General features: G+C 59.3%; 222 protein-coding genes, 4 tRNA genes and 1 pseudogene (2 of these 227 cut by a window edge). 120 read left to right on the forward strand and 107 right to left on the reverse strand.

What is annotated here, in order from left to right:
- Positions 1-645 carry the 3' portion of an MSMEG_0569 family flavin-dependent oxidoreductase gene (locus tag ATO10_RS01135; RefSeq protein ID WP_035246936.1) on the forward strand. It extends 612 nt beyond the left edge of the window, so the window shows 645 of its 1,257 coding nt (coding positions 613-1,257); its start codon lies off the left edge, out of view; its stop codon occupies positions 643-645.
- Positions 642-1,448: a Pnap_2097 family protein gene (locus tag ATO10_RS01140; RefSeq protein ID WP_035246940.1), complete on the forward strand. Its 807-nt coding sequence runs from the start codon at positions 642-644 to the stop codon at positions 1,446-1,448. The genes ATO10_RS01135 and ATO10_RS01140 overlap by 4 nt, the downstream gene beginning before the upstream one ends.
- A gap of 76 nt (positions 1,449-1,524) precedes the next feature.
- Here ATO10_RS01140 and ATO10_RS01145 read toward each other — a convergent pair whose 3' ends face one another.
- From ATO10_RS01145 to ATO10_RS01165, 5 genes are read right to left on the reverse strand one after another with little or no spacing between them, the layout of a single operon-like run.
- A complete protein-coding gene (locus tag ATO10_RS01145; protein ID WP_035248228.1) occupies positions 1,525-2,163 on the reverse strand; it encodes an aspartate/glutamate racemase family protein in 639 nt (212 codons plus the stop codon).
- Between the two features lie 4 nt (positions 2,164-2,167).
- Complete coding sequence (locus ATO10_RS01150) at positions 2,168-3,004, reverse strand: ABC transporter permease (protein ID WP_035246942.1); 837 nt, start codon at positions 3,002-3,004, stop codon at positions 2,168-2,170.
- Positions 3,005-3,007: 3 nt separating this feature from the next.
- Complete coding sequence (locus ATO10_RS01155; RefSeq protein WP_035246945.1) at positions 3,008-3,856, reverse strand: ABC transporter permease; 849 nt, start codon at positions 3,854-3,856, stop codon at positions 3,008-3,010.
- Positions 3,857-3,913: 57 nt separating this feature from the next.
- The gene (locus ATO10_RS01160) at positions 3,914-5,179 is read right to left on the reverse strand and encodes an ABC transporter substrate-binding protein (protein WP_155886678.1); all 1,266 of its coding nucleotides are present in this window, start codon (positions 5,177-5,179) and stop codon (positions 3,914-3,916) included.
- Between the two features lie 47 nt (positions 5,180-5,226).
- Positions 5,227-6,210: an ABC transporter ATP-binding protein gene (locus tag ATO10_RS01165; protein ID WP_035246951.1), complete on the reverse strand. Its 984-nt coding sequence runs from the start codon at positions 6,208-6,210 to the stop codon at positions 5,227-5,229.
- A 236-nt stretch (positions 6,211-6,446) separates the two neighbouring features.
- Here ATO10_RS01165 and ATO10_RS01175 point away from each other — a divergent pair, with 236 nt between their 5' ends.
- Positions 6,447-7,157, forward strand: coding sequence for a GntR family transcriptional regulator (locus ATO10_RS01175; protein WP_081806387.1), 711 nt, complete (start codon positions 6,447-6,449; stop codon positions 7,155-7,157).
- 15 nt (positions 7,158-7,172) lie between these two features.
- Here the strand turns inward: ATO10_RS01175 and ATO10_RS15825 are convergent, their stop codons facing one another.
- Positions 7,173-7,991, reverse strand: a complete 819-nt coding sequence (locus tag ATO10_RS15825) for a LytTR family DNA-binding domain-containing protein (protein ID WP_051597877.1) — start codon at positions 7,989-7,991, stop codon at positions 7,173-7,175.
- Positions 7,992-8,248: 257 nt separating this feature from the next.
- Here ATO10_RS15825 and ATO10_RS01190 point away from each other — a divergent pair, with 257 nt between their 5' ends.
- The 8 genes from ATO10_RS01190 to ATO10_RS01225 all read left to right on the forward strand — a co-directional run bounded on the left by ATO10_RS01190 (position 8,249) and on the right by ATO10_RS01225 (position 15,377).
- Positions 8,249-9,037 (forward strand): MipA/OmpV family protein, encoded by a 789-nt coding sequence (locus ATO10_RS01190; protein WP_035246958.1) that lies wholly within the window; start codon positions 8,249-8,251, stop codon positions 9,035-9,037.
- A gap of 28 nt (positions 9,038-9,065) precedes the next feature.
- A complete protein-coding gene (locus tag ATO10_RS01195) occupies positions 9,066-10,274 on the forward strand; it encodes a fumarylacetoacetate hydrolase family protein (RefSeq protein ID WP_035246960.1) in 1,209 nt (402 codons plus the stop codon).
- Between the two features lie 230 nt (positions 10,275-10,504).
- Positions 10,505-10,768, forward strand: a complete 264-nt coding sequence (locus ATO10_RS01200) for a hypothetical protein (protein WP_035246963.1) — start codon at positions 10,505-10,507, stop codon at positions 10,766-10,768.
- Between the two features lie 151 nt (positions 10,769-10,919).
- Complete coding sequence (locus ATO10_RS01205; protein WP_035246965.1) at positions 10,920-11,894, forward strand: ABC transporter substrate-binding protein; 975 nt, start codon at positions 10,920-10,922, stop codon at positions 11,892-11,894.
- Positions 11,875-12,651, forward strand: a complete 777-nt coding sequence (locus tag ATO10_RS01210) for an ABC transporter permease (RefSeq protein ID WP_051597878.1) — start codon at positions 11,875-11,877, stop codon at positions 12,649-12,651. The genes ATO10_RS01205 and ATO10_RS01210 overlap by 20 nt, the downstream gene beginning before the upstream one ends.
- Positions 12,648-13,244, forward strand: a complete 597-nt coding sequence (locus ATO10_RS01215) for an ABC transporter ATP-binding protein (protein ID WP_035246968.1) — start codon at positions 12,648-12,650, stop codon at positions 13,242-13,244. Before ATO10_RS01210 ends, ATO10_RS01215 begins: the two co-directional genes overlap by 4 nt.
- A 163-nt stretch (positions 13,245-13,407) precedes the next feature.
- Complete coding sequence (gene adh / locus ATO10_RS01220) at positions 13,408-14,952, forward strand: aldehyde dehydrogenase (RefSeq protein WP_051597879.1); 1,545 nt, start codon at positions 13,408-13,410, stop codon at positions 14,950-14,952.
- Positions 14,953-15,023: 71 nt separating this feature from the next.
- Positions 15,024-15,377, forward strand: a complete 354-nt coding sequence (locus ATO10_RS01225) for a DUF779 domain-containing protein (RefSeq protein ID WP_202898637.1) — start codon at positions 15,024-15,026, stop codon at positions 15,375-15,377.
- Here ATO10_RS01225 and ATO10_RS01230 read toward each other — a convergent pair.
- The 4 genes from ATO10_RS01230 to ATO10_RS01245 form a co-directional block, all read right to left on the reverse strand.
- Complete coding sequence (locus ATO10_RS01230; protein ID WP_035248240.1) at positions 15,374-17,581, reverse strand: hybrid sensor histidine kinase/response regulator; 2,208 nt, start codon at positions 17,579-17,581, stop codon at positions 15,374-15,376. The genes ATO10_RS01225 and ATO10_RS01230 overlap by 4 nt on opposite strands.
- 2 nt (positions 17,582-17,583) lie before the next feature.
- Positions 17,584-18,750, reverse strand: a complete 1,167-nt coding sequence (locus ATO10_RS01235; protein WP_035246971.1) for an FIST N-terminal domain-containing protein — start codon at positions 18,748-18,750, stop codon at positions 17,584-17,586.
- A 30-nt stretch (positions 18,751-18,780) separates the two neighbouring features.
- Positions 18,781-19,479, reverse strand: coding sequence for a response regulator (locus ATO10_RS01240; protein ID WP_051597880.1), 699 nt, complete (start codon positions 19,477-19,479; stop codon positions 18,781-18,783).
- A 139-nt stretch (positions 19,480-19,618) separates the two neighbouring features.
- On the reverse strand, positions 19,619-21,388 hold the full coding sequence (locus ATO10_RS01245) for a PQQ-dependent methanol/ethanol family dehydrogenase (protein WP_035246973.1): 1,770 nt from the start codon (positions 21,386-21,388) through the stop codon (positions 19,619-19,621).
- A gap of 211 nt (positions 21,389-21,599) precedes the next feature.
- Here ATO10_RS01245 and ATO10_RS15830 point away from each other — a divergent pair, with 211 nt between their 5' ends.
- Complete coding sequence (locus ATO10_RS15830; protein WP_155886669.1) at positions 21,600-22,166, forward strand: hypothetical protein; 567 nt, start codon at positions 21,600-21,602, stop codon at positions 22,164-22,166.
- A 3-nt stretch (positions 22,167-22,169) separates the two neighbouring features.
- Here the strand turns inward: ATO10_RS15830 and ATO10_RS01255 are convergent, their stop codons facing one another.
- The 7 genes from ATO10_RS01255 to ATO10_RS01285 all read right to left on the reverse strand — a co-directional run bounded on the left by ATO10_RS01255 (position 22,170) and on the right by ATO10_RS01285 (position 27,515).
- A complete protein-coding gene (locus ATO10_RS01255; protein ID WP_035246975.1) occupies positions 22,170-22,592 on the reverse strand; it encodes a c-type cytochrome in 423 nt (140 codons plus the stop codon).
- A 144-nt stretch (positions 22,593-22,736) separates the two neighbouring features.
- A complete protein-coding gene (locus ATO10_RS01260) occupies positions 22,737-23,276 on the reverse strand; it encodes a tetratricopeptide repeat protein (protein WP_035246977.1) in 540 nt (179 codons plus the stop codon).
- An 81-nt stretch (positions 23,277-23,357) separates the two neighbouring features.
- Positions 23,358-24,149, reverse strand: a complete 792-nt coding sequence (locus ATO10_RS01265) for an ABC transporter permease (RefSeq protein ID WP_035246981.1) — start codon at positions 24,147-24,149, stop codon at positions 23,358-23,360.
- Positions 24,146-24,868, reverse strand: a complete 723-nt coding sequence (locus ATO10_RS01270; RefSeq protein ID WP_035246982.1) for an ABC transporter ATP-binding protein — start codon at positions 24,866-24,868, stop codon at positions 24,146-24,148. Before ATO10_RS01270 ends, ATO10_RS01265 begins: the two co-directional genes overlap by 4 nt.
- Positions 24,865-25,320: a cupredoxin domain-containing protein gene (locus tag ATO10_RS01275; protein ID WP_035246985.1), complete on the reverse strand. Its 456-nt coding sequence runs from the start codon at positions 25,318-25,320 to the stop codon at positions 24,865-24,867. Before ATO10_RS01275 ends, ATO10_RS01270 begins: the two co-directional genes overlap by 4 nt.
- Positions 25,321-25,395: 75 nt before the next feature.
- On the reverse strand, positions 25,396-26,355 hold the full coding sequence (locus ATO10_RS01280; protein WP_035246987.1) for a YVTN family beta-propeller repeat protein: 960 nt from the start codon (positions 26,353-26,355) through the stop codon (positions 25,396-25,398).
- Positions 26,352-27,515: an ABC transporter substrate-binding protein gene (locus tag ATO10_RS01285; RefSeq protein WP_035246990.1), complete on the reverse strand. Its 1,164-nt coding sequence runs from the start codon at positions 27,513-27,515 to the stop codon at positions 26,352-26,354. Before ATO10_RS01285 ends, ATO10_RS01280 begins: the two co-directional genes overlap by 4 nt.
- 179 nt (positions 27,516-27,694) lie before the next feature.
- On the opposite strand from ATO10_RS01285, the gene pedF reads away from it, so the two are divergent.
- On the forward strand, positions 27,695-28,372 hold the full coding sequence (pedF, locus tag ATO10_RS01290; protein WP_035246992.1) for a cytochrome c-550 PedF: 678 nt from the start codon (positions 27,695-27,697) through the stop codon (positions 28,370-28,372).
- A 16-nt stretch (positions 28,373-28,388) separates the two neighbouring features.
- Positions 28,389-29,300 carry a substrate-binding periplasmic protein gene (locus ATO10_RS01295; protein ID WP_051597882.1) on the forward strand — a complete coding sequence of 304 codons (912 nt, stop codon included), beginning with the start codon at positions 28,389-28,391 and terminating at the stop codon, positions 29,298-29,300.
- A 4-nt stretch (positions 29,301-29,304) separates the two neighbouring features.
- On the opposite strand, the gene ATO10_RS01300 is transcribed toward ATO10_RS01295, so the two are convergent.
- A complete protein-coding gene (locus ATO10_RS01300; RefSeq protein ID WP_035246995.1) occupies positions 29,305-31,440 on the reverse strand; it encodes a 4Fe-4S binding protein in 2,136 nt (711 codons plus the stop codon).
- Between the two features lie 142 nt (positions 31,441-31,582).
- Here ATO10_RS01300 and ade point away from each other — a divergent pair, with 142 nt between their 5' ends.
- Both ade and ATO10_RS01310 read left to right on the forward strand, forming a co-directional pair.
- Positions 31,583-33,277 (forward strand): adenine deaminase, encoded by a 1,695-nt coding sequence (gene ade / locus ATO10_RS01305; RefSeq protein WP_035246998.1) that lies wholly within the window; start codon positions 31,583-31,585, stop codon positions 33,275-33,277.
- A gap of 88 nt (positions 33,278-33,365) precedes the next feature.
- Positions 33,366-34,295: a pirin family protein gene (locus tag ATO10_RS01310; protein ID WP_035247000.1), complete on the forward strand. Its 930-nt coding sequence runs from the start codon at positions 33,366-33,368 to the stop codon at positions 34,293-34,295.
- 31 nt (positions 34,296-34,326) lie between these two features.
- On the opposite strand, the gene ATO10_RS01315 is transcribed toward ATO10_RS01310, so the two are convergent.
- A complete protein-coding gene (locus ATO10_RS01315) occupies positions 34,327-35,628 on the reverse strand; it encodes a PepSY-associated TM helix domain-containing protein (protein WP_035247003.1) in 1,302 nt (433 codons plus the stop codon).
- A 37-nt stretch (positions 35,629-35,665) separates the two neighbouring features.
- Positions 35,666-36,043: a hypothetical protein gene (locus ATO10_RS01320; RefSeq protein ID WP_035247007.1), complete on the reverse strand. Its 378-nt coding sequence runs from the start codon at positions 36,041-36,043 to the stop codon at positions 35,666-35,668.
- Positions 36,044-36,239: 196 nt separating this feature from the next.
- Between ATO10_RS01320 and ATO10_RS01325 the strand changes: the two genes are divergently transcribed.
- The 4 genes from ATO10_RS01325 to ATO10_RS01340 all read left to right on the forward strand — a co-directional run bounded on the left by ATO10_RS01325 (position 36,240) and on the right by ATO10_RS01340 (position 37,209).
- Positions 36,240-36,316: transfer RNA gene (locus tag ATO10_RS01325), tRNA-Asp, on the forward strand.
- A 27-nt stretch (positions 36,317-36,343) separates the two neighbouring features.
- Positions 36,344-36,420: transfer RNA gene (locus tag ATO10_RS01330), tRNA-Asp, on the forward strand.
- Between the two features lie 124 nt (positions 36,421-36,544).
- Complete coding sequence (locus ATO10_RS01335) at positions 36,545-36,763, forward strand: RND transporter (protein ID WP_238323328.1); 219 nt, start codon at positions 36,545-36,547, stop codon at positions 36,761-36,763.
- Positions 36,764-36,819: 56 nt separating this feature from the next.
- Positions 36,820-37,209, forward strand: a complete 390-nt coding sequence (locus tag ATO10_RS01340) for an acyl-CoA thioesterase (RefSeq protein WP_035247010.1) — start codon at positions 36,820-36,822, stop codon at positions 37,207-37,209.
- Positions 37,210-37,291: 82 nt separating this feature from the next.
- Here ATO10_RS01340 and ATO10_RS01345 read toward each other — a convergent pair whose 3' ends face one another.
- Both ATO10_RS01345 and ATO10_RS01350 read right to left on the reverse strand, forming a co-directional pair.
- On the reverse strand, positions 37,292-38,158 hold the full coding sequence (locus ATO10_RS01345; RefSeq protein WP_051597883.1) for an alpha/beta fold hydrolase: 867 nt from the start codon (positions 38,156-38,158) through the stop codon (positions 37,292-37,294).
- Positions 38,155-39,525, reverse strand: coding sequence for a M20/M25/M40 family metallo-hydrolase (locus ATO10_RS01350; RefSeq protein WP_035247012.1), 1,371 nt, complete (start codon positions 39,523-39,525; stop codon positions 38,155-38,157). The genes ATO10_RS01345 and ATO10_RS01350 overlap by 4 nt, the downstream gene beginning before the upstream one ends.
- Before the next feature lie 130 nt (positions 39,526-39,655).
- Here ATO10_RS01350 and ATO10_RS01355 point away from each other — a divergent pair, with 130 nt between their 5' ends.
- The 3 genes from ATO10_RS01355 (at position 39,656) to ATO10_RS01365 (ending at position 43,233) form a co-directional block, all read left to right on the forward strand.
- On the forward strand, positions 39,656-40,231 hold the full coding sequence (locus tag ATO10_RS01355) for a hypothetical protein (RefSeq protein WP_035247015.1): 576 nt from the start codon (positions 39,656-39,658) through the stop codon (positions 40,229-40,231).
- 484 nt (positions 40,232-40,715) lie between these two features.
- Complete coding sequence (hemA, locus tag ATO10_RS01360) at positions 40,716-41,939, forward strand: 5-aminolevulinate synthase (protein WP_035247018.1); 1,224 nt, start codon at positions 40,716-40,718, stop codon at positions 41,937-41,939.
- Between the two features lie 118 nt (positions 41,940-42,057).
- Positions 42,058-43,233, forward strand: coding sequence for a helix-turn-helix domain-containing protein (locus ATO10_RS01365; protein WP_035247020.1), 1,176 nt, complete (start codon positions 42,058-42,060; stop codon positions 43,231-43,233).
- 69 nt (positions 43,234-43,302) lie between these two features.
- On the opposite strand, the gene ATO10_RS01370 is transcribed toward ATO10_RS01365, so the two are convergent.
- Entirely contained in the window at positions 43,303-44,055 is a 753-nt protein-coding gene (locus tag ATO10_RS01370; RefSeq protein WP_035247023.1) for a DsbA family protein, read from the reverse strand.
- 110 nt (positions 44,056-44,165) lie between these two features.
- Entirely contained in the window at positions 44,166-45,515 is a 1,350-nt protein-coding gene (locus ATO10_RS01375) for a M48 family metalloprotease (RefSeq protein ID WP_238323331.1), read from the reverse strand.
- Positions 45,516-45,570: 55 nt separating this feature from the next.
- Here ATO10_RS01375 and ATO10_RS01380 point away from each other — a divergent pair, with 55 nt between their 5' ends.
- On the forward strand, positions 45,571-46,716 hold the full coding sequence (locus ATO10_RS01380) for a pyridoxal phosphate-dependent aminotransferase (RefSeq protein WP_035247027.1): 1,146 nt from the start codon (positions 45,571-45,573) through the stop codon (positions 46,714-46,716).
- A 128-nt stretch (positions 46,717-46,844) separates the two neighbouring features.
- Positions 46,845-48,047 (forward strand): N-acetylmuramoyl-L-alanine amidase, encoded by a 1,203-nt coding sequence (locus ATO10_RS01385; RefSeq protein ID WP_035247031.1) that lies wholly within the window; start codon positions 46,845-46,847, stop codon positions 48,045-48,047.
- Here the strand turns inward: ATO10_RS01385 and ATO10_RS01390 are convergent.
- Positions 48,037-48,639 (reverse strand): class I SAM-dependent methyltransferase, encoded by a 603-nt coding sequence (locus ATO10_RS01390; protein ID WP_035247034.1) that lies wholly within the window; start codon positions 48,637-48,639, stop codon positions 48,037-48,039. The genes ATO10_RS01385 and ATO10_RS01390 overlap by 11 nt on opposite strands.
- Positions 48,640-48,781: 142 nt before the next feature.
- Between ATO10_RS01390 and ATO10_RS01395 the strand changes: the two genes are divergently transcribed.
- The 3 genes from ATO10_RS01395 to ATO10_RS01405 all read left to right on the forward strand — a co-directional run bounded on the left by ATO10_RS01395 (position 48,782) and on the right by ATO10_RS01405 (position 53,578).
- Complete coding sequence (locus tag ATO10_RS01395) at positions 48,782-51,340, forward strand: penicillin-binding protein 1A (RefSeq protein WP_035248251.1); 2,559 nt, start codon at positions 48,782-48,784, stop codon at positions 51,338-51,340.
- A gap of 81 nt (positions 51,341-51,421) precedes the next feature.
- Complete coding sequence (gene prfB / locus ATO10_RS01400) at positions 51,422-52,549, forward strand: peptide chain release factor 2 (protein ID WP_035247036.1); 1,128 nt, start codon at positions 51,422-51,424, stop codon at positions 52,547-52,549.
- 252 nt (positions 52,550-52,801) lie between these two features.
- Positions 52,802-53,578 (forward strand): DUF2189 domain-containing protein, encoded by a 777-nt coding sequence (locus tag ATO10_RS01405; protein ID WP_035247038.1) that lies wholly within the window; start codon positions 52,802-52,804, stop codon positions 53,576-53,578.
- Between the two features lie 55 nt (positions 53,579-53,633).
- On the opposite strand, the gene ATO10_RS01410 is transcribed toward ATO10_RS01405, so the two are convergent.
- The 4 genes from ATO10_RS01410 to bcp form a co-directional block, all read right to left on the reverse strand.
- A complete protein-coding gene (locus ATO10_RS01410) occupies positions 53,634-54,179 on the reverse strand; it encodes a bactofilin family protein (RefSeq protein WP_035247043.1) in 546 nt (181 codons plus the stop codon).
- The gene (locus ATO10_RS01415) at positions 54,169-55,545 is read right to left on the reverse strand and encodes a M23 family metallopeptidase (RefSeq protein ID WP_081806388.1); all 1,377 of its coding nucleotides are present in this window, start codon (positions 55,543-55,545) and stop codon (positions 54,169-54,171) included. Before ATO10_RS01415 ends, ATO10_RS01410 begins: the two co-directional genes overlap by 11 nt.
- A gap of 148 nt (positions 55,546-55,693) precedes the next feature.
- Positions 55,694-56,518: a ferritin-like domain-containing protein gene (locus ATO10_RS01420; protein ID WP_035247046.1), complete on the reverse strand. Its 825-nt coding sequence runs from the start codon at positions 56,516-56,518 to the stop codon at positions 55,694-55,696.
- Complete coding sequence (gene bcp, locus ATO10_RS01425) at positions 56,515-56,976, reverse strand: thioredoxin-dependent thiol peroxidase (RefSeq protein ID WP_035247049.1); 462 nt, start codon at positions 56,974-56,976, stop codon at positions 56,515-56,517. The genes ATO10_RS01420 and bcp overlap by 4 nt, the downstream gene beginning before the upstream one ends.
- Positions 56,977-57,084: 108 nt before the next feature.
- Here bcp and ATO10_RS01430 point away from each other — a divergent pair, with 108 nt between their 5' ends.
- The 4 genes from ATO10_RS01430 to lpdA all read left to right on the forward strand — a co-directional run bounded on the left by ATO10_RS01430 (position 57,085) and on the right by lpdA (position 63,624).
- Entirely contained in the window at positions 57,085-60,366 is a 3,282-nt protein-coding gene (locus ATO10_RS01430; protein WP_035247051.1) for a YhdP family protein, read from the forward strand.
- On the forward strand, positions 60,363-61,412 hold the full coding sequence (gene queA, locus ATO10_RS01435; RefSeq protein WP_035247054.1) for a tRNA preQ1(34) S-adenosylmethionine ribosyltransferase-isomerase QueA: 1,050 nt from the start codon (positions 60,363-60,365) through the stop codon (positions 61,410-61,412). Before ATO10_RS01430 ends, queA begins: the two co-directional genes overlap by 4 nt.
- Before the next feature lie 110 nt (positions 61,413-61,522).
- Positions 61,523-62,104, forward strand: coding sequence for a DUF924 family protein (locus tag ATO10_RS01440; protein ID WP_035247056.1), 582 nt, complete (start codon positions 61,523-61,525; stop codon positions 62,102-62,104).
- A 125-nt stretch (positions 62,105-62,229) separates the two neighbouring features.
- A complete protein-coding gene (gene lpdA, locus ATO10_RS01445) occupies positions 62,230-63,624 on the forward strand; it encodes a dihydrolipoyl dehydrogenase (protein ID WP_035248256.1) in 1,395 nt (464 codons plus the stop codon).
- An 83-nt stretch (positions 63,625-63,707) separates the two neighbouring features.
- Here lpdA and ATO10_RS01450 read toward each other — a convergent pair whose 3' ends face one another.
- Positions 63,708-66,647, reverse strand: coding sequence for a calcium-binding protein (locus ATO10_RS01450; protein WP_035247059.1), 2,940 nt, complete (start codon positions 66,645-66,647; stop codon positions 63,708-63,710).
- Between the two features lie 209 nt (positions 66,648-66,856).
- On the opposite strand from ATO10_RS01450, the gene uvrA reads away from it, so the two are divergent.
- On the forward strand, positions 66,857-69,715 hold the full coding sequence (gene uvrA / locus ATO10_RS01455) for an excinuclease ABC subunit UvrA (RefSeq protein ID WP_035247063.1): 2,859 nt from the start codon (positions 66,857-66,859) through the stop codon (positions 69,713-69,715).
- A 23-nt stretch (positions 69,716-69,738) separates the two neighbouring features.
- Here the strand turns inward: uvrA and ATO10_RS01460 are convergent, their stop codons facing one another.
- From ATO10_RS01460 to ATO10_RS01495, 8 genes are all read right to left on the reverse strand, one after another.
- Positions 69,739-69,942, reverse strand: coding sequence for a YgaP family membrane protein (locus ATO10_RS01460; RefSeq protein ID WP_035247066.1), 204 nt, complete (start codon positions 69,940-69,942; stop codon positions 69,739-69,741).
- A gap of 99 nt (positions 69,943-70,041) precedes the next feature.
- The gene (locus ATO10_RS01465; protein WP_035247069.1) at positions 70,042-70,695 is read right to left on the reverse strand and encodes a Crp/Fnr family transcriptional regulator; all 654 of its coding nucleotides are present in this window, start codon (positions 70,693-70,695) and stop codon (positions 70,042-70,044) included.
- Positions 70,692-71,564: a 3-hydroxyisobutyrate dehydrogenase gene (gene mmsB, locus ATO10_RS01470; protein WP_035247072.1), complete on the reverse strand. Its 873-nt coding sequence runs from the start codon at positions 71,562-71,564 to the stop codon at positions 70,692-70,694. Before mmsB ends, ATO10_RS01465 begins: the two co-directional genes overlap by 4 nt.
- A complete protein-coding gene (locus ATO10_RS01475) occupies positions 71,561-72,610 on the reverse strand; it encodes an enoyl-CoA hydratase/isomerase family protein (protein ID WP_035247075.1) in 1,050 nt (349 codons plus the stop codon). Before ATO10_RS01475 ends, mmsB begins: the two co-directional genes overlap by 4 nt.
- Positions 72,610-73,755 carry an acyl-CoA dehydrogenase family protein gene (locus ATO10_RS01480; RefSeq protein WP_035247077.1) on the reverse strand — a complete coding sequence of 382 codons (1,146 nt, stop codon included), beginning with the start codon at positions 73,753-73,755 and terminating at the stop codon, positions 72,610-72,612. The genes ATO10_RS01475 and ATO10_RS01480 overlap by 1 nt, the downstream gene beginning before the upstream one ends.
- 104 nt (positions 73,756-73,859) lie before the next feature.
- The gene (locus ATO10_RS01485) at positions 73,860-74,990 is read right to left on the reverse strand and encodes a carboxylate-amine ligase (RefSeq protein WP_035247080.1); all 1,131 of its coding nucleotides are present in this window, start codon (positions 74,988-74,990) and stop codon (positions 73,860-73,862) included.
- 70 nt (positions 74,991-75,060) lie between these two features.
- Complete coding sequence (locus ATO10_RS01490) at positions 75,061-75,480, reverse strand: hypothetical protein (protein WP_035247083.1); 420 nt, start codon at positions 75,478-75,480, stop codon at positions 75,061-75,063.
- Positions 75,481-75,547: 67 nt separating this feature from the next.
- On the reverse strand, positions 75,548-77,047 hold the full coding sequence (locus ATO10_RS01495) for a CoA-acylating methylmalonate-semialdehyde dehydrogenase (protein ID WP_035247086.1): 1,500 nt from the start codon (positions 77,045-77,047) through the stop codon (positions 75,548-75,550).
- A 101-nt stretch (positions 77,048-77,148) separates the two neighbouring features.
- On the opposite strand from ATO10_RS01495, the gene ATO10_RS01500 reads away from it, so the two are divergent.
- The 3 genes from ATO10_RS01500 to coaD all read left to right on the forward strand — a co-directional run bounded on the left by ATO10_RS01500 (position 77,149) and on the right by coaD (position 79,094).
- Positions 77,149-78,051 carry a LysR family transcriptional regulator gene (locus ATO10_RS01500; protein ID WP_035247089.1) on the forward strand — a complete coding sequence of 301 codons (903 nt, stop codon included), beginning with the start codon at positions 77,149-77,151 and terminating at the stop codon, positions 78,049-78,051.
- Between the two features lie 52 nt (positions 78,052-78,103).
- Positions 78,104-78,538, forward strand: a complete 435-nt coding sequence (locus ATO10_RS01505; RefSeq protein WP_035247092.1) for a CBS domain-containing protein — start codon at positions 78,104-78,106, stop codon at positions 78,536-78,538.
- A gap of 64 nt (positions 78,539-78,602) precedes the next feature.
- Positions 78,603-79,094, forward strand: a complete 492-nt coding sequence (gene coaD / locus ATO10_RS01510) for a pantetheine-phosphate adenylyltransferase (RefSeq protein ID WP_035247095.1) — start codon at positions 78,603-78,605, stop codon at positions 79,092-79,094.
- Between the two features lie 15 nt (positions 79,095-79,109).
- Here coaD and ATO10_RS16495 read toward each other — a convergent pair whose 3' ends face one another.
- From ATO10_RS16495 to tkt, 3 genes are all read right to left on the reverse strand, one after another.
- Entirely contained in the window at positions 79,110-79,253 is a 144-nt protein-coding gene (locus ATO10_RS16495; protein WP_035247098.1) for a hypothetical protein, read from the reverse strand.
- A gap of 39 nt (positions 79,254-79,292) precedes the next feature.
- Positions 79,293-80,294: a type I glyceraldehyde-3-phosphate dehydrogenase gene (gap, locus tag ATO10_RS01520; RefSeq protein WP_035247101.1), complete on the reverse strand. Its 1,002-nt coding sequence runs from the start codon at positions 80,292-80,294 to the stop codon at positions 79,293-79,295.
- 235 nt (positions 80,295-80,529) lie between these two features.
- Positions 80,530-82,545 (reverse strand): transketolase, encoded by a 2,016-nt coding sequence (gene tkt / locus ATO10_RS01525; RefSeq protein ID WP_035247105.1) that lies wholly within the window; start codon positions 82,543-82,545, stop codon positions 80,530-80,532.
- A 213-nt stretch (positions 82,546-82,758) separates the two neighbouring features.
- On the opposite strand from tkt, the gene ATO10_RS01530 reads away from it, so the two are divergent.
- Positions 82,759-83,268, forward strand: a complete 510-nt coding sequence (locus tag ATO10_RS01530) for a hypothetical protein (protein WP_035247108.1) — start codon at positions 82,759-82,761, stop codon at positions 83,266-83,268.
- Entirely contained in the window at positions 83,261-83,656 is a 396-nt protein-coding gene (locus ATO10_RS01535; RefSeq protein ID WP_035247111.1) for a cell division protein ZapA, read from the forward strand. The genes ATO10_RS01530 and ATO10_RS01535 overlap by 8 nt, the downstream gene beginning before the upstream one ends.
- 72 nt (positions 83,657-83,728) lie before the next feature.
- On the opposite strand, the gene grxD is transcribed toward ATO10_RS01535, so the two are convergent.
- The 4 genes from grxD to ATO10_RS01555 form a co-directional block, all read right to left on the reverse strand.
- Positions 83,729-84,091, reverse strand: coding sequence for a Grx4 family monothiol glutaredoxin (grxD, locus tag ATO10_RS01540; RefSeq protein WP_035247113.1), 363 nt, complete (start codon positions 84,089-84,091; stop codon positions 83,729-83,731).
- 132 nt (positions 84,092-84,223) lie between these two features.
- Entirely contained in the window at positions 84,224-84,460 is a 237-nt protein-coding gene (locus ATO10_RS01545) for a BolA/IbaG family iron-sulfur metabolism protein (protein WP_035247116.1), read from the reverse strand.
- A gap of 63 nt (positions 84,461-84,523) precedes the next feature.
- Positions 84,524-86,683, reverse strand: a complete 2,160-nt coding sequence (purL, locus tag ATO10_RS01550; protein WP_035247118.1) for a phosphoribosylformylglycinamidine synthase subunit PurL — start codon at positions 86,681-86,683, stop codon at positions 84,524-84,526.
- 327 nt (positions 86,684-87,010) lie between these two features.
- Entirely contained in the window at positions 87,011-87,916 is a 906-nt protein-coding gene (locus ATO10_RS01555; RefSeq protein ID WP_035247122.1) for a LysR family transcriptional regulator, read from the reverse strand.
- Between the two features lie 432 nt (positions 87,917-88,348).
- Here ATO10_RS01555 and ATO10_RS01560 point away from each other — a divergent pair, with 432 nt between their 5' ends.
- From ATO10_RS01560 to ATO10_RS01600, 10 genes are all read left to right on the forward strand, one after another.
- Positions 88,349-89,155, forward strand: a complete 807-nt coding sequence (locus tag ATO10_RS01560; protein ID WP_081806417.1) for a lysophospholipid acyltransferase family protein — start codon at positions 88,349-88,351, stop codon at positions 89,153-89,155.
- Positions 89,155-89,967 carry a glutamate racemase gene (gene murI / locus ATO10_RS01565; protein WP_035247128.1) on the forward strand — a complete coding sequence of 271 codons (813 nt, stop codon included), beginning with the start codon at positions 89,155-89,157 and terminating at the stop codon, positions 89,965-89,967. Before ATO10_RS01560 ends, murI begins: the two co-directional genes overlap by 1 nt.
- Positions 89,968-90,044: 77 nt before the next feature.
- Positions 90,045-90,491, forward strand: coding sequence for a cytochrome c maturation protein CcmE (gene ccmE, locus ATO10_RS01570; protein WP_035247131.1), 447 nt, complete (start codon positions 90,045-90,047; stop codon positions 90,489-90,491).
- Positions 90,492-90,552: 61 nt separating this feature from the next.
- Positions 90,553-91,164 carry a holin-associated N-acetylmuramidase gene (locus ATO10_RS01575; RefSeq protein ID WP_035247133.1) on the forward strand — a complete coding sequence of 204 codons (612 nt, stop codon included), beginning with the start codon at positions 90,553-90,555 and terminating at the stop codon, positions 91,162-91,164.
- A complete protein-coding gene (locus tag ATO10_RS01580; protein ID WP_035247137.1) occupies positions 91,155-91,691 on the forward strand; it encodes a holin family protein in 537 nt (178 codons plus the stop codon). Before ATO10_RS01575 ends, ATO10_RS01580 begins: the two co-directional genes overlap by 10 nt.
- Entirely contained in the window at positions 91,688-91,864 is a 177-nt protein-coding gene (locus ATO10_RS16345) for a hypothetical protein (protein ID WP_155886670.1), read from the forward strand. The genes ATO10_RS01580 and ATO10_RS16345 overlap by 4 nt, the downstream gene beginning before the upstream one ends.
- Before the next feature lie 50 nt (positions 91,865-91,914).
- Positions 91,915-93,888: a heme lyase CcmF/NrfE family subunit gene (locus ATO10_RS01585; protein ID WP_035248258.1), complete on the forward strand. Its 1,974-nt coding sequence runs from the start codon at positions 91,915-91,917 to the stop codon at positions 93,886-93,888.
- 4 nt (positions 93,889-93,892) lie between these two features.
- On the forward strand, positions 93,893-94,348 hold the full coding sequence (locus ATO10_RS01590) for a cytochrome c-type biogenesis protein (protein ID WP_035247141.1): 456 nt from the start codon (positions 93,893-93,895) through the stop codon (positions 94,346-94,348).
- A 69-nt stretch (positions 94,349-94,417) separates the two neighbouring features.
- Positions 94,418-95,194 (forward strand): enoyl-CoA hydratase-related protein, encoded by a 777-nt coding sequence (locus ATO10_RS01595; RefSeq protein WP_035247143.1) that lies wholly within the window; start codon positions 94,418-94,420, stop codon positions 95,192-95,194.
- A gap of 148 nt (positions 95,195-95,342) precedes the next feature.
- Entirely contained in the window at positions 95,343-96,161 is an 819-nt protein-coding gene (locus ATO10_RS01600; protein WP_035247146.1) for a DUF2189 domain-containing protein, read from the forward strand.
- A gap of 72 nt (positions 96,162-96,233) precedes the next feature.
- Here ATO10_RS01600 and gltA read toward each other — a convergent pair whose 3' ends face one another.
- On the reverse strand, positions 96,234-97,529 hold the full coding sequence (gltA, locus tag ATO10_RS01605) for a citrate synthase (RefSeq protein ID WP_035247150.1): 1,296 nt from the start codon (positions 97,527-97,529) through the stop codon (positions 96,234-96,236).
- 77 nt (positions 97,530-97,606) lie between these two features.
- Positions 97,607-99,010, reverse strand: a complete 1,404-nt coding sequence (gltX, locus tag ATO10_RS01610) for a glutamate--tRNA ligase (protein WP_035247153.1) — start codon at positions 99,008-99,010, stop codon at positions 97,607-97,609.
- Positions 99,011-99,089: 79 nt separating this feature from the next.
- Here gltX and ATO10_RS01615 point away from each other — a divergent pair, with 79 nt between their 5' ends.
- Positions 99,090-101,114, forward strand: coding sequence for a ComEC/Rec2 family competence protein (locus ATO10_RS01615; protein ID WP_035247156.1), 2,025 nt, complete (start codon positions 99,090-99,092; stop codon positions 101,112-101,114).
- Between the two features lies 1 nt (position 101,115).
- Here the strand turns inward: ATO10_RS01615 and lexA are convergent, their stop codons facing one another.
- From lexA to ATO10_RS01645, 6 genes are all read right to left on the reverse strand, one after another.
- Complete coding sequence (gene lexA / locus ATO10_RS01620) at positions 101,116-101,805, reverse strand: transcriptional repressor LexA (RefSeq protein ID WP_035247158.1); 690 nt, start codon at positions 101,803-101,805, stop codon at positions 101,116-101,118.
- Between the two features lie 92 nt (positions 101,806-101,897).
- Positions 101,898-103,070, reverse strand: coding sequence for a molybdopterin molybdotransferase MoeA (locus ATO10_RS01625; RefSeq protein ID WP_035247161.1), 1,173 nt, complete (start codon positions 103,068-103,070; stop codon positions 101,898-101,900).
- Positions 103,070-103,546 (reverse strand): cyclic pyranopterin monophosphate synthase MoaC, encoded by a 477-nt coding sequence (moaC, locus tag ATO10_RS01630; RefSeq protein WP_035247163.1) that lies wholly within the window; start codon positions 103,544-103,546, stop codon positions 103,070-103,072. The genes ATO10_RS01625 and moaC overlap by 1 nt, the downstream gene beginning before the upstream one ends.
- The gene (gene trpC / locus ATO10_RS01635) at positions 103,546-104,349 is read right to left on the reverse strand and encodes an indole-3-glycerol phosphate synthase TrpC (protein WP_035247166.1); all 804 of its coding nucleotides are present in this window, start codon (positions 104,347-104,349) and stop codon (positions 103,546-103,548) included. Before trpC ends, moaC begins: the two co-directional genes overlap by 1 nt.
- Positions 104,346-105,368, reverse strand: coding sequence for an anthranilate phosphoribosyltransferase (gene trpD / locus ATO10_RS01640; RefSeq protein ID WP_035247169.1), 1,023 nt, complete (start codon positions 105,366-105,368; stop codon positions 104,346-104,348). The genes trpC and trpD overlap by 4 nt, the downstream gene beginning before the upstream one ends.
- The gene (locus ATO10_RS01645) at positions 105,365-105,946 is read right to left on the reverse strand and encodes an anthranilate synthase component II (protein ID WP_035247172.1); all 582 of its coding nucleotides are present in this window, start codon (positions 105,944-105,946) and stop codon (positions 105,365-105,367) included. Before ATO10_RS01645 ends, trpD begins: the two co-directional genes overlap by 4 nt.
- 112 nt (positions 105,947-106,058) lie before the next feature.
- Between ATO10_RS01645 and ATO10_RS15835 the strand changes: the two genes are divergently transcribed.
- Positions 106,059-107,462 (forward strand): divergent polysaccharide deacetylase family protein, encoded by a 1,404-nt coding sequence (locus ATO10_RS15835; RefSeq protein WP_051597884.1) that lies wholly within the window; start codon positions 106,059-106,061, stop codon positions 107,460-107,462.
- A 3-nt stretch (positions 107,463-107,465) separates the two neighbouring features.
- On the opposite strand, the gene trpE is transcribed toward ATO10_RS15835, so the two are convergent.
- From trpE to fabI, 6 genes are all read right to left on the reverse strand, one after another.
- Positions 107,466-108,977, reverse strand: coding sequence for an anthranilate synthase component I (gene trpE / locus ATO10_RS01655; RefSeq protein WP_035248261.1), 1,512 nt, complete (start codon positions 108,975-108,977; stop codon positions 107,466-107,468).
- A 10-nt stretch (positions 108,978-108,987) separates the two neighbouring features.
- Positions 108,988-110,826, reverse strand: coding sequence for a peptidyl-prolyl cis-trans isomerase (locus ATO10_RS01660; protein WP_035247176.1), 1,839 nt, complete (start codon positions 110,824-110,826; stop codon positions 108,988-108,990).
- 69 nt (positions 110,827-110,895) lie between these two features.
- On the reverse strand, positions 110,896-112,062 hold the full coding sequence (locus tag ATO10_RS01665) for an aminotransferase (protein ID WP_035247178.1): 1,167 nt from the start codon (positions 112,060-112,062) through the stop codon (positions 110,896-110,898).
- Positions 112,063-112,065: 3 nt separating this feature from the next.
- Positions 112,066-112,569, reverse strand: a complete 504-nt coding sequence (gene gpt, locus ATO10_RS01670; protein ID WP_035247181.1) for a xanthine phosphoribosyltransferase — start codon at positions 112,567-112,569, stop codon at positions 112,066-112,068.
- A 10-nt stretch (positions 112,570-112,579) separates the two neighbouring features.
- A complete protein-coding gene (locus ATO10_RS01675; protein ID WP_035247183.1) occupies positions 112,580-113,197 on the reverse strand; it encodes a LysE family translocator in 618 nt (205 codons plus the stop codon).
- A 3-nt stretch (positions 113,198-113,200) separates the two neighbouring features.
- Entirely contained in the window at positions 113,201-114,019 is an 819-nt protein-coding gene (gene fabI / locus ATO10_RS01680; protein ID WP_035247185.1) for an enoyl-ACP reductase FabI, read from the reverse strand.
- Positions 114,020-114,159: 140 nt separating this feature from the next.
- Between fabI and pdxH the strand changes: the two genes are divergently transcribed.
- From pdxH to ATO10_RS01715, 7 genes are all read left to right on the forward strand, one after another.
- Positions 114,160-114,765 carry a pyridoxamine 5'-phosphate oxidase gene (pdxH, locus tag ATO10_RS01685; RefSeq protein WP_035247188.1) on the forward strand — a complete coding sequence of 202 codons (606 nt, stop codon included), beginning with the start codon at positions 114,160-114,162 and terminating at the stop codon, positions 114,763-114,765.
- Between the two features lie 120 nt (positions 114,766-114,885).
- Entirely contained in the window at positions 114,886-115,437 is a 552-nt protein-coding gene (locus ATO10_RS01690) for a cold-shock protein (RefSeq protein WP_035247191.1), read from the forward strand.
- Between the two features lie 74 nt (positions 115,438-115,511).
- Positions 115,512-115,901, forward strand: coding sequence for a DUF192 domain-containing protein (locus ATO10_RS01695; RefSeq protein WP_238323332.1), 390 nt, complete (start codon positions 115,512-115,514; stop codon positions 115,899-115,901).
- Positions 115,902-115,942: 41 nt separating this feature from the next.
- Positions 115,943-116,019: transfer RNA gene (locus tag ATO10_RS01700), tRNA-Pro, on the forward strand.
- A 496-nt stretch (positions 116,020-116,515) separates the two neighbouring features.
- Complete coding sequence (locus ATO10_RS01705) at positions 116,516-120,187, forward strand: vitamin B12-dependent ribonucleotide reductase (RefSeq protein ID WP_035247194.1); 3,672 nt, start codon at positions 116,516-116,518, stop codon at positions 120,185-120,187.
- Between the two features lie 213 nt (positions 120,188-120,400).
- A complete protein-coding gene (locus ATO10_RS01710; RefSeq protein WP_035247197.1) occupies positions 120,401-120,751 on the forward strand; it encodes a GrlR family regulatory protein in 351 nt (116 codons plus the stop codon).
- 394 nt (positions 120,752-121,145) lie between these two features.
- On the forward strand, positions 121,146-121,388 hold the full coding sequence (locus ATO10_RS01715) for an EF-hand domain-containing protein (protein WP_035247200.1): 243 nt from the start codon (positions 121,146-121,148) through the stop codon (positions 121,386-121,388).
- Between the two features lie 59 nt (positions 121,389-121,447).
- Here the strand turns inward: ATO10_RS01715 and ATO10_RS01720 are convergent, their stop codons facing one another.
- From ATO10_RS01720 to ATO10_RS01745, 6 genes are all read right to left on the reverse strand, one after another.
- Positions 121,448-122,062 (reverse strand): glutathione S-transferase family protein, encoded by a 615-nt coding sequence (locus tag ATO10_RS01720; protein ID WP_035247203.1) that lies wholly within the window; start codon positions 122,060-122,062, stop codon positions 121,448-121,450.
- 82 nt (positions 122,063-122,144) lie between these two features.
- Positions 122,145-123,056 (reverse strand): pirin family protein, encoded by a 912-nt coding sequence (locus tag ATO10_RS01725; protein WP_035247206.1) that lies wholly within the window; start codon positions 123,054-123,056, stop codon positions 122,145-122,147.
- Positions 123,057-123,137: 81 nt separating this feature from the next.
- Positions 123,138-123,698, reverse strand: coding sequence for an acetolactate synthase small subunit (gene ilvN / locus ATO10_RS01730; RefSeq protein WP_035247208.1), 561 nt, complete (start codon positions 123,696-123,698; stop codon positions 123,138-123,140).
- Positions 123,699-123,711: 13 nt separating this feature from the next.
- Positions 123,712-125,466: an acetolactate synthase 3 large subunit gene (locus ATO10_RS01735; RefSeq protein ID WP_035248266.1), complete on the reverse strand. Its 1,755-nt coding sequence runs from the start codon at positions 125,464-125,466 to the stop codon at positions 123,712-123,714.
- Positions 125,467-125,790: 324 nt separating this feature from the next.
- On the reverse strand, positions 125,791-126,432 hold the full coding sequence (locus ATO10_RS01740; RefSeq protein ID WP_035247211.1) for a response regulator transcription factor: 642 nt from the start codon (positions 126,430-126,432) through the stop codon (positions 125,791-125,793).
- A complete protein-coding gene (locus ATO10_RS01745; RefSeq protein WP_238323334.1) occupies positions 126,429-127,856 on the reverse strand; it encodes a cache domain-containing protein in 1,428 nt (475 codons plus the stop codon). Before ATO10_RS01745 ends, ATO10_RS01740 begins: the two co-directional genes overlap by 4 nt.
- Positions 127,857-128,091: 235 nt before the next feature.
- Between ATO10_RS01745 and ATO10_RS01750 the strand changes: the two genes are divergently transcribed.
- The 3 genes and pseudogenes from ATO10_RS01750 (at position 128,092) to ATO10_RS01760 (ending at position 132,434) form a co-directional block, all read left to right on the forward strand.
- Positions 128,092-129,174 carry a TRAP transporter substrate-binding protein gene (locus ATO10_RS01750; protein WP_035247215.1) on the forward strand — a complete coding sequence of 361 codons (1,083 nt, stop codon included), beginning with the start codon at positions 128,092-128,094 and terminating at the stop codon, positions 129,172-129,174.
- 72 nt (positions 129,175-129,246) lie between these two features.
- Positions 129,247-130,065: pseudogene (locus ATO10_RS01755) on the forward strand (TRAP transporter small permease subunit); the annotation flags it as partial.
- A gap of 17 nt (positions 130,066-130,082) precedes the next feature.
- On the forward strand, positions 130,083-132,434 hold the full coding sequence (locus tag ATO10_RS01760; protein WP_035247221.1) for a TRAP transporter large permease: 2,352 nt from the start codon (positions 130,083-130,085) through the stop codon (positions 132,432-132,434).
- Positions 132,435-132,527: 93 nt separating this feature from the next.
- Here ATO10_RS01760 and ATO10_RS01765 read toward each other — a convergent pair whose 3' ends face one another.
- The 4 genes from ATO10_RS01765 to ATO10_RS01780 form a co-directional block, all read right to left on the reverse strand.
- Positions 132,528-133,379 (reverse strand): arginyltransferase, encoded by an 852-nt coding sequence (locus tag ATO10_RS01765; protein WP_035247224.1) that lies wholly within the window; start codon positions 133,377-133,379, stop codon positions 132,528-132,530.
- A 63-nt stretch (positions 133,380-133,442) separates the two neighbouring features.
- Positions 133,443-133,898, reverse strand: coding sequence for an RDD family protein (locus ATO10_RS01770; protein WP_035247226.1), 456 nt, complete (start codon positions 133,896-133,898; stop codon positions 133,443-133,445).
- Between the two features lie 71 nt (positions 133,899-133,969).
- Entirely contained in the window at positions 133,970-134,371 is a 402-nt protein-coding gene (locus tag ATO10_RS01775; RefSeq protein ID WP_035247228.1) for a DUF2852 domain-containing protein, read from the reverse strand.
- Positions 134,372-134,467: 96 nt separating this feature from the next.
- The gene (locus tag ATO10_RS01780) at positions 134,468-134,950 is read right to left on the reverse strand and encodes a YbaK/EbsC family protein (protein WP_035248269.1); all 483 of its coding nucleotides are present in this window, start codon (positions 134,948-134,950) and stop codon (positions 134,468-134,470) included.
- Between the two features lie 75 nt (positions 134,951-135,025).
- Here ATO10_RS01780 and ATO10_RS01785 point away from each other — a divergent pair, with 75 nt between their 5' ends.
- Together ATO10_RS01785 and ATO10_RS01790 are read left to right on the forward strand one after the other, a co-directional pair.
- Positions 135,026-137,809 carry a [protein-PII] uridylyltransferase family protein gene (locus tag ATO10_RS01785; RefSeq protein ID WP_035247230.1) on the forward strand — a complete coding sequence of 928 codons (2,784 nt, stop codon included), beginning with the start codon at positions 135,026-135,028 and terminating at the stop codon, positions 137,807-137,809.
- The gene (locus ATO10_RS01790; RefSeq protein WP_035247232.1) at positions 137,802-138,071 is read left to right on the forward strand and encodes a hypothetical protein; all 270 of its coding nucleotides are present in this window, start codon (positions 137,802-137,804) and stop codon (positions 138,069-138,071) included. Before ATO10_RS01785 ends, ATO10_RS01790 begins: the two co-directional genes overlap by 8 nt.
- A gap of 32 nt (positions 138,072-138,103) precedes the next feature.
- Here the strand turns inward: ATO10_RS01790 and eda are convergent, their stop codons facing one another.
- The 5 genes from eda to ATO10_RS01815 form a co-directional block, all read right to left on the reverse strand.
- Positions 138,104-138,745, reverse strand: coding sequence for a bifunctional 4-hydroxy-2-oxoglutarate aldolase/2-dehydro-3-deoxy-phosphogluconate aldolase (gene eda, locus ATO10_RS01795; RefSeq protein WP_035247233.1), 642 nt, complete (start codon positions 138,743-138,745; stop codon positions 138,104-138,106).
- A gap of 63 nt (positions 138,746-138,808) precedes the next feature.
- A complete protein-coding gene (locus ATO10_RS01800; protein WP_051597886.1) occupies positions 138,809-139,507 on the reverse strand; it encodes a hypothetical protein in 699 nt (232 codons plus the stop codon).
- On the reverse strand, positions 139,507-140,799 hold the full coding sequence (gene serS / locus ATO10_RS01805; RefSeq protein ID WP_035247235.1) for a serine--tRNA ligase: 1,293 nt from the start codon (positions 140,797-140,799) through the stop codon (positions 139,507-139,509). Before serS ends, ATO10_RS01800 begins: the two co-directional genes overlap by 1 nt.
- 114 nt (positions 140,800-140,913) lie before the next feature.
- Positions 140,914-141,324 (reverse strand): pentapeptide repeat-containing protein, encoded by a 411-nt coding sequence (locus tag ATO10_RS01810; protein WP_051597887.1) that lies wholly within the window; start codon positions 141,322-141,324, stop codon positions 140,914-140,916.
- Between the two features lie 12 nt (positions 141,325-141,336).
- Positions 141,337-141,933, reverse strand: coding sequence for a hypothetical protein (locus ATO10_RS01815; RefSeq protein WP_035247237.1), 597 nt, complete (start codon positions 141,931-141,933; stop codon positions 141,337-141,339).
- Between the two features lie 290 nt (positions 141,934-142,223).
- Between ATO10_RS01815 and yajC the strand changes: the two genes are divergently transcribed.
- The 9 genes from yajC (at position 142,224) to ATO10_RS01855 (ending at position 148,364) form a co-directional block, all read left to right on the forward strand.
- Positions 142,224-142,547: a preprotein translocase subunit YajC gene (yajC, locus tag ATO10_RS01820; RefSeq protein ID WP_051597888.1), complete on the forward strand. Its 324-nt coding sequence runs from the start codon at positions 142,224-142,226 to the stop codon at positions 142,545-142,547.
- Positions 142,548-142,559: 12 nt separating this feature from the next.
- Positions 142,560-144,221 (forward strand): protein translocase subunit SecD, encoded by a 1,662-nt coding sequence (gene secD / locus ATO10_RS01825; protein WP_035247239.1) that lies wholly within the window; start codon positions 142,560-142,562, stop codon positions 144,219-144,221.
- Positions 144,222-144,231: 10 nt separating this feature from the next.
- Positions 144,232-145,203, forward strand: a complete 972-nt coding sequence (gene secF, locus ATO10_RS01830) for a protein translocase subunit SecF (protein ID WP_035247241.1) — start codon at positions 144,232-144,234, stop codon at positions 145,201-145,203.
- Positions 145,203-145,559 carry an Mth938-like domain-containing protein gene (locus tag ATO10_RS01835; RefSeq protein ID WP_035247243.1) on the forward strand — a complete coding sequence of 119 codons (357 nt, stop codon included), beginning with the start codon at positions 145,203-145,205 and terminating at the stop codon, positions 145,557-145,559. Before secF ends, ATO10_RS01835 begins: the two co-directional genes overlap by 1 nt.
- Before the next feature lie 39 nt (positions 145,560-145,598).
- Positions 145,599-146,213 (forward strand): heme ABC exporter ATP-binding protein CcmA, encoded by a 615-nt coding sequence (ccmA, locus tag ATO10_RS01840; protein ID WP_035247245.1) that lies wholly within the window; start codon positions 145,599-145,601, stop codon positions 146,211-146,213.
- Positions 146,210-146,866, forward strand: coding sequence for a heme exporter protein CcmB (ccmB, locus tag ATO10_RS01845; RefSeq protein WP_035247247.1), 657 nt, complete (start codon positions 146,210-146,212; stop codon positions 146,864-146,866). Before ccmA ends, ccmB begins: the two co-directional genes overlap by 4 nt.
- A gap of 70 nt (positions 146,867-146,936) precedes the next feature.
- Positions 146,937-147,668, forward strand: coding sequence for a heme ABC transporter permease (locus tag ATO10_RS01850; protein ID WP_035247248.1), 732 nt, complete (start codon positions 146,937-146,939; stop codon positions 147,666-147,668).
- Positions 147,665-147,817: a heme exporter protein CcmD gene (gene ccmD, locus ATO10_RS16125; RefSeq protein WP_202898638.1), complete on the forward strand. Its 153-nt coding sequence runs from the start codon at positions 147,665-147,667 to the stop codon at positions 147,815-147,817. The genes ATO10_RS01850 and ccmD overlap by 4 nt, the downstream gene beginning before the upstream one ends.
- Entirely contained in the window at positions 147,810-148,364 is a 555-nt protein-coding gene (locus tag ATO10_RS01855; RefSeq protein ID WP_238323337.1) for a DsbE family thiol:disulfide interchange protein, read from the forward strand. Before ccmD ends, ATO10_RS01855 begins: the two co-directional genes overlap by 8 nt.
- A 196-nt stretch (positions 148,365-148,560) precedes the next feature.
- On the opposite strand, the gene acnA is transcribed toward ATO10_RS01855, so the two are convergent.
- Together acnA and ATO10_RS01865 are read right to left on the reverse strand one after the other, a co-directional pair.
- Positions 148,561-151,245, reverse strand: coding sequence for an aconitate hydratase AcnA (acnA, locus tag ATO10_RS01860; protein ID WP_035247250.1), 2,685 nt, complete (start codon positions 151,243-151,245; stop codon positions 148,561-148,563).
- A 143-nt stretch (positions 151,246-151,388) separates the two neighbouring features.
- On the reverse strand, positions 151,389-154,181 hold the full coding sequence (locus ATO10_RS01865; protein WP_035247252.1) for a bifunctional aconitate hydratase 2/2-methylisocitrate dehydratase: 2,793 nt from the start codon (positions 154,179-154,181) through the stop codon (positions 151,389-151,391).
- Positions 154,182-154,539: 358 nt separating this feature from the next.
- Here ATO10_RS01865 and ATO10_RS01870 point away from each other — a divergent pair, with 358 nt between their 5' ends.
- On the forward strand, positions 154,540-155,211 hold the full coding sequence (locus tag ATO10_RS01870; RefSeq protein ID WP_035247254.1) for a DUF1223 domain-containing protein: 672 nt from the start codon (positions 154,540-154,542) through the stop codon (positions 155,209-155,211).
- Here the strand turns inward: ATO10_RS01870 and ATO10_RS01875 are convergent, their stop codons facing one another.
- The 4 genes from ATO10_RS01875 to purB all read right to left on the reverse strand — a co-directional run bounded on the left by ATO10_RS01875 (position 155,212) and on the right by purB (position 158,391).
- The gene (locus tag ATO10_RS01875) at positions 155,212-156,120 is read right to left on the reverse strand and encodes a lysophospholipid acyltransferase family protein (RefSeq protein WP_035247255.1); all 909 of its coding nucleotides are present in this window, start codon (positions 156,118-156,120) and stop codon (positions 155,212-155,214) included.
- A gap of 94 nt (positions 156,121-156,214) precedes the next feature.
- Positions 156,215-156,379 (reverse strand): chitin-binding domain-containing protein, encoded by a 165-nt coding sequence (locus ATO10_RS16350; RefSeq protein WP_155886671.1) that lies wholly within the window; start codon positions 156,377-156,379, stop codon positions 156,215-156,217.
- A gap of 85 nt (positions 156,380-156,464) precedes the next feature.
- Positions 156,465-156,998 (reverse strand): hypothetical protein, encoded by a 534-nt coding sequence (locus ATO10_RS01880; protein ID WP_035247257.1) that lies wholly within the window; start codon positions 156,996-156,998, stop codon positions 156,465-156,467.
- A gap of 88 nt (positions 156,999-157,086) precedes the next feature.
- Positions 157,087-158,391 (reverse strand): adenylosuccinate lyase, encoded by a 1,305-nt coding sequence (purB, locus tag ATO10_RS01885; protein WP_035247261.1) that lies wholly within the window; start codon positions 158,389-158,391, stop codon positions 157,087-157,089.
- Between the two features lie 83 nt (positions 158,392-158,474).
- Between purB and ATO10_RS01890 the strand changes: the two genes are divergently transcribed.
- Together ATO10_RS01890 and ATO10_RS01895 are read left to right on the forward strand one after the other, a co-directional pair.
- Positions 158,475-159,005, forward strand: coding sequence for a DUF6314 family protein (locus ATO10_RS01890; protein ID WP_202898639.1), 531 nt, complete (start codon positions 158,475-158,477; stop codon positions 159,003-159,005).
- Positions 158,986-159,591 carry a biotin transporter BioY gene (locus tag ATO10_RS01895; protein ID WP_035247263.1) on the forward strand — a complete coding sequence of 202 codons (606 nt, stop codon included), beginning with the start codon at positions 158,986-158,988 and terminating at the stop codon, positions 159,589-159,591. The genes ATO10_RS01890 and ATO10_RS01895 overlap by 20 nt, the downstream gene beginning before the upstream one ends.
- Before the next feature lie 75 nt (positions 159,592-159,666).
- Here ATO10_RS01895 and ATO10_RS01900 read toward each other — a convergent pair whose 3' ends face one another.
- Positions 159,667-160,878: a bifunctional alpha/beta hydrolase/OsmC family protein gene (locus ATO10_RS01900; protein ID WP_035247266.1), complete on the reverse strand. Its 1,212-nt coding sequence runs from the start codon at positions 160,876-160,878 to the stop codon at positions 159,667-159,669.
- Between the two features lie 160 nt (positions 160,879-161,038).
- Between ATO10_RS01900 and ATO10_RS01905 the strand changes: the two genes are divergently transcribed.
- Entirely contained in the window at positions 161,039-162,244 is a 1,206-nt protein-coding gene (locus tag ATO10_RS01905; RefSeq protein WP_035247270.1) for a class I SAM-dependent methyltransferase, read from the forward strand.
- A 49-nt stretch (positions 162,245-162,293) separates the two neighbouring features.
- On the opposite strand, the gene ATO10_RS01910 is transcribed toward ATO10_RS01905, so the two are convergent.
- Complete coding sequence (locus ATO10_RS01910) at positions 162,294-163,274, reverse strand: hypothetical protein (protein ID WP_035247273.1); 981 nt, start codon at positions 163,272-163,274, stop codon at positions 162,294-162,296.
- 304 nt (positions 163,275-163,578) lie between these two features.
- Here ATO10_RS01910 and ATO10_RS01915 point away from each other — a divergent pair, with 304 nt between their 5' ends.
- Positions 163,579-164,643 carry a hypothetical protein gene (locus ATO10_RS01915; protein WP_035247275.1) on the forward strand — a complete coding sequence of 355 codons (1,065 nt, stop codon included), beginning with the start codon at positions 163,579-163,581 and terminating at the stop codon, positions 164,641-164,643.
- 64 nt (positions 164,644-164,707) lie between these two features.
- Here the strand turns inward: ATO10_RS01915 and glnA are convergent, their stop codons facing one another.
- Positions 164,708-166,114 (reverse strand): type I glutamate--ammonia ligase, encoded by a 1,407-nt coding sequence (glnA, locus tag ATO10_RS01920; RefSeq protein ID WP_035247278.1) that lies wholly within the window; start codon positions 166,112-166,114, stop codon positions 164,708-164,710.
- Between the two features lie 70 nt (positions 166,115-166,184).
- Positions 166,185-166,523 (reverse strand): P-II family nitrogen regulator, encoded by a 339-nt coding sequence (locus tag ATO10_RS01925; protein ID WP_035247281.1) that lies wholly within the window; start codon positions 166,521-166,523, stop codon positions 166,185-166,187.
- Between the two features lie 176 nt (positions 166,524-166,699).
- Here ATO10_RS01925 and ATO10_RS01930 point away from each other — a divergent pair, with 176 nt between their 5' ends.
- Complete coding sequence (locus tag ATO10_RS01930) at positions 166,700-168,337, forward strand: bifunctional ADP-dependent NAD(P)H-hydrate dehydratase/NAD(P)H-hydrate epimerase (protein ID WP_035248280.1); 1,638 nt, start codon at positions 166,700-166,702, stop codon at positions 168,335-168,337.
- Here the strand turns inward: ATO10_RS01930 and ATO10_RS01935 are convergent.
- Positions 168,334-168,618, reverse strand: coding sequence for a Hint domain-containing protein (locus ATO10_RS01935; RefSeq protein WP_035247284.1), 285 nt, complete (start codon positions 168,616-168,618; stop codon positions 168,334-168,336). The genes ATO10_RS01930 and ATO10_RS01935 overlap by 4 nt on opposite strands.
- Before the next feature lie 166 nt (positions 168,619-168,784).
- Between ATO10_RS01935 and ATO10_RS01940 the strand changes: the two genes are divergently transcribed.
- The 6 genes from ATO10_RS01940 to ATO10_RS01965 all read left to right on the forward strand — a co-directional run bounded on the left by ATO10_RS01940 (position 168,785) and on the right by ATO10_RS01965 (position 172,647).
- A tRNA-Leu gene (locus ATO10_RS01940) sits at positions 168,785-168,869 on the forward strand.
- 22 nt (positions 168,870-168,891) lie between these two features.
- Complete coding sequence (gene tig / locus ATO10_RS01945; RefSeq protein WP_035247286.1) at positions 168,892-170,226, forward strand: trigger factor; 1,335 nt, start codon at positions 168,892-168,894, stop codon at positions 170,224-170,226.
- Between the two features lie 93 nt (positions 170,227-170,319).
- Positions 170,320-170,895: a hypothetical protein gene (locus ATO10_RS01950; protein ID WP_035247289.1), complete on the forward strand. Its 576-nt coding sequence runs from the start codon at positions 170,320-170,322 to the stop codon at positions 170,893-170,895.
- Between the two features lie 69 nt (positions 170,896-170,964).
- Positions 170,965-171,564, forward strand: coding sequence for a GNAT family N-acetyltransferase (locus ATO10_RS01955; protein ID WP_035247291.1), 600 nt, complete (start codon positions 170,965-170,967; stop codon positions 171,562-171,564).
- Positions 171,565-171,663: 99 nt separating this feature from the next.
- Positions 171,664-171,975 (forward strand): EthD family reductase, encoded by a 312-nt coding sequence (locus ATO10_RS01960; RefSeq protein ID WP_035247294.1) that lies wholly within the window; start codon positions 171,664-171,666, stop codon positions 171,973-171,975.
- 102 nt (positions 171,976-172,077) lie between these two features.
- On the forward strand, positions 172,078-172,647 hold the full coding sequence (locus ATO10_RS01965; protein WP_035247297.1) for a hypothetical protein: 570 nt from the start codon (positions 172,078-172,080) through the stop codon (positions 172,645-172,647).
- A gap of 126 nt (positions 172,648-172,773) precedes the next feature.
- On the opposite strand, the gene rplI is transcribed toward ATO10_RS01965, so the two are convergent.
- Genes rplI through rpsF form a run of 3 tightly spaced genes read right to left on the reverse strand, consistent with a single transcriptional unit; the run spans position 172,774 to position 174,011 of the window.
- Complete coding sequence (gene rplI, locus ATO10_RS01970; RefSeq protein ID WP_035247300.1) at positions 172,774-173,397, reverse strand: 50S ribosomal protein L9; 624 nt, start codon at positions 173,395-173,397, stop codon at positions 172,774-172,776.
- A 12-nt stretch (positions 173,398-173,409) separates the two neighbouring features.
- A complete protein-coding gene (rpsR, locus tag ATO10_RS01975; RefSeq protein ID WP_011569173.1) occupies positions 173,410-173,637 on the reverse strand; it encodes a 30S ribosomal protein S18 in 228 nt (75 codons plus the stop codon).
- A gap of 20 nt (positions 173,638-173,657) precedes the next feature.
- Positions 173,658-174,011, reverse strand: a complete 354-nt coding sequence (gene rpsF, locus ATO10_RS01980) for a 30S ribosomal protein S6 (RefSeq protein ID WP_035247306.1) — start codon at positions 174,009-174,011, stop codon at positions 173,658-173,660.
- Between the two features lie 279 nt (positions 174,012-174,290).
- On the opposite strand from rpsF, the gene ATO10_RS01985 reads away from it, so the two are divergent.
- Positions 174,291-174,866, forward strand: a complete 576-nt coding sequence (locus ATO10_RS01985; RefSeq protein ID WP_035248281.1) for a YceI family protein — start codon at positions 174,291-174,293, stop codon at positions 174,864-174,866.
- A gap of 87 nt (positions 174,867-174,953) precedes the next feature.
- On the opposite strand, the gene ATO10_RS01990 is transcribed toward ATO10_RS01985, so the two are convergent.
- Positions 174,954-176,156: a cytochrome b/b6 domain-containing protein gene (locus ATO10_RS01990; RefSeq protein ID WP_035247309.1), complete on the reverse strand. Its 1,203-nt coding sequence runs from the start codon at positions 176,154-176,156 to the stop codon at positions 174,954-174,956.
- Between the two features lie 213 nt (positions 176,157-176,369).
- Here ATO10_RS01990 and ATO10_RS01995 point away from each other — a divergent pair, with 213 nt between their 5' ends.
- The 27 genes from ATO10_RS01995 (at position 176,370) to cysE (ending at position 198,884) form a co-directional block, all read left to right on the forward strand.
- Complete coding sequence (locus tag ATO10_RS01995; RefSeq protein ID WP_155886672.1) at positions 176,370-177,011, forward strand: hypothetical protein; 642 nt, start codon at positions 176,370-176,372, stop codon at positions 177,009-177,011.
- 123 nt (positions 177,012-177,134) lie between these two features.
- Positions 177,135-178,034 carry a glycosyltransferase family 92 protein gene (locus tag ATO10_RS02000; protein WP_051597889.1) on the forward strand — a complete coding sequence of 300 codons (900 nt, stop codon included), beginning with the start codon at positions 177,135-177,137 and terminating at the stop codon, positions 178,032-178,034.
- A 73-nt stretch (positions 178,035-178,107) separates the two neighbouring features.
- On the forward strand, positions 178,108-179,061 hold the full coding sequence (gene fabD, locus ATO10_RS02005; RefSeq protein WP_035247313.1) for an ACP S-malonyltransferase: 954 nt from the start codon (positions 178,108-178,110) through the stop codon (positions 179,059-179,061).
- 23 nt (positions 179,062-179,084) lie between these two features.
- Positions 179,085-179,822 (forward strand): 3-oxoacyl-[acyl-carrier-protein] reductase, encoded by a 738-nt coding sequence (fabG, locus tag ATO10_RS02010; RefSeq protein ID WP_035247317.1) that lies wholly within the window; start codon positions 179,085-179,087, stop codon positions 179,820-179,822.
- Positions 179,823-179,984: 162 nt separating this feature from the next.
- Positions 179,985-180,218 carry an acyl carrier protein gene (locus ATO10_RS02015; protein ID WP_035247318.1) on the forward strand — a complete coding sequence of 78 codons (234 nt, stop codon included), beginning with the start codon at positions 179,985-179,987 and terminating at the stop codon, positions 180,216-180,218.
- 165 nt (positions 180,219-180,383) lie between these two features.
- Entirely contained in the window at positions 180,384-181,640 is a 1,257-nt protein-coding gene (gene fabF, locus ATO10_RS02020) for a beta-ketoacyl-ACP synthase II (RefSeq protein WP_035247321.1), read from the forward strand.
- A 6-nt stretch (positions 181,641-181,646) separates the two neighbouring features.
- Complete coding sequence (mltG, locus tag ATO10_RS02025) at positions 181,647-182,801, forward strand: endolytic transglycosylase MltG (protein WP_035247323.1); 1,155 nt, start codon at positions 181,647-181,649, stop codon at positions 182,799-182,801.
- A 193-nt stretch (positions 182,802-182,994) separates the two neighbouring features.
- Complete coding sequence (locus tag ATO10_RS16565) at positions 182,995-183,345, forward strand: hypothetical protein (protein WP_035247325.1); 351 nt, start codon at positions 182,995-182,997, stop codon at positions 183,343-183,345.
- The gene (locus tag ATO10_RS02035) at positions 183,272-184,615 is read left to right on the forward strand and encodes a DNA-packaging protein (RefSeq protein WP_051597928.1); all 1,344 of its coding nucleotides are present in this window, start codon (positions 183,272-183,274) and stop codon (positions 184,613-184,615) included. The genes ATO10_RS16565 and ATO10_RS02035 overlap by 74 nt, the downstream gene beginning before the upstream one ends.
- A gap of 100 nt (positions 184,616-184,715) precedes the next feature.
- The gene (locus tag ATO10_RS02040) at positions 184,716-185,891 is read left to right on the forward strand and encodes a phage portal protein (protein ID WP_035247330.1); all 1,176 of its coding nucleotides are present in this window, start codon (positions 184,716-184,718) and stop codon (positions 185,889-185,891) included.
- On the forward strand, positions 185,888-186,130 hold the full coding sequence (locus ATO10_RS02045; RefSeq protein WP_035247333.1) for a GTA head formation protein, RCAP_rcc01685 family: 243 nt from the start codon (positions 185,888-185,890) through the stop codon (positions 186,128-186,130). The genes ATO10_RS02040 and ATO10_RS02045 overlap by 4 nt, the downstream gene beginning before the upstream one ends.
- 29 nt (positions 186,131-186,159) lie before the next feature.
- Entirely contained in the window at positions 186,160-186,714 is a 555-nt protein-coding gene (locus ATO10_RS02050) for an HK97 family phage prohead protease (RefSeq protein WP_035248283.1), read from the forward strand.
- An 18-nt stretch (positions 186,715-186,732) separates the two neighbouring features.
- Complete coding sequence (locus ATO10_RS02055) at positions 186,733-187,917, forward strand: phage major capsid protein (RefSeq protein ID WP_035247335.1); 1,185 nt, start codon at positions 186,733-186,735, stop codon at positions 187,915-187,917.
- Between the two features lie 146 nt (positions 187,918-188,063).
- On the forward strand, positions 188,064-188,663 hold the full coding sequence (locus ATO10_RS02060; protein ID WP_035247338.1) for a head-tail connector protein: 600 nt from the start codon (positions 188,064-188,066) through the stop codon (positions 188,661-188,663).
- Entirely contained in the window at positions 188,660-189,001 is a 342-nt protein-coding gene (locus tag ATO10_RS02065) for a head-tail adaptor protein (protein ID WP_035247341.1), read from the forward strand. The genes ATO10_RS02060 and ATO10_RS02065 overlap by 4 nt, the downstream gene beginning before the upstream one ends.
- Positions 188,998-189,408 carry a DUF3168 domain-containing protein gene (locus tag ATO10_RS02070; RefSeq protein ID WP_035247344.1) on the forward strand — a complete coding sequence of 137 codons (411 nt, stop codon included), beginning with the start codon at positions 188,998-189,000 and terminating at the stop codon, positions 189,406-189,408. Before ATO10_RS02065 ends, ATO10_RS02070 begins: the two co-directional genes overlap by 4 nt.
- Positions 189,409-189,431: 23 nt before the next feature.
- Positions 189,432-189,845 carry a phage major tail protein, TP901-1 family gene (locus ATO10_RS02075; protein WP_035247347.1) on the forward strand — a complete coding sequence of 138 codons (414 nt, stop codon included), beginning with the start codon at positions 189,432-189,434 and terminating at the stop codon, positions 189,843-189,845.
- A complete protein-coding gene (locus ATO10_RS02080) occupies positions 189,845-190,171 on the forward strand; it encodes a gene transfer agent family protein (RefSeq protein WP_035247350.1) in 327 nt (108 codons plus the stop codon). Before ATO10_RS02075 ends, ATO10_RS02080 begins: the two co-directional genes overlap by 1 nt.
- Entirely contained in the window at positions 190,168-190,365 is a 198-nt protein-coding gene (locus ATO10_RS02085; protein WP_035247353.1) for a rcc01693 family protein, read from the forward strand. The genes ATO10_RS02080 and ATO10_RS02085 overlap by 4 nt, the downstream gene beginning before the upstream one ends.
- 3 nt (positions 190,366-190,368) lie before the next feature.
- Positions 190,369-191,022: a phage tail tape measure protein gene (locus ATO10_RS02090; protein ID WP_035247356.1), complete on the forward strand. Its 654-nt coding sequence runs from the start codon at positions 190,369-190,371 to the stop codon at positions 191,020-191,022.
- A 12-nt stretch (positions 191,023-191,034) separates the two neighbouring features.
- Positions 191,035-191,667, forward strand: coding sequence for a DUF2460 domain-containing protein (locus tag ATO10_RS02095; RefSeq protein ID WP_035247360.1), 633 nt, complete (start codon positions 191,035-191,037; stop codon positions 191,665-191,667).
- Complete coding sequence (locus ATO10_RS02100; protein ID WP_035247362.1) at positions 191,667-192,554, forward strand: DUF2163 domain-containing protein; 888 nt, start codon at positions 191,667-191,669, stop codon at positions 192,552-192,554. Before ATO10_RS02095 ends, ATO10_RS02100 begins: the two co-directional genes overlap by 1 nt.
- The gene (locus tag ATO10_RS02105) at positions 192,547-192,981 is read left to right on the forward strand and encodes a C40 family peptidase (RefSeq protein ID WP_035247365.1); all 435 of its coding nucleotides are present in this window, start codon (positions 192,547-192,549) and stop codon (positions 192,979-192,981) included. The genes ATO10_RS02100 and ATO10_RS02105 overlap by 8 nt, the downstream gene beginning before the upstream one ends.
- Before the next feature lie 12 nt (positions 192,982-192,993).
- The gene (locus ATO10_RS02110; RefSeq protein WP_035247368.1) at positions 192,994-196,971 is read left to right on the forward strand and encodes a baseplate multidomain protein megatron; all 3,978 of its coding nucleotides are present in this window, start codon (positions 192,994-192,996) and stop codon (positions 196,969-196,971) included.
- Positions 196,964-197,674, forward strand: coding sequence for a DUF2793 domain-containing protein (locus tag ATO10_RS02115; protein WP_035247371.1), 711 nt, complete (start codon positions 196,964-196,966; stop codon positions 197,672-197,674). Before ATO10_RS02110 ends, ATO10_RS02115 begins: the two co-directional genes overlap by 8 nt.
- Positions 197,674-197,979: a DUF7742 family protein gene (locus tag ATO10_RS02120; RefSeq protein WP_035247374.1), complete on the forward strand. Its 306-nt coding sequence runs from the start codon at positions 197,674-197,676 to the stop codon at positions 197,977-197,979. Before ATO10_RS02115 ends, ATO10_RS02120 begins: the two co-directional genes overlap by 1 nt.
- A 92-nt stretch (positions 197,980-198,071) precedes the next feature.
- A complete protein-coding gene (gene cysE, locus ATO10_RS02125; RefSeq protein WP_035247376.1) occupies positions 198,072-198,884 on the forward strand; it encodes a serine O-acetyltransferase in 813 nt (270 codons plus the stop codon).
- Between the two features lie 71 nt (positions 198,885-198,955).
- On the opposite strand, the gene ATO10_RS02130 is transcribed toward cysE, so the two are convergent.
- From ATO10_RS02130 to mazG, 11 genes are all read right to left on the reverse strand, one after another.
- Entirely contained in the window at positions 198,956-200,260 is a 1,305-nt protein-coding gene (locus ATO10_RS02130; RefSeq protein ID WP_035247381.1) for a pyruvate dehydrogenase complex dihydrolipoamide acetyltransferase, read from the reverse strand.
- Positions 200,261-200,272: 12 nt separating this feature from the next.
- Positions 200,273-201,646: a pyruvate dehydrogenase complex E1 component subunit beta gene (locus tag ATO10_RS02135; protein ID WP_035247384.1), complete on the reverse strand. Its 1,374-nt coding sequence runs from the start codon at positions 201,644-201,646 to the stop codon at positions 200,273-200,275.
- A gap of 16 nt (positions 201,647-201,662) precedes the next feature.
- The gene (pdhA, locus tag ATO10_RS02140; protein WP_035247387.1) at positions 201,663-202,652 is read right to left on the reverse strand and encodes a pyruvate dehydrogenase (acetyl-transferring) E1 component subunit alpha; all 990 of its coding nucleotides are present in this window, start codon (positions 202,650-202,652) and stop codon (positions 201,663-201,665) included.
- Between the two features lie 128 nt (positions 202,653-202,780).
- On the reverse strand, positions 202,781-203,083 hold the full coding sequence (locus tag ATO10_RS02145; RefSeq protein ID WP_035247389.1) for an FtsB family cell division protein: 303 nt from the start codon (positions 203,081-203,083) through the stop codon (positions 202,781-202,783).
- A gap of 95 nt (positions 203,084-203,178) precedes the next feature.
- Entirely contained in the window at positions 203,179-203,595 is a 417-nt protein-coding gene (locus ATO10_RS02150) for a Fur family transcriptional regulator (RefSeq protein ID WP_035247392.1), read from the reverse strand.
- An 88-nt stretch (positions 203,596-203,683) separates the two neighbouring features.
- Positions 203,684-205,102 (reverse strand): protein adenylyltransferase SelO, encoded by a 1,419-nt coding sequence (locus tag ATO10_RS02155; RefSeq protein ID WP_035247394.1) that lies wholly within the window; start codon positions 205,100-205,102, stop codon positions 203,684-203,686.
- A gap of 46 nt (positions 205,103-205,148) precedes the next feature.
- On the reverse strand, positions 205,149-205,595 hold the full coding sequence (locus ATO10_RS02160) for a GNAT family N-acetyltransferase (RefSeq protein WP_035247396.1): 447 nt from the start codon (positions 205,593-205,595) through the stop codon (positions 205,149-205,151).
- The gene (locus tag ATO10_RS02165; RefSeq protein WP_035247399.1) at positions 205,592-206,530 is read right to left on the reverse strand and encodes a nucleoside hydrolase; all 939 of its coding nucleotides are present in this window, start codon (positions 206,528-206,530) and stop codon (positions 205,592-205,594) included. The genes ATO10_RS02160 and ATO10_RS02165 overlap by 4 nt, the downstream gene beginning before the upstream one ends.
- Positions 206,531-206,686: 156 nt before the next feature.
- Complete coding sequence (locus ATO10_RS02170) at positions 206,687-208,120, reverse strand: hypothetical protein (RefSeq protein WP_035247402.1); 1,434 nt, start codon at positions 208,118-208,120, stop codon at positions 206,687-206,689.
- Between the two features lie 150 nt (positions 208,121-208,270).
- The gene (locus ATO10_RS02175) at positions 208,271-209,272 is read right to left on the reverse strand and encodes a Fe(3+) ABC transporter substrate-binding protein (RefSeq protein WP_035247405.1); all 1,002 of its coding nucleotides are present in this window, start codon (positions 209,270-209,272) and stop codon (positions 208,271-208,273) included.
- Between the two features lie 72 nt (positions 209,273-209,344).
- Complete coding sequence (mazG, locus tag ATO10_RS02180; RefSeq protein ID WP_420313629.1) at positions 209,345-210,172, reverse strand: nucleoside triphosphate pyrophosphohydrolase; 828 nt, start codon at positions 210,170-210,172, stop codon at positions 209,345-209,347.
- Positions 210,173-210,230: 58 nt separating this feature from the next.
- Here mazG and ATO10_RS02185 point away from each other — a divergent pair, with 58 nt between their 5' ends.
- The gene (locus tag ATO10_RS02185; RefSeq protein WP_035247409.1) at positions 210,231-211,382 is read left to right on the forward strand and encodes a M20 aminoacylase family protein; all 1,152 of its coding nucleotides are present in this window, start codon (positions 210,231-210,233) and stop codon (positions 211,380-211,382) included.
- A gap of 7 nt (positions 211,383-211,389) precedes the next feature.
- Complete coding sequence (locus tag ATO10_RS02190) at positions 211,390-211,776, forward strand: nuclear transport factor 2 family protein (RefSeq protein WP_035247411.1); 387 nt, start codon at positions 211,390-211,392, stop codon at positions 211,774-211,776.
- 10 nt (positions 211,777-211,786) lie between these two features.
- Here the strand turns inward: ATO10_RS02190 and xth are convergent, their stop codons facing one another.
- From xth to mepK, 5 genes are all read right to left on the reverse strand, one after another.
- Positions 211,787-212,566: an exodeoxyribonuclease III gene (xth, locus tag ATO10_RS02195; RefSeq protein WP_035247414.1), complete on the reverse strand. Its 780-nt coding sequence runs from the start codon at positions 212,564-212,566 to the stop codon at positions 211,787-211,789.
- A 46-nt stretch (positions 212,567-212,612) separates the two neighbouring features.
- Complete coding sequence (locus tag ATO10_RS02200) at positions 212,613-213,467, reverse strand: NAD-dependent epimerase/dehydratase family protein (protein ID WP_035247417.1); 855 nt, start codon at positions 213,465-213,467, stop codon at positions 212,613-212,615.
- Complete coding sequence (locus ATO10_RS02205) at positions 213,464-214,267, reverse strand: glycosyltransferase (protein WP_035247419.1); 804 nt, start codon at positions 214,265-214,267, stop codon at positions 213,464-213,466. Before ATO10_RS02205 ends, ATO10_RS02200 begins: the two co-directional genes overlap by 4 nt.
- On the reverse strand, positions 214,264-215,484 hold the full coding sequence (locus tag ATO10_RS02210) for an NAD-dependent epimerase/dehydratase family protein (RefSeq protein WP_035247422.1): 1,221 nt from the start codon (positions 215,482-215,484) through the stop codon (positions 214,264-214,266). Before ATO10_RS02210 ends, ATO10_RS02205 begins: the two co-directional genes overlap by 4 nt.
- A 203-nt stretch (positions 215,485-215,687) precedes the next feature.
- Positions 215,688-216,251 carry a peptidoglycan L,D-endopeptidase MepK gene (mepK, locus tag ATO10_RS02215; protein ID WP_035247426.1) on the reverse strand — a complete coding sequence of 188 codons (564 nt, stop codon included), beginning with the start codon at positions 216,249-216,251 and terminating at the stop codon, positions 215,688-215,690.
- A 319-nt stretch (positions 216,252-216,570) separates the two neighbouring features.
- Between mepK and ATO10_RS02220 the strand changes: the two genes are divergently transcribed.
- The 4 genes from ATO10_RS02220 to ATO10_RS02235 are packed head-to-tail and all read left to right on the forward strand — an operon-like array spanning position 216,571 to position 220,833.
- Positions 216,571-218,181, forward strand: coding sequence for a L,D-transpeptidase family protein (locus tag ATO10_RS02220; protein WP_035247428.1), 1,611 nt, complete (start codon positions 216,571-216,573; stop codon positions 218,179-218,181).
- Positions 218,182-218,241: 60 nt separating this feature from the next.
- Positions 218,242-219,330, forward strand: coding sequence for a UDP-3-O-(3-hydroxymyristoyl)glucosamine N-acyltransferase (gene lpxD, locus ATO10_RS02225; protein ID WP_035247431.1), 1,089 nt, complete (start codon positions 218,242-218,244; stop codon positions 219,328-219,330).
- 31 nt (positions 219,331-219,361) lie between these two features.
- Positions 219,362-219,628, forward strand: a complete 267-nt coding sequence (locus tag ATO10_RS02230; protein ID WP_035247434.1) for an acyl carrier protein — start codon at positions 219,362-219,364, stop codon at positions 219,626-219,628.
- Positions 219,625-220,833, forward strand: coding sequence for a beta-ketoacyl-[acyl-carrier-protein] synthase family protein (locus ATO10_RS02235; protein WP_035247437.1), 1,209 nt, complete (start codon positions 219,625-219,627; stop codon positions 220,831-220,833). The genes ATO10_RS02230 and ATO10_RS02235 overlap by 4 nt, the downstream gene beginning before the upstream one ends.
- 71 nt (positions 220,834-220,904) lie before the next feature.
- Here the strand turns inward: ATO10_RS02235 and ATO10_RS02240 are convergent, their stop codons facing one another.
- Positions 220,905-221,543 carry an invasion associated locus B family protein gene (locus tag ATO10_RS02240; protein WP_035247440.1) on the reverse strand — a complete coding sequence of 213 codons (639 nt, stop codon included), beginning with the start codon at positions 221,541-221,543 and terminating at the stop codon, positions 220,905-220,907.
- Positions 221,544-221,975: 432 nt separating this feature from the next.
- On the opposite strand from ATO10_RS02240, the gene ATO10_RS02245 reads away from it, so the two are divergent.
- From ATO10_RS02245 to ATO10_RS02255, 3 genes are all read left to right on the forward strand, one after another.
- The gene (locus ATO10_RS02245; RefSeq protein ID WP_420313630.1) at positions 221,976-223,535 is read left to right on the forward strand and encodes a helicase HerA-like domain-containing protein; all 1,560 of its coding nucleotides are present in this window, start codon (positions 221,976-221,978) and stop codon (positions 223,533-223,535) included.
- Between the two features lie 168 nt (positions 223,536-223,703).
- On the forward strand, positions 223,704-224,219 hold the full coding sequence (locus ATO10_RS02250; protein WP_081806420.1) for a sigma-70 family RNA polymerase sigma factor: 516 nt from the start codon (positions 223,704-223,706) through the stop codon (positions 224,217-224,219).
- Positions 224,220-224,221: 2 nt separating this feature from the next.
- A complete protein-coding gene (locus tag ATO10_RS02255; RefSeq protein WP_035247447.1) occupies positions 224,222-224,854 on the forward strand; it encodes a ChrR family anti-sigma-E factor in 633 nt (210 codons plus the stop codon).
- 19 nt (positions 224,855-224,873) lie between these two features.
- Here the strand turns inward: ATO10_RS02255 and ATO10_RS02260 are convergent, their stop codons facing one another.
- Positions 224,874-225,880: the 3' portion of an HlyC/CorC family transporter gene (locus ATO10_RS02260; RefSeq protein WP_035247449.1), read on the reverse strand. Its footprint extends 301 nt past the window's final position; only the last 1,007 of its 1,308 coding nucleotides appear in the window; its start codon lies off the right edge, out of view — the gene reads right to left on this strand; it ends in the stop codon at positions 224,874-224,876.

The raw sequence follows: 225,880 nt of genomic DNA on the forward strand, positions 1-225,880 counted from the left end.
CGGATGTATCGCGGTCGGGATTCAACAGATTGGCTTTATGAAATGGGGCATTATGCGATCACCATTGATCAGCACCCCAACCCGGAACATGCGGTCACCAAGACCAACCATTACATGACAGGGCGAGACGGCGGTCACGAAATCGACCTGCGCAAGTTCGCCCGCGAAGGGGTGTCGCTTTATGGCTCGGTCAGTGGGATGGACGGGAAAACGATCCAGTTCCTGCCCGACCTAGAGGCCAATCTGGATGACGCGGACGAAAGCTATGTCGGTATTCGCGACGCCATCGACGCCCATATCAAAGACAACAACATTGATGCGCCACACGAGCCCGCGTTTGAAAAAGTCTGGCGGCCAGAGCAGGAAATCACCGCGATCGATTGCGAAAAAGAGGGAATCACATCTGTTCTCTGGGCCATTGGTTTTCGGCCGGATTACAGCTGGATTGAGGTCGACGTTTTTGATGCACGTGGGCGGCCGGTCTATGAGCGAGGCGTTTGCCAGGAGGATGGGTTCTACTTTGTCGGACTTGGCTGGCTGAACACTTGGGGGTCAGGGCGTTTTCTGGGCATCAACGAAGACTCTCGCCATCTGGCGGATCAGATCTCAGCCAAGGCGAAATCCGCGCTTCAGGTTGCCTCATGACCAACGCAGCAATCGCCCGGACACCGTCGCATCAGCGCCAAAACGTTGTTACGCTCGGCATGGCGCAGCTGGCGCCCAAAGGCATCTCTGAAGATTGGTGGCTAAAGTATTTGGGCGATGTGCACTGGCAATTGATCGCAGACGCTGTCGGGCAAAACACGACGGTGTTTCGTGATGCGCAGGGGCGCCAGCTTTATGCCGCCTTCTGCGCGACAGAGTTCAAGCAACTTCTGCCCGATCTGGTCGGGCTGGGGCAGGAGGTCAAGGTGCAGTCAGCCCTTTGGGCTGTGGGTCGAAGCCGCATTCAATCCAATCACCGTCTTCTTGTAAACAATCAGGAGGTGGCGCAGTTCAGGCTTGTATCAACGTTCGTGGCCCACTTGAAAGCGGGCGTGAATGCAAGTGTTCGGCGCACAACGCCCTATTTGATTCCGGTGCTCGCGCCCGCCCCGGATGACTTCGCACAGATCGCCTCGGCGCAGGCAAAGGCAACAAAGAAGGGGGCCATGAACGCCATTAACCAAGTTACGCTGCCGACCTATTTCGGGACCGATTTCAACGCGGTGGGCTTGCTGTACTTTCCAAGCTTCACACGCCTGTTCGAACAAGCCGAAGTCGCCCTTGCAGATAGGGTCACATGGAGCCCGGTACGACATCGCCGGGTGCTGTACTTCGGCAATATCGAAGCGGGTGAAACTGTGGTGGGGGCAGGGGGCGCGGGCAATTGTTTCGAGTTGTGGAAAAACTGCGATGGGCCTGCCGCTTCGGGCATGCTGGCGCATTGTTCGCTGACCCGGTTTTGAACCCGTGCGACTTTCAGGCGACGGAATTGGCATTCCTTAGACCCTAAGAAACATGGCCCGGCGGCTCCTGACTGCGTTATGCGGTCAGCGCATGCGCCAGACGTGCAGCCGCGGTGACGCCATCTAAAACCCTCAGGTCCAACATACGGCGCAAATCGTCGGCGATGGTGACGGCGCCGGCACATCCCAAAATCACGGCGCCGGTTTGTGCGGGCAAGTTCTGAGCGGCGCTGGCAAAGGCCTGTGCCGCGGCGCGCGGTGCGCTTTCAAGCTTGAGCACCGGCACATCTGCGGCAATGACGGTGGGCACGGCCGCGCCAAAGCCAAGCTGTTGGATATTGGCCCGGATCACCGGAACGGCGGCGTGCACCGTCGTTATGACGGCTGTTGGCCCGGGCAGCAGGCTGGCCACCACGAAACTGGCCTGTCCGATCCCGATGACCGGACAATCGGCCAAAAGCTGTGCCTGACGAAGGCCGGTGTCATCGAAACAGGCGATGATAATGGCGCACGCGCCCTGATCCGAAGCTTTTTGAACCAGCTCCAGCAGCGGGGGCACCGCTTTGGCACCGTCTTCGGGGCCTTCTATCGCCCGTGGTCCCAAGGTCGAGGTCCAGCCCTCGAAGGTTACCTCGGGCGCGGCAGCGCGGGCCGCGGTCAGGGCGCTTTGGGTCATGGATTGCGTGCTGTTGGGGTTGATCAGGATAACAGTCACGGGGTCAGACCATCCCCTTGCCAGCATCCGAGCTTTTATCCTTGCGCCGCGACGACACCCAGACCGCTAGGAAGAACAGGCCGATGACGCAAAGAGAGAAGAAGGTGGTCAGCGTGCCCAAAGCAAAGATCACCGGCGTAGTCACATTGGTTGTCATGCCAAAGATTTCCAGCGGCAGCGTGTTGTAGCTGCCCGAGGTCAGCAAGGTGCGGGCAAATTCATCATAGCTGAGCGTGAAGCCAAACAGCGCGACCCCCAGCAACGAGGGCGCGATGATCGGCAGCACCACATGGGCAATGGTCTGCCACGAGGTCGCGCCCAGATCGCGCGCGGCTTCCTCATAGCTTTTGTCAAAGCGATTGAAGACGGCGAACATGATCAACAGGCCAAAGGGCAGGGTCCAGGTCAGTTGGCTGCCATAGCCCGAGCTGGCCCAATGCACCGGCAGGCCCAGTTGGTTGAAGATCAGCCCAACCCCCAGCGACACAAGGATCGACGGGATCACCAAAGATGCAATCGCCATATAGAACAGCAGGCCAGACCCTTTGAAACGTTTGCGAAACGCCAGCCCGCCCAGCACCGAGACAACGACGGTGGTGACCATCACCATCATCCCCAAGGCGAAAGAGCGCCGGAAACTGCCCCAGATATCCCCCACGGCCTGTTCCTGAAACAGATCACGGAACCAATGGAGCGACACACCGTTCATCGGAAAGGTCAGCCCGCCCTGTGGCCCCTGAAAGCTGAGGACCCCGATGGTCAGCACAGGCCCGTATAAAAACAGCACAAACAGCGCGAAGAAGACGGCAAGGATGTAAAAACTGCGGCTTCGTTTTTCCATGGCTCACAGCTCCTTTCGGATGTCGACGAGGCGCAACAAAAGCGCGATGACGATCAGCACGGTGCACAACAACACCACCGCCGTCGCCGAGGCCGAAGGGTATTGCAGCAGGCTGATGTCGTTCGAGATCAGCCGCCCGACATTGGCGCGTTGCGAGCCCGACATGAAGCGCACGGTGATGAAATCGCCCATCACCAGCGTGGTGACAAAAATCGTACCGATCATGACGCCGGGTTTGCACAGCGGCATGATTACATGGCGCAGGGTCTGCCAGCCGCTGGCACCATTGTCGCGGGCGGCCTCGATCAACGAGCGGTCAATTCGCATCATCGAATTGAAAATCGGCACCACCATGAACAGGGTGTACAGATGAACAAAGGCCAATATTACGCTGAAATCGCTAAATAAAAGCCATTCTAGGGGTTCGTCGATAACACCCATGCTGATCAAAGCCGAATTGGCCAGACCATTGCGGCCCAGAAAGGGAATCCAGCTGATCATACGGATGATATTTGACGTCCAGAAAGGGATTGTGCACAGCAGGAACAGCCCGATTTGCCACTTCAGGCTGCGGACCTCGAAGGCCAGAAAATAGGCAACGCTAAAGCCGATCAGCAGGGTGATGATCCAGGTGATGGCCGTATATTTAAATGTGTTTAAGAACACCGTGTAAGTCACTGGTGAACTGAACAAAAACTCGTAGTTGTCCAGCTGAAAGGTCGGGTAGATCGAATACTCGGTCGCGCCCCAGAAGCTGACGATCGCGATCATGATAATGGGGGCAACAAGGAAGCCAAGCAGCACGAACGCCATTGGGGCGGCTTGCAGCCAAGCGGTGATCTGTTTGCTCATTCTTGGATCGGCCTTGCTGGGGTTGTGCAGGGGCCAACGCCCCTGCACGAAGTTGTATTAAGCGGCGATGAATTCGTTCCACTTGCGGACCATGTACTGGTTTTCGGCCATGACCGAGTTCCAGCAGGCGACTGCCCCCATGCGGTCGTAGAACGAGCCGCCGTCGCGCGTTTCGCCCGCGCCAGCCAGCTTGTCGCCGAAGGGCGAGGTGATGTCGGCGGTCGATTCCTTGCCTTCGAACCAATAGCCCCACTCGTTTTCCGACATGTAGTCCTTGGAGGTTTCCGGCACAGCCGAGTAATAGCCCTGACGCATCAGGAAGCCGCCAACCCAGCCCGACAGGTACCAGTTGATGTACTCGTAAGCTGCGTCCAGCTCCATGCCCGACAGCGAAGCCGACAGACCGATGCCGCCCCCCCAGCTGCGATAGCCTTCTTTCAGCGGCTGATACACGCACGGGATCCCGCGCGAGCGCACGGCGGTGATGGCGGGTGACCACATGGATTGGATCACGACCTCGCCTGATGCCATCAGGTTGACGCTTTCGTCGAAAGATTTCCAGAAGGCGCGGAACTGACCGGCTTTCTTGGCTTCGGTGAAGATCGCGATGGTCTTGTCGATCTCTTCCTTGGTCATGTTGCCTTTGTCGCCATAGGTGACTTCGCCCATCGCTTCGCAGACCATGGCCATGTCCATGATGCCGATCGACGAGATATCCAGGATCGAGGCCTTGCCCTTGAATTCGGGGTTCAGCAGTTCTGTCCAGCTGGTGATCGGGCGACCGATCAGATCAGGGCGGATGCCCAGCGTGTCGGCGTTGTAGATGGTCGGGATCAGGGTCATCCAACCGCTTTCATTGTCGACAAATTCGGTGCCGCCGGGGCCGTCAACAAAGCCCACCGTGTGGGGCGCGGTGCCTTGGGCGATGGTGCTTTCGGGGGTCAGTTTGCCGTTGCGGAAAATGCCGACGATCTTGTCGTAATTGGCGATCTTGCTGGCGTCCATGGCCTGAAGGTTGCCGGTGGGCCAGACCTTTTTGGCGACGAAATATTCGATGTCGGCAATGTCAAAGCTGTCGGGCTGGGTAGCCGCGCGTTGGGTAACACTGTCGGTGTCCAGCGCGGTCATTTCCAGATTGATGCCCAGATCTTCTTTTACCTTGGTGGCCACCTCATTCAGGTTCGACACACCGGTACCGAACTGGCGCAGGGTGATGTTCTTGGTTTCCTGACCCCAGACCATCGGGGCGGGTAAGGTCGAGGCGGCCAGCGCGGCGCCCCCTGATTTCAGCAATGAGCGTCGGCTATAGCGCACTTTCGAAATTGTGGTCATCTCTTCTTCCTCTCTGTTCTGCGTTTAGTGGTTCTGAGTTAGGCAAGCACCGGATGCGCGACCCGGTCTTCCCAGTCGATCCCGATCGTCTGGCCGGGTTCGCTTGGGTTGTCGAAAAACTGTGCGTCAGGCAGCAGCGCGGTGATTTCCTGCCCGCCCGCGACCTGTGCGGTCAGCGCAACATGAGCGCCTTGGTATTCAATTGCTGTGACCTGACCTTCCATGCGGCCGGTTTGTGCATCAGTGATACGCATCTGATCGGACCGCAGGGCGATGTGGCCTTGTGGCATCTGCAGCACGTTGTGCCCGCCCATGAACCGCGCAACAAAGGCGGTTTTGGGGCTGTTAAATACCTCGCGCGCGGGGCCGGCCTGTTCGATTTTGGCGTTGTTCATAACGATGATTTCATCGGCCAGCGCCAAGGCTTCGTCTTGCCCGTGGGTGACGTGGATAAAGCTGATCCCCAGTTCGCGTTGCAGGCGTTTCAGCTCGGCCCGCATGCGGATGCGCAGGAACGGGTCAAGCGCGGACAGCGGTTCATCCAGCAACAAGACCTGAGGCCGCGTGATCAGCGCACGCGCCAGTGCGACACGTTGCTGCTGCCCGCCCGAAAGCTGATCGGGGATGCGGTCTGCCAGCGCGGTCATTTCGACCAGCTCTAGCATTTCCATGGCCCGTTTATCGCGTGTGGGTTTGTCTTCGCCAGCCATGCGCAGGCTAAAGGCCACGTTATCGCGCACGCTTAGGTGCGGAAACAGTGCATAATTCTGAAACATCATCGCCGTGCCGCGCTTTGCCGGAGCCAGATGCGAGATATCGCGCCCCCCTAGCACCACCGACCCATCCGAGACGCTTTCATGCCCGGCGATCATCCGCAGCGTTGACGACTTACCACATCCTGAAGGACCGAGCAGGCAGGCATAGACTCCGGTTTTGAAGTGATGTGCGATTGCGTCCACGGCGACGGTGCCTCCGTAGCGTTTGGTCAGTGCAATCAGTTCAAGGTCTGTGTTGATCGTCATGGGATGCCCTTGCTGAGGATGTTTTCAGCAGGCGGTGGAACATCGGCTCAATGAAAGATTTTTCGCGGCAACCAAGGGGGTGGTTTCAGAAATGCGCAAAAAATTGTCGCTCGTTTTGCTGCGGCGCAGGAATTTTGTGCGCAAAATTGTATACAATTTGATTTTGCGGTGAATACGAAGGCCAATCGCCTTGCATAAGATTCGGGGGCGCTTCATGCTTGGGGCAGGAGCTTTTCATGACCAACGCCGTGCCCAATCCAGAATTCGTCAAACCCACGATCAGCGGCCCCGGCGCCAAGCTGGTAAGCGCGTTGAGTCTGGCGATCCACGAACACAAGCTGCTTCCCGGTACCAAGCTGGGCGAAGATGAGTTGAGCGAGATTTTCAATGTCTCGCGGACGGTGGTGCGTGCGGCCCTGCAGGCGTTGTCGCATTCCGAGCTGGTCGAACTGAAACGCAACCGGGGCGCGTTTGTTTCCCAACCCACCGTGCGTGAGGCGCGCGAAGTCTTTGAAGCGCGGGCTTTGCTGGAGCCGCGCACGGCGCGTTCAGCAGCCGAACGTATGAATGAGGATGCGCTGGCGCGGCTGAAGGCACATATCAAGGCCGAACACGATGCCATCGCCGCAGGCGAGTCCGGCAAAGCCCTGCGCCTTTCTGGGCACTTCCATATCGAGATTTCCCATATCGCGGATCAGACCACGATCGCCGGTTTTATCGAGCGGCTGGTGGCGCGGTCCTCGTTGATCATCGCTTTGTATTGGAAACGCCAAAGCGCCTTGTGCGAAAAGCATGCGCATCATGCGCTGGTTGATGCCTTGGGGCGCGGCGACGGGGACGAGGCAGAAGAGCTTATGAAAAGCCATCTGCTGGACATTGTCACGGCGCTGGATTTGCGCGATGCCCCGGCACCCGCCGTCAACCTGAGCGACATCCTGACACCGTAACGCGTTTTCGCGCGTTCAAGTTTGCAGAAGGCGTTTCAATTCGGCGTGTCGGCGGCGGCTTACCGGAATTTGGGTGCCATCGCTTAGGACACAGATATAGCTGCTGCCTTTGGGGGCCAGACGCAGTACGTGTTTTTGGCGCACCCAGTGGGACCGGTGCACCTGCAACCCGGCAAAGGGTTTCAGCCTTTCCACGCAATCCGCGAACCGCCCCCCCAGCATTGTTGTGCCCAATGTGGTGCGCACATGTACATAGTGGTCGTTGGCGCTGACACTGATCAGATCTTCGCCCAACTCGTGCGGCAATGAAGGAAAGACGCTGCGCAGGGCAGGCTCTTTGGCGAAATGCGCCTGTAGACGGCGCCGATGACGGATCACAAACCCGGCGGATTTGATCGCAATAAATGCCGCCAGAGACACCAACCCAATTGAGGGCAACGCCACACGGCCCAGCTCTTCGAGCAGCCCATCGGGGGCGCCAGCGGGCACGCCCATGATTTTGGCCAGACCCGCTTCGACAGCCAATGATAAGGGGGCCAGCCCCAAAGGCAGCCCCAGAACCGCGACAGCTGTGGCCCACAGCAAGGGCAGCCCCAGCCGCAGCGCCACCGCTGCGATGGCGATAAAGATCGCGGCGGCTCCGACGATGTGCAAAACCCAATGCATCAGCGCCAGCCCAAAAGGTAACCCCTGAGTCGCCGCCGGGTTGAGCGCGGCAATGATCCCTGCCAGCAAAAAAGCGAAACCTGCGATGGCAGCACCGACGCGCAGGCGGTTGGCCGGTTCGACTTTCAGAATGGCGCGGATTTCGTTCAGTTGTATATCGGTCAGCATGATGTCCGTGATCCCTGACGGGCGTGTTCAATCCCCCAAAGAATAGGTGTCGCGTTTGGGTGCGCCTAGGGCAAATTCGCGAACGGTCGATATTGACCGTTCGCGAGGGCAGCATCCCCATTCGCGATTTTTTCCTGTGGTTTCAAGCGTCTTTCCTTTCCGTGCGGCCTTGGCGCGCTCAATTTTCGGGTATCGCAGCGGCGGTCCGTGATTGGCCCGTTGCGCCCCATGAAAATACCTATTGAAAGGTCACGAACATGAAACTGAAACAGCTTATGTCCACATTGGGCGCGCCAGTCGCAGGGCTAACCTTGCTTATGACAGCAGTGCCCGCTGCGGCGCAGGACGGATTTGTCTCGGGGGTTGCTGGACTGGGCTTGTCCTATGGTCCCAGCTTTTTGGGGTCTGACGAAAGTGAGACCGGTGTCATTCCCATTTTTGACCTGAAGATTGGCAGCTATGGTTTCTTTAATCAGCGCGGTCTTGGCCTGCAGAATGCGGTCGAACTGGGCGCTGGCACGCTGCGCTATGGGGCCGGGGTTGGCTATGACTTTGAGGAACGTATCGCGGCGGATGACGCGCGCCTGACTGGCCTGCCGGATGTCGAAGCGGGCACCAGTGCCAATGCGTTTGTGGAATATGAAACGGGCCCGCTGGCGTTTGGGCTGGATCTGCAAAAGGGGTTATCCAGCGATGGTCCTGAAGGGCTGCGCGCCAAGCTCTATGGCAGCTATGGCACCCAGCTGAATGAACGGACCCGGCTGTCGGTCAGCCCCTATGTGATTTGGGCAGATGATGACTGGATGGATGCCTATTTCACCGTCACGCCCGGGCAGGCAGCCACATCGGGTTTGGCGGCGTTTGATGCGTCCTCGGGTCTGGCGCAGGGCGGGGTGACCTTCACTGGCAGCTACGCGGTAAGCGCGCGCGCGGTGTTCTTTGCCAGCCTCGATTTCTCGACCCTTGCGGGGGATGCCAAGGACAGCAGTCTCAGCTTTGACGACACGCAGACCAGCCTGTCCACTGGCATCATGTTCCGATTCTAAGACCTGTCCAAACCAAAGGACGTATAAAATGAAATATCCTATTTCTTTAACGGTGGCCGCAATCGGAGTGGCCACCGGTTTGTGGATGATACAGCCCGAAGACCCAGAGCGCCGGAACCCGTTTGATCGTGAAGACAGCGCCCTGGCCCCGCAGATACTGCCACCTGAGCAAGGGTTGACGCTTGCGCTTGAACGTAAAGGGGCAGGGGATGCGCCACATGTTCTTTTGGTGACGGGGCTGAAGGCGGGACAGATTAACGCCATTGATCTGACTGCGCAGGGCCTGACATCGAAGACGGATTTCTTTGATGTCATGGCCGAAATCGGGGGGGACCGTCTGGCCGATCTTGCAAGTGCTGCGGTGCCCACTGTGACACGCGGCTTTCAGGACCTTTTGCCGGCAGCCGGCCCAGCCAGCCGCCATGTCGCCAGCGGCACCAATTTCCGTGAACATCAGGAAGAGACCAATGCGCAATCGGTTTTCAACTTTCCCAAGTTCGGGACCGCCACGCCCCCGGTAACGACTGTGTCATTCGAGGCCGGGGAACTGCTGGATTACGAGGTTGAAATCTGCACCCGGTTTGATCGCGATATCACCCGGATCGAGGATTTCGATGCGGCGCGAAAAGGGTTCTTCCTGTGCGGAGATTTCAGTGATCGTGCGGTTCTGTCGCGCATGATCGACCCGGATGACTTTGATTCCGGTTCGGGCTTCAGCGATGCCAAAAGCGGGCCGGGGCATTTTCCGTCGGGCGGGCTGTTTGTTGTCCCGCATGATTGGAAAGCATTTGTCGATCAGGAGCGTCTGATGACCCTGGTAAATGGCGACCTGCGGCAGGATACGCGGGCCTCGGGCATGATCCTGTCGTTTCGTGCGCTGGTAGAGCAGGTTCTGAGCGATACTGAATCGACCCGATTTCTGTATCAGGGCCGGAATTGGCATCTGGTTGAGGACGGCATCATCGCCCGGGATCAGGTGTTGATGTCGGGCACCTCGGAAGGGGTGATTTTTATTCCGCCAACCACGCGGCAGATTTTGCGCGGCGCTGTGCGCTATGTAACTTACGGCAGCTTTCTGCGAGGAGGCTCCGCTTATGATGCGGTGATTCAAAGCTTTCTGAGCGAAGAGCACAAAGCAGGGCGATATTTACAACCGGGGGATCAGGTGGTGCACGCCTCGTCCAGTATGGGGCAAATAAACGTCGAGGTCCGTGCTGCGGATAGCGATCAGCGGTAATGGTCGGAACCAAGTAACCTGATGCGGATCGTTGTTCCGCCAAGTGCCGGAGCTGTTCATAAGTAGGTTACATTATGAGCTTTTACCCCGATCGCGTGCTGTTTGGGAGGGCGAAGCCCCGGTGATTGGCGAATTTTTGCACCACTTTCCGGCGCGTGCAAAAAACTTCTGTTGCTCTAAAAGTGAATCAGGTATGACCGGAAGTAATTGTTATTTAGAGGATACGGAACATGATCCGGATGTTTACTGCTGCTGCGGCACTGGCTCTGGCCTCGACCGCATCGTTTGCTCAAAATGCCCCTTCGGAAGGCGTGCCCGCACCGCAGGCAACGCAGTCGCTTGAGGGTCTGGCACTCTTGAATGCAGGTCCCAGCGGGATCGTTCTTACAGAAGCAGGCCTGGCCCTGTTTGCTGGCATCGGTTTTATCGGTGTCGTTACAGTTATTGATGGTGACGATACGGTTTCAACAACCTCGACTCCGAGCACGAACTAAGCATTCTGCCATATCGAAATTGAAAGAGCCGGCCTTTTTTGGGCGGGCTCTTTTGCTTTGGGGATCTGTTATTCAGACTAAAGTGTCGTTTTGGTTTAGGCGCGAGCTGGCATAGACTTTTTCAAACCCCAATCGGGGTGAGGAGGAGACTATGCAGATTATGAAATGGGCCGCCGCATCGGTCCTGACTTCCGTGTTTTCGATCACCACAGCGCAGGCGGAAACGCCGGTTCTTGATATCGCTGTGCTTGAGATCGGCACCGTGAACTGGGAGCTGGACACGATCCAGCACTATGGTTTTGACAAGGCCAACGGGTTTGAGCTGAACGTCACGGGCATGGCGGGTACCGCTGCCACCCGGATCGCGCTGCAGGCCGGAGAGGCCGATATTGCCGTTGCCGACTGGATTTGGGTCGCGCGTCAGCGCGCCGCGGGCAAAGATCTGGTCTTTGTGCCCTATTCCAAATCTGTTGGCACGCTGATGGTCAAAGAGGATGCGCCGGCGCAAAGTTTGGCGGATCTGGCCGGGGCGAAAATTGGCATCGCCGGTGGCCCGGTCGACAAAAGCTGGCTGATCCTGCAGGCCTATGCCAAGCAGCAATATGATATGGATCTGGCCGCCAGCACCGAGCAGGTGTTTGGCGCACCGCCACTGATTTTCAAATCGGCCCTGAAGGGCGAGGTCGATGGCGCCATTAACTTCTGGCATTTTGCGGCCAAGATGGAGGCGCGCGGTCTGCGCCCGTTGGCCAGCGTGTCCGAAGCCGCGATCGCATTGGGGCTGGACCCCGAAGTGCCGATGCTGGGCTATGTGTTCCATGGCGACATGGTACGTGAACATCCTGAAGTCGTTGCGGGTTTTGCCGCCGCATCGCGCGCGGCCAAGGAAAAGCTGGCGTCGGACCCTGCCGCTTGGGACCGTCTGCGCCCGCGCATGCGCGCCGACAAAGATGCCGATTTTGAAGCGCTGAAAGCCGGTTTCATTGCGGGTATTCCGCAGCCCGGCCCGATTGACGCCGAGGCCGCCGCCAAGGTGCTGGCGCTTATGGCCGAGCTGGGTGGCGAAAAGCTGGTCGGCGAGGCCGAGAGCCTGCCGGAGGGTGTGTTTGTCCAACCGCTCAACTGACCCGAGCGACGGTGCGGTCATCGCGGTCCGCATCGCCTCGTTCCTTGCCATTCTGGTTTTGTGGTGGCTGGCAGCCCTTCGTGTATCCGATCCGCAAACTCTTCCGGCGCCTGCCCATGTGGCTGGCGCCATTTGGCGTGAACTTATCCAAGGAGAGCTGCTGCCGCATCTGATGGCGACTCTGGGGCGGGTCATCGCCGCCTTTGCCGTGGCCATGTCGATCGGTTTGATGCTGGGCCTGTGGATGGGGCGTAGTCGCGGGGCGAACCTTTGGCTTGATAACCTTTTGATTATCATGCTCAATCTGCCCGCTCTGGTGACCATCGTACTGTGTTATCTGTGGCTGGGCCTGACCGAGGTGGCAGCGGTTACCGCCGTGGCGTTGAACAAGATTCCAATGGTGACGGTGATGATGCGGGAAGGCGCGCGCGCGCTTGATCCGCGTTTGGATGACATGACCCGCATCTTTACCCCCCCGCGCAGGGTTGCGTTGCGCCACGTCGTTCTGCCGCAGCTGGCACCACATCTGGCCAGCGCGGGCCGGGCCGGTCTGGCGGTGATCTGGAAGATCGTGCTGGTGGTTGAATTTCTGGGCCGTCCCAATGGGGTAGGCTTTCAGATTCATCTGGGATTTCAGCTGTTTGATGTGACCATGGTGCTGGTCTATGCGCTGTCGTTTGTGGTGATTATGCTGGCGGTCGAGGCCCTGATCCTGCGCCCATGGGAGCGCCACGCCAATCGGTGGAGGCAGCCATGATTCATCTTTCGCTGCAACAAAAAGCGTTTGAAGACGAGGTCGTTCTGGGGCCGTTGGAGTTCAAGCTGCAACCGGGTGAACGTGTGGCGATCCTGGGCCCTTCGGGGATAGGCAAATCGACCTTGTTGCGGATCATCGCAGGGCTTGACCCTCGGTTTGAGGGCACCCGTCACTTGCAGGGGCGTCTGGCGATGGTATTTCAGGAACCCACCTTGTTACCCTGGCGCGACGCCGTGCAAAACATCACGCTGATCACCGGGGTCGGCGTGCAAAAAGCGCAGGACGTTCTGGCCGAGGTCGGGCTGGCAGGCAAAGAAACGCAGTTTCCCGGCCAGCTCTCGCTGGGCCAGCAGCGCCGTTTGTCGCTGGCGCGGGCTTTGGCCGCAGACCCTGAAATCCTGATTCTGGACGAACCTTTCGCCTCGCTGGATGAACAGGTTGCCGAGGAAATGATGGCCCTGACCGCCGGCCTGATTAAAGACCGCAGCATGAGCTGCCTTCTGGTGACTCATTCACAGCGCGAAGCTCGGGCGATTGCAGACCATATCTTGCGTCTGGATGGTGCTCCGGCCCAGTTAAATAAGGCCTCTTAAGGGTGTTACGACCAAAGTCGTAGATACCAATGTCCAATTTCTGCCACAGCGGGTGATTTCTAAGCTGAACGCGCACCGAACATGGTTGCTGCTCATCAACTGCAAAGGATCGCCCATGGGTTTCGCTGCACTCATAAACAACTTGTTTCGTGGGAGGAACGATATGAATATTCAAGCCGGTCAGCACAGCGCTGCCCTCGACGTCTCGCATCTCGACGTTGAGTTCCCGTTTAAAGCCCGTTACGGCAACTTCATCAACGGTGAGTTCGTCGAGCCGAAGTCGGGTCAGTACTTTGAAAACACCACTCCGATCACTGGCGAAGTCCTGTGTGAAGTTGCTCGTTCGAATTCCGAAGATGTCGACATGGCTCTGGACGCTGCTCACGCTGCTTTCCCGGCCTGGGGTAAGACTTCGACCACCGAGCGTTCCAACATGCTGCTGAAAATCGCAGACATCATGGAAGCCAACCACCAGCTGCTGGCAACTGCCGAGACTCTGGACAACGGTAAGCCGATCCGTGAATCCATCGCGGCTGACGTTGCACTGTGTATCGACCACTGGCGTTACTTCGCCGGCTGCATCCGCGCCGAAGAAGGTGGCATCTCGGAAATCGACTCCACCACCTATGCGTACCACATCCCCGAGCCTCTGGGTGTTGTTGGTCAGATCATTCCTTGGAACTTCCCGCTGCTGATGGCTGTGTGGAAACTGGCACCTGCACTGGCCGCTGGTAACTGCGTTGTTATGAAGCCTGCCGAGCAGACTCCTGCGTCGATCCTGGTTCTGATTGAACTGATCGCCGACGTTCTGCCCGCTGGTGTTCTGAACATCGTAAACGGCTTTGGTCTGGAAGCTGGTAAGCCGCTGGCTTCGTCGAACCGCATTGCTAAAATCGCGTTCACTGGTGAAACCACCACTGGCCGTCTGATCATGCAGTACGCTTCGCAGAACCTTATCCCGGTTACTCTGGAACTGGGCGGCAAGTCGCCGAACATCTTCTTCGAAGACGTGATGGATGCTGACGACGAGTACTTCGACAAGTGTCTTGAAGGCTTCACCATGTTCGCGCTGAACCAGGGCGAGGTTTGCACCTGCCCGTCGCGCGCGCTGATCCAGGAATCGATCTATGAAGCTTTCATCGAGCGCGCAATCGAGCGTGTGAAAGCCGTCAAGCAGGGCAACCCGCTGTCGATGGATACCATGATCGGTGCTCAGGCTTCGACCGAGCAAAAAGAGAAGATTTCGTCCTACCTGCAACTGGGTAAAGACGAAGGCGCAGAGTGCCTGACCGGTGGCAACGTATCGTCGCTGGGTGGTGATCTGGACAACGGCAACTTCATCGAGCCGACTGTCTTCAAAGGTCACAACAAAATGCGCATCTTCCAGGAAGAGATCTTCGGCCCTGTGCTGTCGGTCACGACCTTCAAGGACGAAGCTGAAGCTCTGGAAATCGCGAATGACACGCTTTACGGCCTGGGCGCTGGCGTCTGGACCCGTAACGGCAACCGTGCATTCGAATTCGGCCGCGGCATTCAGGCCGGTCGTGTTTGGACCAACTGCTACCACGCTTACCCGGCACACGCTGCCTTCGGTGGCTACAAGCAGTCGGGCATCGGTCGCGAGAACCACAAGATGATGCTGGATCATTACCGTCAGACCAAGAACCTGCTGGTAAGCTACAGCCCCAACGCTCTGGGCTTCTTCTAAAGAACCCGCCATCCGGCCCTCTGGAAACAGGGGGCCGGATTCCTTATATCTGCTGGTCTAGAGGAGGCGACATGGCAGAGACTCAATCAAGCGAAATGACCGTAACCGCGACCCCGGCCGCGCTGGCTCTTATCAAAGAGCTGCAGCTGAGCCACGGCGCGGAATTGTTGTTTCACCAGTCCGGTGGCTGTTGTGACGGTTCGGCCCCGATGCTGTTTGCAAAGGGCGATTACCTGACAGGCGGCAATGATGTTCTGGTGGGCGAAATTGGCGGTGTACCGTTCTATATGAACGACGATCAGTACTCGCGCTGGAAGCACACAGACCTGATCATTGATGCCATTGACGGGATCGGCGGGATGTTCTCGCTGGAGAACGGAACTGGCAAACGGTTCCTGACCCGTTCGGATGTCTGCATGCGTTAATCGCGCTGCGCCTTTGACAAAAAGGCGCGCAGAAGATCTGCATCCAAGGGTTTATGCATCATCGAAACTCCGGCCTGGTCGCATTCATCGGCCAGGCTCGAGGTCCGATTGGCAGTGATAATACAGGCGGGCAGGGGCCCGTGCTGTTTGCGCAATGCAATCACCGCGTCCAATCCCAACAAATCATCATCCAACTGATAGTCCGCCACGATCACATCGGGTGAGATGTCGACTTCCTTCAGCAACGCTTCGGCCTCGGCAAGGCTGGCGCAGGGCAAAACGTCGGCGGACCACCCCTCCAGCGTCAGGGTCAGCGCATCGCGCAGCTCGGCGTCATTTTCGATCAGAAGAATGATCAGATGTTCCAAACCGTCGCGCGGTTGCGTGTCATTGGTAGAAACAGTCGTTTGGGCCCCAAGCTGTTCGGGGGCCAGGGGCAGTTCGATCGAAAAACATGTCCCTTGTCCCAGTTTTGAACTGAGATGCAGCGGGTGTTGCAGGGTGCGACAGGCGCGCTCTACGATTGCCAGACCTAGACCCATACCATTGGCGGGGCTGGCCGACGCATTAAGCCGATGGAACTCATCAAAGACGCGCTCTTGCTGATTTTCGGGGATGCCGGGGCCGGTGTCCCAAACCTCAACCCGCACCCCGCCACGGACACGGCGCGCGCCCACCAGAACCCGCCCGCTTTCAGTATAGCGGACCGCGTTGGACATGAGATTTTGCAGAATCCGCCGCAAATAAGTTGCATCCGACAGGACGACAGCGTCGGTGCAGACCACCCGCATTTCCAGACCCTTTTGATGGGCAATCGGGCGCATTTCATCGCTGAGCTGCTCCAACAACACGCGCAGCGGCACCGCCGAGACATGGACGGCGGCCTGCCCGGAATCCAGCTTGGAGATGTCCAGCAGGGCGCCCAGAATCTGTTCTACGCTCAGCAGGGCGTTGCTGGCTTTTTCCAACCTCTCGCCCTGAGGGCTGTGCGCATGTTCAACCTCGACCGAGGTGACATAGAGCTTGGCCGCTGACAGGGGCTGTAGCAGGTCATGGCTGGCGGCGGCGACGAAACGGGACTTAGAGGCGTTCGCGCGTTCAGCTTCAGACAGGGCGTCCTCTAGCTCGAGCGTGCGTTCCATCACTCGCAATTCCAATGTTTCCTTGGCGTTCGAGATCGCGCGCACGGCGGCGCGTTCAGCGGAGACATCGGTAAAGCTGATCACGAAGCCATCATCAGGCATCGCCTGCGCAAACACGGCCAGAATGCGATCGTTCGACAGGCTCAGTTCAAATGACAAGGGCGCACGGCGGGTGGTGGCGCGGACCCAACGGTCGATGACCTCGGGCGAATGATCGTCTTCAAATTCGACAGACTCGCGGATGCGTTCCAGAACCATGTCGAAATGCGTGCCCACCAGAAACCGACCATAGGGGATCGACAGAAGCTCTCCGACGCGGCGGTTCCAGCCCGCCAGCCGGCTTTGCGCGTCGAAAATGCACACGCCCTGATCCAGATGGTCCAGCGTGGCGCGGATAAGCCGGGCCTGATCATCCAAAAGGCGTTCGCGTTCCTGGCGTTCGATCAGGACCATGTCCGTTACATCGGTTTGCAGCACCACGGTGCCGCCATCCGGCGTTCGGTGTTCAGAAACCTGCAACCAGCGTGACCCTGCCATCCGGGCGTTAAAGACCACGTGGTTGTCCTTGTGGCGCGCCATGCGTTTTTCACGCCACTCGACGGCACTTTCCCCGTCAGGCAGCGCCAGAAACGGGCTGTTGGCAACAAGGGTGACGTAATCTTCAAACGGCAGGCCGGGTTTCAGCAGCGGGTGGATATCGCGCATGTGTTTGCCAAAACGCGAGTTGCACATAACCAGCTTTTCGTCGGCGTCAAACAGCGCGAAACCTTCCTGCACTGTTTCGATCGCATTGGCGAGGTTGGCGCGCGCCGCTTCGGTTTCGGCGTTCGCCAAAGCCAGTTTCGCGTTGGAATCATTCAGCAGGTCCAGCGCACGTTCCAGTTCCTGCGTGCGGGCGCGCACGGTCTCTTCCAACATCGCGGCACGCTGGAACTGGGCATAGGCTGCCCCGGACTCATCTGTGTCCTGCTCAACACGCCGCATCAACGACTCTGCAATCTTACGCAGCTTGTCGTTTTGGCGTTCCAGCGAGTCTTGTTCGTTTATCAGAGAATCGAGAATGTTCACGAGGGCGGCGGATAGATGGCGACACCTGTCAGTGTCTGGTTAACATGCATGGAATTAATTTGCTCTCCATAGGTGCAAAAGCCAAGCACGTTATAGTCTGACAATAATTTAGAAATATGACCAGCGTTCTGATTTTGCTCGGCTTCCATGCGTCTGAACAAGCATTCGCAGGCCAGAATCGCATCCGGGCGGCCGCGTTCGGACAGATGTTCCAGTTCTCCGGCAAGGTGGCTTACCATATCAGTGGCTTCCGCCAGCGTCAGAACCAGCCCTTCGTCGATTGCTGAAAAGAACACCAGATCGCCGTTTTCAGCCACCTGCTGGATCGAACGCACATGATGCTGCCCGCCAATGCGCACCACCAAAGGGTGGGCGGCAAAGGTGAAGGTCGTCAATTGGTTGGGGTCTTTGCCCACCAGTCGCGCGTATTCCCGCGCGGCGGGTTCGGCGTTGATTTCGTGGACGATTCGCTGATCGGGTGAGGCGCTTGTCACCACCATCCGCCGCTCTGTCGGTTCGAAATGGTCGGTTTTGAAGACCTCGACACGGCAATTGGTGCGGACCTGCGCGATCACCGCCGCGTTCGACATGACCTGACCGTCATGCATGACGAAGGTTTCGCCAAAACGCTGGGCGTCTCCGGCCGAGCCCCCAAACAGCGGCACTGGCCCCAGACCCGCCGCGATTTCCGAGGTCAGCGCGTCTTCCAGCGTCGACATGCCGTCGATCAGCATGAAGTTGAATTCGTACCCCCAGTCGGGCTCTTCGCGCATCAAGGCGTTGCGGGTTTGAATCATGCCATCGATCAATGTCTGACCGTCGAAATTGGTCAGATCTTCAACCAACAAGGTGCGCGCGCGGAAACTGGTGCGCGGCAGACCCATGGCGACGATCTTCCCCTCAGCATAGCCACTATGGCCGATTTCACCGGCTGTTGTGCAGCCAATTACCATCGTGTCCCCAAAGGCGGCTTTGGCTTGTTTGGCGATTTGGTGGATGTCTGCCTTTGGGCTGACGAAAAGCGCGACCATCTCAAGCGGTTCAGGCCCCATGGCGGCGGCGAGCCGGTCCACAGGGTTAGCGTCGTCATGTGCGACTACGGCTGTACGCACGATCTCCGGCGCACGTTCAAGCGCCCCGGATGGACCGGTGATTTGGTCCATCTCTCTCCTCCCGAAAATCTTACACTGATCTTAGAGCGGTGTGCCCGAATCGTGCAAGACGTTTGCAAAGCTGGTTTCCTTGGCCAGCAGCACGGCCTGTGTGCGGCTTTGGACCCCCAGTTTGCGCATGATCGCAGTGACATGCGCCTTCACCGTTGTTTCGGCGATAGACAGGTCATAGGCGATCTGTTTGTTCAGCTTGCCCTCGCAGATCAGCTGCAAGATGCGCGCCTGTTGATTTGTGAGCGACTCAAGACGGCTTACGGCGTCATCCGCAGCGGCGGCCGTGTCATTCTCCAGCAGGACATAGCCCTTGGGAATAAAGGTTTCGCTGCGGGTCAGTGTTTCGATCGCCGACTGGAATACATCGCGTTGGCTGTGCTTGGGCACAAAGCCGGACGCGCCGGCGTGGATGACAGAACTGATGATGCGGTTGTCCGCCATCGAGGACACAACCACAACCGGCGCTTTGGCCGCGCGGCGCAGGCGGATCAAACCATCCAGCCCGTTCACGTCAGGCAGGTTCAGATCCAGCACCACCAGGTCAGGGCTGCCATGTTGCGCGATATGTTCAAGCGCATCATTCAAGCAGCTTGCGGTGTGAATTTTTTCAATCGGGGCAACGGCCTGCAGAGTCATCGACAACGCATCGCAGAAAAGCGGGTGGTCATCCACGATCAACGCCGTGTGAAAAACCGTATCGCCTTGAGATGTGCGCGCGTGCTGCATTTTGATCCTGTTACCTTTTGTGTTTCCCTGAGCGTAGCAAGGGAGTCCTTAAGTGCATACTAAGCCAATAGTCGTATAATCGCAAAAAGGCGCGCCCGGGTGGGGCGCGCCAATTTATTTTAAGCCTTCAGGGCTTGGATCAGTTGGCGGAGGCCAGCTGCTTGGGCAGCTTGAACGTCCAGACCAGACCACCTTGGTTCAGGTAGTTGACCTTCTTGGCAACTTCGCCACCCCAGAGCGGAACAGCGCCGCCCCAGCCCGATACGATCGAGACATACTGCTCGCCGTCCTGTTCCCAGGTCACAGGCTGGCCAACGATGCCCGAACCGGTCTGGAAGCTCCACAGCTTTTCGCCGGTTTCGTCGTCAAAGGCGATGAACTCACCCTCGGGGGTACCGGTGAACACCAGGCCGCCAGCAGTGGTCATAACACCACCCCACAGCGGAGCGTCGTTCTTGTACTCCCACTTAACTTCGCCGGTGTCCGGGTCGATCGCTTTCAGCGAACCGATGTGGTCATCGTAGTTGGGTTTGATGGTGAAACCAGCACCCAGATAAGCAGCACCTTTCTTATAGGTGATCGGCTCGTTCCAGATGTCCATGCCCCATTCGTTCGAAGGTACATAGAAGTTGCCGGTGTTCTGGCTGAACGCCATCGGCATCCAGTTTTTACCACCCAGGAACGACGGCGATGCAAAGATCACTTCGCCTTTTTTGCCGTCTGCCGAAGCTGCCGGGTTACCCGGACGGTTTTCTTCAACAAAGATCGGGCGACCGGTTTCGTCGATGCCCGAGGCCCAGCTGATGTCTTTAACGAACGGCGTGGCCGAAACAAAGGCACCATCTTCGCGGTTCAGAACGTAGAAGAAGCCGTTACGGTCAGCAGTCGCATAGCGCTTGTTGCCGGATTTGTCGGTGTAGGGAACAACTTCGTTCACACCGTCATAGTCCCAGCCTTCGCGCGGCGTGGTCTGGAAGTGCCACTTGATGTCACCGGTCTGCGGGTCGATGCCCACACGGCTGGCAGCATACAGGTTGTCACCGGTGTTGCCCTCAGCCGGGGTGCCCGCGCCACGCAGATGCGAGTTCCAGGGAGCAGGGTTACCAGCGCCAAACACCAGAGTGTTGGTGTCAGCGTCATAGGAGCCACCCAGCCAGGTTGCGCCACCGCCGGTTTTCCACATGTCGCCCGGCCAAGTCGCGTTCAGCGTGCCGGTCATGGTGCTTTCTTCGCCGTTCAGCGTGCCCATGTGACCTTCGATCATCGGGCGGGTCCAGACCAGATCGCCGTTCTCGGCGTCATAAGCGTAAACCATGCCGACGATGCCGAATTCACCGCCCGAGTTGCCGACAACCACTTTGCCGTCAACGATCAGCGGCGCTGCGGTGTAGCTGTAGCCAGCTTTGTAGTCAGCGATTTTCTTGCGCCAGACAACATCACCGGTTTTCAGGTCCAGAGCCACGATACGGGCGTCCAGAGTACCGAAGTAGAACTTGTCGCCATAGATGGCGCCACCGCGGTTGATCACGTCACAGCAAGGCAGAATGCCTTCGGGCAGACGCGCATCGTACTGCCACAGCTCTGCGCCGGTCTTGACGTCGATGGCGTACACACGGCTGTAAGAGCCGGTGATGTACATAACGCCATCATAGATAAGCGGCTGGGTTTCCTGCCCACGCTGCTTTTCACCGCCAAGGCTAAAGGCCCATGCCGGTACCAGGTTCTTGACGTTGTCTTTGTTCAGGGTGTCCAGCGGCGAATAGCGCTGCAAGTGGCGCCCCATGCCGTTGGTCACGATCTGACTGGTGATAGATTGGTCGTTCTTAATGTCATCTTCGGTCACACCAGCATGGGCAGTGGTGCCCATAGCCAATACGCCCGCGACGACAGTTGCAATGAACCGGTTCATGGGTTCCTCCCGCTACGTCTCTATAGGGTCATGCCAGCCCCGAATTCGCATATTGTCCCTACCCGAATCGAAGGCCTTCCTGACCACTTGAAAGTATTTCCCGCACGGCAATCTGGTTAAATTAGCCAATGGTCGTAGAGCCGTATGCACGCAGATGTGATTAGCCTGCCTGCGCCTGTGTTTTAAGGTGTGTGAAAAGGGGAGGATGACGGTGAAAAAATCTGTATTGTTGGCTTCGGCCGTTGTTGGAACGCTGTTCATAAGCCCGGGCGTAGCTTTGGCAGAGCTTCCCCTCGGAGAGCGCACCGTCTATCTGAAAGCCGAATCTGGCGAGCGCCGCGCCGTGGCCAGCCTGACCTTTGAACAGGCCGGGCCGGACGAAGTGTCTTACAGCCTGTCCGTCGTAGACGATGCCTTCGGGGATTACTTCTTATCCATGCGGCCATTCCAGTGTTTGGAAAGCTCTGAAAAGCACTGGTGCTATGTGCCTTACCCGTATGAAAATAATAGAAAAATAAGCGCCGATGATCTGACCGATCTGGAATATGATCTGCTGTTCATCTGGAAAGGCGCGACAGAGTACGGGATCAATATGTGGAACGGGGTTTACTATGATCTGGAGCTTGCCGACGGCGGCCTGAACGGCGTTCTGTCCGAGATCAATATGGACGTTCTTTCGGTCCCGCCCGAGGCCGGAAACCTGCGGCCGATCCGGTCGGCGGACATCCATTCCGCCGACCCTGACAGCCATTGGCTGCCCTATGTGGTGATCGAGTAGGGTTTACTCGGAAATCGCTTTGGCATCGCGGGTGGTGATCGACGCCAAATAGGCCAGAATGAAGTCCTGCACGGTGCGGTCATCAATGCCGACATGGCGCATTTTGGTGCCGGGCATGAACCCGGCGTTGTCTTCGATCCAGGCGCGCAGGGCGGCTTCGGTCCAGACGATGCCCGAAGCTTCCAGCGCGACGGAGTAATCATAGTCCGGATAGCTGCCTGCGGCGCGGCCGATGACATTGTCCAGCGGCGGGCCATAGCTTTCATGATCGGCATCTACAGCGTGACAACGGCGGCACTCGGCTTCGAACAGCTGGGCGCCGGCTTCGACTTTAATGGTTTCAAAAGTGGCCTCGCTGGCGGTCCCCGGCAGGGCTGTCAGTGCAAAGGCGGCGGCGGAAATGAGCGTTGAAATGGATCGTGTCATAGCGTCCTCCTTGGGTGGCTCGGGCCGATTGTAGGCCCATGCCAGAGGAGCGATTTGACGCTGATCAAACCCTAGGCGCAGAGCGCCTAGTGCTTTAGTCGTAGTTAGCGCTGTCGATCAGCGCAGCCCCCGGAAAATCGCGGCTTAGAAGACCGGTGCGTATTTCCAGTTGTCCGCGTCGGGGGTGACCTCGTCCAGATCATACTCGGCGCCCTGCAGGCGTTTGGCGATGTCCAGACCGGCGCTGGCCGCTTGATCCACAAGTGCTTTGCCGCGATCCAAATCTTGGGCGACTCCGTGACCGCGCATCAGATCAATCCCATAGTTGAACTGACCCACCGGATCACCTGCTTCGGCAGCGCGGCGATCCCACTCGGCGGCGGCATCGGGGTCGTATTCACCCCCCAGACCGTTGTTGTCCAACTGGCTCATCCAGGTCATGGCGCCGGTGTATCCGGCATCGGCGCAGGCGTTGAACACGGTGCGGGCGTCTTCGTGATCACCTTTCTTGGTGATCATATACCCCGTGGCGCAGGTCATCATTCCGACCTCACCGCGCGCGGCGCGTTCGATCTCTTTCTTGATGGTCATTTCTTCGGGGTTCAATTCCCCCAGGTCAGCGTCGATTTCTGCGAATGCTGGTGATGCGGCCAGAACGATGGCGGCGATAAATACGTTTCTCATGGATGTCTCCTCTGCGCGGAGGGTAGCAAAAAAAGGGATTTTGGGCTGTCATGCTAAAGTCTTACGACCGGTCAGAATAGCTTACCCTTTTCGCTTCATCATCCCGCGCGCCGGATCGTACCCCCAAACCGCCAGCCCGATGAAGATCAGCGCCCAGAGTGCCGTCAGTGCCAATGCGCTTGCGTTTAGCTGGCCATAGAGCGCAAAGCGGATCGCCTCGACTGCGTGGGTGAAGGGGTTCAACGCGCAGATATCGCGCAGCAGGGCCGAGCTTTCAGCCATCTTCCACAGCGGGTAAAGCGCTGAGGACAGGAAGAACATTGGAAAGATCACAAAGTTCATCACGCCAGCGAAGTTTTCCAATTGTTTGATCAGCGAACTCAGCGCCAGCCCCAGCGCCCCCAACATGATGCCACCCAGTAAAAGCACTGGCAAAACAAGAAGATACCCGTGCCAAGGCAGGGTGATACCGAACAGGCCTGCGATTAGAAGAAAGGTGTAGACCTGCAGGATCGAAATCGCGCTGGCGCCGATCAGGCGGCAGATCAACAGCCACCAACGGGGCAGGGGGCTGATCAGCAGCACCCGCATCGATCCCATCTCGCGGTCGAACACCAGGCTCAGCGCGCTTTGCATGCCGTTGAACAGCAGGATCATGCCGCACAGGCCGGGGACGATGTAAATTTCGTAGGTGATATAGGTCTGATAGGGCGGGGTGATCGACAGGCCAAGCGCGGCGCGAAAGCCCGCGGCGAAAACCACCAGCCACACCAGTGGCCGCACCAGCGCGGCGATGAACCGTTCGCGTTGATGCACAAAGCGCAGGGCCTCGCGCAGGACGATGGCGCGCAGGGCGGTCAGGTAGGCGTTCATGCCGCGCCCTCTGCTGTGCGGGACAAAAAGTAATCGGTCAGGGCCATGTCGCCGCGCAGATCACCGGCGCGGCCGTTTTCAAGCAGTTGCCCGCGATGCAGGATCAGCAACTGGTCGTCGTCGAACACCTCATCGGCCAGATGCGTGGCCCAAAGCACTGTCAGACCGTCATTTTTTGACAATTCGTGCACGTGGCCGGTGATTGAACGGCGGGCGGCGGCGTCTAACCCGACGGAGGCCTCGTCCAGCAGCAAAACCGAGGGGTTGGCGACCAGCGCGCGGGCGATTTCGGTGCGGCGGCGGTGACCGCCGTTCAGGTTGCGGACGCGCTCGGACGCGCGCTCAATCATGTCCAGACGTTCAAGCGCGGCGTCGATCCGGCTGGCGGCCTCGCGGCCCGACAGCCCGTGCAGGGCAGCAAAATACGACAGGTTCCGGTGTACCGACAGATCCAGATCCAGCGTCGGTTGCTGGAACACCACGCCCATCTGTGCGAGCGCCCGACGCGGATCGCTGGCCAGATCATACCCGGCCACGGTGATGCGGCCCGAGGGCGCGGTAAATAGCCGTGTTAAAAGGGAAAACAGCGTCGACTTGCCCGCCCCGTTGGGCCCAAGCAGCGCGCAAAAGGTACCGGGGTCGACCGCAAAGTCGACCCCGTCCAGCGCCCGTTTGGCGCCGTAATTATAGCTTATATCTGAAACGGTTAGCCCGCTCACTTAATGACAATCTCCAGTCGCTGGGTTTCGCCGGTCGAGCCGGGAACCTTCAGATAGTAGCTGCCGGGCTTGATCGCGACAAACCCGATTTCCATCTCGCCGGCTTCGTCAAATTCGACGCTGTCGACACCCAGAGGACGGATCTCCAGACCTTCGACAACGATCTCGTCGATCCAGATGGCGCGGAAAAATTCGGGGCCAACCAGCGCCAGTTCCTGAGACCCGTCGCCCTGGATTTCGAATTCGTAGTAGGTGCCGGATTTCAGCTCCCACGGGGCATCGGCCAGCGGCATGCCAGCCGACAGGATGATCGGCGGCAGGTCTTCTTTGTTGTCGCCAGACAACAGACCGGCAAGGCCAAAGCCGCTGTCGTCATCATCATCGTCATCGGCCAGAGCCGGGGTCGTTGCAGCCAAAGCCATAGCCAGAATTGCAGGCAAAATACGGAACATGTGTAACCTCCCAAAGTTCCTAAAAGTTATGATGCACAAGTGATGCACATTCCATGCACATCTGATGCATATGATTTATGGCCGGTAAGCGGCGCCCCAGGGGAAGCGGCCGACCTTGATGGTTTTGATCGGTTTGCGCTTGGCGACATCAATCACGGTCACATCGCCCGACACCCCGTTGGTGGTGAACAGATGCGACTTGTCGCCGTTGAAGTCCATGTGCCAGACACGGCGCCCGACCAGAATGTAATCTTCGACCTCATAGGTTTCGGCATTGACCACGGCGACGTGGTTTGACGGCCCCAGCGCAACGAAGACGGTTTTCTCATCTTCGGTGAACTCAAAACCCACGGGCTGCACGCGGTCGGGGTGCACGCCTTTGACCTCGAACTTGATCTTGCCCTTTTCGGCTTTTGATTCGACGTCAAAGATCGAGACGGTGCCGCCGATTTCGGCGCTCACCCACAGCTCGGAGCCGCCAGCGGCGAATTCAGCGTGGCGCGGGCGTGCATCGACCAGCGTGTTGGCGACGATCTTGCGGCTTTCGGTGTCGATCCAATGCGCCATGTTGGTGGTTTCCGACGTGGTGATCGCATAAGCCCCATCAGGGCTGACGGCCATGCCTTCGGGTTCAATGCCGACGTTGATCTGGGCGATCACCTGACGGGTTTCGGTATCCACGACGGTGGTCACCGCGTCATCTTCGTTGGCGATGTAAAGGTGACGGTCATTGGGGTGCAGCACGAACTGTTCGGGGTCTTCGCCCGAGGGCAGGTTGTGCAGCACTTCGCCGGTGTTGGGGTCCATCACCTGCACCGTGTCGCTGTCAGAGGCGCAGATATACACCACCGAGTAATCCTTGGAGAAGGTGATGCCGCGCGGGCGTTCGCCGGTTTCAATGGTACGGGTCACTTCCAGCGTGTCGGTGTCGATCACGCTGATCGTGTCGTCTTTTTCATTGGTCACCCAGATTTCGCCAGCGGTGGCGGGCAGGGCGGTGGTGCCCAGAAGCAGGGCAAGCATCAGATGTTTCATTTGAAGGCCTCACAAGTGCTTTCGGGTTCGTCGATGCCGAGCGTATCAAGCTCGGTGCGTTGGTGGAGATAGCCGGGCAGGGGCGCCTGGGCGACAAGCGCGCGTTCGGTGACCAGCGGAATCGGCTGGCGCAACTGGCCGTTCCACGTGCGGAAGCTTAGCGGGCGGCCCTTGAACCCGGCCAGTTCGAACTGATCCGACAGGATAAAGTCGCGCAGCGTGGCAGGATCGGCCGAATTGGTGCGGGTTACGGCTTCGCCAATGGCGCGCATCGCGGCCCAAGCACCATAGTCGCGCGGGGTCATGTCGCGGGCGGATTGATCAACGAAACGGCTTTGCAGCTGGGCCGCGCCCCATTGTTCCACCACGGGCGCCCACGCCACGGGCACCAGCCCCTCGGAGCCAGCCACCGGGCGGGGCTCCCATGTGTTATAGGCGATGTAGCGGCCAAAATCGTGCAGCTCATCCGCCAGCAGAAGCAGATCATAGTCGCCCAGCTCTTGGGTGAACAGCGGGACCTCTTGCGCCGCGTTGCGGCGCATGTCGGCGTCAAAGATCCAGTCTTTGGTCTTGTCGATTTTCAGGCCGAACTTGGTGGCGCTGGCGTTCAGGGAGTCGGCGAACGTAACGTCATCTGCGTGGGCGCCCTTGACCATCACAAGGTCATCCCAGCGTTTGAACAGCACGAACTGCATCAGCGCATCGGCGCGCATCGCGTTGGACGGCAGGGTGTGCAGCAGATTGGCGCGGCAGTTGTCGCCGCGCAGGTCACTGTCATAGGCCGAACCGTTGAACAGGATCGCGTTCTGGGCTTCGGGCAGGTCGGCAACGGACAGTTGCGACGCCGCCGGTGCATCCAGAATGATATAAGGGCTGCGGGTCAGGGCATCCTGCGCGGCGGCCTGAAGGTCACCGTCCAGGGGAACATCAATGATTTCAAGCGTGTAGTTGTGCCCCATGAAGCCACCCGTGGTGGCATTATCCGACAGGCCCAACTGGGCACCGGCAAGACCGCGGTCTTCGGGGATGGGATCAAGATTGGACAGAACAGGGGGTTGTTCCTGTTCTTGTTTCAAATAGATGACCGGAATGTCGATCTGCGCATACGCCGTGGCCGGTGCGATCACCGCAGCCAGCAACGCGCCGAAAATTCGCCGCACTTTTATATCCTCCCTTAACTGCGGTTTTCCCGCTTGGATTGAGGGTAACCCGACCCTCTGGCAGGACTCTATCAGACCATTGTCGTAGGCCGCATCGCGTGCATCTTAAACCAAAGTCGCGTATCGGGCAGCCCGTCTAAATTGCTAAGAATGCTGCAAGTGAAAACGGGAGACGAGATATGTTCAAATTGCCAATGGCCGCACTGGGCCTGATTGCGACTGCTTCGATGGCTGTAGCCCACGGGGATGTTGCACCGCAGCCGATGAACACCGATGCCCTGCCTGACGTAGGCGAAGAGTGGCTGACCGAAAACCCTTATCGCTCGCAGGGCGATGAAGTTTGGCAGGCGGCGATTGAAATCGGCGATTCCGGCTACAACCAAAACTGTGCCCGTTGTCACGGTCTGGGCGTTGTGTCGGGTGGTCTGGCCCCTGACCTGCGCTGGCTGGAAGCCGAAGAGTACGGCGACGAGTGGTACGCCGAGCGTTTCATCTATGGCTACACCCAGAACGGCATCACCAAGATGCCTGCGTTTGGCGACCTGCTGGGTCAGAAAGCCGCTTGGGCGATCCGCACTTACATTGAGACCCGTCCCGATGACGGTGCTCTGGATGATGCAACACCGCGTCTGCTGGAAATTCGTGATCAGCTGGTAGCCATGGCCGGTGGGGCCGACGGTGACGTAGCTGCATTGCAGGCCGAACTGGCCGGCGTTGCAGAAGGTGTTCAAACCGGCTCGGGCGCGCCGATTGCGGACAGCGTTGCATTCCGGGCCGCAAACCTGATCAGTGGCGACACGCCGGACTTTGCAGGGGCTGCAGAAGCCCTTACAATCGGTCTGGCTGCTACTAACTGATCAGAGACTGAGGCACATGGTTCTTTCGCGATACCGGGTAACCCTACCTTTTCTCCTCGGTGCGTTGGCAGGGCTCTCCTCCCACGCCGCGCAAGCCCGCTGCGAAGACTATGTGCCTCAGCCTAAACCGCAAAATGCCTCGCGCGATATCGTGGGGCAGGATCTGGATACGATCCAGGATCGCGGTTTCATGACATTCGCCGCTTACGAAGATTACCCGCCCTGGTCCTATACCGAGGGCGGTAAAATCGTTGGCGTGGACATTGAGATCGGCAAGCTGATTGCCGAAGATCTGGGCGTTGAGGCGCGGTTCAATCTGGTTGCGCCGGGCGAGGATTTGCTGACCGATCTGCGCAACTGGATCTGGAAAGGCCCCATCGTCGGTGGCGCGGTCGTCAACGTGATGTTGCATGTTCCCTATGACAGCGAGTTCGCCTGTCGGGTTGAGCAAGTGGTGTTCACCGGCCAGTACCACCAAGAACAGATCGCCATTGCCTATCGCAAGGATGACTACCCCGATGAAAAGCCGATCCCGGCTTATTTCCGGTTCGATACCGTAGGCGTTGAAAACGATTCCATCGCAGATTTCTATTTGTCGGCCTTTCCGGGCGGGCAGTTGTCGGGCAATGTGACCCGCTATCCGACCATGACCGAAGCGATGGAAGGGCTGGACCAAGGCGCCACCATGGCTGCCATGGGCCCCTTGGCCGAGTTGGAGTTCGGCCTGACAGAAAATACCGATGTCCACACGCCGCCGTTGCCCGGCTTTGCCGTGGGTAAATGGACCGCCGGGGTGGGCGTGCATTTCGCCTATCGCCCCTTGGCCTATGCAGTGGGGGATGCGATTTACGCCGGCTTGCAGGACGGGCGGATCGAGCAGATTTTCACCGATTTCGGTCTGACACACACCCCGCCAGAGTTTCAGTAAACGCTTACTCGGCGGGTTCCATCCCGCCGGTCAGGTCCGGCATATCAGGGCGCGTTGCGGTTGCGGCGCGCTTTCTTTGTGCCTGTTTGGCAGCGATGATCAGGGGTACGCAGCGGGACTCGTCATCATGGATGGTGACGCAGTCAAGGCATTGGAAACATTCGGAATACTTGATTTCTCCGGTCTTTTTAATGGCGCCATAGTTGCAGCTGACCTTGCACAGCTGACAGGGCGAGCCACACTCCGCGCGCCGCGCGATCCAGTCGCGCCCGCGCAGCAAGCCGCCAATGGCCATGACCGCGCCCAAGGGGCAGACATAGCGGCAGAAGCCTTTGAACAGCACCATCGCCAGAAGCAGCCAGAATACGGCATAGGCCACGTAGTACCATTCGCGGATAAAGAAGGTGGTGATGGCGGTTTTAAAGGGTTCGACCTCGGCCGCTTTGTCGACGGCAGAGGGGGCGAAGAACACCACGCCGACAAGCGCCGCCAGCACCACGTATTTCAGCGGGCGCAGGCGTTTGTCCCAGCTGTCTGAAACCTCAAGCTGGGGCAGTTTCAGGAAGCGGCCGATGTGGTGGGCGAATTCCTGCAGCGCGCCAAAGGGGCAGAGCCAGCCACAGAACAGCCCGCGGCCCCAAAGGACAAAGCCGATGATCGTTACGCCCCAGATCAGCAGCGAAAACGGATCATAGAGCAAGAACGCGTAAGAGCCGCCATCGAGCGCCGTGCGAAGGGTCGCCAGCGGGGTCACGATCGACAGCTGGCCTTGCCCCCACCAGCCGACAAACACGGTCATCAGGGCCAGCAGGGTCAGGCGATAGGGGGTGAATTGTGCCTGTGCGGCAAACCGGTTCATCCCCGGCCCCAGCAGCGCCAGCAGGGGCAGCAGGGCGACGCCCATAATGATCAGGTCTGTCTGGCGGTTGCGCAACGCTTCGAGCCAGGGCGGGGCGGGTTTGATCTGAACGGGGCGCGAGAAGAAGCGCTCATCCGTGACATGGGGGATCTCGATCACCTGCGTGCCGACTTCGGGCTGGAAAATGCCGTGGTTGCGTTTGGCGATGACTTCCAGAACCCACTCACGCGCCGGGTCAAACCCCAGCCGCCGGTCTGTGCGCAGGATCATCGCGGTGCCGTCATGCAGCGCGTCGGGCAGGGCGTCGGACAGTTCGACGAACAGGTCGGAATCGCGCAGGGCGACCGGAAAGCCATCCTGATTGGCGCCGATCAGATCGGGCGCGGTGTTGCGCACGAAATCCGGGCCGACCAACCCATGACGGGCGGTTTCGATCAACAACAGCGGTTCGTCATTGGTTGAGATGGTCAGGAAGTTCTGAAGCTCGGCAAACCCGTCGTCTGACAGCACGGCCCGCGCAATAGAGGGCGGGCCCAGATCAACCACCCAGATGTCCAGATAGGGGTCTTGCGGATTGTCTGTGGCCTCGGGGTCGTCATCCGACCACAGGGTTCCTGCGAAAGCTGCATCGACTTCGGCGTTGGTCACCACGTGGCGTTTGGCCAGCCCCTGATCGACCAGATCTTCCCATGTCAGCTTTTCGCTGTAGTCGCGGTTCGGGTGGGCCGGAGGCTCGGTCGACAGGCCTTCCATCTTATCGCGGGCCACGGCAAGGGCGGCGGCCATCACCGATTCATGCGCGATCCGGACCGAAGCCGTCGCCTTGGTCACCCCGTCCAGATAGACCGGCCCCACCGCAGAGCCATCGCCATAGGGCGTACCCACCACAATCGACGAAGATATCGACAGGCCCGGATATTGTTCAAAGAAATTGTGGAAGGGGGCTTCGCCCAGACCCGAGACGAAAATCGGCTCGTTATGTTCGATCAGGCGGACGTTCAGGAATTTGCCTTCCAGATCCAGTGTGACAAGCACATTGATCGGCGCCCCGGAAAAGCCGGGCAGGGGGGCGAAGGGCAGGGTTTCGAACACATAGCCTGCCTCGGCCCCGCCCGAGTTCAGCAGCTGATGCACACCCTTGTCATTCAACGGTTCCCCGACCGAAAAAGGCGGCATGACATATTCCCCCATTTCCGCGCGGGTCATGGGGTCGGCATGGAGCAGCGTGACGGTGACGAGCCAGAGCAGGGCACCGGCGAGAAGCTTCAGGACAGTATTCATTGGCGAAGCCTATTGCGCTGTTTGAATGTGACCTATGCGACCTTGGTCTGAAAATGCCTGCCCTATGGGCAGGACACGAAAACGTGAGCCAAACCTTGCGGCCCGGCTTGCGGCCTGCGACGGTGGGGCAGGAGGCATATGTATGGCGGATTTGGCGGCGAAGATTGATCAGGCGGCGGGGCGTGTGCCCGCAGATTTGGTGTTGCGCGGTGGTCAGGTGTTTGACCTTGTCACCGGTGCGTTGATCCCGGGCGATGTGGCGATCTGCGGCGATACGATCGTCGGCATCGGGGCGGGCTATGAGGGCGCGCGCGTGGTGGATGTCAGCGGCATGACCTTGGTGCCCGGTTTCATTGATACCCATCTGCATGTCGAGAGCTCTCTGGTTACCCCGTTTGAGTTTGACCGCTGCGTTGGCCCGCGCGGCGTGACCACGGCCATTTGTGATCCGCATGAGATCGCCAATGTGATTGGCGTGCCGGGGATTGAATATTTCCTTGAGGCCTCGGCCCGGACGTTGATGGATATTCGGGTGCAGCTGTCGTCTTGTGTGCCGTCAACCGACATGGAAACCGCTGGCGCCGCCATCGGGGCCGATGAACTTGCGGCGCTGAAAGATCATCCGCGCAGCTGTGGCTTGGCCGAGTTCATGAACTACCCCGGTGTGATCTACAAAGACCCCGGCGTGATGGCGAAACTGGAGGCCTTTGAGGGGCGCCATATTGATGGCCACGCGCCGCTGTTGGGCGGGCGCGACCTGAACGCTTATGTCAGCGCGGGCATTCGTACCGAACACGAGGCCACCAGCGCCGAGGAAGCGCGCGAGAAGTTGCAAAAGGGGCTTCGGGTGCTGATCCGCGAAGGCTCTGTCAGTAAGGATATGCTGGCGCTGCAGCCGCTTTTAACAGATATTACAGCGCCTTACATGTGCCTGTGCACGGACGACCGCAACCCGCTGGACATTGCCGAACACGGCCATCTGGATTTCATGATCCGCAGCCTGATTGCGCTGGGCTGTTCGCCCCTGGCTGTCTATCGCGCCGCCAGCCTGTCGGCGGCCGAGGCCTTCGGGCTGAAAGATCGCGGCCAGATCGCGCCGGGCAAACGGGCCGATATCGTGGTGCTGCCTGATCTGGCTGATTGTCGCGCTGAACGGGTTTTCTGCGGCGGGGTGGAAATGACCGACGCGGCCTTTGCCGCGCGCGATCTGATAGATCCAATCGGGCGCCACTCTGTCAAAGCTCCAACCGTGCAGGCCAGTGATTTTCGCAGCATCGGCAACCGTGACACCCGCGATGTGATCGGAATTTTGCCGGGCAAGATCATCACCGAACATTTGCATGAAGAGATCGCCGTGGTCGATGGCGACCAGCGCCCGGATGTGACGCGTGATCTGATCAAGATCGCGGTCATCGAGCGCCACGGCAAAAACGGCAACATCGCAACCGGTTTTGTGAAGGGCTTTGGTTTGCAACGCGGGGCGATTGCCTCAACCGTTTGCCACGACCATCACAACATCGCGGTGGTCGGTGCCGACTATGAGGACATGGCGCTGGCGGCGAACCGCTTGGGAGAGATCGAGGGCGGTTTTGTTGTGGTCGAGGGTGGCAAGGTTCTGGCCGAGCTGGCCTTGCCCGTGGCGGGCCTGATGAGCCTGAACCCGTTTGAACAGGTCGAGGCTGACCTGCGCGTGCTGCGCGATGCGGCGCTGGGGCTGGGTGTGGTGCTGGAAGAGCCCTTCCTGCAGCTGGCGTTTTTGGCGCTGCCGGTGATCCCGGCGCTGAAAATCACCGATCGCGGATTGGTGGATGTGACCAAGTTTGAGATTATTCCTTAGACTGTGCGAATTTGCACAACTTGTATCCATGTATTGGGGTTTTGTGCGATTTTTGTTGCGCTATTCTTTCAGGTAAGGAGGCACGCTTATGTGGAACCCATTGCTTGATATTCACACCCCCATTGGCGATCAGGTGGACCTGATTGACCAGATTATCATCCCCCGCGCCCGTGATCTGGGCGGGTTTGAGGTGCGGCGTGCCTTGCCTTCGGTGGGGCGTAAGATGGTCGGGCCGTTCATCTTTTTTGATCACATGGGCCCCGCCGAGTTTCTGACTGGCGAAGGCATTGACGTGCGCCCGCATCCGCATATCGGGCTGGGCACGGTGACCTATCTGTATAAAGGCCGTCTGCATCACCGCGACAGCCTTGGCCATGATCGCTGGATTGAACCGGGCGCGGTGAATTGGATGGTCGCGGGCCATGGCATCACCCATTCCGAACGCACCGATGACAACATCCGTCCTTTAGAGATGCTGGGCATTCAAACATGGATGGCCCTGCCCAAGACACATGAGGACATGGCGCCCAGTTTTGAACACACGGCCAAGGCTGATTTGCCCGTGCTGGAAGGCGAGGGCAAAACTCTGCGTGTGATTTTGGGTCATGCCTACGGCGCGCAGGCGCCAGTGAAGGTGCTGTCAGAAACGCTCTATGCCGATGCCGATCTGGCGCCGGGGGCCAAGCTGCCTTTGCCCGACGATCACGAGGACCGTGCGGTTTACGTGATGCACGGGTCGATCTCGGTCGCGGGGGAAAGCTATGACCCCGGTCAGATGCTGATCTTTCGGCCCGGTGATGCGATCACCGTGCAGGCGGGTGACCGGGGCGCGCGGCTGATGCTGCTGGGCGGGGCCACGATGGATGGACCGCGCCATATTTGGTGGAATTTCGTGGCCTCGAGCAAAGAACGCATCGAGGCCGCGAAAGAAGCATGGCGCGCGGGCGATTGGGCCCACGGCCGGTTTCAATTGCCGCCGGGGGATGACCAAGACTGGATTCCGGCGCCCAAGGTGTGAAAGGGGGCGCAGAACGCGCCCCCGATCCGGTTTAGGCAGTCTGTGCCTGAAACCAGCCCAGCCGTTTGAACACCAGCCAGTCCAGTACCAAGGCCAGCACCAATGACGCCCCCATCAGAGGCAGGAAAATCATCAAACCGATGATCAAAATGCCCATGCCGCTCGACAGCGCCGCCGTGGGTGCGGCAGGCACGCCCAGCGTCCCTTTGGGGCGACGTTTCCACCACGCCACGAACCCGGTCACGGACAAGGCTACGCCCAACAGAGCAGCCAGCGTGTTTTGAACAAGGTTCGCGATGCCGTAAAGCTCGCCCTGATGGAACGAAATGCCCAGCGAGACGGTTTTGGCCACGGCGGGGTTGTCACTGAATTCATGCCGTTTCAGAACATCGCCGCTGTATTGGTCGATGATCAGTTCTGTTTGTTCGAACCGGTTGCGGCTGGCGGACCGAATCCAATAGGCGGCTTTGTTATTCTTGGGGGGGCGCAGTTCATAGGGGGCGACAAGCCCTTGGGCACGGGCGATGTCAAAAACCGTCTCGGCCGGGATCGTGTCTCCGCTTTGGGCGACTGAGTTGGGCACGCCGCCGCCAAAGCGCAGGCTTTTGGATTTCTGGCCGGTTTGCTCTTGCACATAGGACAGGCCGCCGCCCCACACGTCGGTCCACGGCAGGCCCGAGGCCAGCAAGGGCATGATCAGCACAAAGGCCAAGCCCCCCACCAACAAATGCGCCTGACGCCACCACGGGCGGCCCGCACCACGGGGCAGGGACAGCACATCGCGCCAGCGCCGTTCCCCACGCGGCCACCACAGATAGATACCTGTGATAAACATGACGATGGCCCAATGGGCGGCCAGTTCGACGAATTTGGTGCCGATGCTACCCCCCAGCAGCGCGCCGTGGATGTTTTTTACCACCCGCATCGCGGTGTCCTCGCGCGGGGTGATGGCCAGCACATCTGCCGTATAGGGATTCACCCAAGCGTAGGAGCGGGTTTTGTCGGCGTCGTTGAACTCGATCAACGTGGTGCGGCCGGGGCGGTCTTCGGTGGTGATTCCGCGCAGGCGGGTGATGCCAGCACTTTCACGAACTGCATCGATTTGGGCGGCATAGGGCAGGGCGGGGCCGGTGATTTCGACGTTCAGCCGGTCGGCGTAAAGCCATTCCTCGATCTGCGGTTTGAAAAGATAGATACCGCCGGTGATCGATAAGATCAGCATGAAGGGCAGCACGTAGAGCGACGCCAGAAAGTGCCATTTCCAGACAAGGCGATAGAAAGCGCCAGCGCTGAGCTTGGACTCAGGCTGCGCCGACAGATGTGTATCGGTCATAAGTTTTTCCTGTGATTTCAGTAAGGTTTGTGAAGGGTCACAAAATCACAGGTGGGGCACGGCTGGGATTGGGGCGCGCGAAGGCGGTTGCGCGCGCAAGGGGGGAGGTCTTGATGGCGAACAGCCGGGCCTGCGGCAGTTCAAGCGCACGCCACAGAGGAATTTGCGCGGGTGCGGCCTGCAGAAGGTCGGACAGGACACAAGGAGCCGCGCCGATTTGCTGAGGTTCTATGGGGGTGCCATCGGGCGCAAGGGTCAGGGTGATCATTTCAGCCCCGGTGCAGATCACCACGCTGGTGAAGCCGGGCATCACAAAGATCAGGGCCGCGCTGATTTTCGGCGCAACAACGCCCAGCATCACGGCGCACAGAATCCCTGCACGCAGCGCCGACAGTATGGTTTTCCGGATCTTCATGCGGTTTTTAAGCACCCAGCCCCTGTTTGGGCCAAAGTAAGAGTTTGGCTGAAAGGAGCAACCCGGTTTGGGCCACAACCGGTGCGTCATGCGGTCTCAAAAAGAAAAGCGATTAATTTTGTCTTCTCCCGCTTGACGCGCCCGCGCCGCAGTCATAGAACCCCCCTCACGCCGGGCCAAGCCCGGGGCGATTAGTGCGGTTGTAGCTCAGATGGTTAGAGTACCGGCCTGTCACGCCGGGGGTCGCGGGTTCGAGCCCCGTCAACCGCGCCACTAATCCCCCGAATGCCCTGCTGCTACGCGGTTGTAGCTCAGATGGTTAGAGTACCGGCCTGTCACGCCGGGGGTCGCGGGTTCGAGCCCCGTCAACCGCGCCACTTTCAGATTTCTGACACGTCAATGCCCGCCCTTTTGGGGCGGGTTTGATGTGTTTGAAGGCCTTGTTTGCGGCGCGGGGTGTTGGTAGGACGGCACCAACGCATTCGAAAAGTGGAATGAGATGTGCTGCGCGTTCTGGACGACACACCGGTAAGCTTGTTTTTGGTCTTGGCGCTGACCCTGGGTCTGGCACCGTTTCTGCCCGAACCGCATCTTTGGGAGAAGCTAAAGATGTTGAGCACGGGGGCGCTGGTCGCGCCGGTGGATATCTTCGATTTGGCGATGCACGGGGCGCCGTGGGTGGCGCTGGGCGTGAAGCTGGTGCGCATGGCCCGCGGCTAGGCCCGGTTGCGACGGTCTGAAATTCTGTCATTCTCTCCGGGAAACGGAGATGCGGAATGGATGATCACTATATAATGTCAGCTGAAAGCCCCACGGTGCGGGTGATTGCGATGCCGTCGGACACCAACCCTGCGGGGGATATTTTCGGCGGTTGGCTGATGTCGCAGATGGACCTTGCGGCGGGGTCGGTGGCCTCTTTGTATTCGCGCGGGCGGTCGGCCACGATTTCGGTGGAAGAGATCCAGTTTCAGCGGCCCGTGAAGGTTGGCGACGAAGTGTCGATCTATACCGAAATGTTGAAAGTCGGGCGCAGTTCGATGCGGATACTGGTCAAGGCCTATCGGCGGGCGCGGCATCAGGAGAAAAGCGAGCAGGTGACCCAGGCGGTGTTTACCTTTGTGGCGCTGGACGAAAACGGGCAAGCGCGCCCGGCAAAGCCGGCGTAACTGCCGGGTCGCTCCCGCCCATTGTTGCCCGCTGGCGCGGGCGCCGCTGGTTGGGCCGGGCGCGCGCCTGCGGCGCGCGGGCCTATTGCAGAGAGGTCAGAAATTCTTGCAGGACCGCCGTGGTTTCGTCTGGGTTTTGGTCGATAAAGAAGTGGCCGCCGGGGATGGCCTTGGCCTGCATGTCTGAAAGCCGATCCGCCCAGGTGGCTGGTATATCATAATGTTGCGCCATGGCGCCGTCGGCCCCGAACAGCACCAGCGCGGGGCAGGTGACCTGTTTGGCCAGATCGGCGGTGTCGAGGGCGAGATCTTGGGTGAGCGTTGCGCGGTAGTCGGCGCACATGCCGCGGATCGTGTCCGGGTCGCGCCAGCTTGCGCGATAGGCTGCCAGTTGGTTGGGATCAAAGGCATCGAGTGCGGAGGCGCCCCAGCTGCCGACACAGCTTTCAAAATAACGTTCCGGATCGGCGCCGATCATCTGTTCGGGCAGCGGGAACGGCTGCGCCAGAAAGAACCAGTGGTAGTAGCAGGCGGCGACCTGCGGTGTCAGGGTGGTCAGCAGATGCTGCGTCGGGACGATATCCATCAAGGTCAGCGATTTTACCCGCTTGGGGGCGTCCAGTGCCATGCGGTGCGCGGTGCGCGCGCCGCGGTCATGGCCGACCAGGTGGAACTGATCAAACCCCAGCTGCGCCATCAGGCCCAGCTGGTCGGCGCCCATGTCGCGAAAGCTGTACCCTGCGGCCGGTTTGTCCGATCCGCCATAGCCACGCAGATCAGCGCAGATGACGGTGTAGTTTTGCGCAAGTGCCGGGGCAACACGCGCCCAGAGTGCGCGGTTTTGCGGAAATCCGTGGAGCATCAGCAGGGCAGGGCCGTCGCCGCCCCGGCTGTAGGCGATATTCACCCCATCAACGGTGGCCAAATGATCGGCGAAACCCGGTATCACGACAGGGCCTCCAGAATGCGGGCCCAACTGCGGATGCCCTTGTGGAAGCACTCTAGATCGTATTTTTCATTGGGCGAATGGATCGCGTCGTCGTCGCGGCCAAAGCCGATCAGCATGGCATCCATGTCCAGAATGTCCTTGAAATACCCGGCAATCGGGATGGAGCCGCCGCAGCCGACATAGGCGGCCTCGACCCCCCATTCATCGGACAGCGCCTTGCGGGCTTGTTCAAACGCCGGGGCGTCGATCGACATCTGGCTGGCGGGCGAGGCGCCGTGGCCGTGGAATTCGACGGAACAATCGGTGGGCAGGCGTTCTTGCACAAAGGCGCGGAAGTTATCGCGGATGGCGTGCGGGTCTTGCGTGCCGACCAGACGGAAGCTGATCTTGGCGGAGGCTTTCGACGGCAGCACGGTTTTGAACCCATCGCCGGTGTAGCCGCCCCAAATGCCGTTGACCTCGGCGGTGGGGCGGGACCAGAGCATTTCCAGCGCGGTTCGGCCCTGTTCGCCGGCCGGGTCTGATAGGCCCACGTCGCCCAGGAAGGTGCCATGATCGAAGTTCAACCCGTCCCATTGGTCGGCGACGGCTTCGGGCAGGTCGGGCACGCCGTCATAAAAGCCGGGCACGGTGACGCGGCCCGTGTCATCATGCAGATCGGCCAGAATGCCGGACAGCACCCGGATCGGGTTCATCGCAGCGCCACCGTACATGCCGGAGTGCAAGTCTTTGGAGGGGCCGGTGATGGTGATCTGTTCCCCCAGCAAGCCGCGCAGCATGGTGACGATGGCCGGGGTGCGGTCGGCGAACAGACCGGTGTCGCAGATCAGAGCGATATCGGCGCGCAGCTCATCGGCGTTTTCCTGCATGAAAGGCACCAGAGAGGGGGAGCCGGATTCTTCTTCGCCCTCAAAGAAAAACGTGATGCGCGCGGGTAGGGTGCCGTTGACGGCTTTCCAGGCGCGGCAGGCCTCGACGAAGGTCATCAGCTGGCCTTTGTCATCGGAGGCGCCGCGGCCACGGATCACTTTGCCCTTGGCGGTGTCTTCCAGCTGCGGGTCGAACGGGTCACGGTCCCACAGATCAATCGGATCAACCGGCTGCACGTCATAGTGACCATAGAACAGGATGCGCGGGCCGTCCTGATCGCCGTGCGCCACGACCATCGGGTGGCCCGGCGTCGGGCGTTTCTGCGCGTCAAATCCCAGATCTTGCAACTGGGCAACCAGCCAATCCGCAGCGGTGTCACAATCGCCTGCGAAGGCAGGATCGGTGGACACAGAGGGGATGCGCAACAGATCCAGCAGGCGGGCAACGGCACTGTCGAGATCTTCGTCGATGCGGTCAAGAACGGCGTTCAGACTCATCAGGGGGGCTCCGGGGTAAGATCGGGTGTTGATCGTGACCCTAACAGTGCAGGCCGCACTGTCCAGAGGGGGTGACGTGTGCCAGTGCACAGGGTAGGGTGCGCGCGTTTTTGACAGCGGAGTAAACGGAATGCGCGGTTTTTTGGGAGTTGTGTTGGGTGTGGCGTTGGCAGGGGCAGCGACGGCTGAACCAATCGGCGGCAAAGAGGCCCGAAAACAGGTGTTTTCGCTGAAGGGCGCGCAGGTTGATGTTCTGGACGTGGAAGGGTTGAGCGATCAGGACCGCGCCATTCTGGAACAGGTTGGGGCGACCCAGTTCTATTATGCGGCCATCGCCATGTCGCCATCAGAAGGGTTGATGTCGAATTCTTTGGTCGCGGCGGCCAATTATCATGACGTTGAAAACGCGCGCACGGCCGCCTTGGAGGGCTGTGACGCGCGCCGCGAGTCAGAGTCTGAGAGCTGTGTGATCGTGGCCGAGGTGCGCCCGAAGGACTATGAGCCGCGCGATCTTGAGCTGTCATTCGGCGCGACCGAGGCCCTGCGCAAAGACTATCGCAAGGGCAAGGGGGCGAAGGCGTTGGCTGTCTCTCCTTCGACAGGTAAATTTTCCGTTGCCAAAGAGGAAGGCGCGGCTGAAATCGCGATTTCGACCTGCGCAGAGCTGTCAGAAGCCGAAGATTGCATAGTTGTTGTGCAAGACTGACCACTTATTTGGCGAATCATCGGGCATTTGCGCGAATTGACCGAAATCAAAGTGCTGTGCGGTGCGCTCGTCCTAGAAGCATGATTGACAAATGGTCGCAGTCGACCGGAACGCCTGTTTCCTATAGGTATAAAGAGCCTTGGGAAAACCGGCAGAAAGTTTGGGGAACGCAAAGATTGGGTGGCGACAAGCCAAATTAACATCTTTAGTTTTCTGAATGTGAAAACTGTGGCACAAGGGGAAGGTCCGGGAATCGGATACCGTGGAGCGGCTGGATAGTGGAGGAGAAGGCCGCCTCATGTAGGGAGGAGATGGGAGCGCGCAAATAGGTGCCCCAACCGGATCAGGCGAAGATCGCTTCGCTGGCCTTTCCCCTAGGAATAGCGTATCGCACCTTCTGTGGTGTTGATACATGAAGGTAGCGCGCAGGGGAGACCCTTGCCAGCAAGTGGGCCGCAAGGCCTTAAGATGAAGGAGAAATCTGGTGGACTATACCGCGGGATTGGACATCGCCCTGAACCGTTTGCATGAAGAGGGCCGCTATCGCACCTTCATCGACATCGAACGCCGCAAAGGCTCTTTCCCGCACGCTGTATGGACCCAGCCGGATGGCTCGGAAAAAGATATCACCGTTTGGTGTGGCAATGACTATCTGGGCATGGGCCAGCACCCGGTCGTTCTGGCCGCCATGCACGAAGCGATTGATGCGACGGGCGCAGGCTCGGGCGGCACGCGCAACATTTCGGGCACCACCGTTTATCACAAGCGCCTTGAGGCCGAACTGGCCGACTTGCACCGCAAAGAATCGGCGCTGGTTTTCACCTCGGCCTATATCGCCAATGACGCGACGCTGAGCACCCTGCCCAAGCTGTTCCCGGGGCTGATCATCTATTCCGACGAGCTGAACCACGCTTCGATGATCGAAGGTGTACGCCGCAACGGCGGTGCCAAGCGCATCTTCAAGCACAACGACGTAGATCACCTGCGCGAACTGCTGGCCGCCGATGATCCGGCTGCGCCCAAGCTGATCGCGTTTGAATCGATCTATTCGATGGATGGCGACTTTGGCCCGATAGAGGCGATCTGCGATCTGGCGGATGAATTCAACGCGCTGACCTATATCGACGAAGTGCATGCCGTGGGCATGTACGGCCCGCGCGGTGCCGGTGTGGCCGAGCGCGACGGCCTGATGGGGCGTATCGATATCATCAACGGCACCCTGGCCAAGGCTTACGGTGTGATGGGCGGCTATATCGCGGCTTCCGAGAAAATGTGTGACGCGGTTCGCTCTTATGCGCCGGGCTTCATTTTCACCACCTCGTTGCCGCCGGCTGTTGCCGCGGGCGCGGCGGCCTCGGTCAAGCATCTGAAAACCGATCAGGCCCTGCGTGAGCAACACCAGACCCAAGCCAAGATTCTGAAACTGCGCCTGAAGGGCATGGGCTTGCCAATCATTGATCACGGCAGCCATATCGTTCCGGTGATGGTGGGCGATCCTGTCCACACCAAGAAGCTGTCGGATATGTTGTTGGAAGGCTATGGCATCTATGTGCAGCCGATCAACTTCCCGACTGTACCGCGCGGCACGGAGCGCTTGCGCTTTACGCCGTCTCCGGTTCATGGCCCCAAGGAAATGGACACGCTGGTTAAGGCGATGGACGATTTGTGGTCGCATTGTGCGCTGAATCGTGCCGAACTATCCGCCTAATTTTAACGAACGGTGCAAAGAAGCTTGTTCTGTGTTATAAACACCTTAAAAGAACCGTAAGATAACAGGGATAACGGTTCTGTGGGGACAGGAACGTGACAGGCAAAAGGCATCGCAAATGATCGGGCGCAAACAGCCGCCGGTCGCGGCTGGTGAAGAAGAACAACCTCGCGGCTTCGACGACTACGAGCTTCGGCTTGGTGACATCATGCGTGGCGAACGCGCCACCATGGCGAAATCCCTTCTTGATGTGCAGCGCGAGCTGAAGATCCGCGCGAATTACATTGCTGCGATCGAAAACGCTGATCCCACTGCATTTGAAACACCCGGCTTTATCGCAGGCTATGTGCGCTCTTACGCGCGCTATCTGGGGATGGACCCGGAATGGGCCTATCAGACCTTCTGTGAAGAAGGGAACTTCACCACAGCGCACGGGTTGGACAAGGCAGCATCTTCGGTCAAACCGCAGCCCCGCAAGAAACGTGGTGGTGATCCGCTGGCCGATCCCAATGCAAGTTTCGTTCCCCGTGGCGAGGCGATGATGTCACGGGTCGAGCCGGGCGCAATCGGGTCAATGCTGGTGCTGCTGGCGCTGATCGGTGGTCTTGGTTTTGGCGGCTGGTCCGTGCTGCAGGAAATCCAACAGGTGGAGCTGACGCCAGTAGAGCAATCGCCCGGCGTTTTGGCCGAGGTCGATCCGCTGCAAGGTGTCACGCTTGATGGGGCCGAGGCTCTGCCGCAGGAAACGGCTGTGGCCAACGCTGATCCGATGGAACGTCTTTACCGCCCACGTGCACTGGATGTGCCTGTGATGGTTGCCCGGGATGGGCCGATCTCTGCCCTGGAGCCCGGCGCGCTGAGCGGGATGCCCGCCGCGCCGCGTGCGCCGCAAATGGCCGCGCTGCCCGAAGCCCCGCAATTGGATGCTGGATCGCAGATTCAGGTGGTCGCCGCGCAAGCGCCGGAACTGGTCATGATCGCCATGCGACCGGCTTGGGTGCAGGTGACGTCAAGCGATGGCACGGTGGTCTTTGAAAAGATCATGGATGCTGGTGAGCAATATGTCCTGCCCAAATCTGAAGAGCCGCCCAAGCTGCGGACCGGTTATGCAGGCGCGGTCTTTTTTGCCGTGAATGGCACGGCCTATGGCCCATTGGGGCAGGGTGGAACCGTCATGAAAAACGTCGAGCTGACTTCCGCAGCACTGACTGAGAAATTCGCCCAGACGGACTTGGCGGAATACCCTGAAGTGGCACAGGCTGTCGCCGCGCTTGCGCAGCCGGTCGCAGAGTAACCTCTTTCAACATCACATGAAAAAGGCGGGCCCAGGCCCGCCTGATTTGTTTTTAGGAATGGGGTGCGCTTAGTTGGCGCGGCTTTGGGCCACCACCTGACGCATCCCTTCCAGCGGGACATAGCCACGCAGCAAGGTTTCTTTGACCACAAAAGTCGGGGTGCCCGCGATCTGCATGCGTTGCGCCAGGGCGCGGTTGGCGTTGATTTCATCATCGACCTGCGCCGACAGCATCACGGCCATCACCTCGTCGGTGTCAAAGCCCATCTTGTCGCCCAGCTTGGCCAGACTTTCGACCGAAACATTGCCACGGAATTTGATCAGCGCGTCATGGGCCTTTTTATAGGCATCCGCGCCTTCGACCAGCTTGGTGGCGATGGCAAAGCGGGACGACAGGTCCGAGGCCTCACCAAGGATCGGGAACTCTTTGACGATGAAGCGGATGTTGCCATCCGATTTGATCAGTTCGGCCACTTCGTCATGGGCCTTGCGGCAATAGCCACAGCGGTAGTCGGTGAATTCAACAATCGTGATATCGCCTTCGGGGTTCCCCCCCACCCAGGAATAGCCGTCGTTAAACAGCGCCTCGGCGTTTTCAATCACAAGGGCGACATCCGCCACGGTCTGCTGGCTGGCCTGCCGGTCTTCGAGCACCGCGATGGCTTCCATCAGCACTTCGGGGTTTTCCAGAAGATAGGCGCGCACCTCGGCCCGGAAGGCCTCGCGCTCGGCTTGGCTTAGGGCGGATAGATCGGTGGCGAAGGCCGAGCTGGCCATCAGGCCCAACGACAGGGCTGCGCCGGAAATCATTTGGCGGATCATTGTATGTGATACTCCTTGTTGGCACGGGTCGGTCCGGCCTCGGTTACCTATTTCATAGGCGATGCGGGCCGTCCATGGCCATCACAACCCTGTGACATCTGCGGGCCCGGCTATTTTTTGCGTGCCACCCTTTTCGCCGCAACGACAATATCTTCGGCGCGCCTCCAGCCGCTGGAGCCGCGCGGCAACAACCCCATGGCACGTTGGGCGTGGGTGGCGGCGGTGCCCAGTTTGCCCAGAACCGCATAGCGCTCAGCGGTTGCCAAGGACGCCATGCCATTGTTGCCGGCACGCGCATGGGCGACGGCCAGATCGCGCAACATGCGCGGATCGTAGGGATCGCGGGCATAGGCTTTGTTCAGCGCCGAAAGAGCGCGGCGATTGTTGTCTGACGTGTTCACCGCCAAAAGCGCCCGGCCATACCCCGCAAGGATCAGCGGCTCGGACGGCGCAAGGTTGACGGCGCGGTTATAGGCGTTGACGGCGGCGGCGAAATTGCGGCTTTCCAGCAAAATCTGACCGCGCAATTCGTGCCCAAAGGCGTCTTGGGGGCGCATGGCGATCAGCTTGTCCATCTGGGCCAGTGCTTTCTTGGTGTCTGGCTTGCGGTGATAGGCAACGGCGCGGCGCATCACTGCGACATCGGACTGGTCTTTCTTGCCGACTTTGCGCAGCGTGAACGAGGGGTTCTGGATGAACGCCCCCAATTTGCCTTTGGCGCGGGCGAACCAGTATTCGGCTGTTTGGTTGGGCGGCTTGGTGCGGTCTCCGTACGCCGCTGCCAACCCTTTGGCCGCGCGCAGACGTTCGGCGGGCAGCGGGTGGGTCACCACATAGGGATCGCGGCGGCCCACGTTCAGGGCCTCTTGTCCGCGAAAGATTTCCAGCACGTCGACCATGGCATGGGTATCGATTCCGGCCCGCGCCATATAGCGTGCACCGGCTTGATCGGCCGAGGATTCTTCGGCCCGTGTATGGCCAAAGAACACGCGCTGTGCGGAACTTGAAGATCCAGCCGCCAGACCGATTGCCGCCTGTGTTGATCCGGTGGCGGCGGCGGCCAGTGACAAGGCAAGGCCAAGTGCCGCAGCCCGGCCTGCGCCGCGATAGTTGGCCATGCGGCGGGTCAGGTGCCCATTGGCGATATGGGCCATCTCATGGGCGATCACCGCCTGCAGCATTTCTGAATTGTCCATTTTCAGGATCAACCCGGAATGCAGAAATACCGTGCGTGTGTCTGCGACAAAAGCATTCAGGCTGCTGTCATTAATCACCATGATCCGCAAGCTCGACATGTTCAGCCCGGCCTGTGCGGCCAGCGGCGCGGCCAGCTGGCGCAGGGCGAACTCGATCTCGGCGTCGCGGATCAGCGATTGCGCCCGCGCCATCGGCGCCAGCAGCATGGCGAAACACAGGATCAGCGCAGTGCTGATCCGGCGCAGGGGCATTTGAGTCGGCATTGACGTAACCTGTTCACCTTGAGACAAACCGTTAGCGCAGTCTACGGAGGGTCGGATGCGAAGTTCAAGCCGTGGTGAGGTTGATCCCTTTATCGTGATGGATGTGATGGAGGCCGCCCGTAAGGCAGAAGAGGCCGGGCGCCACATCATCCATATGGAAGTGGGCCAGCCGGGCACACCTGCACCCGCCGGGGCGCGCGCCGCATTGGCCGATCAGATGGGCGATGACGCCATGGGCTACACCGTGGCTTTGGGCCTGCCCGCGCTGCGCGCGCGTATCGCAAGGCTTTACAAAGATTGGTACAATGTCGATCTGGACCCGGAGCGGGTGATTGTGACTTCGGGGTCGTCGGGGGCGTTCTTACTGGCGTTTACCGCGTTGTTTGACACGGGCGACAAGGTCGGGATCGGCGCGCCGGGCTATCCGTCGTACCGGCAGATTCTGCATGCGCTGGACATCACCCCGGTCATGATTGAGACGGCAGCGGAAAACCGCTTGCAGCCAGTACCCGGTGATCTGCCCGGTGATCTGGCCGGGTTGATGGTGGCCTCGCCTGCGAACCCTTCGGGGACGATGCTGGGCGCGGATCAGCTGCGGGCGCTGATTGATGCCTGCGCGGAGAATGGAACAGCGTTCATCAGCGATGAAATCTACCACGGGATCGAGTATGACAAAAAGGCGGTGAGCGCGCTTGAGATCAGCGACGATGTCTATGTGATCAATTCGTTTTCCAAGTATTTCAGCATGACCGGCTGGCGGGTTGGCTGGATGGTGGTGCCCGAGGATCATGTGCGCAAAGTGGAACGTCTGGCGCAGAACATGTTTATCTGCGCCCCCCATGCCAGCCAGATTGCGGCTCTGCACGCGATGGAGTGTGACGCCGAGTTGCAGGCCAACATGGACGTCTACCGCACCAATCGCACCCTGGTGATGGAGGGGCTGCCCAAGGCCGGGTTTGACCGGATCGCGCCGCCCGATGGGGCGTTTTATGTGTACGCGGATGTCAGCCATCTGACCAATGACAGCCGCGCCTTTGCGGCTGAAATTCTGGACAAGGCCGGGGTGGCGGTAACGCCGGGGCTGGATTTTGATGCGGCGCGTGGGCAGGGGACCTTGCGGTTTTCCTATGCACGAGCGAGCGAAGATATTCGCGAAGGGTTGCGACGGCTTGCGGCGTTCATGGCTTCTCGGGCGGGGTAACCAAATTGCGCCGCGCTGGTCGCGCGGCAAGATGATTCTGGTGGCCGGGTGGGGGCAGGATGTGATCGCACGCGTGGTTTCAAGCCGCGCCCGGGGGTGTTAGGATGCGGTCAAAAGGCTGAGGTCCGATGAGCAGGTTTCTGAAAACGGTGTGTGTGCTGTGGCTGGCGCTGTGTGGTGGGGCGCAGGCGCAGGACCTGTCGGCTTTGGCGCGGGCCGAGCCCGAAGGCTCTGTGGTGCGGGACTCTTTTGGCGGGATCGTTCTGGAAGTCGGTCTTAGCCAGCCGGTGCCCTATAAGTTGGCCCTATTGGCCGCACCGCCACGTCTGGTTGCGGATTTTCGGGAAGTTGATTGGCGCGGGCTGGATGCCGACGCGTTTGACCTTTCAGATCGGGTCGAGGCGGTGGCGATGGGGCCGTTGATCCCGGGCTGGTCGCGTCTGGTGCTACAGATGGATGGGCCATATGTAATTGAGGCTGCTGCCCTTACGGGAACGAACTTGCGGGTGGAGCTGGCCCCGGCCAGTGCCGAAGACTTCGCGGCCAAAGTGTCTTTGGCCCAAACCGCGCTGCGTGATCTGCCGGAACCCGCGCAAGTGCCTGCGCCGCGCACACGGCAAGATGGTGTGCGGCCTTTGGTCGTGGTGTTGGACCCGGGCCATGGCGGCATTGATCCGGGGGCGCAGCGCGATGGCCATAAAGAGGCAGATCTGGTGCTGGGGTTCGCGCGCGAGCTGCGCGATATGCTGCGCCGCACGGGGATGGATGTGGTACTGACCCGGGACGCCGATATATTCGTGCCCCTGGAATCGCGGATCACCATCGCACGGGCGGCAGGGGCAGATGCGTTTATTTCGCTGCATGCGGATGCATTGCCTGAAGGTCATGCCAGTGGTGCGACGGTCTATACCTTGTCTGAAGAAAGTTCAGACATCGCCGGGAAGTTGCTGGCGGAACGTCATGACCGCAGCGATCTGTTGGCGGGGGTGGATCTGAACGCCTATGACGACGTGGTGTCGGATGTGCTGATGGATCTGGCCCGGCTTGAGACCGCGCCCCGGTCAGATCAACTGGCCGATACGGTGGTGGCGCAGATGCGTGTGGGCGTGGGGAACCTGCACAAACGCCCGCGTCAATCCGCCGGGTTTTCGGTACTGAAAGCGCCGGACATCCCGTCGATCCTGATCGAACTTGGCTTTATGTCTTCGCCACGTGATCTTGAGCATCTGCTGGACCCGGTCTGGCGCGGTGTCATGGCCGCAGCAATCCGCGATGCTCTGCTGCAATGGGCGCAGGAGGATGCGGCGCAGGCCGGGCTGCTTAGGCAGTGATGCGTTTGCGCGCCATCCAGACCGAATGATAGTCACATGTCGGGTCTTCGGGGGTGAAGGCCAGTTCTTGGAAGCCGTGGCTATCCAGCAGGTGCCTGTATTCTTTTGGCGAAAGCGAGCTGTGATAGATCGGGCTGCCTTCGACCTGACCTATGGCCTCGCCCGCGTCGGGGCCCGAGGTGAACATCAGGACCGCACCCGGGGCGGCATGGGCGGCGAAGACCGCGAACATGGCGCGCTGATCATCGGGGCTGAGATGAAAGAACGAATCCCACGCCAGGATCACATCGAATTGCCGATCCAGTGACAGGCTGCGCATGTCTGCCATGATGGCTTGGTGCCGGGGCAGGAGGGCGGAAAACATCTCGATCATATCGGGCGTTGCATCCACACCGGTCACCTGCGCCCGGCGATCCGCCAGATAGCGGGCGATAGGATCACCTGCACCGCAACCCAAGTCCAGAACCTGACGTCCGGGGGCGTGATTGAGCGCACGATCCAGCCAGCCCCTCTCGAACAGGGTTTTGGTGCGGTTCGCGGCAAAAGCGCGGGCATGTCGGGCATAGGTCGGGAGAATATCATCGGGTGTCATGAGGCGCAGGTAGGCCTGTGCGGGCCGCGCCGCAAGACGTGATCTGAAATCGTGATCAGATGGGCAGGAAACAGCCAGTTACTTTTGACCCGCAGCCGATGGCCGCTTATATAGCGGGGGACTGCGCGTGGGAGCCAAGCCTTTGATCCGTTTTATCCTGTCCTTTTTTGGGTCTGTTTTCAGCCTGATCACCAGTGGGCTGGTGGTTGCTGCGCTTATGGTGGGCGCCATCTTCTGGATGTATGCGCGGGATTTGCCCAACCACGAAGAACTGGCCAATTACGCGCCCAAGACCATCAGCCGGATTTACTCGGGCGAGGGGCGTTTGATCGACGAGTTCGCCGAAGAACGCCGCCTATTCGCGCCCTCTGACGAAATTCCTGATCTGGTGAAGGCCGCTTTCATTTCGGCGGAAGACAAAAACTTTTATGTCCACAAGGGATATGATCCGCGGGGGATGGCGTCGGCCTTCGTCGATGCGGTGCAAAGCCGGGGTCAGAACCTGCGCGGGGCATCGACGATCACCCAACAGGTGATGAAGAACTTTCTGCTGTCGGGCGACCGCACCGGAGAGCGCAAGATCAAGGAACTGATCTTGGCCAGCCGGATTGAAAAGACGTTGAGCAAAGACCAAATTCTTGAGCTCTACCTGAACGAGATTTTCCTGGGTCAGAACTCTTATGGGGTGGCGGCTGCGGCGCAGACCTATTTCAACAAGACACTGTCAGAGCTTGCGCCGCAGGAAGCGGCCTATCTGGCGGCGCTGCCCAAGGCACCATCGACCTATCATCCGGTGCGCGAAGCAGAGCGGGCGTTGAGCCGGCGGAACTTTGTGCTGCGCGAGATGTTTGAGAACGGCTTTATCGACCAAGCAAACTATGACGCTGCGCTCGATGCGCCGTTGCTGACCGTGCAAAATGGCGATTACCCCGCCTTTCGCGAGTCGCTGCCGCCGCGGGACTATTTCACCGATGAAATTCGCCGCCAGCTTAGCCGTGATTTTGGCGAGGGCGAGTTCTTTGGCGGAGGCCTGACCATTCGCGCCACGATCGAGCCAGAGATGCAGACCGTTGCTGCCAAGGCTTTGCGCAGCGGGCTTGAGAAATACGACCGGGGCCGTGGTGTCTGGCGGGGCACCGGGGTGACAATCCCCACAGATCAGTTGGGTGCCGAGGAAAACTGGCGCGCTGCTTTGCGCGGCGTCAAAGTTTCCCGCGACATCGAAGGTTGGTACCCGGCTGTGGTGTTAGAGCTGGGCAATAGCTCGGCCCGGATCGGCATTGAAAGTGTCGCTGAAGACGAAGATGGCCATTGGATCCCGGCCAAGGATGTGACCTGGGCCCGCAAACAGTTGGAGGACGGCAAGCTGGGCAAGAAGGCCACTAAGGCCTCCGACCTGCTGGCGGTGGGCGATGTGGTCCATGTGCGTCAGATGACCAAGGACAGCGATGGTAGTTTCATCCGCTGGACCCTGCGTCAGGTGCCCGAAGTGCAGGGCGGTTTCATGGCGATGGACGTCAACACCGGCCGTGTGATCGCGATGCAAGGTGGGTTCAGCTACCAGGAATCCGTGTTCAACCGCGCCACGCAGGCCACCCGTCAGCCCGGCTCCAGCTTCAAACCGCTGGTCTATGCCACGGCGCTGGACAGCGGCTTTAGCCCCGCGACCATCGTGATCGACGCGCCCATCGAAATTGACAGTGGCGGCAAGATTTGGCGCCCAAAGAATGCTTCGAACAAGTTCTATGGCCCGACACCTTTGCGCACCGGGATTGAGCGCTCCAGAAACCTGATGACCGTACGACTGGCGCAGGAAATCGGCATGGACACCGTCGCGCGCTATGCAGAACGCTTTGGCGTGTATGACCGGATGGAGCCGTTTCTGGCCAACTCGCTGGGCTCGCAAGAAACCACTTTGTTCCGCATGGTTGCGTCCTACGCGATGTTTGCCAATGGCGGCGAGCGGGTGGAACCCACGCTTGTCGACCGGGTTCAGGACCGTTGGGGCACCACGATCTATCGCCATGATACGCGCAGCTGCACCGATTGCGAGCTTGCGAGTTTGGAACCGGGTAAATCCCCAGAAATTGTCAGCAACCGAGAGCGGGTGATCAATGCGATCACCGCCTATCAGCTGACCTCGATGATGCGCGGTGTTGTGGATCGCGGTACGGCGTCCGGGTCGGTCAATCTGCCGGTACCGACTGCGGGCAAGACCGGGACCACCAACGACGCCAAGGATGTGTGGTTTGTTGGCTTTACCAGCAACATCGTGGCGGGCTGCTACATCGGATATGACGTGCCGCGCAGTTTGGGCCGTGGGGCGTCAGGTGGCGGGATGTGTGGCCCGGTCTTTGACGCCTTCATGGAGGAAGCCACCAAGAAATACGGCGGCGGCAAGTTCAAAGTCCCCCCCGGCGGGCGGTTCATCAAGATCGACCGCTTCTCGGGCGCGCGCCTGCCCAATGATGCCTCGGGCGACTTTGTGGTGGCCGAGTATTTCCGTGATGGCGAAGAGCCGATCTTTGGCATCGGTGCGATGATTGATGGGGGCTTTGCCATGGGCTCGAACCTGCCGCTGTTTGGCCGGGGCGAGGGCGAACCGGCAACCGGCAGCGAGGTCACCACCGCAACCGGGCGTAAGGCCACTGTGGGGCCGAAAGCCAGCTTTGGTTCGGTCAGCTCGGGTGGGTTGTACTAGCGCCGCGCGCAACAAGGTTGCTTGCCCGCATCCTTGCTGCTTGCTATCACCCGGTCTCAGTCAAACCACAAGGATCACCCGATGCGCGCTGAAATGCAGAATATTGTCGCCGAGATCGAGAAGTCTCTGGGCCTGCTGGCGCAGCGGATGGATTACGAGACCGCGCCGCATCGGTTAGAGGAATTCAACGCCCGTGTTGAAGACCCCGATCTTTGGAACAACCCTGAAAACGCCCAAAAGCTGATGCGCGAACGCCAGACGCTGGTGGATGCGATGAAGACCTATGAGGGCATCAAGCAGGAACTGGCCGACAATCAGGAACTGATTGAACTGGGCGAGATGGAAGACGACGCCGAAGTTGTGGCCGAGGCCGAAGAGGCCCTGCGCGCCCTTGCCGAGAAATCCGCCAAGAAAGAACTGGAAGCGCTGCTGGATGGCGAGGCCGACAGCAACGATACTTTCCTTGAGATCAATTCAGGCGCGGGCGGCACGGAAAGCTGTGACTGGGCCTCGATGCTGGCGCGGATGTACGTGCGCTGGGCGGAAAAGAAGGGCTATAAGGTAGAGCTTCAGTCCGAAAGCGCGGGCGAAGAGGCGGGGATCAAATCCGCGACCTATAAGATTTCGGGCCATAACGCCTATGGTTGGCTGAAGTCGGAAAGCGGCGTGCATCGTCTGGTGCGGATTTCGCCTTATGACAGCGCTGCGAAGCGTCATACCTCGTTCAGCTCGGTCTGGGTCTATCCGGTGGTGGATGACAACATCGAGATTGAGGTCAACCCGGCCGACATTCGTATTGATACCTATCGCTCCTCGGGCGCGGGCGGGCAGCACGTGAACACCACGGACTCGGCGGTGCGGATCACCCACCATCCCACCGGGATTGTTGTGACCAGTTCCGAAAAGTCGCAGCACCAGAACCGCGATATCGCCATGAAAGCGCTGAAATCGCGTCTGTACCAGTTGGAGCTGGACCGCCGCAACGCCGACATCAACGCCGCCCACGAAGCCAAGGGCGACGCGGGCTGGGGCAACCAGATCCGGTCTTATGTGTTGCAGCCCTATCAGATGGTCAAAGACCTGCGCACCAACCACGAAACTTCCGACACCAAGGGGGTTCTGGACGGCGATCTTGACCCGTTCATGGCGGCGACTTTGGCGATGGACGTGGCGGGTATGTCGCGGGCAGACGCGCGGGCGGACGATTAAAGCGCCCCTTGGCCTTTCCTGATGCATCGCAAGATGGACGTGTCCTGCGTGCAGGTTCCGGCGTCGGTTGTGAAGGCTGGAGGGCGGTAATAAATACACCGAACACCCCGTGATGTTTCTGGGTGCTATGCAGCCCAATGGCGGCCTGTTTTAAGCTGTATCGAAAATACATATTCAGAGTCCGTTGATTGATCCGCATTTGCCGGTCATCCTGCCTTTAGCCCTCGGGCAAATAAGGGAGGAAATGGGAGTATGAGCAGTTCGGATACGCCGCAGGCCTCGGCTTTGCCCGCGATCAGGAGGATCGGGCTGACTGACCTGAAAGCGGCCCTACGGGCCGGGTGGCAGGATTTCGCGGCGGCGCCGGCCTACGGTGCGTTTTTCGGCGGGTTTTATGTGATTTGCGGGATTGCCCTGTTTTGGCTGACACAGGCGACGGGGCAGGTGTACTGGCTGGCTTTGGCGGTGTTTGGCTTTCCGCTGATCGGGCCTTTTGCCGCCGTTGGTTTGTATGAAGTGAGCCACCGGTTGGAGCAGGGTACGCCCCTGGTGATGGGGGAAATTCTAAGCGTCGTCTGGCATCAGCGGGCGCGGCAATTGCCATCACTCTGCGCCATCCTGATCTTCATCTTTCTGTTTTGGTCGTTCATCGGCCATATGATTTTCGCGTTGTTTCTGGGGCTGCAGACAATGACGAATATCTCAAGCAGTTACGAGGTTTTCCTGACCACGAACGGTTTGGGCATGCTGGCGGTTGGCACGATCGTGGGGGCCATTCTGGCGGGGATCGTGTTTGCCATTTCGGTCATGGGCCTGCCGATGCTGCTGGACCTTGAGATCGATTTCATCACCGCGATGATCCACAGTTTTCAGACCTGTCTGCAGAATTTTCGCACGATGGCCATCTGGGGGCTGATCGTGACCGTGCTGTTGGTGATCGGTATGGCACCGATGTTCATGGGGCTGCTGGTGGTGCTGCCGGTGTTGGGCCACGCCAGTTGGCACCTTTATCGACGTGCGTTGGACTGAACGAAAAAAGGGCGCCCAAGAGGCGCCCTTTTCGTAAGCTGTTCCCGCTGCTGGCTTAGCCTTTGGGGGCTGCCGGTTTCTGGCCCTGCTGGCCCGGTTTGGCTGCGGTTTGTTGGCCCGGCTTTTTGTTGCCATTGCCGCCCGTGATCGGGTCGTCCTGGCGCTGAACCGAGCCTTCGAAATGCGCACCGCTTTCGATGGCGATGGTCTTGTGGATGATGTCGCCTTCGACGCGCGCGGTCGAGGTCAGACGCACCTTGAGGCCACGTACCCGGCCAACAACGCGGCCATTGACCACAACGTCGTCTGCCACAACTTCGCCCTTGATCATCGCGGTTTCGCCGACGGTCAGCATGTGGGCGCGAATGTCGCCTTCGACAGTCCCTTCCACCTGAATGTCGCCGGTCGTGCGCAGATTTCCGGTCACGGTCAAATCCGTGGACAGAACTGATGCGGGGGGCTTGGGTTTGCTGGCCGCTGCCGCCGGGCGCTCGGCCGGTGCCGGGGCAGGGGCCTTTTTAGCTGCTTCGGGCATGGTTGGTTTCTCGGTTTCGCCGGCTTGCTTGGGGCCGGGTTCGTTGATCCTGCTTTTAGAAAACATCTCTCGCTGCCTTGATGTAGGTCATGGGGTTAACGGACTTACCGCCTACGCGCACCTCATAGTGCAAATGCGTGCCGGTGGACCGGCCAGAGTTCCCCATATCACCAATCCGATGCCCGCGCGAGACCCTTTGGCCAACTTCTACGCGGATATTTGCCAAATGGGCATACCGGGTTTCAATGCCAAACTCGTGCTGAATAATTACAAGGCGGCCATAGCCACTGGACCAGCCCGCTTTCTTAACGACGCCGTCCGCTGTTGCCAGAATCGGAGAGCCATGTGCCCCGGCCATGTCGATGCCGTCATGCATCTTGTATTTGCCCGAAATCGGGTGGCGGCGCATGCCATAGCCGCTGGTATAACGGAACGAGGTTTTCACGGGCATGGCAAAGGGGGTTTTCTCAACCGCCATGCGATAGAGGTTCAGCTTGTCCAGATCTTTGAGGATCGCGTTGGCGCGCAGACTTTCAGGATCTGACGGGGTTTCGCCCCGGGTCGACAGGGCGATCGGTGTCAGGGGACCACCACCCTGGCCCGAATACCCTTTGCGGACCTGATCAATCAGCGTGTCGGTGTTCAGACCGGCATTGCGGAACATGTCATCCAGCGGTTCAACGGAAATCGTCAGCGCGTCTTCAAGCTGTTCAAAGATGCGGTCGTTGCGATCCTGCGCCAGTTGATGTTCGTAATCCATCGCGGCGACCATTTCATAGGCCTGCGCGGCATCGGTGGCGATCAGATCACGTTCGGTGGCAGTCAGGTTCAGCGCGTCAGCCAGGAAGGTGACGGTTTGCTCCATGTCTTCCACATGACCCGCTTCGGTCTTGGTTGAGCCGGTGCTTTCAGCCAGCGCCAGCTTCATCTCTTCGGATTTTTCCAGCGCGCCGTCACGTTCGTTCATGGTGCGACGCAGGGTGGATTGGATCACGTCAATCCCGGTTTCCAGCTCTTTGCGGCGGTCTTCCGAGGCCAGAAGCTCGGATTGCATTTTCGACACTTCTTCCAGCGCGAGGGTGAAACGCATCTGGGCTTGTCGGGCTTCTTCTGCGCGGTTGTCGCGCTCGGCGGCCATGTCATTGAGACGTTGTTCATACGACGCCTGCTCGCGCTGCGCCTGATCGCGCAGGCTGCCCGCGCCCAGACTGTCCATTAGCAACAAAGCTGTTGCAATGATCGACCAACCCACAAGCGCGGCCGAGCCTGCCAGCGCAACAATCTGGGTCTCCGATGTCAGGCGGATGAACCGTGTTTCGGTATCTGATCTCAGGAACAAGCGTTGTTCCGGAAATCTTCGTTCAAGGACGGCGTGTATGCGCCGCAAAGTCGATAGTGCCAAACTGTCCCCCGTCTGCCTCACCCCAGCCATTCGGTGACGCATGCCCCAAAACCGCGTCTCGAACTGCATAGGGCATCGGCCACCGTGGCCGCAATGTTTTTGAGTGATTCTATCGGCTTGAATGGCGCAATTGCTATGAAATGGGCGGTAAACCGCCGATTCTTTGCTGCGGTTGCATTCAGGACACAGCGTCGTCTTCGGTCAGGGGCCAGTAAAAATCAGGCGGCAGCCCGGCGTCGGCGCGCTTTTCTTCGTTGAAGGGGGGCTTCAACGGGCCGTGGAAATACTTGCGCACCAATGCATGGAACACGTCCTTTGGATCCTGTTCATGCCGCCCGCACAGAAAGTGAAACCATTTGGACCCATAGGCGACATGCGCGACTTCTTCGGCATAGATCACCTCGAGCGCTTCGACGGTCTGGGTGTCTTTGGCCTGGCGGAAAATGTTGATCATGCCGGGCGTCACGTCCAGCCCGCGGGCCTCAAGGACCATGGGCACCACGGCCAACCGCCCCATCAGGTCTTCCACCGTATCTTCCGCTGCGCGCCACATGCCTGCGTGGGCGGGCAGATCACCGTAAAAGCTGCCGTGGGACTTCAGGCTGTCGCATATCAGGTTGAAATGCTTGGATTCTTCGTCGGCTGATTTGACCCAGTCGTCATAAAACCCGATCGGCATTTTCACGTCGGTGAAGCGCGCGATGATGTCCCAGTGCAGGTCGACGGCGTTCAGTTCGATATGCGCCACAGCATGCAGGATCGCCTTGCGCCCCTCGGGGCTGCCGGGGCGGCGGCGCGGCACGTCGCGCGGATCCAGCAGTTCGGGTTTTTCGGGGCGGGCCGGTCGCAGGGGCGGATTCGCGTGACCAATTTCAATCACCTCGCCAGCCTTGCGCGCCGCAAACCAGCGGGCGGCATGGGCGCGTGACAGCTTGGTTTTTTCGTGCCCGTCCGCAGTTGTGAGCACCTGTTGCGCCATTTGCGCCAAAGTCAGATCGCTCATAGCGCTTGTGCGGCCTCAAGCACGGCTTCGGCGTGACCGGGGACTTTCACCTTGCGCCAGACCTGCGCGATCGTGCCATCCCCGGCGATCAGAAAGGTCGCCCGTTCGATCCCCATGTATTTGCGGCCATACATGTTTTTTTCGACCCAGACGCCGTAGTCTTCACAAACCGAGCCGTTTTCGTCTGACAAAAGCGGCACGGAAAGTTCGTGTTTGCAGATGAACTTGGTGTGTTTTGCGACGCTGTCCTTGGACACGCCAAAGACCTTAACGCCGGCGGATTTGAACGCGTCCAACAGGCCGGAAAAGGCGATGGCTTCCTTCGTGCAGCCGGGCGTGTCATCTTTGGGGTAGAAGTACAAAACGACGGGCGCAGGACGCAGCGCCGTTAAAGTGATATCTTCACCTGCGTCATCCGGCAGGGTGAATTCAGGCGCGATCTGGCCGGTTTCGGGCATCTTGGGCTCCTTGAGGCTTTTGTTTACGGCCCCATCTGACTAGGGTCCGGGCGGTGAGGATAGGGCGCGCGCCGCCAGAGGCAAGAGCACAGAGGTGCCGTATTGGCGATGACCGACGAACAGACACCAAAACCGCCGCGACGACGACGGGCCAGACGCTTTGGCATCTGGCTGTTGTTGAGCACGGCGTTGCTGGTGGCAGTGTTCATGCTGGCGGTGTTATCGTTGACGGAACGCACCTTATCAATGCCCGATTGGGTCAGCGCCCGGGTTGAGAGCCGTCTGAACGCCTCTTTGGCGCCCGCGTCGGTGACCATCGGGGCGCTGGATGTCGAGTTTTCGCGCCAAAATCCCCCCCGCGTTCTGATGCGTGATCTGTTGCTGACAGATATGAACCGTCGCCCGTTGGTGCAGGTGCCCGAGGTTCATGTGACCCTTGCCGGAGACGCGTTGATGCGTGGTGCAGTAGAGCTGCGCAGTGTCGAACTGACGGGGGCTCAATTCCTTTTGCGACGCGATGAAAACGGTGAATTCGATCTGGCCTTGGGGGAGACCGTTGAGGTGGTCGAGGCCCCGACCATTGCGCAGGTACTGGAGCAGATCGACGCGGCTTTGGAAGTGCCCGCACTGGCCAATGTCGATTACATTTCAGCGGATGCGCTGGGGCTGACCTATGTGGATGCGCGCGCGGGGCGCGAATGGCAAATTTTTGACGGTCTGTTGGCGCTGAGCCAGGATGATCAAAACGTTGATATGCAATTGTTTTTCTCTCTTGATGGGCTTCAGGGGGCGCCATCAGAGGTCGCTATTACGTTCGACAAGGTCAAAGGCGAGCTGACATCTAACATGTCGACGAACTTTTCGGACTTGCCAGCGGGGGACATTGCCACCCAATCCCCGGCGCTGGCGTTTCTGACGGTGATTGATGCACCGATTTCAGGGGCGGTGCGCACCGGGGTGAATGCGGATGGATCTTTGGCACCGCTGAGCGCCGCTCTTGAGATCGGGTCTGGAGCATTGCGCCCTGTCCAAGAGGCGGCGCCGATCCGGTTCGATCAGGGCAAGGCCTATTTCAGCTATGCCCCGGAAAACGACAAAATCACCATTGATGAAATGTCGCTCAGCACGGCGGCGCTGACGGCATCGGCGGAAGGGCATGCTTATTTGCGTGATCAGGTGAATGGCTGGCCGACAAGTCTGGTGACGCAGATGCGCCTGCGCGAGTTGATCCTGACCCCCGAAGGCGTGTTTGCCGAGCCAGCCCGGTTTGAAAGTGGCGCGGTGGATTTGAAACTGGCGCTGGATCCGTTCACCGTGACTTTGGGGCAGGTGCAATTGTCTGACCCAGAAGGCGCGCAGTATCGCGGCGCGGGGACGATTAGTGCCCGATCAGATGGCTGGCAGGTGGCGGTTGATCTGCAACTGGACCAAATCACCGAAGCCGCTTTGCTGGGGATGTGGCCGGTCAACCTTGTCCCCAAGACCCGCACTTGGGTGGAAAACAACGTTCATGGTGGGGAAATCCATGACGTCAAAGCGGCTTTGCGGTTGAAGCCCGGTGTCGATCCGGTGGCGAACCTGTCCTATGAATTCCGCGATGCAACCGTGCGGTTCATGAAATCGATGCCGCCGGTTGAAAATGGTGCTGGGTACAGTTCGATTGCCGACAACAGTTTTACACTGGTGGTGGAAAGCGGTCAGGTCACCGCCCCAGAGGGCGGGCTGGTCGAGGCTGCGGGCACGGTCGTGCATGTACCTGATATCCGTCAGCGTCCGGCCAGAGGTGAAATTACGCTGAAAACCGAAAGTGGGTTACAGGCGATGCTGTCCCTGCTGGATCTGCCGCCGTTTCAGATCATGACACGCGCCGGACAGACCCCTGATCTGGCCGAGGGACGGGCGCGGACGGTTGCAAAGCTGAAGGTCCCATTCGTCAAAGGCACGCAGCCTAAGGATGTGGACTATACCGTCGCCGGGACGCTTATAAATGTGCGGTCAGACAAGCTGGTGAAGGGGCGGGTGCTGGCAGCGCGAACGCTCGAGCTGCGCGCTGATACGACGGAAGTCACGATTGGCGGGCAGGCCACGCTGGATGGCATTCCGGTGCAGGGGTTGTGGAGCCAGCGCATTGGACCAGAACATAAGGGCCAAAGCCGGGTGGAGGGCACCGTCGCCTTGTCACAGGCAGCGGTAGATGCGTTTAAGATTGGCCTGCCAAAGGGCACGGTTCTGGGCGAAGGGGTAGGGGATATCACGCTGGATCTTGCCCAAGGTGCGCCCGCGACGTTTGCATTGAGTTCTGATCTGAACAGGGTCGGACTGTCCTTGCCCAGCATCGGCTGGTCAAAACCCCGCAATGCCACAGGGCGATTGCAGGTCGCAGGGACTTTGGGGCCCGTCCCAACCGTCGACACCTTGGAGCTCGAGGCCTCGGGACTTGAGGCGCAGGGCGGGCGCGTCAATCTGCGCGAAGATGGCAGCCTGCAGGAGTTACAGTTTGAGCGGGTGCGATTGGGCGGATGGCTGGACGCACCAGTGGAGATCACCGGGCAGGGTGCCGGGCAGCCTTTGCGCACCGCCCTGACCGGCGGCAGCATCGACTTGCGGCGCAGTTCGCTGTTAAGCGGTGGCGGGGCAGGCAGTGGCAGCGCGGGCGCCCAGATTGATCTTGCTTTGGACCGTCTGACCGTGTCCAACGGCATTGCTCTGCGCAATGTGAACGGCGTTCTGTTGCAGAGCGGCGGCCTGCGGGGAGATTTCACCGCGACCATTGGGGGCGCACCGCTCAGCGTTTCTTTGACCCCGGCCGAGCAAGGTCCTGCCATTCGGGTGCGCTCTAACAATGCTGGTGGCGTTTTGCGCGGCGCTGGGATTTTTGAGAAATCCAACGGTGGCGAGATGAATTTGCAGCTGACCCCGCGCGCCGCGCAGGGCGCTTATGACGGGCGTTTGTTGGTGAACAATACCCGCGTCAGTGATGCGCCCGCTTTGGCCGAGCTGCTCAGCGCCCTTTCGATTGTTGGCCTGCTGGAAATGATGACCGGCGAAGGGCTGGTGTTTACCACGGTCGACATGCGCTTTGGCTTGACGCCCGCCGGATTAACAGTCAAATCCGGCAGCGCCGTCGGACCCTCGTTGGGGATCTCGATGGAAGGGATTTATGACTTCGGCAAGAATTGGTTGGACATGCAGGGCGTGGTGTCTCCGATATATGTGGTCAACAGTGTGGGCCGCGTGATCAGTAAGCGGGGCGAGGGGCTGTTTGGCTTTAACTACTCGATCAAAGGGAACCCGGACGCGCCGCGGGTGCGTGTGAATCCTTTGTCGCTGTTCACCCCTGGAATATTCCGCGAAATTTTCCGTTCGCCCCCGCCGGAGCTGCCGCAGTGAAACTTTCTGACTTTGATTTCGACCTGCCCGAGGCGCTGATTGCCACCCGGCCCGTAAAACCGCGCCCGTCGGCAAAGATGCTGGTGGCGCAGGGCACGCGCACAGAGGATTTGCATGTCTATGACCTGCCAGACCTTTTGTGCGCGGGGGATCGTCTGATCCTGAACAATACCAAGGTGATCCCGGCGCGTCTGTTTGGGCGACGCCTGCGCGAAACAGAGCAGGGGCTGGTGGAAGCCAAGGTTGAAATTACCTTGCTGGAACCGACGGCCCAAGGCGGGTGGCGCGCCCTTGCCAAGCCTCTGCGCAAGTTGAAAGCGGCGGAGGAGATCGTTTTTTCAGACGACCTGTCCGCGCGGGTGCAGGCTTTGGGTCAGGGAGAGGTTACGCTGGATTTCAACCTGTCTGGTGATGACTTCGACGCGGCACTGGCACAGGCGGGTGCGATGCCGCTGCCCCCCTATATCGCGGCAAAACGCCCGGCGGATGCGCAGGACAAGGATGACTACCAAACCGTATTTGCGCGCCATTCGGGGGCTGTGGCTGCGCCCACGGCCTCGTTGCACTTTGATGCCGATTTGCTGGATAAACTGCGCGCGCGCGGCGTGCAGTTTACCGAGGTCACGTTGCATGTGGGCGCGGGGACGTTCCTGCCGGTGAAGGTTGATGACATCGCCACGCACAAGATGCATGCCGAATGGGGCGAGGTCACCGCGCAGGCCGCAGCCGAGATGAACCAGACCCGCGCTGCCGGAGGGCGGGTGATCCCGGTGGGTACTACCGCTCTGCGCCTGATCGAAAGCGCGGCGCAGAATGATGGAACCATGCTCGCCTGGCAGGGCGAAACGGATATTTTCATCACCCCCGGCTATCAGTTCAAAATCACAGACGCGCTGATGACCAATTTCCATTTGCCCAAATCAACCTTGTTGATGCTGGTTTCAGCGCTGATGGGAATGGATCGGATGCGGCAGGTCTATGACCATGCGGTGCGCAACAACTACCGCTTCTTTTCCTATGGCGATGCCTCGTTGTTGATTCCCTAAGTTGTCGGCGCCCTACAGGACGCTGCCGAACAGCTTCTCTTTTGCAAAATCAGCTCTTGCGGCCCCGGAAGGGTTTTGAGACGCTGAAATTCCAGAGGAGGAGCAACAAGATGAGCGTTATAGACGAAGTCATCGAATTCTGGCTGTCAGAGGTGGGCCCAAAGGGCTGGTACATAAGCACCGAAGCCTTGGATCAAAAAATCCGCGACACATACATGGACCTGTGGACACAGGCCCTGAATGGTGGCCTTCACGAGTGGACGTCGGATCCGCGTGGGGCGTTGGCTTATCTGCTGGTGACGGATCAATTTCCGCGGAATATGTTTCGCGAAGATCCGCGGGCGTTCGCGACGGACCCGCGTGCGCGGGCGGTGGCCAAACATGCTGTCGACGTCGGGTTTGACATGAAGATCGACGAACCCGAAAGGCAGTTCTTTTATCTGCCCCTGATGCATTCTGAATGCCTGACGGATCAGGATCGTTGCGTACGCCTGATTTTGACGCGCATGCCCAAAGAGGGCGCTTCGAACTTGTTGCACGCACGTGCCCATCGCCGCGTGATCCGGCGGTTTGGCCGTTTCCCTTATCGGAACAACGCGTTGGCACGATGCTCTTCAGAAGACGAGAAAAACTTCCTTGAGCAGAGCGGCTATGGTGGAATTGTCGAGGAACTGAAGTCAGAATCTGACTAAATCACCAAATAAATCAACTCCGTGCGCGAAAACTAGCGGTGGGGACTGTGTGGTGTGTTGAGGCTTCTGGAAAAATAGTTTAATGTCAAACTACTTTTTCAGGACCCATGGATCACGAGGATAAAATGGCTGCCAAAAACTATGACCTGATTGTTATCGGAGCAGGGCCGGGTGGCTATGTTGCTGCGATCCGCGGGGCCCAGCTTGGTCAGAAAGTGGCTATCGTTGAGCGCGAGCATCTGGGCGGGATTTGCCTGAACTGGGGCTGTATCCCAACGAAAGCGCTGTTGCGTAGTTCCGAAGTGTTCCACTTGATGCATCGCGCCAAAGAGTTTGGCCTGAAAGCAGATAAGATCGGCTATGATCTGGAGGCCGTCGTAAAGCGCTCGCGCGCGGTTGCGGGCCAGCTGTCGGGCGGCATCGGTCACCTGATGAAGAAAAACAAGATTGATGTGGTCATGGGGGAAGCGACGCTTCCGGCCAAGGGTAAGGTTTCGGTCAAAACCGACAAAGGCACCCAAGAGCTGACCGCCAAGAACATTGTTCTGGCGACCGGTGCCCGTGCCCGCGAATTACCCGGGCTTGAGGCCGACGGTGATTTGGTCTGGACCTATAAGCACGCGTTGGATCCGGTGCGCATGCCCAAGAAGCTTCTGGTCATCGGTTCGGGTGCTATCGGTATCGAATTTGCAAGCTTTTACAACACGTTGGGTGCCGATACGACGGTGGTCGAGGTGATGGATCGCGTGTTGCCCGTCGAGGACGCCGAGATCAGTGCTTTCGCCAAAAAAGCCTTTGCCAAACAGGGCATGACCATCATGGAAAAAGCCATGGTCAAGCAGCTGGATCGCGGGAAAGGCAAGGTGACCGCGCATATCGAAACTGGCGGTAAAGTCATCAAGGAAGAGTATGACACCGTTATTTCGGCTGTTGGGATTGTGGGCAATGTTGAAGGTCTTGGCCTGGAAGAGCTGGGCGTGAAAATCGACCGTACCCATGTCGTGACCGATGAATTCTGCCGCACCGGCGTCGATGGCCTCTATGCCATTGGCGATATCGCTGGTGCCCCTTGGCTTGCACATAAAGCCAGCCATGAAGGCGTCATGGTGGCCGAGCTGATCGCGGGCAAGCATGCCCATCCGGTCAAACCCGAAAGCATCGCCGGTTGCACCTATTGTCACCCTCAGGTGGCAAGCGTTGGCTATACCGAAGCCAAGGCGAAAGAGCTGGGGTATGACGTCAAAGTAGGCCGCTTCCCGTTCATTGGGAACGGCAAGGCCATTGCACTGGGAGAGCCGGAAGGTCTGGTTAAGACCGTTTTTGATGCGAAAACCGGGGAACTTCTGGGCGCGCACATGGTCGGCGCCGAGGTCACCGAGATGATTCAGGGTTATGTTGTGGGGCGTCAGTTGGAAACAACCGAGGAAGACTTGATGAACACTGTCTTCCCGCACCCAACGCTCAGCGAAATGATGCATGAATCGGTGCTGGACGCGTATGGTCGTGCATTGCACTTCTGATCGACGCGTATGAATGAAAGGCCCCGTGCAGTGCGTGGGGCCTTTAGTTTAGTGATTGAACCATTGTCGCGGTGGCGCGCCGCCTAGGCAAAAATGAACACGTTTTCATCGAATGCGGCGATATCCGCGCTGCCATAGTCGTCCACGCGGATACGTTCATCTCCGTATTCAATGATCAGGTAAGTTTCGGACCCGCCTGCACTGATCGTCAGATCATCCAGCGATGTGACCCCCCAAAGGCTTAGGTCAATCATGTCTTCGGCCACAGAAAAGTCATAGATGCGGTCCTCTTGGCCATCGCCTGAAACAAACCGGAATGTGTCTGCACCCGCCCCGCCGGTGAAATACTCTTTGGTGGCGGCATCGCTGTCGATCAGCAGATCGTTCCCCGACAACCCTTTGATGTTGGTCACGCCGCTGCCGGCGATGATCACATCATCATAGTCGGTGCCCCGAACCCGTTCGACATTGGTGACCGTATCCCCCGCGGCGATGCCGGTGCTGTTGGACGCATCACCCAGATCAATGGTCAGACCAGAAAGCGAGGTGGTGTACCAAAGTTCATCCTTATTGTCGCTGCCACCGTCATAGGCATCCGCGCCGTCCCCAGCAAAGAAATAGTCGCGCCCGGCGCCGCCTTCGACGATGTCATCACCCGCGCCATCAAAGACCGTGTCGCTGCCATCACCCGCTTGTATCAATTGGCCCAGATCGTTGATCGTGTCCCCATCCTGATCGACATAGCTGCTGTCGATGACGTCGTTACCCGAAGTCCCCACAACCACCCCGTCACCAGTTGGCGCATTGGGGTCAAACACGAAGACCGTTTCATCGAAAGAGGCTATATCGGCGGCGGAATAGCCGTTCAGTCGCACGCTTTCCTCTTCGAAGGAGATCAGCAGGTAGGTCCCGTTTGCGCCTTCGGTAAAGGTCAGTTGGCTCAGATCGCCCACGCCCCAAAGGCTCAGGTCCAGCGTGTCTTCGCTGAGGGTGAAGTCAAAGATGCGATCTTCATGGCCATCGCCGGCGATCATTTGGAACGTGTCTGCCCCGTCACCTCCCGTCAGGTAGTTCTTTACCGCACCGTCAACGATGACATCATCGCCAGCTTCAGCGTTGATGATCGCGACACCGGACCCGCCAATTACCACATCATCGAACTCAGACCCGCGTAGGCGTTCAACATTGACGAAACTGTCGCCTCGGGCGATTCCGGTGCCGCTGAAGGGATCGCTCAGGTCAATGGTCAGGCCCTCTGCGGCGGTGGTGTATCGGACTTCGTCCAACAGGCCCACGCCGCCATCATAACTGTCAGCCCCGTCACCCGCATAGAACCGGTCCTTGCCTGCGCCGCCATACACAATATCGCTTCCGGCGCCGTCGTAGATTCTGTCATCACCGTCGTTGCCGAAGATCTCGTCGATGCCATCGGTGCCGTAGAGGGTGTCGTTTTGGGCGGTGCCATTGATGGTTTCACCAGCCTGACCCAATTCGAATTCGATCATGACGACCTCATAGCCATCCAGATTAAACGAGACGGGGGCTGCGCCAGCGTAGCTGCCCTCTTCGGTTAACTGCATGGCTGCGTCTGGTTCCGATTCAGCCGCCCAATTGTAGTCGTCTTGGGTGTCGTTTTTATAGTAGCCGTCAACTGAGTCCGGATCCACGCCGATGGTCGTCACAGTGTAGCTGTCAACGTCTGGGAATAACGCGGCAAAGTCCAGGTCGACCTCTTGCGTGGCGGACTGCAGTGACGACACAAAGATCACCGCCGTATCGCCATCTGTGAAAGCGTGAACATCGAGCGATGTGTTCGTAACGCCGGTATCCATCGCCTGCATCCCAAGCGTCTTGTTTTCGAGCAGGGTGAAGAAATCTCCGATGAAGTTCACATCCCCGTTATTTGCGTTGGTGGACGTTGCGTGGAATTGCATTGGCCAATAGATCAAGCTGTCGGCCCCGTGCGTCAGATATTGGGTGAACATTTCTAGATTCAGGGGGATGCTACGCAAACCGGTGTAGTTGTGGGAGTCCACCCCTTCTTCGAGTTTGAAATGTGCCCCCCATTCAGTGACATACAGGTCTAACTCTTTGCCTGCTTTGGTTTCCCAGTCATCCAACGGTTCAAAGACTTGGTCCATTGCGCGGTCAATATTGTCGTACGTGTGAGCACGTTCTTCGTGGTCGGGATCGCCTACGAATTTGTCTTCCGTGAAGTAGAAATGCGCAGTGACGCCGTCGACCGCGGCCAGCTCTTCTGCGCTAAATTCGTACAGAATGCTGTCGTTATACTGCGCCAGCTTTTCTTCGGTCCAATGGTCTGTTGCCTCTGGGCTAAACGTGATCAACTGAACAATAATGTCGGGTTCTTCCACGGAGGGATCAATTTGGTTCTCCGCGTTGTATTCATCGATGGCTTCTTGGATGATCGGCGCCGCCCAGCTTGCCACATCACCATATTCATAGCCTGACAAAGTGTTCGATGAATCGCCATCGGGGTCGCGGGGGACTGCTGGAAACTCGTTACCCAGTTCGAAAGCGGCCACCCCGACGTCGCCCATCATTGCCATCGTATCTTTGACAAAGGCCTTCAGGGTTTCTTCCATGTCTTCATTGGGCTTAGCATAGCCATTTTCGTTCAGATAGAAGAGCTCGGAGATGGGAATAACAATGACCGGCTGGATGTTTAGATCGACGCAGAAACTGGTGAATTCTGTCAGGCCGATAAACTCTTTCGTGACACCATCTTCATTGACCCAGGTGATGTTGTCATAGTTCACCAGATCAAAATGCCGCTCTGTTTCGACCCCGCCGGGATAGCGGATCGTCGTAAGGTTCAGCGCGTCATCGTTGATACTTATGATGTTGCCGTGCTCGTCCGTTTCAACACCCATCAGCTCGTAGACGGAATTCACGAAGTTATAGTCGAATTCCTGATAGTCTGCGGTGGCATTAATACCAAAATGCTCTTCGGTAATTTCCGAGCCCTCAACTTGGGCGGCGTTTAGGGTAATGGACGTCATTTGGGAATCCTAAATAAATGGTTAATGCCTTTTCTTAGCATTGCTTCCAGTGATCGCCTATAGCGGGATTTAATACCCGCAAAAGCGCGCCTTAGGAGAGTGGCGTGAACTGTCAGCAACATGCTTTTTGTTCGCGGATTGTTCCTGTTTTTTTGTTGGAGTTTCGGCCGTGCTCAACTATCTATTAAGAATTGGTGTGAGGGTAGACGATGGCCGAGCTGAAACAGATCGAAGTACGCGGTGCGCGTGAGCATAACCTAAAGGGCATCGACGTGGATATTCCGCGCGATGAACTGGTGGTGATCACGGGGCTGTCGGGCTCGGGGAAGTCGAGCCTGGCGTTTGATACGATCTATGCCGAAGGGCAGCGGCGCTATGTCGAAAGCCTCAGCGCCTATGCGCGGCAGTTTTTGGACATGATGGAAAAGCCGGATGTGGATCATATCGCAGGGTTGTCGCCCGCGATTTCGATTGAACAAAAGACCACATCGAAGAACCCGCGCTCGACCGTCGGCACCGTCACCGAGATTTACGACTATCTGCGGCTGTTGTTTGCCCGTGTCGGCACGCCTTACAGCCCTGCCACCGGCGAGCCGATCGAAGCCCAGCAGGTGCAGGATATGGTTGATCGCATCATGACGATGGAGGAGGGGACCCGCGCCTATTTGCTGGCCCCCATCGTGCGCGACCGCAAAGGTGAATACCGCAAGGAAATGCTGGAACTGCGTAAGCAGGGCTTTCAGCGGGTCAAGGTCGATGGTGAATTCCACGATCTGGATACCCCGCCCGAGTTGGACAAGAAATTTCGCCATGACATTGACGTCGTGGTCGACCGGATCGTCGTGCGCGAGGGTTTGGAAACCCGTCTGGCCGACAGCCTGCGCACAGCGCTGGATCTGGCAGATGGCATTGCCATTTTGGAAACAGCACCCAAAGAGGGCGACCCGGAACGCACCACGTTTTCCGAGAATTTTGCCTGCCCTGTCAGTGGCTTCACCATCCCCGAGATCGAACCGCGCCTGTTTTCCTTCAACGCGCCTTTTGGCGCCTGCCCCGAATGTGACGGGCTGGGCAAAGAGCTGTTCTTTGACGAACGGCTGGTTGTACCTGACCCGCAGTTGCAGATTGCCGATGGCGCTTTGGCGCCGTGGCGCAAGGGCAAGTCGCCCTATTTCCTGCAAACCATCGAGGCGCTCGCCAAGCACTACGAGTTTGACAAAACCACCCCGTGGCGCGATCTGGCACCGCATGTGAAGCAGGTGTTTCTTTATGGCTCGGGCGACGAGGAAATCCGGTTCCGCTATGACGAAGGCGGGCGCGTATACGAGGTCACCCGCGTGTTCGAAGGCGTGATCCCGAACATGGAACGCCGCTACCGCGAGACAGACAGCAACTGGATACGCGAAGAGTTCGAACGCTATCAGAATAATCGCCCTTGCGGCGCCTGTGATGGCTATCGTCTGCGCGACGAAGCGCTGGCCGTAAAAATAGCCGGGCTGCATGTGGGTCAGGTGGTGCAGATGTCGATCCGCGAGGCCTATGCGTGGTGTGAAACCGTGCCCGCCAGCCTGACCGCGCAGAAGAACGAAATCGCCCGTGCCATCCTGAAAGAAATCCGCGAGCGGCTGGGATTTCTGAACAACGTCGGGCTGGAATACCTGTCTCTGTCGCGCTCATCCGGTACGTTGTCGGGCGGAGAAAGCCAGCGCATCCGGCTGGCCAGCCAGATCGGCTCGGGCCTGACGGGGGTTTTGTATGTGCTGGACGAGCCGTCGATTGGCCTGCATCAACGCGACAATGGCCGCTTGCTGACCACGCTGAAAAACCTGCGCGATCAGGGCAATACCGTGATCGTCGTGGAACACGACGAAGAAGCGATCCGCGAGGCCGATTACGTCTTTGATATTGGCCCGGGTGCGGGTGTGCATGGCGGTCAGGTCGTGTCGCACGGCACGCCTCAGGTGGTCGCATCAGACGCCGCCTCGCTGACCGGGCAGTACCTGTCGGGTAAACGCGAGATCACGGTGCCCAAGACCCGCCGCAAGGGCAATGGCAAGAAGATCCGGGTCAAGAAAGCGTCGGGCAATAACCTGCAAAACATTACGGTCGATTTCCCGCTGGGCAAGTTTGTGTGCGTCACCGGCGTGTCGGGCGGCGGCAAGTCGACCCTGACAATTGAAACACTGTTCAAAACGGCCTCTATGCGGCTCAATGGGGCGCGTCAGACCCCAGCGCCTTGTGAGGGGATCGAGGGCCTGGAGCATCTGGATAAGGTGATCGACATCGACCAGCGCCCGATTGGGCGCACGCCGCGCTCTAACCCTGCGACCTATACTGGTGCTTTCACCCCGATCCGCGACTGGTTTGCCGGTCTGCCCGAGGCCAAGACGCGCGGCTATAAGCCGGGGCGTTTCAGCTTTAATGTCAAAGGTGGCCGGTGCGAGGCCTGTCAGGGTGACGGCGTCATCAAGATCGAAATGCATTTCCTGCCAGACGTTTACGTGACCTGCGAGACCTGCAACGGCGCGCGCTATAACCGCGAAACGTTGGAAGTGAAGTTCAAAGGCAAGTCCATCGCCGATGTGCTGGACATGACGGTGGAGGACGCCAAAGAGTTCTTTAAAGCTGTGCCGAGTATCCGTGACAAGATGGAGGCGCTTTCCCGCGTGGGTCTTGATTATATCAAGGTCGGCCAGCAGGCGACGACCCTGTCGGGTGGCGAAGCACAGCGGGTGAAACTGTCAAAAGAACTGTCCAAACGCGCGACGGGCCGGACGCTGTATATTCTGGACGAACCCACCACCGGGCTGCATTTCGAAGACGTCAAAAAGCTGCTCGAAGTGCTGCATGAACTGGTCGATCAGGGTAATACGGTGGTGGTGATCGAACACAATCTGGACGTGGTTAAAACGGCGGACCATATCATCGACATCGGCCCCGAGGGCGGCGATGGCGGTGGCAAGGTGGTGGCCAAGGGTACGCCAGAAAAGGTGGCGACGGTTCCGGAAAGCCATACCGGACGCTATCTGGCCGATATGCTGGGTATCGCCCGCAAAGCAGCGGAGTAGGGCCGGGTTCACCGGCCCTCCGGTTACTCCTGCTTGAGTTTGCAGGTGCTGATCCCAAAGATCGTGTAAAGCGCGCAGCTGGACATCAGGCCAGTGACAAGCGGCACGATACCGATCAGATAGAGCCAGCTATAGCTGCCGCTGGTCATGAAGAACCCTGCAATCAGGGCAAGGCCCACGATGATGCGCAGGGCGCGGTCGGTGCTGCCGACATTCTTTTTGAACATGAGAATCTCCTTATTCAAACGCCTCCGGGTTGGGGCGTATGGGCCGAGTCTAGGGCTTTGGAGGTACAGTGTCGGTGACTAGGTCACCAAACACGGGATTTAGTGATCAGACGCGCCGATTTGTGCCAATCGGTCCGGGTTCAACAGGGTAATGCAGCCGCGATCCAGCTGTACCAGCCCGCGTTTGGCCATTTGATCCAACCGGCGCGAGACCACCTCGCGCGCACTGCCGATCTGCACCGCCAGTTCGGCATGTGTCATATGTAATTGCCCGCCCTTGGCGCCTTTCAAAAGGGCTGCGGCCAAGCGGCTTTCAACCTTTTGGAAGGCGACCCTTTCCAGCAACGTCATCATGCCTTGCATGCGTTCAGCAAAGGCTTCGAAAACGAAATGGCGAAACGGTTGGGAGGCATTCATCAGTGTCAGGAAGGTGTCGCGCGGGATCAGGACCAGCTGACAGTCGGTGGCGGTGAGCGCCTCGCCGCTGTATTCGGTGCCGCCCAGCAGGCCCAGTGTCGACTGCACACAGCTTTCGCCCGGCTCGACCGCATAAAGCAGAATGTCGCGTCCGGTTGAGCCGGTCAGAAACACCTCGACCCGGCCCTGTAAGACCACCACAAAACCGCGCGCAGCCTCGCCCGGGCAAAACAGCGTCTGACCTTTGGGCACGGTTGCGACAGGCAGTGCCTCAAGGCTGGCGCGGCTTTGCGCGTCCAGATCTTCCAGTCCCGGCGCTGTTGTGACCCAGCTCAATCGCGCCCTCGTTTTTCAAACCGGGGCAGCATGGCGCTGAAATCCATGCCTTGGCCGTTTTCGGCCTCGACAAAGGTTTCATAGAGCTGCGATGCGAGTTGCCCCATGGGCGTGTCGGCATCCGCACTGCCCGCAGCTTGCTGCGACAAGCGCAGGTCTTTCAGCATCAGTTCGGCGGCGAAACCGGGCTGATAGCCATTGTCGGCGGGCGACTCTGGGCCGACACCGGGGGCGGGGCAATAGGCGTTCATGCTCCAGCTATACCCCGAAGAGGTCGACACCACATCAAACATTTTGCCGCGGTCCAGTCCCAGCTTGTCAGCCAGTGCAAAGGCTTCGCATGTGGCGATCATGGTAACGCCAAGGATCATGTTGTTGCAGATCTTGGCGGCCTGACCCGCGCCCGCGTCGCCGCAATGGACCGATTTTTGGCCCATGATGTCAAAGAGCGGTTTGATGGTCGCAAAAGCGTCAGCGCCGCCACCAACCATAAACGTCAGCGTGCCCCCCGAAGCGCCGCCAACCCCGCCGGACACGGGCGCATCCAGCGCGCCCAATCCGGCCAGAGCGGCCTGATCGGCCACCGCGCGGGCGCTGTCGACATCGACGGTTGAACAGTCACACAACACCGCGTTTGCCTGCATGGCCGGGATCACTTCGGCGGCGACCGATCGCAAGATCGCGCCGTTGGGCAGCATGGTGATGACCACGTCGACCCCAGAAGCGGCCGACGCAGCACTATCGGCTTTCGTCACACCAGTGGGCATCGGTGCCGTCAGATCGAATCCGGAGACATCATGACCCGCCGCCGCAAGATTGGCGGCCATCGGTCCGCCCATGTTGCCCAAGCCGATAAAACCGATCTTCATGCTGCTTCCTCCGTCAAATTCAGTTCATCTTTGCCCAAAGGCAGCATTAGCCGGGTCACATCTGCGCCCGAGACCGCCTCCAGCCCGCTATGTCGCCAGTTCGGCGCGTTGTCCTTGTCGATGATCTTGGCCCGGATGCCCTCGAGCAAATCGGACTGTTCCGCCGCGCGGTAGGTAAAGCGGTATTCCTCGGCCAGAGCGGCCTGAATAGAGCCTTTGCCGCGTTGCCGGTGGACCAGTTCCACTGCGCAGGCCATGGCCAGCGGGCTGTTACGGGACAGGGATTTCAGCGTTTTTGCTGCAAATTCAGAGTCTTCTGCCTGAAGCGAGCGCGCAATGTCACCCAAAGTTTGCCCGGCGAAATGGGCGTCGATTTGCGGCTGTAGAGCCTGCAACGTGCCGTCGGGTGGGGTGGTCGCGGCACGTTCCACGGCGGTTGCGTCGCCATTAGATACAAGATCATCAATCAATGCGGGCCATGCGTCTTGCGGGATGAACTGATCCGCGAACCCGGCATAGATCGCATCCGCAGGCCCCATGCGCGCAGCGGTGGTGCCCAGATATTCGCCCAGCCGCCCCGGTGCCAAGGCAAGGATCAGCGAACCACCCACATCGGGGACCAACCCTATCCCCACCTCGGGCATGGCGATCTGGCTGGTTTCGCCCACCACCCGGTGCGAGCCATGGCAGCCCAATCCGACACCGCCGCCCATGGTAAAGCCCTGCATCAGGCTGATCACGGGCTTGGGGTAGGTGAAAATCTTGGCGTTCATCCGGTATTCGTCGGCCCAAAATTTCCGCCCGTATTCAAAGTCTTGCGCCATGCCGGTTTCATAGATCACACCAATGTCGCCGCCGGCGCAGAAGGCACGCTCACCCTCGGCATCCATCAGCACCACGGCGACGTCAGGATCGGTGCGCCAGCTGTCCAGCGCGGCTTCGACGTCCAAACACATCTCATAGCTGAGCGCGTTCAGCGCCTTGGTGCGGGTCAGGGTGATGCGCCCGGCGCGGCCCTCTTTGCGGATATGAATGTCGTCGCTCATCAGCCTCGGTCTTTCAGCAATTGGCGCGCCACGATCAGGCGCATGATTTCGTTGGTGCCTTCAAGGATTTGATGCACGCGCAGATCACGCACGATCTTTTCGATCCCGTAATCGGCCAGATAGCCATAACCGCCGTGCAGTTGCAGACAGCCATTGGCCACGTCAAAGGCGGCATCGGTGACCATCAGTTTGGCCATGGCGCAGAACTTGGTGGCATCGTGCGCGCCGCTGTCCAGTTTCCACGCGGCCTGACGCAGAAAGGTCCGGGCGGCTTGCAGGCGGGTTTCATACTCGGCCAGTCGGAATTGCAGCGCTTGGAACTGGTCAATGCTGCGGCCAAAGGCCTGCCGTTCACCCATGTAGGTCAGCGTGGCGTTCAAAGCAGCCTGCGCCCCACCAAGGGCCGAGGCAGAGATGTTCAATCGGCCGCCGTCCAACCCCGCCATGGCGTAGACAAAGCCCTGACCTTCGTCGCCCAGCAATGCATCATGGGGCAGGGGGCATGCGTCAAACTGAACCTGACAGGTCGGCTGCGCTTTCCAGCCCATTTTATGTTCCTGCGCGCCAAAGCTCAGGCCGTCGGTGCCATCTTCGACGATCAGCGCCGATATCCCGCTGGCACCGTCCGCGCCCGTGCGGCACATCACGATATAGGCATCAGAATAAGACCCACCCGAAATGAACGCCTTGGTGCCTGTCAGGGTATAGCCAGCGTCGGTTTTCACTGCCTTGCTGCGCAACGCTGCAGCGTCCGAGCCCGCGCCGGGTTCGGTCAGGCAGTAAGAGAACACCTTGTCCATCGTACACAGCTGCGGCAGGTATGTGGATTTCAGATCGTCAGAGCCAAACTTGTCGATCATGCCACCGCACATGTTGTGGATCGACAGAAACGCGCTGACCGAGGGGCAGGACATTGCCAAAGCTTCGAACACAAGGGTGGCGTCCAGCCGAGATAGGCCCGAACCTCCGTATTCTTCCGAAACATAGACTCCGCCCAGACCCAGCTGCGCGGCCTGGCCCCATAGGTCGCGCGGAATAGTGCCCTCTGCCTCCCAAGCCTGAGCATGCGGGGCGATAGCCTCGGCACCAAAGGCCTGTGCCATGTCAAAAATTGCGGTCTGTTCCTCGCTCAGCGCGAAATCCATGCTGGCCCTCCCTTTGCCTGCATATATTCGGATGAAGGATTGCAACTGCGCGCGGTAAGGGCAAGGCGATGCTGTGCTAAATCGTTTTGCGCAATTGCAGGGTGTTAAAGGTCTTCGGCGAACTCGTCGATCAAAAGGCGCACAACGGCACGCAGCGCGTCTTTGTGCTCTGCACCGTTTTGCAAGGCCTGTTCGAAAACGGTACGTTGGCGGTCTGCGCTGGTGCCATCTTCGATGATACGTATGGCGCGATGCAATTCGTCTTGGCATTTCAAGGCTTTGGCATCTTGCGCGACCAGTTCGAACAGCTCGTCCAGCAATTGCTTCATCGGCTTGATCTGACCCTCACCCAGATCAATCAGGCCCTCGGAAATGCCATATCGTTGCGCGCGCCAGCGGTTTTCGGCGATCAGGAACGGGTCATACAGGCGCCATTGTTGATTGCGTTGCGCCAGACGGTGCAGCATCCGGGTGATGCACTGGGTCAGTGCCGCCAGCGCAAGCGCGTCTTCCAGACGCGGGCTGACATCGCAAATCCGCGATTCAATCGTTGGAAACCGCGCAGAAGGGCGCAGGTCCCACCAGATTTTCGAACTGTCCTCGATCAGTTCCAGATCAATCAGGGTTTGAACCATGTTCTGATAGTGATCCCAACTGGCCGGGCGCGGTGGCAGGCCGGTGCGGGGCAGGTTGTCAAACACCGTTAGGCGATAGGAGTTCAGTCCTGTATCAATCCCGCCCCAAAACGGCGAAGAGGTAGACAGGGCCAACAGATGCGGCAGGAAATAAGTCAGCTGCTTCATCAGGTCGATGCGGGCGGATTTATCCTCGATCCCGATGTGCACATGCATGCCGCAGATCAGCATACGTCTTGCCACGCCGGCCAAGGCTTTGGACAGCTCGTTATAGCGCTGCTTGTCGGTGTGGTGCTGTTCTTTCCAGTCGGCGAACGGGTGGCACGAGGCCGCGATGGGCGCCAGCCCATAGTCTTTGGCAATGCGTTTGACGGTGCGGCGCAAATGGGCAAGGTCTTCGCGCGCTTCGGAGACTGTCTGGCAGACCTGAGTGCCCACCTCGATCTGGCACTGCAGGAATTCGGGGCTGAACTGGCCTTCCAGCTCTTTCTGGCAGCGCTCCATCAGATCAGCAGGCGCCATAGCCAGTGCGCAACTGTCCTGATCGACCAGAAGGTACTCTTCTTCGATCCCAATGGTGAAGGCAGGCGTTTGGGCCAAGAACTTATCCCCCGTTTGTCCTGATTTCAGCAGGAAAAGCGCGGTGTTACAAGGTGTAGCTGGCTGTGGATCAGGCCATTTGCTCTAGCAGAGCGCTGAAGCTTCGTTCTGATTGGCCAAGCAAAGACAGCGCTTCGGCCTCGTCCTGGGTCACAACGGTGACCATACCAGCCACATCCTGCCATGACCGTTTGGCCAAATGGGCAACCCTGAGGGCGATATCAGTGGTGGCGTGATAGATCATCAAAGTTTCTACCGGGCCTTGCGCCAAAACATCGGCCTTTTGCGCCTGCACCTGCATCAGTTTGACGTAGTCTTCGTCATAGCCGGTCAGGTGGGTCAGATCGACCAGTTGCTTTTGTCCGGGCTGGCAATCGGGGTGCTGCGCATAGGCGGCAAAGGCCTCGGATGTTTCGTCAATCTGCGCCACGCCGTCGTAACGGACATAGACCAATCCTCGGCGCGGGAAGATACGAAAACTCACTGGCATGGGGCTTTACACCATGAAAAAAGGGCGCCTGCAAGATGCGGGCGCCCTAAGTGGGGGAGGTGTGGGATTAGTCCATGGCTTTGAAGTTAAATTCGCCGCCTTCTTTGATGCCCGAGTACCACCGCGAAGTGACGGTTTTGGTCTTGGTGTAGAAACGGAACGCATCCGGGCCGTACTGGTTCAGATCGCCAAAGGCCGATTTCTTCCAGCCACCAAAGGTGTGGTAGGACAGAGGAACTGGGATCGGGAAGTTTACACCGACCATGCCCACGTTAACGCGGTGGCAGAAGTCACGCGCGGTGTCGCCATCGGCGGTATAGATCGCGGTGCCATTGCCATAGTCATTGTCGATGATCAGGTTCAGCGCATCTTCATAGTTGTCCGTGCGCACCTGTGTCAGAACCGGGCCAAAGATCTCTTGTTTATAGATTTCCATGTCCGGGGAGACGTTGTCGAACAGGCTTGGGCCACAGAAGAAGCCGTTTTCATAGCCTTGCAGCTCAAACCCGCGACCGTCGATCAGCAGGTCCGCGCCTTGATCGACACCCGACTGGATCAGGTTTTCGATCCGCGTTTTCGACGCGGCGGTGATCACCGGGCCATAGTCCACGTCAGCACCGGCGGTATAGGGGCCGACTTTCAGTTTTTCGATGCGCGGAACCAGCTTATCGATCAAACGGTCAGCGGTTTCGGCGCCCACGGGCACCGCAACCGAAATCGCCATGCAGCGTTCGCCCGCAGCGCCATACCCGGCCCCAACCAGCGCATCGGCGGCTTTGTCCATATCTGCGTCGGGCATGATGATCATGTGGTTCTTGGCACCACCGAAACACTGGGCGCGTTTGCCATTGGTGGCGGCGCGGCCATAGATGTATTGGGCAATCGGGGTAGAGCCGACAAAGCCAACAGCGGCGATGGTGTCGTTATCCAGGATCGCGTCTACGGCTTCTTTGTCGCCATTGACGATCTGCAGGACGCCATCAGGCAGGCCGGCCTCTTTCAGCAGTTCCGCCAGGAACATCGCGGTCGAGGGGCAGCGCTCGGATGGTTTCAGGATCATCGCATTGCCGCAAACCAGAGCAGGGGCCATTTTCCACAGCGGGATCATGGCCGGGAAGTTGAACGGTGTGATGCCCGCAACAACGCCCAGCGGCTGGCGCATGGAGTAAAGGTCAATGCCCGGGCCACCATTGTCTGTGTATTCGCCCTTGAGCAAGTGCGGCGCGCCCATGCAAACCTCGACCACTTCCAGACCGCGCTGCACATCGCCTTTGGCGTCAGGCAAGGTCTTGCCATGTTCGCGGCTGACCAGCTCGGCCAGTTTGTCCATGTTTTCATTGATCAAAGCGCCGAATTTCATCATCACCCGTGCGCGTCGCTGAGGGTTCGTGGCACCCCAGCCTTTTTGGGCTTCGGCAGCCGCAGCGATCGCCGCGTCCATTTCATCTTTGGTTGCCAGCGCGACCTGAGCCTGGATCTCACCGGTGGCCGGGTTGTAGACATCGGTGCTACGGCCCGAAGTGCCCTCAGACGGGGCGCCGTTCAGGAAATGACCAATCTGCTGCATGTTATTTCTCCATAACTTGAGTTGGCGCAAGAATAGTCTTGCAAAAAACACCTGAAAAGAGACACTTCAACAAAAGCATTTTGCAAAAATGAGGTGGGAAGATGGATCCGAACTGGGACGACTTGCGGGTATTTCTGGCGGTTGCGCGACTGGAAAGCCTGTCGGGCGCGGGAAAACAGTTGAAAATGGACCCGGCAACGGTGGGTCGGCGGGTGCAACGCTTGGAAGAGGCTCTGGACGCGAGCCTGTTCGCCAAATCTCCACAAGGCTATGCGTTGACCGCTGAAGGAGAGCGGTTGCTGACGCGTGTGGAACAGGCAGAACAGGCCGTGACTCTTGGGGCCGAAGAGACGCGCGGACAGGCCGGGCAGTTGTCGGGTACAGTTCGGCTGGGTGCACCCGATGGCTGTGCCAACTATATCCTGCCGCAGGTCTGTGCGCGGATTTGCGAAGAAAACCCGGGGCTGGAGGTGCAGATTTTGTCTTTGCCGCGCGTGGTGAACCTGTCACGTCGCGAGGCCGACATGGCGATTGTTGTCAGCCCCCCCGATGCCGGGCGCCTGACGGTACAAAAGATCACGGACTATAAGTTGCATCTGGCGGCGTCGCGTAAGTATCTGAAAATGCACGGGCCTATCGAGTCTCTGTCGGAACTGCGAAACCATAAGACCGTAGGTTACATCCCCGACATGGTGTTTGACCAAAAGCTGGACTACAGCGCCGCAATGGGCGTTGAAGATGTGCAGTTTGCGTCAAACTCGGTCGCGGTTCAGGTGAACTTCCTGCGCCACGGGGCGGGTATTGGTATGGCCCATGATTTCGTCCTGCCCGCGGTGCGAAACATTCAGCGCATTTTGCCCGACCAGCTGTCCTTGCAACGGTCGTTCTATTTGGTGCGCCACGCCGACGACCGGCGTGTCGAGCGCCTGAATCGGTTTTCGGCAGCGTTGATCGACGGAATTCGGGCAGAAGTGCTACGTTTGGAGGAGGCGGTCGAAACTTGACATATCGTCGCAGTTGGGGCGAGGCTGGGCATATGCACGGAGGAGAATATTAATGCAGGTTCAACAGATTTTAAAATCAAAGCCGGAAACCGGCGTCGCCACCATTCAGCCCGGCAGCTCGGTTTCGGATGCAGCGACCCTTTTGTCGCAAAAACGTATCGGGTCTTTGGTGGTGTCCAGCACCGGCAGCGACGTGATTGGTATTCTGTCCGAGCGCGACATCGTACGGGAATTGGGGAAGCGCGGGGCCACGTGCATGTCGGACAAGGTTGATGACTTGATGACCAGCACCATCGTCACCTGCTCCCCCGGTGATGACACCAGCAGCGTGCTGAGCAAAATGACCGAAGGCCGGTTTCGACACATGCCGGTGATGGAAGGCAACGTCATGGTCGGTTTGATCTCGATTGGGGATGTGGTCAAGGCGCGTCTGGCGCAACTGTCCATGGAGAAAGACGCCCTTGAAGGAATGATCATGGGATTCTGAGCGTTTCGCTCTTGCAAAGGGTCGCGCAATATTGTTGCGTGGCCCAAAGATAAGAGGGGGACACATGCGCATAGGTCTATATCCAGGGACATTCGATCCGGTCACTTTGGGCCATGTAGATATTATTCAGCGGGCCTCAACACTGGTCGACCGGCTGGTCATTGGTGTGGCGATCAACCGCGACAAGGGGCCTTTGTTCACCTTGGAAGAGCGTGTGGCGATGGTCGAAGCAGAATGCGCCAAGCTGAAGCTTCCCGGAGGCCCTGAGTTTGTCGTTCACCCTTTCGAAAACCTGCTGATCGACTGCGCCCATGATGTTGGTGCGACCATGATCATCCGGGGCCTGCGCGCGGTGGCTGACTTTGAGTACGAATTCCAGATGGTCGGCATGAACCGGGTGCTGGATTCCTCGGTCGAAACAGTTTTTCTGATGGCAGATGCGCGGCGTCAGGCGATTGCTTCTAAACTGGTCAAAGAAATCGCGCGGCTGGGCGGGGATGTTTCTCAGTTCGTGAGCGCGCCAGTCAATGACGCCCTGATTGAGCGGCTGCGCTAGCGCGCCGCTCAGTTTTCAGCGCCAGAAGGCCAGATATTCAATCAGCGCCGTGGCCTTTTTGGCCAAAAACAGGCTGCCCTGAAGATCAAACATCACATAATCAAAAGCCAGCGCTGCCAGAATGGTTGCGATCAAAAACAGCGCAAGCTGGTTGGTCATAGTGATGATGTGGCGCCCTTTTGGGGGCGCCGCTCCTGATTAGCTCAGGCGTCCCATCGTGGCCGCAACATCGGCCATGCGGCAGGAGAAGCCCCATTCATTGTCGTACCATGCCAGAACGCGAACGGTACGACCACCCACAACTTTGGTTTGGTCCGGGGCAAAGATCGACGACGCTTGCGTGTGGTTGAAGTCGATCGAAACTTTGGGCTCGGGGTCATAGGCCAGAACTGCACCCATGTGACCGGCGGCGGCTTCGCGCACGATTTCGTTCACATCAGCGGCGGTGACGTCTTTGCCAGCCTCAAACGTCAGGTCGATGGCCGAAACGTTGGGGGTGGGCACCCGCATGGCAGTGCCGTCCAGCTTACCTGCCAGTTCGGGCAGCACTTCGCCAAGGGCTTTCGCGGCCCCGGTCGAGGTGGGGATCATCGCCATGGCCGCAGCGCGGGCGCGGTACAGATCTTTGTGGCGGCGGTCCAGAGTCGGCTGGTCGCCGGTGTAGCTGTGGATGGTGGTCATCACACCGCGCTCAATCCCGATGGCGTCGTTCAGCACCTTGGCCAGCGGAGCCAGACCGTTGGTGGTGCACGACCCGTTCGAGATCATGTTGTCATTCGCTTCCAGATCGCGGTGGTTCACGCCGAAGACGATGGTCTTTTGCACATTCTTGGCAGGGGCCGAGATCAGAACCTTTTTGGCGCCGTGCTCGAGGTGAACTTTCGCCTTTTCACCGTCGTTGAATTTGCCGGTGCATTCCAGAACCACGTCACAGCCCGACCAGTCCAGTTCGGTCGGATCATAGGTCGAGAAAACCTGCATCGGGCCACGGCCGATATCCATCTTGTCGCCATCAACAGTGACGTTGCCCCCGAAGCGGCCATGAACCGAGTCATACTTAAGCAGATGCGCGTTTGTTTCGATCGGGCCGGTGGCGTTGATCTTGACCACCTGAACGTCGTTGCGGGCGGCTTCGGCGATATGTGCCAGGGTACACCGGCCAATGCGGCCAAATCCGTTGATGCCAAGGGTGACGGTCATGGGGGTTCTCCATAAAACTCACTGGGCACGATGATGGCCCTGTCCGCTGCATTTGCACGCTGAATACTTGGCTGAGGAGTTTGAGAAAAGGTGTAAAACCGTCAAAAAACAGAGTGTTAGCGCAAAACTCTGTTTGGCGACAAGTTGGTTGCGCTAACGTCTGCGCCAACATTCACAGGCGCAAATAAAAAGGGCGCTCTGCGAAGAGCGCCCCCGAATCTGTTTTGGTTTGTGATCACAAAAGAGATTTGGCCTTTTCGGCGACCGCTTCGGCCGTGATGCCAAACTTTTCAAACAGCTCACCCGCAGGGGCTGAGGCGCCAAAACTGTCCATGCCGACAAAGCCAGCCTTGGCCTCGCGTCCACGTTCACCCAGCAGCCACTTGTCCCAGCCCTGACGCACGCCAGCCTCGATCGCGACACGCACCGCACCACCGGGCAGGACCCGTTTGCGATAGGCTTCGTCCTGTGCGCTGAACAGCTCCCAGCACGGCATCGAAACCACGCGGGTGCCAATACCTTCGGCTTGCAGCAAATCCCGCGCGGCCAAGGCAACCGACACTTCCGAGCCGGTGGCCATCAGGATCACCTGACGCTTGCCCTCGGCATCGGCCAGAACATAGGCGCCCTGGGCAACCATGTTCTTGGTTTTGTGCTCAGTGCGCACGGTGGGCAGGCCCTGACGGCTCAGCGCCAGCGTCGACGGTGTCTCGGTCGAGGTCAGGGCGATTTCCCAGGCCTCGGCGGTTTCGACGGTGTCGGCGGGGCGGAACACGTTCATGTTCGGCATCGCGCGCAAAGACGCCACATGTTCGACCGGCTGGTGGGTCGGGCCATCTTCGCCCAGACCGATGCTGTCATGGGTCATGACATAGGTCACCGGGGTCTTCATCAGCGCCGACAGACGCATCGCCCCGCGGGCATAGTCGGCAAAGCACAGGAAGGTGCCGCCATAGGGGCGCACACCGCCATGCAAGGCCATGCCGTTCATTGCGGCGGCCATGCCGTGTTCACGAATACCGTAGTACACGTAGCGCCCCTTGCGGTTGCCCGGCTCAAAGATGCCCAGATCGCCGGTCTTGGTGTTGTTCGAACCGGTCAGGTCAGCCGAGCCGCCAATGGTTTCCTGCATGATCGGGTTGATCACTTCCAGAACCATTTCGCTGGATTTGCGGGTGGCGACCTTGGGGGCCTCGTCGCTGATCTGTTTTTTCAGCGCTTTGATGGTGGCCGAGAGCTTCTTGGGCGCTTCGCCTGCCAGAACGCGGTTGAACTCACGCTGCTTGGACTGGCTGAGGGTGGCAAAACGGTCCTCCCATTCGGCGCGATCGGCGGCGCCACGGCTGCCGATGGCTTCCCATGCCGATTTGACGTCAGCGGGGATGTCAAAGGCGGGGTGGGGCCAGCCGTAAACATCACGCGCATCCGAGATCAGCTTGGAATCGGTCAGGGCGCCGTGGCCTTTCGACGTATCCTGCGCCGAGGTGCCAAGGGCGATATGCGTTTTACACGCGATCATGGTTGGCTTTTTCGATTTTTTCGCCGCAACGATCACGCGGTCGATGTCGTCGGGGTCATGGCCGTCACATTCATAGACAGACCAGCCCGAGGCCTTGAAGCGCGCGATTTGATCGGTCTTGTCGGCAATATCGACGGTGCCGTCGATGGTGATGCCGTTGTTGTCCCAGAACACGATCAGCTTGCTCAGCTCCTGTTTGCCAGCCAGACCGATGGCCTCCTGGCTGACGCCTTCCATCAGGCAGCCGTCACCGGCGAAGACATAGGTGTGGTGATCCACGACTTTCTTGCCGTATTGCGCGCGTTGCAGCTCTTCGGCCATGGCAAATCCCACGGCGTTCGAAATACCCTGACCCAGCGGGCCGGTGGTGGTTTCTACGCCCTCCAGCAGGAAGTTTTCCGGGTGACCCGCGGTTTTCGCGCCCATCTGGCGGAAGTTCTTAATCTGCTCCAGCGTGACCTGTTTGTCGCCGGTCAAATAGAGCAGCGCATAGATCAGCATCGAGCCATGCCCCGCCGACAGGATGAACCGGTCACGGTCGGGCCATTGCGGGTTGGCGGCGTCAAACTTCAGGTGTTTTTCAAACAGCACCGTTGCCACATCCGCCATGCCGATGGGCATGCCTGAATGGCCCGAATTGGCGGCAGCAACCGCATCCAGGGTCAGCGCGCGGATGGCGCAGGCTTTGGACCAGTGGTCCGGATGAGCTTTGGCGAGAGCTTGGATATCCACGGCGGGCGTCCTTTTACACGAGCAGTTTCCGGGCGGTCATATGCACGGTTTGGCGCAAGATCAAGCGTTTGCGCAAACGCTCTGCGGTAAAAGGGGGCGCATTTCGCAAGGTCATTGGTTAAACTTGTTCCATAACGCCTTTGACTCGATTCGGTTTTTCTCGTTCAACGGGGGAAACAAACAGGCGAAAAAGCAAGACCGGAACTGGCAGAGATGAGCGATATCACCGAATTGGAACAGCGACTGGCGGCAGCGCTGGAACGCATCAGCGCAGGCGCAGAGGCGCTGAACGCACAGGCCGCGCCCCCGACCGACTCGCCTGACGAAGGCGCTGCAGACAGTGCTGAACTGGAAAAACTGCGTCAGGCGCTCGATGAAGAGAAAACCGCCAACGCCCAGCTTGAAGAGCGCGTGCGCGTGATTCACGGCAAGCTGGAAGGGCAGGTTGCAGGCATGGACGACGAAGTCGCTCGCCTGCGTGAACAAGCCGCGGCGGCCGAGGCTGACATAACCCGCCTTCGTACCGTCAACGCCGAGCTGCGCCGGATTAATAACGACCTGCGCGCCGCCAATGCCGAAGGGGTGGGGGATGCGCATCTGATCAACAAGTCGATGCTGGCAGAACTGGATGCCCTGCGCGCCTTGCGTGACAGCGACCAACAAGAGGTGGACGAGGTCATCGCCGAACTGATGCCGCTGGTGCAGGAGGAAAAGAATGCCTGACGTACAAATTACGATTGGTGGCCGCAGTTTCGAGGTGTCTTGCCAGGAAGGTGAAGAAGTCTATCTGCAATCCGCCGCTGGGTTGCTGGATGCCGAAGCTTCGCATCTGGTGTCCCAAATCGGGCGTTTGCCCGAAGCGCGCATGTTGCTGATGTCCGGATTGATGCTGGCCGACAAGACCGCCGGGCTAGAGGAGCGTCTGCAAGAGGCCCAGACCGCGCTGGACGCCGCTAAAACAGAGCTTGAAAGCCTTAAGTCGGCCCCGATGCCCGAGCCTGAAAAGGTCGAAGTCCCGGTGATCCCCAAAGTGGTCACCGACAGTTTCGCTGAACTTGCCGCCCGTGCGGAAGCCATCGCGGACGAGGTTGAGAAAAAAGCCCAAGTCTAGGCGCCAAACACGCTAAAACAGTAAAGCCCGCGCAATGCGCGGGCTTTTCATTTTAATAACAGTCGCTTGCGATCAGGCGTTGGCCTCGCGGATTTGATCCGCCGCTTCTTTGTTAAAGGTGACACCTTTGTCAGCAAACAGCTGATCCAGCTCGGCCGACAGCGTCATTTCGGTGATGATATCGCAGCCACCAACGAACTCACCCTTCACATAAAGCTGCGGGATGGTTGGCCAGTCGCTGAATTCCTTGATGCCCTGACGGATCGCATCATCGGCCAGAACGTTCACGTCCTGATACTCCACGCCGATGAAGTTCAACACACCCGCCACACGGCTGGAGAACCCGCATTGCGGCATCTCTTTGGTGCCTTTCATGTAAAGCACCACGTCGTTGTCTTCGATGGTTTTCTGAATCAGATCAGTCGTTTCAGTCATCTCATTCTCCGGTTTTGTCTGCGGCGGTTCATAGCGCGTTTCACCCGCCAGTATCTGGGACCGTATTTGCAAAGCCCGACAATATCGTCACACCAATTGAAGATGCCGAGAAGTTCGAGCAGGTCGTCCAATCTATTCCGGTGCCTTGGTGGTCAGGCCAAGCGCGTGCAGCTTGCCGCTGTCGATCTCGGCCTTGACGGTGGCGTTGACGGCGCGTTGCTGTTGCACGCGGCTCATACCCCGGAAGCTTTCGTCGATCACCTCGGCCGCCCAATGGTTTCCGTCGCCGGCCAGATCGGTGATGGTGATCTGGGCGTTCGGGAATCCGGTGCGGATCAGGTCTTCGATTTCTTGGGCAACCATGGCCATAGGCGCGTTCCTTCGTGATGTCTTCGCTCAAAATGTAGGGGGCCGTTTGCCCGGGGGCAAGCCTCAGGCGACTGCCTGCGCGAAGCTGCCGCGATAGAGAGCCCCGATTTCCACCATCAAGGCGGTGCTTTCGCCAAAGGAAATCGTGTCGCCGCCAAAGCGACCGACCGTCTCTAGAGAGACACCTGCTTTCGTAGCCGCCGCAGCCAAAGCCGTGGCCTGATCCGGCGAACAGGCGATCAGATAGCGCCCCTGATCCTCGCCAAATAGCGTTGCGGTATCGCTTGCTTCAATTTGAACGCCCACATTTCCCGCCAGCGCCATCTCAAATGCTGCCAGCGCCAGACCGCCGTCCGCCAGATCCGAACAAGCCCCGATCAGCGCGCGGTTGTCGCGGATGAAATCGCCGTGCTTGGCTTCGGCGGCCAGATCGACATGGGGTGCGTCCCCATCTTCGCGGCCAAACATTTCATAAAGCAGCGCCGACTGGCCCAGATGGCCCTCGGTGGTGCCCAAAACCAGTGCCACCTGACCTGCGGCCGCTGCACCACTGATCAGATCGTCCAGATGGGTCAAAAGACCCACGGCGCCGATGGTTGGCGTGGGCAGGATGCCCTGACCGTCGGTTTCATTGTAAAGCGACACGTTGCCCGACACGATCGGCACATCCAGCGCCGCGACAGCCTCGCCAATGCCTTTGATGGCGCCGACGAACTGGCCCATGATCTCGGGCTTTTCGGGGTTGCCGAAGTTCAGGTTGTCGGTGGTGGCCAAAGGCTTGGCACCCACAGCAGACAAGTTGCGATACGCCTCGGCCACGGCCTGTTTGCCGCCTTCAATCGGGTTGGCGCGCACATAGCGCGGGGTCACGTCGCTGGTAAAGGCCAGCGCCTTGTCGGTGCCATGCACACGCACGATGCCCGCGCCAAGGCCCGGCGTGCGGACGGTATCGCCCATCACCTGACTGTCGTATTGTTCATAGACCCAGTTTTTGGCCGCATAGTTGGGCGACGACACCAGCGCCTTGAGCCCTTCAATCGCGTCCACGGTGGGCGCGTCAGTCAGCGGGGTGGCTGCCGGGGTGGCAACCCACGGGCGGTCATATTCAGGTGCGGTGCCCGACAGGGCCTTCAGCGGCAGATCGGCTTTGACCTCACCGTTGTGTTTGATCAGGAAGCGGTCTTCATCAATCGTGTGACCAACGATCGCGAAATCCAGATCCCATTTCTCGAACACTGCGCGGGCGGCGTCTTCTTTCTCGGGCTTCAGGACCATCAACATGCGTTCCTGAGACTCTGACAGCATCATCTCATAGGCGGTCATGTTCTCTTCGCGCTGCGGGACGCATTCCAGATCAAGCTGAACGCCCAGATTGCCCTTGTCGCCCATTTCGACGGCGGAACATGTCAGGCCAGCAGCGCCCATATCCTGAATAGAGATCACAGCGCCGGTTTGCATTAGCTCAAGGGTGGCTTCCATCAGGCGTTTCTCGGTGAACGGGTCACCGACCTGAACTGTGGGGCGTTTTTCTTCGATGGTGTCGTCAAACTCGGCCGAGGCCATAGTTGCACCGCCAACGCCATCACGACCGGTTTTGGCACCCAGATACACAACCGGCATGCCGACACCCGAGGCGGCGGAGTAGAAAATCTTGTCAGTATCCGCCAGACCAGCGGCAAAGGCGTTTACAAGGCAGTTGCCGTTATAGGCGGGGTGGAACCGCACTTCGCCGCCCACGGTGGGCACACCGAAACAGTTGCCATAGCCGCCGACACCTTCGACCACACCGTTGACCAACTGACGGGTCTTGGGGTGGGAGGTTTCGCCGAACGACAAAGAGTTCATCGCCGCAATCGGGCGCGCGCCCATGGTGAACACGTCACGCAGAATGCCGCCCACGCCGGTGGCAGCACCCTGATAGGGTTCGATGTAGGACGGGTGGTTGTGGCTTTCCATTTTAAAAACCACGGCCTGACCATCGCCAATATCCACAATGCCGGCGTTTTCGCCGGGGCCACAGATGACCTGCGGTCCCTCGGTGGGCAGGGTGCGCAGCCATTTCTTGGACGACTTATAGGAACAATGCTCGTTCCACATCGCGCTGAAGATGCCCAGCTCGGTGAATGTGGGCTCACGATTGAGCAGACGCAGAATTTCGGCATATTCCTCGGGCTTGAGGCCGTGTGCCTCGATCAGCTCTTCGGTGATTTGCGGGTCTTGCATCTTGACACTTTCCCTTCGTCATTGCTTGCGCAGCGTCTTATTGCATGGGGCGGCGTGGGGAAAGAGGCAGTTTTAGCCGCAACCGCATAATCCTGTGCGATCGAAGGGCATATCTTGGGGAATCGGTCCAAAAATATCGCGATCTTGTGGTTTTTGAGGGGGTTCTGCCAAAAAAAAGGCCGAGACAAAGCTCGGCCAAAGTCCAACAGGGAGGTGAAGAGTGATGCAATGCATCGTCTTCGAGTCCCGATTTAGGGGGCAGAGCCGGTTGAATCAAGAAAAATATGCCGCAGGTGCAGCATGACCGTCATGTGTGTTGCGCATATCTCACAGGCTCTTTGCCTGTTTTATACGCTTTCTGTGTTCAAAAATTTCTTCGACCACGAAGTCGCGGAACACCTCGACCCGTTTGGAATGACGCAGTTCTTCGGGGTACGCAAGGAAGGCGGGGACTTCGTTTGACTCAACATCGGGCAATACGCGGGTAAGCTCGGGGAAGTCTTCGGTCAGGTAGTCCGGCAGCACGCCGATCCCCAAATTGTTCAACACCCCCTGCAGCACGCCAAAATAGTTGTTCACACTGAGCGTCGAGGCCACGTTGTGGCTCATCAGATCACTGACCAGTTCGGCGCCGGCGGCCACCTGTGCGGAGGTGGCGTTCTGTGAAATCAGGCGATGTTTCGACAAATCATCCAGAGTTTCCGGCGTGCCATGTGCTTTAAGATAATCGGCAGATGCATAAAGGCGCATGCGAACTGTCATCAGCCGTTTGCGGATCAAATCTGCCTGGCTGGGCTCTTTCATGCGGATGGCCACGTCCGCCTCACGCATTGGCAAATCCAACACGCGTTCTTCCAGCATCAGGTCAATTTTCAGGTCGGGATATTTTTCGTACAGCTTGGGCAAACGCGGCGCTAGCCACAGGGCGCCAAATCCAAAGGTGGTGGTGACACGTAGTTCACCCACCATTTCCTCTTCGCTATCGCGGATACGTGCAGCGGCGGAATCCAGCCGTTTGGCCATGGCCGAGGTCGCATCAAACAGCAGTTCGCCCTGTTCGGTCAGAATCAGCCCACGGGCGTGTCGGTGAAAAAGGGTGGTGTCCAGGCTCTCTTCCAGCGCTCTGATCTGACGCGAGACAGCCGATTGTGACAGATGCAGCACATCTCCCGCATGGGTCAGGCTACCGGCGTCTGCGACCGCGTGAAAAATTCTGAGCTTGTCCCAGTCCATTTTTAATTCCCGCCCTTAGGGCCATTGTTCGCGAAACTTAGATGCCCGCGTGAGGTCTTTTCTTTACACGGGAGAACTTAAACCATTTGTGAATTATTCCAAGCATTGAACCAATGTGTTTTTGGGCGCGTCTTTCCCCGCAAGTAAAGACCAAGCAACCGCGATCCGCGCGTGGCGTTTGGCAATGGCACCGCAGCCCGTTTTGTGCAAAGCAAACGCGTGGGTTTCGGTCACGCGCGTGCCAAGTGGGCGTTGTGGCGTGGACCGTCGACTTACCGGATGCAGTTGCAGTGCAGTAAGTGCTTTTACCACGGCGCGATTCACGCTAACCCGGATGTCCGTGATTGCTCAGATGGAGACCCCCCGGTGAACCGGCACGCCACCCGCGAAATCAGCTATGCCAGCGCCGCCGGATCGCGCCCCGCAAGGGCGATGATCCGCACCGTGGAGAACGTCACCGGACGTCTGCGCCTGATCAAGCGTGCCGATGGGTATGAGCGCGATGTGGCCGCCGGACAGGACTTTTGGCAAGTGATCGCGGATCGCTATGGGTTGTCGCTGGACTGTGTGTCCGGCAGTTTGGACCTTATCCCGCGTGAGGGGCCGCTGGTGCTGGTCGCCAACCACCCCTATGGCATTCTGGACGGGTTGATGATGGGGTTGATCCTGTCCAAGACCCGCGGTGATTTTCGGATCATGGCCCATTCGGTTTTCCGCAAAGCCGAAGAAATCAACCGCATCATTCTACCGATCAGCTTTGATGAAACCCGCGAAGCGCAGAAGCTGAACATCGCCACCCGCAACCACGCACTGGAGTATCTGGGGCAGGGCGGCGCGATAGGGATTTTCCCGGGCGGTACGGTTTCAACCTCGGCCAAGCCGTTTTCCACGCCGCTTGATCCGGGGTGGCGCAAGTTCACTGCCAAGATGATTGCCAAGTCGGGTGCGCAGGTGGTGCCGGTGTTTTTTGAAGGGCGCAATTCGCGGCTGTTTCAGTTGGCCAGCCACGCCCACAACAACCTGCGTTTGGCCTTGTTGATCAAGGAGTTTGGCGCGCGCGTGGACAGCCCTGTGCGCATCCATGTGGGCGCGCCACTGGCGCAGGACAACTTGCGAAACTTGGCCGCAGATCCCAAAGCAATGATGGATTTCCTGCGTCGATCCACATATGAATTGTCGAACGATCCCGAGCAGTCGTTCGAATACGGCTTCGAATTTGAAGAGAGGCATAGACTCTGATGGCGGTAGGTGTTTTCGATTCAGGACTGGGTGGTTTGACCGTGTTGGACGCGGTGTCAAAACGTCTGCCAGAAGTGCCCTTTGTCTATTATGGGGACAATCAGCATGCGCCTTACGGGGTGCGTGATGCCGATGATGTTTTCAATCTGACAACTGCTGCGGTTGAACGGCTTTGGGCCGAAGGTTGCGATCTGGTCATTCTGGCGTGCAATACGGCGTCGGCGGCGGCGTTGAAACGGATGCAGGAAAGCTGGATCCCTGAGGACAAGCGGGTGCTGGGCGTGTTCGTGCCCTTGATCGAAGCTTTGACCGAACGACGTTGGGGGGATAACTCGCCGCCACGTGAAGTGGCTGTGAAACATGTGGCGCTGTTTGCCACGCCTGCGACGGTTTCCAGCCGCGCGTTTCAACGTGAACTGGCCTATCGGGCTGTCGGGGTGGATGTCGAAGCCCAGCCGTGCGGCGGCGTCGTGGATGCGATTGAACAGGGCGATGAAATTCTGGCCGAAGCGATGGTGCGCAGCCATGTCGAGGCGTTGTTGCGCCGCATGCCCGAACCTGAAGCGGCTATTTTGGGCTGCACCCATTACCCGTTGATGGAGCCGATCTTTCAGGACGCTTTGGGCGAGGATGTGAAAGTCTATTCACAGGCCAATCTGGTTGCCTCAAGCCTTGAGGATTACCTGAAACGGCATCCGGACATGTTGGGGGAAGGTGCGGTTTCAAAGTTCCTGACCACTGGTGATCCGCAAGCTGTATCCAACAAGGCCACGCAGTTTTTGCGCCGTCAGATCACGTTCGAGTCTGTCTGACTGCGTCCTTTGCGTCAGATCATTGCCTTTGGCGATCAAGTAGCTATGTTGCCCGCAACAAGCCGTAGGAGACCCCGATGCGAGGCCTTAAAAAGCAACGCCGAATCCAGATCATCATTGTGGCCTTTGTCGCCTTGGCGCTGTCGACCGCGCTGATTGGTTATGCGATGCGCGATGGGATCAACTTCTTCCGCTCGCCCACACAGGTGATGGAAGAACCGCCAGCCCCCAGCGAAGTGTTCCGTTTGGGCGGATTGGTGGCTGAAGGCTCGCTTGAGCGGGGGCAGGGTGAAACCGTTCGGTTTGATGTGACCGATGGCGGGGCGACTGTTTCGGTGGTGTTCACCGGGATTTTGCCCGATCTGTTTGAAGAGAACCAAGGCATGATCGGAACCGGAAAATATGTGAACGGTGTTTTCGAAGCCTCTGAAATCCTTGCCAAGCACGATGAAAATTACATGCCCAAAGAGGTCGCCGACGCTTTGAAAGAGCAAGGGCTCTATAAGGAAGCGGGCGGTAGCTGAAGCGGCTGTTAACGCTCTCGGGCTGACACTTTCCCCATGAGGCAACACATGGGGGTGTGGAATGCAATCCGTACAGGAAATCGCACAAGAGATCGTCGCCCGCGAAGGCGGCTATGTGAATGATCCGGATGATCCGGGTGGGGCCACGAAATACGGTGTGACCATCGGCACGATGCGTCGGCTGGGCTTGGATTTGACCGGTGATGGCGCGGTTACCACCGCAGATGTAAAGCGCCTGACGCAGGCGCAGGCCGTTCAGATTTTTGTAGATCATTACTATACGCAGCCCGGTATCGACAAACTGCCCAAGGTTCTGCAGGCGTCGGTTTTTGACATGTATGTCAACGCCGGGGGCAATGCCGTTAAAATACTGCAGCGCCTGTTGATCGACATGGGGCAGGCTGTCAGCGTCGATGGGGTGATTGGCCCCAGAACCCTTGCTGCCGCCAAATCTGCGGCAGATGCCGCGCCCAATCACATCGCTGATGCATATGGGATTGCGCGGCGAAACTACTATTACGATCTGGCCGATCGCCGTCCGTCTAGCCGCAAATATGCGCGCCGACGGGATGGGGGCAAGGGCGGGTGGATCACCCGGGCCGAAGCGTTCATCTCGGCGCACTACCGTCTTAGCATGACAGAGCACACCAAGAGGATCGCAGCATGGGGTTGATCGAGAATGTTCTATCTTTGCTTTTTGGGCCGCAAAAGAACGCGATTCGGGAAACGGTCGAGGTTTTTCGCGTCAATGCCGAAGCTGCGGACACCCGCGATGTTGCATTGCAACAAGCGGTTTTGCAGCAGTTCGGAACCGAGTTCACACAGCCCAAGGTCAGCCTGTTTGATACGATCATAGATGGTATCAACCGACTGCCGCGTCCGATGCTGGCGCTGGGCACCATCGGATTGTTTGTGTCGGCAATGGCCAACCCAATCTGGTTTGCCGAGCGCATGCAGGGAATCAGCCTTGTGCCTGAACCGATGTGGTGGATCATGGGCGCAATCATCAGTTTTTACTTTGGCGCGCGACACCAGTTGAAAGGCCAGCAATTTCAACGCTCTATTGCCGAAAGCATGGCGCGTGTCCCGGTCATGACCAATAACATGCGGATGCTGCGCAGCTTTGAGGAAGAGCCGACCGAGATCGAATACCAAAGCGGTCCCAACCCAGCGCTGAGCGATTGGAGGGCCGGAAAATGACTCTTTCAGCCCTTTCTCTGATGGTGGCGCTTTTGTCAGGCCTGAGCGCTTTCACGGTCTATGACCTTCGCATCGCCCGGCGCCGTCAAGACACACTGGCGTTGGCCATTTTGTCGACAGGGGCGATGATGACAATGGCAGCGCTGCAAGATCACGCATCTGTGCCGTTCTGACGCTCCATTGGTGGTTGGACTTGGCGCAGGCCTAACGTATGGTCTGCGCCATGATTGTAGAACTCGGCCACTTCACCCTGATCCTCGCCCTCATCGTTGCTATCGTGCAGACGGTGATCCCTTTAATCGGCGCCCACAAAGGTTGGGCCAACTGGATGGCGGTGGCGGAACCTGCTGCCAGCGCGCAGTTCTTGCTGGTCGGGTTCAGTTTTGCCGCACTGACTTATGCCTTTGTCACGTCAGACTTTTCGTTGTCTTTGGTGGTGGCGAATTCGCATACGGCCAAGCCGATGCTGTACAAAGTGTCTGGCGTGTGGGGGAACCACGAAGGCTCTATGCTGTTGTGGGTACTGATCCTGACGCTGTTTGGCGCCATGGCAGCGTGGTTTGGCGGCAACTTGCCCAGCACGCTGAGAGCCCGTGTTTTGGCGGTGCAAAGCTCGGTGACTGTGGCCTTTATGGCCTTTGTTCTGTTCACCTCAAACCCGTTTGCGCGGCTCGAAGTTCCGCCCTTTGACGGGCGCGATCTGAACCCGTTGCTCCAAGACCCTGGTTTGGCCTTTCACCCGCCGTTCCTTTATCTTGGCTATGTCGGGCTTTCGATTTGCTTTTCATTCGCCGTTGCCGCCTTGATTGAGGGGCGCGTTGACGCCGCTTGGGGCCGCTGGGTGCGCCCTTGGACGTTGCTCAGCTGGCTCTTCCTGACGATCGGAATCGCGCTGGGTTCGTGGTGGGCCTATTACGAGCTGGGCTGGGGCGGTTTCTGGTTCTGGGATCCGGTTGAAAACGCCTCATTCATGCCGTGGCTGCTGGCGGCCGCATTGCTGCATTCCGCCATTGTCGTGGAAAAACGGGAATCCCTTAAAAGCTGGACGATCCTGCTGGCGATCATGGCCTTTGGGTTCTCGCTCATCGGGACATTCATTGTGCGTTCCGGGATCATCACATCTGTTCATGCCTTCGCTTCGGACCCGTCGCGCGGGGTGTTTATTCTGGGCATTCTGGCGTTCTTCACCGGCGGGGCGCTGATGCTGTTTGCGCTGCGCGCCAATTCGATGCAGGCCAAGGGCGTCTTTGGCATGGTGTCGCGCGAAAGCGCTTTGGTGATGAACAACATCCTTTTGGCCGTGTCGGCACTGGTGGTCTTTGTGGGCACAATCTGGCCGCTGATTGCCGAGATGACCTTTGGCCGCAAGCTTTCTGTTGGCGCACCGTTCTTTGACATGGCCTTTACACCGTTCATGATCGTGCTGGCGCTGATCCTGCCGATTGGGGCGGTGCTGCCATGGAAACGTGCGCGCATCGGGCGCGCAGTGAAGCAAATGCGTTGGGCCTTGGTTCTGGCGGTGGCGCTGGCAACGCTTGCCTGGGCGATGCAGACCGGGCGCTCGGCGCTTGGGCCGGTCGGTGTGTTTCTTGGTACATGGCTGATCGCTGGGGCTGCGGTTGACCTGTTCCTGCGTTCGGGTCGGGGCAATTTTGCCAGCAAATTCGCCCGCATGTTCCGCCTGCCGCGTGCAGACTGGGGCAAGTCAATTGCCCACGCCGGGCTGGGCGTAACCATGGTGGGTATTGCAGGGATGTTGGCCTGGGAAACCGAAGACATTCGGGTCGCCGAGATTGGCGATCGGTTTGAGGTCGGGCAATTCGGTGTGCAACTGGACGGTGTCGAGCAGGTGCGCGGGCCGAACTATATTGCGGTGCAGGGGCAGCTGAGCATCTGGCGCGATGATCGCAAGCTGTTCGATCTGCGGCCCGAAAAGCGCAACTATCCCGTTGCCCGCATGCCCACCACCGAGGCCGATATCCACAACGGCTTTCTGCGTGACATCTATCTGGTGATTGGCGATCAGCAGGAAGGCGGTGGCTGGGCTGTACGTACCTATATCAAGCCGCTGGCTAACTGGATCTGGGCTGGCTCGATTATCATGGCGCTGGGCGCGGGCTTTAGCCTGTCGGACCGGCGCTATCGTGTGGCCGCGGGTGCGCGTAAATCGCCGGCCAATGCCGTGGCGGCGGAGTAAGACGATGAAGAAGCTTCTGATCGTTCTGGCCCTGATCGCGGCCCCGATGGCGCAGGCCGTGGAACCTTCTGAAATCCTGCCCGACCCGGCGCAAGAGGCGCGGGCGCGCGAGATTTCGAAAGGGTTGCGCTGCCTTGTGTGCCGCAACGAAAGCATCGACGATTCCAACGCTGATCTGGCGCGCGATTTGCGTGTTTTGGTGCGCGAGCGCATCACCGCGGGAGACAGCAACAAAGAAGTGGTCGAATTTGTTGTCGATCGCTACGGCGAATATGTCTTGTTGCGCCCTCTGGCGAGTGGCTCAAATCTGGTTCTTTACATCATTGGCCCCGTCGCGCTTCTTGCAGCGCTGGGAATCGGGTTTATCTATCTGCGAGGACGTCGTCGCCCTGCGGGTCAGGTGCCCGATGGTCTGAGCGCGGCAGAGGCCGCGCGATTGAAAGAAATTATGAAAGACTGACCCAGCGTTTCGCTTTGCGCCAACCCGGCGCGCACTAAGGTGGGCGCAATTGGAAGGGGAGAAGCGGATATGGATTATCAGACCATCCAACTGACGATCGACCAGGATGTCGCGGTACTGACCTTGAACCGCGCCGACCGGATGAATGCGCTGAATACACAGATGCGCGCCGAGATTGACCACGCCGTACGTTCCAGCGGTGATCTGGCGCGGGTGCTGGTGATTACCGGGGCAGGGCGCGCATTCTGTGCCGGTCAGGATCTGGGCGAGGGGGGCAATGCCTCGCAGGTGGATCTGGAACGCACCCTGCGGGACGAATACGAACCCATGCTGGAACGGATTTACAGTTGCCCGATCCCCACCATAGCCGCGGTGAACGGGGCCGCGGCGGGGGCTGGGGCCAATCTGGCGCTGGCGGCGGATGTTGTCATCGCGTCCGAAGAAGCCAGCTTTACCCAAGCCTTCACCAAGATCGGTCTGATTCCCGATGCAGGGGGCACCTATTGGCTGCCGCGTCAGGTGGGATTTGCCCGCGCGATGGGCGCAGCCTTGTTCGCCGAACCAATTACCGCGCACCAGGCGCTTGAATGGGGCATGATCTGGGAGGCAGTGCCGCCGGCCGCATTTGAGGCCCACTGGCGCGCCCGCGCGCAGGCTTTGGCCTCGGGGCCGACGGTGGCCTATGCCAAGGTCAAACAAGCGCTACGGGCCTCGTATCGCAACACCCTGGAAGAACAACTGTCCCTTGAAGCCAAGCTGCAAGGGGATTGCGGCCATACCCGCGATTTCAAAGAAGGCGTTCTGGCCTTCCTGGAAAAACGCAAACCGCAGTTTGAGGGGCGCTAAGCCCCAAGCGGGCAGGGGCGCTGGCACGGGCCCCTTGCCCTGACGCCCTGCCAAATGCAAACATACCTTTAGGGGAGGCGCGCCTCTATCGCGGCTGGCATGTGTATCGCACCGCCAGCGCGGTGCCATGCTTTGGGAGGAGCGTGCCATGACATCCAAGACCGAAGGGTCCCCACCACAAAACACCGCACCCGTATCACCGCCCGGCCTGCCCAAGGTCAACAAAGTCTCTGCGGAAGATATCAAAGCGTCGTTGAAAGCCGGATTCACGGACTTCATGGCGCGCCCCTTCCTGAGCGGCTTTTTTGGCCTGTTTTACGCCGTGTTCGGCATTTTTGTTGTCGGGACATTGGTCTGGTGGGGCAAGGTTTGGATGCTTATCCCCGCGGGTATCGCCTTTCCGCTGGTTGCGCCCTTTGCCGCTGCGGGCCTGTATGAAATGTCGCGCCGTTTGCAAAAGGGCGAAGGGTTCGGTTGGTCGGAAATCCTTACCGTCATGGCACACCAGCGCAAACGGGAAATGGGCTGGATGGCCTTTGTCACCCTGTTCATCCTTTGGGTATGGTTTTACCAGTTTCGCACTGTGCTGGTGTTCACGCTGCAAAACGCGTCCTTCTCGGATCTAAGCGGGTTCTTCAACGCGGTGCTGTACACCCCCCGGGGCTGGACCTTCTTGGCGATTGGCAGCTGTGTCGGGGCGTTTCTGTCGATGGTGCTGTTTACATTGACCGTGATCGCGATGCCGATCCTGTTGGACCGCGAGATAGATTTCGTCTCGGCCATGCTCACGTCAATTCGCGTTGTCAGAAAAAACCCACGCGTGATGTTGGGCTGGGCTGCGATCATTGCGGTGACGATGTTGCTGTCGCTGGTCCCTGCGTTTCTGGGCCTGATCTTTACCCTGCCGATTCTGGGCCACACCACATGGCATATCTATCAGCGCGCGGTGCAGCCGGCGTCAGGGTGATTACTTGGGAGCTTGGGCAAAGAAAAAGGCCGCCCACGGGGGCGGCCTTAATTCGTGTTCTATGAGAACAGCTTAGCGGTCTTCGACTTCTGTATAGTCGCGCAGGGTCGGACCGGTATAAAGCTGACGCGGGCGACCGATTTTCAGGCCCGGCTCGGAAATCATCTCTTTCCACTGGCTGACCCAGCCCACGGTCCGCGACAGAGCGAAGATCGGGGTGAACATCGAAGTGGGGAAGCCCATGGCCTCGAGGATGATACCCGAGTAGAAATCCACGTTCGGGAACAGCTTCTTGTCGGCGAAATACGGATCGGCCAGAGCCGCGGCTTCCAGCTCTTTGGCAACCTGCAGAACCGGGTTGTTTTCGACACCCAGCAGGTCCAGCACTTCGTCGGCCGATTTTTTCATCACCTTGGCGCGCGGGTCGAAGTTTTTGTAGACGCGGTGACCAAAGCCCATCAGGCGGAACGGATCGTCCTTGTCTTTGGCGCGAGCGATAAACTCGGGGATGCGATCCACCGAGCCGATCTGACGCAGCATTTCCAGACAAGCCTGGTTGGCGCCCCCGTGGGACGGCCCCCACAGGCAGGCGATACCAGCAGCGATACAGGCAAACGGGTTAGCGCCCGAGGACGAGGCCAGACGCACGGTCGAGGTCGAAGCGTTCTGTTCGTGATCCGCGTGCAGGGTAAAGATACGGTCCATCGCGCGGCTCAGGATCGGGTTTACCTCATAGTCTTCGGCGGGCACGGCAAAGCACATGCGCAGGAAGTTCGATGCGTAATCCAGATCGTTGCGCGGATACACAAACGGCTGACCGATCGAGTACTTATAGGCCCAGGCGGCGATGGTCGGCATTTTCGCGATCAGGCGGTGCGAGGCGATTTCGCGCTGGCGCGGATCCGAAATGTCGGTGCTGTCATGATAGAATGCCGACATGGCGCCAACCACACCCACCATAATGGCCATCGGGTGCGCGTCGCGGCGGAAGCCGCGGAAGAACCCGGTCATCTGCTCATGGAGCATAGTGTGACGGGTAATGGTGTTTTCAAACGTTTCCAGTTCGGCTGCCGTCGGCAGTTCACCATAAAGCAGCAGATAGCACACTTCCAGGTAATGGGACTTTTCGGCCAGTTGGTCGATCGGATAGCCACGGTGCAGCAGCTCGCCTTTGCCGCCATCAATGAAAGTGATGGTGGATTCGCAGGACGAGGTCGAAGTGAACCCCGGGTCATGCGTGAACACGCCGCCCTGCGCATAAAGCTTGGTGATGTCGATAACGTCCGGCCCGGCGGTTGGGCTGTGGATCGGCAACTCCAGAGTCTTATCGTCAATGGTGAGCGTCGCGGTCTTGGTGCTGTCTGCCATACTTGTCCCTCTTTCAGAAACCGGCGCGCAAATCGTGCCGGTTGGTGCATTTGGTCAAACGGGCGAGGATCGCCCGTTTAGGACTGTGCGTCATTTATCCGGCTGAGCGTCTCCTCCCGGCCGATGACGATCATCATGTCGAATACGCTGGGTGATACTGTCCGCCCGGCCAAAGCCGCACGCAATGGTTGCGCGAGCTTGCCAAGCTTCAGGTCTCTCTCCTCCGCGAATGAGGCCACGACAGCCTCCAGCGCTTCACGCGACCAGCTAGCATTTTGCAGGTGCGGCGTCAATTCACCCAGTATACCACGGGATACATTATCCAGTGCTTTAGCGGCTTTCTCATCCGGTACAAATGGGCGTGAACCAAGAATAAAGTAAGCTTTTTCAATGAGTTTCCCGAGCGTCTTCGTGCCGCTCTTCATGCTGGGAAGGGCCGCAACAAATTTTTCTTTTTGCATATCTGTCAGGGGAGCTGCATTAGTTGCAGCCAGAAATGCCTCCGTTTCGCGCAGCAGTGCGGCATTGTCAGCAGCGCCGATATGCTGGCCAGACAGGTTTTCCAGCTTTTTGAAGTCAAACCGGGCCGGGGATTTGCCGATTCCGTCAAAGCCAAACCACTCTTTGGCCTGCGCATCGGTAAAGAATTCGTCATCACCATGGCTCCAGCCCAGACGCGCCAGATAGTTGCGCATCGCGGCGGCGGGATATCCCATGGTCTGGTATTCCTCGACGCCCAAAGCACCGTGTCGCTTTGACAGTTTCTTGCCGTCAGGGCCGTGGATCAGCGGGATATGCGCCCAGACCGGCACGTCCCACCCCATCGCGTCATAGATCATCATCTGACGCGCGGCATTGTTCAGGTGGTCATCCCCCCGGATCACATGGGTCACGCCCATGTCATGGTCATCGACAACAACGGCCAGCATGTAGACCGGGGTGCCATCTGAACGTAACAGGATCATGTCATCCAGCTGATCATTGCGAATGGTGACATCGCCCTGCACCTGATCGCGGATCACGGTGGTGCCCTCCTGCGGGGCCTTAATGCGCACCACAAAGGGGGCATCTGGGTGGCTGGCCGCATCTGCGTCACGCCAAGGGCTGCGAAACAGGGTCGATTTGCCCTCGGCTTTGGCGGCGTCGCGGAAGGCGGCGATTTCATCCTGTGTGGAAAAACATTTATACGCCTTGCCCTCGGCCAGCAGCTGTTGGGCAACTTCGGCGTGGCGATCAGCCTGTTCGAACTGGCTGACCGGGTCTCCATCATAGTCTAGCCCCAGCCATTCCATGCCTTTCAGGATCGCCGCGGTGGCCTCGGGTGTCGAGCGCGCGCGATCGGTGTCTTCGATACGCAGCAAAAACTTGCCGCCACGCCCCCGGGCATAGAGCCAGTTGAACAGGGCCGTACGGGCGCCTCCAATGTGCAGGAACCCGGTGGGGGAAGGGGCGAAACGTGTGACGACCTGAGCCTCGGACATGGGCGTGTTAACCTTCTGGCAACCAAATGGGGAATAGCGTTGGCGTCTGAGTAATCAATCACGCCGGAGTTCTCAAGCCATGCGCGTGCTGGGGGCCATCGCCGCACAGCGCGGTCATCTGTTTCACTGGGTGCCCGTGGCGCTTGCCTTCGGGGTGGGTGGCTACTTTGTGCTGCCAATGGAACCCAGTGTAATTGGCTGGGGGGCGATCATCGCATTGGCGCTGGTGCTGGGTGTTCTGGCGCGGCGCCTGCCCGAAGCCGTTTCGCCCTTGGCCAGTATTCTGTTTTTGATGCTAATCGGGCTTTTGCTGATGGGGATGCGGGTGCAGATCGTCGATGCGCCGGTGCTGAGCTATCGGTTTTACGGTGCTGTTGAAGGGCGCGTCACTGCGATTGATCGCTCGCACGCTGATGTCACCCGTATTACCCTTGATCAAGTCTGGATGGAGCGCCAACGTGTCGCGAAGACCCCCAAATATGTGCGGGTGTCGTTGCACGGTGGGGTGGCCGGGTTTGACCTGACGCCCGGTCAGAAAGTGGCGGTCACCGCGAACCTTTCGCCGCCCCCCGGCCCGGCCGAGCCCGGGGGATTCGATTTTCGCCGCCGTGCATGGTTTGATCAACTGGGCGCGGTGGGCTATGCGCGCAGTCCCGCAATGCTGATCGCGCCTGCCGGGTCTGGTGCATCCTTATGGGTGCATCTGCTGCGGGTGAATTTCTCTCGGATGATCCGGGCACGGGTTCCGGGCGATGAGGGTGCTTTCGCCGCCGCGATCCTGACGGGCGACCGGGCCGCGATATCCAAGCCGATGCTGCAGGCGTTGCGGGATTCAAATCTGGCGCATTTGCTGGCGATTTCTGGGCTGCACATGGGGCTGTTGACAGGGTTGGTCTTTGCCGGGCTGCGGTACGGGTTGGCGCTGATCCCGCCGCTTGCATTGCGCTGGCCTGCCCGCAAAATCGCCGCGGTGACGGCACTGGGCGCCGCGGCATTTTATCTGATGCTGTCCGGGGGCAATGTGTCGACGCAGCGCGCATTTATCATGGTCTCTGTCATGCTTATCGCCGTTCTGGCGGATCGGCGCGCTTTGACGCTACGGGCGGTGGCGTTGGCGGCGGTGATCGTTTTGACCATCGCGCCGGAAAGCTTGCTGGAGCCGGGCTTCCAGATGTCCTTTGCTGCGACCACGGCGCTGGTCGCGGTATTTGGCGCGTTGCGCCGCTGGCCCGAACACTGGCCGCGTGCGCCGGGGTGGCTGAAGCCGGTGATTGCGGTGGTCATCTCTTCGGCGGTTGCGGGGATTGCGACCGCGCCGTTTGGGGCGGCGCATTTCAATCAGGTGGCGCAATTTGGGCTGTTGGCCAATGTGCTTAGCGTGCCGTTAATGGGTGCGGTGGTGATGCCGGCCGCACTGATCGGGTTGATTTTATTCCCTTTCGGATTGTCCGCCCCGGCGTTCGAAGTGATGCGATTGGGCATTGCATGGATTCTGGGCGTGGCACAATGGGTTGCCGGATTAGACGGCGCGACGTGGCCGGTTGTCGTGCCCGGACCGGCGGTGTTGCCGCTGTTAAGCCTTGGGGCTCTGTGGCTGATCTTGTGGCGTGGTCCTGCACGATGGGGGGGCATTGTGGCGGTTCTGGCGGCGATGGCTCTGTGGTCTCAGGCCAGCCGACCGGCCTTGCTGGTGTCTGAAAATGGCGCGTTGGTCGGGGTGTTGACCGAACAGGGGCGCGATTTGAACAAGCCGCGCGGCGATGGGTTTACCGCTGAAAGCTGGCTTGAAAATGACGGTGACAGCGCCACACAAGAGCAGGCCTTTGCGCGCAAGGGATGGCAGGGCGGGCAGGGGATATGGCAGGCCCATGTCGGGGCACAGCCGATCATGCATGTCTCAGGGCGGGGGTGGCGCGATCTGCTGCCTGTCGCGTGCCGTCAGGGCTGGGTGATTGTCGGCAAAAAGGTGCAAGAGCCGCCGCCAGATTGTGTGCTGATTGATCAGACCCATTTGCGGCGCACCGGCGCTTTGGCCGTTCTGCCGGGCGCGGACGGGCCGCGCGTGATCCATGCGCGCCAAGCCGGGCGCCCATGGTCGCCCTAATTCAGTAGCTGCGGATCAAGCCCACCAGACGGCCCTGAACCTTCACCTGATCCGACCGCAACACGCGGGTTTCATAGGCCGGGTTGGCGGCCTCAAGTGCGATCATATCGCCCTTGCGGCGAAAGCGTTTCAGTGTGGCCTCATGGCCTTCGACCAGTGCAACGACGATCTCACCATTGTCGGCAGTCGTCTGTTCGCGGATCACAACGACATCGCCATCGTTGATCCCCGCGTCAATCATCGAGTCACCTTTGACTTCCAAAGCGTAATGGTGGCCACGGCCTGAAACCATGCCACCGGGGACTGCCACGGTATGGGAAACCTCAGAAATGGCCTCAATCGGTGTACCGGCTGCAATGCGCCCCATAACGGGCAATTCCATGGCATGTACCGCGTCCACGGGCATCGCCCCCGAAGGCGGTGGTGGCGGTGCGTCTCCTTCGATCACTTTGGGGGAAAACCCTTTGTTTTCCATCGCTTCTGGAAGTTTGACGATTTCAATCGCTCGGGCACGGTGGGCCAGTCTGCGGATAAAGCCCCGTTCCTCCAAAGCAGTGATCAGGCGGTGAATGCCGGACTTGGAGCGCAAGTCCAATGCTTCTTTCATTTCATCAAACGAGGGCGGAACCCCGTCGCGTTGCACGCGTTTGTTGATGAAATCGAGCAATTCCAATTGCTTACGTGTCAGCATGTCGCCACCTCCGGCTCTCAAACCTCTCCGCATCTGTGCGGATTTGTTCTCTCATGTTCTACGCATGTTCTTGTTTTGTGTCAACAGGGGCGTCAGACCGGCAGATACTCGACCAGTTCGCCTGCGTTGCGGGCCGGGTCATGGGGCGGGCGGGCGATCAGTGCGCGCGCTTCGGACAGAACCGTCAGCAAGGCACTGTCCTGACTGCCAAATGCGTCCAGGCCTTCGTTCGTCAGCCGCGCCCGCATGTAATGCTCGCGTGGGCCATTCGCGGGAAGGTCGCTGGCCAAAGGGGCCGTCTTGCGCGGCGCAGGGGCTTGCCCCAATCCCATCATGGCGCGCAGGGCGGGCAGAACGAAGACCTGACCACAAACCAAGGCCGATACCGGATTGCCGGGCAGGCCAATCATGGCGGCGTTGCCCATGCGCCCTGCCATCAGCGGTTTGCCCGGGCGCATCGCAACCTTGTAGAAGCTTTGATCCATTCCCAGATCCGCTGCGACCTGACCGACCAGATCATGATCCCCGACCGAGGCTCCGCCAATTGTCAGCACCAGATCTGCGCCTTCAGCCAAGGCGAACACCTGCTTGAGGCTCGCCTCCGTGTCGCGGGCGATGGGCAGCATGCGGGCGATGCCGCCCTCGGCCTCTATCATGGCTTTCAGCCCAAAGCTGTTTGATGCAACGATCTGATCGGGGCCGGGCTCTTCGCCGGGCATGACCAGTTCGTTCCCGGTGGCGATAATGGCGACCTGCGGGCGTGTAGAGACCGTCACCTCGGCCACGTTCATGGCGGCCAGCAGCGCCAGATCGGCAGGGCGGAGCACGCGCGGGGCGCTGACTTCAGCCCCGACCGAAAAATCCGCACCTTGCTGGCGTATATGGCTGGCCTGACCGGGGTCATCGGTGATCGTGATCGTGTCGCCGCTGCGACTGGTGTTTTCCTGAATGACAACCTTGTCAGTGCCTTCAGGCACCGGGGCGCCGGTGAAAATACGTACGCATTGGCCCGCGCCGACACGGCCCTGAAACCCTGCGCCCGCAGCGGATTCCCCGATCACCTTAAACTGGGCGTGCAGATCGGATTCGATGCCTTTGAGGGCATAGCCGTCCATGGCCGAGGCATTGAAAGGGGGTTGGTCGCGGCGCGCTTTGGCGGGCACTGCCAGCACCCTGCCTGCGGCCTCTGCCAGCGAGATGACTTCTGTTCCCAGAGGCTTGGAAAGCGCAAATATATGGCCCAGAGCCTCTTCAACTGAAATCATCACTTCGCCTCGTATCTGCCTGATTTACCACCATCTTTCAGGACCACGCGAATGTCTTTTATCTCCATCCCCTTATCTGCGGCCTTGAGCATGTCATAGACCGTTAGGGCGGCGACATTGATGGCAGTCAGGGCTTCCATTTCAACCCCGGTCTGACCCGTGGTCTTGACCGTGGCCTCGATCTGTACACCGGGAAGGTCAGCGTCCGGTGTCAGCTCGACAGCGACCTTGGTGATAGGCAGCGGGTGACACAGTGGGATCAGGTCAGCGGTTTTCTTGGCGCCCATGATACCGGCCAAACGCGCGACGCCCAACACGTCGCCCTTTTTGGCGGTGCCTTCGGTGATCAGCGCCAGCGTTTCGGGCCGCATTTTCACGCAGCCGCGCGCGATGGCGATGCGGTCGGTGATGTTCTTGGCCGAGACATCCACCATATGCGCGTCGCCCTTGGCGTCGAAATGGGTCAGATCGGCCATTACGCGGGCACCTTGGGGTTGGCCAGAAGCGCGCGAGTGGCAGCGGTGACATCGTCCTGACGCATCAGGCTTTCGCCGATCAGGAAGGTGCGCGCGCCGTAATCCGCCATGTCGGCCAGATCCTGCGGGGTGAACAGCCCGCTTTCGGACACCACCAGCCGGTCATCGGGCACCCGTTTAGCCAGCTCACGGGTGGTATCAAGCGAGGTCTCGAACGTCTTCAGGTTGCGGTTGTTGATGCCCAGCAGCGGCGATTTCAGCGCCAGCGCGCGGTCCAGCTCTTCGCCGTTGTGAACCTCGATCAGCACATCCATGCCCCAGCCGAACGCGGCGTCTTCCAGTTCGGCGGCCTGGACGTCAGACACCGAGGCCATGATGATCAGAATGCAGTCGGCGTTCAGCGCGCGGGCTTCGGCCACCTGATAGGTGTCGTACATGAAGTCCTTGCGCAAAGCAGGCAGGGAGGTCGCGGCGCGGGCCTCGGTCAGGAAGGACTTCGCGCCCTGAAAGCTGGGCGTGTCGGTCAGAACCGACAAGCAGGTCGCGCCGCCGTCCTCATAGGCTTTGGCCAGAAGCGGTGGGTTGAAATCAGCGCGGATCAGACCCTTGGAAGGGCTGGCCTTCTTGACCTCGGCAATCAGGCCGTAACCGGTTTTTGACGCCTCAATCAGCGCGTTGGCAAAGCCGCGCGTGGGGTCGGCGGCTTTGGCCTCGACTTCAACATCGGCCAGCGGTTTGGCGGCCTTGTCGGCGATAATTTCGTCCAGCTTATAGGCTTTGATACGGTCCAGTGCGGTGCTCATGCGGCGGCTCCTTGGGTCAGCTCCGCCAGTGCGGTGATTTTGGCCATGGCGTGGCCTGCGTCGATGCTTTCAGAAGCCATTTCAATGCCTTGTGGCAGGTTGTTCACCTTGCCTGCCACCTGCAATGCGGCAGCGGCGTTCAGCAAAACCGCATCACGATAGGCACCTTTTTCGCCCGCCAACACAGCGCGCAGCGCAGCGCCGTTTTCTTCGGCTGTGCCGCCGGTGATGTCTTCAAACGGGTGGGTCGGCAAGCCGGCCTCTTCGGGATGCAGCTCGCGCTCTACCACGGCACCATCTTCGACAGCAGCGATCCAGCTGGTGCCGGTAATGGTCAGCTCATCGGTGCCGTCCGAGCCATGCACCAGCCACGCCTTTTCCGAGCCAAGCGCCAGCAGGGTCTCTGCCATCGGGCGGATCATCGCGCGCGAAAACGCGCCGGTCAGCTGACGTTTGACGCCCGCCGGGTTGGTCAGGGGGCCAAGGATGTTGAACACGGTGCGCGTGCCCAGCTCCAGCCGCGTCGGCATGACATGTTTGATGGCCGGGTGGTGCATCGGGGCCATCATGAAGGCGATGCCGATCTCGGCCAGCGCCTGTTCCACGACATCCGCGCCGACCATGACGTTCACGCCCATCTGGCCCAAAGCGTCTGCCGCGCCTGACAAAGACGATGCCGCCTTGTTGCCGTGCTTGGCAACGGGCACACCGCAGCCCGCCACAGTAAAGGCCGTGGCGGTTGAGATGTTCAGGGTTTTTTTGCCCGAGCCCCCCGTGCCAACGATATCAATCGCGCCCGCAGGGGCGGCGACCTTGTTGCACTTGGCGCGCATGGCTTCGGCCGCACCGGTGATTTCCTCAACGGCTTCGCCACGGGTGCGCAGGGCCATCAGGAAGCCGCCGATCTGGCTGGGCGTGGCGTCGCCGTCAAACAGCACGCCGAAGGCCTCGGCGGCTTCTTCACGGGTCAGCGGGCGTTCGCAGGCGGCACCAATGAAAGGTTTCAGAAGGTCGCTCATGCGGGCACCTTTACCGTATCGAGGAAGTTCTTGATCAGTGCATGCCCATGTTCCGAGCGAATGCTTTCAGGATGAAACTGCACGCCGTGGATGTTCTTGGTCTTGTGGCGCAGGCCCATGATCAGCCCGTTATCAAGCCATGCATTGGCCTCCAGACAATCGGGCAGGCTTTCGCGTTCAACGGTCAGCGAGTGATAGCGGGTTGCCTCAAACGGTGAAGGCAGACCTTTGAAAACGCCGGTACCATTGTGATGCATCGTGCCCATTTTGCCGTGCACGATTTCACCCGCGCGGATAACCTTGCCGCCAAACACCGCGCCAATGGTCTGATGCCCAAGGCAAACGCCGAACAGCGGGATGTCAGCCTCGGCGGCGGCTTCGGTCAAAGCCATGCAAATGCCTGCTTGGGGCGGGTCGCAAGGGCCGGGCGAAAGCACGATGGCCTCGGGCTTTAGCGCCATGGCTTCCTGCACGTTCAGCGCGTCATTGCGGTGTACCTGCGCTGGCCAGCCCAACTCGCCCAGATAATGGACGAGATTATAGGTGAAACTGTCATAATTATCGATCAGCAGTAGCATTGGCTGGCCTTTGATGAATAAGGGGTGAACCCTTTGCGTGGTCGGGCTATACATGTTCAGAGCAGCACGCCGGGGTCAAGGGCTTGGGCACAAGAACAGGAGGTACGGGGACATGCGAAGTGTAGCAGGTGGTCTGACCTGGGGCGTAGTGGCCTCGGCCGTGGGGTTGACGGTATTTTCGCTGACCGCGCCGATGCGGGACAGTTCCAGTTTTGCGCCAAGCGTGCCTGCGACTGACTCCACACCCGATACAACGCCCCCCCAGATGGAACCCGCCGCCGCGCCGGAAACCGTGCCCGTGGTACCCTTAGAACCAGATGCAGAACCGGTTGAAGCGCCGACAACAGGGCAGGTTGATCTGCCGCCCGGGTCCGAGTTCAACAAACCCGCCGAGGATGGTGCGGCTACGGTGTCTCAACCCGATGACCCTGCAGTACCTGGCACATCGGCCCCGGCCTTGCCTGGTGGCAGCACACAGGTCGAGCCGCCCAATCCTGACACCAACCCGGGCAGCGCTCCGGCGCCGGGCACCGCTGTGCCCGATGGAATCACTGCACCGGATGCGGCCGTAACTGACCCGGCCCTGCCGCCAACAGGCGAAGAGCCGGTGTTGCCAAACCCCGAATCTGCAACGCCTCAGGTGCCTGAGGCTGACCCCGCCCCAACCCCGCCCATCGGACAGATTGGCGAGGCCCCGGCCCCTATAGGGTCGGGCGCGGCAGCGATTGGTCTGCCACAGCCGGGCTTTACCTTTGAGACACCGAATGTGCGCACCGGGCGTTTGCCCTCGGTCGGGCAAGATCCCGAGCCCGCCCCCGAAGTCGACCCGGAGCCGGTAAACTTGGGGGCGCTGGCCCGCAACGCTGTGCCGTTCAAACGTTCAGGCGACAAGCCGCTGATGTCGATTGTGATCGTGGATGAGGGCGATTCCGGATTGGATCGCGCGACGCTCAGCACGATTTCGTTTCCAGTGGCTTTCGCGATTGATGCAGCGCGCCCCGACGCCGTCGAGGCCATGCGCGCCTATCGCAAAGCCGGGTTCGAAACCATTCTTATGACCGGTGGGTTGCCTGCCGGGGCCACACCGCAAGACCTTGAGGTCACGTTGCAAAGTTATATGGCGCAGATGGATCAGACCATCGCGCTGATGGATGTCGAAGGTGGCATTCTGGGCAGCAGCCGTGCCTTGCAGACTCAGCTGATTCAGATTGCCGAAGACAGCGGCCATGGCGTGGTCAGCTTTGATCGGGGCCTGAAGACGATTGATCAGATGGCCAAGGCCGCCAAGGTGCCCTCGGCGCTGATTTATCGCAGCATTGATGATCAGGCTGAAAGCGCGCCGGTTATCCGTCGCGTACTGAAACGCGCAGCTTTCAAAGCCGGGCAGGACGGTGCGGTTGTCATGTTGGGCCACAGCCGCCCAGAAACCGTGACTGCACTGTTTGAATGGGCGCTGGAAGGCAGCACCGAGGTCGATCTGGCGCCGCTGTCCGAGGTGCTGAAGTTCCGCTGGTAAAGCTTAGCGATTGCCGGATTGTGAGAACAGCCCAGCATCCTGCGCCGCGCGGCGGATCGCTTTGGATTTATTGACCGTTTCCTGAAACTCGGACTCGGGGTCGCTGTCATACACAACGCCGCCGCCGGCCTGAATGTACAGCTTCTCGTCCTGCAACACAGCGGTACGCAGCGCGATACACATGTCCATATCGCCATTGGCGGCGAAGTAACCCACACCACCGCCGTAAACGCCACGTTTTTCCGGCTCCAGCTCGTCGATGATCTCCATCGCGCGGACCTTGGGCGCGCCTGAAACCGTGCCTGCGGGCAGACCGGCCAGCAGGGCGGACAGGGCGTCATGGTCATCACTGATTTCGCCCACAACGTTCGACACGATATGCATCACATGGCTGTAGCGTTCGATGATGAATTCTTCGGTCGGGCGCACGGTGCCGATCTTGGCGACGCGGCCCACATCGTTGCGGCCCAGATCCAGCAGCATCAGATGCTCGGCCAGTTCTTTCTTGTCGGCCAGCAGATCGGCCTCCAAAGCGCGGTCCTCTTCGGGTGTGGCGCCACGGGGGCGGGTGCCGGCGATCGGGCGAATGGTGACCTCACCATCAAACACGCGCACCAGAATTTCGGGGCTGGCGCCGATCACCTGAAACCCGCCGAAGTTAAAGTAGAACATGAACGGCGAAGGGTTGGTGCGGCGCAGGCTGCGGTACAGCGCAAAGGGCGGCAGGGTAAATTCCTGCGTCCAGCGTTGTGCTGGGACGACCTGAAAGATGTCACCGGCGCGGATGTATTCCTTGGCCTTTTCAACCGCGTCCAGATAGCCCTGCTTGGTGAAGTTCGAGACAGGCTCGCCCACCACAGCGCTCTCGCCCAGATCGCGGCTGGCATCGGGCACAGCGCGTTCCAGATCGCGTACGGCATCCATCACGCGCTCGGCGGCTTGGGCATAGGCGGCCTTGGCCGACTGGCCCGAATTGGCCCACGCGGGCGACACAACGATTACCTCGCCTTTGACGCCGTCCAGCACCGCCACAACCGACGGGCGCAGCATCAGCGCATCAGGCAGGCCCAGCGGGTCGGGGTTCACATTGGGCAGATGTTCGACCAACCGGATCATGTCATAGCCCAGATAGCCAAACAGCCCGGCCGCAATCGGCGGCAAGCCATCGGGCAGATCAATCCGGCTTTCGGCGATGATCGCGCGCAGGGTTTCCAGTGGATGTCCCTGCAAATCTTCAAAAGCGTCTGCATCAAACCGGGCCTGACGGTTCAGGCTGCTGGCTTCGCCCCGGCATTTCCACACCAGATCGGGTTTCATGCCAACAACCGAATAGCGCCCGCGAACTTCGCCGCCGGTGACCGATTCCAGCATGAAGCTGTCTTTGCCAGCCTCGGTCAGTTTCATCATCAGGCTGACGGGCGTATCCAGATCAGCCGCCAGACGGGCATAGACGACCTGATTTTCACCGGCCTCATAGCCTGCTTTGAACGCGTCGAATGTCGGGGTCAGAGCCACCATCAGAGCCTCACGGAAGTTGCGCGTGGACAGCGCGGATCGCGGCTTCGTCCAAGGTCAGCCCGACGTCATTCAGACGCGACTGCGCGAAGTAAACAAAGATATCCTGCGCCATGGCGCCAGCGGCTTGCTGCTGGAATGCCGACAAGACGGCTTGCAGCGTGGCATCTTCGGCGTCCGCGGGCAGGGCGCCCGTCATTTGCAGCAGGTACACCGCGCCATCAGGCGCCGTCACGATGGTCGCCCCCCCGTCTTCCAAAGCGAACAGCGGCTCTACCAAGGCAGCAGGCGCAACGCCCGAACGTGCCACCGGTTCGACCGTCTGGCTGTTCAGCCCCAACGAGGCAAAGCTATCGCCCGCGTCCAGCAGGGCCTTCATCGCTTGCGCCTTTTCGGCCAGAAGGCGTGCCGCTTCAACCACTTGCCACCCGGCGATGGCTTCGTCACGGACGGCGTCCAGCGGGCGCAGTGCAGGTGGGGTGATGGCGTTCAGACGCAGCGCAAACAGGCCGCCGTCTTCCAGTTCGATCAGTTCAGGAAAGTCGCTTTCGCGGGCTTGTGCGGCGGCCGTGCGAAAGGCCTCATAGCCGGCAATGTCCGCATCCTGCCCGGGGAAATAGGAAATTTGACCCAATTCCATGCTGGTGTCATTGGCCAATTCTTCCAGTGTGGCGCCGGCAGCCAGCAGATCGTCCAGATCGGTGATCATGTCGCTGATGATGCGGCGGGCACGGTCTTGAACGATCTCAAGGCTCAGATCGCCTTTGGCTTGTTCGAAAGTAACGGTCGAGCCATCCAGAATCGCGTTCATGCGGATCAGGGCAGGGCCCAGGTTTGACATTACCGGCCCGGCGACACCCGGCTCGGTCAGGGCAAAGACGTCGGCGCCCGCGCTGCCCAGCTGGGCCTTTGTCACATCGCCCAGATCAATCTGCGACAGTTCCAAACCGCGCTCGGCGACCAGTTCGTCAAAGCTTGCCTCGCCCGCGTCCAGACGATCCCGCGCGTCTTGGGCCGCGGCCTCGTTGGGGTAAACCAGTTGCTCAACCAAACGACGCTCCGGGCGGACATATTCGGTGATCCGCTCGTCATAAAGCTCGCGCAGGGTGGTTTCATCCACCGTGACTTCGTCAGCCAGCATATCGGGCGTCAGCAAGGCATAGGTGATGTCGCGGCTTTCGGGGGTGGTAAAGGTGCCTGCGTTGGCTTCGTAATAGCTTTGCAGCGCGTCGTCCGAGGGCAGGCCCACCGGTGTGTCCAACTGGCTTTCCGACAGTTGCGCATACACATACGAGCGGCGCGCGCCAAAGAAGTTCGAGATCACATCGGTATAGGCTTGCGGCACTTCGGTGCCTGACAGCAAGGCGCCGCTGATCAACGAGCGGGCGGTGTCGCCGCGCAGCTGCTCTTCGAACTCTGCCTCGGTCAGGCCGTTTTGTTGCAGCGTATAGCGATAGGCCTCGCGGTCAAAATTTCCGTCGGACCCTTGGAACGAGGCGATATCCAGTACCGCCTGACCGACCGGACCATCGCCGATATCAAGGCCCATGCGGTCAAGTTCGTTGTCCAGCGTCGCATTGGTGATCGCCTGAGCACGAGCCGATTGCACGATGCCCAGTTGCTCGGCTTCGATCACGGTCAGCCGTTCGCCGGTCTGGTTTTCAACATCGCGGATTTCACGCTGCAGCGTGGTGTAATAGCTGTTCAAAGAGATTGGCGTGTCACCCACTGTGCCGATGCTTTGAATCGAGCCGCCAAAGTTGGTGATGCCAAAGCCGCCCAGGCCGACAATCAACGCCACAATAATCATCCAGACAAAGAAATTGCCGGTTTTCTTGGCTACGCTCATCGGGCCCGTCCTTTTCACACAAATGGGTCGTCAGAGCTGTGTAAGCGCTTGCTGCAAGACCCGCAAGCACTAGGGGGCAAAGCCGCGCAGCCGGGCGAATAAATCTGCGATCCCCTGACTGTCGATATTGGCGAATGCAATGCGCATTTCGTGTCCGCCAGCCGGGTCGCTTGCGGGGCGGAACATGGTTCCGGGCAGGGCCAAAATACCCGCGTCACGTACCAATTTCGGGGCAAGTTCATCGGATGGCAAATCAAACGGATGACGGAAATAGCCAAAATACGCGCCACAGCCAAGCAGATCCCAGCCGGGCAGGGTGCCCGTTTCCATCGCTGTCCTGCGGGCCAGGATTTCATCGCGCTCGCCAGCCAGCCACTGGTCCAGATTGCGCATGCCCCACAGGGCGGCGCGCTGACCCAGTTGGTTGGGGCAAATGGTGACGGTGTCCAGAAACTTCTCTACCTGTGCCAGCCGGGCCGGGCTGGTCAGCGCCGCGCCGACGCGATGACCAGTCAGGCGATAGGCCTTTGAAAAAGAGTAGAGCTGAATCAGCGTGCTGTCCCAATCCGGGTCGCTGAACAGATCATGCGGTGCGTCCGGGGCCGCGTGAAAGTCGCGATAGGTTTCGTCGACGATCAACGCAATGCCGTGGGCCTTGGCCAGATCATAGAAAGCACGCAGCAGCGGGGCTGGGTACTCCACACCGCAGGGATTGTTCGGGCTGACCAGCACGATGGCGCGGGTGGCCGGGGTGATCAGCGCTTTGGCTTGGTCGGGGTCGGGCAAGAGGCCTGCCCCGCATGGCAGCGGAACGGCCTTAACCCCAGACATATCCAACCACATTTTGTGGTTGAAATACCAAGGGGTTGGAAGGATAACTTCATCCCCCGGCGCGGCCAGCGTGGCGGTGATGGCGCAAAAGGCTTGGTTGCATCCGGCCGTTATCGCGACCTGGCCCTCGCGGATCGTTCCACCATAGATGCGGCTGGTCTTTGCGGCCAGTTCCGAGCGCAGGTCGGGCAGGCCCAGAACCGGGCCATAAAGATGCGCGGAAGCGTCCTTGAGCGCGGCCTCGGCGATGGCCTGACGCATCCCTTCGGGGGGCGGGTCGACGGGCGCGGCTTGACTGACATTGATCAGCGGGCGATCAGGCGGGAAAGTTACCCCTTCCAACCAACGCCGAGCCTCCATTACGGGGGGCGGGGATGTGTTGGCAAGATGGGGGTTTATCAACATGGATCAATCCGTGCCGCGATAGGGCTCCACGTATTGCAGCGCCATGTCCCACGGGAAGAAAATCCAGGTATCCTGACTGACTTCGGTGATGAATGTATCCACCATGGGGCGCCCTTTGGGCTTGGCATAGACGGTGCCGAAATGCGCCTTGGGATACAGTTTGCGCACCAGTTCCAGCGTTTTGCCGCTGTCGACCAGATCGTCGATGATCAAAATCCCTGTGCCATCGCCCATCAAGGCGTCATCCGGGGCTTTCAGCACCTTGGCATCCATCTGATCCTGATGATTGTAAGACTTGACCGAGATCGTATCGATGATCCGCACGTCCAGTTCACGGGCAATGATCATGGCTGGGGCCATACCGCCACGGGTGATGGCAACGATGGCTTTCCATGCGCCGTCTTCGGGGCCTTGCCCGTCCAACCGCCACGCCAGAGCGCGACTGTCACGGTGGATTTGATCCCAGCTGATGTGAAAGCCCTTCTCGTGGGGCAGACGATCGCTCATGTCTTGATCCTCAGGTTAGGGCCAGTTTCAGACCAAGGGCGGCCAGAAGGGCTCCGAATACGCGGTCCAGCACGGTCTTCAGGTTTAGGTAAACCTGACGCGTGCGCTCCAGAGAGAATACCCTGCTTACAACAACATTCCAGCCAGCATCGTTGAAAAACACAATGCCCAGAATGACGCCATAGGCCCAAACCGGCGCGTCCGGCGGTACGAAAGTCAAAAACACCGTGCCAAAGAACAGCGCGGGTTTGGGGTTTGCCAGTTGTGTGACAATGCCCAACCAGACCAAGCCAGCCCGTCCGCGCTGGCGCGCGGTCTGGGGCAAATCGCTTTGCATGGGGTCCGGGGCGTGTTTCCACATCTTATAAGCCAGATACAGCAGATAGCTGGCCCCAACCGCTTTCATCACCCACAACAGCGCCGGGGCCAGTTTGAACAATATCGCAAGGCCAAACAGGGCGGCGACGGCCCAGACACAGGCCCCAAGCCCGATCCCGACCGAAAGCCACATGCCGCGTGCCAGACCTTCGCGCAAACTGGTGCGCGCCGCCAAAAGCACGGCAGGGCCGGGCGACATGGCAGCGGCCAGATGCACAAAGTAGATGGCGATCAGGGCGGCAAGGGTCATCGCTTACTTTCGACCCGTAACAGCATCGATATCTGGCGCATCCACGGCTTTCATGCCTACCACGTGATAGCCCGCATCCACATGCAGGTTTTCACCGGTCACACCCGAGCCCAGATCGGACAGCAGGTACACGGCGGATTTGCCAACCTCGTCCTGTGTCACGTTGCGACGCAGGGGCGAGTTCAGCTCGTTCCACTTCATGATATAGCGGAAATCACCGATGCCACTGGCGGCCAGCGTCTTGATCGGGCCGGCCGAGATCGCATTGACACGAATATCGTTCTTGCCCAGGTCTTCGGCCAGATATTTCACCGATGCTTCCAGCGCGGCCTTGGCCACGCCCATAACGTTGTAATGCGGCATGACCTGCTCGGCGCCATAATAGGTCAGCGTCAGGCACGAACCGCCTTCGGTCATCAGCTTTTCGGCACGTTGCACAACGGCGGTGAACGAATAGACCGAGATATCCATGGTCATGCGGAAGTTTTCCGGGCTGGTGTCGACGTAGCGCCCGCGCAGCTCACCCTTGTCAGAGAACCCGATGGCGTGCACGATAAAGTCCAGCTTGCCCCATTCTTTTTCCAGCGCTTCAAACAATGCATCCACCGATGCCTCGTCCGTCACATCGCAGGGTAGAACCAGCGACGAGCCAAGCTGCTCGGCCAGCGGCGCGACGCGTTTCTTCAGTGCATCGCCCTGATACGAGAAAGCAAGCTCAGCGCCATGGGCGGCACAATTTTGCGCGATGCCCCAGGCGATCGACTTATCATTGGCGAGACCCATGATCAGGCCGCGTTTCCCATCCATTAGTTTTGTTGACATTGGGTGCCCTCGAAGACCTTTGTAATTTGCAAAAGCTTTAGGACAATCGCGCTGTCCTATCAAGGGCGGTGCAAACGCGGCGTCGCGGTTGACCGGTGGGCAGCCCGGCTCTAGGTGAATTACAGCAGCTGGAGAAAAATATGTCTGAGAGAACCGGAATCTTTCAAGGGGCTGACCCGTTTGAGATTGCCCGCAGCTGGCTGGCAGAAGCCACCGAAACTGAAATTAACGATCCCAATGCCATGGCGATGGCCACTGTGGATGCCGATGGCATGCCGAATGTGCGCATGGTTTTGTTAAAAGACATCGAGGCAGATGCCTTTGTTTTCTACACGAATTACGAAAGCCAGAAGGCGTCAGAATTAGATTCTGCCGGAAAAGCCGGTTTTGTGTTACACTGGAAGTCGTTAAGGCGGCAGGTGCGGGTTCGTGGCCTTGTCGAACGGGAGGAGGGGCCTCAGGCGGATGCCTATTACCACTCGCGATCTCTCAAGAGCCGTCTCGGTGCCTGGGCATCCAAGCAGTCCAGGCCGCTGTCTTCGCGCACAAGCCTGATGGCAGAAGTGGCGAAAGTGACCGCGACACATGGGACCAATCCGCAGCGCCCGCCGTTTTGGGGGGGCTACAGGATTAAACCCCTAGAGATCGAGTTCTGGGCCGATGGCGCCTATAGGTTGCATGATCGGTTCCAATGGCGGCGTGAAAATCTGTCGTCAGACTGGGTAATTCAGCGGTTGAATCCCTGACATTCGCGTAACGCGAAATGCAACTGTCTGAAATTTGGCAACAATTAACGCTTGAAGTCCTGCGTTAACCTGTCACAAAAGTGCGAGGGGCACTCACTGAACGACTATAGCGAAGCGAAGATGAACGAAGAGGATGACGGCGCAACTCAGAGCGTCACAGGCCGGGTAAAATGGTTCGACCCTGGAAAAGGGTTTGGTTTCGTAGTGTCAGATAATGGCGGGCCGGATATATTGTTGCATGCGAATGTTTTGCGCAACTACGGCCAAAGCTCGGTCGCAGATTCAGCAGGAATCGAAATTTTGGTCCAAGAGACCACGCGGGGTATTCAGGCCGTTCAGGTTCTGTCTATTGCACCGCCGGATCCCGGCGAGTCAAACCCGATGGAAGATCTGAACTTTGCTGACGAGGCGATGATAGCGGACACTCCGCTGTTGCCCGCGCGGGTGAAGTGGTTCGACAAGAGCAAGGGATTTGGCTTTGCCAATATCTTTGGCTCGTCCGATGACGTTTTCGTGCACGTCGAAGTCTTGCGCCGTTCGGGGCTTGCAGACCTGCAACCCGGCGAGGCAATGTGCTTGCGTGTAATGGAAGGCAAGCGGGGCCGTTTGGCCACTCAGGTGTGCTCATGGGAAAACGCGATCGGGCAAGACAACGACGAAGAGGCTGGCTAGGCTTTGTCTTTGTGGCCCTGTGCGCTGGGCTCTTTCCAAATTTGTCTGTTGCCCAATGCCGCGATGACCTTGTCATGCTGCGCGGCGATTGGGGGCAGGCCCGTTTCACCATAGAATTGGCCGACGACGCTTCTGAACGGGCGCGTGGGTTGATGTTTCGTGAAAAACTGCCCTCCAGCCATGGCATGCTTTTTGTTTACCCGTCCCCGCAGCGGGTCGGGTTCTGGATGAAAAATACCCTGATCCCGTTGGATATGGTCTTTGTGGACCCATCCGGGACAGTTCTTCGGATTCATGAAAACGCCATTCCGCATGACCAGACGGTCATTGATGGTGGGGACGGGGTTTTGGCTGTTCTGGAGGTCAACGGTGGCATGGCGCGCCGGATTGGCATTCGTGCTGGTGACCATATGCAACATCCCGCTTTCGGAAGTGAAGCGATCTGGCCCTGTGTGTCGCCTTAGGGGTTTTCTTCCGGTCACGCGCCGGGTATGGAACATCTCGTCGGGGCGTGGCGCAGCCTGGTAGCGCGTCTGTTTTGGGTACAGAAGGTCGTGAGTTCGAATCTCGCCGCCCCGACCATCCCTCATCCGCATCTTGTTGAAAAAGTGATCAAAATTTCTGCACGCGCCAAGCCGCGCTGCGGCGATCGGTTCATGTGTTTTGGCAATTTGGCCGCCTAACCCAATATGTAGTCGACATTTTTCAAAATCCGTCCACATTTTGTTAACAGGCTTGTTACATGGGTGAATCAATTCCTTAACAGGGGCACGCCGAGAACCGGGCTTGGGTCAACGCAAAAAACTTCAATTCTGAGTAAATTTTTTCGTTGACCGTATAGGGCTTCATACGCCACCTTGTGTGGGCCGGTGGGGCGCGACACCACATATAGTGTCGCCGGCGGCGCAAAGGGACAATCACACAGGATGTCGGGTCTGACCCGGCGGAATCACTGCCATGTTTTGGCAGTGGGGGTGCGTTTTGTCCTCTGCGCCACCCGCCCGGCACGAAATATCAGGGCAGGGCGCAACGTCGCCTGTAGCTCAAAAACACAGAAAACTTTGCGACGGGGCAGACAATGAAAATCGAACGCAAATTCACCAAAGACGAAACCGGCGCATATGGTGAACTTGGTTTCACCACCACCAGCTCCGAGATTCGCAACCCAGATGGCACCGTGGTGTTCAGCCTGGAAAACGTCGAAGTGCCGGCTGGCTGGAGTCAGGTCGCAAGCGACGTCATCGCACAAAAATACTTCCGGAAAGCCGGTGTTCCTGCGGTCTTGAAAAAGGTCCGCGAAAAGGACGTGCCGGAATTCCTGTGGCGTTCGGTGCCCGACGAAAAGGCGCTGGCCGCACTGCCCGAGGACGAACGTATCGGCGGCGAAACCTCGGCCAAGCAGGTTTTTGACCGCCTGGCGGGCGCCTGGGCCTATTGGGGCTGGAAGGGTGGCTACTTCACCACCGAGGCCGACGCCAGCGCCTATTACGATGAAATGCGTTACATGCTGGCGACCCAGCGCGCGGCCCCCAACAGCCCGCAGTGGTTCAACACCGGCCTGCACTGGGCCTATGGCATCGATGGCCCCAGCCAGGGCCACTATTATGTCGACTACAAGACCGGCAAGCTGACCAAATCCAAATCCGCCTATGAGCACCCGCAGCCGCACGCCTGCTTTATCCAGTCGGTCAGCGATGATCTGGTTGGGGATGGTGGCATCATGGACCTGTGGGTCCGCGAGGCGCGCCTGTTCAAGTATGGCTCGGGCACGGGCACCAACTTCTCCAGCCTGCGCGCCGATGGCGAGGCCCTGTCGGGGGGCGGCAAATCGTCCGGTCTGATGGGCTTCCTGCGCATCGGTGACCGGGCTGCTGGCGCGATCAAATCGGGCGGCACCACGCGCCGCGCCGCCAAGATGGTGATCTGTGATGCCGACCACCCGGACATCGAAGAGTTCATCAACTGGAAGGTCAAGGAAGAGCAGAAAGTTGCCTCGCTCGTGGCTGGCTCCAAGATGCACGAAGCCAAGCTTAACGACATCTTCGCAGCGATCCGTGCCTGGGATGGCGCCGAGGCTGACGCCTATGACCCCAAAACCAACGATAGTTTGAAAAGTGCAATTCGCAGCGCCAAAAAATCGGCAATTCCCGAAGCCTACATCAAGCGCGTGTTGGATTATTGCAAGCAGGGCTATAGCAGCATCGAGTTCCCGACCTATGATACCGACTGGGATTCGGAAGCTTATGCCACTGTTTCGGGTCAAAACTCGAACAACTCGGTCCGGGTCACCGACGCCTTCCTGAAGGCTGTAGAAACCGACGCCGACTGGGAGCTGGTGCGCCGCACCGATGGCTCTGTTGCCAAGACAATCAAAGCCCGCGACCTATGGGAACAGATTGGCCACGCCGCATGGTCCTGTGCTGATCCGGGTATCCAGTTCCACGACACCGTGAACGCCTGGCACACCTGCCCCGAAGACGGCGCGATCCGCGGCTCGAACCCGTGTTCGGAGTACATGTTCCTGGATGACACCGCCTGTAACCTGGCGTCGATGAACCTGCTGACCTTCTTTAAGGATGGCAAGTTCCAGGCCGAAGATTACATGCACGCCACCCGCTTGTGGACCGTGACGCTGGAAATCAGTGTGATGATGGCGCAGTTCCCCAGCCAGGAGATCGCGCAGCTGTCGTATGACTTCCGCACGCTGGGTCTGGGCTATGCCAACATCGGTGGCCTGCTGATGAACATGGGCCTTGGCTATGACAGCGACGAGGGCCGCGCCCTGACCGGTGCGCTGACCGCGATCCTGACCGGTGTGTCCTATGCCACCTCGGCCGAGATGGCCAAAGAGCTGGGTGCCTTCCCGGGCCACGCCCGCAACGCCGACCACATGCTGCGTGTCATCCGCAACCACCGCAACGCTGCTTATGGCGCGTCCGATGGGTACGAAGCGCTGGACGTGAAGCCGGTGCCGCTGGACCACGCCCATTGCCCCGATGCCAAGCTGATTGATCTGGCCATGGGCGTCTGGGACGAGGCGTTGGATCTGGGTGCACAGCATGGCTATCGCAACGCGCAAGTGTCCGTGATCGCCCCGACCGGCACCATCGGTCTGGTGATGGATTGTGACACCACCGGGATCGAGCCTGACTTTGCACTGGTGAAGTTCAAGAAGCTGGCCGGCGGTGGTTACTTCAAAATCATCAACCGCTCGGTGCCTGCCGCGCTGGAAAACCTGGGCTACGGCAGCGCGCAGATCGAAGAGATCGTGTCCTATGCCGTGGGTCACGCCAGCCTGGGCAACTGCCCCGGCATTAACTCGACCGCGCTGATCGGGCATGGTTTCGGCCCGCGCGAGCTGGAGAAGATCGACGAGGCGCTGCCCTCGGCCTTCGACATCCGGTTCGTGTTCAACCAGTGGACCCTGGGCGAAGAGTTCTGCACCGGCACGCTGGGTATCCCGGCTGAAAAGCTGAACGACCCATCGTTCGACCTGCTGCGCCACCTTGGCTTTACCAAGGCCGACATCGAGGCCGCCAATGACCACGTCTGCGGCACCATGACCCTGGAGGGCGCGCCGCATCTGGACCCGAAACATTACCACATCTTCGACTGCGCCAACCCGTGCGGCAAGAAAGGTAAGCGTTTCCTGAGCGTGAACAGCCACATCACCATGATGGCCGCAGCGCAGTCGTTCATTTCGGGGGCGATCTCGAAAACGATCAACATGCCGAATGACGCAACGATCGAGGACTGCCAGAAAGCCTATGAATTGTCGTGGTCGCTGGGTGTGAAAGCAAACGCGCTGTATCGTGATGGCTCCAAGCTGTCGCAGCCGCTGGCCGCCGCGCTGGTCGAAGACGATGACGAGGCCGCCGAAATTCTGGAAACCGGCACCCCGCAGGAGAAAGCCGCGACCCTGGCCGAGAAAGTCATTGAGAAAGTCGTGATCAAAGAGGTCGCCCGCGGCCGCGAGAAAATGCCCGAGCGTCGCAAGGGCTATACCCAGAAAGCGGTCGTGGGTGGGCACAAGGTCTATCTGCGTACGGGCGAATATCAGGATGGCTCCTTGGGTGAGATCTTCATCGACATGCACAAGGAAGGCGCTGGCTTCCGTGCGATGATGAACAACTTTGCCATCGCCGTGTCGGTGGGCCTGCAATATGGTGTGCCGCTGGAAGAATTCGTCGATGCCTTCACCTTCACCAAGTTCGAACCGGCGGGCATGGTGCAGGGCAATGACAGCATCAAAAACGCCACCTCGATCCTTGACTACATCTTCCGCGAACTGGCTGTGTCCTATCTGGACCGCACCGAGCTGGCCCATGTCAAACCCGAAGGCACCACCTTTGATGACATCGGCCGCGGCGAAGAAGAGGGCGTGTCGAACATCAAAGAGATGTCCGAAAGCGCGGCGTCCAAGTCCTTGGAAGTGCTGAAGCAAATCTCCTCGACCGGCTATCTGCGCAAGCGGGTTCCCCAAGAACTGGTGGTGCTGAACGGCGGCATGGGCGCCACGGCACTGGACAGCTCGGGCGACCCGCAGGCCACGCTGCAAACGCTGGTGCCCGAAACCGCGCAGTCGACCACCGGTCTTGCTTCGGGTTCGGTCAGCATGGACGCCCGCACAAAGGCCAAGATGCAAGGCTACGAGGGCGAAGCCTGCGGCGATTGCGGCAACTACACGCTGGTGCGCAACGGCACCTGCATGAAATGCAACACCTGCGGCGCGACCAGCGGGTGTAGCTAAAAGACTGAGGGTCGGGGCGCGGAACTGGTACTTCCGCGCCCTGGCTTCCCGCCCGCTTAAACGTCGTGAGCGTGCGAGTAACCGAGACGGATGTGAATCCGCCACTAAGGGATGAAGAACACGAACCCACTGGGTGATCAAGAACACGACGAGTTATGCACAGGACCGCCCACAAGAAAGTGGATTTGCCTGTGGAAAAAGGGGACATACAATATGTCTTATGGAAAGTTCGACGGTTCCTACGCCGTTAAATTTCGAAGCAACCTTGGGTCATTTGGCGCCGGAGTTGTAGTGGTTGCTGATCTTCAGGTGAGTGGCGGCGATTCTTGGTTTTCGTTCAACGGCGAGTTCACACCGCGTGGAAGCGATTTGGTTGGCGAGTTGAGCGTTAATCAGCATAGTTCCGGATCGCAGTCCATCTTCGGCCCTCTCAGAAATTTTAAGCTTGTTCTAGAGGGCAAGTTTGTCGGTGAAGTAGGAGAGTTTACTGGATACGTGAAGGGAGCTCCTGAGCTGAAAGTCGCGACGACTCTGAGCCGATTGAATCAGGTCGCTGCGGAGTGATGAAATTCTGACACGGGGCGGGTGCGCTCGCCCCTGACGCGGATAAGGCCGCAGGCAATAAACCGGGCGGTACATAAAGAGTGAGCCTTATCAGCGAAACTGGGGCGCCTTCGGGCGCCCCTTCTTCTTTGCGCTTGATTCTGCCGGTGTCCGTGGGGGTGGTTTTTTGTGCGTCTGACCGCCGATTAGCGGGTGGGGCCCGGGCAGGGGGCCGCTGTCAAGCGCAGCGCCGATTTGGCTGAGCGGGCGCGTGCCGGGCGTTTACACAGATTCGTGCAGGTGTTTGCGCAAAACGGGATGCGCAGGTGGTGGGCATGGTTTGCACCCGGCGGGGTGCGGCATGGTCACCCTAGCGTCGGGCATGTTGCCGGGCGCTTGTTCAAAGGAGTGAACCATGAAGTTTGTACCCGTAGCTGCCACCGTGTTGTTTGGTCTGACCGTCCCCGCCTTGGCCCAGGACAGCGCACCGGTGATGGATGCCGATGCAGACGGTGTTGTCACCATAGAAGAAATCCGCGTGGTGTACCCGGAACTGACCGAAGAAGCTTTTGCCGCTTTGGATGTGGACGGCGATGGCGTTCTGAATGTCGAGGAAACGGCTGTCGCGTCCGAGACGCTGATGGCGCCGCAAAACTGATCCTTTTCGCCCCCCAACGATGGGATCAGAGGGGCGCCTTCGGGCGCCCCTAATTACGTCTAGCCGCCAAAAAATGACGCCGGGGGTTTCATGGCATCCAGCCCCTGCATGCGGTCGATCCAGCCTTGCATCGTGTCCGTGGGTTTGACGCCTGCTTCGGCCAGCCATTGGGTATAGCCCCAGATGGCGCAATCGCCGATGCCGGGGGTCGCGCCGTGAAAAAACGGCTGATCGCCCAGCAACACGGCGAAGTTGGCGCAATCGGCGTCATAGCGGCCTAACAGCCATTCGATCGCGCCGGGCGGAAAGCCTTCGCCGTTGACCCGCTGCGCTTCTTTGAGCTGGGGCAGGCACATGCCGATGCGGTTGGCCTCCCACATCAGCAACTCGCGGCCGCGTTGCAGGGAGCGCGGGTCGTCGCCGCCAAGACATTGAAACCGCGTGGCAATTTCCAAAAGAATCGCGCCTGATTGGGTGTGCGGTACGCCGTCGATCAACAGCAAGGGCACTTCGCCAAAGGGGCTGACGGCCAGAAACTCGGCGGGCCGTGTGTCGCGCGGCGCCCATATGTCGACGGGTTTGGTTTGGTGGTCAAGGCCTGCCAAAGACAGGGCAAGGGCAACCTTGCAGGCGTGACCGGAATCCTTGTGGCCGTATAAAATCAATTCACTCATGAAAATGTCCTTCTTTTGCATTTTCCATATTGGTGGCACGCAGGCCGCCCGCAGGAAAGTGCAAAAGAAGGGACGCGCGGGTTTAGATCGCCGGTTTGATGAAAGTGCCGTTTTGCAGGTCAGACATGGCCTGACGCAGCTCGGCCTGGGTGTTCATCACGATCGGCCCGTGCCAAGCGACGGGTTCCTGAATGGGCCGCCCGGTGACCAGCAAAATGCGCATGCCGTCAGGGCCGGCGGTTACTTCGATCTCATCGCCTGTATCGAACCGCACCAGCGTGCGATTGCCGGTCATGTCGCGAATGTTCAGCTCTTCGCCGGCAAATTCCTTTTCCACCCGCACCCCTTGCGGGGCAGAGGCATCGCGAAATTTCCCTGCGCCTGCAAAGACATAGGCAAAGGCGCTGGCGTAGGTATCCACGGGCAGGCGCTTGGTGGTATTGGGCGGTACGGACACGTCCAGATACATCGGCTCGGCGGCGATGCCGTCGACCGGGCCGGACTTACCCCAGAAATTCCCGGTGATAATCTTCACGCGGGTGCCGTCATCGTCGATTTCTTCGGGGATGTCTGACGCCGTGATGTCCTGATAGCGCGGGGCGGTCATTTTCAGGCTGGAAGGCAGGTTGGCCCACAGCTGAAACCCGTGCATCTGGCCCTTGGCGTTCCCGCTGGGCATTTCCTGATGCATGATGCCCGAGCCGGCGGTCATCCATTGCACCGAGCCTGCGCCCAACTGGCCGCGATTGCCAAGGCTGTCGCCATGTTCGACGGTGCCTTCCAGCACATAGGTGATGGTTTCAATGCCGCGATGGGGGTGCCACGGGAAGCCACGTTTATAGTGCGCCGGGTCATCGTTTCTGAAGTCGTCAAACAGCAAGAACGGGTCGGATTCGGTGGTGTCTCCAAAGCCAAAAGCGCGGTGCAGATGCACGCCCGCGCCCTCCATCGTGGGTTGCGCGTGGGATATGGATTTTACAGGGCGAAAGGTCATGATGCGTCTCCTTTACCCAGTATATGATGCAAAAACGGCGCCCGGGTAGGGGCGCCGTTCAACATAATCTGTGCAGCTATGTCAGACGCCGCGCGCTAAGGCGGCCACGCCGGTGCGTGCCACTTCGATCAGGCCCAAGGGGCGCATCAGCTCGGCGAAGGCGTCGATTTTCTCGGGTGAGCCGGTCAGTTCGAACACAAAGCTCTCCAGCGTGCTGTCCACCGCGTTGGCGCGGAAGATGTCGGCCAGACGCAGGGCCTCGACCCGTTTGTCGCCCGCGCCTTCGACCTTGAAGAGCGCCAGCTCGCGTTCCACCGACGGGCCCTCGACCGTCAGGTCATGCACGTCATGCACCGGCACGATCCGACCCAGCTGCGCCTTGATCTGTTCGATGATCGTCGGCGTGCCGCGGGTGACGATGGTGATGCGAGAGCGGTGGCCTTCGTGATCGACTTCGGCCACGGTCAGGCTGTCGATGTTATAGCCACGGCCTGAAAACAGGCCGATGACACGGGCCAGAACGCCCGCTTCGTTGTCGACAATCACCGCCAGAGTGTGGCTTTCGCGGACATCGGCGTTGGGGTCTTTCAGATCATAGGCCGAATGTTTCGAGAGGCCTTTTTTCAATTTTAAAGCAGACATTTGCAGACCTTTCTTAAACCAAAACCGCGCCTTTGGCGCCGATGGCGTTGGTGGCGTTGGCGTCGCCCAGCAGCATCTCGTTATGGGGCGAGCCTGACGGGATCATCGGGAAGCAGTTTTCGTGCTTTTCCACCAGACAATCAAAGATCACCGGGCCATCATGGTTGACCATCTCCATGATGGCGTCGTCCAGATCGGCGGGGTCGGAGCAGATGATGCCTTTGGCGCCAAAGGCCTCGGCCAGTTTGACGAAATCGGGCAAGGCCTCGGACCACGACGAGCTATACCGCTCGCCATGCAGCAGCTGCTGCCACTGACGGACCATGCCCAGACGTTCGTTGTTCAGGATGAACTGTTTCACCGGCAGGCGATACTGCACGGCGGTGCCCATTTCCTGCATGTTCATCAGCCAAGATGCCTCACCGGCGACGTTCACAACCAGCGCGTCGGGGTGGGCCAGCTGCACGCCGATCGACGCCGGGAAGCCATAGCCCATGGTGCCCAGCCCGCCCGAGGTCATCCAGCGGTTGGGGTCTTCAAACCCGATGTATTGCGCGGCCCACATCTGGTGCTGACCGACCTCGGTGGTGACGTAGCGGTCCATGCCTTTGGTTAGTTCTTCGAACCGCTGCAGGGCATATTGCGGTTTGATGGTCTTTTCCGAGCCGGTGTAGGCAAGGCAGTTGACCTTTTTCCAGTCGTTGATCTGATCCCACCACTGTTTCAGGCCCGACTTGTTGGTCTTGCGACCACGGGATTTCCAGATGCGCAGCATGTCTTCCAGCACATGGGCGACATCGCCGACGATGGGCAGCTCAACATGGATGACCTTGTTGATCGAGCTGGGATCGATGTCGATATGCGCCTTCAGCGAGTCGGGGCTAAAATCAGCCAGACGCCCGGTGATCCGGTCGTCGAAACGGGCGCCGATGTTGATCATCAGATCACAGCCGTGCATCGCCAGGTTGGCCTCATACAAGCCATGCATGCCCAGCATGCCCAGCCAGTTGTCGCCCGACGCCGGATAGGCACCCAGACCCATCAGGGTCGATGTGATCGGGAAGCCGGTGGCATCCACCAGTTCGCGCAGCAATTGGCTGGCGGCATCGCCCGAGTTGATCACACCGCCACCGGTGTAGAAAATCGGGCGTTCGGCGCTTTCCATGGCTTCGACCAAACGTGTGATCGTTTCGATGTCGCCTTTGACAGGTGGGTTGTAGCGCGACTGGATGACCTTGCGCGGCTCGATATAGTCGCCCGAGGCAAACTGAACGTCCTTGGGGATGTCGATCAGAACCGGGCCGGGGCGGCCGGTGGAGGCCACGTGGAAGGCCTCGTGGATGGTGGGCGACAGCTTGTCAGTGTCTTTAACCAGCCAGTTGTGCTTGGTGCAGGGGCGGGTGATGCCCACGGTGTCGGCCTCTTGGAAGCCGTCGGTGCCGATCATGAAGGTCGGAACCTGACCCGAGAAAACCACTAGCGGGATTGAATCCAACAGGGCATCGGTCAGGCCGGTGACCGCGTTGGTCGCGCCGGGGCCCGATGTTACCAGAACAACGCCGGGCTTGCCGGTGGTGCGGGCATAGCCTTCGGCGGCGTGCACGGCGGCTTGTTCATGGCGGACAAGAATGTGCTTGATGTCGTTTTGCTGGAAGATTTCGTCATAGATGGGCAGCACTGCGCCACCCGGGTAGCCAAAGACCACCTCTACGCCGTGGTCCTTCATGGCCTGAACCACCATTTTTGCACCGGTCATCGTTTGTGCCATCTTGTCATCCTTCACGTCACACATTGGCGCTGAAATAAAAAAGCCCCCGTCTTGGCGGGGGCGCATGGGGTACCGTTATGGTGTCCGTTACCGGCCCATGCGCCTGTCTCCTACGACGACGAGAATGCGTTCCATTCCCGGGGTTCCTTTCTAATCGCGTGCGCGGCGACATTATGTGGGTGGAAAAGGGGCGTCAACGGCAAAATTCTATATTTTGTGTCGCTGGAGGTGGTTTTCGTTTTCAAAAATTGCGCAGATCGGCATTTCAGAGAAATTTGCGCGATTTGAAACGGCGAATCCGGTAACTTTCAGGTCGCTTGCGGGCTATATACGCCCAGTTCCCTGCAAAACACCGTGTTCCAGCGCATATCGGGTCAGGCCGGCGGTCGAGCTGATCCCCAGCTTGCGCTTGATATTTTTGCGATGGGTTTCGACCGTGCGGACCGAAATATCCAGTTCAAGCGCGACTTCTTTGTTGGATTTGCCCTGCGCCAGCTGCAACAGGATCGACTGCTCGCGATTGGTCAGCTGTTCGCGTTCGTTTGCGAGCGCAGGCTTTAGCGATCTGGAAGCGCCGGGGCACAGATATTGCTGTCCCGCCATGACCGCATCAATTGCGCGTTTGATCTCTTCGGTTGGAACGTCTTTGAGCACGTAGCCAGCGGCGCCGTGGCTAAGCGCCGAATTGATGTACTCCGAACTGTCATGCATCGACAGGATCAGGATCTTGGTTTGCGGGCGGCGTTCCAGAATGATCTCGGTCGCGGTTAGCCCGTTCACTTGTGGCATGTTCAGATCCAGCAGGATCACATCTGGCGCCAGTGTTTCCAGCTGGTCGATCACCTGTTGCCCATTGCTTAGCGTGCCCACCACGGTCAGATCGTCATAGGTTTCAAGGATCGCCTCAATCCCTTCAGCGACCATCGGGTGATCATCGACAATTGCCACGCGTGATGGTTCACTCATGCGCTGATCCTCTTTTTGGATTTGGTTTGCAGCATATGCGTCAGGGGGACCCGGGCTTCGATCAAAGCGCCGCTGCGGGTTGAAAGCAACCGCAATGTGCCGTCCAGCTGTTCCATGCGTTCCTGCATATTGCGAAGCCCCAGACCGCTGTGCACGGCACCAGAAGCGCCATCGGTTTCAAAGCCGCGCCCGTTGTCTTCGATACGCAGTCGTGCGCCCAGCCTGTCGCCGCGCAAATCCATGGTGACATGATCCGCACCCGAGTGGCGCTCGATGTTGGTCAGCGCTTCTTGCGCCACGCGATAGAGCGCGATTTTGGATTCCTGATCCAGCAGATTTCGGAAAACGACTGTGCGGAAATCAGTTCTAATACCCGTGCGCTGTTCGAACTCTTCGGTCAGAGCGTGCAGGGCAGGGCCAAGGCCCAGATCGTCCAGAACGCCGGGGCGCAGGTCGCGCGAAATCCGGCGGACCTCTTGGATGGCGCCGTTCAGGCCCGAAATGCTTTTCTCGACCCCTTCATGGGCGCGGCTGTCGCCCAGTTTCAGGCGGCGCGCGGTCAGCTCCATCATATAGCGCACGCCGACCAGCATCTGGCTGATACTGTCGTGCAATTCGCGCGCCACGCGGCCGCGCTCTTCTTCCTGTGTGTCGAAAATCCGCTGGGTCAGTTGCTTGAGCTTGGCATCCGCAAGGCGCCGCTCGCGGATGTTGATGACCAGCCCGGACATAAAGACCAGCAGCACGGCTGCCATGGTGATCACCCCGATCAGCTGAAACGTATGGGTGACGCGCGCTTCGGTTTGGGCACGCGAGGCGGCGACGGTCTTTTGGATATCGTCGATGAATATGCCGGTGCCAACGACCCACTTCCAGTCTTGCAATCCGATGACATAAGACACCATTTGCGCCTGATCTCCGGTGGACGGTTTGGTCCAAAGATAGCTGTGATACCCCCCGCCGGTGCGCGCTAGTTCGATCAGCCGGTCCACCACCTGTGTTCCGTTGCTGTCGGTCAGCCCGGCCCAGTTGCGGTTAATGAATTCGGTTTGGCGCGGACTGACCAGATTGGTGCCGTCATAGTCATAGACAAAAAAGTAGCCATCCTGCCCGTAAATCATGGAAGACAGGATTTGCGAAACATCAACCTTTGCGGCTTCGTCGTCGGGCAGGGCGCGCCCATACTTGGCCAGAAAGGCGGTGCGCGCCAGCGACAGATAGTTTTTCAACTCGGCCTTCTTGGCGTCAATCAGCTGGGTCTCTAGTGCGGCGATTTCCCGTTCCGACATCTGACGCGACTGGTGCACCACGACCACCGAAATTGCCGCCGCCGCCAGCAAGAGAGGCACAGTCGCCGTAAAGAACAGCTTTTGCGCATAGGTCAGCTTGATACGGCTGAACGGGTTCAAGGGCGAGGCGGTCACGTCTTGTGGTCTCCTGGGGGCCAAAGCGGCATGTCTTAGCATGGGCAGACAGATGCTTGGCGTCAATCGTCTCACCGATGCGCAACATTTAGGCGAAAACATTGAGGTTTTTCCGGATTTTCTGGCGATCTACGTACTACTTGGTATTTATTCTAATCCTGTGGCTCGTTACGGTTTTTCCACTAGATACGATCCGCCCGCCAAAGGGTGGGCTTTTCATGGGAGGAAATACCTGATGGATCGACGTTCATTCCTACGTACGTCTGCACTTGGCGGTTCTGCCGCTGCCGCTTCGACTCTTGCCGCTCCGGCCTATGCTCAGGGCAAACGTACCCTGACGATGGTGACCTCGTGGGGGCGTGGTCTTGCTGGTGTGTTTGATGCTGCACAGCGTTGTGCTGATACCATTACCGCAATGACCGACGGCGACCTTACCGTCGAAGTTAAAGCCGCTGGCGAATTGGTTGGCGCATTCGAAGTCTTTGATGCTGTGACCTCGGGTCAGGCTGACATGTATCACGCTGCTGACTACTACTTCACCGGTCAGCACCCGGGTTACCAGTTCTTCACCGCCGCGCCTTTTGGCTCGACCGCACAGGAAATGGCCAACTGGTACTACCACGATGGCGGTATGGAACTGCATGACGAACTTGGCCAGATCTTTGGCCTGAAGTCGTTCCTGGCCGGCAACACCGGTGCTCAGGCTGGCGGTTGGTACCGCAAGGAAATCAATGGCCCTGAAGACTTCCAGGGTCTGAAGTTCCGCATGCCGGGCATGGGTGGACAGGCACTCGGTAAACTGGGTGCTTCGGTTCAGAACCTGCCGGGTTCGGAAGTGTATCAGGCGCTGGCGTCTGGGGCGTTGGACGGCACCGAGTGGATCGGCCCCTGGGCGGATGAAAAAGCCGGTTTCCAGGAAATCACCAAGTTCTACTATACCGCTGGTTTCCACGAACCTGCTGCAGGTCTGTCGCTGGCCACCAACCGCGAAGTCTATGAAAGCCTGCCCGCCGGTCAGCAGAAGATCATCGAGATTGCAGCTGGCGAAGCGCACCAGTGGAACCTGGCTCAGTTCCTGACCAACAACGGTGCAGCGCTGCAGCGCCTGCAGGCTGCTGGCGTCAAGGTTCTGGAATTCCCCGACAGCGTCTGGGATGCCTTCGGTACCGCCGCAAACGACACCCTGAACGAGTACATGGACGACGAACTGTTCGCGCGTATTCGTAACAGCCTTGCCGACTCGACCAAAGCGTCGTCGGGCTGGCTGACGCAGGGTGAGGGCGCCTATCGCTCTCAGCGTGACCGCGTTCTGGGCTAAGCCTTACACATGAAAATGATGCGCCCCGGGTCCTTTTAGGCCCGGGGTGTATTCGCCACTGCGCCCTTTAGCGCAGTAAAGACGGGGGAGGCACTGTTGGAACTGTCCACAAAACAAACCATCATGACGATTGTTTATTACGGCGGCTCGGTCGAGTTCTTTGCCGCCATCATGACATTGCTCATTTTGGCAACCGTTATAGGGCTTTGGCGCCGCGAAATCATGTGGGGCTATGTGCGGGTGTTGGAAGGCTTTGCCAATACGGTGGGTCGCTTCTTTGCCTGGGCTGGTCTGTTGATGGTGTTGCAGCAGATCATGATCGTGTTCTTGCAACGAATCTTCCGCGTCTCTGAAATTTCCTTTGGGTTCTTCGCCAAGGATCTGTCGTGGTGGTCCGAAGAACTGAAGCTGTATAACGCGATGATCGTGGCGCTCTGTGCCACCTACACCTTTGTGCAGGGCGGTCATGTGCGGGTTGATCTAATCTATTCCGGCGTGTCGCACCGCACCAAGCGGGTGATCGACATGTTGGGGTCGCTTCTGTTCATGATGCCGGTGGCAGTGCTGACATGGATGTATGCCTGGTACTTCTTGTGGCGTCACCTGATCACACCGAAACCCTCGGCCACCGATACGCTGGACAAGCTGATGCTTAAGGCGCGCGCGGTGCGCTGGAACGTTGAAACCATTGGCTTTTCGCCCAACGGGTTCAACGCCTACTTCCTGTTCAAGGTTCTGTTGCTGGCCTACTGCGGATTGATCTTCCTGCAAGCCGTCGCCTTCTTCTATCGCTCGTTCCTCGAGTTCGTTGAGGGGCCGGAAAGCGAAGGCAAATACCTGGATAAAGACACGCTTGGCGAAGGCGAAGAAGCCTTTGAAGGCACGCACTAACTAGAGGCAGATGAGACATGTTTGGACTTGATGGCGTCGAGATTGGCCTGATCATCGTTTTCCTGTGCCTCTTTGGGGGCATTCTTTCAGGCTTTCCGGTGGCGTTTGCCATTGGCGGGGCCGGGGTTATCTCGTTTGGGATCATTGCCGCGCTGGATAGCGCGGGCCTGTTGATCCACCAAGCGATTGATACCTCAAGCGCGGCTTACAATGCGCTGGTTGCCCAAGGCATCCACCCGGACGCGATATCAACCTTTAGGTACCCGGACTTACCAAGATATGCCGAAGCGGTTTTCCCGCAGGGCTGGGAAACCGCGATGAACCGGAACATCTCGTTCGTGGTGAACCGGATGAACGAGCGGGTTCTGGCCGGTCAGTCGATTGAGACCCTGCTGGCGGTGCTGATGTTCGTTCTGATGGGCATCACGCTGGAGCGTTCCAAGATCGCCAACGATCTGCTGACCACCATGGCGCGCGTCTTTGGGCCGCTGCCCGGTGGTCTGGCCGTGTCTGTTGTGGTTGTGGGGGCGTTTCTGGCCGCCTCCACCGGCATCGTTGGCGCGACCGTGGTGACCATGGGCCTGCTGTCACTGCCCACGATGTTGCGCAACAAATACTCGCCCGAGTTGGCGACCGGTGTGATCGCCGCGTCGGGCACGCTGGGACAGATCATTCCGCCTTCTATCGTGATCGTTCTGCTGGGCACTTTGGCGGGGGATCTGTATTCAGCCGCGCAGGAAGAACGCGCCGCGCTTGCGGGCTGTTCCGATGCGCTGACCTATCTGGGTGAGGCCGCGGTAGTTTCCGTTGGCACGCTGTTTCAGGCCGCGATCCTGCCCGGGATCATGCTGGCTTTTCTCTATGGGGCCTACGCCTTTGGCTATGCGGTGCTGAACCCGAGCAAAGCCCCCCCGGTGGTGTTTGAAGGCTCCAGCAGCGAGCCGGTGACCCGGAGTGAAACGCTGACTTGGTTCCTGTTTGTACCTGTGGGTCTGATTGCTGCTGCTGTTCTGGCGGGTGCTATGAATCTGTCGGGCAGTCAGGATCTGACAGTCGACAGCATGACCGACGCAGGTCAGACCGCATCGCTGCGCACCAACGTGTCCGAGCAGTGCAAGGTTTCGATGATCGAGCTGCACGGGCAAGAGAAATGGGACGACGCAGTCGCCCAGCAGCAGGCCATTGATGCCGCTGGCGGCGTAGCTCAGAGCGAGCGCCTGACCGAGGCACAGATCGCCGAGGCCCGTGCGGCCAAGATCAAAGCTGCGCCTCTGGTCTCGGGCAGCTTGCTGGCTGGTCTGGTGTTCCTTGGTATCGCGATGAGCGGCGCACGGGGCGTGTCGCCTTCGGCCAACCCGACGCCGCTGCTGATCGGGGCAGGTGGGGTTGTGTTGACATTGCTGGTCGATGCCGTGCTGGTGGCGCCGGATGCGTCGCCGGGGCAGGCTTTGATGCTGTTGGCCATTCCTTTGCTGTTGGCCCTGTATGGCACGCGCTATGCGATGGGGCTGTTGGGCAGGAACGATCTGATCCGTGTGGTCTTCCCGCCGCTGGTTCTGATCGTTGCTGTGCTTGGCTCGATCCTGGGCGGGATCACCAATCCGACCCCGGCGGCGGCGCTGGGCGCAGGGGGGGCGATCATGCTGGCGGCCTATCGCAAGCTGCAGGACGAAGAAAAGTCTGGCCGTTTGATCATCTGGGCGTCGCTGGCGATTGTTGTGATGATCCTTGTGGGCACCGAGTTCGACCTGCGTCTGGGGCGTGAAGACGTGCCGCTGGAAGACCTGATCGCCTATTACGCGGCGCGCGGCACCTATTTCTTCGCGATGTTCGGCATCCTGTACAGCTGTTATGTGCTGCTGCGCACGGGTGTGCTGAAGGTTGTGGTGCGCGAGACGGCCAAGGTGACCTCGATGGTGTTCACCATTCTGATCGGTTCGCAGCTTTTGAACCTGGTGGTGATATCGTTCGGGGGGGAACATTACATCCAGCAGTTCCTGCGCAGTTTCGACAACCAGATGACGGTGTTCCTCATCGTGATGCTGGTGCTGTTCGTGCTGGGCTTTGTGCTGGATTTCCTGGAAATCATCTACATCGTCGTGCCGATTGTGGGGCCGGTGATCTATGGCGGGTCCTTTGATCCGAAATGGGTAACCATCATGATCGCGGTGAATCTGCAGACCAGTTTCCTGACGCCGCCCTTTGGCTTTGCGCTGTTCTATCTAAGGGGGGTTGCGCCGAGGGAGGTCACGACGGGGCATATCTATCGCGGGATCATACCGTTCGTGTTGATCCAGGTGGTGGGGCTGGCGATCCTGTGGTTCTTCCCGGCGATTGTGACCATCGTGCCGAACCTGCTGCCGAATTAAACGTCGGACCGGGTATCAAAATGAAAAGCCGCCCTTCGGGGCGGCTTTGTTGTTTTCATGTCGCAGCGGGGCCGCTCCGGCGGGTGCACGTGGTCAGGTGGACGTGCGGATTTTGGGCGGAGCGACGGTGTCGGGCAGGGTGATTTGCGCGACTTGTTCGGCGATGGGTTCCACCGACAACGGGTGGGTTGCGGCGGCGTGGTCCTCGGGCTGGCCAAGGGGTTGCCAGACGCCATCCTTGTGAATTTCCAGCCCCGAAAACTTGGCCTTATAGCCCATTTTCGGGCTGCCCGGCACCCAGTAGCCCAGATAGACAAAGGGCAGGCCAGCCTCGCGTGCGATTTCGATATGATCAAGAATCAGATGCGTGCCCAGCGAGTGGTTGGCGTAATCCGGGTCATAGAAAGAATAGACCATCGACACCCCGTTTTCCAAAACATCGGTCAGGCTGACGGCGATCAGCGGGCCGTTGCGGCGGCCTTCCTCGGGGGGGGCGGTGTATTCAATGACGCGCGAGCGAACCGGGGTTTCCTCGATCATCGCGGCGAATTCGAAAATGTCCATATCGGCCATGCCGCCATCGGCGTGGCGCGCGTCAAGATAACGGCGAAACAGCGAGAACTGTTCTTCGGTTGCCCAGGGCGAAGTCGCATGCCGGCGCAAGCTGGCATTTTTGCGCATGGTTTTGCGTTGGCTGCGGTTAGGCTCAAAATCAGCCACCCGGATGCGGGCAGACATGCAGGCGCTGCACTCGGCGCAGGCCGGGCGGTAGAGCACGTTCTGCGACCGGCGAAAGCCCTGATACGATAGTGTGTTGTTCAGCGGTTCGGCTGTTTCGCCCTGCAGGGCTGTAAACAGCTTTCTTTCCATCCGGCCCTCAAGATAGGGGCAGGGCTGCGGCGCGGTTACATAGAACTGCGGGGCGATAGGAAGCGTATGGCGCATGTCACCTGTTTGTTTTCGCGGTTACCTTAAACGCTAGCAAAGCAGGCGCGCTTCGCCAAGCATTTAGCGCGAAAGTCTTCCCGGACGGTTAATGGCTGCACATCCAAGCACCATATCGGGCAGGCCCTGTCCACGCGGCAAAGACAACATGAGCACCACCGAGATCACCTGAGGCACCACCATTGAAAAGGCGATGCTGAAGGTAAGCGTGTGCACAAAAGCCTGAAACAGGCTGAGGCGTTGCCCATCGCCAGAGCGGAATTCGATCGATGTCAGGCGCATGCCCAAGGTTGCAGAACCTGCCGCCAGCGTCACCACCCGATAGGCGAACCCCACCAGCATCATCAGGAAAGGGAAAAAGAACAGCCCGGTAAAAGCGGTGAATGGCACCACCAAAATGGTCAGCAACAAGATCACAACCGTGTCGATGACAAAGGCAATCAGCCGTTTGACGGGGACGTCGTTGTAAAACTCGGGCTGTGTGTCCGGGTCGGGCAGACCCCAGTGAAGATCGGTCATGGCGCTTTCACGTTGTTGGCAAGGGAACGCGCCCCAAGTATGGGGCGCGCGGCAGAGAGGGAAAAGCGTTTTTACAGCTCGACGGGTTCAGCTTCTTTGGTTTCTTTCGCCTTGCGGGCGCGATCATCCATGAAGTCATCAAATTCCGATTTGTCCTTGGCATCACGCAGACGTTGCAAGAACGCTTCGAACGCTTCTTGTTCGTCTTCCAGACGGCGCAGCGTTTCAGCCTTATAGGCGTCAAAGGCGCTGTTGCCCGAGGATTTGAAGGCGTGACGGACTTGATGGCGGGTATGGGTGCGTTTCGAGCAGCCGGTGAACATGCGTTTACTCCAGATCATATAGGCAAGAAGGACAAGACCGAGGGGCCAGAAAAAGATGAAACTTAGAACCATGGCCGCGATCCATGCGCCTTTACCGCGCTGATCGAGCCAGTCTTCGGCTTGTGAAGGCCATGTTGCGACGGAACTCATTTGTAATCTCCTGCGTTCAAGTTGAATGTGAATGTCTTTCACATCCTCAAGATCGGGAGTGCGTCCGCCTTTATCAAGGGTTAATGTGAATGATTTTTACATTAACTTTGATTGCGACGTAAAATCAGACACTTGCGCGCCCGTCATTTGCTGTAAATCAGAGGATTTTAGCGCAAAGACATGGCGCGGCGTGCCGGCTGCGGCCCAGATCAGATCGAATTCCAGCAGTCGTGGGTCGGCAAAAGCGCGGATCGGGTTCAGATGCCCCACGGGCGCGACCCCGCCAATGGCAAAGCCGGTCTGGGCGCGGATTAACTTGGCATCGGCCTTGCCCAACGGCTCGCCCGCCAAAGCAGTGGCTTTGTCAGAACACACCCGGTTGCCGCCTGCGGTCAGAAACAGAACCGCCTGACCGCTATCTTCGCCGCGAAAGATGATGGATTTGGCGATCTGGTCGATGTGGCAACCCACGGCATCCGCGGCCTCGGCGGCGGTGCGGGCCTGACCCACCTCGCGCAGGTCAACCTCTACCCCTGCGGCCTCAAGCGCCGCTTTCACACGTTTCAAACTCTTGCTCATGAACGCGACAATAACGGGGCGGGCGGGGCCTTCAACCCCGTTGACCCAGACGCGCGGCGAGGGCATCACTTGGGCATGAAGTTTACCCAACGCATTACCCGCGCGCCCATCGCCTATGACGCTGAACTGGGGGCCGCATTGGCGGACCCGTTGCTGGATTTGCCGCCCGAGTTGCGCGAAGTTTTACAAGGCACCGCCGGATGCAGCCCCTATCTGAAGAACCTGATGGGGCGCGAGTCCGAATGGCTGGCGCAGGCTTTGGCGGGCACACCCGAGGAAGCGATGAACGGGCTGTTGGCGGATGTTCGTGCGCTGCCGCTGGATCAGCTGAAAGTCGGGATGCGGCAGGCCAAAAGGCGCGGGGCGCTGTTGATTGCGCTGGCTGATCTGGCGGGGGTCTGGGCGCTGGAACCTGTCACAACCGCGCTGACCAATCTGGCAGATACGTGCATTGATACCACGATCAAGGCGCTTCTGGCGCCCGAGGTAAAGCGCGGCAAGTTGCCTGGCATGGGGGAAGATGACATAGAAACCGCTTGCGGCATGGTCGCGATGGCGATGGGCAAACAGGGCGCCTATGAACTGAACTATTCGTCAGACATTGACCTGATTTGCCTCTTTGATCAAACCCGGTTTGACCCCAAAGAGTACCAATACGCCCGTGCTAGTTTCATCCGCGTGACCCGCAAAATGGCGACGATGCTGTCGGATATCACCGGGGACGGCTATGTGTTCCGCACCGATCTGCGGCTGCGCCCCGATGCCTCGGTCACGCCGGTCTGCCTGGCGATGGAACCGGCCGAGCGTTATTATGAAAGCCTTGGTCGCACATGGGAACGGGCCGCGCATATTAAGGCGCGTCCCTGCGCCGGGGATCTGGACGCCGGTTGGGCCTATCTGGAACGCCTGCGGCCGTTCATCTGGCGCAAACATTTGGATTTCGCGGCCATTCAGGACGCCCATGACATGCGCATGGCGATCCGCGACCACAAAGGCTTGCATGGTGACGTGACCATCGAGGGCCACAATTTGAAACTGGGGCAGGGCGGCATTCGCGAGATCGAGTTTTTCACCCAGACAAGGCAGCTGATCGCCGGTGGGCGCGACCCGGACCTGCGGGTGCGTGGCACCGTCGAGGGGTTGGCAAAGCTGGCCGAGAAAGACTGGCTACCGGTTGAAACCTCGGACGCGCTGGCCGACCATTACCGTGCCCACCGCGAGATCGAACACCGCCTGCAAATGGTCAACGACGCCCAAACCCATTCGATGCCCACGTCGGCGGATGGGATAGACCGGATCGCGCGGTTTTGTGGTGAAAGCGACACTGAAAATTTCCGTGCTAAGCTGCGTGATCGCCTGCATGCCGTGGCCCAGCTGACCGATGCCTTCTTTGCCCCCGAAGGAGCCGAGGAAACGCCGAAGTCTGATGGTGTTTCAGACGCGGCGCGCCAGATCATGGAACGTTGGCCAACCTATCCGGCGTTGCGCTCGCCCCGGGCGGTTGAACTGTTCAACCGCCTGAAGCCTGGCATTCTGGCGCGGCTGCAAACAGCCGCAAAACCAGAAGAGGCCTTGTCGGCATTTGATGGTTTCCTGTCGGGGTTGCCAGCCGGGGTTCAGGTGTTTTCCCTGTTTCAGGCCAACCCGCAACTTGTTGATTTGATTGTTGATATCGCATCAACTGCGCCCGAGCTTGCGCGCTATCTGTCGCGCAATGCCAGCGTGCTGGACGCGGTGATCGGCGGCGATTTTTTTGCCGATTGGCCCGGGCGTGATGGGTTGCAAACTGACTTGGCCGCGCGACTGGCCGAAGTGGGCGATTACGAGGGCCAGCTGGATACCGCACGGCGTTGGGCCAAGGAGTGGCACTTCCGCACCGGCGTACATTTCCTGCGCGGCGTGATTGATGCGGACGAGGCCAGCAGCCAATACGCCGATCTTGCAGGCGCCGTTCTGGGCGCGCTTTGGCCCTGTGTCGTCGCTAATTTCGCCGAAAAACACGGGGTGCCGCCGGGCAAGGGTGCTGTGGTTCTGGGCATGGGATCGCTTGGTGCCGCGCGGCTGACGGCGCGCTCTGATCTGGATCTGATCGTGATTTATGACGCCGATGGCGTGGCAGAATCCGAGGGTCGCCGCCCGCTGCCCGCGCGTACCTATTACGCCCGCCTGACCAAGGCTTTGGTCACCGCCCTGTCGGCACCGATGGCCGAAGGGATGCTTTATGAGGTCGACATGCGCCTGCGGCCTTCGGGCAATCAGGGGCCGGTTGCGACCTCGTTTCAATCCTTCCAGACTTATCAGCGCGAAGAGGCCTGGGTATGGGAACACCTTGCCCTGACCCGCGCCCGCGTGATCGCGGGGGATGCTGCTCTGGGGGATCAAATCGAAAGCTTCCGCCGCGCGATGCTGGCGGGGCTGGCGGATGGCGCACGGATTTCCGAGGGGGTGGAAGACATGCGCCGGCGTTTGTCCGAAGCCAAGCCCGCCAAAGGCATCTGGGATGTCAAACTGGGGCCGGGACGGGGACAGGATATCGAGCTGTTGGCGTCGACAGCCGCCTTGATGGCCGGGGCAGTGGCCACCAATGTGCGGGCACAGTTACAGGCAGGTTGGTTAGAGTCCGGCAAGGCGGATGTCCTGTGCCAAGCCTATGTTTTATTTCGCAAAGTTCAGTTAGCGACCAGCCTGTTGACCGACAAGGCGCTGAACCCGTCCGAGCTGGGCGAAGGCGGGAGGGTGTTCTTTTTGAAGGCGACCGGGGCCGAAGAGGTAGACACGCTTGCCTCGCAGTTGGAACAGGTCCAAATGAACAGTGATCAGATCATTTCGGAAGTGTTGGAGAGAATGAAAGATGAATGATGTTCAGGATTTCGATCCCAAAGGACTGATCCGCGAGGCTTATCGGATTGAGGGCATCAACCTTCCCGATTGTCGCACCATTTTTCTGGACTGGGCGCTCAGTGTCCGAGGCGAGACATTTACCCATGTTCAGGCCTTGTTGGATCTCTATGGCGTGGATGCGCCCGACCACCCGATGACACAGGTGCTGAATGCGGCGCTTGAGGGGCCAGCGTCCCCGCAGCGCCGCGGGGGGCGTGCCGCGCGAAAGCCACAGGCCTAGCCCCGCGGCCCTCCCCCGATCCCCGGCTACGCCTATCGCGGCAGGGCGGCGGCTTCGGCGGCCAGCGCGGTGATGCCGTCCCAATCGCCATTAGCGATCAGGTCATTGGGCGCCACCCACGAGCCCCCTGCGCATAGAACATTGGGCAGGCTCAGGTAATCGGTCGCGTTTGTCGGGCTTACGCCACCGGTGGGGCAGAACCGGATTTGCGGAAGCGGGGAAGCCAGTGATTTCAACAGCTTGGCACCGCCTGCGGCTTCGGCCGGAAAGAACTTTTGCACCGTATAGCCGCGCTCCAGCAGCGCCATTGCCTCAGACGCCGAAGCGGCCCCCGGCAGCAGCGGCAGATCGGCTTCTTCGCAGGCCTCCAGCAATGTCTGGGTCGATCCGGGGGAAACACCAAAGGTCGCGCCCGCGTCCTTCGCGGCGGCGACATCCGCAGGGGTCAGCAGGGTGCCCGCGCCAACGACGCCACCTTCTACGCTGGCCATTTCGGCGATGACCTCAAGCGCAGCATCCGTGCGCAGCGTTACCTCAAGCACCGGCAGACCGCCCTTCACCAACGCCTGCGCAAGGGGTTTGGCGGTGGCAACGTCTTCGACCACCAACACCGGGATGATCGGGGCGAGGCGACAAATTGCTTCGGATTTCACGCTGGCTTCTTGCGGGGTCATGGGGCGCTCCTTGGGGTTCGTTAGCGCTCACATATCGTGTTTTTCTGTCGTTGCACAGAAAAATTATCGCACCCGCCAACTGACGGCGCCCATGACCACAGCGCAGAAGGCGGCGGTCAGCATCACGGCGGCCTGATCGGCCCAATGGGCGACCGCTACCGCAACAAAGGCCCAGACCAGCGCCAGACCAAATTCAGGCGCGCGGCTCAGGCGTTTTTGCACCATACTGCCCGTGGCCAAGGCCCCGCCCAGCGCCACAAGTGCCCAGTTGGCATTGCCTAGCGGGATGCCAAAACCAGCGCCTATCAGTGCGACCGAGGCCCAAGCCGAATAGGTCAGCCAGCCCGCATAAAGGGCAAGCGGCGCTTGCAGCCACCACCGATCTGTCGCGGGGCTGCGAAACAGTGCCCAAACCGCTGTGATCAACATCCAGACAATCAGTACCGTCGCCATCACCGGATCCGTGCCCGACAGGCTGGCCCACACCGTGCCCGGCGCCAAACACAGGATCAGTGGCAGGCGGGTGCTGTCCCACGCCGGGTCCTGCCCGCGTTTGATCATGCCGAACCCGGCACTCAACAAGGTCCAGACATAGATCACCCCCCACATCAGCAGCCCATAGCGCGCCACATGGGCGGGGGCCTGCCATTGCGGGTCGTGGAACAGTTCGGGATCATAGGTCCCGAACCCGTCGCTCAGCAGCGGTGAGAGCGCGAAAAACAGCGCGGCGCAGAAGGTAAAAACAGCTTTGATCGGGTCCATCAGGCCAGTGTACCATCTGCTTTCAGCGTTGTCTTGCCGCGCAGATAGGGGTGCAAAACCTCGGGCAAAGTGACCGAGCCATCGGCGTTCTGGCCGTTCTCCAGAACCGCGATCAGGCAGCGGCCCACCGCAAGGCCCGAGCCATTCAGCGTATGCACAAACTGCGGCTTGCCACCCTCAGAGGGCTTGAACCGCGCGTTCATGCGCCGCGCCTGAAAATCGCCGCAGGTCGAGACCGAGCTGATCTCGCGATAGGTATCCTGACCGGGCAACCAGACCTCAATGTCATGGGTGCGGCGCGCGCCAAAGCCCATGTCACCAGTGCACAGCACCACAGTGCGATAGGGCAGGCCCAGCTTTTCCAAGATGCCTTCGGCGCAGGCGGTCATGCGGGCGTGTTCGGCCTCAGAATCCTCGGGTTTCGTCACCGAGACCATCTCGACCTTTTCAAACTGGTGTTGACGCAGCATCCCGGCGGTGTCCCGACCGGCTGACCCGGCTTCCGAGCGGAAACACTGCGTGTGCGCCACATAGCGGCGGGGCAGGTAGCCCTCTTCGACGGTCACGCCGTTCACGATGTTGGTCAGCGTCACCTCGGCGGTGGGGATCAGCCACCAGCCATCGGTGGTCTTGTAACTGTCCTCACCGAACTTGGGCAGCTGGCCGGTGCCATACATCATCTCTTCGCGCACCAGCACGGGGGTGATGGTTTCGGTCAGGCCGTTTTCTTCGACATGGGTGTCCAGCATGAACTGCGCCAAGGCCCGGTGCACGCGCGCCACGCCGCCCGAGAGCAGCGCAAAACGCGAGCCGGCCAGCTTGGCGGCGGTTTCAAAATCCATGCCGTCTTGGACGGCGGGCAGCTCATAGTGCTCTTTAGGCTGGAAATCGAAACTGGCCGGGGTGCCCCAGCGTTTGATTTCCACGTTGTCATCTTCATCCGCGCCCTTGGGCACGTCGCCGTGCGGCGCGTTGGGGATGGTCATCAGCAGATCAACGAGTTCCGCATCCTTGGCCTTGGCGGCCTCGTTCATCTGCGCCACTTCGGCCTTTTTGTCAGCCACCAAAGCGCGGAGCCGTTCAAACTCGGCCTCGTCCCCCTTGGCCTTGGCCGCGCCAACCTCTTTAGAGGCCTTCTTTTGATCCGCCTGCGCGGTTTCCGCGGCCAGGATCAACGCGCGGCGTTCCTCGTCCAGCGCCAGCACGGTCGACGACATCGCCGCCTCATCGCGCAACGCCAGAGCGGCGTCGAAAGCATCAGGGTTCTCGCGGATGGCTTTGATGTCATGCATGGGTGTGGTCCTAGACGTCGGAATCGTTGCGGGCGTTATGCCGCATCAGTCCAACGATTGAAATCAGTCTTTCACCTAAAGGCTGACCACAACAGTTACTGGTAAGTATTTCAGTTAAATAGCCGGTATCGGCGAAGACCAACTTTCGGGACGTTCTACATTCTCGGGTAAAATTGTGTTGTCATCACCCAAAGCGTCGGCTAGCTCTCTGGGATCCAAATTTATTACACCACTCAGGTCCGCTCCACGAAGATCCGCTTCATCCAGTTCGACATGGGACATATTTACCTTTCGAAGGATGGCGCCTGAAAGGTTTGCTCCAGTTAGATCCGCATAACTTAGATCAGCTCCAGAAAAATCAGAACCCTCCAGATTCGCTAACCGCATTACAGCCTCACGGAAGTTCGCCAACCGAAAGTCCACGCCTTTTGCAAGTGCGCTAGACAGGTCTGCACTTTGCAGGTTGGCCCTTGCCAAGCTTGCATTGCTTAGATTCAGAACGAAATCTTTCAACGATTTCTTCATTCTACACTCGCCTTAGATGCTGTCGTTCCGGTTTCTGGTTAAAACAGTTAACGCCGCTTGGACGTCCGCTGGCATTGATGGAGGGTCTTCTTTAGAACCTTCGGTCTCTTCTTCTATATCACATATATCTGTGCTTTTTTGTTTTTCAGTCAAGAATGCGTTCAAGATTGTCCACATTCTCACTCTATCTTCTTTGGAGTCCAGCATAATGCTTTCGAGGGTATAAACCGCCCCCACTCGTACTGTTATTTCCTCACTACCAAATTGATCAACTACCTTTGATATGCGTTCAGTCAGTAGTGCTTTGGCTGCAATATCGGCCTGTCTTTGAGCAACTAAGGAACGCCAAACAACAAATGGAGCGCCAAGCAGTGCCGCTAGAACCACGCCAATTTGGTAGATCGACTTTTCGGTAAACTGATTTGGGCCGTTAATGGCTTCGTAAGTCGCCGCGGCTAGCAATGCTATTAAGCCTACAATCACGGCACATAAGACCAACATGCAGGTAGTTATCAACACCCCTAAAAAGCTCATGAATCTTGGTGCGCGGTCGTAATTTAGCGGCTCGCTAAATCCCAACGCCACAAGCAAAGTCGATTTTTTCTGCATTACATTGCCCTCAACCAATGGGGGCATCATGGGGCAGGTTTGCGCGTGGGGGAAGTCTGAAATGCCCGTGTCGCTTGCGGCACGGGCAGCGCCGTCCCGCCCCCATGGGGCGGCGCGATTGCGCCACCCCTCGGGCCGGCGCTGCCCTTTGTTGCGCTTTGATCCTTGCCGCCCCGCAATCCGTGCCCATATCCGGTGTGATCCGCCTTGCTATCCCTTTGGGCGCTGGCTAGGGTGCGCGCCAATTCATCACAGGGCCGGTAGGGCCCGACCAAGAGGGGAACTTTCCGATGTTTGCAACGCCTGCTTATGCTCAGGCTGCCGGTGGTGGCAGCGCTTTGACCAGCTTTGTGCCGCTGATCCTGATCTTCGTGATCATGTATTTCCTGATGATCCGCCCGCAGCAAAAGAAGATGAAAGAGCACAAGGCGATGGTCGAGGCTCTGCGTCGCGGTGATCAGATCGTCACCCAGGGCGGCGTGATCGGCAAGGTCTCGAAGGTCAAGGATGACAACGAGGTAGAGGTCGAGATCGCCGAGGGCGTGAAAGTGCGCGTTGTGCGTGCCACCATCACGCAGGTTCTGAACAAAACCGAACCGGCAGAGACCGCTTAAGGCTGACATACCATGCTGCAAATCCCCTTTTGGAAGCGCCTGATGATCGTGGGCGCCTGCCTGCTTGGTCTGGCGCTGGCTTTGCCCAACCTGTTCTATGTGCGGGTTGAGGGCCACAACGACGCCATCAAAGAGATCGAACAGGCGGGCAGCACGCCTGTCCTTGAGGCGCAAAAGGGGGCGTGGCCAGCATGGATGCCCAGCGGGCTGGTGAACCTGGGGCTGGATCTGCGCGGGGGGGCGCATTTGCTGGCCGAGGTGCAGGTGGAAGACGTTTACGCCGACCGCATTGATGCCATGTGGCCCGATGTGCGCGACGCGCTGCGCGAGGTGCGGGCCGAGGTTGGCACCATCCGCCGCCAAGACAGCGACCCGGCCGAGCTGCGCGTGCGCATCTCGCAGCCCGAAGGCATGGCCGTGGCCCTGCAGGCCGTGCGCGAATTGGCGCGGCCTGTCGCTTCGCTGACCGGGGTGGGCCAAAATGACATCGTGGTGTCGGGGGACAGCGCCGATCTGATTGTGCGCCTGTCCGAGGCCGAGGCGCAAGCCACCGATGACCGCACGATCCAGCAATCACTGGAAATCATCCGCCGCCGCGTGGATGAGGTCGGCACCCGCGAACCCACCATCCAACGTCAGGGCGAAGACCGGATTCTGATTCAGGTGCCCGGCATCGGTTCCGCCGCCGAGTTGAAAGCGCTGATCGGTACGACTGCGCGCCTGACCTTCCATCCGGTCGTCGGACGCTCGTCAAACCCGGATCAGGCGCCCGGTGCCCGCAATGAAATCCTGCCCTCACTGGATGAGGAAGGCGTGTTTTACATCGTCGAGCAGACCCCGGTTGTTTCCGGCGAAGATCTGGTCGATGCGCAGCCCGCCTTTGATCAAAACGGTCAACCCGTTGTGACTTTCCGTTTTAATGCCACGGGCGCGCGAAAATTCGGGGACTACACGGTTGAAAATATCGGATCACCCTTTGCCATCGTGCTGGATGACGAGGTGGTTTCCGCCCCGGTGATCCGCGATGCAATTCGGGGTGGTTCGGGGCAAATTTCGGGTGGGTTCACGGTTGAGGAAAGCAATCAACTGGCGATCTTGCTGCGCGCAGGTGCGCTGCCCGCTGAACTGACTTTCCTTGAAGAACGCACCATCGGCCCGGAGCTTGGCGCCGACAGTATCGAGGCCGGCAAGATCGCCTGTATCGTGGCGGGGATTGCCGTGCTGGTGTTCATGGGGCTGTCCTATGGCCTGTTTGGCCTGTTCGCGAATGTCGCGTTGATCATCAACGTCGGGCTGATCTTTGGCCTGCTGTCGATGATCGGTGCCACGCTGACCCTGCCGGGCATCGCCGGGATCGTGTTGACCATTGGTATGGCGGTGGACGCCAATGTGCTGGTGTTTGAACGCATCCGCGAAGAGCTGAAATCCGCCAAAGGCCCGGCGCGGGCGATTGATCTGGGCTATGAAAAAGCCCTGTCCGCCATCATCGACGCCAATATCACCACACTGATCACCGCCGTGATCCTGTTCATGCTGGGCTCTGGCCCGGTGCGCGGCTTTGCGGTGACCTTGGGCGTGGGCATCATCACCTCGGTCTTTACGGCGATCTTTGTGACGCGCCTGCTGATCGTGTGGTGGATGGAACGCCGCCGCCCCAAACAGATCGAGGTATGAGGATTTACCCATGCGTTTAAAGCTCGTACCCACTGAAACCAGCTATGACTTCTTTTCACTGTCGCGCGTGACCTTTGGCCTTTCGGGTCTGTTGGTGGTGCTGTCGATTGTGGCGTTCTTTATCTTTGGCCTGAACTTTGGCATCGACTTCCGGGGCGGCACGACGATCCGCACCGAAAGCACCCAGTCCGTTGACGTGGGCACCTATCGTGATGCGCTGACGCCACTGAACCTTGGCGATGTGTCCATTACCGAGGTCTTTGATGCGACATTCGGCCCGGATAAAAACGTCGCCCAAATCCGCATTCAGGCCCAGGACGGACAAGAGGCGATCACGCCCCAAACCATTCTGGCCGTGCAGGGCGCGTTGGTCGCCGTTGACCCGGCGATCACCTTCCCAAGCGTCGAAAGCGTTGGCCCCAAAGTCTCGGGCGAGCTGGTGCAAACCGCTGTGCTGGCGGTGGTTTTGGCCATCGGCGCGGTGTTGATCTATATCTGGCTGCGGTTTGAATGGCAGTTCGCGCTGGGCGCTGTGGCGGCGTTGGTGCATGACGTGGCGCTGACCATCGGGTTGTTCGCCGCGTTCCAGATCAAGTTCGATCTGGCGATTATCGCAGCGCTTTTGACCATCGTGGGCTATTCGCTGAACGATACCGTGGTGGTATTTGACCGGGTGCGGGAAAACCTGCGCCGGTTCAAGAAGCTCACCCTGCGCGAGGTCCTGAACCTGTCGATCAATGAAACACTTTCGCGCACGGTGATGACCTCGGTCACGACACTGATCGCGCTAATCTCGCTGATCGTGCTGGGCGGTGACGTGATACGCGGGTTCGTTTTTGCGATGATCCTTGGCGTGGTGATCGGCACCTATTCGTCAGTCTTTGTGGCCTCGAACATCCTGCTGATGCTGGGTGTGAAACGCGACTGGTCCAAGCCTGACAACGGTGCCGCGGGCACCCAATTCGGCAACGTAGACGCCTGATGCACCTGTCCGAGGTCACTTTCGAAGGCGTCACGCCGATTGATGGCTACGGCCCCGGCTTTTTCCGCATCGGGGGCGAGCTGTTCAAAGGCGCGGTCATCGCCAATGGCGCCACTGTTACCCCGTGGGGAGGGCTGGACGATCCGGCGCCACTGATGACGCTGGTGGGGCAGGTGGATGTACTGTTTGTCGGCATGGGAAACGAGATCGCCCATTTGCCCGCCGATCTGCGCGCGCAGCTGGAAGAAGCCGGACTGGGCGTCGAGGTTATGGCCAGCCCCGCCGCTGCCCGCACCTATAATGTGCTGCTGTCTGAAGGGCGCCGTGTCGCCGCGGCCCTGCTGCCCACTGCATAAGCGCTTTCCCAGATGGCGCGAACTTGCTAAGCGGGTGCCATGGAACTGCAAGTCAGCGATCTTTCCTGTGCCCGTGGGGGCGTGCCCATTCTGGAAGGGGTGAATTTCACCGTTTCAGGGGGCGAAGCGCTGTTTCTGCGTGGCCCAAACGGCATCGGCAAAACCACGCTGCTGCGCACGTTGGCGGGATTGCAGCCCCCCTTGGCGGGCTCGGTTTCCGTACCCCATGAAAGCCTTGCCTATGCCGCCCATGCTGATGGGCTGAAGGCGACGCTGACGGTGGCCGAAAACCTGAAATTCTGGGCGCGCATCTTTGGCACCAAGGGCATTGAACATGCTTTGGCGCATTTCAACCTGACAGAACTGGCCGAGCGTCAGGCGCAGAACCTTTCTGCCGGGCAAAAGCGCCGCCTTGGGTTGGCGCGGCTCTTGGTGACGGGGCGGCCCATTTGGGCTTTGGATGAACCCACGGTGTCTTTGGATACGGATTCCGTCGCGCTGTTCGCGCAGGCGGTTCAGGCGCATCTGGAGGGCGGAGGCATGGCGCTGATTGCCACCCATATTGATCTGGGGTTCGAGGCCCGTGTGCTGGATATGTCCCCCTTCAAAGCCAAAACCCCGGTCTATGACGATTTCGACGAGGCCTTCCTGTGATCGCGCTGCTGACCCGAGACCTGATTTTGGCGATCCGCGCAGGCGGGGGCTTTGGCCTTGGACTGGCGTTCTTCCTGATCGTCACCATCCTTGTGCCCTTTGGCGTTGGCCCCGAAAGCGCGATCCTGTCGGTCATCGCGCCGGGCATCCTGTGGGTGGGGGCGCTTTTGGCCTGCCTGTTATCGCTGGATCGTATCTTTGCGCTGGATTTCGAGGATGGCTCGTTAGACCTGCTGGCCACTGCGCCGATCCCGCTTGAGGGCGTGGTGGCGATGAAGGCCGCCGCCCATTGGGTCACCACCGGATTGCCGCTGACGCTGGCCGCGCCGGTGCTGGGCACGCTGTTGCACCTGCCGGTCGAAGGCTACCTTTGGATGCTGCTGAGCCTTGCCATTGGCACCCCGGCCCTAAGCATGATCGGCACGTTTGGCGCGGCACTGACCGTGGGGCTGAAACGAGGCGGGCTGCTGATGTCGTTGCTGGTGTTGCCACTGTACGTGCCGACGCTGATCTTCGGCGCGGAAACCGTGAAGCGGGCGCTTGACGGCCTGACCACCGCAACCCCGGCTTTGATGCTGGCAGGGGTCACTCTGGCCACCTGCGCGCTGCTGCCTTTTGCTGCCGCTGCTGCAATTCGTATCAATCTGCGTTAAGGCGTCATGGCACAGACGTTCACGCAGTATTGAACTTGAGAAGACACCCCAGAGGACATAAGACATCCCCATGGCATCTATCTGGCAATACGCGAACCCGGTCAAATTCATGCAGACCTCGGCAAAGGTACTTCCTGCGCTGAGCGTCCTGACGGCCGTCACCCTGATCGTCGGTCTGGTCTGGGGGTTCTTCTTTACCCCTGACGACTATAAGCAAGGCTCGACCGTCAAGATCATGTTCATCCATGTGCCTGCGGCCCTGATGGCGATTAACGCCTGGCTGATGATGCTGGTGGCCTCGCTGATCTGGCTGGTGCGCCGTCACCACGTTTCGGCGCTGGCCGCGCGGGCGGCAGCACCTATCGGCATTACCATGACTTTGATTGCACTCTTTACCGGGGCGATCTGGGGTCAACCGATGTGGGGCACCTATTGGGCCTGGGATCCGCGGTTGACTTCGTTCCTTGTGCTGTTCCTGTTTTACCTTGGCTACATGGCGCTTTGGGCGGCCATCGAAAACCCGGATGCCGCGGCGGACCTGACAAGCGTGCTGTGCATGGTGGGGTCGGTCTTTGCGCTGTTGTCGCGCTATGCGGTGAACTTCTGGAATCAGGGGCTGCATCAGGGCGCGTCTGTTTCACTGGACAAAGAGGAACACGTGAATGACGTCTTCTTCTATCCGCTGCTGCTTTGCATGATTGGTTTCGTGCTGTTGTTCGTGCTGCTGGTCCTGCTGCGCACCCGCACCGAAATTCGCACACGACGCCTGAAAACCCTGATGGCACGGGAGCGCATGACATGATCCCTGAACTTGGAAAATACGCCACCGAGGTGCTGGGCGCCTATGCGGTCACACTGCTTCTGCTGGCCGCTCTTATCGGCGGCAGCCTGATGCGGTCTGCCAAGGTTCGCAAGCAACTGAAAGAAGTTGAGGAACGCAACAATGGCTGATGAAGCAAAGCGCAAAATCCCGCTGTTGATGGTCTTGCCACCGCTGATCTTTCTTGCCTTGGCGGCGCTGTTCCTTGTGGGGATGTACCGCGAGGACCCCGATGTTTTGCCGTCGACATTTGCGGGCAAACCCGCGCCAGCGCTTCAGGTAGAACCGTTTGGCGAAGGCGAGGCCCTGCAGGATGCAATGTTGCGCGCACCGGGCGTCAAGCTGGTGAACTTCTGGGCGAGTTGGTGCGCGCCGTGTCGCGCTGAACATCCCCAGCTTGAGGCGATGCAGGACGCAGGCGTGACCATCTATGGCATCAACTACAAGGATGAACCCGCCAAGGCGCGCGGTTTCCTTGAGGAGCTCGGCGATCCCTATGCGGCGAAAGCGACCGATCCGGTCGGGCGCACCGCGTTGGACTGGGGCGTTTACGGCGTGCCGGAAACCTTTGTGATTGATGGGAAAGGGCAGGTTGTCCTGCGTTTTCCGGGGCCGATCACCGTGTCGATCCTGCAGGATAAGATCCTGCCGGCCATTCAGTCCGCCGCTGTTGAATAAGGCTTAGCCTGCGTTCATCAATAGCAGTACGAAGGCGGCAAAAGCCATGCCTTCCAAGATCGGTATTGGTACCGCGAATCGAGTCAATCGTCCCCACATGCGGGACAGGCTAGCGCCTCTGTTCCTTAATTTCGCCTAAATCTTGCCTTGTTTGGCCCGGAAGGGCCGGAAACACAGTGTTTCCGGCGTTCTTGCGTTAGCTTTTCGCCAGATCGCGCAGCACGTAATGCAGCACGCCACCGTGTTCGACGTATTCGATCTCGGGCGCGGTATCGATGCGGCATTTCAGGGTGATTTCTTTGGTCGTGCCATCAGCGTAGGTGATGGTGCAGGGCACGTCTTGCAGTGGCTCGATCGTATCCAAACCGGTGATCGACACGGTCTCATCCCCCGTCAGCCCCAGCGTCTTGCGGGTGTCGCCGGCGGTGAATTCAAACGGGATCACCCCCATGCCCACAAGGTTGGAGCGGTGAATACGTTCAAAGCTTTCGGCGATCACTGCCTTCACCCCCAAAAGCGCGGTGCCCTTGGCCGCCCAGTCACGACTAGAGCCTGCGCCATACTGTTCGCCGCCAAACACCACCAGCGGGGTGCCATTGGCCTGATGCGCCATCGCCGCATCAAACACGCTGGTCTGCGCGCCGTCCGGCCCTTTGGTATAGCCGCCTTCGACCCCATCCAGCATTTCATTCTTGATGCGGATGTTGGCAAAGGTGCCACGCATCATGACCTCGTGGTTGCCGCGCCGCGACCCGTAGGAGTTAAACTCGCGCGGCTCGACCTGCCGCTCCATCAGATATCGGCCCGCAGGCGTGTCGGTTTTGAACGACCCGGCGGGCGAGATGTGATCGGTGGTGATCATGTCCCCCAGCATCAACAGCACCTTGGCGCCTTCGATATTGCTGATCGTGCCCGGCTCGGGCCCCATGCCCTGAAAATAGGGCGGGTTCTGGATATAGGTGGACGCGGGCGGCCAGTCATAGGTTTCCTGATCCGGCACCTCGACGCTTTGCCATTTCTCGTCGCCTTTGAAGACATCGGCGTATTTGCTTTGAAACGCCTCGCGGGTGACGGTCTGATCGACCAGCGCGGCGATCTCGGCGTTGCTGGGCCAGATGTCTTTCAGATAGACCGGCCCATCGGTGCCTTCGCCCAGCGGTTCCGAGGTAAGATCAATGTTCATGTCGCCTGCCAGCGCATAGGCCACCACCAAGGGCGGCGAGGCCAGATAGTTGGCGCGCACATCGGGGCTGATGCGGCCTTCAAAGTTGCGGTTGCCCGACAACACGGCGGTGGCGACCAGATCGCCCTTATTGATCGCGTCGGAAATCTCGGGCTGAAGCGGGCCAGAGTTGCCGATGCAGGTGGTGCAGCCATATCCGACAAGGTTAAAGCCGATGGCGTCCAGATCGTCTTGCAGCCCTGCGGCCTCAAGATAGTCGGTCACGACCTGCGATCCGGGCGCCAGAGAGGTCTTCACCCAAGGCTTGCTGTCCAGCCCCAGCGCGCGCGCTTTGCGCGCCACCAGCCCCGCGCCGATCATCACATAAGGGTTCGACGTATTGGTACAGGAGGTGATCGAGGCAATCACAACCTTGCCTGACCCCATCGTGTAATCTTCGCCCTCGACCGGGACCTCTTTGCCCATGTCGCGTTTGAACGTCTTGGCCATTTCGCCGGCGAAGGCAGATTTCGTGTCGGTCAGCGGGATGAAATCCTGTGGCCGTTTGGGGCCGGAAATGGCGGGCACGATGCTGCCCATGTGCAGCTCTAAAGTGTCGGTATAGATCGGGTCGTAATCTGCACCGCGCCAGAACCCGTTTTCCTTAGCATAGGCTTCGACCAGCGCGATCCGATCCTCATCGCGGCCGGTTTTATGCATGTAGCGCAGGGTTTCAGCGTCAATTGGGAAGAAGCCGCAGGTCGCGCCATATTCAGGCGCCATGTTGGCGATGGTGGCGCGGTCGGCCAAAGGCAGGTGATCCAGCCCGTCACCGTAGAATTCGACGAATTTGCCCACCACGCCTTTTTCGCGCAGCATTTCCACGACTTTCAGCACCAGATCGGTGGCGGTCGTGCCCTCGACCATCTCGCCGGTCAGCTTGAAGCCGATGACTTCGGGGATCAGCATGGAAATCGGCTGGCCCAGCATTGCCGCCTCGGCCTCTATGCCGCCAACGCCCCAGCCCAGCACAGCCATGCCATTGACCATGGTGGTGTGGCTGTCGGTGCCCACCAGCGTATCGGGGTAGGCGATCAGATCGCCGTTCTGGTCCTCGTCGGTCCAAACCGCCTGCGCCAGATATTCGACGTTCACCTGATGGCAAATACCCGTGCCCGGCGGCACAACGCGGAAGTTGTTGAACGCGGTCTGGCCCCATTTCAGGAAAGTATAGCGTTCAAGATTGCGTTCATATTCGCGGTCCACATTCATCTGAAATGCGCGCGGATTGCCGAAGTAGTCGATCATGACCGAGTGATCGATGACCAAATCCACCGGCACCAGCGGGTTGATCTTTGAAGCCGAGCCTTTCAGCCCCACAATCCCGTCGCGCATCGCCGCCAGATCGACCACGGCAGGCACGCCGGTGAAATCCTGCATCAACACGCGGGCAGGGCGATAGGCGATTTCACGCGGGTTATTGCCGCCATTGGCCCCCCATTCGCCGAAAGCTTTGATGTCATCCACTGACACTGAAAACCCGGCGTCTTCGAACCGCAAAAGGTTTTCAAGAACCACTTTCAGTGCGGCGGGCAGGTTTTCAAACGTGCCCAGTCCCGCGGTCTGCGCAGCCGGGATCGAGTAATAGGAAAGGCTCTGATCGCCCACCTTTAGGGTGCGGCGGGTTTTGGCGCTGTCTTGTCCGACGGTGACAGTCATGGCGTGGCTCCTGCTGGCTCAGACGGTTACCTTAAAGATAGGCAAAAAGGCCGGTCGCTCAAGTCGGGCAAGGGCAAAAGACGAAGGGCGGCGCAGATACCTGCACCGCCCTTGCATGTCTTGTGGTGTCGATGAACGACAGATCAGAAGTGGACAGACCGTGCGGTCGCCGGCACCTGCAGCGGCGGCGCGAACTTGGTCAGGTCGATACCTTCAACGGCGACCTTGTACTCTTCCAAGGTCGGGGTGCGGCCAAGGATGGCTGACAGAACCACTACCGGGGTCGAACCCAGCAGCGATTCACCCTTCTTGTCGGCGCTGTCACCCACAACGCGGCCTTGGAACAGGCGGGTCGAGGTGGCCAGAACGGTATCACCTTTGGCGGCCTTTTCCTGGTTACCCATGCACAGGTTACAGCCGGGACGTTCCAGATACAGGATGTTTTCGTACTCGGTACGTGCGGTGGTCTTCGGGGCGCTGTCGTCGAACTCGAAGCCCGAGTATTTCTCAAGCACGTCCCAGTCACCTTCTTCCTTCAGCTCATCAATGATGTTGTAGGTCGGGGCGGCGACAACCAGCGGGGCGTTGAATTCGATCTTGCCGTTGGCGTTTTCCAGATTCTTCAGCATCTGGGCGACGATCTTGATGTCACCCTTGTGCACCATGCACGAACCAACGAAGCCCAGATCCACTTTCTTCTCGGCTTTGTAATACGAGATCGGGCGGATGGTGTCGTGGGTGTAACGCTTTGACACGTCGGCGTTGTTTACATCGGGGTCGGCAATCATCGGTTCGTCGATGACGTCCAGATCAACAACAACTTCAGCGAAGTACTTGGCATTGGCATCCGGGGTCAGGGCAGGCTTTTCACCCGATTTGATCTCGGCGATGCGTTTGTCGGCCTTGTCGATCAGACCCTGCAGCATGCCGTTTTCATGCTCCATGCCTTTGTCGATCATGATCTGGATGCGGCTCTTTGCCAGTTCCAGCGAACCGATCAGGGTCTCGTCATTCGAGATACAGATCGACGCCTTCGCCTTCATCTCGGCGGTCCAGTCGGTGAAAGTAAAGGCTTGGTCGGCCAGCAGGGTGCCGATGTGCACTTCGATCACGCGGCCTTGGAAGACGTTGTCGCCATGCTGCTGCAACATCTGCTGCTGCGTGGCGTGCACGACATCACGGAAATCCATGTGGTCCTGCATTTTGCCTTTGAAGGTCACCTTGACTGATTCCGGGATCGGCATGGAGGCTTCGCCGGTGGCCAGCGCCAGCGCCACGGTACCACTGTCCGCCCCAAAGGCGACGCCCTTGGACATCCGGGTGTGGCTGTCGCCGCCGATGATGATGTCCCAATCCGATACGGTGATGTCGTTCAGCACCTTGTGGATCACGTCGGTCATCGAGTGATAGACGCCTTTGGGGTCACGACCGGTGACCAGACCGAAGTCGTTCATGAACTTCATCAGCTTGGGCGTGTTGGCCTGTGCTTTAAGATCCCAGACCGATGCGGTGTGACAGCCCGACTGATACGCACCGTCAACGGCGGGCGACACGACGGTCGCGGCCATGGCTTCCAGTTCCTGCACAGTCATCGGACCGGTGGTATCCTGCGAGCCAACAACGTTTACCCGCACGCGTACGTCCGAACCGGCGCTCAGGGTTTTGCCGTCGGCCACGCCCAGAGCGTTGTTGTTAAAGATTTTCTCAACCGCAGTCAGGCCCTGACCTTCGGCGGAAATCTCTTTGGAGGGGGCGAATACGGCAGGGGCTTCGACACCAAGGGTTTCAGCGGCGAATGTCTGCAGCTTTTTACCAAAGACGATGGCATAAGAACCGCCGGCCTTCATGAACTCCAGCTTTTGCGGGGTGAAAGAACCAGCCATGTCGACCAGCTCATCCGAGCCATCGGCGCTGTACAGCTTCTTGTCTTTTGTGTTGATGGTCAGCACGGTGCCGGTCTCGACCGAGTATTTTTCTTCGAGGATCGGGTCGCCGTCGTTGTTCAGGATCGGGTTGCCGTCTTCGTCGGTTTTCTTGACCCAGTTTTTCAGGTCGACACCGATCCCGCCGGTCACGCCAACGGTGGTCAGGAAGATCGGCGAAATGCCGTTGGTGCCAGCCACAACCGGCGCATAGTTCACAAAGGGAACATAGGGGCTGGAAGGCTTGCCGGTCCACAGGGCGACGTTGTTCACACCCGACATCCGCGACGAACCAACACCCATGGTGCCTTTTTCCGCGATCAGCATCACACGCGCATCGGGGTGCTTGATCTTGAGCGCTTCGATCTCGTCCTGCGCCGAGGGCGAAATCATGCACTTGCCGTGCAGCTCGCGGTCAGCGCGCGAGTGGGCTTCGGCGCCGGGCGACAGAAGGTCGGTCGAAATATCACCTTCGGCGGCGATATAGGTGACCACTTTGATCTCTTCGTCGATCTCGGGCAGCTTGGTGAAGAATTCTGCCTGTGCATAGCTTTCCAGCAGGTCCTTGGCGACGGCGTTCCCGGCTTCAAAGGACTCTTTCAGGCGCTCCATATCGGCTTCGTACAGGAAGACCTGAGTCTTCAGCACGCTTGCGGCTTTCGCTGCGATGTCGGCATCGTCACCCAGAGCCAGATCCAGCAGTACGTCAATCGACGGGCCGCCCTTCATGTGCGACAGCATCTCGAAGGCGAATTCAGAGCTGATCTCGGCCACGTCGGCCTGACCAAGAATGATATCTTTCAGAAAGGCAGCTTTCACACCAGCGGCGCTCGTGGTGCCGGGCAGGGTGTTGTAAATAAAGAATTTCAGCGAGTCTTCACGGTGCTTGTGGCCGGTGTCTTTGATCTGCTCGATCAATTCGCCAACAAGGGCACCATCGTCAATGGGTTTGGGGTTCAAACCCTGCTCTTTGCGCGTATCGATTTCAGTAAGGTAGTCTGTGTACAAGCTCATGACGATCCCAACGACTTGGTGTTAGAGTAAACTTGCTGACCCGGTAGCAGATCTCTCTGACATACCGGGGCAAGCTGGCTGTATGCAATAGTATGCCAAAGTATTCTGACATGCAAGTTCTTTCAGCGTAGTCAGGCGGCATAGGCTTGCAAAACCTACTGATACTGTATGCGCATCCTGGGGTCCAGAAGGCGCGGGAGCATGGGATTTGCAGTGCGGCGGGGGGCGTGCTCAACAATCGCTCGCAAATGATTGATTGGTACGTGCGCAGGGGGTGGCATAGGACTATAAACAAGACGCAAATCTACGCTATTGGGGAAACATGGGCCGGATCAGACATATCATAACAGCAGCTGCCATGGCGCTGTCTTTCGGGGCACAGGGGGCTGTGGCAGGTTCTGGGCCGGTCGTGGTCGAGCTTTACACCTCTCAGGGGTGTTCGTCCTGTCCGCCTGCAGATCGGATGTTGGGGGATCTGGCGGGCCGGGATGATGTGATCGCCTTGGCGTTACACGTGGATTACTGGGACTACATCGGCTGGAAGGACATCTTCGCCGATCCGCAATACACCAAACGCCAGCGTAGCTATGCGCAAGCAGCCGGGCACCGTTCGGTTTATACACCACAGTTCATCGTGCAGGGGCAGGATCATGTGATCGGCGCGAAGTCGATGAAACTGTCTGATGCCATCCAGACTCATAAGGCGCAGGCCGGGAACGTCGAAGTAGAGCTAAGCCGCGCGGGCGGCAAGCTGCGTGTCTCGGCAACTTCGGATCGCCGTTTCAGTGCGCCGCTGGTGGTGCAATTGGTGACCTATAAACCGAAAGAGGCCGTTTCGGTGAAGCGCGGTGAAAACGCCGGGCGCACGTTGAATTATCATAACATTGTCACCAGTTGGCAGCAGGTCGACAAATGGAACGGCGCTAAGCCTCTGTCGGCCAGCTATCCTGTCGACGCCGGTGCGCCGGTCGTGGTGATCGTGCAAGAGCCGGGCTTTGGCCAAATCCTGGCCGCCGGACATCTGCGTTGATTATTTGACCTTAGGGTTTTCGACTTTCCAACGCCGATGCACCCAGAACCATTGTTCCATGTGCTTGCGGGTGATTGCTTCGACTGAATCCAGCAGGCCCTGAGTCATTGTTTCAGGGTCTGAGGCCGGGATCGGGTCTTCGACCACAATATCGAAATCCAAACCATTTTCGCGTCGGATGCCATAGATAGGCACCAGCGGCGCGTTGTATTTCAGGGCAAGCTCGGCTGCTGAAAGAGCGGTGCGGGCGGGTTTGCCGAAATGCTGTAACACGACGCCGTCTCGAAAATGCAAATCTACCAAAAAACCGGTCATACCGCCGCCGCGCACGAACTTAAGAAGCTCGGCCAAACCCTTGCGACCACGAGGGAAAATGGGTTTCCCAATGGTCGAAATAGCGTTCTCGTAATGGGTGTTGAAGTAACCGTTATGCATCGGGTTATACAATGCGCCTACGCGATACCCTTTGGCGATCAACGCGGCGCGTGGCACATCATAATTGCCAAAGTGGCCGGTCACCAGAATGACCGGACGATTTTCGCGGTGACATTGTTCCAGAAGAGCGGCACCGGGCCCCTGCAACGGCACATCCCGCACCCGGCTGATGAAGCTCTCCCCTGAATAAATCTCAATCAAGGTGCGCCCGACGTTGTCAGCAACACCGACTTCCAGGCGTTTTACCTGGGCCGGGTCCATATCAGGGAAGATGTAATTCAGGTTGCCACGCACTCGTTTACGATACCCGGCGATCGGGGCCACGACATGGGCGACGATCCAGCCGGTAGTGCGCACGCGCGTGCGATAAGGCAATGCCAGAAGCGCCCCCAAAAGAACGCGGATCAGGGCGTTTTGCAGCCATAGTTTGGGGCCGGTACGTTTCTTTTGCTTGGGTTTCTTGCTCTGCGCCATGTGCCCTATGCCTTTGACACAGCGCGCCAAAGCGCTGCGGCGCTACACATACGTGCGCGCCGCGCCGACCGCAAGAGAGGGGTCCGTCTTGGCGTTAACTGCTGGCGCTGGGGACGCAGGTTTGCGCCGAGGCGTCATAAATTTGGCCTTCGGGGCAGCTCATGGCTTGTTTCTGATGACCCCAGCCACAGCCTTCGGCCAGTGCAACCGTGGGGGCGAAAACCACCACAACGGCGGCCACAAATGAGATGCGTTTCATGTCATGCTCCTGATCTGATGCGGACAACATATCACAAAAAGGCCGGATCCGCAGGGGGTCCGGCCAGAATGCGGAAAGGCGGCGATCAATAGCCGAAGGTTTTCCCCCCCGCCAACGCCTGCGCAAGCGAGGCCTGCGCCCAGCTGCCAGCGCCGCCACGGGTGTTGATCTGTGCCAGTTGCAGACGCGCGGCCTCCAGGTTGCCCTCGGCCACAAAACCCTGCGCCATATAGGAACGCGCCAGAATGTTGTCTGGGTTTTGGGTTAGGGCCTGTTTGTAAAAGGCCATCGACAGATCACGCTGGCCCAGTTTGCGATGCACAAAACCGCGATAGGTCAGCACGCGGTCATGGTTTTGGTCTGACATCGCGTCCAACGTCGCCAGGGCCGCATCGTACTGGCCGGCATAGGCCAGCTCGCGCACCGCGCCGTAGAGCGTGTCATCGTCCAGACGGGCATCTTTGGGCGCCACGCAGGACTTGCTGTCACCATCCCAGATCAAGCCATCGGTGCAGGTCTGCGTGGTCTCGGTGGGGGTTGGAGGGGTAGAATTATCGCTTCCGGCAGCGAAAGCGATGCCGGGCAGAAGTGCAGTGCAAAGGAGAAGAAATCGGTACATTTGGCGCCTCGTGGATGAACTTTCCCAAGGCTAGCACAGGGTGCGCGCTGGCAGAGCAATTCACCGCCAGCGCGCAGTCACAGATGCGTTATTCGCCGAAAACGCGGGCGAAAATCGTGTCGACATGCTTGGTATGATAGCCCATGTCGAATTTTTCGTTGATGCCGTCGACGCCCAGCGCCTCGACCACTTCTTCGTCGGCCAACAGCAGTTCACGGAAGTCCAGACGTTCTTCCCAGACTTTCAAGGCGTTACGCTGCACCATGGAATAGGCGCCTTCGCGCGATACACCGGCTTGGGTCAGGGCCAGCAGCACGCGCTGTGACATCACCAGACCTGGGAATTTGTTCATGTTGTCCAGCATGTTTTCAGGGAAAACCAGCATCTTTTCGACAACGCCAGCCAGACGATGCAGGGCAAAGTCCAGCGTGATGGTGGCATCCGGGCCGATGCCGCGCTCCACGGATGAATGCGAGATGTCACGCTCGTGCCACAGGGCGACATTTTCCATCGCCGGGATCACGGTCATGCGCACCAGACGGGCCAGACCGGTCAGGTTTTCGGTCAGAACCGGGTTCTTCTTATGCGGCATCGCCGACGAGCCTTTTTGACCCATCGAGAAGAACTCGGCACCTTCCAGCACTTCGGTGCGCTGCATGTGGCGGATTTCAATGGCGACGTTTTCGATCGAGGATGCAATCACGCCCAGCACGGCAAAGAACATGGCGTGACGGTCACGCGGGATCACCTGCGTGCTGATCGGCTCGGGGTTCAGGCCCAGTTTGGCGCAGACATGTTCTTCGACCGCGGGGTCGATGTTGGCAAAAGTGCCGACAGCGCCGGAAATCGCACCGGTGGCAACCTCTTCGCGTGCCGCTTGCAGGCGGGCTTTGTTGCGGTCCATTTCGGCATAGAAACGGGCGAAAGTCAGGCCCATGGTGGTGGGCTCGGCGTGGATGCCGTGGCTGCGGCCGACGCGGACGGTGTTTTTATGCTCCATCGCGCGGGTTTTCAGGGCGGCCAGAACGCGATCCATGCCTTCCAGCAGGATGTCCGCAGCGCGTACCAATTGAACGTTCAGGCAGGTGTCCAGCACATCGGAACTGGTCATGCCCTGATGCACGAAACGGGCCTCTTCGCTGCCAACATGTTCGGCAAGGTGGGTCAGGAAGGCGATGACGTCATGTTTGGTAACAGCTTCGATTTCGTCGATACGGGCCACGTCAAATTCGACGTCTTTGGCTTTCCAGACGGCCTCGGCGTTTTCGCGCGGGATCACGCCCAGATCGGCCTGCGCGTCACAGGCATGGGCTTCGATCTCGTACCAGATCTTGAACTTGGTCTCGGGCGACCAGACGGCAACCATGTCAGGGCGGGCATAACGAGGGATCATGTGGGGCAGGCCTTACTTGAAAAAAGGGATCGCGCGCTTCATAAACGTTGCGTTGGCGGGCGGCAAGGCAAGCGGAGGGATTCATGCCCTGTCTGGATATGTTCGCCGGAGCCTGGGGTGTTGAGAGGAACATTGAGGATGCTAAGACCGGGCAAACAACCCGGTTTGATGGCACCGCTCTGTTCACCCCCGATGGCAAAGGCCTGATTTATGATGAAGAAGGGCAAATGCATTTGCCCGGCCAGCCGCCGATGCACGCATCCCGGCGGTATCTGTGGCGCAAGGTGAAGGGCGGCATTGATGTGCTGTTCGATGATGGGCGTCCATTTCATCACATCGGCGGCGGCACCGAGCCGCAGGCGGATCACATCTGTACGCCTGATCTTTATCAGGTCAGCTATGATTTCGGTCACTGGCCCGACTGGCGCGCCACGTGGCGGGTCAGTGGTCCGCGCAAGGATTACGTAATGCACAGCCATTATCGCCCCGTGGCGCAGGTGCTGCATGGCACGCTTGCTTCAGAACAGGGACTGGGGCACAGTTCGCAAAGCAATTCAAAACGCCAGAATTCTCACAACGCAGGAGGAGCCAAGAATGGCCTATACCCTGACTGACCAAACCCTTTCCGAGCGCCTATGGCCCGCCACAGGATCGGCGCTGCGCTTTAAACAAGCTGTGCTGATCGTGCTGGGCGTCATGGCGCTGGCAATCGCCGCCAAGATCAAGTTCCCGATTCCGCCGTCTCCGGTGCCGGTGACCATGGGTACCTTTGCGGTGTTGACCATCGGTGCGGCCTATGGACCGCGTTTGGGATTGGCCACAATTATTGGCTACATGGCCATTGGCGCGCTGGGCTTTGACGTGTTTGCGTCTTCTTCGGCTGAAAAGAACGGTCTGACCTATATGATGGGTGGCACCGGCGGTTATCTGGTCGGCTATGTGCTGGCGACGCTGGCGCTTGGCTTTGCCGCGCGTCGCGGTATGGATCGTTCGGTTCTCGGCATGGGGGCTGCGATGATTGTCGGCAATGTGCTGATCTATGTGCCCGGCATTCTGTGGCTGGCGCATCTCTACACCTGGGAAAAACCCATCCTGGAATGGGGCCTGACCCCGTTTATCATCGGTGACATTATGAAACTGGCTTTGGCAGCCCTTCTGCTGCCTGCCGTCTGGAAGCTTGTGGGCAAAGCCCGCGGCTGATCCAGTTCAGTTCACCCCAAATAAAAAGGCGCGACCCACGGGGCCGCGCCTTTTTTGGTGCCCATATTTCTTGGATCAGAGTTCGCCTGCCAGAACGGTGGTGATTTCCGAGCTGCGCTCCAATGTCTGATGTACCGGGCATTTATCGGCAATTTCCATCAGGCGGGCGCGTTGTTCGGCGTCCAGATCGCCCTCCAGCATGATTTCGCGGGTGAAGCGATCTACCTTTGTGCTGGGCTGTCCGGCGTCCTGCGCGTGAACCTTGTCATGGGTTACATCGACCCTCACGTGATCCAGCGGCCAGCCTTTGCGCCGCGCGTACATGCGGATCGTCATAGAGGTACAGGCGCCAAGCCCAGCGGCCAAGAAACCATAGGGTGACATGCCGCGATTGGTGCCCCCATAGGCTTCGGGCTCGTCCGCGACGGCGTGGTGCCAAGGCCCGTTCTGGATATCCTGCAGGAACCCTTCGGGATCAACCTCGGACACGCGCAACACGCCTTCGGGCGCGCCGGGCGGGGGCGAAGGCGGGTTCAGCGGTACATATCGGCCTGCCCAGGCGGCGATGACCTCGGCCGCGTATTCCGCGTCTTTGGCGCTGGAAATCAAGTGATCCGAATTGTCCAGCGTGACAAAGCTTTTGGGGTGTTTGGCTGCGCTGAAAATCGCCTGAGCGTTTTCGATTCCAACCACATCATCCTTGGGCGCATGCATGATCAAAAGCGCTTTTTTCAACCCTGCAATTGCGGGCTCCAGCCGGGTGGCGCTGACGTCGTGCAAGAAACCTGCACCGATGGTCAAAGGCCGCCCGCCCAGTACCACGTCAACGCCCCCATCCTCGCGCAATTTGCCGCCTGCAAAGTTGTGGGTCACATGGCCCGGTTCAAACGGAGCGCCCAGCGTGACAACCGCCTTTGCGGTTGGCACCTGCGCGGCGGCTTTCAGCACGGCGGCCCCGCCCAGCGAATGACCGATCAGCATATCGGGAGCCATCCCATGGCTTTCCAGATATTTCGCAGCCAGAATCAGATCGTCGACATTGCTGGTAAAGCTGGTGTTGGCGAATTCACCGCAGCTGTGGCCCAGCCCGGTGAAATCAAACCGCAGCACGGCGATCCCCATGGCCGCCAGACGCTGCGCGATGCGGCGCGCGGCGAAGATATCCTTGCCGCAGGTAAAGCAATGGGCGAACAGCGCAGTGGCCAGATGCGGCCCCTCGGGCAGGTCCAGCCGCGCCGCAAGGGGCGCTCCGCTGTGACCGGCGAAGGTGATTTTCTCCATCGACATATGTATTCCCCGCTTTGGTGCCTGCTCAAGATGGGGCAGAGCACCAAAGCCGTGCAAGGGATGTGACAGTACTGTCACGGGAAGGTGAGCAGCCGTCACATGCTTTCCCACACCCGCGTCCTTCGATAGGGTGCGGGTAACGACATTCGAGGCCACGCAGATGAACCAGGTTCAGGACCAATACGAAGCCTATCCATACCCCGAACGCGACCCAAAGGATGAACGCAAGCGGCTGATCACCGGTTCGCCCTCGCACCCGTTTGAGCTGGACCATTTTCTGTTCGCGGGGCGGCGCAACTGGCAGCAACCGCTGCGTGTGCTGGTGGCCGGCGGCGGCACGGGGGATGGCATGATCCAGCTGGCCACTTTGCTGCAAGGGGCAGGGCGCCCCTATGAGATCACCTATGTGGATTTTTCGACAGCTTCGCGCACCATTGCGCAGGCCCGTGCCAAAGAGCGTGGGCTAACGGGGATCACCTTTCACACGGGTTCTTTGCTGGATGCCCCAGAGTACGGTCAGTTCGACTATATTGATTGCTGTGGCGTGCTGCACCATCTGCCCGAACCCCAGCAGGGGTTTGATGCGCTTTCGGCGGCGTTGGCCCCCGAAGGTGGGCTTGGGGTGATGGTCTATGCCCCCTATGGGCGGGCCGGGGTTTATCCCTTGCAAGAGGGTTTTGGCGCTGTGTTGGAAGGGCTGTCCCCGCAAGAAAAACTGCGCGCTGCCAAACAGATATTCGCCCGCTTGCCCGATGGCCACCCGTTCAAACGCAACCCGCACCTGGTGGATCATGAACAGTCAGACGCCGGGTTTTACGACCTGCTGCTGCATAGTCAGGACCGACCCTATACGGTGGATCAACTGGATGAGACGCTGACCAAAGCGGGGTTGGAACTGGTGAGCTTCACCCAGCCTGCGCTCTATGATCTGGCGCGGGTTTTGCCCAAGGGGATGGATGTGCCGGATACCATGAACCGTGTTCAATCCATGACCGCCGCAGAAAAACTGCGCGGCACGATCAAATTGCATGTGGGCTATGCCGTTAAGGCCGGGCGCGCAAAAGAGGCTCTGGCGCGTCCTTCGGATTTGAAGCTGATCCCGCAGCTGAAAGGCGTGGCCGGGCCGCAACTGGCGCGGCATGTGCAGTCACGCGGGGTGTTGGCGGTGAATACCGGCAGCGGCAAGGAAAGCCAGCCGATCCCGAAACAGGCCGCGCCGCTGATTGGCGCGATTGATGGCAAGCGCAGCCTTGCCCAGATCGCCAGCGGTGCGGGATTGGACCCTTTCGCGTTTCACGGACGCTGGGCACCGGTGCACAAGGCCTTGGCGGACTGGGGATTGCTGCTGTACGCCCAGCCCCTTTAAACGCAAACACCCCCGCCAGGGGCAGGGGAGCATGCAGTTTCAGTCTGGCTTAGACGAAGGCGGCCAAAGCCTGTGGCAACGGGCTTGAGGCAAATCCGACCCCAACACCGGTCAAGGCCATCACACGCCCGGTGGCGTTCAGGCTTTCACCTTTCAGCACCGTATAGATCAGCATGGCGAACCCGACGGGGAATGACAGAACCATAATCGTCACCGTCATGATATAGACCGCCAGTTGCTCTAGCAGACCGATTTCTTCGGGCGGCGGTGGGCGGCGGCTGTCAGTGGATTCGATCAGGTCATCTGCGAAAATCCGGTTGCGTTCCCGACGCAGACGTTCGTCGGCGCGGGTGTCGTCCAAGGTCTTGCGGACCTTTTCAGGCGCATCGGCATCGCGTTGATGCACGGCTTTTGCAAAGCTTTCGTCCAACCGGCGATGGGTGGCTTCCAGCTCGTCTCCAGCAAAGCTGGCTGCGCCCGTCAAATCCATCTTGGGACGCGTGGTTTGGCGCTTGGCCTTGACCCGTGTCGGATGGAACGGACGCGCGGTTTGCGCCATTGCGTTGGGGTTTTCGAACTCTTCGTCGGTAAAGAGCGTGTTGTTCAAATCCCAGTGGATCAGGCTGGCCTCATAACGCCGCGCCAGATGGCGTACGACGTGAAAGCAGGCTGCAAGTCGGGTGCGTTCAGGCAGATCCCGGCCAGGGCCGTTGCTGACCTCAATCACCAGCGCCGAGGAGACATCCTCCAGCAACGCATTCACGATGGCGCGCGAATGACGCGCCTGTGCCGGGCGCTGAGCGCCAGACAGTTTTTTTGTCCAATCGGTTTGTGGTGCATACCCCACCCGCAAAACCATGGATTCGCTGATGAACATGGCGTGGCTGTCTTCGGCCACGGCGGTTTCATCGAACTCTAGGGCAATGTTACGAAACGGTCGCTGTAACTCGTTAATCAGCTCGACGAAATCCAGCCCCCTTAGGCTGTCGAACAGAATCGTCGCTCTGTTACTGCTCTGTTGTTCAGACATCGTCCTGTCTCCGTAGAAAATCCGGCCATTCTTGACCGGCTCGTAGGGATAGAATGACAGCTGAATTGGGAAACAGTAGGGCAGTAATAGGGGGATTTTACTTAGGATTGTCTATAAATCGCCCATTGTTGCCATAAATGAAAAGGGTGCCCAGAGGTGCGCGCCATTGTTTCTGAGTGCAACTATTACGGTTTCTTATGGTATGATTTGCACCTAGAGGCGGGCGTGTTTTGTCTTTCTATTTCGCCGGCCCGTTTGCGCCGTTCGGGGTGTTGAATTTGATATGCAAGTATTGGAGAGAACCATGAAGATATTGGTATTTGGATTGCTGGCCGCATTACCCACAGCTGCAATGTCTCATGAAGTTTCAATCGGCAACAGGTTGGACTTCAAAACAGAAATCCTTGAAGAAAACTATGGGGACGGTGTTATTCACCTGCCTGCCTTTTCCAAGGCCAAAGCGCTTTCCCATACCAATTTGGATGGTTCATTCATTCTGGCTAATCCAAAGTATTGTTACTTGGATCCGCAATCAGATCGCAGTTGGGAGGTGTATGATCGCCGCTATTCCAAAAGCCGTGCAGAGTTTACAACCGAGTTTGGCAGCACCCTTTATCGCTTTGATGTGAAAGCGGATGTAAAATCCCGTTTCAAGCTCTCAGGCGACCTGAAAGTTCAGATTCAATACAATTTTGAGAGCCCTGACGATAGTTTCGCAATCTATGTGGACTCGTTTGACCTGGATCGCGGCGCGATGAGCGTGGTTGATGGCGGTCGTTGCGAGGTCTACGAAGCGTTATTGCGCTCTGATGCGCCCTATCTCCCTGACGACACTACAATTATTCGGAATGCTTTCTATCTGACCGGGTCCGTTCAGAGCACCTTTAGCGTGCAGATCGAAGGAAGTGGCTCTGGGAAGGTTTCCACCGAAAGACTGGTCGAGTTTCTCAACAAGGTTGGTGTGCCAAAACGTATTTCCAAGCTGTTCAGCGCCTCGGGCGAATTGTCCGTCGGAGGTGGCTACGTGCAAAGCGGCGTCGAAACTCATTATTTTGGCGATGCCGACAGCTTTGCGAGTGCCTTTATTCCGTATGGTGTGGTGACCTATTGGGCGGATGCCCTTCTCGAGACAATTGATGGTCTTGGCGGATTTGAAGTCCTTGATGAAGCGATGCAGTCCGTTGAGACGGCAGATCTGTTCCTAAAAGAAGTCCCGCAGTTGGATGTGTTGTCGGAAGAAACCATCCTGCAAATGTTCGGGGGGGAAGGGGCCGTACCCTATCAAGACTATCCCTCAGAGAAGCGAACCCAGTTGGCAAGATATCTGACCCGTGTTCTGGAGCTTAATCGCACGGCCGGGCGCTTGTAGGACATCAACGATAGAAAAAGGGCGCCCCAAAAGGCGCCCTTTATTATCTTTTTAGTCGGCTGGATTAGCAGCTGTAATACATCTTGTATTCAACCGGGTGAGGTGTGTGCTCGTAGGCGTATACCTCTTCCCACTTCAGCTCCAGGTAACCTTCGATCTGGTCTTTGGTGAACACGTCACCGGCCAGCAGGAATTCGTTGTCGGCTTCCAGCGACTCGAGGGCTTCGCGCAGCGAGGCACATACGGTCGGGATGTCGGCCAGCTCTTCGGGCGGCAGATCGTACAGATCTTTGTCCGAAGCTTCGCCCGGGTCGATCTTGTTCTTGATGCCGTCCAGGCCAGCCATCAGCAGGGCTGCAAAGCACAGGTAGGGGTTTGCAGCCGGATCGGGGAAGCGAGCTTCCACGCGCTTGGCTTTGGGGTTTTCGGCCCACGGGATACGTACACAACCCGAACGGTTACGCGCCGAGTAAGCGCGCAGAACCGGAGCTTCGAAGCCCGGGATCAGACGCTTGTACGAGTTGGTCGACGGGTTGGTGAAGGCGTTCAGGGTCTTGGCGTGTTTCAGAACACCACCGATGAACCACAGAGCTTCGTCCGACAGGTCAGCGTATTTGTCGCCAGCAAACAGCGGCGCGCCGTCTTTGAAGATCGACATGTTCACGTGCATACCGGTGCCGTTGTCGCCCGAGATGGGCTTGGGCATAAAGGTTGCCGATTTGCCGTAAGCAGCCGCCACGTTGTGGATGACGTACTTGTATTTCTGCAGTTCGTCCGCCTGGTGGGTCAGCGAGCCAAAGATCAGGCCCAGCTCGTGCTGACACGAAGCAACCTCGTGGTGGTGCTTGTCCACTTTCATGCCCATGCGCTTCATGGTCGACAGCATTTCGCTACGCAGGTCTTGTGCGTCATCGGTCGGGTTCACAGGGAAGTAGCCGCCCTTGATGCCCGGGCGATGGCCCATGTTGCCCATTTCGTATTCGGTGTCGGTGTTCCAGGACGCGTCCATGGCATCAACCTGATAGGACACTTTGTTCATCTCAACCGAGAAACGAACGTCGTCGAACAGGAAGAATTCAGCTTCGGGACCCCAGTAGGAGGTGTCGCCGATGCCCGATGCTTTCAGGTAAGCTTCGGCTTTTTCAGCTGTGCCGCGCGGGTCACGTGCATAAGGTTCGCCGGTGTCGGGCTCGACAACCGAACAATGGATGCACAGCGTTTTCTCTGCATAGAACGGGTCCATGTAGGCGCTGTCGGTGTCGGGCATCAGTTTCATGTCCGACTCTTCGATGGATTTCCAGCCAGCGATCGACGAACCGTCGAACATGAAGCCTTCTTCCAGGAAATCTTCGTCAACTTGGTCAGCCATCACGGTGACGTGCTGCAGTTTACCGCGCGGGTCGGTGAAACGGATGTCAACGTAAGTGACTTCCTCGTCCGCGATGGTCTTAAGAACGGCGTCCTTGCTCATATGACCTTATCCTTCCTTTGAATGGGTCGTGTGTGGGTCTGGCGCAAGACCAGACCTGATTTTTGGATGATTACAGCGCGTCTTCGCCGGCTTCGCCGGTCCGAATACGGATTGCTTGTTCGACGGGCGAAATAAAGATTTTGCCATCGCCGATCTTGTCGGTCTTGGCGGCGTTGATGATGGCTTCGACCGCAGCGTCGACCTGATCATCGGCCAACACGACCTCAATTTTCACTTTGGGCAGGAAATCCACCACATACTCGGCGCCCCGATAGAGTTCGGTATGACCTTTTTGTCGGCCAAAGCCCTTTACTTCAATAACGCTCAGGCCCTGAACGCCGATTTCCTGAAGGGCTTCCTTCACTTCATCAAGCTTGAATGGCTTGATGATTGCCTCGATCTTTTTCACCGGTGTCGACTCCCTACAAAATGCTCTTCGACTGGTTTGAGACCACTTTCAAAGAGTGGGAACAATTGGCTAGGGTAAAGGTGGCCTTAAGGGGCGGGGGATTCCGTATGTACTGCACAATAAATGTGCAAAACGATCAAAAAGAATCCAGTTTGTGAAAAATGGGGCAATCACTGATGGTTGAGCTTCTGACTTCTGCACAAATGCGCGCCATTGAAAATGCTGCAATTGCAAACAAAACAGTCACTGGGCTGGAATTAATGGAGCGGGCAGGCCGCGGCGTGGTCGACGCGATCTTTGCCGAGTGGCCCGAATTGCAGGCCGCCCCCCACCGCGCCGTGGTGCTCTGCGGCCCCGGCAACAACGGCGGCGACGGGTTCGTCATCGCGCGGTTGCTGAAGGACTGGGGCTGGGAGGTCGAGGTGTTCCTGTACGGCGACCCCGCAAAACTGCCGCCGGATGCCAAGACGAACTATGAACGTTGGTGTGAGATGGGGGGTGTTCGATCTGAATTGCCCTCGGATTTGGGATCAAAACCAGCCGTCGTTGTCGATGCAATGTTTGGAACAGGGGTGACCAGGCCGCTGACGGAGCCTTCCGATCTATACTGGGCAGTCTACGAGCGCTGGGCCGTTTCGAACAGATCAGTGCATCCATTTTCTGATCCGGTTTGGGTGGCCGTCGACATCCCCTCTGGCCTTTGCAGTGACAGCGGGAAAGAGCTTGAAGAAGACGTTTTAGATGGCGGCGCCCTTCATGTGCCAGCACATCTCACGGTCTCGTTTCATCGTGCCAAGATTGGGCATCACATTGCGAATGGCCCTCTTGTTTGCGGAAAAACCGTCGTTGCCGACATCGGCCTTGAGGGCTGCTCCGGCCCGCTGGAAGACGCAAAGCACCCGCCCGAGGGGGCGGACGGGTGCTGCCCGGCGGTGTCGCCGAGCGAGATTGTGCATCTTGCCGGCGCGCCTCGGGATTTGGGTAAGGAGGTTGCGGATCATAAGTATTCCAATGGTCACGCCCTTGTCCTGTCAGGTGGCGAAGGCAAATCGGGTGCTGCCCGTCTGGCGGCGCGGGGGGCGTTGCGCGTGGGAGCAGGGCTGGTGACGGTGGGCGCGCCGCCCTCGGGCATGGCGGAATGCGCGGCGCAGCTGACGGCGATCATGCTTAAACAGATACGTGATTCCAAGGACTTGCAAGATGTTCTTGAAGATAAACGCCTGAACGCGCTGTGCATGGGCCCGGGGATGGGCGTAGGGCGCAACACGCGCGAGATGGTTTTGGCGGCACTGGCCAGCGAGTATCCGCGCGGGGTCGTACTGGATGCGGATGCGCTGACCTCTTTCGCTGACGATCCGGCGGAGCTGTTCGCAGCCCTGCATCACACCTGTGTTTTGACACCCCACGGGGGCGAATTCGCGCGGCTCTTCCCCGACATCGCCGAAGCACTAAACGCCACACCCACCAAGGGCCCGGCTTATTCCAAGGTCGATGCCACGCGCGCAGCAGCGAAACGGGCGGGCTGCGTGGTGCTGTTCAAAGGGCCAGATACGGTGATTGCGTCGCCTGACGGGCGCTGCGCGCTGAATTCGGCGGCTTACGGCCGCGCCGCGCCGTGGCTGGCAACGGCCGGATCGGGCGATGTGTTGGCCGGGATCATCACAGGGCTGATGGCGCGCGGGGTCAGCGCCCAAAGCGCGGCAGAGGCGGGGGCTTGGCTCCATGTCGAAGCCGCGCGCAAGTTTGGCCCCGGCCTGATCGCCGAGGATTTGCCCGAGCAAATCCCCGCTGTGTTTCGTGATTTAGGCGCTTAGTGCGGCTGGCAGCTGTCCGAACACAGTTGCTGCCCATCTGCATAGATCACCTCGGGCTGGTCAAATTCCAGCCGGAAATCGCCACTGCGGCATGGGGTCAGATCGCGCAACACGCGCGCGCCCGCGCGGGTGATCACCAGATCACCGGCGCACAGATATTCCACGGGCAAAGCGCCATCGAGTGTCAGGATAATCGTGCCAGTCGGAAGCCCGATCTTGGGGCTTAAGGCTGCGTCTTTGTGCGGTACGGCCCGCACGCGCCCTAGGGTCGCATGGTCCATTAGAAGTCCTGCTGCTGTTCCTGCCATTATGTTTTTCATCAGAATATGGCAAAATTCGGTTAACGGCGAGAAAAATTGTTAAGCGCTTTTTCCGCTCGCATCCTTCGCAGAGCTTTGCTAGAAGGGCGCGAAATTCGGGCGGCCCCAGTGGCTGCCCTTAGGTTTTGCGGGTGTGGCGGAATTGGTAGACGCACCAGATTTAGGTTCTGGCGCCGCAAGGCGTGGGGGTTCAAGTCCCTTCACCCGCACCATATGTTGAGAAGGACGACGACAATGCAGGTCACCGAGACCCTGAACGAAGGTCTGAAGCGCGCGTATCAAATCACCGTTCCCGCGGCTGATCTGGATGCAAAAGTGAATGAAAAGCTGACTGAAGCGCAGCCCGATATCGAAATGAAGGGCTTTCGCAAGGGCAAGGTACCGATGGCGCTGCTGAAAAAGCAGTATGGCCAGCGTCTGCTTGGCGAAGTCATGCAGGAATCCATCGACGGCGCCATGAGCGCGCATTTCGAAGAATCGGGTGACCGTCCTGCGCTGCAGCCCGAAGTTAAGATGGAAGGTGGCGAAGACTGGAAAGAGGGCGACGATGTTGTCGTCACCATGTCTTACGAAGCCCTGCCCGAAATTCCCGAAGTGGAAATGAAGGGCGTCGCACTTGAGAAGCTGGTTGTGAAAGCCTCCGAAGAAGACGTTGAAGAGGCGCTTAAGCAGCTGGCTGGCTCTGCCAAGACCTTCAAGGACCGCCGTAAAGGCTCTAAGGCTAAGCACGGCGATCAGATTGTGATCGACTTCCTGGGTAAAGTGGATGGCGAAGCCTTTGATGGCGGCGCAGCCGAAGATTACCCGCTGGAACTGGGCTCGGGCAGCTTCATCCCCGGCTTCGAAGAGCAGCTGATCGGCGCCAAGGCCGAAGAAGAGCTGGAAGTGAACGTAACCTTCCCCGAGGAATACGGCGCAGAGAACCTGGCTGGCAAAGACGCGGTCTTTGAATGCAAGGTCAAAGCCGTCAAAGCCCCGGCCGAAGCTGAACTCGACGATGAGCTGGCCAAACAGTTCGGTGCCGAGGATCTGGATGCGCTGAAAGCGCAGGTCACCGAGCGTCTGGAAGCCGAGTTCGTTGGCGCCGCCCGTCAGGTCACCAAACGCGGCCTGCTGGACGCGCTGGACGGTCAGGTTACCTTTGAACTGCCGCCGAGCCTGCTGGAAGCCGAAGCCAAGCAGATCGCACATCAGCTGTGGCACGAGGAAAACCCCGAGGTCGAAGGCCACGATCACCCTGAGATCGAAACCACCGACGAGCACACCGCTCTGGCTGAGCGCCGTGTGCGTCTGGGTCTGCTGCTGGCTGAAATCGGTCAGAAGGCCGAGGTTGAAGTCTCTGACGCCGAGATGACTCAGGCGATCATGAACCAAGCCCGCCAGTACCCGGGTCAGGAACGTCAGTTCTTTGAATTCGTTCAGCAAAACCAGCAGATGCAGCAGCAGCTGCGTGCGCCGCTGTTCGAAGATAAGGTTGTGGATTACCTGATCGAACTGGCTGACGTGACCGAAAAAGAGGTCACCAAAGCCGATCTGGAAAAAGCCATCGAGGCGCTGGAAGACGAATAAGTCCTCTGCCTATCTAATTTGAAAGGGCCGCCCTTCGGGGTGGCCCTTTTTCGTTGGCTGCCTATATCGGGGTGGGCTGTGTTGGAGCGTGTGATGATCAAGCGGGTTTTACTGTGGGGAAGCGTGGCGCTCGTGCTTTTGGCGGCAGGGTTCATCGCGTTGTTCAAACCCGCGCGGGTCTTGGTACCGCAGGTGACGGGCATGACTTGTGTATCTGATGTCTTGTGTCTGGATGACCCGGCGTTCACGCGCGAAGCCGCTGCCTTGCGCGATGCGGCTATGGCGCAGGTCAGTGCGCGGCTTGGCCCGTTTGAGGTCCCTCCACGGGTGCTGTTTTGCCGCTTTGAAGGCTGTTTCGACCGTTTCGGCGACCCGCGCATCAAGGCCCAGAACGTGGGCCGGTTTGGAATGGTGATTAACGCAACGGGCTGGTCTCAATACATAGTCGCCCATGAGATGATCCATCAGCGTCAGGCCGAAGTTCTGGGGACGATCGCCACCGCCTATACCCTGCCGCGCTGGTTCGTTGAGGGCATGGCCTATAGCCTAAGCGATGATCCGAGGGAAACCCTGCCTATGCCGCAGCTGGATAGGTATAGAGCGCGGTTCAATGCCTGGGCCGTCGCGGGCGGAGATTGGCGTAATCCGGGTGAATTGGCACCGGATTGAGCTGCGATAAAGCTTGGTACGAAGGCGTGCGCGCGGCTAGGGTGGTCGCAGCAGCAGAAGGATTAAACCATGTCGCTGAGCGATGGATTTCACGATGTGCCGCCTGGCAAGGTTGCGGCGGTTGTGACGCATCTTGAAATGCGTGCGCCTGCGGATGTGCGCCCTGCGCCGACGTTGGCTGGAATGACCCTTCGACGCGTGGCTGCGCCTTCGTCGGATTGGTACAAAGATCTCTTTCGCCGCGTCGGGGCCGAGGACTGGCTTTGGTTTTCCCGCCTGAGGATGGAGGACACCGCGTTGAAAGCGATCATCGCTGACCCGCGCGTGCATATCTATACCCTGATCCGCGAGGGCGTGGATGAAGGGCTGTTAGAGCTGGATTTCCGCGAAGCGGGAGAATGCGAACTGGCATTTTTTGGCGTCTCAAAGAACCTGATTGGCACGGGCGCCGGGCGGTTCCTGATGAACCATGCTATTGAAAAGGCTTGGAAAGAACCGATCATCCGGTTCCACGTGCACACCTGCACGCTGGACAGTCCGCAGGCTTTGCCTTTCTACATCCGGTCAGGCTTTACCCCGACGCGCCAACAGGTTGAAATCGCTGATGACCCCCGTCTTAGCGGCCTGCTAGGCGCAAATGCCGGACCGCATGTACCGGTGTTTCGCTAGCCCGTTCACGGCTCTTTGATTGCATCTACGACCACAGGGTGGGTTCCCAGATCACCCGCACAGGTCTAGCGTTTTTTCCAGACATTAGGGGAGGTAACCATGTCTGTAACGCTGCAAGTGATCTATCCGTCGGAAGACGGCACCACGTTTGACTTTGATTACTACATGTCTACCCACATGGGCATTGTGGGCGACTGTATCGGTGCGCATATCGCGGGCACATTCGTGACCAAGGGGCTGGCCGGTGGGCCGGACACACCGCCGGGCTTTCACGCGATAGCCTCGATCGAGTTCGCCGATCAGGGCGCGCTGGATGCGGCCATGGGCAAGCTGGGCCCGGCTTTGGAAGACATCCCGAACTTCACCAACTCTCAGCCGCAGGTTCTGATTGGGGAGCGGTTAGACGGGTAAGCCGAACTCGTCTTAGGCGAAAAAATCGGAAAATTTCAACCCAGGGCTTTGACAGCCTTGGGTCCTTGATGTCTATTTAAGCCATTAAGATATGAGGTTTCCATGCGCGCTCTGACTTTGATTTTTTGTCTTTTGTTTCCGATGGTTGCCGTGTCCGAGGAGGTCATTCGCCTGCCTTTGGAAAAGCTGCCGGTGGGCACACGTCTCGTCTATACGAAGACGAATGGGGAGGAATTTAGCCGATACGTTAGCGCGAATGACGGAGAAAGTTTGGCGCTGGATGAATTTCGTGGAAACGGTGATTTCAGGCAAACCAATGTGACGGATTCGCTGGGACGTGTCATAAGTGTCGAACGCCCCAAAGGTAAATTTCATACATTCAAGCCTCATAGTTGCCTGCGTGTGATTGGAGAATGTTCCTACACTCTTACAGATCCGGATGGCGAGACTTCAAAGCGCACCTATTTCGGAGAAGTGATAGATGGCATCCTATACGCAAAGCTGCGGAGCGCCGATGATGACTCTTTGCTATTCAGCCTTGAAATGACCTATCGCGCGGATGGTCTGTTGGAGAACGCAGTGATCGTTACCGAATACCGCGAAAACAAAGTAAAGACGGTCACACATCACATGAAGTACGTCATAAGCCCTGACGGCTCCATCGTTGATTAGTGCCCAAAATAATATGGTTGGCACGGTCATCCCGCCCGGAACCGACCCTGCGCTGTGAAAGTTTGCAAAGAAAAACGCGCGCGGTGGACCGCGCGCGTTTCTTTCATCCAGCGATGGTCGCTTGGATTAGTCTTCGTCTTCGGTCGCAGCTTCTTCAGCGGCGGGGGCAATGTCGCCCTCGTCGTCGTCAGAGGCGGCAGAGCCGATATCGTCGAACAGTTCAGCGATCTCGAATTCGGCTTCGGCTTCTGCCTCGGCTGCCAGTTCCTGGATCGACTTGCCCGACGCTTGCAGTTCAGCCTCTTCTTCCGAACGGGCGACGTTCAGTTGAATGGTGACGTCCACTTCGGGGTGCAGCAGCACGTGTACTTCGTGCAGACCCAGCTCTTTGATGGGCTTGGCCAGAACGACCTGCTTTTTGTCGACGGTGAAACCATCGGCGGTTGCGGCGTCTGCTGCGTCACGCGGGGTGACCGAGCCATACAGCGCGCCAGCGTCCGATGCCGAGCGAATCACGATGAACTGCTGACCGTCCAGCTTTTCAGCCAGCGATTCAGCTTCTTTCTTGGTTTCCAGGTTGCGCGCCTCAAGCTGCGCTTTCTGGGCCTCGAACGAAGCGATGTTGGCGTCGTTTGCGCGCAGGGCTTTGCCCTGAGGCAGCAGGAAGTTGCGGGCGTAGCCGTCTTTGACAGCGACTACTTCGCCCATCTGACCCAGCTTGGCCACACGTTCCAGAAGGATAACTTGCATTGTGCTTACTCCTTACTTCACGGCGTAGGGCAGCAGGGCAAGGAAACGTGCGCGTTTGATGGCACGGGCCAGCTCACGCTGTTTCTTGGCCGAGACTGCGGTGATGCGCGAGGGCACGATCTTGCCGCGCTCCGAGATGTAGCGCTGCAGCAGACGGGTGTCTTTATAGTCGATTTTCGGTGCGTTATCACCCGAGAACGGGCAGACCTTACGACGGCGGAAAAATGGTTTAGATGCCATGGTTTAGATCCTTCCCCAGCTTAGTTGCGGCGGCGACGGTCGTCGCGGTCGTCGCGTTTTTGCATCTGCACCGACGGGCCTTCGGCGTGCTCGTCGACCTTGATGGTCAGAACGCGCATCACGTCGTCATGCAGGCGCATCAGGCGTTCCATTTCCTGAACGGCCGGTGCCGGGGCATCGGTGCGCAGGAAGGCATAGTGGCCCTTGCGGTTCTTGTTGATCTTATAGGCCATGGTTTTCACGCCCCAGTACTCGGAATCGACGACTTTGCCGCCATTGTCCGACAGTACGGTGGAGAAGTGTTCAACGAGGCTTTCAGCTTGCGCGTTGGACAGGTCCTGACGCGAGATGAAGACATGCTCATACATTGGCATGTGTGCTCCAGTTCTTTTTCAAGGCGCATTTCATAGAACGAGCTAACTTTCCGCACCCGTTCACGAGAGGCTGCGCCGGTTTCAGCAGATCGGCGGAAAGTGAGCCGCCCTTATACTGCAGATTGTGAGGGATGCAAGGCTTTGCCCATTGTGCGCTGGGTCACAGAATTTGTTCGAAACCGCGAGTATCTTCACATCTGCACACAGGCGATTATGGCGACGGAAGTGCGCGGCCACGACGGCCGGGCGAAGACCCATCTGATTGACGGAGAAAACTCAATGAAATCGACCCTCCTTGCTGTTGCGCTTGGCGCTGCCGCCGTTTTGCCCGCCGCCGCTGAGCCGGTAAAATACAACCTTGATCCGAGCCACAGCCAGATCGTTTATTCCTACAACCACCTGGGGTACTCGACCACCTATGGCATGTTTGGTGGCATCACCGGCGAAGTAATGTTCGACGCCGAAGCCCCCGCTGCGTCGTCGGTGAGTGTTTCCTTCCCTGTGGCCAGCATGCTGACCGGTTGGGAAGAGCGTCTTGGCCACTTCATGTCGCCTGACTTTTTCAATGCCGAAGTCAATGCGGATGTCACCTTTACCTCGACCGCGATTGAAGTGACCGGCGAAAGCACCGCCATGATCACCGGCGACCTGACCATGAACGGTATTACCAAGCCGGTTGTTCTGGACGCCAAGCTGAACAGCGCGGGCGAGCACCCGATGGCCAAGAAGGCCTGGGCCGGTTTTGACGCCACTGCAACGGTTCTGCGTTCGGATTATGGTCTGGAAAAATTTGCCCCGTTCGTATCGGACGAGGTTGAGGTGATGATCTCGATCGAGACCGAAATCGCCGGCTAAGCCCCGCGCCCGTTATTAAAATGAAAAGGCCCGGCTTTATGCCGGGCCTTTGCGTTTATTGGGGGAAGGCTGGGGCAGTGCCCCATCCTAGGGCGCCCGGGTCGCGGTCAGGGAAACCTTGATGTCGACGCCAAAGCCCACGGTGCTTTCGTCCTTATAGCTGGGGCCGATGCCAAAGCCGCGGCGGTCTAGCGTGGTCTGGCCCTGCATTTGGGCCGTGTCCCCGTCCAGCGTCAGGGTGAAGGGCAGCGACAGCGGCATTTCTGTACCTTTGAGCGTGAGCGTGCCTTCGGCGAGGTAACCTGCGGCTTCTGCGGGCAGGAGGTCGGCTTTGAAAACAGCTGTCGGGTGTGTGGCTGCGTCAAAGAACTCGGCCCCGAGCGCATCCTTGGTGACGGAACCCACGGTCGCCGAGGTGATCGCGATTGTGACCTCTACAGAGCCATGGCTGCCATCGGATGGGACTTCATCAAAGCGGATCGCGGCAGTCCAGTCGGCGAAGCTGCCCGTAACGGGCGCGCCGAATTGAATGACATCAAAGGTCAGGCTGCCTTCGGTCACTTTCCAATCACTTTGGACCTGCTCCAGAGCCGGGGCCGCTGTTTGCGTGTGGCTTTCCTTGGGCAGTCCCATCACAGATGCCAACACCAGCGCCCCAGCATAGGCCACGATGGCGGCAATGGGGGGCAAAAGGCTGTGCCCGCCAGCGGGGGGCTGGTCAGACACGGGTTTGCCGAACCACATGCGTTTCAGTGTAGAGTCTTTATCCACTATGTGGTGCTTGAACGCACCGGCCACATGCAGGGCCAGCGACGCCAGCAAAACCTTGGTCAGAACCCAGTGCCATGCGCCAAAGAAATGCGCCACGGCTTCGGATTTGGGTACGAAGGGCAGATTGTCGCCAAAGGGCAGTAACAGCGGCGCAAAGCCTTCGGTTGCGGCGTGGTGCAACCAGCCCGACAGGGGCACGAGCACCAACGACAGGTAAAGTAGGAAATGGACAGTTTCGGCGGCGAAAGCCTCGAGGCGCTTGTCGGCGTTCAACAGACCTGGGTGGGTTTGGCGGGCGCTCCATAAAAGACGTGCCAGGGCGACAAAAAACACGATCACCCCAAGGGATTTATGGATCGAAAACAATTGTGCTTTGCGCGCCAGTTGCGCGCCTGTGTCATAGGGCAGGTTTTCAGCGATCACCCCAAGCGGGAACAGGGTCAGGATCAGCAGGGCTGTCAGCCAGTGGAAGCTTTTTGAGACAGTGCCATAGGCGCTGTGCGTGTTGGCGAGGGGCATCGGGGACTCCGGTGGTTTTTCTGATCGGCAAAATCGCGCGATTGCCGCGCCGAAGCAACCTAAGCCCCTGCACAGATGACGTGCGGAACTGTGCAGCTTGGGAAGTGGTTAACAAAACCTTAACCCAATCGCCTGAAAAACAACCCGTACGTGTCGCATTTCGACCCCATTTACACGGCAGGGTTTAGGAAACCATACCGAGGAGAGAGCGCCATGACTGCGCATTCTACATACAAAGGGTACGGTGCGAGTAGTGCCGGGGCTGTCGGGCCTTGGGTCAGTGTTTGTGAGACGAACTGGGGGTTTGTCATCAGCTCCGATACGCAATGGAGCAACCGATCGGTCCTGATCGAGCGCGTTTGCGCCGTGGCGGGGCTTGCCTGTCTGGTCGCGGCTTGCGGCAGTTGGCTGTTTCCGCAGGTGAATGCCTCGGTTCCGATGCCGGTAGATGTGCCGCTGCGATTGGCGTCTAGCCTGACGATGGCGATGCCGGCATTGCTGTTTCTCTGGATTTCAGACCGGGGGATGGGCAGTGAGGTACAGATCGACGTTGTCAAAGGCTGCCTGCGGCGCGGCGTATGCAACCGTCGTGGCAAATTCCGGGTGCAAAGCAAAGTGCCGTTCTCGGACATCGCTTCAGCGTATATCAAGCGTGGGTCGACCAAAAACGATTTGTGCCAACTTCATGTCCGGCTGAAAGGGTCCAACAAGGTGGTGTATGTGGCCTCGGGCAGCGAAGCGACAATGAAGGTGCTGTATGATCGTTTGAACCAGGTTCTGCGTCCAGTGAAGACCAAGATGCCGGGCTGGGATCGGGTCGGACGCCGCCTTCTGCCTGCGGGCGCTGCATCGTAAATTAGATTTCCCTCTGTTCGGTTCCACCGGACACGGCCCCATCCGGTTTCGGGTGGGGCTTTTCATTGGTGGCCATGGCACGGACGCGCAGCTATACATCCATGGCCCAAGGAGGTTTTTTAGATGCTGCGCCGAATGTTCCCCCCCAAACTTCTGAGCAAAATGCGGATTTCTCCGGTTGCCCCCCAAAGTGGGCGCGCGGGCGTTGCGGCCGTTTTGATGGTGCGCAACGAGGCTCTGAACATAGAGGAATGGGCGCGGTTTCATCTGGCAGCGGGCATTGATCACGTGATTTGCTACGATGATGGCAGCACAGATGAAACGGTGGCGATCTTGCAGGACGTGCTGGGGGACCGGCTGAGCCTGTTCCCATGGCAGCAGCGTCTTTACAGTGGCGACACCGGGCAAGAGTTGCACAATCAGCTGCTGGGCTATGGCCATGCGCTGGCCAATTTCGGCGGCCGGTTTAGGTGGATGGCCTGCATTGATGCCGATGAGTTTTTGGTGCCCAAGCAGGCGGACAGCCTGTCTGAAGCCTTGGCGCATCTTGAGCATTGCGGTCAGATCTCGTTGCCTTGGCACAATTTCGGGCGCAACGGGCATGAAAAACGCCCCAAGCAGGGAACGGTGCAAAGTTATACCCGCCGGGTGGCTGATCCGATGAGCGGTGTGCGCGGTGTAACCAACTTCAAAACAATCGTAGACCCGTGCCGCGTGACGGCGTTGAAGGTGCACAGTTATGAAGTGGACGGCAAGGCAATCACCTGGAATGACCGCGGCGAGGAGTTTGCAATCAAGGATCGCACCGGGCGGGATTTTTACGCGACCGACCACATCCAGCTGAACCACTATTACAGCCGCTCTGAAGAGGATGTGCTGGCCAAAATCGCCAATGGCCCGATTCAGACCACAGCTGCCGAACGCCACACCGCCCGCATTCGTCGCGCGGTGGATCGCATCGAAGCCGAGGAGGTCGAAGACCGGTGCGCACTGGACTTTCTGGACCGGATTAAAGCCGGGTGACGGCGCGTAAATCCCTTGTATGGCGCGGCTATCATAGTTACAGAACCCGGAACACTCAGCGAGGGGGCATCACATGAGCACAGCATTCGTTTTCCCAGGGCAGGGCGCCCAGGTCATTGGTATGGGCAAGGCTCTGGCTGATGAATACGCTGCGTCCAAAGCGGTTTTCGACGAGGTGGATGACGCGCTGGGCGAAAAGTTGAGCAGCCTGATCTGGGAAGGTGAGCTGGACGAGCTGACCCTGACCCAAAATGCGCAACCGGCGCTGATGGCAACCTCGCTGGCGGCAATGCGCGCCTTGGAAAGCGAAGGCGTCACGATGGATACGGCCGCTTTTGTCGCGGGCCATTCGCTGGGCGAATATTCGGCGCTGGCCGCGTCTGGCGCGCTAAGCATTGCCGATGCCGCCCGTTTGCTGCGCACCCGTGGACAGGCCATGCAGGCGGCAGTGCCCGTGGGCGAAGGCGCGATGGCGGCCTTGCTGGGGCTGGACATGGAGGGCGCGCGCAAGGTCGCTGAACGTGCTGCGGCTGATCTGGGGCGCGTTTGTCAGGCGGCCAATGACAATGATCCGACACAGGTTGTAATCTCGGGCCATGCGGATGCGGTGCAACACGCCGTTGAACTGGCCCGCGAAGCAGGCGCGCGCCGCGCCGTCATGCTGCCGGTTTCTGCGCCGTTCCATTGCGCGCTAATGCAGCCCGCAGCCGATGTCATGGCCGAGGCGTTGAGCCATGTCGAAATAAACGAGCCCAAAGTCCCGCTGGTGGCCAATGTTTTGGCGCATTCCTGTGATCAGCCGGCGACCATTCGTTCGTTGTTGGTGGATCAGGTGACCCATTCGGTACGTTGGCGGGAATCGGTCCAGTGGATGGCACAGCAAGGTGTTGATACCTACTGGGAACTAGGCGCAGGCAAAGCTCTGTGCGGCATGATCCGTCGTATTCACAAGGGCGCGGGCATGAAAGCGATCACCAATCCTGACGAAGTGCGCGCAGCGGCCCAAAGCATCGCCGACGCGGCATAATTGATAGAGACAAAGAGGTTTTCATGTTTGATCTGACCGGAAAAGCGGCGCTGATCACCGGCGCTTCGGGCGGCATTGGCGGGGCCATTGCCCGCGCGTTGCATGCGCAAGGCGCAACAGTGGGCCTGTCGGGCACTCGGGTAGAGCCTTTGCAGGCGTTGGCGGATGAGCTGGGCGAACGCGCCCATGTCCTGCCGTGCAACCTTGGAGATGCAGAGGCGCTGGCCGAACTGCCCAAACAGGCCGTTGCCGCCATGGGAAGCCTGGACATTCTGGTCAACAATGCTGGAATCACCCGTGACAATTTGATGATGCGGATGAAGGAAGACGAATGGAACGATGTTCTGGGCGTCAACCTGACCGTTCCCATGCAGCTGTCCAAAGCGGCCTTGCGCGGAATGATGAAGGCGCGTTGGGGCCGGATCATCAATATTACCTCGGTTGTCGGGCGCACCGGGAATCCGGGGCAGGGCAATTACACCGCTGCAAAGGCGGGTCTGGTGGCCCTGTCTAAATCGCTGGCGCAAGAGGTTGCCTCACGCGGGTTGACGGTTAACTGCGTGGCGCCGGGTTTCATCCAGACCGCGATGACCGAAAAGCTGAACGACGACCAGAAAGATCGTATTCTGGGTGTCATTCCCACGGGCCGTATGGGCAGCCCGGAAGAGATTGCCTCGGCGGTGGTCTATCTTGCTTCGGAAGAGGCGGCTTACGTTAATGGTGCCACCTTGCACGTCAATGGCGGCATGGACATGGTCTGATCGTTGCCGGTATCGGACCGAAAGCGTTTGCCTTACGGTTGCGATATGCTATAGCGGCGCAGATTTTAACGCTGGCAGAGCTTCTGCTGGCTCTCGAGTGGCTCGTTTTGCGGGCCAAGTTACCGAAACGGGCAACACGCCCGAGACTTATGAGGAACGGATATGAGCGACATTGCAGATCGCGTGAAGAAGATCGTTGTCGAGCACCTGGGCGTGGAAGAAGATAAAGTTGCTGAAAACGCATCTTTCATCGATGACCTGGGCGCAGACAGCCTGGACACGGTTGAGCTGGTTATGGCTTTCGAAGAAGAGTTCGGCATCGAAATTCCTGATGACGCTGCTGAAACCATTCAGACCTTCGGCGACGCGGTGAAATTCATCACCGAAGCTTCCTGATCCTGATCAGGTTTGAATTTGCGGAAAACGGTGCCCTTTAGGGTGCCGTTTTTTGTATTTTCGGCCAAGGCGGCAGAATCCTGCCGCTATGGCTGTTTTCCTTGCCCCTGAGCATGAAACCACGGTATCAGGGGCGGCAATTATACGAGGCAGAAGGAGCATAACATGCGTCGCGTAGTCGTCACCGGTTTGGGGATGGTGTCACCGCTTGCATGCGGGGTTGAAGAGTCCTGGAAGCGTATTCTGGATGGACAGTCCGGCGCTGGTCTGATCACCCGCTTTGATGCTTCGGCTGTGACCACGAAATATGCTTGTGAAGTGCCCCGCGGCGATGGCTCGGATGGCACGTTCAACCCGGATGACTGGATGCCTGCCAAAGAGCAGCGCAAGGTCGATGACTTTATCGTTTATGCGATGTCGGCTGCTGAACAGGCGGTCAAGGATTCAGGCTGGATGCCGGAAGACACAGAATCGCTGGAACGCACCGGTGTTCTGATTGGCTCGGGCATTGGTGGGCTGGGCACAATCGCCGATACGGCTGTGTTGCTGAAAGAACGTGGCCCGCGCCGTGTATCGCCTTTCTTTATTCCCGGCTCGCTGATCAACCTGATCTCGGGTCAGGTCAGCATCAAATACGGTTTCAAAGGCCCCAACCATTCGGTTGTGACGGCCTGCTCGACCGGGGCCCATGCCATTGGCGATGCGGCCCGTCTGATTCAGTGGGAAGACGCCGATGTGATGATCGCAGGCGGGGCCGAAGCCGCGATCTGCGAAATCGGGATTGCCGGGTTTAACGCTTGCAAAGCGCTGTCGACCAAACGCGCTGATGATCCTCAGTCGGCCAGCCGCCCTTATGACGAAGATCGCGATGGGTTCGTGATGGGCGAGGGCGCAGGTGTTGTTGTGCTGGAAGAGTACGAACACGCCAAGGCGCGCGGTGCCAAGATCTATGCCGAAGTTCTGGGCTATGGTCTGTCGGGCGACGCCTATCACATCACCGCCCCGTCAGAAAATGGCGAAGGCGGGGAACGCGCCATGCGCAACGCCTTGAAACGCGCTGGTTTGCAGCCGGATGCGATTGATTACATCAATGCGCATGGGACCTCGACCATGGCGGATGTCATCGAATTGGGCGCGGTTGAGCGCCTGCTGGGCAATGCTGCGGGTAAGGCGACCATGTCATCGACCAAGTCGTCGACCGGTCACCTGCTGGGTGCTGCGGGCGCGATCGAGGCGATCTTCTCGATCCTTGCGATCCGGGATCAGGTGGCCCCGCCCACCATCAACCTAGACACCCCGGCGGCGGAAACCCCGCTTAGCCTGGCCGCCAATGAAGCCCAACCCCGCGAAATCAACATCGCTCTGAGCAACTCGTTCGGCTTTGGCGGGACCAACGCTTCGCTGATCATGGGTAAGGTCTGATCTGATATGTGGCGCAGTATTGCCTCGAATGCGTTGAGCCTGCTGATCGTTGTACTGCTGCTGTGTGGCGGTGTGATTTTGTGGGGCAAGGGGCAATATACCACTGCCGGGCCGCTGGATCAGGCGATTTGCCTGCGGGTGGAAACCGGCAGCAACATGCGCCGTGTGTCGGATGAATTAGCCAACCAGGGGGCCATTACCAACGGTCGGATTTTCCTAGCGGGGGCGGATTACGAAGACAAGGCCAGCAAGTTGAAGGCGGGCAGCTATCTGATCACCGATGGCAGCTCTATGCAGCAGATCGTGGATCAGATCACAACCTCTGGGCGGTCGACTTGCGGGACCGAGGTGAACTATCGCATCGGGATTCTGTCGGCGGAGTTGCAGGTGCGCGAGCTTGACCCGGCGACCAACCGGTATGTTGAAGTACTGGCCCATGACCCGGCTGAGGGAGAGGCCCCGGCAGAATATGCCGAGGTCGCGGCGCAATCTGATGTGCGTTACCGCGTGACTTTGGCTGAGGGCGTGACCAGCTGGCAGGTCGTTGACGCGTTGAAATCGGCCGAGTTTCTGACCGGTGAGGTTTCAAACCTGCCCGCCGAGGGCAGTTTGGCACCCGACAGTTATGAGCTGACCCGTGGCGCTGATCGGGCCGAGTTGATCGCCCGCATGGAGCTGGCACAGGCTGAGCTGATTGCTGAGCTGTGGCCCGCACGGGCGGAGGGGCTGCCGTTGGCAAATGAGCAAGAAGCGCTGATCCTGGCTTCGATCATTGAAAAAGAGACCGGCGTTTCCAGCGAGCGGGAACAGGTGTCCAGCGTGTTCATCAACCGTTTGAACCAGGGTATTCGCCTGCAAACGGACCCGACGGTGATCTATGGGATTACCAATGGGCAAGGCAGTTTGGGCCGCGGGTTGCGCCAGTCTGAACTGCGCCGCGAGACGCCCTACAACACTTATGTGATTGATGCCCTGCCGCCTACGCCGATTGCCAACCCGGGGCGTGCCTCGATCGAAGCGGCGCTGAACCCGGCAAACACGGATTTCATATTCTTTGTGGCGGATGGCACAGGCGGGCATGCGTTTGCCAAGACCTTGGCCGAGCATAACCGCAACGTGGCTGAGTGGCGCAAAATCGAAGCCGAACGGGCCAATCAATAGGCGGTTAACAGGGTCTGAGGGCGAAGTAACGATCCGTTAACGCTCTGATAACATTAAACTTCTTGACCTTTCGAACGGTCCAAAGTATAAATCAGTCAAGCTGGAAGAAATGGGCAAGCGGCCTGGGGGTGACCCCGGTGCCGCTTTTTCGTTTCTCTCGTGCGGAAAAGCATGAGGGGTGGGCTTCGCACTTATGACGATGATTTCTCCAATCGGGGGTGAGGACGCAGCACAAGCGGTGCTTGTGGCTGCTGAAGAGCATTATCAGCGCGCCATCGACGCGCTGAATACATTGATAAAAGACGTGGACGCGGGCCAGTCGGCCCGCGCGAAAGAGCTGAAAAGCGCCCTGAGTGAGCTTGGAAAGGCTACTCAGACCGCCTTTGACGAAAGGGCCAAAGTTGAAAAGCGTATCAGAAATGAAAGTGGCGCCGTCCACGACTACGCCCTCGACTTCGAGCAGGCCAGAGCTGAGATCGGGCGCCGTCTTGCTTGCCTCAGCACCGCCGCAGGAACAGGAAGCGTTTCTGACGGGGTTGAGTGAGGGGGCGCTTTTGGCGTTGCCCTATCTGTTCGAGTTCTGGGCATTGCCGCATCAGATGCCCCCCGAGGGCGAATGGCGCAGCTGGGTGATACTGGGTGGTCGTGGCGCGGGGAAAACCCGCGCCGGGGCCGAGTGGGTGCGGTCCGAGGTTGAGGGCTCTCGCCCGCTGGACCCGGGGCGGTCGCGCCGGGTGGCTTTGGTTGGCGAGACCTTGGATCAGGCCCGCGAGGTGATGGTGTTCGGCGAGAGTGGCATTCTGGCGTGCTCGCCGCCCGACCGGCGCCCCAAGTGGGAGGCCAGCCGCAAGCGGCTGGTTTGGCCCAACGGGGCGGTGGCGCAGATATTCTCGGCCCATGAACCCGAAAGCCTGCGTGGGCCGCAGTTTGATGCGGCTTGGGTGGACGAGCTGGCCAAGTGGAAGCGGGCCGAGGAAGCCTGGGACATGTTGCAGTTCGGGCTCAGGTTGGGGCCGTGCCCGCGCCAATGCGTCACCACCACGCCGCGCAATGTGCCGGTGCTGAAAACGATTTTGGACAATCCGTCGACGGTGATGACACACGCCCCGACCGAGGCGAACCGGGCCTATCTGGCGGCCTCGTTCCTGGAAGAGGTGCGCACGCGCTATGCGGGCACCCGGTTGGGCCGACAGGAACTGGACGGGGTGTTGTTGACAGATGTCGATGGCGCGCTGTGGTCGATGGAAGGGTTGGAAGCGCAGCGGTTGGATAAGGTGCCGCCGCTGGACCGGATCGTCGTGGCGGTGGACCCGCCGGTGACGGGCGGTGGTAATTCAGACGAATGCGGGATCCTGGTGGTGGGCGCGCGGGTTCAGGGGGACCCGCAGCAATGGCAGGCTGTGGTGCTGGAAGATGCATCGGTTTCAGCCGCCGCGCCCGCCACCTGGGCGCGGGCCGCGATTGCCGCGATGGAGCGCCACGGCGCCGACCGTTTGGTGGCCGAGGTCAACCAGGGCGGGGACATGGTGGAAAGCGTGATCCGGCAGGTGGACCCGTTGGTGCCCTACAAATCGGTGCGGGCGTCTAAGGGTAAAACTGCGCGGGCCGAGCCTGTGGCGGCTTTGTACGAGCAGGGGCGGGTGGCGCATATGCGCGGCCTTGGCGCGCTGGAGGACCAGATGTGTCAGATGACGACGCGGGGGTTTCAGGGCAAGGGTAGCCCGGACCGGGTGGATGCGCTGGTCTGGGCGATCCACGAGCTGATGATTGAACCGGCGGCGCATTGGCGCAGGCCTCGGGTGCGGACCCTCTAACCTAAACCTGAATTTTCGCAAAATGCGTGGCCCCAGGAACGGGGCGCGTTCTTTTGGCATGCCCGCAGGGCGGCCGGGCTGATCGAGGAGCACAAACACGATGGTATTCAATATGTTTCGCCGCGCGGCACCGGCGGTGCCTGAAAAGAAGGCCTCGGCCACGGGGCCGGTGATTGCCTGGCAGGGATCGGGGCGTGTGGTGTGGTCGCCGCGCGATACGGTGTCTTTGACCAAGTCGGGCTTTGCCGGCAACCCGGTGGGGTTTCGCGCGGTCAAACTGATCGCCGAGGCGGCGGCGGCATTGCCCTTGGTCTGTCAGGACAGCGAGCGGCGGTATGAGCAGCATCCACTGATCGACCTGATCCGCCGCCCCAACGCGGCGCAGGGCCGGGCCGAGTTGTTTGAGGCGCTGTATGGTCAGCTTTTACTGAGCGGCAATGGCTACATCGAGGCTGTGGGCGGCGAGATGGGCGCGCCCAGTGAGCTGCATGTGCTGCGCTCGGACCGGATGAACCTGGTGCCCGGCGCGGATGGTTGGCCGGTGGCCTATGAATACGCCGTGGGCGGGCGCAAGCATCGGTTCGATATGACGACCGGCCTGCCGCCGATTTGCCATATCAAGACCTTCCACCCGCAGGATGACCATTACGGGTTGAGCCCGATGCAGGCGGCGGCGACGGCGATTGATGTGCACAATTCGGCCTCGCGTTGGTCGAAGTCGTTGCTGGACAATGCGGCGCGGCCCTCGGGCGCGATTGTCTATCGCGGCACGGACGGGCAGGGCTCGATGTCTGAAGAGCAATACATGCGCCTTCAGGACGAGATGGCCAGTTACCATCAGGGCGCAGCTAATGCCGGGCGTCCGATGTTGCTGGAAGGCGGGTTGGACTGGAAGCCGATGGGCTTTTCGCCCTCGGATATGGAGTTCCAGAAGACCAAAGAGGCCGCCGCGCGCGAGATCGCCACGGCGTTCGGGGTGCCGCCGATGCTGTTGGGCATTCCGGGCGATGCGACCTATTCCAATTACCAAGAGGCCAACCGGGCGTTCTACCGCCTGACCGTGCTGCCGCTGGCCACCAAGGTCGCGGCCGCCATCGCCGATTTTGTCAGCCTGTATATGGGTGAACATGTGGCGCTGAAGCCCGATCTGGATCAGGTGCCCGCGCTGTCGGAGGAGCGCGAGGCGCAATGGTCGCGCGTTGCGGGGGCGGACTTCCTGACCGATGCGGAAAAACGCGCGCTGCTGGGTCTGCCCAAACTGGCGGAGGACGCATGAGTGCAGCGGCGGAGCGCAGTGGTTCGAAGTTTCTGTATGCGCCGTTCGAAGTGGCCAACGCGCGGATCGATGCCAATGAGCGGGTCGCGCAGGAGCGCTGGGCGGCGCTGGAGTACCGGTTGAGCCGGATCGAAGCCAGTCAGGAGCGGGTCGAGAAACGCCTGTGGGTGGCTGTCTATGGCGTGGTCGCGGTGATCCTGGCGCAGGGCGCGACCTCGTTGCTGAATTTCACACCGTGAAAAGGGGAAACCAGATGGATCAAACGGAAATGGGGCTGGAGCGCAAGTTCTGCGCGGTCGACAGCGCCCTGGTGGTGCAGGACGGCTGCGTGGTTGAAGGCTATGCCAGCCTGTTTGGCAAGACCGATCAGGGTGGCGACGTGGTGCAGCCCGGCGCCTATGGCCAGTCGTTGAAGGCGCTGAAGGCAGCGGGGCGGCGGGTCAAGATGCTTTGGCAGCACGATCCGGCGCAGCCCATCGGGATTTGGGACGAGGTGCGTGAGGACGAGCGCGGCCTGTATGTCAAAGGCCGCCTGTTGGCCGATGTAGCGCGGGGGCGTGAGGCTGCGGCGCTGATCGAAGCGGGCGCGATTGACGGGCTGTCGATCGGGTACCGTACCAAGAAGGCCCAAAAGGATACAGGCGGTCGGCGCCTGTTGTCGGAGCTGGAGCTTTGGGAGGTGTCCTTGGTGACCTTCCCGATGCTTCCCGACGCGCGTGTTGGGGCCAAGTCGGGGGATGCCCCCGAGGCGGCTTTGATGCGGGAGATGGCGGATCTGTTCGAGCAGGCCCGTCAAACACTGTCCGGCGCGGATGCCGGCTGAACCAAGACGGGAAAACCGATGACCAAGACTGAAACTAAATCTGCGGACGCCTCTGCGCCCGCCGAACAGATGCGTACTGCCCTTTCAGGTTTTCTGAACGAATTCAAGGAATTCAAGGGCAATGTTGAAACAAAGCTTCACAAACAGGAAGAGCGTATGACCATGCTTGATCGCAAATCACTTATCGCCGGCCGTCCGGCCCTTTCGACCGCTGCCGAGGTCGACGCACCGCACCAGAAAGCTTTCGCAGCTTACCTGCGTTCGGGCGACGATGACGCGCTGCGCGGCCTGCAAATGGAAGAAAAGGCCCTGTCGACTGCCGTGTCCGCCGAGGGTGGTTATCTGGTCGATCCGCAGACGTCGGAGACCATTAAGGGTGTGCTTCAGTCGACCGCGTCGATCCGTGCAATTGCGCAGGTCGTCAGCGTCGAGGCGACTTCATATGACGTGCTGGTTGACCACACCGAATTTGGCTCGGGCTGGGCGTCGGAAACCAGCACCATGACCGAAACCGACACGCCACAGATTGATCGCGTCACCATCCCGCTGCACGAGCTGAGCGCGATGCCCAAGGCCAGCCAGCGTCTGCTGGATGACAGCGCCTTTGACATTGAAGGTTGGCTGGCAGCGCGTATTGCGGATCGTTTTGCCCGCGCCGAGGCTGCGGCCTTTATCAATGGCGATGGTCTGGACAAGCCGACTGGTATTCTGACCCACACCCAGGTGCCTGAGAACAGCTGGACCTGGGGTGCTCTGGGCTACATCGCCACCGGCACCGACGGGGACTTTGATGCCACGTCGCCATCGGATGCGATTCTTGATCTGGTCTACTCGCTGGGGGCTGAATACCGCGCCGGCGCGACCTTTGTGATGAACTCGAAAACGGCTGGTGTCGTGCGCAAGATGAAGGATGCCGATGGCCGCTTCCTGTGGACCGATGGTCTGGCGGCTGGTGAGCCGGCCCGTCTTCTGGGCTTCCCGGTGCTGATCGCGGAAGACATGCCTGACATTGCGTCGGATGCCTCAGCGATTGCTTTTGGTGACTTCAGCGCCGGGTACACCGTGGCCGAGCGCCCCGACCTGCGCGTGCTGCGTGATCCGTTCTCGGCCAAGCCGCATGTCCTGTTCTATGCCACCAAGCGAGTGGGCGGTGACGTAAGCGACTTTGCCGCGATCAAGCTGCTGAAATTCGCGATCTCGTAAGGCGCGAGATTGCGATGGGCGCCCCTGATGGGGCGCCTGATGGCGCGCGCCGGGGTTCCTTCCCTGTCGTTGTCTAGCTGTTCCCTCCGTCCGAGCAACGTGGGGCGCGCGCCGTTTTGTCTGGCGGAGCAACCGGAGAATACCACATGATGTTGACCGAACTGACGAGCGTGTCGTCCGGGGCGCTGCCGGTTGGCGCGTTTCGCGAGCATTTGCGGCTGGGCACCGGCTTTGCCGATGACGGGGCCGAAGATCCGTTGCTGGAGAGTTTGCTACGGGCCGCCATTGCGGCTGTGGAGGGACGCACGGGCAAAGTATTGCTGACGCGCTCTTTTCTGTGGACGCTGACGGCGTGGCGCGACGGAGACAGCCAGCCTTTGCCAGTTGCGCCCGTAAGCGCGCTGAATGCTGTGGCGATCGTGGATCGGGAAGAAAACAGTGAGGTGATTTCTGCCGATCTGTATTTCCTGACCCAAGACACACACCGTCCGCATCTTACCAGTGCGGGCAGTTGCCTGCCGGGGATCGCTTTAGGCGGGCGGGCTGAAATCACGTTTGATGCGGGATTTGGTGCAACCTGGGATGCTGTGCCCGAAGATCTGGCACAGGCAGTGTTCTTGTTGGCCGGGCATTACTACGAGCATCGCTCTGAGGCTTCAGCAGGCGCTTCGGCTATGCCCTTTGGCGTGTCTGCGCTGTTGGAACGTTGGCGCACGGTGCGCATTCTGGGCGGAGCCGCGACATGAGCGCGGTCCCGAGGCTGACCCGACGGCTGGTTCTGGAAGAAGCCCAGAACGTGGCCGATGGCGCGGGCGGCTATGACACCAGTTGGGTGGCGCTTGGCACGCTTTATGCGCAGGTAAAACCGGGGTCAGGGCGTGAAACCACGGGCGAGACGGTTCCGTTATCGCGCGTGCCCTATCGCATCACCGTGCGTGGCGCACCCGTGGGGGCAAGCTACCGCCCGCAGGCGGGGCAACGGTTTCGCGAGGGCTCTCGATTGTTCGAAATATTGGCGGTGACCGAGCAGGATGCGCGCGGCCAGTACCTGACCTGTTTCGCACAAGAGGAGGGCGCGGCATGAGCTATGGCGCAACAGCGGCGCTGCAGGCGGCGGTCTATCAGAAACTGGTGGCGGATGCGCCTTTGGGCGCGCTGGTGGGCAGTGCGATCTATGACGCGGTGCCCAGCGGGAGCTTGCCCGAGACCTATGTGACCCTAGGCGCCGAAGACGTTCGGGACCGGTCCGACAAAACCGGAGGCGGCGCGCTGCATGTTTTCACTGTCTCAGTGATTTCCACGGCGGCGGGCTATGAGGATGCCAAACTTGCAGCGGCGGCGATTTCGGATGCGTTGGTTGATGCTGACCTGTCGCTTAGCCGGGGTGAATTGGTGTTTTTACGGTTCGCCCGTGCCCGTGCCCGACAAGTGCAAAGCGGCGATACACGCCGCATTGATCTGACCTTCCGCGCCCGCGTGGATGACACTTAAACCCCGATACGGAGACCAATGACATGGCGGCCCAAAACGGCAAGGACCTTCTTATTAAATGCGACATGACCGGCGGCGGTCAGTTCGAAACCATCGCGGGGCTACGGGCCACGCGGATCAGCTTTAATGCGGAACAGGTGGATGTCACCAGTCTGGAATCCACGGGCGGTTGGCGCGAGCTTTTGGGCGGGGCCGGGGTGAAATCGGCCTCGATTTCCGGCTCGGGCGTGTTCAAGGATGACAGCACCGATGAACGTGCGCGTCAGATTTTCTTTGATGGCGAGACCCCGAACTTTCAGGTGATTATCCCGGATTTCGGCACTGTTGAGGGCGCGTTTCAGGTGACGTCTTTGGAATACTCCGGCAGCCACAATGGCGAGGCGACATATGAGCTGAGCCTGGCTTCGGCCGGTGTGCTGAGCTTTACCGCGCTTTGATGGGCAACCCCTATGCCGGTGAGGTGGCTTTGGAACTGAACGGTCAGCGCCAAGTGCTGAAGCTCACGCTGGGCGCTCTGGCCGAGCTGGAGGCATCGTTGCAGGCGGAAACGCTGGTGGCGCTGATTGAGCGGTTCGAGAGCGGCGCCTATGCAACGCGCGATGTGGCGGCGTTGGTGTTGGCCGGATTGCGTGGGGGGGGCTGGAACGGCACTGCGCAAGATCTGGCCGAAGCTGACATCACGGGTGGCCCGCTTGAGGCCGCGCGTGCAGCGGCGGCCTTACTGGCGCTGGCTTTCACCGTGCCGGGCGCTGCGCAGTCATGAGCGATCGGTTTGATTGGCCCGGATTGATGCGCGCCGGAATGGTGGGGTTGCAATTGCACCCCACACAGTTCTGGGAACTGACACCGGCAGAATTGCTGATGATGCTGGGCCACAGCGCTGGCCCGGCCCCGATGGGGCGCGCACGGCTGGACGAACTGGCGCGCGCCTTTCCCGACACTCCCAATGAGGTCTGAGATATGACGGATATCGAAAGTTTTGATGCGCAGGTCGAGGCGTTGGAGCAAACGCTGGAGGGGGCGAGCGAAGTGGCCTCGGCGTTTGATGCTGAAGTGGTGCGAATGCGCGAGAGTGTCACCCTGACCTCGCGCGAGGTCAGTTCGTTGTCGCGGAGTATAGGATCTGGCCTGCGGGGCGCTTTTGAGGGGTTGGTGTTTGACGGCATGAAGCTGTCAGATGCGCTGTTGGACATTTCGCAGTCGATTTCGCAGGCAGCCTATAACGTAGCGATCACCCCAATCCAGAATGAACTGGGGGGACTGGTGGCCTCGGGCGTAGAGAGCATCGTTGGGGCTTTGGTCCCCTTTGCCAAAGGCGGCAGTTTTACCCAAGGCCGCGTGATGCCTTTTGCCACCGGGGGGGTCGTATCGAGCCCGACGTATTTCCCGATGCGTGGCGGCACGGGGCTGATGGGGGAAGCCGGACCCGAGGCGATCATGCCGCTGACACGCGGTTCGGATGGTCGGCTGGGGGTGCGCGCCCAGGGCGGCGGTGGACCGGTCAATGTTGTGATGAATATCTCGACCCCGGATGTGCAGGGGTTCCAGCGCAGTCAAAGCCAGATCGCTGCGGCCATGGGGCGTGCCATGAGCCGCGGCCAGCGCAATAGTTAAGGAGGGAGCCTGATGTCATTTCATGAAATCCGCTTTCCCGCGAACCTGAGTTTCGGGTCGTCGGGCGGGCCAGAAAGGCGCACGGAAATCGTGACCCTGGCCAACGGTTTTGAAGAGCGCAACACCCCGTGGGAACACGCGCGTCGACGCTATGACGCAGGTGTGGGGCTGCGCTCTTTGGACGATATCGAAGCATTGATCGCGTTTTTTGAGGCGCGGCGCGGACAGCTGTATGGCTTTCGCTGGAAGGATTGGGCGGATTACAAATCCTGCTTGCCAAACTCGGATGTTGGCCCCGACGATCAGGAAATCGGTCGTGGTGACGGGAAAACGACTGAGTTTCAACTGAGCAAGACCTATGCTTCGGGCGAGCACACCTATACGCGTCCTATCACAAAACCGGTCGCGGCGACCGTCAAGGTATCAGTGGACGGGCTGACGCAGGTGGAAACGCTTGATTTTTCGGTGAATACCGAAACCGGCGTAATCACCCTGACAGAGGCGCCCGATGTTGGTGTTCAGGTTTCAGCTGGGTTTGAGTTTGATGTGCCGGTGCGCTTTGACACCGATAGCATCCAGACTTCGGTATCCAGTTTTCGTGCGGGTGATGTGCCGCGTGTCCCGATTGTGGAGGTGCGAGTCTGATGGCGATTCCTTCCACATTGCAGGCCCACTTGGGCTCGGGGGCGACAACAGTTTGTCGTTGCTGGGCAGTGGCGCGGCGCGACGGGCAGGTGCTGGGGTTTACCGATCATGACAGCGATATCGGCTTTGAAGGGATTGCTTTTAAAGCGAATTCCGGCATGACCGCGCGGGCGCTGAGTCAGACCTCGGGCTTATCGGTGGACAATACCGAAGCCTTGGGCGCGTTAAGCGATGCCTCGGTGACAGAGGCCGACATACTGGCGGGCCGGTTTGACGGCGCCGTTGTGCGGTCTTGGCTGGTCAACTGGCAGTCGCCCGAGGACCGGGCGTTGCAGTTTAGCGGGACCTTTGGCGAGGTTGCCCGATCTGGCGGTGCATTCGAAGCCGAGCTGCGTGGTCTGACCGAAGCGCTGAACCAGCCTCAGGGCGCGATTTACCAGCGACCCTGTACGGCTATTCTTGGTGATAATAAGTGCAAGTTTGACCTGAATACAGATGGTTACGTTGCGAACTTGAGTGTTGAAACCGTGATAGAAGCGCGGTTGTTCACCTTTGACGGACAAGATGAGTTTGAACCACGTTGGTTTGAGGCCGGTGTGTTGGAAGTGCGAAGCGGACCGGCAAAGGGTTTGACCGGTGTCATCAAGAATGACCGCTACGCAGACGGCGTGCGCCGGGTGGAGTTGTGGGAGAGTCTGCGCGCGGTTGTCAACGTTGGGGATCAGCTAAAGCTGACCGCTGGTTGTGACAAGCGGGCCGAAACGTGTCGGGTTAAATTTAGCAACTTCAATAACTTTCGTGGCTTTCCTCATATTCCAGGTGAAGATTGGCTGATTTCCTATCCGGTTAAGGATGGGCCAAACGATGGTGGTTCCCTGAATGGGTGATGCCGGTCTGCGCGCGGTGCAGGAAGCGCGGCGATGGATCGGGACGCCCTATAGGCATCAGGCTTCGGTTCTTGGAGCGGGTGCGGATTGTCTGGGCCTGCTGCGCGGGGTTTGGCGGGCGCTCTATGGCGCGGAGCCCTGGGTGGTGCCGATCTATAGCAAGGACTGGTCGGAAGCGGCGCGCAAGGAACTGCTTTGGAACGCTGCTCAACAATGGCTGAAGTCAAAACCCTTGGCGCAGGCGGCGCCGGGAGATGTGGTTTTGATGCGAATGAAATCAGGCGGGGTCGCGAAACATTTGGGGGTGCAGGCGGATTGCGGCGCCACCCCGAGTTTCGTCCATGCCTATTGGGGGCACGGCGTGGTGGAAAGTCCACTGAGCCTGCCATGGGCGCGACGGATAGTAGCGCGCTTCGAATTTCCCTGACGGAGGATCAAAATGGCGACGATTGTTCTATCGGCCGTAGGGGCCGCGGTTGGCTCGGCTGTGGGTGGCTCGGTGCTGGGCCTGTCCAGTGTGGTCATTGGCCGCGCGATCGGGGCCACGTTGGGTCAGGTGATTGACCAGCAAATTCTGGGCGCCGGATCCGGGACCATTGAGACCGGGCAGGTGGACCGGTTCCGTTTGACCGGTGCCAGCGAAGGCGCGGCGGTTAACCATCTTTATGGACGCAACCGAATGGCGGGGCAGGTGATCTGGTCATCGCGGTTCCTGGAGACAGAAGACAAGAGCGGTGGTGGCAAGACCTCGGGGCCAGAGGTGATCACCTTTAGCTATTCAGTCAGCCTTGCCGTGGCGATTTGTGAAGGTGAGATCACGCGATTGGGCCGCGTTTGGGCGGATGGGATTGAGGTGGCAAAGGATGACCTGAACCTGCGCTTGTACACCGGAACCGAAGATCAGCTGCCGGACCCAAAGATGGAGGCTCTGGAAGGCGAAGGTGAAGTTCCTGCCTATCGTGGCATTGCCTATGTGGTGATTGAGGACCTCGAACTGACCGATTTTGGCAACCGGGTGCCGCAATTTACATTTGAGGTGATCCGCGAGGTTCGCGGCGCGGATGCCGATAGCCAAAGCCTGCAGGAAATGGTCGAGGGCGTGGCGCTGATTCCGGGTACCGGCGAATATGCGTTGGCGATGACTCCGGTGCATTACAGTCAGGATTTGGGCAATAGTCAGGCTGCGAATGTGAACTCGCCCTCTGCCAAAAGCGATTTTGCGACGTCGCTTGAAGTTTTGAACGATGAACTGCCCAATTGTGGATCGACGCTGCTTGTGGCGTCGTGGTTTGGCGATGACCTGCGTTGCGGCGACTGTGAAATCCGCCCGAAAGTTGAGCAAAAGGATTTCGAGGGAAACCCGATCGCCTGGAACGTGTCGGATACGACACGGGCACTGGCTTTGCAGGTCCCCGAGCAGGATGAAAAGGCGGTTTATGGGGGCACGCCGTCGGATCATTCGGTGATCGAGGCAATCGCGGCGACGCGCGGCGCAGGGAAAGCGGTGACCTTTTATCCGTTCATCTTGATGGATCAGGTGGAGGGGAACCTGAAGGTTGATCCCTGGACCGGCGAAGTTGGTCAGCCAGAGTTGCCATGGCGGGGGCGTATTACCTCGCGCCGGGCGCCGGGCATCACCGGCAGCACTGATGGGACAGCACTTGCCGAAGATGAGGTTGCGGCGTTCTTTGGGCAGGCTGGGCCGGGGGACTTTACGCCCTCTATTGATCCGGACTTTCAGGATCTGCCTGCTGGGGATCCTTGGAATGCTGGCTGGATTGGCGGGAACTCTAAGATACTCTACTCGGGACCTGCCGAATGGTCCTATCGCCGGTTCATCCTGCATTACGCGCACCTGTGTGCCGCCATGGGCGGGGTGGATGCGTTTTGCATCGGCTCGGAAATGCGTGGGCTGACGCAAATTCGCGGGGCAGGGAACTCTTTCCCGGCTGTGGATGCACTTAAGGCGCTGGCAAGCGATGTGCGCTCTATCCTGGGGCCCCAGGTCAAGATTGGGTATGCGGCGGACTGGTCGGAGTATTTTGGGTATCATCCGCAAGATGGATCGGGAGATGTGTTCTTTCATCTGGACGCCCTGTGGGCTGACCCCAACATCGACTTCATCGGGATCGACAATTACATGCCCATTGCCGACTGGCGCGAGGGGGACGATCACGCTGACGCAGAATGGGGCGAGATCTACGCCTTGGACTATCTGCGCAGCAACATCGAGGGTGGCGAGGGATATGATTGGTATTACCCCAACGAAGCCGCCGACAAGGCGCAGCGACGCGAAGCGATCACGGATGGCGCGCATGATGAACCTTGGGTTTTTCGCTATAAGGATGTGCGCAACTGGTGGCTAAACCGCCATCATGAACGTGTGGGCGGTGTTCGAAAGATTTTGCCCACAGATTGGGTCCCGCAGTCCAAACCCATTTGGTTTACCGAGTATGGCTGTGCTGCGATCGACAAAGGTGCCAACCAACCCAACAAGTTCCTTGATCCGAAATCTTCAGAATCCTCTTTGCCCAAATACTCGACCGGGCTGCGGGATGATTTCATGCAGCAGCAATACATTCGGGCGATGGTAACCTATTGGCAGGATGCGGAAAATAACCCCAACTCTGAGGTTTATGGCGGAGCCATGATTGACATGTCGATGTCAAATGTCTGGGCGTGGGACACGCGGCCATACCCGTTCTTTCCGGCCAATACCGAGCTTTGGAGCGATGGAGAGAATTACTATCGCGGTCACTGGCTTAACGGGCGGGCTTCGGCGCAGATGCTGGCGTCGGTGGTGCGTGAAATCTGTGCGCGCTCGGGTGTGGAAGAGGTTGATGTGACCGAGCTATACGGCGCGGTGCGGGGATACTCAGTGACGGATGTGCAGGGCGCACGATCCAGCTTGCAGCCCTTAATGCTGGCTTATGGGTTTGACGCCGTTGAGCGTGAAGGTGGCCTGATTTTCCGAAACCGAACGGGGCGCGAGGATGCGCAGATTGATACCGCTGGCCTGGCGATCACGGATCAGACCAACGGCGACTTGCAGACGATCCGCACGCCCGAAGCCGAAACTGCGGGGCGGGTAAGGCTGAATTTCGTCGAATCCGAGGGCGACTATGAGATCCGATCAGCAGAGGCGATCTTTCCTGACGAGGTGTCCGGTTCAGTTGCGACCTCAGAGCTGCCATTGGTTCTAAGTGCGACCGAGGGCAAGGCCATCACCGAACGCTGGTTGTCTGAGGCCCGGGTGGGACGAGACCGTACGGTGTTTGCTTTGCCGATGTCGCAGGTTGATCTGGGCGCAGGCGATGTTGTGAACCTTGAGAGCGGTGGGGTGGAGGCGCTCTATCGCATTGACCGGGTAGAGCAGTCCGACACACGGCTGATCGAAGCCGTCCGGGTGGAGCCGTCGATCTATACCCCGTCCGATGCGGTTGAAGAGCCGGTGACGCTGTCGCCATTCGTGGCGCCTTTGCCAGTGTTCCCTTTGTTCATGGATCTGCCGTTGCTGACGGGCGAAGAGGTTGAGCATGCACCGCATCTGGCGGTGACCGCGACGCCATGGCCCGGATCCGTCGCGGTGTTCAGCGGTGTGACCGACGATGCTTATACGCTGAACGGTGTGGTGACACAGCGTGCAACGATGGGGGTGACCGAAACCGACCTTTTCCGTGCCATTCCGTCAGAATGGGATCGCGGCCCGGCGGTGCGGGTGCGGTTATCGAGCGGATTTTTGCTGTCGGCCACGCAGGATGGAGTTCTGAACGGCGCCAATGCCATGGCCATCGGCGATGGGACGTCCGGCAACTGGGAGGTGTTCCAGTTTTCCGAGGCCACGTTGGTTGCTGAAAACACCTATGACATTCGTTTGCGGTTGCGTGGGCAGGCTGGAACAGAGGGGATTATGCCAGACGTCTGGCCGGCAGGCAGCTATGTCGTTGCGCTGAACGGTGTTCCTTCGCAGATCGAGCTGGCTTTGTCTGAACGCGGGTTGGTGCGGAATTATCGCATTGGACCGGCTGGGCGTGCTCTGGATGATCCTTCCTATACCCATTTGGTGGAGGCCTTTGACGGTATTGGTTTGCGTCCCTACGCACCGACCCATTTGCGGGCTGATCCGCAGGCAAACGGCGATCTGGCGCTGAGTTGGGTCCGTCGCACGCGAATTGATGGGGATAGTTGGGTTTCCTACGAGGTGCCGCTGGGGGAGACGCTGGAACTCTATACTCTGAGGGTGATCAACGCGCTGGGCGCAATCGTGCGTGAGGTCAGTGTGACCAGCCCGTCGTGGTCTTACAGCGCCGCCGATCAGGTCTCGGATGCTGTTGGCACCCAGTTTAGCATCGAAGTCGCGCAAATCTCCGAGCGTTTCGGCGCTGGGCTTTACAAGAGGATCGAGATCAATGAGTGAAACAGGTATTTTGCAGTTGCCGTTGGTGCAGGCCGCGCAGGCGCAAAAACACATCACGGTGAATGAGGGGCTGCGTCGGCTGGATGGGATGGTGCAGTTGCGGCTGCAGAGCCTGAGCATTTCTACGCCGCCACTGACAGCGCAGGAAGGCGAGTGTTGGTTCGTGCCATCGGGCGCGGTGAATGATTGGGCGGGGCATGAAGGCGAGATCGCGACCTTTGCCAATGGGGGTTGGGTATTCACCCTTCCGCAGGTCGGCTGGCGCGCCTGGGATGTGACCGAGGATTTAGAGATCACGTTTGATGGGACCGGTTGGCAAGGGGGCTATGCCGCGATTTCGCCCAATGGGGCAGGTCTGCGCTTTCAGGTGCTTGAGTTTGATCATGTGATCAGCGCGGGGGCAACGGACAGCACAAGTGTGCTGATCCCGGCCAATGCCATGGTCTTTGGTGTGACGGGGCGGGTAACGGATTCGATCACCGGTACGTTGACCAGCTGGGAGCTGGGGGCGGATGGCTCTAGCAACCGATTTGGCAGCGGGCTTGGGTTGGTCGTCAGTTCGTTTATTCGAGGGGTGCTTGGAAGCCCGCTGACGGGATATAGTGCGATGCCGTTGGACCTGACCGCGACGGGGGGAGACTTTGCTGGGGGCACGGTGCGTTTGTCGGTGCATTATGCAGAGTTGACCTTACCGGCGCTGTGATGCGGCCGGTATTGCACAGCGATGTGGTGGCGGCAGCGATGGCGCTGCTGGAATTGCCCGAAACGCGGCGCGAGCGGGCATTGACCACCATGTTAGAGCGCGCGGGCGCTGCTGATGCCTATCGCAAACGCACGGGCAAGGCGCATCCGCATTGGGGCAATGGCAGCCTGATGGGGGTGGCCTTGCCGCGCGTTGCAGGGCCGGAACCATATTTGGATTCTCCTGACTATTGTCGCTGCATGGCCTTGGTGTTTGACGGGTTGGTGCGATGGCGTAGCCGTAAGGCCGCGTGGACTGGTGTGTGAGCGAGGACTCACTTTTACGTGCATTTCACGGCTAGAATTGTCCTTTCGCGGCATTATGTTATAGGCTTGGTCAAAGAGATCAGGAGGCCCCCATGGCCGAGACCCAAGCCAATATCACCTCTGTCGACCCTGTTTGGGAGCGGATTTGCGATGAGGCCCGTCAGGCGATTGACGATGAGCCGCTGTTGGGCGGTTTGGTGCATTCCAGCATTCTGCACCATGGATCGCTGCAGGCCGCTTTGGCCTATCGGACGGCGTTGAAACTGTCGTCAGATGAGATGACGGATCAGATGCTGCGCGAGATTTGCGATGAGGCCTATGGCGATGATCCCGGCTTGGCCGAGTCGGCTCGGGCCGATTTGGTGGCCGTGCACGAGCGCGACCCGGCGAGCCATCGCTACCTGCAACCTTTGTTGTATTTCAAGGGCTTCCAGGCGATTCAGGCGTATCGTGTGGCGCATTGGCTTTGGCGCCAGGGGCGGCATGATTTGGCTTATTTCTTTCAGATGCGTGTATCGGAAGAATTCGGCGTGGATATCCACCCAGCTGCAAAGGTGGGTAAGGGGATCATGCTTGACCATGCCCATTCGATCGTGATCGGTGAAACCGCTGTTGTCGGTGACAATGTTTCGATGTTGCACTCGGTAACGTTGGGCGGCACCGGCAAAGAAGAGGAAGATCGTCATCCCAAGATTGACAATGGTGTGTTGATCGGGGCCGGGGCGAAAGTGTTGGGCAATATCCGGGTTGGGCATTGCTCGCGCATTGCCGCGGGTTCAGTCGTGTTGAATGATATTCCGCCAAATACCACGGTGGCTGGCGTGCCCGCTAAGGTGGTGGGAGAGGCTGGCTGTGATCAGCCTTCGGTCAACATGGACCAGATGGTGCCTTGCGGGAATAAGTAACCCAAACACAATGGCTTAAATGAAGACGCCCGCCGGTTTCGGCGGGCGTTTCTTTTGGTTGTCTCGTGGCCTTAGGCCAGCATGGTCATCGGGTTTTCCAGCGCATCGACCAGAACCTTTAGGAATTCGGCCCCCAGGGCGCCGTCGATCACACGGTGATCAACCGACATGGTCACCGACATCACGGTGGCAACGCCCAGTTCACCATCATCGCCAACAACCGGCTTTTTGACGCCAGCACCGACAGCCAGGATACCCGCGTGGGGCGGGTTCACGATGGCATCAAAGTTCTCAATCCCGAACATGCCGAGGTTGGAGATCGCGAAGGTGCCGCCTTGATATTCATGCGGGGCCAGTTTGCGGTCACGTGCGCGTCCAGCCAGATCTTTCATCTCGGCCGACAGGGCAGAGAGCGACTTCATGTCGGCATCTTTGAGGACCGGGGTGAACAAGCCACCTTCGATCGCAACTGCAACGGCGACGTCCGAGGGTTTCAGCTTGAGCACGCGGTCACCCGCCCATACAGCATTGCAATCGGGCACTTCTTGCAGCGCGATGGCGCAGGCTTTGATGATGAAGTCGTTGACCGACAGTTTCACCCCACGCCCTTCGAGCTGTTTGTTCAGCTGCGAGCGGAACTTTAACAGCGCGTCGAGCTTGATTTCGCGGCGCAGATAGAAGTGCGGGATCGTCTGTTTGGCCTCGGTCAGACGCGCGGCGATGGTTTTGCGCATTCCGTCCAGCGATACCTCTTCGAACTCGCGATCCGCATAGGTCTTGAGAACCGCGTCGGTCGAGGGGCCGGTGGGGGCTGCGGCAGCCGCGGGCGCGGCGCTGGCGGCAGGCGCTGCCGGTGCTGCGGCTGCCTTGGGGGCAGCAGTGGCGTTCTCGACATCTGCCTTGACGATGCGACCATGCGGGCCAGATCCGGTGAGAGTGCTCAGGTCCAGGCCTTTATCGGCGGCGATGCGACGTGCCAGAGGCGAGGCAAAAACGCGCGCACCGTTTGCTGCGGCGGGCGCAGCGGGGGCAGGGGCGGCAGCCTCGACCGCCGCAGGGGCGGCCTCGGCATCCGCGGCGGCGGGTGCCGCCGGTGCGCTTGCCGACATGTTGGCCATATCATCGGCGCTTTCGCCTTCTTCCAACAGGATTGCGATGGGGGTGTTTACTTTGACCCCTTCGGTGCCTTCGTCGATCATGATCTTGCCGATCACGCCTTCGTCGACGGCTTCGAACTCCATCGTGGCTTTGTCGGTTTCGATCTCGGCGATGATATCACCCGAAGCAATCTCATCCCCTTCTTTGACCAACCACTTGGCGAGCGTGCCTTCCTCCATGGTGGGAGACAGCGCAGGCATCAAAATTTCCATAGGCATTGCGGTGGCTCCTCAGCGGTAGGTGACTTGCTTGACCGCGGCGATCACCTCGTCGGTGGTGATCAGCGCGTGGCGTTCAAGGTTGGCGGCGTAGGGCATCGGTACATCTTTGCCTGTGCAGTTGATGACGGGGGCATCGAGGTAATCGAACGCCTTTTCCATCAACGTGGCCGATATGTGGTTGCCGATGGAGCCTACGGGCCAGCCTTCTTCAACCGTAACGCAACGATTTGTTTTCATGACCGAGGCGATCACGGTGTCATAGTCGATCGGGCGCAGGGTGCGCAGGTCGATGACTTCGGCGCTGATACCGTCTTCGGCCAGGTGGTCTGCCGCTTCCAAAGCATATTGCATGCCGATGCCAAACGAGACGATGGTCACGTCATGGCCTTCGCGCCAGATGCGGGCTTTGCCAAAGGGCACGGTGAAATCGTCCATGACCGGCACATCGAAGCTGCGGCCATAGAGGATTTCGTTTTCCAGGAAAATCACCGGGTTATTGTCGCGGATTGCGGTTTTGAGCAGGCCTTTGGCATCGGAGGCTGAGTAAGGCATCACGACTTTCAGGCCGGGCACCTGAGAATACCAGCTTGCATAGTCCTGAGAGTGCTGTGCCCCGACGCGGGCGGCAGCGCCGTTGGGACCGCGGAACACCATGGGGGCGCCCATTTGGCCACCCGACATATAGAGCGTTTTGGCGGCCGAGTTGATGATGTGGTCAATCGCCTGCATGGCAAAGTTGAAGGTCATGAACTCGACAATCGGGCGCAGGCCAGCCATGGCCGAGCCGGTGGCGATGCCGGCGAACCCGTGTTCGGTGATCGGGGTATCGATCACGCGGCGCGAACCGAATTCATCGAGCAGACCTTGAGAGACCTTATAGGCGCCTTGGTATTCAGCGACCTCTTCCCCCATCAGATAGACGGCATCATCCGCGCGCATTTCTTCGGCCATGGCGTCGCGTAGGGCTTCACGAACTGTGGTCGATTTGACCTCGGTTCCGGCGGGCCATTCGGGCTCCATTTTGACCTCGATCGGGGCAGGGGGCGCTGCGGCCTCAACCGCCGCAGGGGCGGCCTCGGGCGCAGCGGCAGCTGCCGGGGCAGCTGCGGGCGCGCCGACGGTCACGTCGTCCATGCTTTCGCCTTCGTCCAGCAGAACGGCGATGGGCGTGTTCACCTTCACATCGGCGGTACCTTCGGCGACGAGGATTGCCCCGACGGTGCCTTCATCGACAGCCTCAAATTCCATCGTGGCCTTGTCGGTTTCGATTTCTGCGATGATGTCGCCCGAGGTGACGGTATCCCCCTCTTTGACCAGCCATTTTGCGAGCGTGCCTTCCTCCATAGTGGGCGACAGCGCGGGCATAAGTAGTTCGGTTGCCATTGGTCTATCGTCCCCCTCAGGCGTAAATATCGGTGTAGAGCTCTTCGAGCGCGGGCTCGGGGCTCTCTTTCGAGAAGTCTGCGGCCTCGGACACGATCGCTTTGATCTCCTTGTCGATGGCTTTCAGATCATCCTCGGTGGCGTGTTTGCCGGTGATCAGCAGGTCACGCACGTTTTCAATCGCGTCACGTTCTTCGCGCATTTTCTGCACTTCCTCGCGGGTCCGGTATTTGGCCGGGTCCGACATGGAGTGGCCGCGGTAGCGGTAGGTTTTCACCTCGAGGATGTAGGGGCCTTTGCCCGCGCGGCAGTGCGCAACAGCCTTTTCCGAGGCCGCCTTGACCGCCAACACATCCATGCCATCCACAGCTTCCCCGGGGATGCCGAAAGCCTCGCCGCGGGTATAGATGTCAGGGGTCGAGGTCGAACGCGCCATGGCTGTGCCCATGGCATATTGGTTGTTTTCGATCACAAAGATCACCGGCAGTTCCCAAAGAGCGGCCATGTTGAAGGTCTCATAAACCTGGCCCTGGTTGGCGGCGCCATCGCCGAAATAGGTGAAGGTCACGTTGTCGGTGCCGTTGTATTTGTCGGCAAAGGCCAAACCAGCCCCCAATGGGACCTGCGCGCCCACGATGCCGTGACCACCGTAGAAATGCTTCTCTTTGGAGAACATGTGCATCGAGCCGCCCTTACCGCGCGAGTATCCCCCCTCACGTCCGGTCAGTTCGGCCATCACACCTTTCGGGTCCATGCCACAGGCCAGCATATGGCCGTGGTCACGATAAGAGGTGATGCGTTTGTCACCTTCTTTTGTCGCGGCCTCCAGGCCAACAACAACGGCCTCTTGTCCGATGTAAAGGTGGCAGAAGCCACCGATCAGACCCATGCCATAAAGCTGACCGGCCTTTTCTTCGAATCGGCGGATCAGCAGCATCTCGCGGTAGAACTCAAGCAGTTCTTCCTTGGAAGTATTTGGTTTCTTTGTCGTTTTGCGCGTGGCCATGGGCCGGGCTCCTTGCGGCTTCGAGAAATAGTTTAATGTTAAACAATCTATAGCAAAGCTCGTCAGGAATTTCGAGTGCGAATTCAACACACGCGCTAAAACCAAGTTTTAGCTTGAATCGTAAGGGATTAGCGAATGACGATTTCGTCGGGGCGGACAAGACCCAAAACTGCGCGGGCGCGTTCATCCAGAAGATCAAGATCCAGATACCGATCAGAAAGGCGGCGGGTCTTGTTCTCAAGATCGGTCAGTTCAAGCGCCAGCGCATCCCGCTGTGCCGTCAGGGCGGCTAGATCGGCCTCTACCTGAATGCGGCGAAACAACCCGTAATCACCCTGCACGGCGGCAAAGGTAAAATAGGTCCCCACGCAGAACGCGCCTGCGAAATAAAGGACCACACCAAGGGCCGGACGTTTCCGGGGATTGCTCATTAAAACTGCCTCAAGGCGCCTCTTGAACGGGCGCATTCCCGAATCATGCCACAAGTGATTCGCCGTGTGAATCCCCTGCGTTCTGTTTTTTGGGCTTATTTGACTTTTTTCATCGGCACGCCGTACAGCTCGAGCTTATGGCCCTTGAGCTTATAGCCAAGCTTGGCGGCTATTTTTTCCTGCAGGGCCTCGATCTCGGCGTCGACAAATTCGATCACCTCGCCCGAGTTCATGTCGATCAGATGGTCGTGGTGTTCACGTTCCGCATCTTCATAGCGGGCGCGGCCATCGCCGAACTCCAGCTTGTCAAGAATACCGGCCTCTTCGAACAGTTTGACCGTGCGATAGACGGTGGCGATGGAAATGCCCGGATCCTGCGCCAATGCGCGGGCGTAAAGTTCTTCGACATCGGGGTGATCGGCGCTTTGCTGCAAAACGCCTGCAATGATGCGGCGTTGTTCTGTCATGCGCAGGCCTTTGGCCTCGCAACGGGAGATGATGGTGTCCGACATGGTTGTGCCCCGAAAAATCAGTTGCGGCGTTATTTAAGCGGAAATGAAACCTGATGCCACTGGTTAGCGTCAAACAGGGTGCGAAGGGTCAGGTGCCACAAAAGGTGCGGTGCACGACTTCGTCTTCGCGTGGGGGCTGGCGTAAGTCCTTTAGGCCCGGATCATCGGCGTAGGGGTGCATAAGCGCGGCGTTCAGGCGATGAAACGGCGCATAATCGCCATCAACGGCTGCCTGAATTAGGTGTTCGATCTGATGGTTGCGGGGGATCAGAACCGGATTGTGCTGTTGCATCAGCGGGGCAGGGTCGGCGCCCTGAAGGCGGGCTTTCCAGCGGGTCTTCCACGCGTCAAACCCAGCTCTATCAGCAAAGAGGGTCTGGGCAGGGTCATCCGTCAGGGCGCGAAAGCTGTTGGTGTAATCTGCGGCACCGGCAGACATCAGGTCCAGAAACCCGTGAATGAGCTCGGCATCACCATCCTGAGCATCCCAAAGCCCAAGCTTGGGCCGGAACACAGACAACCATTCAGCCTTAAACAAATCCGGAAATCCGTGCAGGATCGAAGTGGCCTCGTCTATTGCCGCCTGTTCGTCGCGGCCCATGATCGGCAGCAAGGCCGAGCCAAGCTGGGCAATGTTCCAGACGGCGATGTCGGCCTGCCGATTAAAGGCATAGCGGCCCATTTGGTCGATCGACGAAAACACTTTGTTCGGGTCATAGTCATCCATAAAGGCGCAGGGACCGTAATCAATGGTTTCGCCAGACACGGCCATATTGTCGGTGTTCATCACCCCATGAATAAAACCCAGCCCCATCCATTGCGCGATCAGCCGAGCCTGCGCTGCGCTGACCGCGCGCAGCAGCTCCATGGGGCCATCGGCGTCAGGGTAGTGACGTTTGATGACATAGTCCGTCAGCGTACGCAGGCTTTCGCCATCATTGCGGGCGGCGAAGAACTGGAAGGTGCCGACGCGGATATGGCTGGCTGCGACGCGGGTCAGGATGCCGCCGGGATAGCCCTTTTCGCGCTGGACCCGCTCGCCGGTGCTTACAGCCGCGAGGGCGCGTGTGGTGGGCACGCCATAGGCGTGCATGGCTTCCGAGACGATGTATTCGCGCAGGACAGGTCCAAGCCACGAGCGCCCGTCACCGCGCCGGCTGAACGGCGTTCTGCCCGCACCTTTCAGCTGAATGTCGCGCCGGTTTCCGTGTTGGTCGATGACCTCGCCCAGCAACACTGCGCGCCCGTCCCCCAGCTGCGGTGAAAACCCGCCAAACTGATGCCCGGCATAGGCCTGCGCCAGTGGGTTGGCGCCATCAGGCACTGTATTTCCGGCCAGCATCGCCAGCCCTTCGGGGGTCCGCAAAGCTGCGGCATCGAGCCCCAGCTCTGCGGCCAGATCGCCGTTGACGGCGATCAGGGCGGGGGCCGCAACCGGGGTCGGCAGTTGCGGCGCAGAAAAGCTGGGCCCCAGCCGGGCATAGCTGTTGTCGAAAGGGATATTCATGGGCGCGCTCCTTGGCGCTCAACCTAGGGCGCGCGGGCAAGGAATGCTAGAGCATCCGTGTCATCAGGCAGTAGCGGTCGCGCTTTTCAAACCCGCTGCGGGCATAGATTTTTTGCGCCTTGTCATTGGCGTGATCGACCTCCAGATGCATGGCCTTGATGCCCATATCGCGCAGCATTGGAAGCAGCAGGTGTAACGCCTGACTTCCCATCCCGCGCCCGCGCACTTTGGGGCGAATATAGAATTCATCCAGAAATGCATCACGCCCGCCCATTTCGATCGAAAACCCGAAGGACACCGCGATATAGCCCACCGGAGCGCGCGATGGGCCGATCAACCAAAGTGCGGCCTGAACATCGCCAGAGAACAACAGCTCTAGCGCGGCGCGTCGGCTTTCGGGGGTGCTGTCCACGCCGTCTTCGATGTGGAAGGCCTCGATCATTGGTAGCAGGCGCGCGATGTCGTCACCCGTGGCAAGGGTCAGCAGGTTCATAGGGTTGCAAGCCTTTCGCGCAGCAGGGCGAACAGCCCCTCTGCATCCACGTCACCGATGAACATCGCGTTTGGGGCGCGGTCCGACACGCCCCACCAGTCGGCGACGGTCATGCCTCGGGTGAACTGGCCCACGGTTTCGATTTCAACATTCACGTAGCGGCCGGAAAACAGTTCCGGATCAATGAGATAGGCCGTCACGCAGGGGTCGTGCAGCGGCGCCCCTTCCGAGCCGTATTTGGCGATGTCAAACCGTTCAAAGAAGTCGGTCATTTCGGCGACGGCCACGCCGACGCGGTTGCCCAGCGTGCGAAAGCCCTCGTTGCGTTGCGGGGTCACCAGCGCCTTGTGGGTGACGTCCAGCGGCAGCACGGTGATAGGCGCGCCGCTGGCAAAGACGATCTGCGCGGCCTCGGGGTCGACATAGATGTTGAACTCGGCCGTGGGGGTGATGTTGCCCACCGCGAAATAGGCCCCGCCCATCAGCACGATTTGGGCAATGCGTTCAGCGATGTCGGGCGCGCGTTGCAGCGCGGTGGCGATGTTGGTTAATGGCCCCAACGGGCAGAGCGTGACCGTGCCCGCAGGTTCAGCGCGCAGGGTTTCGATAATGAAATCAACGGCATGCTGATCCTGAACCGGCATCGTAGGATCGGGCAAAACGGGGCCGTTCAAGCCGGTTTCGCCGTGCACATGTTCCGCGGTGACAAGATCCTGCGCAAGCGGGCGATTACAGCCGGCATAGATTTTCACATCGGGCCGCCCGGCCAGTTCGCACACTTTGCGCGCGTTCAGCGTGGTCAGCGCCAGTGGTACGTTGCCAGCCACCGTGGTCACACCCAGAACCTGCAGTTCTGGCGAGGCCAGCGCCAGCAGGATCGCCACGGCGTCATCCTGCCCCGGATCGGTGTCGATGATGATCTTGCGCGGTGTCATTTTGCCCCCTGAAACTGCCTGCGAACCATGGGCAGGCACGGGGGGATTGTCCACCACTTACGGCGCGAAATCGCCGATGCACAATCCATGCACATGTGATGCACATCCCATGCATACGCGATGTGGGGGCGGGCAGAGGGCCAGCTTAGCCGTTTATCAGGCCAAAAGCTGTCCGGCGCTGTATCCTGTTACGCCATCAAGCCTGACCGTTACGGTGGCTGTGGCGCGTGGCTCGCCAAACTGGAAGTCGGTCTTCAGTTCAATCACCAGATCGCTATAGGCGCCGTCGGGGTCCTCCACGACCTGTGCCCCGGTGATCGAGGTGTTATAGCCCGCAGACAGGGAAATGGTGTCTTCGTCCGGATCGAAGTCGGTGATCTGGGCGATCTGGGCTGTCATGCCATCGTGGCTGGAATCCAGGTTGCGCACCGAGATGGTATAGTCATCCGCCCCCGTGCCACCGGTCAGCACCACGGTTTCTTCGATGTCGTCATAGAACTCGGCAACATGGAATTCGTCATTCCCGCCGCCGCCGTCCCCAACGGCGCCGTCCGAGATGAACAGGCGGTCTTCGCCTGCATCGCCATAGGCCACGACATTTTCCCCTGCGGCGGTGATGCTGTCATTGCCTTCGCCGCCTGACATGGTGGTGCCAAGATTCTGGGTGCCGGTCGGAAGATCAACATAGTAGTCGTTTATGCCGACGCCATCGGTGTCACCGATATAAGAGATTTTATCGTCACCGTCGCCGCCCAACGCGTGACCGTTGGTGCCAACATAGATATCATCATCGCCCTCACCGCCAAGGGCTTGGCTTTGATCGCCCAAGGTATAAATGATGTCGTCATCCGCGCCGCCCGAAGCGGAGCTGTGGGCCGAGGTCACAAGCAGCACATCTTCGCCGTCCCCACCGTCAATCGACAGGCCGCTGGGGGCGTCGGGTTCGGTGATCACGAAGTCGGTTCCTGCGCTGCCGGTAAAGTCTGTACTGACGGTTTGGGATTCAACACCGTTGTAAAACACGCCAGGTGTTTCAAACGGCGACAGGGTTTCATCGGTTTCGGTCCAGAACCATGGCTCGCCGCCATCGCCGTAGGCATAGTTCAGGCGGATGATGTCCATCGGGTCATCCGAGGTGATCACCGGCGGGTCAACACGGGTGTCTTCGGGGTCTTCGTCAGATTGGGTCGGTTGGGTCAGCGAACCCAGATCGAAGCTGACAACTTCGGTCAGACCGTAGGCTTCGATGAAATCTTCGGGGCTTTCATAGCCTTGCAGGCTTTGGCCGGTTGGGTCGATGGGCAGTTCGGTGCCCTCGGGCGCCAGATAGATGCCCAGATCATAATGCTGGGTGAAGTCTTCGCCATCGCCGGTTTGGTTGAACTTGATTGCAACAAGGTCGCCGGTTTCGTCTTCGCCCAGTTCAATGTGCAGGCTGCCATCGGGGTTCTCGATCACGCTGGCGCCAAGGTCAGGGTCAAGTACCGGGTCGTCATCGGGGATGGGGTCGGTATCTTCGCCGGTGTCGATATCGTCGTCCAGCGGGGCGGCCATGCTCATCAAGCCCAGAAGAGTAAACAGAAAAAACAAAACGCGCGCTCCAAACCGAATTAATTAAACTTTAAGTAGAGTTATACGGGCAGGTGCATTTCTGTCAATTGAGTTTCAGTAGTAGACCAGTAGGCCTAAACGCAAAGAGCAGCCCGGAGGGGCTGCTCTGGATGTGGTTTGGGGCTGGGCTTAGCCGTCGAAGTTGACCTCTTCGACCAGACGCAGCGCGTCGGCGCGCAGGGCGGCCAGATCCATCAGGTTGACGGTATCGGCATCAAAGCTGCCCCAGCTTTGCACCAGCTCGGACGGCGCGGTGCCCGGTGCGACGGGGTATTCATAGTTGATTTCGGCATAGATGTTCTGGGCTTCGGGTGAGACCAGGAATTCCATCAGCTGCACGGCTTCGTCGCGGTTGGGGGCGGCTTTGGTCAGTGCCACGCCAGACACGTTTACATGGGTGCCGGTGCCTTCAAAGGTGGGGAAGGTCACGTTGACCGCGTTGGCCCAGTCCTGCTGCTCTTCGTTGCTGAGCATTTTGCCCATGTAATAGGTGTTGCCCAGCGAGATGTCGCATTCACCGGCCCAGATCGCCTTGACCTGTGCGCGGTCATTGCCTTGCGGTTTGCGGGCGAGGTTGGCTTTGACGCCTTCCAGCCAGGTCTTAGTTTCTGCTTCGCCGTGGTGGTGCAGCATGCCGGCAACCAGCGCCAGCGTATAGGCATGGGTGCCCGAGCGGGTGCAGATGCGGCCCTGCCACTTGGGATCGGCCAGATCTTCGTAGGTGGTTACTTCGCCCTCGGCCACGCGGTCTTTGCTGGCGTAAACGATGCGGGCGCGGCTGGTGACGCCGAACCATTCATTGCCCGGATCACGCAGCTCTGCCGGAATGTTGGCGGCCAGAACGTCGCTTTCCACCGGCTGGGTGACGCCAGCGGCCACAGCGCCCGACAGGCGCGAGATATCGGTGGTCAGGATCAGGTCGGCGGGCGAGCGATCACCTTCGGATTGCAGGCGTTCAATCAGGCCTTTGTTCAGGAACACGACGTTGGTCTTGATTCCGGTTTGCTCGGTGAACTGATCCAGGATCGGCTCGACCAGTTCGGGCTGGCGGTACGAGTAAATATTGACATCAGCCAGCGCGGGCAGGGCGGTGGTGGCGGCCAGCGCGGCCAGACAAAGCGAACGGATCATTTCGGCGTCTCCAGTAAAATGTTCTGGGCGCCTTAAACCTGACTAAATTTATCAGGTCAATACCCAATTAAACTAATCAGGTATTTTCTCGTCGGCTTTCACGGCGTCCCAAAGCGCGTCCATTTCGGCCAGATCGCTTTGCGCGGGGGTCTTGCCGCGTTCGGCCAGACGGGCCTCGACGCCTTCAAACCGGCGGATGAATTTGGCATTGGCGGCGCGCAGGGCCTCTTCGGGGTCGATTTTCAGGTGGCGCGCCAGATTGGCCATAACAAAGAGCATATCGCCGAACTCTTCGGTGATGTGATCGGGGTCTGTGGCTTCGCGCAGCTCTCCGGCCTCTTCGATGATCTTGTCCAGCACCTCATCCGTGCTGGGCCAGTCAAACCCGACCCGCGCGGCGCGCTTTTGCAGTTTCACCGCGCGCAAAAGGGAGGGCAGGCCAACGGCAACCCCATCCAGCGTGCCACCCTGTTCTTTGCCCGCGCGCTCGGCGGCTTTGATCTTTTCCCAATCGGCGGTCTGTTGTTCAGCGGATTTATCGCGGTTTTCATCGCCAAACACATGCGGATGCCGCGCGACCATTTTGTCGGACATGGTGTTGGCGACGTCATCAAAATTGAACAAGCCCTTGTCCGTCGCCATTTGCGCGTGGAACACTGATTGGAACAGCAAATCGCCCAGCTCGCCCTTCAGCTCGTCCCAGGCCTCGCGTTCAATGGCATCGGCGACCTCATAGGCCTCCTCAATCGTATAGGGGGCGATGGTGGCGAAATCCTGTTCGATATCCCACGGGCAGCCGGTTTCAGGGTCGCGCAGGCGGCGCATGATTTCCAGTAGCCGGGGCATCCCGCCCTTGGGGTCATGTACGATTGCATCGCTGTCGGATTTTGCCATTGTCATTGCCGCTGCTCCTGTCACACTTGGGCGCAGTTAGACAGGTTCACAGGCCGGAGTCCACATGCCCCCGATCAACCGGATTGCCGAGTTCAGCGACGATATGAAAACATGGCGCCGGTGGCTGCATCAGCACCCCGAATTGGGGTTTGAATTGCATGAAACCGCGGCCTTTGTTGCGGATCGCTTGCGTGAAATCGGGGTGGATGAACTGCACGAGGGGATCGCGACAACCGGGATGGTAGCGATTATCCAAGGGCAGGGCGCGGGGCAGACGATTGGCCTGCGCGCTGACATGGATGCCTTGCCGATTTTTGAGGAAACCGGGCTGGACTATGCCTCGGCCAAGCCCGGTGTGATGCACGCGTGTGGCCATGACGGGCACACCACGATGCTGTTGGGCGCGGCGAAATATCTGGCTGAAACGCGCCGGTTTCGCGGTCGTGTTGCGTTGATCTTTCAACCCGCCGAGGAAGAGGGCGGCGGCGGCGGTGTGATGTGCGACGAGGGCATTTTCAAACGGTTCGACATCTCGCAGGTCTACGGTATTCACAACATTCCCAATCTGGATGCCGGGCAGATGCAGCTGTGTGCCGGGCCGATGCTGGCGGCGGTCGATGACTTTGATATTACCATCACCGGGCGTGGCGGGCATGCGGCGCATCCTGACACCTGCATCGACCCGATCCCGCCTGCCGTGGCGCTGGTGCAAGGGTTGCAAAGCGTGGTGGCGCGCAATGCGGATCCGCTGCACGGGCTTGTGCTTTCGGTCACGCAGATACAGGCGGGCAGCACCACCAATGTGATCCCCGAAACCGCTTTGGTCGCCGGGACCATCCGCACCTATGACTCCCAGATGCGGGCGATGGCGGCGCAGCGTTTGCGGGCGCTGTGCGATGGGGTGGCGCAGGCTTATAGCGTTGAAATTGCGATTGATTTCAGAGAAGGCTACCCGGCGACGGTGAATGACGAAACCTGCACCGACTTTGCCCGCGCCGTCGCCTTAGATGTGGCTGGCACTGTCACCGAGGCCACCCCTTCGATGGGGGCCGAGGATTTCTCTTTTATGCTGGAACGATGCCCCGGCACCTATGCCTATCTGGGCACCGGCGCGGGCGCGGCGTTGCATCACCCCGCCTATGATTTCAACGACGAGGTCGCCCATATCGGGGCCTCGTACTTTGCGCGTCTGGTGGAACGCGCGCAGCCGATCTGAGGGGGCAATGGAACACGACACTGAGCAAAACAAGGCCAATGCGATCGCCTTTTACGATTTGATGTTCAATCAATGCCAGCCGCGCGCGGCGATCGAGCGCTATGTCGGTGATGTCTATATCCAACACAACCCGCATGTGGCCGACGGCAAAGAGGCGTTCATTGCCTATTTCGAGCGTATGGCCGCCGAATACCCCGGCAAGGTCACCCATTTCAAACGCGCCATCGCCGAGGGCGATCTGGTGGTGCTGCATTGCCATCAGGAATGGCCGGGCAGTGATGACTATGCCGGGATGGATATTTTCCGGTTCGACGACAACGGCAAGATCGTTGAGCACTGGGATGTGCTGCAGGTGATCTCGGGCACCTCGGCCAATGACAACGGGCTATTTTGAACGGCGTTCTTTAAAGGTCCAGTTCAACCCAGACCGGCACGTGGTCTGACGGTTTTTCGCGGCCGCGGATGTCTTTGTCGATCTGACAGTCCAACAGCAGGTCAGCGGCTTGCGGCGTCAGCAGGAGGTGGTCAATGCGGATGCCGTCGTCGCGTTGCCAGCTGCCCGCCTGATAATCCCAGAAACTGTATTGTCCGGGGGAGGGGTTGCGGGCGCGGAAAGCCTCGGTAAAGCCAAGGTTCACGATGCGGCGAAAAGCGGCGCGGCTTTCGGGCAGGGCCAGCGCATCCTTTTGCCAGGCTTCGGGGCGCGCGGCGTCTTCGTCCTGCGGGATGATGTTGTAATCCCCGGCCATCAGCGCGACCTCTTCGGAGGCCATCAGCGCGGCGGCGCGGGCATGCAGGCGCTCCATCCACGCCAGTTTGTAATCGTATTTCGGCCCCGGCGTGGGGTTGCCGTTGGGCAGGTACAGGCCACACAGGCGGATCGCCTGTTTGCCCACAACGGTCGCTTCGATCCAGCGCGCCTGTTCATCGCTGTCATCACCGGGCAGGCCGCGGGTGACGTCTTCGAGCGGGAGTTTCGACAGGATCGCCACGCCGTTGAACGACTTTTGTCCATGGGTTTCAACGTTATAGCCGCGTTCTTCGAACAGTTCGCGCGGGAAATTCTCATCCACCGATTTGATTTCCTGCAACAACGCGACATCGGGTTGGGCCTCGTCCAGCCAATCCAACAGCGCGTTGATCCGCGCCTTGATGCCGTTGATGTTGAACGTCGCGATTTTCATGGCTGCCCCCGTTTTGGCGCACTATCCCGGCGCGGGCGGGGTTTGTCTAGAGCATCTTGGGCAGATCAGCGTGCAGCTTTGCCAACCCGCCGGGCTGCCAGCCTAATGCGCGGATGCGGTCGGTGGTCATCACGTTGACGTCGCCTTCGGCGCGGGCGGGCAGGGGGTGGGTGCAGCCGGTCAGTTTGGCGACCTCGGCCAGCAGATCGTGGCGATCCAGCACGAAGTCCGACAGGTTATAGGGGCCGGGCTTTGCATCCATCAGGGTATAGATCGCGCTGGCCAGATCATCACCGTGCACTTCTGTGCCTTTGCGGGGTTTGATGGCGCGGCCTTGGGTGAAGTCGGCGAACAGATCGGCCCATTTGTGCAATTGCCCCGGCCCGGCAGGGCCGTAGATGCCGGTCGCGCGCAGCGCGTAGCCGTGAAACCGATCATCAGACAGCGCGGCAAGCTCCTGTTCGGCCAGATGTTTTACCTCGCCATAAAGCGTGGTGGGGCGCGGTTCCATGTTTTCGGACAGGGGGGTGCCATCGGAAAAGTTGCCATAGACCGCGCGCGAGGACAGAAAGAACATCCGGTTCACACCGCAGGCCTTGGCCGCCCCAAACAGGCGCACGGTGCCATCGAGGTTCTTGCGGGCAAAGCCTTGCGGATCGTCGCCTTCGCCGCCGCGATACCGGCCCGGCACGTGGGAAAAGGCGCAATGCACCACCGCGTCAAACCCGCTGAGGTCGGGCGCATCGCCAAGGGCATATGGACAATGTTCAACAGGGCCCGAGAAGAACCCGTCTGCGGGCAGGCGACGGCCCAGATGACAGACCTGATCGCCCCGCGCCAGCGCGGCTTCGACAACGAAACGGCCCACCAGCCCGCCGCCGCCGGTGATGGCGATCTTCATGCGCCGGGTCCGGGTAGGGCGGTTAGATCAGGTAGGGGGCCATCGCCGGCATAGGCCTTCCACAGATCAATCAGCACCGACAGCTTGTCGGCCTTGTCGTGATCCTGCCACGGCTTTTCATACTGAAAATGCACGATATGGATATCCTCCCATGCCCAAAGCTCGGGCATGTTAAACCACACATATTGCAGCATATTATAGAAAACCGGCAATCCATGCCAGTTGGGGAAGAAGTCCTGCAGGAAGGTTTGATCGGTGCGACGCCAGAAGGCGTCGGGTTGATCCAGCCGCGCCAGCATCGCGTCAAAGGTCTTTTGCGAGGGTCGGGCGGTAAACACGCCCGAGTTCATCCGGTGAAAGTCAGCGATGGATTCATAAACATTCGGCGCGGCGCAAAATTCGGGATAGTCAAACAGCGTGTCGCAGTTCTTCAGTACCAGCGTGTCAGCATCCAGAAACACCACCCGGTCATAGTTCAACTGCCACAGGCGCAGCTTGGCGAAATTGTCCAACGGCGTGTGAAAGGCCGGTTTGGTCCCCTTGGTGAAGGGCGCGGCGGTGTGCAGGTTCTTGCGGGCGTGGCGGGTGTTGAACGCTTCCGAGGTGGGCAGCAGATCGACCTCGACCAACAAGGCGCCCAGCACCGACAAGGGCGCCAAATCTGCGGCGCCAACGCCGCCCGTGTGCATCACCACGATGTCAGCCTGCGTGCCGGTCGCCTTGAGCGATCGGACTAAGGCCTTGGCGCCCAACGCAAAATCCGCGTTGGTGACCAGCGTGACATAGGCGTTTTGGCTCATGAGACCGATTTCAGACGCTTTCCTTCGGGGTCGGTTTCGATCCGACCGGCGATGTCTTTGGTCCAGGCGCTGACGCAGGGCACGCGCGAACGATCCACGCGGTGGGCGTATTTCTTGGAGACCTCGACGACCTCGTCCAGCAGGCCTTCGGCCAGAGTAATCGGGCTCAGGCCCAGATCGCGGAAGCCATCGTTCTTGACGATCAGGTCGTTTTCAGCGGCTTCTTTACGCGGGTTCGGCAGATAGGCGATTTTGGCGCCGGTCATTTTCGACACCATCTCGGCCAGATCGCGGACGCGGTGGGTTTCGGTCATCTGGTTGAAGATTTTGACGCGGTCGCCCGCTTTGGGTGCGTCTTTCAGGGCCAGTTCGACACAGCGCACGGTGTCTTGCAGGTGGATGAAGGCGCGGGTCTGGCCGCCGGTGCCATGCACCGTCAGCGGGTAATCAATTGCCGCCTGAATAAGGAAACGGTTCAGCACGGTGCCGTAGTCGCCGTCATAATCAAAGCGGTTGATCAGCTGTTCATGGCGTTTGGTTTGTTCGGTGTGCGTGCCCCAGACGATGCCCTGATGCAGATCGGTGATGCGCACGCCGTCGTTCTGGGCGTAGAACTGAAACAGGATCTGATCCAGCGACTTGGTCATGTGATAAACCGAGCCGGGCTTGGTGGGATAGAGGATCTCCATCCCTTTCTTTTCGCCCTGAAGGTTTTCAATTTCGACGTCCAGATAGCCTTCGGGGATGGCGGCGCCGACCGACGAGTAACCATAAACGCCCATCGTCCCCAGATGCACCAGATGCGCGTCGATCCCGGTTTCGACCATAGCGGTCAGCAGGTTATGCGTCGCGTTGACGTTATTGTTGACGGTGTAAACCTTGTGGCGGTCGGTTTTCATCGAATAGGGCGCGGCGCGCTGTTCGGCGAAATGGATGATCGCGTCGGGCTTTTCTTCGGCCAGCCACTGGCGCAGGCGTTCGTATTCGGTGGCAAGGTCCAGCAGGTGGAAATGCAGCGCCTGCCCGGTCAGGTCTTTCCAGATACGGCAGCGTTCCTGAATGCTGTCCATCGGGGTCAGCGACTGTACGCCAAGTTCGGTGTCGATCCAGCGGCGCGACAGGTTGTCGACGATGTGAACCTCGTGGCCCTGATCGGACAGGTGAAGTGATGTGGGCCAGCCGCAAAAGCCGTCTCCGCCCAGAACTGCTATTTTCATCTCAATCTCCTTTTCAGGTGGCGCGCGCGCTTGGCTTTTGGCCTTGATTGATCCCTCCGATAAGGATGCAGCATGTAAATGTCATTTGAAAGTTTTGTGTCAGTCCCGGCCAAAGCGGCGGATCGCCGCCGGTGCGCAGAAAGGCGCAAAACAAAAGCGCCGGCGAAACCGGCGCTTGGTGAAAGCCTTGAATTTAGAGGGGGTTAGCTGCCCCAGCTGCGCACGATGCCACAATCCATGTGAACAAAGTTCGAGCGCGAGTATTTGCCAACACCGCCTGCACCACAGGATTTGGCGGCCTTGAAAATCTGACCGACCGAACGTGAATTCAGGCGCAGATCGTTGGCCTGACCCTTCATGTGCAGCGACTTTTTGGCGACCCCGCCCGAGCGCGAACGCAGCATGGCGTTGGTTTGCGGCGTACGATAGCCCGACAACAGCATGTAGGGTTCATCGGTGTCCATCAGACGGTGTGCGGCGGCGGCGATATCGACGGTGCGCAGGTCCATGTTGGTGGATTTGTCCTGACGCCAGTCGCGCATGAAATAGTTGATCTCTTTGGCGGCTTCTTTGATGTATTCGCCTTCGATCCAGTAGATCGTGTCGATGCTTTCGCCGGTGCGGCCGGAATACATCTTGATGCGACGATAATCCCCGGCACCGCGCAGCAGACCAAACGCATTGGAATAGGTCGGTGCGGCTGCAACTGTGGTTGCGGCGAATGCACCAAGCAGTCCCCGCCGGGTAAAGGAGGTCGTCGTTGTCATTGCCCTAATGCTGCCCCATCTCGATCCGCCATTCAGCGGTTTTGTTGCAAATCTTCCCCAAGTGCAGGCGCTTTATGCCACAGATCGAATCGTCGGCCAAGTGCCGAGCGGGGCTAAGGTGCCGTATGACAAGGGGAATCGGCAGAAAATTGCCCAGTACCTCTTTTTCGCGGGATTTTGTTAAAAACTGGCGAAGACGTGCAACACCTTTAGGTTGGGATTCCAATTCTAGCGGCATTGTGAGTGGACAGCACATCTAAAACCCGGGAAAAATAGGGCAAACGGCGGCTGGGATCCGCCAAAACTAGGGACTTTGAATATGACTTCCGTAGTAACACGTAGCTTCTTGATCCGGTCTTTTCTGGCACTTGCTGCTTTTTTAATCGCTTCCTTTGTTTTTTCTGAACAGAGTTCGGCTCAGGTCACCGCGTTTAAACAGGCCATTGCGGAATCCGCATCGCGCGACAAAGCGCTGGCCGAGTTTTACAAGTCCCGCAACTATGAGCCGATCTGGATTTCAAAGAAGGATGGCCAACGGCGTAAGGCCTTTTTGACCGCTCTGAAGAAAGGCTCGAACCACGGGCTGCCGATGGAGCGCTATGATGCCAAAGCCCTTGAGACATTGTTCCGCAGCGCGAAGTCCCCGCGTGATCAGGGCCGGGTTGAGGTCGAGGCCAGCCGGATGTTCCTGCAATATGCGCAGGATTTGCAGTCTGGCATCCTGACCCCGAGCCGTGTTGAGGAAGGTATCAAACGCAGCGCGCCGCGCCGTGATCGTCTTGCGCAGCTTGTGGCGTTTTCCAAGTCCAGTCCGCGCGCATATTTCAAATCGCTGGCCCCCAAGACTCAGGAATACACCCGCCTGATGGCCGAGAAGCTGCGTCTGGAGCGTCTGCTGGGCAAAGGCGGTTGGGGGGCGACTGTAACTGCAAAGTCGCTGAAGCCGGGCACAAGCGGGCCGCAGGTGGTGGCGCTGCGCGACCGTCTGGTGCGTATGGGTTATATGAAACGGTCGGCCTCGCAGGGGTATGACGCCAACCTGCAGCGTGCGGTACAGATGTTCCAGCTGGATCATGGCCTTGCCGCTGACGGTGTTGCCGGGGCAGGGACCATCGCCGAGATCAACGTGCAGGTCGAAAAGCGTCTGCAGTCCGTGATTGTCGCGATGGAGCGGGAGCGTTGGCTGGGCACTGACCGTGGCAAACGCCATGTGCTGGTCAACATCACCGACTTCCACGCGCGGATCGTCGAAAACGATAAGGTGGCGTTCAAGACGCGGTCTGTTGTTGGCAAGAACACCTCGGATCGCCGCACGCCAGAGTTTTCCGATACGATGGATCACATGGTGATCAACCCGACGTGGAACGTGCCGCGCTCGATCGCGACCAAAGAATACCTGCCGATGATGAAGAAGAACCCCAATGCAGCGGGCCATTTGCGTCTGGTCGATGGGCGGGGTCGTACCGTCAGCCGCGCCAATGTGGATTTCAGCCAGTATTCAGCAAAGAACTTCCCGTTTGATATGAAACAGCCGCCCAGCAACCGGAATGCCTTGGGTCTGGTGAAGTTCATGTTCCCCAACCAGTACAACATCTATCTGCATGACACGCCGCAAAAGGCGCTGTTTGCCCGCGAGAGCCGCGCCTATAGCCATGGGTGTGTGCGTTTGAACGACCCGTTCGACTTTGCCTATGAGCTGCTGAGCAAGCAGGAATCCAACCCGGAAGGCTATTTCCAGTCGGTTCTGAAAACCGGCCGCGAAAAGCGGGTAGATCTGAAGCAACCGCTGCCGGTGCATATCATTTATCGCACCGCCTTTACCCAAGCTAAGGGCAAGACCCAGTTCAGACGTGACGTCTATGGCCGGGATGCCAAGATTTTTGCCGCGCTTGCAAAGGCCGGGGTAGCGTTGCGCGCGGTTCAGGGCTAAAGCTTTTCTTCCAGGGATGTGGGTGCCATGGGCGCCTGCACCCAGACAGGAAGGAACAGCATGGCCCATACCATAGAGCAGATCGCAACCGCCCTGGGCGCCAAAGCTGAGGGTCGGCTTGATCTGACCTTTTCCCGCATTTCGGAACCGGCAGATGCCGATAAGGATGCCTTGGCTCTGGCCATGGCGCCGAAGTATGCCGAGGACCTGCCCAAAGGTGGCGCGCGTGCCGCCGTTTTGTGGGAGGGGGCCGACTGGCAGGCGATGGGGCTTGAGGCCGCGATTTTCGCGCCGCGCCCCCGGTATGCGATGGCGGGGCTGACCAAGGTTCTGGACCCGGGCCCCGAGATCGCGGCGGGCATCCACCCCACAGCGGTAATTGATGACACTGCCCAGATCGGTGCAGGCGCGGCCATTGGCCCGTTTGTGGTGATCGGGCCGCGCGCCCGGATCGGCGAAAACGTTCGGCTGGCGGCGCATGTCAGCGTGGCGGAAGACGCGGTTTTGGGCGATGACTGTCTTTTGATGCAAGGCGTTGTGGTGGCTGCACGGGTGCGCATTGGCGACCGTTTCATTGCCCATCCCGGCGCCTGTGTCGGGGCCGATGGCATGTCATTTGTGACACCGGAAAAATCGACCGTAGAACAGGTGCGCGAAAATCTGGGACAGACCGTGGCAGTGGAACAAAGCTGGGTGCGGATCCACTCGCTTGGCTCGGTGCAGATCGGCAATGATGTGGAACTGGGGGCCAACTCGGCGATTGATAAGGGCACGATCCGCGATACGCAGGTGGGCGATGGCACCAAGATCGACAATCTGGTGCATCTGGCCCACAATGTTGTGGTGGGGCGTGACTGCCTGTTTGCCGCACAAGTTGGGATTGCCGGCTCGACCACATTGGGGGACCGTGTCGTGTTGGGCGGCAAGGTGGGTGTGTCGGACAATGTGAAGATCGGCAGTGATGTGGTCGCCGGGGGCGGCACGAATATCTTGTCGAACGTGCCTGCCGGGCGGGCGGTCATGGGCTATCCGGCCACCAAGATGGAGACCCACATCGAAATGTATAAAGGGTTGCGCCGTTTGCCGAGGCTGCTATCTCAAGTTGCGGACCTGCAGAAAGCTGTTTCCAAGTTGTCCGAGAAAGATTAAGTGAGCGATAAGCGCATTTCAGGGGAATACCATGTCGCAGGATGTGAAAGAGACGGTTATTCAGATCATCGCTGAGCAAGCGGTTCTGGATGTTTCGGACGTAACAATGGCAAGCACATTGGACGATCTGGGGATCGACAGTCTTGGGCTGGTTGAATCCATTTTCGCCATCGAAGAGGCCTTTGATATTCAGGTGCCCTTTAATGCCAATGAGCCTACCGAGTCGGATTTTGATATCTCGTCGATTGCAGCCATTGTGAAGGCTGTCGAAGGTCTGGTGGCTGATCAAAGCGCATGAAACGGGTCGTCATCACCGGGCAGGGGGCGATCAACGCCCTGGGCCACTCGGCCAGTGCCACGACGCGCGCCATGGCCGAAGGTGTTTGCGGGATTGGCCCGCTGGAAATTCGGGATGTCGAGCGACTGGCGATCAAGATTGCCGGTCAGATCAAAGGCTATGCTGCCGAGGATCATTTCAACCGTCAACAAATCGCCCTGTATGACCGGTTCACCCAGCTGGCGCTTTTGGCTGCACGCGAGGCGATTTCGCAATCCGGTCTGAATTTCACCGATGCTTTGGCGGAGCGCTCTGGCGTGATCCTTGGCACCTCGGGGGGCGGGTTGAACACGCAGGATGAAAATTACCGCGTGGTCTATGAGGAAGGGAAGAACCGGGTTCATCCTTTCACCGTGCCCAAGCTGATGAACAACGCCGCGACCAGCCATGTCTCGATGGAGCACAATCTGATGGGGCCGTCGTTCACCGTGGCCACGGCCTGTGCGTCATCAAACCATGCGATGGGGCAGGCGTTCAATCTGGTGCGCGCGGGCGTGGCGCCGGTGATGATCACCGGCGGGACGGAATCGATGCTGTGTTTTGGCGGCGTGAAGGCCTGGGAAGGGCTGCGCGTGATGTCCAAGGACGCCTGTCGCCCGTTCAGCGGCAACCGCAACGGTATGGTGCAGGGCGAGGGCGCGGCGGTGTTCGTGTTTGAAGATTACGATCTGGCCAAGGCGCGCGGCGCGGATATTCTGGCCGAGGTGATCGGTTTTGCCATGTCGTCAGACGCGGCTGACATTGTGATGCCCAGCAAGCAGGGCGCGGCGCGGGCGATTGCCGGGGCGCTGACCGACGCGATGATCAGCGCCGATGAGGTGGGCTATATCAATGCCCATGGCACGGGCACCGCAGCCAATGACAAAACCGAATGCGCCGCCGTGTCTGATGTGTTCGGCGCGCATGCCGATAATCTGATGATTTCGTCCACCAAGTCGATGCACGGCCATTTGATTGGGGGCACCGGTGCGGTTGAACTGTTAGCCTGTATCATGGCGCTGCGCGAGGGCGTGATTGCACCGACGATCAACTATCAGGAGCCGGATCCAGAGTGTTCTTTGGATATTGTGCCCAATGAGGCGCGCCAGGCGGATGTGGATGTGGTGCTGTCGAACGCTTTTGCCTTTGGCGGGCTGAATGCTGTGCTGGCACTGCGCAAGATTTAAGGCTTTATTCTTGTTATTAAAATGAAAACGCCGCCCGGAAGGGGCGGCGTTTGCTGTTTATTCTGGTGCTTTTACTGCCCGGTCACGTCTTTGATCAGCGCGTCAAAACCGGCGGTGAACCCGCTCAGCGAAACATCCAGCGCGACTTCGGTGTCGGGGGCTTGCAGCGGCACAATGGTGATGGTTGCCTTGGCACCGCGCTTAAGCGCGTTGATGTCTTCGGGCGAAAAGCCAAGGCGCGACATGCAGCTGTTGGGGGTACAGAACGCAAACGGGTAGCGTTTCTGGCTGCCACTATCGATGGCGAAGCGCAGCTGCGGGCTGAGCAGGGTTTCCAGCGGGGTCACAACGGTTGCGCCCGCGGCCTGACCCTGTTCGGAGGCAATGAAAAACACATTGATTTCCGAAACCGGGTTGCCGGTTGTGTCTTTGATCAGCTGATACAGCTGGCAAGGTTCTTTTTGACCTTCGGGCGCGCGGACGCAGCGCATCTCCCAGTCGCCGTGCGTTTCACGGGCATAGGGTTGGCCGACTTCATTTTTGACCTCGGTTCCCATCGAAATGGTCGGGTCGCTGGCCAGCGGGTTTTCAGCGGCGGGGGTTTCTGCCGGGGTCGGAGCCTCGGTCGGGGTTGTTTCTTGTGCCAGTGCGGCGGGGGCGCTTAGGGCCACAACGGACGCGCAGATCAGGCTGTTCAGGAAAGCACGCATAATGATCCTTTGTTTTCCATGAATTCTTGACGCATGGCCTTAGCACGCTGTGTCCGTTCTGTCAGGGCACAAATTGCTGTTTTGGCTTTGCAATACAGGATGTTTGCGGGTTTTCGCTTGTCTGTGAACTGGGCAAGAAAAAAGGGCCGCCAAGCGACCCTTTTTCCCGTTTTTTCTCCCCGTCGGACTGGCCGACTTAGTCATTGAGAGGCACGCTAAGGTCTTTGTATCCCCTCGTCAACAAAGAATTTTGTTAGAATCTTTCCACCTTACGTGGGGTCAATCTTTGCCCAAAAAAAGACCGCGCCAAAGGGGCGCGGCCAGTCTGACAGGGAGGAAGTCATGCCCCACAGTCGGGAGGACTGCTTATAGGACGGATCAACACTGGCGCGAATAGGTTAAGAATGTATTTTGGGTGCGCACAGGCAGAAGATGAAATCAGGGAGTGGCCCAGTGAGTGAGCATATTTTTATCGGTGGCGGTGGTGAAGGCTATGCTGATCCGCAGCATCTGAAACTGGGGTACGCCAACCGACACGGGCTGATCGCCGGCGCGACAGGCACCGGCAAGACGGTGACGTTGCAAATTCTGGCCGAAGGGTTTTCTGCCGCCGGGGTGCCGGTGTTTTTGTCGGACGTGAAGGGGGATTTATCGGGCCTTGCGGCAGCCGGGTCGGAACAGTTCAAGCTGCATGGCGCCTTTAGCGAGCGCGCCCAGACCATCGGGCTTGATCTGTCCTATGAGGCCTTCCCGACGACGTTTTGGGACTTGTTCGGCGAGCAAGGCCATCCGATCCGCACCACCGTGGCCGAGATGGGGCCGTTGTTGATTTCACGCCTGCTGGAGCTGACCGAGGCGCAAGAGGGCATTCTGAACATCGCCTTTCGCGTGGCCGATGAGCAGGGGCTGGCGCTCTTGGATCTGAAAGACCTGCAATCCATGCTGGTCTGGGTTGGCGAAAATCGCGCCGATCTGAGCCTGCGCTATGGCAATGTGTCGACCGCGTCGATCGGGGCGATTCAGCGCCGCTTGCTGGTGTTGGAAAACCAAGGAGGGGCCAAGCTGTTTGGCGAACCCGCGCTTGAGCTGTTCGATATGATGCAGCTGGGCGCTGACGGGCGCGGGCGGATCAACATTCTGGCGGCGGACAAGCTGATGGGATCGCCGCGTCTCTATGCGACTTTCCTGCTGTGGATGCTGTCTGAACTGTTTGAAACCCTGCCCGAGGTCGGTGATCCGGACAAACCCAAGCTGGTGTTCTTCTTCGACGAGGCACATCTGTTGTTTGACGATGCGCCCAAGGCACTGGTCGACAAGGTAGAGCAGGTGGCACGGTTGATCCGCTCCAAGGGGGTCGGCGTGTATTTTTGCACCCAGAACCCGGCGGATGTACCCGAAGACATTCTGGGCCAGTTGGGCAACCGGGTGCAGCATGCGTTACGCGCTTTCACCGCCAAGGATCGCAAGCAGTTGAAGATGGCCGCCGAAACCTATCGCGATAACCCCCGGTTCAGCACCGAAGAGGCGATCCGCGAGGTTGGCGTGGGCGAGGCGGTGACCTCGATGTTGCAAAAGAAGGGCGTGCCGGGGATCGTGGAGCGCACGTTGATCCGCCCGCCCAGCTCGCAACTGGGGCCGCTTTCAGAGGCCGAGCGCGCACGGGTGATCGCGGCATCGCCTTTGGCAGGCAAGTATGAAACCACGCTGGACCGCCATTCGGCCCATGAAATCCTGACCAAACGCGCAGAAGACGCCGCCACCGCAGCCGAGCAGGCCGAGCGTGAAGAGGAAGAAGCCGAAGCGGCCTTGCGTGAATACAAGGCCGGGCGGCGTTATTCGGGAACCCGTGTCAGCCGTTCGACCTCGCGCCGTTCAAGCCGGGATGACACCATTGGTTCAGCCATTGGCAAAGCGGTGATCAAAGAGCTGAAAGGCACCACCGGGCGGCGCATTGTGCGTGGCATTCTGGGCGGATTGTTCAAGGGCAGATAAAAATGTGATCCGACTGGGCAGGGGGTGCGTATCCCCTTTATGATGACCCAGAGCGCACAAGTTATGGAAAGGGCCACCCGCATGCGGCGGGAGCCTGTCATTGTAAAAGGAGAAGCGGCTGTGTCAGGCGCTTCGGGGGCTGGGGCCCTGTCGGAACAGACGGTCTGGATGCTTGCGGTGCGCGATGCGCGCGACAAGCGGTCTTTTGGACTGTTGTTTGACCACTTTGCGCCGCGGCTGAAGGGCATGATCCTGAAGTCGGGGCTGGGCGATAATCAGGCCGAGGATCTGGTGCAAGAGGTCATGTTGACCGTCTGGCGCAAGGCGGGCCAGTTTGACCCGGAACGCGCACAGGTTTCGGCCTGGATTTACCAGATCGCGCGCAACCGGCAGATCGACCTGCACCGCAAAGAGAGCCGTCCCGTTCCTGAGGCGCTGAAACAGCCCGAGGAAGACTCACCAGACGCCGGACAGGCGCTGGCGATAGAACAAGAAACCGCCAAGCTGAAGGCGGCGCTGCAGCAGCTGCGCCCTGACCAGCGCGAAATGATTGAGAAAGCCTATCTGGGCGAGCTGTCGCACAGCGATATCAGCCGCCAGACCGGCGTGCCGCTGGGCACAATCAAGTCGCGTATCCGTCTGGGGCTGGAGCGCCTGCGCCACGAGCTAAAGGAAATACGTTGATCATGTCGAGTGTGACACATCATATCCCGGACCACATTCTGACGGCCTATGCGGCTGGCAGTCTGTCGCATGTCTATTCCGTTGTGGTCGCCGCGCATATTTCGATGTGCGATGAATGCCGCGCGCGACTGGGGGCCCAAGAGGCGATGGGCGGTGTCGTGATGGAACAGCAAAGCGCCGACCTGTCGGCCGATCTGAAAGCCAGTGTTCTGGACATGCTGGATGATCCGGTGCCCGACACCCCCGTTTACGCCCGTCAGGGGGTTTTCCCCTCGCCTGTGATGGCCGAGCTGAAGGGCCAGAAACCCAAGTGGAAATCGCTGGGTTTGGGGGTGAAACAGTCAATCCTGCATTCGGGGCCGGAAGGTTCGGTGCGTTTGCTGTCGATCCCGCCCGGCCAAGCGGTGCCCGATCACAGCCACGGCGGGTTGGAGCTGACGCTGGTGTTGCAAGGCAGTTTCAGCGACGAATCCGGCCGTTTTGGCGTGGGCGACGTCGAGGTCGCCGATGAGGATGTGGATCACATCCCGATCGCGGGCGTCGAGGCAACCTGTATCTGTCTGGCTGCCACCGATGCACCCTTGCAGTTCAAGGGGCTGATGCCGCGCTTGTTGCAGCCGATCTTCGATATCTGAACCGGGTTCCGAACGCCGTTCAGAGCGGTCGGATCTTCAGCATCGTGATGCGGTTGTTCTCCCGCTCGCATACTTCAAACCGAAAGCCATGGAAGCTGAACACCTGACCCGGGTTAGGGATCAGCTGTGCTTCGTGGATGACCAGACCGGCGACGGTGTTGGCTTCTTCGTCGGGCAGGGCCCAATCAGCGGCGCGGTTCAGATCGCGGATCGTGGTATCGCCTTCGACAAGGTAATGGCCATCGTCGGACTTTTGGAACGGAATGTCGGCCTCTTCGTCGAATTCATCGGTGATCTCGCCTACGATCTCTTCCAGAATGTCCTCAAGCGTGATCAACCCCCGCAGCGCGCCATATTCATCCACTACCAGCGCAAAGTGGGTGTGGCGGCGCAGAAACTCACGCATCTGATCGTCCAGAGACGTGGTTTCCGGCACGAAATACGGCTCTTTGACCACATCCATGATGTCAAACTTCGCCAGCGCCTCAGGGTCACCGCCCGAGCCGCGCACCTGTTTGTTGATGGCGCGCAACAAGTCTTTGGCGTGGATCACGCCGATAACGTTTTCCGGCTCGTCCCGAAACACGGGCAGGCGGGTGTAGGGGCTGTCCAGACATTGCGACAACAGCTTTTCGGGGGACTCATCTGCGTCCAGCATTTCAATGTTGGAACGATGCAGCATGATCTCTTCGACCGCGCGTTCGGCCAAATCCAGCGCGCCCAGAATCCGGTCGCGGTCTTCCTTTTCCACCACGCCTTCGGAATGGCCCAGTTGCAGGGCGCCGGCGATTTCCTCGCGCACGGCCAGAATGTGACTGTCCGGGTCAATCTTGACACCAAACACCCGCAGCAGCACGCGCACCAACGCGCGCACGGCGCTGACGATGGGCGAAAAGGCCAGAATGATCAGCCGGATCACGGGCGACACCTTGGCGGCGGCGCTTTCCGAATTGGTGATGGCATAGGTTTTGGGCAGGACCTCGGCGAAAATCAGCACCAGAAAGGTCATCATCAATGTGGCCAGTG

The organism is Actibacterium atlanticum (assembly GCF_000671395.1).
GTDB lineage: Bacteria > Pseudomonadota > Alphaproteobacteria > Rhodobacterales > Rhodobacteraceae > Actibacterium_D > Actibacterium_D atlanticum.

Bases quoted from the DNA above. Each gene is read 5' to 3' on its own strand.
- ATO10_RS01870 (WP_035247254.1), top strand. From the start codon at position 154,540: ATGGCGCTGTCTTTCGGGGCACAGGGGGCTGTGGCAGGTTCTGGGCCG.
- ATO10_RS01775 (WP_035247228.1), bottom strand. From the start codon at position 134,371: ATGAGTTCCGTCGCAACATGGCCTTCACAAGCCGAAGACTGGCTCGAT.
- ATO10_RS01365 (WP_035247020.1), top strand. From the start codon at position 42,058: ATGATCGGGCGCAAACAGCCGCCGGTCGCGGCTGGTGAAGAAGAACAA.
- ATO10_RS01150 (WP_035246942.1), bottom strand. From the start codon at position 3,004: ATGGAAAAACGAAGCCGCAGTTTTTACATCCTTGCCGTCTTCTTCGCG.
- ATO10_RS01410 (WP_035247043.1), bottom strand. From the start codon at position 54,179: ATGTTTTCTAAAAGCAGGATCAACGAACCCGGCCCCAAGCAAGCCGGC.
- ATO10_RS01890 (WP_202898639.1), top strand. From the start codon at position 158,475: ATGCCCTGTCTGGATATGTTCGCCGGAGCCTGGGGTGTTGAGAGGAAC.
- ATO10_RS01815 (WP_035247237.1), bottom strand. From the start codon at position 141,933: ATGCAGAAAAAATCGACTTTGCTTGTGGCGTTGGGATTTAGCGAGCCG.
- fabG (WP_035247317.1), top strand. From the start codon at position 179,085: ATGTTTGATCTGACCGGAAAAGCGGCGCTGATCACCGGCGCTTCGGGC.
- ATO10_RS01735 (WP_035248266.1), bottom strand. From the start codon at position 125,466: ATGGCACAAACGATGACCGGTGCAAAAATGGTGGTTCAGGCCATGAAG.
- ATO10_RS01205 (WP_035246965.1), top strand. From the start codon at position 10,920: ATGCAGATTATGAAATGGGCCGCCGCATCGGTCCTGACTTCCGTGTTT.
- ATO10_RS01790 (WP_035247232.1), top strand. From the start codon at position 137,802: ATGAATGATGTTCAGGATTTCGATCCCAAAGGACTGATCCGCGAGGCT.
- ATO10_RS01765 (WP_035247224.1), bottom strand. From the start codon at position 133,379: ATGCGCCATACGCTTCCTATCGCCCCGCAGTTCTATGTAACCGCGCCG.
- ATO10_RS01800 (WP_051597886.1), bottom strand. From the start codon at position 139,507: ATGGACCCGATCAAAGCTGTTTTTACCTTCTGCGCCGCGCTGTTTTTC.
- ATO10_RS01835 (WP_035247243.1), top strand. From the start codon at position 145,203: ATGCACCTGTCCGAGGTCACTTTCGAAGGCGTCACGCCGATTGATGGC.
- ATO10_RS01320 (WP_035247007.1), bottom strand. From the start codon at position 36,043: ATGAAGATCCGGAAAACCATACTGTCGGCGCTGCGTGCAGGGATTCTG.
- ATO10_RS01315 (WP_035247003.1), bottom strand. From the start codon at position 35,628: ATGACCGATACACATCTGTCGGCGCAGCCTGAGTCCAAGCTCAGCGCT.
- ATO10_RS01915 (WP_035247275.1), top strand. From the start codon at position 163,579: ATGAAGATATTGGTATTTGGATTGCTGGCCGCATTACCCACAGCTGCA.
- ATO10_RS02150 (WP_035247392.1), bottom strand. From the start codon at position 203,595: ATGTCGGACACCATCATCTCCCGTTGCGAGGCCAAAGGCCTGCGCATG.
- ATO10_RS01390 (WP_035247034.1), bottom strand. From the start codon at position 48,639: ATGACACCCGATGATATTCTCCCGACCTATGCCCGACATGCCCGCGCT.
- ATO10_RS01265 (WP_035246981.1), bottom strand. From the start codon at position 24,149: ATGAACGCCTACCTGACCGCCCTGCGCGCCATCGTCCTGCGCGAGGCC.
- secF (WP_035247241.1), top strand. From the start codon at position 144,232: ATGCGTTTAAAGCTCGTACCCACTGAAACCAGCTATGACTTCTTTTCA.
- ATO10_RS01450 (WP_035247059.1), bottom strand. From the start codon at position 66,647: ATGACGTCCATTACCCTAAACGCCGCCCAAGTTGAGGGCTCGGAAATT.
- ATO10_RS02250 (WP_081806420.1), top strand. From the start codon at position 223,704: ATGCTTGCGGTGCGCGATGCGCGCGACAAGCGGTCTTTTGGACTGTTG.
- ATO10_RS01780 (WP_035248269.1), bottom strand. From the start codon at position 134,950: ATGAGCAAGAGTTTGAAACGTGTGAAAGCGGCGCTTGAGGCCGCAGGG.
- purB (WP_035247261.1), bottom strand. From the start codon at position 158,391: ATGATCCCTCGTTATGCCCGCCCTGACATGGTTGCCGTCTGGTCGCCC.
- moaC (WP_035247163.1), bottom strand. From the start codon at position 103,546: ATGGCCGATCTGACCCATTTCGACGCCAAGGGCGACGCGCATATGGTG.
- ATO10_RS01770 (WP_035247226.1), bottom strand. From the start codon at position 133,898: ATGACCGATCTTCACTGGGGTCTGCCCGACCCGGACACACAGCCCGAG.
- ATO10_RS01785 (WP_035247230.1), top strand. From the start codon at position 135,026: ATGAAGTTTACCCAACGCATTACCCGCGCGCCCATCGCCTATGACGCT.
- ATO10_RS01950 (WP_035247289.1), top strand. From the start codon at position 170,320: ATGATCAAGCGGGTTTTACTGTGGGGAAGCGTGGCGCTCGTGCTTTTG.
- bcp (WP_035247049.1), bottom strand. From the start codon at position 56,976: ATGCCCGAAACCGGCCAGATCGCGCCTGAATTCACCCTGCCGGATGAC.
- ATO10_RS15835 (WP_051597884.1), top strand. From the start codon at position 106,059: ATGCGAAGTGTAGCAGGTGGTCTGACCTGGGGCGTAGTGGCCTCGGCC.
- ATO10_RS01930 (WP_035248280.1), top strand. From the start codon at position 166,700: ATGGTTGAGCTTCTGACTTCTGCACAAATGCGCGCCATTGAAAATGCT.
- ATO10_RS01215 (WP_035246968.1), top strand. From the start codon at position 12,648: ATGATTCATCTTTCGCTGCAACAAAAAGCGTTTGAAGACGAGGTCGTT.
- ATO10_RS02160 (WP_035247396.1), bottom strand. From the start codon at position 205,595: ATGAACCTGCTGACCCTTGCCACGGGTGACGACATCGCGCGCCTGCTA.
- ATO10_RS01895 (WP_035247263.1), top strand. From the start codon at position 158,986: ATGGCCTATACCCTGACTGACCAAACCCTTTCCGAGCGCCTATGGCCC.
- ATO10_RS02130 (WP_035247381.1), bottom strand. From the start codon at position 200,260: ATGCCTATGGAAATTTTGATGCCTGCGCTGTCTCCCACCATGGAGGAA.
- ATO10_RS02240 (WP_035247440.1), bottom strand. From the start codon at position 221,543: ATGCGTGCTTTCCTGAACAGCCTGATCTGCGCGTCCGTTGTGGCCCTA.
- ATO10_RS16495 (WP_035247098.1), bottom strand. From the start codon at position 79,253: ATGACCAACCAGCTTGCGCTGTTTTTGATCGCAACCATTCTGGCAGCG.
- ATO10_RS02000 (WP_051597889.1), top strand. From the start codon at position 177,135: ATGCTGCGCCGAATGTTCCCCCCCAAACTTCTGAGCAAAATGCGGATT.
- ATO10_RS01580 (WP_035247137.1), top strand. From the start codon at position 91,155: ATGGGGTTGATCGAGAATGTTCTATCTTTGCTTTTTGGGCCGCAAAAG.
- ATO10_RS01495 (WP_035247086.1), bottom strand. From the start codon at position 77,047: ATGCAGCAGATTGGTCATTTCCTGAACGGCGCCCCGTCTGAGGGCACT.
- ccmA (WP_035247245.1), top strand. From the start codon at position 145,599: ATGGAACTGCAAGTCAGCGATCTTTCCTGTGCCCGTGGGGGCGTGCCC.
- ATO10_RS01190 (WP_035246958.1), top strand. From the start codon at position 8,249: ATGAAACTGAAACAGCTTATGTCCACATTGGGCGCGCCAGTCGCAGGG.
- ATO10_RS01225 (WP_202898637.1), top strand. From the start codon at position 15,024: ATGGCAGAGACTCAATCAAGCGAAATGACCGTAACCGCGACCCCGGCC.
- ATO10_RS02075 (WP_035247347.1), top strand. From the start codon at position 189,432: ATGGCGGCCCAAAACGGCAAGGACCTTCTTATTAAATGCGACATGACC.
- pedF (WP_035246992.1), top strand. From the start codon at position 27,695: ATGTTCAAATTGCCAATGGCCGCACTGGGCCTGATTGCGACTGCTTCG.
- fabF (WP_035247321.1), top strand. From the start codon at position 180,384: ATGCGTCGCGTAGTCGTCACCGGTTTGGGGATGGTGTCACCGCTTGCA.
- ATO10_RS01235 (WP_035246971.1), bottom strand. From the start codon at position 18,750: ATGGACCAAATCACCGGTCCATCCGGGGCGCTTGAACGTGCGCCGGAG.
- ATO10_RS16345 (WP_155886670.1), top strand. From the start codon at position 91,688: ATGACTCTTTCAGCCCTTTCTCTGATGGTGGCGCTTTTGTCAGGCCTG.
- ATO10_RS01810 (WP_051597887.1), bottom strand. From the start codon at position 141,324: ATGAAGAAATCGTTGAAAGATTTCGTTCTGAATCTAAGCAATGCAAGC.
- ATO10_RS01310 (WP_035247000.1), top strand. From the start codon at position 33,366: ATGTGGAACCCATTGCTTGATATTCACACCCCCATTGGCGATCAGGTG.
- ATO10_RS16565 (WP_035247325.1), top strand. From the start codon at position 182,995: ATGACGATGATTTCTCCAATCGGGGGTGAGGACGCAGCACAAGCGGTG.
- ATO10_RS01260 (WP_035246977.1), bottom strand. From the start codon at position 23,276: ATGAGAAACGTATTTATCGCCGCCATCGTTCTGGCCGCATCACCAGCA.
- ATO10_RS02015 (WP_035247318.1), top strand. From the start codon at position 179,985: ATGAGCGACATTGCAGATCGCGTGAAGAAGATCGTTGTCGAGCACCTG.
- glnA (WP_035247278.1), bottom strand. From the start codon at position 166,114: ATGAGCAAGGACGCCGTTCTTAAGACCATCGCGGACGAGGAAGTCACT.
- gap (WP_035247101.1), bottom strand. From the start codon at position 80,294: ATGACCGTCACCCTTGGCATCAACGGATTTGGCCGCATTGGCCGGTGT.
- ATO10_RS01370 (WP_035247023.1), bottom strand. From the start codon at position 44,055: ATGATCCGCCAAATGATTTCCGGCGCAGCCCTGTCGTTGGGCCTGATG.
- ATO10_RS02230 (WP_035247434.1), top strand. From the start codon at position 219,362: ATGTCGCAGGATGTGAAAGAGACGGTTATTCAGATCATCGCTGAGCAA.
- ccmD (WP_202898638.1), top strand. From the start codon at position 147,665: ATGATCCCTGAACTTGGAAAATACGCCACCGAGGTGCTGGGCGCCTAT.
- ATO10_RS02115 (WP_035247371.1), top strand. From the start codon at position 196,964: ATGAGTGAAACAGGTATTTTGCAGTTGCCGTTGGTGCAGGCCGCGCAG.
- ATO10_RS01475 (WP_035247075.1), bottom strand. From the start codon at position 72,610: ATGAGCGACGACATTCATATCCGCAAAGAGGGCCGCGCCGGGCGCATC.
- murI (WP_035247128.1), top strand. From the start codon at position 89,155: ATGGCGGTAGGTGTTTTCGATTCAGGACTGGGTGGTTTGACCGTGTTG.
- ATO10_RS02135 (WP_035247384.1), bottom strand. From the start codon at position 201,646: ATGGCAACCGAACTACTTATGCCCGCGCTGTCGCCCACTATGGAGGAA.
- ATO10_RS01740 (WP_035247211.1), bottom strand. From the start codon at position 126,432: ATGAGTGAACCATCACGCGTGGCAATTGTCGATGATCACCCGATGGTC.
- ATO10_RS01715 (WP_035247200.1), top strand. From the start codon at position 121,146: ATGAAGTTTGTACCCGTAGCTGCCACCGTGTTGTTTGGTCTGACCGTC.
- ATO10_RS02060 (WP_035247338.1), top strand. From the start codon at position 188,064: ATGATGTTGACCGAACTGACGAGCGTGTCGTCCGGGGCGCTGCCGGTT.
- ATO10_RS02070 (WP_035247344.1), top strand. From the start codon at position 188,998: ATGAGCTATGGCGCAACAGCGGCGCTGCAGGCGGCGGTCTATCAGAAA.
- ATO10_RS02105 (WP_035247365.1), top strand. From the start codon at position 192,547: ATGGGTGATGCCGGTCTGCGCGCGGTGCAGGAAGCGCGGCGATGGATC.
- ATO10_RS01965 (WP_035247297.1), top strand. From the start codon at position 172,078: ATGCGCGCTCTGACTTTGATTTTTTGTCTTTTGTTTCCGATGGTTGCC.
- ATO10_RS02120 (WP_035247374.1), top strand. From the start codon at position 197,674: ATGCGGCCGGTATTGCACAGCGATGTGGTGGCGGCAGCGATGGCGCTG.
- ATO10_RS01500 (WP_035247089.1), top strand. From the start codon at position 77,149: ATGGATCCGAACTGGGACGACTTGCGGGTATTTCTGGCGGTTGCGCGA.
- ATO10_RS02175 (WP_035247405.1), bottom strand. From the start codon at position 209,272: ATGATCCGTTCGCTTTGTCTGGCCGCGCTGGCCGCCACCACCGCCCTG.
- gpt (WP_035247181.1), bottom strand. From the start codon at position 112,569: ATGAGCGATCGTCTGCCCCACGAGAAGGGCTTTCACATCAGCTGGGAT.
- ATO10_RS02085 (WP_035247353.1), top strand. From the start codon at position 190,168: ATGAGCGATCGGTTTGATTGGCCCGGATTGATGCGCGCCGGAATGGTG.
- ATO10_RS01850 (WP_035247248.1), top strand. From the start codon at position 146,937: ATGGCATCTATCTGGCAATACGCGAACCCGGTCAAATTCATGCAGACC.
- ATO10_RS01665 (WP_035247178.1), bottom strand. From the start codon at position 112,062: ATGTTGATAAACCCCCATCTTGCCAACACATCCCCGCCCCCCGTAATG.
- ATO10_RS01865 (WP_035247252.1), bottom strand. From the start codon at position 154,181: ATGAGCTTGTACACAGACTACCTTACTGAAATCGATACGCGCAAAGAG.
- eda (WP_035247233.1), bottom strand. From the start codon at position 138,745: ATGACCCCGCAAGAAGCCAGCGTGAAATCCGAAGCAATTTGTCGCCTC.
- lpxD (WP_035247431.1), top strand. From the start codon at position 218,242: ATGGCCCATACCATAGAGCAGATCGCAACCGCCCTGGGCGCCAAAGCT.
- ATO10_RS01340 (WP_035247010.1), top strand. From the start codon at position 36,820: ATGGATGATCACTATATAATGTCAGCTGAAAGCCCCACGGTGCGGGTG.
- pdxH (WP_035247188.1), top strand. From the start codon at position 114,160: ATGTCTGAGAGAACCGGAATCTTTCAAGGGGCTGACCCGTTTGAGATT.
- ATO10_RS01140 (WP_035246940.1), top strand. From the start codon at position 642: ATGACCAACGCAGCAATCGCCCGGACACCGTCGCATCAGCGCCAAAAC.
- ATO10_RS01300 (WP_035246995.1), bottom strand. From the start codon at position 31,440: ATGAATACTGTCCTGAAGCTTCTCGCCGGTGCCCTGCTCTGGCTCGTC.
- ccmE (WP_035247131.1), top strand. From the start codon at position 90,045: ATGCGAGGCCTTAAAAAGCAACGCCGAATCCAGATCATCATTGTGGCC.
- ATO10_RS01530 (WP_035247108.1), top strand. From the start codon at position 82,759: ATGAGCGATATCACCGAATTGGAACAGCGACTGGCGGCAGCGCTGGAA.
- ATO10_RS01555 (WP_035247122.1), bottom strand. From the start codon at position 87,916: ATGGACTGGGACAAGCTCAGAATTTTTCACGCGGTCGCAGACGCCGGT.
- acnA (WP_035247250.1), bottom strand. From the start codon at position 151,245: ATGACTGTCACCGTCGGACAAGACAGCGCCAAAACCCGCCGCACCCTA.
- ATO10_RS02040 (WP_035247330.1), top strand. From the start codon at position 184,716: ATGGTATTCAATATGTTTCGCCGCGCGGCACCGGCGGTGCCTGAAAAG.
- ATO10_RS02185 (WP_035247409.1), top strand. From the start codon at position 210,231: ATGCCCCCGATCAACCGGATTGCCGAGTTCAGCGACGATATGAAAACA.
- ATO10_RS01985 (WP_035248281.1), top strand. From the start codon at position 174,291: ATGAAATCGACCCTCCTTGCTGTTGCGCTTGGCGCTGCCGCCGTTTTG.
- mmsB (WP_035247072.1), bottom strand. From the start codon at position 71,564: ATGAAGATCGGTTTTATCGGCTTGGGCAACATGGGCGGACCGATGGCC.
- ATO10_RS01905 (WP_035247270.1), top strand. From the start codon at position 161,039: ATGAACCAGGTTCAGGACCAATACGAAGCCTATCCATACCCCGAACGC.
- ATO10_RS01535 (WP_035247111.1), top strand. From the start codon at position 83,261: ATGCCTGACGTACAAATTACGATTGGTGGCCGCAGTTTCGAGGTGTCT.
- ATO10_RS02245 (WP_420313630.1), top strand. From the start codon at position 221,976: ATGAAATCAGGGAGTGGCCCAGTGAGTGAGCATATTTTTATCGGTGGC.
- ATO10_RS02200 (WP_035247417.1), bottom strand. From the start codon at position 213,467: ATGAAGATCGCCATCACCGGCGGCGGCGGGCTGGTGGGCCGTTTCGTT.
- ATO10_RS01875 (WP_035247255.1), bottom strand. From the start codon at position 156,120: ATGGCGCAGAGCAAGAAACCCAAGCAAAAGAAACGTACCGGCCCCAAA.
- ATO10_RS02050 (WP_035248283.1), top strand. From the start codon at position 186,160: ATGGGGCTGGAGCGCAAGTTCTGCGCGGTCGACAGCGCCCTGGTGGTG.
- ATO10_RS01490 (WP_035247083.1), bottom strand. From the start codon at position 75,480: ATGCCAGTGAGTTTTCGTATCTTCCCGCGCCGAGGATTGGTCTATGTC.
- tig (WP_035247286.1), top strand. From the start codon at position 168,892: ATGCAGGTCACCGAGACCCTGAACGAAGGTCTGAAGCGCGCGTATCAA.
- ATO10_RS01440 (WP_035247056.1), top strand. From the start codon at position 61,523: ATGAGCGTTATAGACGAAGTCATCGAATTCTGGCTGTCAGAGGTGGGC.
- rplI (WP_035247300.1), bottom strand. From the start codon at position 173,397: ATGCAAGTTATCCTTCTGGAACGTGTGGCCAAGCTGGGTCAGATGGGC.
- ATO10_RS01240 (WP_051597880.1), bottom strand. From the start codon at position 19,479: ATGCAGCACGCGCGCACATCTCAAGGCGATACGGTTTTTCACACGGCG.
- ATO10_RS01460 (WP_035247066.1), bottom strand. From the start codon at position 69,942: ATGTTCAAAAAGAATGTCGGCAGCACCGACCGCGCCCTGCGCATCATC.
- ATO10_RS01710 (WP_035247197.1), top strand. From the start codon at position 120,401: ATGTCTTATGGAAAGTTCGACGGTTCCTACGCCGTTAAATTTCGAAGC.
- ATO10_RS01990 (WP_035247309.1), bottom strand. From the start codon at position 176,156: ATGCCCCTCGCCAACACGCACAGCGCCTATGGCACTGTCTCAAAAAGC.
- gltA (WP_035247150.1), bottom strand. From the start codon at position 97,529: ATGGCAGACAGCACCAAGACCGCGACGCTCACCATTGACGATAAGACT.
- ATO10_RS01545 (WP_035247116.1), bottom strand. From the start codon at position 84,460: ATGGCCATGGTTGCCCAAGAAATCGAAGACCTGATCCGCACCGGATTC.
- secD (WP_035247239.1), top strand. From the start codon at position 142,560: ATGCTGCAAATCCCCTTTTGGAAGCGCCTGATGATCGTGGGCGCCTGC.
- ATO10_RS02145 (WP_035247389.1), bottom strand. From the start codon at position 203,083: ATGAGCAATCCCCGGAAACGTCCGGCCCTTGGTGTGGTCCTTTATTTC.
- adh (WP_051597879.1), top strand. From the start codon at position 13,408: ATGAATATTCAAGCCGGTCAGCACAGCGCTGCCCTCGACGTCTCGCAT.
- ATO10_RS01690 (WP_035247191.1), top strand. From the start codon at position 114,886: ATGAACGAAGAGGATGACGGCGCAACTCAGAGCGTCACAGGCCGGGTA.
- ATO10_RS01880 (WP_035247257.1), bottom strand. From the start codon at position 156,998: ATGTACCGATTTCTTCTCCTTTGCACTGCACTTCTGCCCGGCATCGCT.
- ATO10_RS01200 (WP_035246963.1), top strand. From the start codon at position 10,505: ATGATCCGGATGTTTACTGCTGCTGCGGCACTGGCTCTGGCCTCGACC.
- ATO10_RS01255 (WP_035246975.1), bottom strand. From the start codon at position 22,592: ATGACACGATCCATTTCAACGCTCATTTCCGCCGCCGCCTTTGCACTG.
- ATO10_RS01595 (WP_035247143.1), top strand. From the start codon at position 94,418: ATGGATTATCAGACCATCCAACTGACGATCGACCAGGATGTCGCGGTA.
- ATO10_RS01725 (WP_035247206.1), bottom strand. From the start codon at position 123,056: ATGACCTTTCGCCCTGTAAAATCCATATCCCACGCGCAACCCACGATG.
- serS (WP_035247235.1), bottom strand. From the start codon at position 140,799: ATGCATGACATCAAAGCCATCCGCGAGAACCCTGATGCTTTCGACGCC.
- trpD (WP_035247169.1), bottom strand. From the start codon at position 105,368: ATGAGCGACCTTCTGAAACCTTTCATTGGTGCCGCCTGCGAACGCCCG.
- ATO10_RS01245 (WP_035246973.1), bottom strand. From the start codon at position 21,388: ATGAACCGGTTCATTGCAACTGTCGTCGCGGGCGTATTGGCTATGGGC.
- trpC (WP_035247166.1), bottom strand. From the start codon at position 104,349: ATGAGCACCGCACTGGACCGTATCAAAGCCTATAAGCTGGACGAAATT.
- ATO10_RS01560 (WP_081806417.1), top strand. From the start codon at position 88,349: ATGATCCGCACCGTGGAGAACGTCACCGGACGTCTGCGCCTGATCAAG.
- yajC (WP_051597888.1), top strand. From the start codon at position 142,224: ATGTTTGCAACGCCTGCTTATGCTCAGGCTGCCGGTGGTGGCAGCGCT.
- ATO10_RS01415 (WP_081806388.1), bottom strand. From the start codon at position 55,545: ATGGCTGGGGTGAGGCAGACGGGGGACAGTTTGGCACTATCGACTTTG.
- ATO10_RS01675 (WP_035247183.1), bottom strand. From the start codon at position 113,197: ATGACCCTTGCCGCCCTGATCGCCATCTACTTTGTGCATCTGGCCGCT.
- ATO10_RS02045 (WP_035247333.1), top strand. From the start codon at position 185,888: ATGAGTGCAGCGGCGGAGCGCAGTGGTTCGAAGTTTCTGTATGCGCCG.
- ATO10_RS01750 (WP_035247215.1), top strand. From the start codon at position 128,092: ATGGATCGACGTTCATTCCTACGTACGTCTGCACTTGGCGGTTCTGCC.
- ATO10_RS01695 (WP_238323332.1), top strand. From the start codon at position 115,512: ATGCTGCGCGGCGATTGGGGGCAGGCCCGTTTCACCATAGAATTGGCC.
- cysE (WP_035247376.1), top strand. From the start codon at position 198,072: ATGGCCGAGACCCAAGCCAATATCACCTCTGTCGACCCTGTTTGGGAG.
- fabI (WP_035247185.1), bottom strand. From the start codon at position 114,019: ATGTCAACAAAACTAATGGATGGGAAACGCGGCCTGATCATGGGTCTC.
- mltG (WP_035247323.1), top strand. From the start codon at position 181,647: ATGTGGCGCAGTATTGCCTCGAATGCGTTGAGCCTGCTGATCGTTGTA.
- xth (WP_035247414.1), bottom strand. From the start codon at position 212,566: ATGAAAATCGCGACGTTCAACATCAACGGCATCAAGGCGCGGATCAAC.
- ATO10_RS01575 (WP_035247133.1), top strand. From the start codon at position 90,553: ATGCAATCCGTACAGGAAATCGCACAAGAGATCGTCGCCCGCGAAGGC.
- ATO10_RS02155 (WP_035247394.1), bottom strand. From the start codon at position 205,102: ATGAATATCCCTTTCGACAACAGCTATGCCCGGCTGGGGCCCAGCTTT.
- ATO10_RS01705 (WP_035247194.1), top strand. From the start codon at position 116,516: ATGAAAATCGAACGCAAATTCACCAAAGACGAAACCGGCGCATATGGT.
- ATO10_RS01155 (WP_035246945.1), bottom strand. From the start codon at position 3,856: ATGAGCAAACAGATCACCGCTTGGCTGCAAGCCGCCCCAATGGCGTTC.
- ATO10_RS01505 (WP_035247092.1), top strand. From the start codon at position 78,104: ATGCAGGTTCAACAGATTTTAAAATCAAAGCCGGAAACCGGCGTCGCC.
- coaD (WP_035247095.1), top strand. From the start codon at position 78,603: ATGCGCATAGGTCTATATCCAGGGACATTCGATCCGGTCACTTTGGGC.
- ATO10_RS01625 (WP_035247161.1), bottom strand. From the start codon at position 103,070: ATGATTTCAGTTGAAGAGGCTCTGGGCCATATATTTGCGCTTTCCAAG.
- ATO10_RS01910 (WP_035247273.1), bottom strand. From the start codon at position 163,274: ATGTCTGAACAACAGAGCAGTAACAGAGCGACGATTCTGTTCGACAGC.
- ATO10_RS01375 (WP_238323331.1), bottom strand. From the start codon at position 45,515: ATGCCGACTCAAATGCCCCTGCGCCGGATCAGCACTGCGCTGATCCTG.
- ATO10_RS01280 (WP_035246987.1), bottom strand. From the start codon at position 26,355: ATGAAACATCTGATGCTTGCCCTGCTTCTGGGCACCACCGCCCTGCCC.
- grxD (WP_035247113.1), bottom strand. From the start codon at position 84,091: ATGACTGAAACGACTGATCTGATTCAGAAAACCATCGAAGACAACGAC.
- ATO10_RS01645 (WP_035247172.1), bottom strand. From the start codon at position 105,946: ATGCTACTGCTGATCGATAATTATGACAGTTTCACCTATAATCTCGTC.
- ATO10_RS01600 (WP_035247146.1), top strand. From the start codon at position 95,343: ATGACATCCAAGACCGAAGGGTCCCCACCACAAAACACCGCACCCGTA.
- ATO10_RS01900 (WP_035247266.1), bottom strand. From the start codon at position 160,878: ATGTCGATGGAGAAAATCACCTTCGCCGGTCACAGCGGAGCGCCCCTT.
- ATO10_RS02205 (WP_035247419.1), bottom strand. From the start codon at position 214,267: ATGAGCCAAAACGCCTATGTCACGCTGGTCACCAACGCGGATTTTGCG.
- ATO10_RS01960 (WP_035247294.1), top strand. From the start codon at position 171,664: ATGTCTGTAACGCTGCAAGTGATCTATCCGTCGGAAGACGGCACCACG.
- ATO10_RS01615 (WP_035247156.1), top strand. From the start codon at position 99,090: ATGCGCGTGCTGGGGGCCATCGCCGCACAGCGCGGTCATCTGTTTCAC.
- purL (WP_035247118.1), bottom strand. From the start codon at position 86,683: ATGCAAGACCCGCAAATCACCGAAGAGCTGATCGAGGCACACGGCCTC.
- ATO10_RS01175 (WP_081806387.1), top strand. From the start codon at position 6,447: ATGACCAACGCCGTGCCCAATCCAGAATTCGTCAAACCCACGATCAGC.
- ATO10_RS01995 (WP_155886672.1), top strand. From the start codon at position 176,370: ATGACTGCGCATTCTACATACAAAGGGTACGGTGCGAGTAGTGCCGGG.
- ATO10_RS02190 (WP_035247411.1), top strand. From the start codon at position 211,390: ATGGAACACGACACTGAGCAAAACAAGGCCAATGCGATCGCCTTTTAC.
- ATO10_RS01405 (WP_035247038.1), top strand. From the start codon at position 52,802: ATGAGCAGTTCGGATACGCCGCAGGCCTCGGCTTTGCCCGCGATCAGG.
- ATO10_RS02065 (WP_035247341.1), top strand. From the start codon at position 188,660: ATGAGCGCGGTCCCGAGGCTGACCCGACGGCTGGTTCTGGAAGAAGCC.
- ATO10_RS16350 (WP_155886671.1), bottom strand. From the start codon at position 156,379: ATGAAACGCATCTCATTTGTGGCCGCCGTTGTGGTGGTTTTCGCCCCC.
- ATO10_RS01585 (WP_035248258.1), top strand. From the start codon at position 91,915: ATGATTGTAGAACTCGGCCACTTCACCCTGATCCTCGCCCTCATCGTT.
- fabD (WP_035247313.1), top strand. From the start codon at position 178,108: ATGAGCACAGCATTCGTTTTCCCAGGGCAGGGCGCCCAGGTCATTGGT.
- ATO10_RS01295 (WP_051597882.1), top strand. From the start codon at position 28,389: ATGGTTCTTTCGCGATACCGGGTAACCCTACCTTTTCTCCTCGGTGCG.
- lpdA (WP_035248256.1), top strand. From the start codon at position 62,230: ATGGCTGCCAAAAACTATGACCTGATTGTTATCGGAGCAGGGCCGGGT.
- ATO10_RS01385 (WP_035247031.1), top strand. From the start codon at position 46,845: ATGAGCAGGTTTCTGAAAACGGTGTGTGTGCTGTGGCTGGCGCTGTGT.
- ATO10_RS02210 (WP_035247422.1), bottom strand. From the start codon at position 215,484: ATGAAAATAGCAGTTCTGGGCGGAGACGGCTTTTGCGGCTGGCCCACA.
- ATO10_RS01430 (WP_035247051.1), top strand. From the start codon at position 57,085: ATGACCGACGAACAGACACCAAAACCGCCGCGACGACGACGGGCCAGA.
- ilvN (WP_035247208.1), bottom strand. From the start codon at position 123,698: ATGTCTGCTTTAAAATTGAAAAAAGGCCTCTCGAAACATTCGGCCTAT.
- ATO10_RS02080 (WP_035247350.1), top strand. From the start codon at position 189,845: ATGGGCAACCCCTATGCCGGTGAGGTGGCTTTGGAACTGAACGGTCAG.
- lexA (WP_035247158.1), bottom strand. From the start codon at position 101,805: ATGCTGACACGTAAGCAATTGGAATTGCTCGATTTCATCAACAAACGC.
- ATO10_RS02255 (WP_035247447.1), top strand. From the start codon at position 224,222: ATGTCGAGTGTGACACATCATATCCCGGACCACATTCTGACGGCCTAT.
- ATO10_RS01355 (WP_035247015.1), top strand. From the start codon at position 39,656: ATGCGCGGTTTTTTGGGAGTTGTGTTGGGTGTGGCGTTGGCAGGGGCA.
- mazG (WP_420313629.1), bottom strand. From the start codon at position 210,172: ATGACAATGGCAAAATCCGACAGCGATGCAATCGTACATGACCCCAAG.
- rpsR (WP_011569173.1), bottom strand. From the start codon at position 173,637: ATGGCATCTAAACCATTTTTCCGCCGTCGTAAGGTCTGCCCGTTCTCG.
- uvrA (WP_035247063.1), top strand. From the start codon at position 66,857: ATGGCCGAGCTGAAACAGATCGAAGTACGCGGTGCGCGTGAGCATAAC.
- ATO10_RS15825 (WP_051597877.1), bottom strand. From the start codon at position 7,991: ATGCTGACCGATATACAACTGAACGAAATCCGCGCCATTCTGAAAGTC.
- ATO10_RS01420 (WP_035247046.1), bottom strand. From the start codon at position 56,518: ATGAGCGATCTGACTTTGGCGCAAATGGCGCAACAGGTGCTCACAACT.
- ade (WP_035246998.1), top strand. From the start codon at position 31,583: ATGGCGGATTTGGCGGCGAAGATTGATCAGGCGGCGGGGCGTGTGCCC.
- ATO10_RS02090 (WP_035247356.1), top strand. From the start codon at position 190,369: ATGACGGATATCGAAAGTTTTGATGCGCAGGTCGAGGCGTTGGAGCAA.
- prfB (WP_035247036.1), top strand. From the start codon at position 51,422: ATGCGCGCTGAAATGCAGAATATTGTCGCCGAGATCGAGAAGTCTCTG.
- ATO10_RS01275 (WP_035246985.1), bottom strand. From the start codon at position 25,320: ATGTTCCGTATTTTGCCTGCAATTCTGGCTATGGCTTTGGCTGCAACG.
- ATO10_RS02100 (WP_035247362.1), top strand. From the start codon at position 191,667: ATGGCGATTCCTTCCACATTGCAGGCCCACTTGGGCTCGGGGGCGACA.
- ATO10_RS01380 (WP_035247027.1), top strand. From the start codon at position 45,571: ATGCGAAGTTCAAGCCGTGGTGAGGTTGATCCCTTTATCGTGATGGAT.
- ATO10_RS01935 (WP_035247284.1), bottom strand. From the start codon at position 168,618: ATGGACCATGCGACCCTAGGGCGCGTGCGGGCCGTACCGCACAAAGAC.
- ATO10_RS01350 (WP_035247012.1), bottom strand. From the start codon at position 39,525: ATGAGTCTGAACGCCGTTCTTGACCGCATCGACGAAGATCTCGACAGT.
- gltX (WP_035247153.1), bottom strand. From the start codon at position 99,010: ATGTCCGAGGCTCAGGTCGTCACACGTTTCGCCCCTTCCCCCACCGGG.
- ATO10_RS01195 (WP_035246960.1), top strand. From the start codon at position 9,066: ATGAAATATCCTATTTCTTTAACGGTGGCCGCAATCGGAGTGGCCACC.
- ATO10_RS02110 (WP_035247368.1), top strand. From the start codon at position 192,994: ATGGCGACGATTGTTCTATCGGCCGTAGGGGCCGCGGTTGGCTCGGCT.
- ATO10_RS01760 (WP_035247221.1), top strand. From the start codon at position 130,083: ATGTTTGGACTTGATGGCGTCGAGATTGGCCTGATCATCGTTTTCCTG.
- ATO10_RS01660 (WP_035247176.1), bottom strand. From the start codon at position 110,826: ATGAGCGTAGCCAAGAAAACCGGCAATTTCTTTGTCTGGATGATTATT.
- ATO10_RS01855 (WP_238323337.1), top strand. From the start codon at position 147,810: ATGGCTGATGAAGCAAAGCGCAAAATCCCGCTGTTGATGGTCTTGCCA.
- ATO10_RS02235 (WP_035247437.1), top strand. From the start codon at position 219,625: ATGAAACGGGTCGTCATCACCGGGCAGGGGGCGATCAACGCCCTGGGC.
- ATO10_RS02220 (WP_035247428.1), top strand. From the start codon at position 216,571: ATGACTTCCGTAGTAACACGTAGCTTCTTGATCCGGTCTTTTCTGGCA.
- pdhA (WP_035247387.1), bottom strand. From the start codon at position 202,652: ATGGCCACGCGCAAAACGACAAAGAAACCAAATACTTCCAAGGAAGAA.
- rpsF (WP_035247306.1), bottom strand. From the start codon at position 174,011: ATGCCAATGTATGAGCATGTCTTCATCTCGCGTCAGGACCTGTCCAAC.
- mepK (WP_035247426.1), bottom strand. From the start codon at position 216,251: ATGACAACGACGACCTCCTTTACCCGGCGGGGACTGCTTGGTGCATTC.
- ATO10_RS01480 (WP_035247077.1), bottom strand. From the start codon at position 73,755: ATGGATTTCGCGCTGAGCGAGGAACAGACCGCAATTTTTGACATGGCA.
- ATO10_RS01590 (WP_035247141.1), top strand. From the start codon at position 93,893: ATGAAGAAGCTTCTGATCGTTCTGGCCCTGATCGCGGCCCCGATGGCG.
- ATO10_RS02055 (WP_035247335.1), top strand. From the start codon at position 186,733: ATGACCAAGACTGAAACTAAATCTGCGGACGCCTCTGCGCCCGCCGAA.
- ATO10_RS01720 (WP_035247203.1), bottom strand. From the start codon at position 122,062: ATGAGTGAATTGATTTTATACGGCCACAAGGATTCCGGTCACGCCTGC.
- ATO10_RS01955 (WP_035247291.1), top strand. From the start codon at position 170,965: ATGTCGCTGAGCGATGGATTTCACGATGTGCCGCCTGGCAAGGTTGCG.
- ATO10_RS01165 (WP_035246951.1), bottom strand. From the start codon at position 6,210: ATGACGATCAACACAGACCTTGAACTGATTGCACTGACCAAACGCTAC.
- ATO10_RS02165 (WP_035247399.1), bottom strand. From the start codon at position 206,530: ATGACACCGCGCAAGATCATCATCGACACCGATCCGGGGCAGGATGAC.
- ATO10_RS02095 (WP_035247360.1), top strand. From the start codon at position 191,035: ATGTCATTTCATGAAATCCGCTTTCCCGCGAACCTGAGTTTCGGGTCG.